General features: G+C 50.8%; 216 protein-coding genes, 4 pseudogenes and 1 riboswitch (2 of these 221 cut by a window edge). Of the genes and pseudogenes, 106 read left to right on the forward strand and 114 right to left on the reverse strand.

Translation table 11 applies throughout. From position 1 onward, the window contains the following. On the forward strand, positions 1-1022 hold the final stretch of the coding sequence (locus L3556_RS03810; protein ID WP_277865981.1) for a two-partner secretion domain-containing protein. The gene continues 1822 nt to the left of window position 1, outside the view; 1022 of the gene's 2844 nt are visible here — the last part of the coding sequence; the start codon falls outside the window, past its left edge; the stop codon is at positions 1020-1022. A gap of 44 nt (positions 1023-1066) precedes the next feature. Then, on the forward strand, positions 1067-1672 hold the full coding sequence (locus L3556_RS03815) for a DUF3782 domain-containing protein (protein WP_277865982.1): 606 nt from the start codon (positions 1067-1069) through the stop codon (positions 1670-1672). A 76-nt stretch (positions 1673-1748) separates the two neighbouring features. On the opposite strand, the gene dnaA is transcribed toward L3556_RS03815, so the two are convergent. Then, on the reverse strand, positions 1749-3146 hold the full coding sequence (gene dnaA, locus L3556_RS03820) for a chromosomal replication initiator protein DnaA (RefSeq protein ID WP_277865983.1): 1398 nt from the start codon (positions 3144-3146) through the stop codon (positions 1749-1751). Between the two features lie 144 nt (positions 3147-3290). Here dnaA and rpmH point away from each other — a divergent pair, with 144 nt between their 5' ends. Genes rpmH through L3556_RS03845 form a run of 5 tightly spaced genes read left to right on the forward strand, consistent with a single transcriptional unit; the run spans position 3291 to position 5912 of the window. Further along, positions 3291-3428 carry a 50S ribosomal protein L34 gene (gene rpmH, locus L3556_RS03825; RefSeq protein ID WP_277865984.1) on the forward strand — a complete coding sequence of 46 codons (138 nt, stop codon included), beginning with the start codon at positions 3291-3293 and terminating at the stop codon, positions 3426-3428. A 9-nt stretch (positions 3429-3437) separates the two neighbouring features. After that, entirely contained in the window at positions 3438-3791 is a 354-nt protein-coding gene (gene rnpA, locus L3556_RS03830; RefSeq protein WP_277865985.1) for a ribonuclease P protein component, read from the forward strand. Continuing rightward, positions 3778-4173, forward strand: a complete 396-nt coding sequence (locus L3556_RS03835; protein ID WP_277865986.1) for a PH domain-containing protein — start codon at positions 3778-3780, stop codon at positions 4171-4173. The genes rnpA and L3556_RS03835 overlap by 14 nt, the downstream gene beginning before the upstream one ends. Positions 4174-4217: 44 nt before the next feature. Then, positions 4218-5393, forward strand: a complete 1176-nt coding sequence (gene yidC / locus L3556_RS03840; RefSeq protein ID WP_277865987.1) for a membrane protein insertase YidC — start codon at positions 4218-4220, stop codon at positions 5391-5393. Between the two features lie 3 nt (positions 5394-5396). Next, positions 5397-5912 carry a Jag family protein gene (locus L3556_RS03845; protein ID WP_277865988.1) on the forward strand — a complete coding sequence of 172 codons (516 nt, stop codon included), beginning with the start codon at positions 5397-5399 and terminating at the stop codon, positions 5910-5912. A 26-nt stretch (positions 5913-5938) separates the two neighbouring features. Here the strand turns inward: L3556_RS03845 and L3556_RS03850 are convergent, their stop codons facing one another. After that, the gene (locus tag L3556_RS03850; protein ID WP_277865989.1) at positions 5939-6892 is read right to left on the reverse strand and encodes a glutaminase; all 954 of its coding nucleotides are present in this window, start codon (positions 6890-6892) and stop codon (positions 5939-5941) included. Positions 6893-6985: 93 nt separating this feature from the next. Next, positions 6986-7933, reverse strand: a complete 948-nt coding sequence (locus tag L3556_RS03855; RefSeq protein WP_277865990.1) for a ChaN family lipoprotein — start codon at positions 7931-7933, stop codon at positions 6986-6988. A gap of 65 nt (positions 7934-7998) precedes the next feature. Between L3556_RS03855 and L3556_RS03860 the strand changes: the two genes are divergently transcribed. Then, entirely contained in the window at positions 7999-9258 is a 1260-nt protein-coding gene (locus L3556_RS03860) for a DHH family phosphoesterase (protein WP_277865991.1), read from the forward strand. Between the two features lie 93 nt (positions 9259-9351). Here the strand turns inward: L3556_RS03860 and L3556_RS03865 are convergent, their stop codons facing one another. From L3556_RS03865 to L3556_RS03875, 3 genes are read right to left on the reverse strand one after another with little or no spacing between them, the layout of a single operon-like run. Beyond that, the gene (locus tag L3556_RS03865; RefSeq protein ID WP_277865992.1) at positions 9352-10734 is read right to left on the reverse strand and encodes a cobyrinic acid a,c-diamide synthase CobB; all 1383 of its coding nucleotides are present in this window, start codon (positions 10732-10734) and stop codon (positions 9352-9354) included. Positions 10735-10780: 46 nt separating this feature from the next. Then, on the reverse strand, positions 10781-12358 hold the full coding sequence (locus L3556_RS03870) for a PQQ-binding-like beta-propeller repeat protein (RefSeq protein WP_277865993.1): 1578 nt from the start codon (positions 12356-12358) through the stop codon (positions 10781-10783). Beyond that, positions 12355-14805 (reverse strand): polysaccharide deacetylase family protein, encoded by a 2451-nt coding sequence (locus L3556_RS03875; protein ID WP_277865994.1) that lies wholly within the window; start codon positions 14803-14805, stop codon positions 12355-12357. The genes L3556_RS03870 and L3556_RS03875 overlap by 4 nt, the downstream gene beginning before the upstream one ends. 373 nt (positions 14806-15178) lie before the next feature. Here L3556_RS03875 and L3556_RS03880 point away from each other — a divergent pair, with 373 nt between their 5' ends. Beyond that, positions 15179-15928, forward strand: a complete 750-nt coding sequence (locus tag L3556_RS03880) for an FkbM family methyltransferase (protein WP_277865995.1) — start codon at positions 15179-15181, stop codon at positions 15926-15928. Positions 15929-15931: 3 nt separating this feature from the next. On the opposite strand, the gene L3556_RS03885 is transcribed toward L3556_RS03880, so the two are convergent. Further along, positions 15932-16363 (reverse strand): tellurite resistance TerB family protein, encoded by a 432-nt coding sequence (locus L3556_RS03885; protein WP_277865996.1) that lies wholly within the window; start codon positions 16361-16363, stop codon positions 15932-15934. A gap of 111 nt (positions 16364-16474) precedes the next feature. On the opposite strand from L3556_RS03885, the gene L3556_RS03890 reads away from it, so the two are divergent. The 3 genes from L3556_RS03890 (at position 16475) to mraY (ending at position 19936) form a co-directional block, all read left to right on the forward strand. Further along, positions 16475-18415 (forward strand): S9 family peptidase, encoded by a 1941-nt coding sequence (locus L3556_RS03890; RefSeq protein ID WP_277865997.1) that lies wholly within the window; start codon positions 16475-16477, stop codon positions 18413-18415. Positions 18416-18480: 65 nt separating this feature from the next. Next, on the forward strand, positions 18481-18717 hold the full coding sequence (locus L3556_RS03895; protein ID WP_277865998.1) for a DUF3134 family protein: 237 nt from the start codon (positions 18481-18483) through the stop codon (positions 18715-18717). Between the two features lie 85 nt (positions 18718-18802). Continuing rightward, positions 18803-19936, forward strand: a complete 1134-nt coding sequence (mraY, locus tag L3556_RS03900; protein ID WP_277865999.1) for a phospho-N-acetylmuramoyl-pentapeptide-transferase — start codon at positions 18803-18805, stop codon at positions 19934-19936. A 12-nt stretch (positions 19937-19948) separates the two neighbouring features. On the opposite strand, the gene radA is transcribed toward mraY, so the two are convergent. Beyond that, a complete protein-coding gene (radA, locus tag L3556_RS03905; RefSeq protein WP_277866000.1) occupies positions 19949-21352 on the reverse strand; it encodes a DNA repair protein RadA in 1404 nt (467 codons plus the stop codon). A gap of 103 nt (positions 21353-21455) precedes the next feature. Continuing rightward, the gene (locus L3556_RS03910; protein WP_277866001.1) at positions 21456-21662 is read right to left on the reverse strand and encodes a DUF6887 family protein; all 207 of its coding nucleotides are present in this window, start codon (positions 21660-21662) and stop codon (positions 21456-21458) included. Between the two features lie 267 nt (positions 21663-21929). Between L3556_RS03910 and L3556_RS03915 the strand changes: the two genes are divergently transcribed. Next, positions 21930-25058, forward strand: a complete 3129-nt coding sequence (locus tag L3556_RS03915; RefSeq protein WP_277866002.1) for an alpha-mannosidase — start codon at positions 21930-21932, stop codon at positions 25056-25058. 36 nt (positions 25059-25094) lie between these two features. Here the strand turns inward: L3556_RS03915 and L3556_RS03920 are convergent, their stop codons facing one another. Next, positions 25095-25454: a phage holin family protein gene (locus L3556_RS03920; RefSeq protein ID WP_277866003.1), complete on the reverse strand. Its 360-nt coding sequence runs from the start codon at positions 25452-25454 to the stop codon at positions 25095-25097. Positions 25455-25518: 64 nt separating this feature from the next. Continuing rightward, the gene (locus tag L3556_RS03925) at positions 25519-26649 is read right to left on the reverse strand and encodes an ATP-dependent 6-phosphofructokinase (RefSeq protein WP_277866004.1); all 1131 of its coding nucleotides are present in this window, start codon (positions 26647-26649) and stop codon (positions 25519-25521) included. A gap of 238 nt (positions 26650-26887) precedes the next feature. On the opposite strand from L3556_RS03925, the gene L3556_RS03930 reads away from it, so the two are divergent. Continuing rightward, positions 26888-27949: an ABC transporter ATP-binding protein gene (locus tag L3556_RS03930; RefSeq protein WP_277866005.1), complete on the forward strand. Its 1062-nt coding sequence runs from the start codon at positions 26888-26890 to the stop codon at positions 27947-27949. A gap of 118 nt (positions 27950-28067) precedes the next feature. Here L3556_RS03930 and L3556_RS03935 read toward each other — a convergent pair whose 3' ends face one another. Next, positions 28068-29303, reverse strand: a complete 1236-nt coding sequence (locus L3556_RS03935; protein ID WP_277866006.1) for a DUF4912 domain-containing protein — start codon at positions 29301-29303, stop codon at positions 28068-28070. 255 nt (positions 29304-29558) lie between these two features. Here L3556_RS03935 and L3556_RS03940 point away from each other — a divergent pair, with 255 nt between their 5' ends. From L3556_RS03940 to L3556_RS03950, 3 genes are all read left to right on the forward strand, one after another. Then, positions 29559-32738: an ATP-binding protein gene (locus L3556_RS03940; protein WP_277866007.1), complete on the forward strand. Its 3180-nt coding sequence runs from the start codon at positions 29559-29561 to the stop codon at positions 32736-32738. A 68-nt stretch (positions 32739-32806) separates the two neighbouring features. Continuing rightward, positions 32807-34171 carry a cation:proton antiporter gene (locus L3556_RS03945; protein WP_277866008.1) on the forward strand — a complete coding sequence of 455 codons (1365 nt, stop codon included), beginning with the start codon at positions 32807-32809 and terminating at the stop codon, positions 34169-34171. A 167-nt stretch (positions 34172-34338) separates the two neighbouring features. After that, positions 34339-35508 (forward strand): hypothetical protein, encoded by a 1170-nt coding sequence (locus L3556_RS03950; RefSeq protein ID WP_277866009.1) that lies wholly within the window; start codon positions 34339-34341, stop codon positions 35506-35508. A gap of 81 nt (positions 35509-35589) precedes the next feature. Here L3556_RS03950 and L3556_RS03955 read toward each other — a convergent pair whose 3' ends face one another. Genes L3556_RS03955 through L3556_RS03965 form a run of 3 tightly spaced genes read right to left on the reverse strand, consistent with a single transcriptional unit; the run spans position 35590 to position 37259 of the window. Then, entirely contained in the window at positions 35590-36003 is a 414-nt protein-coding gene (locus tag L3556_RS03955) for a hypothetical protein (RefSeq protein ID WP_277866010.1), read from the reverse strand. A 6-nt stretch (positions 36004-36009) separates the two neighbouring features. Continuing rightward, positions 36010-36474 carry a hypothetical protein gene (locus L3556_RS03960; RefSeq protein ID WP_277866011.1) on the reverse strand — a complete coding sequence of 155 codons (465 nt, stop codon included), beginning with the start codon at positions 36472-36474 and terminating at the stop codon, positions 36010-36012. Beyond that, positions 36471-37259 carry a TIGR04255 family protein gene (locus L3556_RS03965; RefSeq protein WP_277866012.1) on the reverse strand — a complete coding sequence of 263 codons (789 nt, stop codon included), beginning with the start codon at positions 37257-37259 and terminating at the stop codon, positions 36471-36473. Before L3556_RS03965 ends, L3556_RS03960 begins: the two co-directional genes overlap by 4 nt. Before the next feature lie 125 nt (positions 37260-37384). Here L3556_RS03965 and L3556_RS03970 point away from each other — a divergent pair, with 125 nt between their 5' ends. From L3556_RS03970 to L3556_RS03985, 4 genes are all read left to right on the forward strand, one after another. Next, positions 37385-37735, forward strand: a complete 351-nt coding sequence (locus tag L3556_RS03970) for a cation:proton antiporter subunit C (protein ID WP_277866013.1) — start codon at positions 37385-37387, stop codon at positions 37733-37735. Next, positions 37732-39213 carry a cation:proton antiporter gene (locus L3556_RS03975; RefSeq protein ID WP_277866014.1) on the forward strand — a complete coding sequence of 494 codons (1482 nt, stop codon included), beginning with the start codon at positions 37732-37734 and terminating at the stop codon, positions 39211-39213. Before L3556_RS03970 ends, L3556_RS03975 begins: the two co-directional genes overlap by 4 nt. Before the next feature lie 107 nt (positions 39214-39320). Next, a complete protein-coding gene (locus L3556_RS03980; protein WP_277866015.1) occupies positions 39321-40193 on the forward strand; it encodes an IS982 family transposase in 873 nt (290 codons plus the stop codon). A gap of 149 nt (positions 40194-40342) precedes the next feature. Beyond that, complete coding sequence (locus tag L3556_RS03985) at positions 40343-41545, forward strand: homocysteine biosynthesis protein (RefSeq protein WP_277866016.1); 1203 nt, start codon at positions 40343-40345, stop codon at positions 41543-41545. Here the strand turns inward: L3556_RS03985 and ylqF are convergent, their stop codons facing one another. Next, a complete protein-coding gene (gene ylqF / locus L3556_RS03990) occupies positions 41546-42451 on the reverse strand; it encodes a ribosome biogenesis GTPase YlqF (RefSeq protein WP_277866017.1) in 906 nt (301 codons plus the stop codon). A 112-nt stretch (positions 42452-42563) separates the two neighbouring features. Continuing rightward, positions 42564-43646, reverse strand: coding sequence for a photosystem II q(b) protein (gene psbA / locus L3556_RS03995; RefSeq protein ID WP_277866018.1), 1083 nt, complete (start codon positions 43644-43646; stop codon positions 42564-42566). Between the two features lie 286 nt (positions 43647-43932). Between psbA and psb27 the strand changes: the two genes are divergently transcribed. Next, the gene (gene psb27, locus L3556_RS04000; protein ID WP_277866019.1) at positions 43933-44337 is read left to right on the forward strand and encodes a photosystem II protein Psb27; all 405 of its coding nucleotides are present in this window, start codon (positions 43933-43935) and stop codon (positions 44335-44337) included. 115 nt (positions 44338-44452) lie between these two features. On the opposite strand, the gene L3556_RS04005 is transcribed toward psb27, so the two are convergent. Continuing rightward, complete coding sequence (locus tag L3556_RS04005; RefSeq protein ID WP_277866020.1) at positions 44453-45787, reverse strand: alkaline phosphatase PhoX; 1335 nt, start codon at positions 45785-45787, stop codon at positions 44453-44455. A 386-nt stretch (positions 45788-46173) separates the two neighbouring features. Between L3556_RS04005 and L3556_RS04010 the strand changes: the two genes are divergently transcribed. The 5 genes from L3556_RS04010 to L3556_RS04030 all read left to right on the forward strand — a co-directional run bounded on the left by L3556_RS04010 (position 46174) and on the right by L3556_RS04030 (position 56224). Continuing rightward, positions 46174-50820 (forward strand): glutamate synthase-related protein, encoded by a 4647-nt coding sequence (locus L3556_RS04010; protein ID WP_277866021.1) that lies wholly within the window; start codon positions 46174-46176, stop codon positions 50818-50820. 70 nt (positions 50821-50890) lie between these two features. Next, positions 50891-51637: a phosphoribosylaminoimidazolesuccinocarboxamide synthase gene (purC, locus tag L3556_RS04015; RefSeq protein ID WP_277866022.1), complete on the forward strand. Its 747-nt coding sequence runs from the start codon at positions 50891-50893 to the stop codon at positions 51635-51637. After that, complete coding sequence (gene purL, locus L3556_RS04020) at positions 51637-53997, forward strand: phosphoribosylformylglycinamidine synthase subunit PurL (RefSeq protein WP_277866023.1); 2361 nt, start codon at positions 51637-51639, stop codon at positions 53995-53997. The genes purC and purL overlap by 1 nt, the downstream gene beginning before the upstream one ends. A 217-nt stretch (positions 53998-54214) precedes the next feature. Continuing rightward, positions 54215-55672: an amidophosphoribosyltransferase gene (gene purF, locus L3556_RS04025; protein WP_277866024.1), complete on the forward strand. Its 1458-nt coding sequence runs from the start codon at positions 54215-54217 to the stop codon at positions 55670-55672. Between the two features lie 93 nt (positions 55673-55765). Next, positions 55766-56224, forward strand: coding sequence for a DUF29 domain-containing protein (locus tag L3556_RS04030; protein ID WP_277866025.1), 459 nt, complete (start codon positions 55766-55768; stop codon positions 56222-56224). A gap of 836 nt (positions 56225-57060) precedes the next feature. On the opposite strand, the gene L3556_RS04035 is transcribed toward L3556_RS04030, so the two are convergent. After that, entirely contained in the window at positions 57061-58563 is a 1503-nt protein-coding gene (locus L3556_RS04035) for a DUF6119 family protein (protein WP_277866026.1), read from the reverse strand. Positions 58564-59136: 573 nt separating this feature from the next. Between L3556_RS04035 and L3556_RS04040 the strand changes: the two genes are divergently transcribed. Next, entirely contained in the window at positions 59137-60321 is a 1185-nt protein-coding gene (locus L3556_RS04040) for an NAD(P)H-quinone oxidoreductase subunit H (protein WP_277866027.1), read from the forward strand. A gap of 16 nt (positions 60322-60337) precedes the next feature. Here L3556_RS04040 and L3556_RS04045 read toward each other — a convergent pair whose 3' ends face one another. Next, on the reverse strand, positions 60338-61513 hold the full coding sequence (locus tag L3556_RS04045) for a M20 family metallopeptidase (RefSeq protein WP_277866028.1): 1176 nt from the start codon (positions 61511-61513) through the stop codon (positions 60338-60340). 366 nt (positions 61514-61879) lie between these two features. On the opposite strand from L3556_RS04045, the gene labA reads away from it, so the two are divergent. Beyond that, on the forward strand, positions 61880-62410 hold the full coding sequence (labA, locus tag L3556_RS04050) for a low amplitude/bright protein LabA (RefSeq protein ID WP_277866029.1): 531 nt from the start codon (positions 61880-61882) through the stop codon (positions 62408-62410). Positions 62411-62536: 126 nt separating this feature from the next. On the opposite strand, the gene L3556_RS04055 is transcribed toward labA, so the two are convergent. The 7 genes from L3556_RS04055 to L3556_RS04085 form a co-directional block, all read right to left on the reverse strand. Further along, positions 62537-64801, reverse strand: a complete 2265-nt coding sequence (locus L3556_RS04055) for an AMIN domain-containing protein (RefSeq protein WP_277866030.1) — start codon at positions 64799-64801, stop codon at positions 62537-62539. Between the two features lie 149 nt (positions 64802-64950). After that, entirely contained in the window at positions 64951-65685 is a 735-nt protein-coding gene (locus L3556_RS04060) for a pilus assembly protein PilO (protein WP_277866031.1), read from the reverse strand. After that, positions 65682-66371, reverse strand: coding sequence for a PilN domain-containing protein (locus L3556_RS04065; protein ID WP_277866032.1), 690 nt, complete (start codon positions 66369-66371; stop codon positions 65682-65684). Before L3556_RS04065 ends, L3556_RS04060 begins: the two co-directional genes overlap by 4 nt. 18 nt (positions 66372-66389) lie before the next feature. Next, positions 66390-67469 (reverse strand): type IV pilus assembly protein PilM, encoded by a 1080-nt coding sequence (gene pilM, locus L3556_RS04070; protein ID WP_277866033.1) that lies wholly within the window; start codon positions 67467-67469, stop codon positions 66390-66392. Between the two features lie 307 nt (positions 67470-67776). After that, entirely contained in the window at positions 67777-68286 is a 510-nt protein-coding gene (locus tag L3556_RS04075) for a hypothetical protein (RefSeq protein ID WP_277866034.1), read from the reverse strand. A gap of 100 nt (positions 68287-68386) precedes the next feature. Next, on the reverse strand, positions 68387-68650 hold the full coding sequence (locus L3556_RS04080) for a DUF3146 family protein (RefSeq protein WP_277866035.1): 264 nt from the start codon (positions 68648-68650) through the stop codon (positions 68387-68389). Positions 68651-68656: 6 nt separating this feature from the next. Next, on the reverse strand, positions 68657-70261 hold the full coding sequence (locus L3556_RS04085) for an Hsp70 family protein (protein ID WP_277866036.1): 1605 nt from the start codon (positions 70259-70261) through the stop codon (positions 68657-68659). Positions 70262-70465: 204 nt separating this feature from the next. Between L3556_RS04085 and trxB the strand changes: the two genes are divergently transcribed. After that, positions 70466-71851 (forward strand): thioredoxin-disulfide reductase, encoded by a 1386-nt coding sequence (trxB, locus tag L3556_RS04090; RefSeq protein ID WP_277866037.1) that lies wholly within the window; start codon positions 70466-70468, stop codon positions 71849-71851. A 143-nt stretch (positions 71852-71994) separates the two neighbouring features. Further along, entirely contained in the window at positions 71995-72558 is a 564-nt protein-coding gene (locus tag L3556_RS04095) for a Uma2 family endonuclease (protein ID WP_277866038.1), read from the forward strand. 41 nt (positions 72559-72599) lie between these two features. Here the strand turns inward: L3556_RS04095 and L3556_RS04100 are convergent, their stop codons facing one another. Then, positions 72600-74876, reverse strand: a complete 2277-nt coding sequence (locus L3556_RS04100) for a ribonuclease R family protein (RefSeq protein WP_277866039.1) — start codon at positions 74874-74876, stop codon at positions 72600-72602. A gap of 257 nt (positions 74877-75133) precedes the next feature. On the opposite strand from L3556_RS04100, the gene acpP reads away from it, so the two are divergent. From acpP to purD, 5 genes are all read left to right on the forward strand, one after another. After that, on the forward strand, positions 75134-75379 hold the full coding sequence (gene acpP, locus L3556_RS04105; RefSeq protein ID WP_277866040.1) for an acyl carrier protein: 246 nt from the start codon (positions 75134-75136) through the stop codon (positions 75377-75379). A gap of 5 nt (positions 75380-75384) precedes the next feature. Beyond that, positions 75385-76647, forward strand: a complete 1263-nt coding sequence (gene fabF, locus L3556_RS04110; RefSeq protein WP_277866041.1) for a beta-ketoacyl-ACP synthase II — start codon at positions 75385-75387, stop codon at positions 76645-76647. 14 nt (positions 76648-76661) lie between these two features. Further along, complete coding sequence (gene tkt / locus L3556_RS04115) at positions 76662-78659, forward strand: transketolase (protein ID WP_277866042.1); 1998 nt, start codon at positions 76662-76664, stop codon at positions 78657-78659. 111 nt (positions 78660-78770) lie between these two features. Next, positions 78771-79172: a DUF7682 family zinc-binding protein gene (locus L3556_RS04120; RefSeq protein ID WP_277866043.1), complete on the forward strand. Its 402-nt coding sequence runs from the start codon at positions 78771-78773 to the stop codon at positions 79170-79172. Between the two features lie 69 nt (positions 79173-79241). Further along, on the forward strand, positions 79242-80516 hold the full coding sequence (purD, locus tag L3556_RS04125; protein WP_277866044.1) for a phosphoribosylamine--glycine ligase: 1275 nt from the start codon (positions 79242-79244) through the stop codon (positions 80514-80516). A 22-nt stretch (positions 80517-80538) separates the two neighbouring features. Here the strand turns inward: purD and L3556_RS04130 are convergent, their stop codons facing one another. The 15 genes from L3556_RS04130 to fba all read right to left on the reverse strand — a co-directional run bounded on the left by L3556_RS04130 (position 80539) and on the right by fba (position 93238). Next, a complete protein-coding gene (locus L3556_RS04130) occupies positions 80539-81813 on the reverse strand; it encodes a type ISP restriction/modification enzyme (protein WP_277866045.1) in 1275 nt (424 codons plus the stop codon). Then, on the reverse strand, positions 81810-82199 hold the full coding sequence (locus L3556_RS04135) for a type II toxin-antitoxin system VapC family toxin (RefSeq protein ID WP_277866046.1): 390 nt from the start codon (positions 82197-82199) through the stop codon (positions 81810-81812). Before L3556_RS04135 ends, L3556_RS04130 begins: the two co-directional genes overlap by 4 nt. A gap of 1 nt (position 82200) precedes the next feature. Further along, positions 82201-82524, reverse strand: a complete 324-nt coding sequence (gene vapB, locus L3556_RS04140) for a type II toxin-antitoxin system VapB family antitoxin (RefSeq protein WP_277866047.1) — start codon at positions 82522-82524, stop codon at positions 82201-82203. Positions 82525-82527: 3 nt separating this feature from the next. Further along, positions 82528-84261: an N-6 DNA methylase gene (locus L3556_RS04145; RefSeq protein WP_277866048.1), complete on the reverse strand. Its 1734-nt coding sequence runs from the start codon at positions 84259-84261 to the stop codon at positions 82528-82530. 254 nt (positions 84262-84515) lie between these two features. Continuing rightward, on the reverse strand, positions 84516-86027 hold the full coding sequence (gene atpA / locus L3556_RS04150; RefSeq protein ID WP_277866049.1) for a F0F1 ATP synthase subunit alpha: 1512 nt from the start codon (positions 86025-86027) through the stop codon (positions 84516-84518). A 41-nt stretch (positions 86028-86068) separates the two neighbouring features. Then, a complete protein-coding gene (gene atpH / locus L3556_RS04155; RefSeq protein WP_277866050.1) occupies positions 86069-86626 on the reverse strand; it encodes an ATP synthase F1 subunit delta in 558 nt (185 codons plus the stop codon). Next, the gene (locus L3556_RS04160) at positions 86623-87165 is read right to left on the reverse strand and encodes a F0F1 ATP synthase subunit B (protein ID WP_277866051.1); all 543 of its coding nucleotides are present in this window, start codon (positions 87163-87165) and stop codon (positions 86623-86625) included. Before L3556_RS04160 ends, atpH begins: the two co-directional genes overlap by 4 nt. A gap of 12 nt (positions 87166-87177) precedes the next feature. Continuing rightward, entirely contained in the window at positions 87178-87642 is a 465-nt protein-coding gene (locus tag L3556_RS04165; RefSeq protein WP_277866052.1) for a F0F1 ATP synthase subunit B', read from the reverse strand. A 39-nt stretch (positions 87643-87681) separates the two neighbouring features. Next, positions 87682-87930, reverse strand: coding sequence for an ATP synthase F0 subunit C (gene atpE / locus L3556_RS04170; protein ID WP_277866053.1), 249 nt, complete (start codon positions 87928-87930; stop codon positions 87682-87684). 73 nt (positions 87931-88003) lie between these two features. Next, complete coding sequence (atpB, locus tag L3556_RS04175; protein WP_277866054.1) at positions 88004-88768, reverse strand: F0F1 ATP synthase subunit A; 765 nt, start codon at positions 88766-88768, stop codon at positions 88004-88006. Between the two features lie 47 nt (positions 88769-88815). Beyond that, positions 88816-89163 carry an ATP synthase subunit I gene (locus tag L3556_RS04180; protein ID WP_277866055.1) on the reverse strand — a complete coding sequence of 116 codons (348 nt, stop codon included), beginning with the start codon at positions 89161-89163 and terminating at the stop codon, positions 88816-88818. A gap of 183 nt (positions 89164-89346) precedes the next feature. Then, a complete protein-coding gene (gene surE / locus L3556_RS04185; RefSeq protein WP_277866056.1) occupies positions 89347-90141 on the reverse strand; it encodes a 5'/3'-nucleotidase SurE in 795 nt (264 codons plus the stop codon). A 5-nt stretch (positions 90142-90146) separates the two neighbouring features. Then, a complete protein-coding gene (locus L3556_RS04190) occupies positions 90147-91520 on the reverse strand; it encodes a GAF domain-containing sensor histidine kinase (protein ID WP_277866057.1) in 1374 nt (457 codons plus the stop codon). 1 nt (position 91521) lies between these two features. Continuing rightward, on the reverse strand, positions 91522-92007 hold the full coding sequence (locus L3556_RS04195) for a hypothetical protein (RefSeq protein WP_277866058.1): 486 nt from the start codon (positions 92005-92007) through the stop codon (positions 91522-91524). A gap of 151 nt (positions 92008-92158) precedes the next feature. Beyond that, the gene (gene fba, locus L3556_RS04200; RefSeq protein WP_277866059.1) at positions 92159-93238 is read right to left on the reverse strand and encodes a class II fructose-bisphosphate aldolase; all 1080 of its coding nucleotides are present in this window, start codon (positions 93236-93238) and stop codon (positions 92159-92161) included. 101 nt (positions 93239-93339) lie between these two features. On the opposite strand from fba, the gene L3556_RS04205 reads away from it, so the two are divergent. Further along, positions 93340-93888 carry a hypothetical protein gene (locus L3556_RS04205; protein WP_277866060.1) on the forward strand — a complete coding sequence of 183 codons (549 nt, stop codon included), beginning with the start codon at positions 93340-93342 and terminating at the stop codon, positions 93886-93888. A 5-nt stretch (positions 93889-93893) separates the two neighbouring features. Here the strand turns inward: L3556_RS04205 and L3556_RS04210 are convergent, their stop codons facing one another. Both L3556_RS04210 and L3556_RS04215 read right to left on the reverse strand, forming a co-directional pair. Beyond that, positions 93894-94238, reverse strand: a complete 345-nt coding sequence (locus tag L3556_RS04210) for a slr1957 family protein (RefSeq protein WP_277866061.1) — start codon at positions 94236-94238, stop codon at positions 93894-93896. 103 nt (positions 94239-94341) lie between these two features. Continuing rightward, a complete protein-coding gene (locus L3556_RS04215; protein WP_277866062.1) occupies positions 94342-95667 on the reverse strand; it encodes a dihydroorotase in 1326 nt (441 codons plus the stop codon). A gap of 253 nt (positions 95668-95920) precedes the next feature. Here L3556_RS04215 and L3556_RS04220 point away from each other — a divergent pair, with 253 nt between their 5' ends. From L3556_RS04220 to L3556_RS04235, 4 genes are all read left to right on the forward strand, one after another. Then, positions 95921-96721, forward strand: coding sequence for an RNA polymerase sigma factor SigF (locus L3556_RS04220; protein WP_277866063.1), 801 nt, complete (start codon positions 95921-95923; stop codon positions 96719-96721). An 18-nt stretch (positions 96722-96739) separates the two neighbouring features. Continuing rightward, positions 96740-97726, forward strand: a complete 987-nt coding sequence (gene fmt / locus L3556_RS04225) for a methionyl-tRNA formyltransferase (RefSeq protein ID WP_277867594.1) — start codon at positions 96740-96742, stop codon at positions 97724-97726. A 106-nt stretch (positions 97727-97832) separates the two neighbouring features. Further along, a complete protein-coding gene (locus tag L3556_RS04230; RefSeq protein WP_277866064.1) occupies positions 97833-98642 on the forward strand; it encodes a hypothetical protein in 810 nt (269 codons plus the stop codon). Between the two features lie 21 nt (positions 98643-98663). Then, the gene (locus L3556_RS04235; protein WP_277866065.1) at positions 98664-99146 is read left to right on the forward strand and encodes a hypothetical protein; all 483 of its coding nucleotides are present in this window, start codon (positions 98664-98666) and stop codon (positions 99144-99146) included. Here L3556_RS04235 and L3556_RS04240 read toward each other — a convergent pair. After that, on the reverse strand, positions 99116-100096 hold the full coding sequence (locus L3556_RS04240; RefSeq protein ID WP_277866066.1) for an alpha/beta fold hydrolase: 981 nt from the start codon (positions 100094-100096) through the stop codon (positions 99116-99118). The genes L3556_RS04235 and L3556_RS04240 overlap by 31 nt on opposite strands. After that, a complete protein-coding gene (locus tag L3556_RS04245; RefSeq protein ID WP_277866067.1) occupies positions 100096-100464 on the reverse strand; it encodes a YccF domain-containing protein in 369 nt (122 codons plus the stop codon). Before L3556_RS04245 ends, L3556_RS04240 begins: the two co-directional genes overlap by 1 nt. A gap of 137 nt (positions 100465-100601) precedes the next feature. Between L3556_RS04245 and L3556_RS04250 the strand changes: the two genes are divergently transcribed. Further along, positions 100602-102428 carry an ABC transporter ATP-binding protein gene (locus L3556_RS04250; protein ID WP_277866068.1) on the forward strand — a complete coding sequence of 609 codons (1827 nt, stop codon included), beginning with the start codon at positions 100602-100604 and terminating at the stop codon, positions 102426-102428. Between the two features lie 40 nt (positions 102429-102468). Continuing rightward, positions 102469-102717 (forward strand): Ycf34 family protein, encoded by a 249-nt coding sequence (locus tag L3556_RS04255; protein WP_277866069.1) that lies wholly within the window; start codon positions 102469-102471, stop codon positions 102715-102717. Positions 102718-102763: 46 nt separating this feature from the next. Here L3556_RS04255 and L3556_RS04260 read toward each other — a convergent pair whose 3' ends face one another. Together L3556_RS04260 and L3556_RS04265 are read right to left on the reverse strand one after the other, a co-directional pair. Further along, positions 102764-103525 carry a potassium channel family protein gene (locus L3556_RS04260; RefSeq protein WP_277866070.1) on the reverse strand — a complete coding sequence of 254 codons (762 nt, stop codon included), beginning with the start codon at positions 103523-103525 and terminating at the stop codon, positions 102764-102766. Then, positions 103525-104631, reverse strand: coding sequence for a potassium channel family protein (locus tag L3556_RS04265; RefSeq protein ID WP_277866071.1), 1107 nt, complete (start codon positions 104629-104631; stop codon positions 103525-103527). The genes L3556_RS04260 and L3556_RS04265 overlap by 1 nt, the downstream gene beginning before the upstream one ends. A gap of 255 nt (positions 104632-104886) precedes the next feature. On the opposite strand from L3556_RS04265, the gene L3556_RS04270 reads away from it, so the two are divergent. From L3556_RS04270 to L3556_RS04320, 11 genes are all read left to right on the forward strand, one after another. Next, positions 104887-105102 carry a DUF433 domain-containing protein gene (locus L3556_RS04270; RefSeq protein WP_277866072.1) on the forward strand — a complete coding sequence of 72 codons (216 nt, stop codon included), beginning with the start codon at positions 104887-104889 and terminating at the stop codon, positions 105100-105102. Between the two features lie 497 nt (positions 105103-105599). Next, complete coding sequence (locus tag L3556_RS04275; RefSeq protein ID WP_277866073.1) at positions 105600-107981, forward strand: NACHT domain-containing protein; 2382 nt, start codon at positions 105600-105602, stop codon at positions 107979-107981. A gap of 157 nt (positions 107982-108138) precedes the next feature. Further along, a complete protein-coding gene (locus tag L3556_RS04280) occupies positions 108139-108861 on the forward strand; it encodes a BON domain-containing protein (RefSeq protein ID WP_277866074.1) in 723 nt (240 codons plus the stop codon). Between the two features lie 39 nt (positions 108862-108900). Next, positions 108901-109038: a hypothetical protein gene (locus L3556_RS04285; protein ID WP_277866075.1), complete on the forward strand. Its 138-nt coding sequence runs from the start codon at positions 108901-108903 to the stop codon at positions 109036-109038. Positions 109039-109551: 513 nt separating this feature from the next. Further along, positions 109552-109734 (forward strand): CsbD family protein, encoded by a 183-nt coding sequence (locus tag L3556_RS04290; RefSeq protein ID WP_277866076.1) that lies wholly within the window; start codon positions 109552-109554, stop codon positions 109732-109734. Positions 109735-110023: 289 nt separating this feature from the next. After that, a complete protein-coding gene (locus tag L3556_RS04295) occupies positions 110024-110350 on the forward strand; it encodes a CsbD family protein (RefSeq protein WP_277866077.1) in 327 nt (108 codons plus the stop codon). A gap of 39 nt (positions 110351-110389) precedes the next feature. Further along, positions 110390-110545 carry a lmo0937 family membrane protein gene (locus L3556_RS04300; protein ID WP_277866078.1) on the forward strand — a complete coding sequence of 52 codons (156 nt, stop codon included), beginning with the start codon at positions 110390-110392 and terminating at the stop codon, positions 110543-110545. Between the two features lie 227 nt (positions 110546-110772). Beyond that, complete coding sequence (locus tag L3556_RS04305; RefSeq protein WP_277866079.1) at positions 110773-110928, forward strand: hypothetical protein; 156 nt, start codon at positions 110773-110775, stop codon at positions 110926-110928. Between the two features lie 80 nt (positions 110929-111008). Beyond that, a complete protein-coding gene (locus L3556_RS04310; RefSeq protein WP_277866080.1) occupies positions 111009-111365 on the forward strand; it encodes a tachylectin-related carbohydrate-binding protein in 357 nt (118 codons plus the stop codon). A 279-nt stretch (positions 111366-111644) separates the two neighbouring features. Next, complete coding sequence (gene rpsT, locus L3556_RS04315; protein WP_277866081.1) at positions 111645-111941, forward strand: 30S ribosomal protein S20; 297 nt, start codon at positions 111645-111647, stop codon at positions 111939-111941. A 14-nt stretch (positions 111942-111955) separates the two neighbouring features. Then, positions 111956-112765 (forward strand): TatD family hydrolase, encoded by an 810-nt coding sequence (locus tag L3556_RS04320; RefSeq protein ID WP_277867595.1) that lies wholly within the window; start codon positions 111956-111958, stop codon positions 112763-112765. A gap of 282 nt (positions 112766-113047) precedes the next feature. On the opposite strand, the pseudogene L3556_RS04325 reads toward L3556_RS04320, so the two are convergent. Further along, positions 113048-113161: pseudogene (locus tag L3556_RS04325) on the reverse strand (chlorophyll a/b-binding protein); the annotation flags it as partial. Between the two features lie 260 nt (positions 113162-113421). Between L3556_RS04325 and bchM the strand changes: the two are divergent. The 3 genes from bchM (at position 113422) to L3556_RS04340 (ending at position 115406) form a co-directional block, all read left to right on the forward strand. Beyond that, a complete protein-coding gene (bchM, locus tag L3556_RS04330; protein ID WP_277866083.1) occupies positions 113422-114117 on the forward strand; it encodes a magnesium protoporphyrin IX methyltransferase in 696 nt (231 codons plus the stop codon). Positions 114118-114150: 33 nt separating this feature from the next. Continuing rightward, positions 114151-114729: a Uma2 family endonuclease gene (locus L3556_RS04335; RefSeq protein ID WP_277866084.1), complete on the forward strand. Its 579-nt coding sequence runs from the start codon at positions 114151-114153 to the stop codon at positions 114727-114729. 101 nt (positions 114730-114830) lie between these two features. Then, entirely contained in the window at positions 114831-115406 is a 576-nt protein-coding gene (locus L3556_RS04340) for a Uma2 family endonuclease (protein ID WP_277866085.1), read from the forward strand. Positions 115407-115414: 8 nt separating this feature from the next. Here L3556_RS04340 and rpmB read toward each other — a convergent pair whose 3' ends face one another. Beyond that, positions 115415-115651, reverse strand: coding sequence for a 50S ribosomal protein L28 (gene rpmB / locus L3556_RS04345; protein ID WP_277866086.1), 237 nt, complete (start codon positions 115649-115651; stop codon positions 115415-115417). 418 nt (positions 115652-116069) lie between these two features. Here rpmB and plsX point away from each other — a divergent pair, with 418 nt between their 5' ends. The 4 genes from plsX to L3556_RS04365 all read left to right on the forward strand — a co-directional run bounded on the left by plsX (position 116070) and on the right by L3556_RS04365 (position 119076). Next, positions 116070-117095, forward strand: coding sequence for a phosphate acyltransferase PlsX (gene plsX / locus L3556_RS04350; RefSeq protein WP_277866087.1), 1026 nt, complete (start codon positions 116070-116072; stop codon positions 117093-117095). A 29-nt stretch (positions 117096-117124) separates the two neighbouring features. Beyond that, positions 117125-118093, forward strand: coding sequence for a beta-ketoacyl-ACP synthase III (locus tag L3556_RS04355; RefSeq protein ID WP_277867596.1), 969 nt, complete (start codon positions 117125-117127; stop codon positions 118091-118093). Positions 118094-118191: 98 nt separating this feature from the next. After that, a riboswitch (Glutamine riboswitch) is annotated at positions 118192-118248 on the forward strand. 42 nt (positions 118249-118290) lie between these two features. Further along, the gene (locus tag L3556_RS04360; RefSeq protein WP_277866088.1) at positions 118291-118413 is read left to right on the forward strand and encodes a DUF4278 domain-containing protein; all 123 of its coding nucleotides are present in this window, start codon (positions 118291-118293) and stop codon (positions 118411-118413) included. Between the two features lie 192 nt (positions 118414-118605). Then, a complete protein-coding gene (locus tag L3556_RS04365; RefSeq protein ID WP_277866089.1) occupies positions 118606-119076 on the forward strand; it encodes a DUF29 domain-containing protein in 471 nt (156 codons plus the stop codon). Here the strand turns inward: L3556_RS04365 and L3556_RS04370 are convergent. Next, positions 119050-119691, reverse strand: coding sequence for a beta-carboxysome protein CcmP (locus L3556_RS04370; RefSeq protein ID WP_277866090.1), 642 nt, complete (start codon positions 119689-119691; stop codon positions 119050-119052). The two genes, L3556_RS04365 and L3556_RS04370, sit on opposite strands and share 27 nt — an antisense overlap. Positions 119692-119820: 129 nt before the next feature. On the opposite strand from L3556_RS04370, the gene L3556_RS04375 reads away from it, so the two are divergent. The 6 genes from L3556_RS04375 (at position 119821) to L3556_RS04400 (ending at position 124403) form a co-directional block, all read left to right on the forward strand. Beyond that, on the forward strand, positions 119821-120363 hold the full coding sequence (locus L3556_RS04375; protein ID WP_277866091.1) for a hypothetical protein: 543 nt from the start codon (positions 119821-119823) through the stop codon (positions 120361-120363). Between the two features lie 13 nt (positions 120364-120376). Continuing rightward, on the forward strand, positions 120377-121540 hold the full coding sequence (locus tag L3556_RS04380; RefSeq protein ID WP_277866092.1) for an aminotransferase class V-fold PLP-dependent enzyme: 1164 nt from the start codon (positions 120377-120379) through the stop codon (positions 121538-121540). Between the two features lie 129 nt (positions 121541-121669). After that, entirely contained in the window at positions 121670-121915 is a 246-nt protein-coding gene (locus L3556_RS04385) for a ferredoxin-thioredoxin reductase variable chain (protein ID WP_422110749.1), read from the forward strand. A 293-nt stretch (positions 121916-122208) separates the two neighbouring features. Then, positions 122209-122478, forward strand: a complete 270-nt coding sequence (gene pipX / locus L3556_RS04390; RefSeq protein WP_277866093.1) for a transcriptional coactivator PipX — start codon at positions 122209-122211, stop codon at positions 122476-122478. Between the two features lie 47 nt (positions 122479-122525). Continuing rightward, complete coding sequence (locus L3556_RS04395; RefSeq protein WP_277866094.1) at positions 122526-123257, forward strand: RNA methyltransferase; 732 nt, start codon at positions 122526-122528, stop codon at positions 123255-123257. Positions 123258-123287: 30 nt separating this feature from the next. Further along, entirely contained in the window at positions 123288-124403 is a 1116-nt protein-coding gene (locus L3556_RS04400) for a serine hydrolase (RefSeq protein WP_277866095.1), read from the forward strand. Between the two features lie 54 nt (positions 124404-124457). On the opposite strand, the gene L3556_RS04405 is transcribed toward L3556_RS04400, so the two are convergent. Continuing rightward, a complete protein-coding gene (locus L3556_RS04405; protein WP_277866096.1) occupies positions 124458-125303 on the reverse strand; it encodes a GNAT family N-acetyltransferase in 846 nt (281 codons plus the stop codon). 177 nt (positions 125304-125480) lie between these two features. Here L3556_RS04405 and L3556_RS04410 point away from each other — a divergent pair, with 177 nt between their 5' ends. Continuing rightward, complete coding sequence (locus tag L3556_RS04410; protein ID WP_277866097.1) at positions 125481-126584, forward strand: GNAT family N-acetyltransferase; 1104 nt, start codon at positions 125481-125483, stop codon at positions 126582-126584. Continuing rightward, complete coding sequence (locus tag L3556_RS04415; protein WP_277866098.1) at positions 126581-127420, forward strand: DUF1838 domain-containing protein; 840 nt, start codon at positions 126581-126583, stop codon at positions 127418-127420. The genes L3556_RS04410 and L3556_RS04415 overlap by 4 nt, the downstream gene beginning before the upstream one ends. 7 nt (positions 127421-127427) lie before the next feature. On the opposite strand, the gene L3556_RS04420 is transcribed toward L3556_RS04415, so the two are convergent. The 7 genes from L3556_RS04420 to L3556_RS04450 all read right to left on the reverse strand — a co-directional run bounded on the left by L3556_RS04420 (position 127428) and on the right by L3556_RS04450 (position 131315). Then, the gene (locus tag L3556_RS04420) at positions 127428-128270 is read right to left on the reverse strand and encodes a metal ABC transporter solute-binding protein, Zn/Mn family (protein WP_277866099.1); all 843 of its coding nucleotides are present in this window, start codon (positions 128268-128270) and stop codon (positions 127428-127430) included. 212 nt (positions 128271-128482) lie between these two features. Further along, positions 128483-128725 carry an aminotransferase class V-fold PLP-dependent enzyme gene (locus L3556_RS04425; protein WP_277866100.1) on the reverse strand — a complete coding sequence of 81 codons (243 nt, stop codon included), beginning with the start codon at positions 128723-128725 and terminating at the stop codon, positions 128483-128485. Positions 128726-128753: 28 nt separating this feature from the next. Continuing rightward, complete coding sequence (locus L3556_RS04430; RefSeq protein WP_277866101.1) at positions 128754-129326, reverse strand: Uma2 family endonuclease; 573 nt, start codon at positions 129324-129326, stop codon at positions 128754-128756. Between the two features lie 64 nt (positions 129327-129390). Next, positions 129391-129552: a hypothetical protein gene (locus tag L3556_RS04435; protein ID WP_277866102.1), complete on the reverse strand. Its 162-nt coding sequence runs from the start codon at positions 129550-129552 to the stop codon at positions 129391-129393. A 137-nt stretch (positions 129553-129689) separates the two neighbouring features. Next, positions 129690-130031 (reverse strand): rhodanese-like domain-containing protein, encoded by a 342-nt coding sequence (locus tag L3556_RS04440; protein ID WP_277866103.1) that lies wholly within the window; start codon positions 130029-130031, stop codon positions 129690-129692. Further along, entirely contained in the window at positions 130024-130554 is a 531-nt protein-coding gene (locus tag L3556_RS04445; RefSeq protein WP_277866104.1) for an anti-sigma factor family protein, read from the reverse strand. The genes L3556_RS04440 and L3556_RS04445 overlap by 8 nt, the downstream gene beginning before the upstream one ends. A gap of 101 nt (positions 130555-130655) precedes the next feature. Beyond that, on the reverse strand, positions 130656-131315 hold the full coding sequence (locus L3556_RS04450; protein ID WP_277866105.1) for a sigma-70 family RNA polymerase sigma factor: 660 nt from the start codon (positions 131313-131315) through the stop codon (positions 130656-130658). 261 nt (positions 131316-131576) lie between these two features. Here L3556_RS04450 and hisS point away from each other — a divergent pair, with 261 nt between their 5' ends. From hisS to csaB, 3 genes are read left to right on the forward strand one after another with little or no spacing between them, the layout of a single operon-like run. Then, positions 131577-132884 carry a histidine--tRNA ligase gene (hisS, locus tag L3556_RS04455; protein WP_277866106.1) on the forward strand — a complete coding sequence of 436 codons (1308 nt, stop codon included), beginning with the start codon at positions 131577-131579 and terminating at the stop codon, positions 132882-132884. A 36-nt stretch (positions 132885-132920) separates the two neighbouring features. Beyond that, a complete protein-coding gene (locus L3556_RS04460; protein ID WP_277866107.1) occupies positions 132921-133721 on the forward strand; it encodes a sirohydrochlorin chelatase in 801 nt (266 codons plus the stop codon). Then, positions 133718-134833, forward strand: coding sequence for a polysaccharide pyruvyl transferase CsaB (gene csaB, locus L3556_RS04465; RefSeq protein ID WP_277866108.1), 1116 nt, complete (start codon positions 133718-133720; stop codon positions 134831-134833). The genes L3556_RS04460 and csaB overlap by 4 nt, the downstream gene beginning before the upstream one ends. A 71-nt stretch (positions 134834-134904) precedes the next feature. Here csaB and L3556_RS04470 read toward each other — a convergent pair whose 3' ends face one another. Beyond that, positions 134905-135030 carry a photosystem II protein Y gene (locus L3556_RS04470; protein WP_277866109.1) on the reverse strand — a complete coding sequence of 42 codons (126 nt, stop codon included), beginning with the start codon at positions 135028-135030 and terminating at the stop codon, positions 134905-134907. Between the two features lie 470 nt (positions 135031-135500). Here L3556_RS04470 and L3556_RS04475 point away from each other — a divergent pair, with 470 nt between their 5' ends. Next, positions 135501-135968: a hypothetical protein gene (locus L3556_RS04475; protein ID WP_277866110.1), complete on the forward strand. Its 468-nt coding sequence runs from the start codon at positions 135501-135503 to the stop codon at positions 135966-135968. An 8-nt stretch (positions 135969-135976) separates the two neighbouring features. Here L3556_RS04475 and dxr read toward each other — a convergent pair whose 3' ends face one another. Then, positions 135977-137170, reverse strand: coding sequence for a 1-deoxy-D-xylulose-5-phosphate reductoisomerase (dxr, locus tag L3556_RS04480; RefSeq protein WP_277866111.1), 1194 nt, complete (start codon positions 137168-137170; stop codon positions 135977-135979). 115 nt (positions 137171-137285) lie between these two features. Between dxr and L3556_RS04485 the strand changes: the two genes are divergently transcribed. Then, positions 137286-137732 (forward strand): DUF29 domain-containing protein, encoded by a 447-nt coding sequence (locus tag L3556_RS04485; RefSeq protein ID WP_277866112.1) that lies wholly within the window; start codon positions 137286-137288, stop codon positions 137730-137732. Positions 137733-137737: 5 nt separating this feature from the next. Here the strand turns inward: L3556_RS04485 and nrdR are convergent, their stop codons facing one another. Then, entirely contained in the window at positions 137738-138286 is a 549-nt protein-coding gene (nrdR, locus tag L3556_RS04490; protein WP_277866113.1) for a transcriptional regulator NrdR, read from the reverse strand. A gap of 71 nt (positions 138287-138357) precedes the next feature. On the opposite strand from nrdR, the gene L3556_RS04495 reads away from it, so the two are divergent. The 4 genes from L3556_RS04495 (at position 138358) to queG (ending at position 140466) form a co-directional block, all read left to right on the forward strand. Further along, a complete protein-coding gene (locus L3556_RS04495; protein WP_277866114.1) occupies positions 138358-138738 on the forward strand; it encodes a HesB/IscA family protein in 381 nt (126 codons plus the stop codon). A gap of 5 nt (positions 138739-138743) precedes the next feature. Continuing rightward, positions 138744-139160 carry a tetratricopeptide repeat protein gene (locus L3556_RS04500; protein WP_277866115.1) on the forward strand — a complete coding sequence of 139 codons (417 nt, stop codon included), beginning with the start codon at positions 138744-138746 and terminating at the stop codon, positions 139158-139160. An 88-nt stretch (positions 139161-139248) separates the two neighbouring features. Further along, positions 139249-139491, forward strand: a complete 243-nt coding sequence (locus L3556_RS04505; protein WP_277866116.1) for a hypothetical protein — start codon at positions 139249-139251, stop codon at positions 139489-139491. After that, complete coding sequence (gene queG, locus L3556_RS04510) at positions 139492-140466, forward strand: tRNA epoxyqueuosine(34) reductase QueG (RefSeq protein WP_277866117.1); 975 nt, start codon at positions 139492-139494, stop codon at positions 140464-140466. Positions 140467-140473: 7 nt separating this feature from the next. Here the strand turns inward: queG and L3556_RS04515 are convergent, their stop codons facing one another. From L3556_RS04515 to ispD, 4 genes are all read right to left on the reverse strand, one after another. Continuing rightward, on the reverse strand, positions 140474-141322 hold the full coding sequence (locus tag L3556_RS04515) for an FHA domain-containing protein (protein ID WP_277866118.1): 849 nt from the start codon (positions 141320-141322) through the stop codon (positions 140474-140476). A gap of 226 nt (positions 141323-141548) precedes the next feature. After that, the gene (gene mutS / locus L3556_RS04520; RefSeq protein ID WP_277866119.1) at positions 141549-144179 is read right to left on the reverse strand and encodes a DNA mismatch repair protein MutS; all 2631 of its coding nucleotides are present in this window, start codon (positions 144177-144179) and stop codon (positions 141549-141551) included. Continuing rightward, a complete protein-coding gene (gene clpB / locus L3556_RS04525) occupies positions 144176-146818 on the reverse strand; it encodes an ATP-dependent chaperone ClpB (protein ID WP_277866120.1) in 2643 nt (880 codons plus the stop codon). The genes mutS and clpB overlap by 4 nt, the downstream gene beginning before the upstream one ends. A 98-nt stretch (positions 146819-146916) precedes the next feature. Further along, positions 146917-147603: a 2-C-methyl-D-erythritol 4-phosphate cytidylyltransferase gene (ispD, locus tag L3556_RS04530; RefSeq protein WP_277866121.1), complete on the reverse strand. Its 687-nt coding sequence runs from the start codon at positions 147601-147603 to the stop codon at positions 146917-146919. Positions 147604-147808: 205 nt separating this feature from the next. On the opposite strand from ispD, the gene L3556_RS04535 reads away from it, so the two are divergent. Continuing rightward, on the forward strand, positions 147809-148129 hold the full coding sequence (locus L3556_RS04535; RefSeq protein WP_277866122.1) for a hypothetical protein: 321 nt from the start codon (positions 147809-147811) through the stop codon (positions 148127-148129). Here L3556_RS04535 and L3556_RS04540 read toward each other — a convergent pair. The 4 genes and pseudogenes from L3556_RS04540 to L3556_RS04550 form a co-directional block, all read right to left on the reverse strand. Further along, positions 148126-148680 (reverse strand): pentapeptide repeat-containing protein, encoded by a 555-nt coding sequence (locus tag L3556_RS04540; RefSeq protein WP_277866123.1) that lies wholly within the window; start codon positions 148678-148680, stop codon positions 148126-148128. The two genes, L3556_RS04535 and L3556_RS04540, sit on opposite strands and share 4 nt — an antisense overlap. Before the next feature lie 545 nt (positions 148681-149225). Continuing rightward, positions 149226-149612: pseudogene (locus L3556_RS16400) on the reverse strand (integrase core domain-containing protein); the annotation flags it as partial. Between the two features lie 172 nt (positions 149613-149784). Beyond that, a complete protein-coding gene (locus L3556_RS16405) occupies positions 149785-150111 on the reverse strand; it encodes a transposase (RefSeq protein WP_479682437.1) in 327 nt (108 codons plus the stop codon). A gap of 450 nt (positions 150112-150561) precedes the next feature. After that, a complete protein-coding gene (locus tag L3556_RS04550; protein WP_277866124.1) occupies positions 150562-150927 on the reverse strand; it encodes a hypothetical protein in 366 nt (121 codons plus the stop codon). A 294-nt stretch (positions 150928-151221) separates the two neighbouring features. On the opposite strand from L3556_RS04550, the pseudogene L3556_RS04555 reads away from it, so the two are divergent. Next, positions 151222-151359 (forward strand): annotated as a pseudogene (locus tag L3556_RS04555) (IS982 family transposase); the annotation flags it as partial. Positions 151360-151411: 52 nt separating this feature from the next. Here the strand turns inward: L3556_RS04555 and L3556_RS04560 are convergent. From L3556_RS04560 to tsaD, 7 genes are all read right to left on the reverse strand, one after another. Continuing rightward, positions 151412-152179 (reverse strand): Uma2 family endonuclease, encoded by a 768-nt coding sequence (locus tag L3556_RS04560; protein WP_277866125.1) that lies wholly within the window; start codon positions 152177-152179, stop codon positions 151412-151414. 76 nt (positions 152180-152255) lie between these two features. Next, positions 152256-152738, reverse strand: coding sequence for a 2-C-methyl-D-erythritol 2,4-cyclodiphosphate synthase (gene ispF / locus L3556_RS04565; RefSeq protein ID WP_277866126.1), 483 nt, complete (start codon positions 152736-152738; stop codon positions 152256-152258). A gap of 8 nt (positions 152739-152746) precedes the next feature. Then, positions 152747-153412, reverse strand: coding sequence for a leucyl/phenylalanyl-tRNA--protein transferase (gene aat / locus L3556_RS04570; protein WP_277866127.1), 666 nt, complete (start codon positions 153410-153412; stop codon positions 152747-152749). Between the two features lie 9 nt (positions 153413-153421). Further along, on the reverse strand, positions 153422-154573 hold the full coding sequence (locus L3556_RS04575; protein WP_277866128.1) for a UDP-sulfoquinovose synthase: 1152 nt from the start codon (positions 154571-154573) through the stop codon (positions 153422-153424). Between the two features lie 168 nt (positions 154574-154741). Then, positions 154742-155089: a HesB/IscA family protein gene (locus tag L3556_RS04580; RefSeq protein ID WP_277866129.1), complete on the reverse strand. Its 348-nt coding sequence runs from the start codon at positions 155087-155089 to the stop codon at positions 154742-154744. A 39-nt stretch (positions 155090-155128) separates the two neighbouring features. Beyond that, positions 155129-156859 (reverse strand): phosphodiester glycosidase family protein, encoded by a 1731-nt coding sequence (locus L3556_RS04585; protein ID WP_277866130.1) that lies wholly within the window; start codon positions 156857-156859, stop codon positions 155129-155131. Between the two features lie 48 nt (positions 156860-156907). Beyond that, positions 156908-157981 carry a tRNA (adenosine(37)-N6)-threonylcarbamoyltransferase complex transferase subunit TsaD gene (gene tsaD / locus L3556_RS04590; protein ID WP_277866131.1) on the reverse strand — a complete coding sequence of 358 codons (1074 nt, stop codon included), beginning with the start codon at positions 157979-157981 and terminating at the stop codon, positions 156908-156910. A gap of 114 nt (positions 157982-158095) precedes the next feature. On the opposite strand from tsaD, the gene cysH reads away from it, so the two are divergent. The 4 genes from cysH (at position 158096) to ribH (ending at position 162817) form a co-directional block, all read left to right on the forward strand. Continuing rightward, positions 158096-158815 (forward strand): phosphoadenosine phosphosulfate reductase, encoded by a 720-nt coding sequence (gene cysH / locus L3556_RS04595; protein ID WP_277866132.1) that lies wholly within the window; start codon positions 158096-158098, stop codon positions 158813-158815. A gap of 66 nt (positions 158816-158881) precedes the next feature. Next, a complete protein-coding gene (gene glyQ, locus L3556_RS04600) occupies positions 158882-159754 on the forward strand; it encodes a glycine--tRNA ligase subunit alpha (protein ID WP_277866133.1) in 873 nt (290 codons plus the stop codon). A gap of 12 nt (positions 159755-159766) precedes the next feature. Further along, on the forward strand, positions 159767-162289 hold the full coding sequence (locus tag L3556_RS04605) for a sigma 54-interacting transcriptional regulator (RefSeq protein WP_277866134.1): 2523 nt from the start codon (positions 159767-159769) through the stop codon (positions 162287-162289). A gap of 27 nt (positions 162290-162316) precedes the next feature. Beyond that, positions 162317-162817 (forward strand): 6,7-dimethyl-8-ribityllumazine synthase, encoded by a 501-nt coding sequence (ribH, locus tag L3556_RS04610; protein ID WP_277866135.1) that lies wholly within the window; start codon positions 162317-162319, stop codon positions 162815-162817. Positions 162818-162823: 6 nt separating this feature from the next. Here the strand turns inward: ribH and L3556_RS04615 are convergent, their stop codons facing one another. Then, positions 162824-163537: a superoxide dismutase gene (locus L3556_RS04615; protein ID WP_277866136.1), complete on the reverse strand. Its 714-nt coding sequence runs from the start codon at positions 163535-163537 to the stop codon at positions 162824-162826. A gap of 67 nt (positions 163538-163604) precedes the next feature. On the opposite strand from L3556_RS04615, the gene L3556_RS04620 reads away from it, so the two are divergent. After that, positions 163605-165044, forward strand: a complete 1440-nt coding sequence (locus tag L3556_RS04620; RefSeq protein ID WP_277866137.1) for a protein adenylyltransferase SelO — start codon at positions 163605-163607, stop codon at positions 165042-165044. 59 nt (positions 165045-165103) lie between these two features. Here the strand turns inward: L3556_RS04620 and L3556_RS04625 are convergent, their stop codons facing one another. The 4 genes from L3556_RS04625 to aspS all read right to left on the reverse strand — a co-directional run bounded on the left by L3556_RS04625 (position 165104) and on the right by aspS (position 169447). Further along, complete coding sequence (locus tag L3556_RS04625; RefSeq protein ID WP_277866138.1) at positions 165104-165547, reverse strand: globin family protein; 444 nt, start codon at positions 165545-165547, stop codon at positions 165104-165106. A gap of 131 nt (positions 165548-165678) precedes the next feature. Then, positions 165679-166341 carry a response regulator transcription factor gene (locus tag L3556_RS04630; protein WP_277866139.1) on the reverse strand — a complete coding sequence of 221 codons (663 nt, stop codon included), beginning with the start codon at positions 166339-166341 and terminating at the stop codon, positions 165679-165681. A gap of 7 nt (positions 166342-166348) precedes the next feature. Continuing rightward, positions 166349-167557 (reverse strand): M20 metallopeptidase family protein, encoded by a 1209-nt coding sequence (locus L3556_RS04635; protein ID WP_277866140.1) that lies wholly within the window; start codon positions 167555-167557, stop codon positions 166349-166351. A 63-nt stretch (positions 167558-167620) separates the two neighbouring features. Then, complete coding sequence (gene aspS / locus L3556_RS04640; protein ID WP_277866141.1) at positions 167621-169447, reverse strand: aspartate--tRNA ligase; 1827 nt, start codon at positions 169445-169447, stop codon at positions 167621-167623. 584 nt (positions 169448-170031) lie between these two features. Between aspS and L3556_RS04645 the strand changes: the two genes are divergently transcribed. The 7 genes from L3556_RS04645 (at position 170032) to L3556_RS04675 (ending at position 175934) form a co-directional block, all read left to right on the forward strand. Beyond that, on the forward strand, positions 170032-170772 hold the full coding sequence (locus tag L3556_RS04645) for a V4R domain-containing protein (protein ID WP_277866142.1): 741 nt from the start codon (positions 170032-170034) through the stop codon (positions 170770-170772). After that, positions 170756-171334 carry a hypothetical protein gene (locus L3556_RS04650; RefSeq protein ID WP_277866143.1) on the forward strand — a complete coding sequence of 193 codons (579 nt, stop codon included), beginning with the start codon at positions 170756-170758 and terminating at the stop codon, positions 171332-171334. The genes L3556_RS04645 and L3556_RS04650 overlap by 17 nt, the downstream gene beginning before the upstream one ends. Positions 171335-171393: 59 nt before the next feature. After that, the gene (locus L3556_RS04655; RefSeq protein ID WP_277866144.1) at positions 171394-171876 is read left to right on the forward strand and encodes a globin family protein; all 483 of its coding nucleotides are present in this window, start codon (positions 171394-171396) and stop codon (positions 171874-171876) included. Between the two features lie 63 nt (positions 171877-171939). Beyond that, on the forward strand, positions 171940-172617 hold the full coding sequence (locus tag L3556_RS04660; RefSeq protein ID WP_277866145.1) for a V4R domain-containing protein: 678 nt from the start codon (positions 171940-171942) through the stop codon (positions 172615-172617). A 32-nt stretch (positions 172618-172649) separates the two neighbouring features. Continuing rightward, positions 172650-173132 carry a 2Fe-2S iron-sulfur cluster-binding protein gene (locus L3556_RS04665; protein WP_277866146.1) on the forward strand — a complete coding sequence of 161 codons (483 nt, stop codon included), beginning with the start codon at positions 172650-172652 and terminating at the stop codon, positions 173130-173132. Positions 173133-173209: 77 nt separating this feature from the next. Further along, positions 173210-174043, forward strand: a complete 834-nt coding sequence (locus tag L3556_RS04670) for a tetratricopeptide repeat protein (RefSeq protein ID WP_277866147.1) — start codon at positions 173210-173212, stop codon at positions 174041-174043. Positions 174044-174140: 97 nt separating this feature from the next. Continuing rightward, positions 174141-175934 carry a serine/threonine-protein kinase gene (locus L3556_RS04675; RefSeq protein WP_277866148.1) on the forward strand — a complete coding sequence of 598 codons (1794 nt, stop codon included), beginning with the start codon at positions 174141-174143 and terminating at the stop codon, positions 175932-175934. A gap of 16 nt (positions 175935-175950) precedes the next feature. Here L3556_RS04675 and L3556_RS04680 read toward each other — a convergent pair whose 3' ends face one another. Then, positions 175951-176670, reverse strand: coding sequence for a putative colanic acid biosynthesis acetyltransferase (locus tag L3556_RS04680; RefSeq protein ID WP_277866149.1), 720 nt, complete (start codon positions 176668-176670; stop codon positions 175951-175953). Between the two features lie 138 nt (positions 176671-176808). On the opposite strand from L3556_RS04680, the gene L3556_RS04685 reads away from it, so the two are divergent. Further along, positions 176809-178020 (forward strand): glycosyltransferase family 4 protein, encoded by a 1212-nt coding sequence (locus tag L3556_RS04685; RefSeq protein WP_277866150.1) that lies wholly within the window; start codon positions 176809-176811, stop codon positions 178018-178020. A gap of 45 nt (positions 178021-178065) precedes the next feature. On the opposite strand, the gene L3556_RS04690 is transcribed toward L3556_RS04685, so the two are convergent. The 9 genes from L3556_RS04690 to L3556_RS04730 all read right to left on the reverse strand — a co-directional run bounded on the left by L3556_RS04690 (position 178066) and on the right by L3556_RS04730 (position 188419). Further along, on the reverse strand, positions 178066-179817 hold the full coding sequence (locus tag L3556_RS04690; RefSeq protein ID WP_277866151.1) for a ribonuclease J: 1752 nt from the start codon (positions 179815-179817) through the stop codon (positions 178066-178068). 150 nt (positions 179818-179967) lie between these two features. Continuing rightward, positions 179968-180852 (reverse strand): 4-hydroxy-tetrahydrodipicolinate synthase, encoded by an 885-nt coding sequence (gene dapA / locus L3556_RS04695; RefSeq protein ID WP_277866152.1) that lies wholly within the window; start codon positions 180850-180852, stop codon positions 179968-179970. A gap of 1 nt (position 180853) precedes the next feature. Then, on the reverse strand, positions 180854-181378 hold the full coding sequence (locus L3556_RS04700) for a hypothetical protein (protein ID WP_277866153.1): 525 nt from the start codon (positions 181376-181378) through the stop codon (positions 180854-180856). Between the two features lie 63 nt (positions 181379-181441). Then, a complete protein-coding gene (gene proC, locus L3556_RS04705; protein ID WP_277866154.1) occupies positions 181442-182239 on the reverse strand; it encodes a pyrroline-5-carboxylate reductase in 798 nt (265 codons plus the stop codon). Between the two features lie 21 nt (positions 182240-182260). Then, entirely contained in the window at positions 182261-182857 is a 597-nt protein-coding gene (locus L3556_RS16285) for a cell division protein SepF (RefSeq protein WP_422110750.1), read from the reverse strand. Between the two features lie 344 nt (positions 182858-183201). Then, on the reverse strand, positions 183202-183930 hold the full coding sequence (locus tag L3556_RS04715; protein ID WP_277866155.1) for a YggS family pyridoxal phosphate-dependent enzyme: 729 nt from the start codon (positions 183928-183930) through the stop codon (positions 183202-183204). A 39-nt stretch (positions 183931-183969) separates the two neighbouring features. Then, positions 183970-187023 carry a translation initiation factor IF-2 gene (infB, locus tag L3556_RS04720; protein WP_277866156.1) on the reverse strand — a complete coding sequence of 1018 codons (3054 nt, stop codon included), beginning with the start codon at positions 187021-187023 and terminating at the stop codon, positions 183970-183972. A 192-nt stretch (positions 187024-187215) separates the two neighbouring features. Then, positions 187216-187806, reverse strand: a complete 591-nt coding sequence (gene rimM, locus L3556_RS04725) for a ribosome maturation factor RimM (RefSeq protein ID WP_277867598.1) — start codon at positions 187804-187806, stop codon at positions 187216-187218. Then, complete coding sequence (locus tag L3556_RS04730; RefSeq protein WP_277866157.1) at positions 187799-188419, reverse strand: precorrin-8X methylmutase; 621 nt, start codon at positions 188417-188419, stop codon at positions 187799-187801. The genes rimM and L3556_RS04730 overlap by 8 nt, the downstream gene beginning before the upstream one ends. Before the next feature lie 124 nt (positions 188420-188543). Between L3556_RS04730 and L3556_RS04735 the strand changes: the two genes are divergently transcribed. After that, positions 188544-188879: a hypothetical protein gene (locus L3556_RS04735; RefSeq protein WP_277866158.1), complete on the forward strand. Its 336-nt coding sequence runs from the start codon at positions 188544-188546 to the stop codon at positions 188877-188879. 1 nt (position 188880) lies between these two features. Here L3556_RS04735 and L3556_RS04740 read toward each other — a convergent pair whose 3' ends face one another. Continuing rightward, positions 188881-191481 (reverse strand): DNA polymerase III subunit alpha, encoded by a 2601-nt coding sequence (locus L3556_RS04740; protein WP_277867599.1) that lies wholly within the window; start codon positions 191479-191481, stop codon positions 188881-188883. 106 nt (positions 191482-191587) lie between these two features. On the opposite strand from L3556_RS04740, the gene L3556_RS04745 reads away from it, so the two are divergent. Then, on the forward strand, positions 191588-192250 hold the full coding sequence (locus L3556_RS04745) for a Uma2 family endonuclease (protein ID WP_277866159.1): 663 nt from the start codon (positions 191588-191590) through the stop codon (positions 192248-192250). 68 nt (positions 192251-192318) lie between these two features. Here L3556_RS04745 and dusB read toward each other — a convergent pair whose 3' ends face one another. The 3 genes from dusB to L3556_RS04760 form a co-directional block, all read right to left on the reverse strand. After that, positions 192319-193341, reverse strand: a complete 1023-nt coding sequence (dusB, locus tag L3556_RS04750) for a tRNA dihydrouridine synthase DusB (protein WP_277866160.1) — start codon at positions 193339-193341, stop codon at positions 192319-192321. Positions 193342-193380: 39 nt separating this feature from the next. Then, on the reverse strand, positions 193381-195321 hold the full coding sequence (sir, locus tag L3556_RS04755; protein ID WP_277866161.1) for a sulfite reductase, ferredoxin dependent: 1941 nt from the start codon (positions 195319-195321) through the stop codon (positions 193381-193383). Positions 195322-195475: 154 nt separating this feature from the next. Continuing rightward, complete coding sequence (locus L3556_RS04760) at positions 195476-195700, reverse strand: hypothetical protein (protein ID WP_277866162.1); 225 nt, start codon at positions 195698-195700, stop codon at positions 195476-195478. Between the two features lie 209 nt (positions 195701-195909). On the opposite strand from L3556_RS04760, the gene accD reads away from it, so the two are divergent. Both accD and L3556_RS04770 read left to right on the forward strand, forming a co-directional pair. Next, positions 195910-196830 (forward strand): acetyl-CoA carboxylase, carboxyltransferase subunit beta, encoded by a 921-nt coding sequence (gene accD / locus L3556_RS04765; RefSeq protein WP_277866163.1) that lies wholly within the window; start codon positions 195910-195912, stop codon positions 196828-196830. 180 nt (positions 196831-197010) lie between these two features. Further along, on the forward strand, positions 197011-200811 hold the full coding sequence (locus tag L3556_RS04770; RefSeq protein ID WP_277866164.1) for a PAS domain S-box protein: 3801 nt from the start codon (positions 197011-197013) through the stop codon (positions 200809-200811). A 136-nt stretch (positions 200812-200947) separates the two neighbouring features. Here the strand turns inward: L3556_RS04770 and L3556_RS04775 are convergent, their stop codons facing one another. Then, entirely contained in the window at positions 200948-202126 is a 1179-nt protein-coding gene (locus tag L3556_RS04775) for an HhoA/HhoB/HtrA family serine endopeptidase (protein WP_277866165.1), read from the reverse strand. A 144-nt stretch (positions 202127-202270) separates the two neighbouring features. Next, entirely contained in the window at positions 202271-204916 is a 2646-nt protein-coding gene (locus L3556_RS04780; RefSeq protein WP_277866166.1) for a TIGR03960 family B12-binding radical SAM protein, read from the reverse strand. Positions 204917-205396: 480 nt separating this feature from the next. Here L3556_RS04780 and L3556_RS04785 point away from each other — a divergent pair, with 480 nt between their 5' ends. The 4 genes from L3556_RS04785 to L3556_RS04800 are packed head-to-tail and all read left to right on the forward strand — an operon-like array spanning position 205397 to position 208977. Beyond that, positions 205397-206965 carry a DUF7305 domain-containing protein gene (locus L3556_RS04785; RefSeq protein WP_277866167.1) on the forward strand — a complete coding sequence of 523 codons (1569 nt, stop codon included), beginning with the start codon at positions 205397-205399 and terminating at the stop codon, positions 206963-206965. A gap of 19 nt (positions 206966-206984) precedes the next feature. Further along, on the forward strand, positions 206985-207755 hold the full coding sequence (locus L3556_RS04790) for a PulJ/GspJ family protein (RefSeq protein WP_277866168.1): 771 nt from the start codon (positions 206985-206987) through the stop codon (positions 207753-207755). After that, the gene (locus L3556_RS04795) at positions 207733-208254 is read left to right on the forward strand and encodes a pilus assembly FimT family protein (RefSeq protein WP_277866169.1); all 522 of its coding nucleotides are present in this window, start codon (positions 207733-207735) and stop codon (positions 208252-208254) included. The genes L3556_RS04790 and L3556_RS04795 overlap by 23 nt, the downstream gene beginning before the upstream one ends. A gap of 33 nt (positions 208255-208287) precedes the next feature. Further along, positions 208288-208977, forward strand: coding sequence for a PulJ/GspJ family protein (locus L3556_RS04800; RefSeq protein WP_277866170.1), 690 nt, complete (start codon positions 208288-208290; stop codon positions 208975-208977). Positions 208978-208998: 21 nt separating this feature from the next. On the opposite strand, the gene L3556_RS04805 is transcribed toward L3556_RS04800, so the two are convergent. From L3556_RS04805 to L3556_RS04815, 3 genes are all read right to left on the reverse strand, one after another. Beyond that, on the reverse strand, positions 208999-209619 hold the full coding sequence (locus L3556_RS04805) for a DUF3782 domain-containing protein (protein ID WP_277866171.1): 621 nt from the start codon (positions 209617-209619) through the stop codon (positions 208999-209001). Positions 209620-209854: 235 nt separating this feature from the next. Continuing rightward, complete coding sequence (locus tag L3556_RS04810; protein ID WP_277866172.1) at positions 209855-211477, reverse strand: right-handed parallel beta-helix repeat-containing protein; 1623 nt, start codon at positions 211475-211477, stop codon at positions 209855-209857. Between the two features lie 46 nt (positions 211478-211523). Further along, positions 211524-212705, reverse strand: a complete 1182-nt coding sequence (locus L3556_RS04815) for an LCP family protein (RefSeq protein ID WP_277866173.1) — start codon at positions 212703-212705, stop codon at positions 211524-211526. On the opposite strand from L3556_RS04815, the gene L3556_RS04820 reads away from it, so the two are divergent. Then, complete coding sequence (locus L3556_RS04820) at positions 212704-212856, forward strand: hypothetical protein (RefSeq protein WP_277866174.1); 153 nt, start codon at positions 212704-212706, stop codon at positions 212854-212856. The two genes, L3556_RS04815 and L3556_RS04820, sit on opposite strands and share 2 nt — an antisense overlap. 650 nt (positions 212857-213506) lie before the next feature. Here L3556_RS04820 and queA read toward each other — a convergent pair. From queA to L3556_RS04860, 9 genes and pseudogenes are all read right to left on the reverse strand, one after another. After that, the gene (queA, locus tag L3556_RS04825; RefSeq protein ID WP_277866175.1) at positions 213507-214601 is read right to left on the reverse strand and encodes a tRNA preQ1(34) S-adenosylmethionine ribosyltransferase-isomerase QueA; all 1095 of its coding nucleotides are present in this window, start codon (positions 214599-214601) and stop codon (positions 213507-213509) included. Continuing rightward, positions 214598-216694: a PP2C family protein-serine/threonine phosphatase gene (locus tag L3556_RS04830; RefSeq protein WP_277866176.1), complete on the reverse strand. Its 2097-nt coding sequence runs from the start codon at positions 216692-216694 to the stop codon at positions 214598-214600. Before L3556_RS04830 ends, queA begins: the two co-directional genes overlap by 4 nt. A gap of 8 nt (positions 216695-216702) precedes the next feature. After that, on the reverse strand, positions 216703-217488 hold the full coding sequence (locus L3556_RS16220; RefSeq protein WP_338405727.1) for a uroporphyrinogen-III synthase: 786 nt from the start codon (positions 217486-217488) through the stop codon (positions 216703-216705). A gap of 66 nt (positions 217489-217554) precedes the next feature. Continuing rightward, positions 217555-218226: pseudogene (gene cobA, locus L3556_RS16225) on the reverse strand (uroporphyrinogen-III C-methyltransferase); the annotation flags it as partial. Positions 218227-218304: 78 nt separating this feature from the next. Then, positions 218305-218535 (reverse strand): hypothetical protein, encoded by a 231-nt coding sequence (locus L3556_RS04840; protein WP_277866178.1) that lies wholly within the window; start codon positions 218533-218535, stop codon positions 218305-218307. A 99-nt stretch (positions 218536-218634) separates the two neighbouring features. Beyond that, positions 218635-221127, reverse strand: coding sequence for an HAD-IC family P-type ATPase (locus L3556_RS04845; RefSeq protein ID WP_277866179.1), 2493 nt, complete (start codon positions 221125-221127; stop codon positions 218635-218637). Positions 221128-221169: 42 nt separating this feature from the next. Beyond that, positions 221170-221592, reverse strand: coding sequence for a universal stress protein (locus L3556_RS04850; protein ID WP_277866180.1), 423 nt, complete (start codon positions 221590-221592; stop codon positions 221170-221172). Positions 221593-221663: 71 nt separating this feature from the next. After that, positions 221664-222488 carry an alpha/beta fold hydrolase gene (locus tag L3556_RS04855; RefSeq protein WP_277866181.1) on the reverse strand — a complete coding sequence of 275 codons (825 nt, stop codon included), beginning with the start codon at positions 222486-222488 and terminating at the stop codon, positions 221664-221666. Positions 222489-222778: 290 nt separating this feature from the next. Beyond that, positions 222779-224140 (reverse strand): lysophospholipid acyltransferase family protein, encoded by a 1362-nt coding sequence (locus L3556_RS04860; protein WP_277866182.1) that lies wholly within the window; start codon positions 224138-224140, stop codon positions 222779-222781. Positions 224141-224273: 133 nt separating this feature from the next. On the opposite strand from L3556_RS04860, the gene L3556_RS04865 reads away from it, so the two are divergent. Beyond that, on the forward strand, positions 224274-224981 hold the full coding sequence (locus L3556_RS04865; RefSeq protein ID WP_277866183.1) for a RibD family protein: 708 nt from the start codon (positions 224274-224276) through the stop codon (positions 224979-224981). A 22-nt stretch (positions 224982-225003) separates the two neighbouring features. On the opposite strand, the gene L3556_RS04870 is transcribed toward L3556_RS04865, so the two are convergent. Beyond that, positions 225004-225501: an HNH endonuclease gene (locus L3556_RS04870; RefSeq protein ID WP_277866184.1), complete on the reverse strand. Its 498-nt coding sequence runs from the start codon at positions 225499-225501 to the stop codon at positions 225004-225006. A gap of 200 nt (positions 225502-225701) precedes the next feature. Here L3556_RS04870 and L3556_RS04875 point away from each other — a divergent pair, with 200 nt between their 5' ends. Further along, a complete protein-coding gene (locus tag L3556_RS04875; protein WP_277866185.1) occupies positions 225702-226247 on the forward strand; it encodes a hypothetical protein in 546 nt (181 codons plus the stop codon). On the opposite strand, the gene holA is transcribed toward L3556_RS04875, so the two are convergent. Continuing rightward, on the reverse strand, positions 226216-227193 hold the full coding sequence (gene holA, locus L3556_RS04880; protein ID WP_277866186.1) for a DNA polymerase III subunit delta: 978 nt from the start codon (positions 227191-227193) through the stop codon (positions 226216-226218). The two genes, L3556_RS04875 and holA, sit on opposite strands and share 32 nt — an antisense overlap. A gap of 154 nt (positions 227194-227347) precedes the next feature. On the opposite strand from holA, the gene gpmI reads away from it, so the two are divergent. Beyond that, entirely contained in the window at positions 227348-228946 is a 1599-nt protein-coding gene (gene gpmI, locus L3556_RS04885) for a 2,3-bisphosphoglycerate-independent phosphoglycerate mutase (RefSeq protein ID WP_277866187.1), read from the forward strand. Here the strand turns inward: gpmI and panB are convergent. Further along, entirely contained in the window at positions 228943-229737 is a 795-nt protein-coding gene (panB, locus tag L3556_RS04890) for a 3-methyl-2-oxobutanoate hydroxymethyltransferase (RefSeq protein ID WP_277866188.1), read from the reverse strand. The two genes, gpmI and panB, sit on opposite strands and share 4 nt — an antisense overlap. A gap of 155 nt (positions 229738-229892) precedes the next feature. Here panB and L3556_RS04895 point away from each other — a divergent pair, with 155 nt between their 5' ends. Next, positions 229893-230686, forward strand: partial view of a protein kinase domain-containing protein gene (locus tag L3556_RS04895; protein ID WP_277866189.1) — the 5' portion only. Its footprint extends 697 nt past the window's final position; 794 of the gene's 1491 nt are visible here — the first part of the coding sequence; the start codon lies at positions 229893-229895; the stop codon falls past the right edge of the window.

Genomic DNA, 230686 nt, shown 5'->3' on the forward strand with positions numbered 1-230686 from the left:
GGAAGGCTAGTGCCTTCAACAGCACTGGCGGCGGGATTGTGAATGCTGGTACGCTCACCGTGACCAACAGCACCATCAGTAGCAATACGGTTGATGGCTTCAACAGCACTGGCGGCGGGATTGCCAATATTAGTACGCTCACCGTGACCAACAGCACCATTAGTGGCAATACGGTTGATGGCTTCAACGCCTATGGCGGCGGGATTGCTAATACTGGTACGCTTACCGTGACCAACAGCACCATCAGTGGCAATACGCTTAATGGCTTCAACATGAATGGCGGCGGGATTGACAATACTGGTACGCTTACCGTGACCAACAGCATTATTAGTGGTAACACTGCACCCACCGGCCCTGAAATTAGTAACACTAACACTCTAAAATTTACCGACAATAACCTTATTGGGCAAAACAACACTCTGGGCATTAATGGCGCGATCTCCAGTGGCACAGAAAACGTTAATTACTTTGCTCCTTCAATTCCAACTAGTCAAATTATTGGCCCCCTCGCTGACAATGGCGGCCCCACCCAAACCCATGCCCTCTTACCGGACAGTCCAGCCTTAGCGGTCGGTGATCCTAGCCAAACAGGTTTGCCAGCCACAGATCAGCGGGGTTTACCTCGCCTCAGGGAAGGCTTGCTCGATTTAGGGGCATTTCAATTTCAATGTCAGGATTTGGGAGTTTGTCCCACTCCTCCTAGTGATCCCCCTACACCTACAACAACTCCAGCCACTAGTCCTGTAGTGCAACCCCCTGCACCGCCAGTCGTCACACCTGTCACATCAAGCGCGCCCCAACCCCCCGCGCCCCCAGTGACACCGCCACCACCAACCATCTTTGTCTTTGTGCCTGCACCCGTAGAGTTGAAATTTCCCCAAGAGCTACTAACCATTTTGCAAGGTCAGGAGCAACCCCAACTTCCCCTAGAGCAAAGCCTGTGTCAATTAGTAGAGGGAGGGGCAGTCCTAGAGATTGATGGTGTGCCCGTAGAGTCTGCCCTAGCGGCGGAGTGCAGTTAGGTATCCTAGAGATAGCCAAGCCATAAAAACCTAGGGTCAAAACCATGGCAACCACTGCCGATGATGTATGGCGTTTATTGGGTGAACTCGCCGAAGCCCAAAAAGAAACCGAACGACGATTTCAAGAAACCGAGCGGCTTCTCAAGGAGCAGTCCCAGGAAACCGAGCGACTTCTCAAGGAGCAATCCCGAAAGACCGATCGCCAAATCCAGCAAGTGAACAAACAAATTGGTGACTTAGGCAACCGCCTCGGCGAATTTGTCGAATGGCAAGTCCGTCCCGCTGCTGTCCGTCTCTTTCGAGAACGGGGAATTGATGTCCATGAACTCCACGCCGATATTTCTGTTAACCGACCGGAAGGAGCCATTGAAATTGACCTACTTGTGGTGAACGAGACCGATGTGATTTTGATTGAAGTCAAAAGTAAACTCAGTCAAACTGATGTGGATGAACATTTAGAGCGGTTAGCCAAATTCAAAGACCTGATGCCTCGTTACCGTCAAATGAATGCAATGGCCGCCGTTGCCGCCATGGTAATTCCCGCCGATGTTGCCCGCTATGCTTATCACCAGGGGTTATTTGTCCTAGCCCAGTCCGGTGATAGCATTGTTATTCTCAATAATGATAAATTTAAGCCAAAAACCTGGTAGGGTGACCTTGTCTCAATTATGGACTATTTAGATATAGACTATTTAGAAGAAAAGTCCCGTTAAGTATAATTTATTTCTAATTATCCGATGGGCGACTAGCTAAATTGATGCGATCGCTCAGTTGCCGTAGTAACGCACCCATTTCCGGATCTGTACGTTGGAGTTCTGCCACTTTGTCACAACTATACATGACGGTTGTATGGTCCTTACCACCAAATTCTTCACCAATTTTAGGTAAGCTCAGTCCCGTATATTGACGCATTAAGTACATTCCCAATTGACGGGCGACACTAATTTCTCGACGACGGGAGTTTCCCTTCAGATCACTAATGGGGATATTCATAGCTTGGGAGACCACATCGAGAATGATCTCCGGTGAGGTTTCAATTTTTCGAGTGGCTGGATTTAGGACGGGAGAAATGTTTTCTACGGTCATGGGCAAACCAGAGATAGAAATATAAGCTACGGCTCGAATTAAGGCTCCTTCCAATTCACGGATGTTAGAGGTATAGCTGGCGGCAATGTATTCAATCACTTGCCGTGGCAGGCGAATATTTTCGTATTCCGCTTTTTTTTGGAGAATGGCCATGCGGGTTTCTAAATCGGGGGGTTGAATATCTGCAATTAAGCCCATGGAAAAACGGGAACAGAGCCTCTCCTGTAAGCGGGGAATTTGACTGGGGGGGCGATCGCTGGCCAATACAACCTGCTTCCCGGCTTCGTGGAGGGTATTAAAGGTATGGAAAAACTCTTCCTGGGTATATTCCTTGCCCTCAATAAACTGAATGTCATCGACTAAAATCACATCTACCGCTCGGTAATGCTCCCGAAAGGCCTGCATACTGTCTTTGCGAATGGCCGCAATTAAATCGTTGGTAAACTGCTCCGTAGAGACATAGAAAATTTTGGCATTGGCATCGTTCTCTAGGCGGTAATGACCGATCGCCTGCATGAGATGGGTTTTCCCCAACCCGACCCCACCACAGAGAAACAAGGGATTAAATTCCCGCCCTGGGGATTCGGCCACGGCTAAACAGGCTGCATGGGCCATGCGATTGTTGGGGCCTACCACGTAGCGGGAAAAGACATACTTGGGGTTGAGGTCACTGATACTGCGTTGCCGTTGAGGAGGAGTTCCCTGGCTAAGGTTGGGACCATGGCTACCACTATTGCCATTTTCGGGGCTAATGAGTTCCAGATTCAGGCTGGCATCGGGTTCCATCCCCTGGGCGATCGCCAACTGAATGTCAATGGGATGGCCAAGGATATCGTGGGCAACATCAGCAATTGTCTTGACATAGTATTTCTGCAACCAATTCCGGGCAAAGGGATTGGGGGTACAGATTGTTAGCATCTGCCCGTTAAAGGATTCAACCGTAGCGGTCTTGATCCACGTTTCAAAGGTGGGTCGGCTCAAAAGTAATTGTAACCGCTCTAAAATATCCTTCCATAGATCCGCAGCACTGATATCCACTCAAAACCTCAGCCCATAGCCAAAAGAAAACGGCCACCCCCAACAAAATGACTTGCAGGTTTCCCTGGAGGTGATATGATTGTAGATCGCTCCCAGGAATATTGCCCCTGTGAGGGTTGTTAGTAAGATAAAGATTATACAGCCATGACTCAACGCACATTCGGCGGCACTGTTCGCAAACGTAAACGCACTTCCGGCTTTCGCGCAAGAATGCGGACAAAAACTGGTCAACAAGTCATTAAAGCACGGCGGCGTAAAGGGCGATCGCGGCTTGCTGTCTAATGTGACCTAGTGTTACCTGCCCAGCATCGACTCCGCCATCGTCGGGACTTTGCTAGAGTCTATCAGCAGGGGACGAGTTTCCATAGTCCGTGGCTTGTCCTTTGGGTTTGCCCGCAGACGGTTGGGACAGAAACCCGCATTGGCATTGTTGTTGGCTCTAAAGTCAGTAAAAAAGCCGTCCAACGCAACCGCATTAAGCGGCAGTTGAGGGTACTGTGTCGGCAGCTTTTACCCCTTCTAGTTTCTGGCTGGGATGTGGTTCTTGTGGCCCGGGCGGCGGCCGTGGGTCAACAGAGTGGGCAATTTCTGCCAGAATTAAAGCAGTTAGTGGCTAGAGCAGGACTTTTCCATGCCAGGAATTAAAGAAGACATTTACTATGAAGGCGGGCCCCACTGGGGTGATTTAATGATTAATATTCTTTTGGGCTTTACCGTCATTTGCCTACCCCTCACCGTGGGGGCAATTGTCCGTGCCCTGTGGCTGCGGTATCGGATCACCAATCGGCGCATTACCGTCATTGGCGGTTGGATGGGCCGCGATCGCTCCGATGTGGTCTATACGGAAGTCGCCAAGGTGGTCACAGTTCCCCGAGGTTGGGGTTCCTATGGCGATATGGTTGTCACCCTCAAGGATGGTAATCGCCTAGAAATGCGTGCTGTTCCCAACTTCCGTGACATCTATGCCTTCATTGCCGAAAAGCTGACTCCCCAAGCCCAAAGCGTCAGTGGTGCTATCGGCAGTTAAGATAGTTCTGTAATTGCTCTTTAACCGCAGGTGCGTGCGACCCCATGGATTTTGGTATTGGATTTCTTTCTAACAACGTCATGCTGCCAATCCTGGATTTTTTCTACGGGATTGTGCCTAGTTATGGCTTGGCGATCGTGGCATTAACCCTCGTCATTCGTTTTGCTGTGTATCCCCTCAGTGCTGGATCAATTCGCAATATGCGGCGGATGAAGGTGGTACAGCCCCTCATGCAGGAGCGGATGAAAGAAATTCAGGAACGGTACAAAGACAACCCGACGGAACAACAAAAGGCGATGTCGGAGGTCTACAAGGAGTTTGGGAATCCCTTGGCGGGCTGCTTTCCCCTACTGCTTCAGTTACCGATTCTGTTTGCCCTATTTGCCACCCTGCGGGGATCACCCTTTGCCAATGTCAATTACCAAGTAAACCTGCAAATTGTGCCATCGGAGCAAGTCACGGAAGTACAGCCCTTTTCCAGTAAGCCCCAAAATATCTATGTTGCCGAGGGCATCCACTATCCGGTACAAGCGGTGCTCCCCAGTGGAACCAAACTGGGGGTTGGCCAGGACGTGAATCTCGATTTTCAAACAAAGGAAGGAAAGCCCTTTACAGAACTGCTCAAGAGCTATCCAGAGACCCAGATTCAGCCCTCCTGGCAAATTACTCGCGGCCAAGAGCGGGTAACGCTGGATGAAACGGGTCATTTAGTGGCTATGCAGCCGGGTGATGTGACGATTCAGGGAACGATTCCCGGCATGGCGGCGGAGAAGGGCTTTTTGTTTATTTCCGCCCTAGGGCGAGTTGGTGCGGTGGACAATGAGTTAGTCACCACATTGCCGGGGGGGGGACGGCAAATTAATTGGGGGGGGATTCACTGGGACATTTTGGCGATGATTTTAACCTTTGGGGTTAGTCTCTACGTGAACCAGCTACTATCCGGCCAAGGGGCAGCGGCCAATTCCCAACAAAAGACGATGAATCAACTCACGCCAATTATTTTTTCGGGGATGTTTCTTTTCTTCCCCCTGCCGGCGGGAGTGCTACTCTATATGCTGATTGCCAACATTTTCCAAACGGTGCAGACGTTTATTTTGCAGCGGGAGCCACTGCCGGAAAATCTACAAAAGCTCCTAGATGAAAAGGAAAAAGCCGAGGCGGTGAAAAATCGCAGTTCCTTACCCTTTGAATCCAAAACCAAACGTAAACCTTCGAGTTGACCCATGACCGATGAACCCATAGAGCAGGGCCGTTCTTGGCTGGAGCATACCCTTGGTTTGGCTGGTTTTCGAGCATCTGTGGCCATCACCCCTTCTCCCCTAGAGGGAGTTGTGGATGGTTGTTGGTTAGAAATTGATCAGCACAGCTTGAGTCCTCAGCAAATTACCCATTTATTGGACGCGAAGGGCCAGGCCTTGGATGCCCTCCAATATTTGCTCAATGCCACGGTAAATTTGGGCCGACCTCGGGAAGAACAAACCGCCTTCACCCTAGAATTAGCGGGCTATCGTCGCGATCGCTATCAGCAGTTACAGGAGATTGCCGAGGATGTGGCCCACCAGGTGCAGGAAACGGGGGAAGAGGTAGAAATTCAAGGACTATCTGCGGCAGAACGGCGGGTCGTGCATACCCTGATTAAAACCCATGGCAATGTAAAAACCTTTAGTCGTGGTGAAGAACCCGATCGCCGCCTTGTGGTTCATCTCCAGGAAGAAGACGAGCCTCTAGAAGAAGGCTAACCCGTTAGCAGGTCAATTTGTTAATTCTAGGCTAGGGGACTTAATTGTAGTTCCTGGGATAGCCTGCGTAAAAAACACAGACCAAAAACGGAATTCCCGCTGGCATCTAGGGGGGGACTATAGCTGGCGATCGCCCCTTGTCCAGGCACAATGCCCACCATGGCACCACTGACCCCAGACTTGATGGGTAGACCAATATCAATGGCATAGTCCGCCGAGCGTTCGTAGAGACCGCAGCTAAACATGAGGGCATTGACAACTTGACGGTGGCGGGTTTGAATCTGGGGCTGCCCTCCGGCGAGTAAAAGCCCTAATCGGGCCAGATCTGTCACCGTTCCCCTCAAGCAACAAATACAGTTATAGATTTCCAAGGCCATTTCCCCATCCTGAATGTGGCCCGCCAGTTCCAGTAGCCGGGCCAAGGCTCGATTCTGCCAATTGGGGTGACAGTGAACTTGGTGTAAAATCTGTCGATCTAGACTTAGGTGACAACCGGCCTGGTCATTTAGCCATTGGGCCAGACGATCGCAGGCATGGCGGGGGGTTTTCCCCTCCAGGTTGGCGGCGAGCCGAATTGCGCCACTATTGATCATGGGATTGCGGGGGAAGCCTTGATCCAGTTCCAATTGCAAGACAGAGTTATAGGGTCGCTCCGAAGGAAATCGCCCCACATGGCTAAAGACATCTTCAACGGAAGACTGGTGCAGCATATAGAGCAATAAAAAGGGTTTAATCACACTCATCAATGGAAAGGTAGCGGCGATCGCCCCCCATGAATGAACAGAGCCGGCTAGGGTTTGGATATTGACCGCCACCGCACCGCGATCGGGAGGAGGTAATCGCTCCAGGGTTTCCCCCCCACTGGCCAAAGCTTGGCACTCCTGAATCCACGGATTAAGTTGAACGGTTGTCAAGGACGTCAATTGCACCAAAGATGCCCCCACATTGACTGGAACCACTGCCTTTTCACTATAGGGCACCTCGTTAATTCAAAATTCGGGGCGATCGCAAACGAGATTTCAATGGTTTCAGCCTCTATTTTTAGCAGATCGAGCAATTTTTCGAGGTGCCCTTTAGGAGTTGATCCAAAACCAATCGGCAATTCCTGGGGTTTGGCGATCGCCCTCGCTGGGATTGAGTAAAATAATTTGCTGTTGAAAAGAAGGGGCATCTTCTAAACGACGGGCCACCCGATCTGGAATACCATAGCCGTAGCGCACATGACCCTGGCCCGCCAATACAACGACTAAATGCTCCGGGTGGGCTTCAACATAATTGGCGATCGCGGCGGCCATGGTTTCATCCCAGAGAACTTGGGCCTGGAAAAATTTATCTAAATCCAGGCTATGGCTTTGGCCCTGGTGAGCCTCTCGGAAAATTTGTGCCAATTGTTGCCGGTATGCCTCATTGCTAAGATCAATCTCATCAAGGGGAGGAATATAGGTTTGCTCCTCACGGCTGAGGCTATTAAGGCCCTCGCGGGCGACTTTGCGGGTGACTTCCGTGGGCGTATTTAGGGCAATCAGGGGGACCCCGTTCTCCTTAGCAAAGCGAAAAATGGGGGCGTACAACTGCCAGGAAAATCCCCACCGCTGGGCATACTCCGTTTGCTCCTGTAGCTCGAGTTCCGTTAATTCGCCGGCAATATAGCCATCTAGGACTGCTTGAAAGGGGCGTTGAATCATCTCCAGGGCGATCGCTAGGGGCCGTTTTTGGTAGAGTTGATCAATGATGGTTAGTTGGGCTTGGTGATCCGCCACCCGATCGTGGGTTTCCCCGAGGTAAATCACCGTACTATGGCTAAGCTCCTGGAGGGTCTTTTCCATCATTACAGGGGGTGCAGTCCGGGCATCGAAGACTTGCTGGGACTGGACTACGGGGATATTAATTAAGCTAAAAATGACCAACCCCAGAATAAAGCCCCAGAATAAGCGATACATTAATTTAGGTGAATAGTTCTCCCCTAACCCCTTGGGGGATGTCAAATTAGCGAATATTTGCAATGATCGAAGAACGTCCATAACGTTTATCATGACGCTTGTCTCGCTCCTTTGTTATTTAAGGCTTGGGTTTCCACTGACGACTTATGCAATCTCCTCACACGCTTGATGCTCCCGAATCGACCACTATTAAAGCTGATACTGCCCCAACCATAGAAGGGAACGGTAATGGCATTAATGGTAACGGCAAAATTCAGGGGGAAGTACCATCCGCACCTAAGCTGAGTGATCCGCGGGCAGAAGCCTTGCGCCAACTCCTCGATCGCCACCGAGGAACCCGCCAACTGGTTATTTTGCAAGATTTTCCCGATCCCGATGCCCTGTCCTCTGCCTGGACCTACAAACTCATTGCCGATAGGTATGATATTCAGTGTGATATTGCCTACGCTGGGGCCCTCAGCCACCAAGAAAATATTACCCTAGTGCGTCTCACCGGCATTCCCCTAGTGCGCTGGCCCGCCCAAGGCAGCAAGATCAAGGAGCAACGGGACATGACCGTCTACAGTGGCTATGTTCTCGTGGATAACCAGGGCACCACCAGTCAACTTTTGGCTATGGCCCAGGAAGCGGGCCTACCGGCGATCGCCATTGTGGATCACCACAACCTCCAGGACTCCCTCCAGGCAGAATTCACCGATATTCGTCCCACCACCCGCGCCACCGCCACCATTTTTACCCAATACCTGCAAGCAGGGTTACTCACCCTAGATACCAGCAACAGTGATCATGTGAAATGTACGACGGCCTTGATGCATGGTCTCCGCTCCGATACCAATTGCCTGCGCCAAGCTAAGGAAGAGGATTTTATTGCCGCAGCCTATCTGAGTCGCTTCTACGATTGTCAATTGCTCAATACGGTTCTCCTCTCCTATCGCTCAAAACAAGTCATGGATGTGATTGAACGCTCCCTCAAAAATCGTTCGATCCATAATAATTTCTCCATTGCCGGAGTCGGCTACCTCCGCTACGATGATCGCGATGCCATTCCCCAGGCAGCAGATTTCCTAGTCACTGAAGAAAACGTGCATACGGCGGTGGTTTACGGCTTAGTCCATGACGAAGATGAGGAAGTGGAGTTAATTGTCGGCTCCCTGCGGACTAATAAAATCACCCTAGACCCCGATGAATTTATCAAAGAAGCCTTTGGTCAGGATAACCAGGGTCGCTTTTTTGGGGGCGGTCGCTCCCAGGCGGGGGGGTTTGAAATTCCCGTGGGCTTCCTATCTGGACTCAATGAGAATACCGAGTACGCCAAACTGAAATGGCACGTTTACGATACCCAGATTAAGCAAAAACTATTGCACCTCGTCAATCCCAAAAACAATGTGCTTCACGCCACGGAGTAATGATATAGCTATTGCTACTTGGTTTAGGATGGGGTGCAGGGGTGAAACCCCTGGCTGGGGGCGAAGCCCCCACACCCCCCTGCCAGCAATGTCCTAAGGAAGAAGGCGATAGCTGTAAATCTTCCCTAAAAATCTCGCCAATAAGTCAGGGTGAGTTCCCCAATGCAGGTGGATGTAGCTGGCATGGAGCGTTGGGCTAAACCAACCCTCGTGGGCCGATGGTAGGGGATTATGATTATCCTCATCAATGTGCCAAAGGGGACAGTCGGGTTCAGGGGTGAGCCGCGAATAGTGAAATTCATGGCCCCACAGCCTTGTTTCCAGGGGGACGAGGGGACTAGGCTGGATCGCGGTGACGTGACGATAGCCCAGGGTGAGGCGTTGTCCCATGTGGGCTTGGGTGGGTAGTACGCCAACCATGGGATAGCTTTTACCCGCTTCAGGAATAATTGCCTCACTCAGGTACATGAGACCACCACATTCCGCATAGGTGGGCATACCCTTTTGAATGGCTTGGGCAACCGCTCTCCGGGCCGATTCATTTTCGGATAAGTCCGGGGCAAAGACTTCCGGAAATCCACCGCCAAAGTAAAGTCCGCCGATGTTAGGGGGGAGATGGGTATCCCTTATGGGACTCCAGGGTACCAGGGTTGTCCCTAGGGCCGTCAGTAAATCAAGATTATCGGCATAGTAAAAGTTAAAGGCTTCATCCTGGGCAATGGCTAAGGAGACCCTAGGGGTTTTTTGAGGGAGATTGTTTTCTGGAAGAGGCTCTCCTGTTGGCAGGGAGGAGGATGACTTGGAATCTGCCAATAACGGCCGGAGAATTGACCAATCAAAGCAGGTTTGGCCCAGATGGGCTAGGCGATCGCCCAGGGCATTAAAATCTGACATCTCACCCAAGGGAATGAGGCCCAAGTGGCGGTGATGCAGTTGAATGGCATCCTCCCGTCTGAGCCAACCAACAATGGGAATGTCGAGGGGTTCAAGGGCCGTTTGCAGAATGGCTTGGTGGCGATCGCTGCCGACTCGATTGAGGATCAGGCCGGCAATGGTGAGCTTGGGATCAAATTGGACAAACCCCTGGGCGATCGCCGCCACCGAACCGGCCAATTTTTGGGCATCAATCACCAGCAGGATCGGCAGATTTAATATACGGGCAATATCCGCCGTACTACCCGCCTGAGTCCCCCCACGGCCATCAAACAGGCCCATCACCCCTTCAATCAGACTGTAGGTTGCCCCCTGACAATGGGATTGAAAACAGGCTTGCACATAGGCCGGGCTGGTCAAAATCGGGTCTAGATTACGGCAGGGCTGCCCACTAATGCGGCTGTGAAACATGGGGTCAATATAGTCCGGCCCCACCTTAAAAACCTGTACCGATTCTCCCCAAGCCCTGAGGGCCGCATTCAGGGCCAAGGCAATGGTGGTTTTGCCCACGCCACTCCGTTCCCCAGCAATGATCAGGGCCATCTAGCGATTCTCCCTGTTAAATGACCCTAGAAATGCCTTAAAAGAGTTAACCAAGGCAGTATAGGTAACCATCCCTTGCACCAATATAAGTCTTGCCGTCCCAGACAATGGGAGTCGCTTCAAAGGAGGTGCTGGGGCTAAAGCGATCAATGAGATGGATCTCGAGATGGTAGTAGTCGCCGTGATCATTCACTAGGGCATTTTCCATGGATGCGGTGGCAGGTTCATAGGTGAGTTGAAAGAGGTATATCCCCCCATAGCCGGCCACAATCAGGCGATCGCCCTCGGTAAAGATCGGCGTTGAAATCGACGGCACTAAGGGGTGGCGAACCGCAATCACTGGCGTTGGATAGGTGGTCTCATGGCGCGGGCCGGGAACCGTTTTGCCCGTAACTTGGTGTTGGGAACCAATGTACAGGTGGCCATCTAGGGGCAGGGTGGCAAACAGGCGCGGCCGCTGGCCATCGGGGTTATAGTCATCATTGATGGCGGCGGAGCCGATAATTCCCCCCAACCAGGTGGCAACGCGAGCATTTCCTGTGGGCAAAAACCAATCCACACTCTCCTGGGCGGGGCGGCTTGGGTCCAACTTGATGACACCGCCAAAGCCGGAATTATATTCCTTTTCAATGGTACAAAAGAGCTTACCGTCCTCGGAAATAACGACGCTGCCGTCTATATCCGTCCCCACAAAGAAGTCCCAGACAATTTTCTTTTCAGGGATGCTGATGCCATAGATATGGCCGGAGCCGGCAGCCACATAGAGATGATCTAACCATCGGGCTGGGGAGGATTCGGTGACAAGGTTGCCCCCTTGGCGGAGCGGATCCTGGGCATCGTAGAGTTGAACTTCCCCTAAAACTTTTGGTTGGGTCAGGCCCTGCTTCTCCTGGGTCAGACGGGCATCGGCACCCAGGAAATAGCCCATACCATTTTCAGCCCCGGTGAAGAGAACGTAATTTTCAGGTAGATAGATGGGACTACCATCGTGATCACGGCTATAACTTTTCGTCAGTGGAATATCCATCTGCCACAGGTCTTGGCCGGTGCGAAAGGAAACGGCCCGTAAGCTGGGAATGACGGGGCTGGTGAGACTGCGATTGAGGCCCATACGGCTGCCCTGGACAATTACCACCTGATTTTCTGGTTCAGCCTTGGCATTGATATAAATTGTGGCAGTCCCCTTGACCACATCTTCAAAGAGGTATCGCCATACTTCACTCAAGTCCGAGAGGCGCAACTTCCGTAGGCTGTGGTCGTAGGCACCAATGATTAAGTAAATGTCCCCTTGATCTTTCACTAGGGTGGGCTGGCCCGTCCAACCAACGCCACTCCAAGATCGCATCTCAGAACCCACCCGAGTTTGGCCCGTACCCAAGAGAAATTTCTGTTGCAGTTTCAAACCCTCAGGAATGCCTTGGCCGTAATATCGCCGCTGATCATTCCCTAAAAATGTTGGTATGAGTAGCTCCGTTTCCGGGGGAGGTTCGATGATGGGTTCCGGGGCGATCGCCCGCGTTTGCCCTTGATCTAGGACGGAGGCCTGGCATTGGCCGAGGAGCATGGATGTGGCCAAGCTAGCAGTACCCCACCCAAACCAGTGATGGAACTGCCGCCGTTTCATGTTGCCAAAAGCTGAGGGTGGCGAATAACATGGTGGGCGATCGCCCCGATGGCATGGCGGAGCTTTGCATCTCCGGTTTTACCCTGGTCAATAATGGTGAGGACATAGGTGTTAGCCTTGACCCGAAAAATCACACTGGTTCCCAAGACAAAGGCATTTTCGCCGGTTTTTTCCCCCAGCCATGTTGCCTGGGTATCTTGCAGGGCCGCGTAACCCAACTGTCGATCTTTTTGCTTGCCAAGGGCATTCTGTAGTATCTGGGCCCCAGGTACATTGCCGCCATAAATTTGACTGATTAAACGGGTTAGATCGCGACTGGTACTTAAATTGGATTTGACCCCTAGTTTAGCGGGGGCAATGCGATCGCCCATAAATTTTGAACCGACTTGGGTGCGGCTGAGTCCATAGTCCTTGAGAACCGCATTGATGTAATCCCAGCCCATAATATCCATCAATTGGTTAGGGGCGATATTACTACTGTGGCTAATCATCGCCTCCACTAAGGTTTGCAGGGGGTATTGATTCCGGGGACGGATGGTGGAGGCATCCTCGGTATAGTTACTAGAGGTAATAAAAACCGGTCGATCCAGCCCATACTGGCTGTGTTGGGCCCAATGGAGGGCGACGACGGCCACAGGCACTTTAATCAAGCTGGCGGTACTTTTATGCACCAAATCTCCCCGCAGGGCCCGGCAGGCTCCCCCCACCTGACACAGGGCGATCGAGGCCTGGTTCGAGAGACCGGCTTCCTGGGCAACGGTGGTTAAAAATTGTGACTGGGCCACCTCTAGGTTGCGGTTAACAATGTTTAAGTTGCGTTGATATTCCTGTAACTTTAGTTGGGCAGCGGAATAGATGAAGGCATTTTCGGGAATGTGTTGCAAATGGGCGATCGCCTGTTGCCACTGCCCTTGGGACCGCTCCCAATCCTCGCCCTTGCCGGTGGCGGCGGCCTGTCCACCCAACTCAAGGGCCCGCAACCAGTTTTCCTTGGAGCGGGTTTCATGATCCAGGCGTTGCTGCACCCAACTCAGGGATTCTTTGTGCAGGCGGTAGCGATCTGCAAGGTTCTGCCGCTGCTCCGGTACAAACAGGGCCTTAGTTTTCAGGTCGTGGAACTGTTCATCTACTTTTCCCTGTAATTGATCCCGCACCTGGGTTAGTTCGGGGATGCTCTGGAGACTCAACCATTCCGGTGTTTGCACTGCTCCGCTGGGGTCTTGGGCCGCAAATAACTCCGGCAGTGTCACTAGGGTATAGCCCTTGTCCCGTAAACCCTTAATAATTGCCGGTAGGGCCTGCACCGTCTGGGATCGATCTCCGCCGCCATCGTGGAGCAGTACAATTCCCCCTGGCTTAGTTTGATTTAGAACCTCTTGGGTGATCACCTGGGCCGATCGCCCCGGAACCCAATCCCGGGGATCCGCTGACCACATCACCACACTGTACTGCGTGCCTGCGGCCCGGGCCGACAGACCATTGGTGAGGTTTCCCCCCGGTGGACGAAAGAGCCGTGAACTGGCCCCCGTGACCTCTTGGATAAGGGCCTGACTGCGGTTGATTTCTGCGGCTGCGGCTTCGGTCGAATGGGGGTGGGTGGGGTGGGTCCAGGTGTGGTTGGCAATGGTATGGCCCCGCTGCACAATCTGCCGGGCCAGGTCTGGGTACTGGTTCACCTGCTGGCCAACCACAAAAAAGGTACCTTTGACCTTTTCCCGCTGTAAAATTTCCAGTACTTGGGGGGTGTGGGTGGGGTGGGGGCCGTCATCAAAGGTGAGGGCAACTAATTTTTGTTCCGGGGCCAGGGCCAGTTGATGGATAGTTTCGCCTTGTAAACTTTGGGGTGGAAAATATTCCCCTAGGGCCACGCCGGCAGGAATCCGTTCCTTCAGGGCATCGGCCTGATCTAAAATCAATGCCCGCACGTTGTCGTGGTCTGGAGCCGTAGCTCTCTGGAGCCAATAACCGGGGGAAGTCCACAGGAGACCCAAGGCACCGGAAACCATCACCGCCAAACTGGACATGAGTAAGAAAGGATCCCGCAGCGATCGCGGGTCTAGGGCCTCTTCTTCTAGGGGGGGGGCAACTTGACCGGCAGTTGTATCCGGGGCCGCAAGGGTGTCAGGCAGAGCGATCTCTGGAGTTAGATAGCTGGGGGGCGTGGGTTTGGGGCGTAAACGAACTCCCCAGGCCGGAGCCTGGCCCGCCTGGCGGCCGTAAACATGGATCTCAGGGGGCATCACCCACTGGAGGAGTAATTGCCGCAGCAGAACGAGACAGTGATTTTGATCCGGAACCTGCTCGGCTTCCAGCAGAATTTTCCAACCATCTTCCCGAAATGCCAGCCGCACCGTTGTGGATTGGGGAGCAAAAATATAGTTCAATTGATGGGCGATCGCTTGGGGGGAAGCCTGATCAGTAAAATTTGCTACAGCCTGAAGGGACACCGCTCTGACTCCTACAACAACCTAGATTACGAGGATATAAAAGAAAACATAAAACAATTTGAATTTAATCTAATATGCCTTGAATGAATCAATGGCCAAGATTTGGCCACATCTTCAACTGGCCCTAGTTCCCAAGGGGGGAAAATCCCCAGGACTGCTATCCCAAGCTCTAACGTTGCCAATCTAGACCTTGATGCAATTTATTCACTTTGAACGAAAATAAATAATTAATGCAAAAATTTAGGCAACAAGATTATAGTCTCTACCAGGAACATATTCGGTGAATTCCAAGCCATCCTTTGTAAGCTCTCAATTACCCTTTCTGAGATTTCTACATCGACACTTCAATACCAAGCCAAAGTTGCGCAATTTTGTGACTCGGCTACTGGAGTCGGATCGGGATTTGGATATTTACCTCTTTGGCAGCCGTATACACATTAATTCCATTCAGGAACACGGTTATTTACGGATGTCCCGTTTGTGTACGTCCTCCCAGTTTCTCCGGGATGAGGTGCAAATTGTCTTTTACCTGGCGGCCCTGTTGCCCCACGCCGATGCGTTTTTGGATTTGGGGGCAAATGTGGGTATCTTTTCGGCCCTACTGGTGCGCCTGCGATCGCTCTATCCCGATCTTAAGTTTTATGCCTTTGAACCCCACCCAGAAACCTACCAGCGATTAGTCAAGACCTTAGGGGATACCCCCGTTGAAACCCACTGTGTGGCCCTATCTAACCAGGCCGGTGAGTTAACCTTTATTGGCGGAGCCGTATCCAATATCTTTACCAGTGAAGCCTACCGATCCGCATTCCATGGTGCGACGGCTGAAACCATGACCCTTCCTGCCCGTCGTCTCGATTCCTTTGCCATTGACGGCGATCGCCTGCTCTTAAAAGTGGATGTGGAAGGTCAAGAACTGGAGGTACTAGAGGGGGCAGAGGCCTTTTTTAAGGAGGATCGGGTCTATGGGATCTATTTAGATGGCTACCGTAATCCGGGGGTGACGACCTTTTTACAGGGCTATGGATTTGAAATTGAAGCCATTCGCGATAGTGCCCAGGGAACGGGCCATGCCGGCGGCTTTAGTGGCTACTTGGCCATGAAACCTAAGAGCCATAAAACCTAAAAGCTAAGGGTGATGTACCGCCTTGATCAGGGTATTCAAGCCCTGACGCACAAAACGGCCCACGGTCTCGGCGATCGCCATCGGCTCTTCCGGCAAGGGGGGAATCAGGGCCGTCATCTTGTAGTAGTCATCCAATAATTGGTGTTCTTCCGGTGAAACCACATTGTCCACAATCAGCAGCGTACCAATATCTGCCAAGAGCTTACTGCGATCGCTTTCCGTGGCTTGGGTCAAGTAGTAGGCAATGCGCTGTTCCGTGTCTTGCAGGGAAACGGGAGATTCCAGCAGGCTTCTAAGGTGCGGATCCTGACTGAGGCCATACTGGTGCAATAGATGGTTCAGGTAATCAATTTCCTGGGGGTCTAAATGGCCATCGGCCCAGGCGGCACAAATAATAATGGCCAAGGTCTGATGTAAGGAAGGAGAGGGAGACATGGGGCCAAGGTTCCCGATAGACTATATTCCAGCATACCGAAGCTGGGGCGATGAAATGCCTCTAGGTAAGTGATCCGCTAAAATCCCCTTAACCCTTCATCCTGGTTTTGTATGGTTCTGACCTCTCCCTTTGGTACCTGGCGATCGCCCTTGACTCCCGATTTAATGACCTCCCAGTCCATTGGTTTAGGGGAGATTCGCACCCATGGCCAGGACATCTATTGGTTGGAAACTCGACCCCAGGAAAAGGGGCGATCGGTCTTAGTGCGGCAGGAAAAGGGGTGGCAGGGAAACAATGATCATCCCAACCCCCAACCCGTGACATTGCTAGACCCCTCCTACAGTGTGCGATCGCGGGTTCACGAATACGGCGGCGGAGCCTATTGGCTAGATGGTTCACAGATTTTCTTTGTGAACGAGGCCGATCAACAGATTTATGGTTTAGACCCTCAGGCGGGGGGTGTGCCCTATGCCCTAACGAATCACCCCAATGCCCGCTTTGCCGATGGCGTAGTTGATCGCCACCATAACCGTTTAATTTGCGTCCAGGAACAGCATTCCCCTGGGGAAAGAGAAGTCATCAATACCCTGGTGGCCATTCCCCTACAACGGGATGGAGAACGGCGGGCACCCCAGACCTTAGTTTCCGGTAGCGACTTTTATAGCTCACCTCGCCTCAGTCCCGATGGTCAATTCCTAGTTTGGCTGAGTTGGAATCATCCCCAACTCCCCTGGGATGGAACCGCGCTCTGGCAGGCCCAGATTCAGGGGGATGGCCTTTTAGGGGAACCCATCAAAATTGCTGGTGGTTTGGAGGAAGCGGTACAACAACCCCGCTGGCTGGCGGATGGTCGCTTACTCTATATCAGCGATCGCTCCGGCTGGTGGAATCTCTATAGCTATCAGGACGGTATCCATCAGCCCCTCTATCCCCAGGACGTAGATTGTGGTGTCCCGCCGTGGGTCTTTGGTCAGTCCACCTATGCCCCCCTCTCCCCCGATACTCTGGTACTCACCTACAGCGATCGCGGCATTTGGCATTTAGGCGTTTTACATTTGGCGGATCAGCGTTTTACTCCCATCGATTTACCCCACACCGATATTCAGGGACTTCAGGCCAGTTCCGAGCATTCCGTTGTTTTCCTTGCCAGTAGTCCCAGCCACCCCCTCGGCATCCTGGAATGGGATATCAGAACCCAAGCCTTACGGGTCTTAAAAACCTCCACCACCCTTGACCTTGATCCGGGGTATATTTCTACGCCGGAACCTATCGCCTTCCCCACTGGCTCCCATCAAACGGCCTACGGTTTTTTCTATCCACCCCAAAACAAGGACTACCAAGGGCCCGATTCGGAGCGTCCCCCCCTATTAGTCAAAAGCCATGGTGGCCCCACTGCGGCCAGTGGTAGTGGTTTTGATCTGCGGATTCAATACTGGACGAGTCGGGGGTTTGCGGTTTTGGATGTCAACTACCGTGGCTCTACGGGCTATGGCCGCGCCTATCGTCAGCAACTATTGGGCCAGTGGGGTATTGCCGATGTGGAAGATTCGGTGGCCGGGGTGAACTATTTGGTAGCCCAGGGGCGCGTGGATGGCGATCGGGTGGCCATTCGTGGCAGTAGTGCGGGGGGCTATACCACCTTGGCAGCTTTGACCTTTACCAATACCTTTCGGGCAGGAGCCAGCTATTACGGCATTGGCGACCTAGAGGCCTTGGCCAAGGATACCCACAAATTTGAGGCCCGCTATTTAGATCGCCTCATTGCCCCCTATCCCGCCGGCCGAGACATCTACTACCAGCGATCGCCCATTCACTTTTGTGAACAACTCTCCTGTCCGGTGATCTTTTTCCAAGGACTTCAGGATAAGGTGGTGCCCCCCAATCAAGCGGAGCAAATGGTGACAGCCCTAAAGGCCAAAGGGATTCCGGTGACCTATCTAACCTTTGCCGATGAACGCCATGGCTTTCGCCAGGGGGCTACGATTATTAAAACCCTGGAAGCGGAGCTTGAATTTTATCAAACCTTCCTCTTGAAAGACGCTAGGATATAGGATGGTTGATTCTTCCCGATGGCTCAACCGGTTCAATACACCCACCTACTGGCAGCTAACATCCTATGACCCTACATAATCCCTCGCTTTATGAAGAGCCTGTGGAGCAACGAAATCTGACAACCGCCTCTCGCCCCAATCGTTCAATTTTAGACTGGCTGAAGCAAAGTGGCCGGTTTATTCTCCGGGATGCAGTGGAACCGGAAGAAACATCGATGTCTGAAGACATTGGTGAAATAGATGATTTTGTCAGTGATCCGGTAGCCGATTACGAAGAAGACGACGAGTCTGACATCGATTAAGAGCGGCATCCATGGGGATAGGCACTAACAGAGATAAAAGGGACAAAACGAGTGCAACCTTGGCCAACTTGTTTCCGGTGGGAATATGACCCCAACAAAATCTGAATCCTTAGCCACACCATCCTTTTTGACAGGGCGACGGCTTTTTATCTGTTTGACGCTCATTCTCCTAGGGATGGCGATCGCCAGTGATGTCGTTTTCAAGCATTGGCAACAGCCCGCGATCTCCTTCACGTTGCCCTTGGTCGGGACTGCCACCCTAACCGCGCTCATGGGTCAGTGGGTCGTTCCCCTCTTGCGCCGCCTTAAGACCGGTCAAGTTATCCGCGAAGATGGCCCCCAATCCCACCTCAAGAAATCCGGTACGCCCACCATGGGGGGAATTTTCTTGATTCCCACCGGCTTATTGGTTGCCCTCGCTTGGACTGGGTTGGGACTGGAACAGTGGCCGCTGCGGGTGTTGGCGATCGCCCTATTAACTACGGTCTATGGGGGTATTGGCTGGTGGGATGATTGGCAAGTGCTCGTCCGTAAATCCAATAAGGGGATGTCGGCGCGACTACGGCTACTCCTAGAAGGGGGGGCAGCCCTGTGCTTTGCGGCCTGGCTCCTGAGGATGGATCCCACGGTCACAACGATTCAATTTTCCTGGGGATGGGCCCTGCCCCTCGGTTTACTTTTTATTCCCCTAGCAATTTTTGTCCCCATGGCAGAAGGCAATGCGGTGAATCTCACCGATGGTTTGGATGGGTTGGCGGCCGGAACCGTGGCCATCGCCCTTTTGAGTCTGGGTATTTTAGTGGCTGCCGATTTTCCCGATTTAATGATTCTCACCGCCGCCATGGCCGGGGCCTGCCTAGGTTTTCTCTGGCATAACCATCATCCTGCCCGGGTATTTATGGGAGATACGGGGTCGTTGGCCTTGGGGGCCGTGTTGGCGGGCATTGGCCTGGTGAGTCATCATCTCTGGGAATTACTGATTATTAGTGGTCTCTTTTTAGCCGAATCCCTATCCGTCATTGCCCAGGTGGGCTATTACAAAGCAACGAAGGGGCCCGATGGCATTGGCAAGCGACTATTCAAAATGGCTCCCCTGCACCATCATTTTGAACTGAGTGGCTGGTCAGAATTGCGGGTGGTGGCAACCTTTTACCTAGTGGTCTTGGTGCTAGGCTTTGGGGCCTGGCTGCAAGGAATCCTTCCCCAGTCTTATTTCTAATTTCTAAAGTTTCTAGGCGTGTTCTCCCTGATCCATGGGGGCGAGGGCGGCTACGATCGCATCGGCAACCCGACCCACGGGACAGATTTCTAACCCTGGAATGTCAAGGTCTTGGCTTTTGGGGACGATCGCCCGCTTAAATCCTAATTTCAGAGCTTCCCGTAAGCGGGTTTCCAGTTGGGAGACTGAACGAACCTGGCCGCCCAGGCCCACCTCCCCAATCATTACGGTTCCCGACTGAACAAGGCGATCGCGGAAACTGGCCACCACCGCCACCGCCACCCCCAGATCCGCCGCCGGTTCGGCCACCGTTAGCCCCCCGGATGAAGAAACATAGGCATCTAGCTTGGAGAGGGGAACCCCCAGACGTTTTTCTAAGACTGCTAAGATTTGCAAGAAGCGATTGTATTCTAGGCCCGTGGTTGAGCGGCGGGGGGAGGGATAGCTGGTGGGACTGACAAGGGCTTGAAGTTCCACCACCAAGGGCCGTGTTCCTTCGCAGGCGACAATCACCGCCGTACCGGGGGCCGGATCACTCTCCCCTAAAAACAGGGCCGATGGATTGGTGACTTGCTCTAGACCCCGATCCACCATTTCAAAGACACCAATTTCCTGGGTTGCCCCAAAGCGATTTTTAACCACCCGCAGGAGTCGATGACTGGCAAAGCGATCGCCCTCAAAGTAGAGTACTGTGTCCACTAAATGCTCCAATACCTTGGGGCCGGCGATCGCCCCTTCTTTGGTGACATGGCCAACAATAAAGAGACTGATTTCGTCCTGTTTGGCCAACCGCATTAGGGCCGACGTACATTCCCGTACCTGGGATACCGAGCCGGGGGCCGACGTTAAACTGGCGAGATAAATGGCTTGAATACTGTCAATAACGGCGATCGATGGTTGTAGACTTCTGAGTTCCTGCAAAATCACTTCTAGGTCAATTTCCGGTAATAAATATAACTGCGCGCTCTGGGGTAGCTTTAATCGTCGCGATCGTAACTTCACCTGCTGTCCAGACTCTTCCGCACAGACGTAGAGAATGCGTTCCTGTTGGGCCAAGGTTGCCGCCACCTGAAGTAAAAGAGTGGATTTGCCAATGCCGGGATCTCCCCCCACTAAGACAAGAGAACCAGGGACAATGCCTCCCCCCAAGACCCGATCTAACTCACTGAATCCCGAACTGAGGCGAAACTGCTGATTCTCGGCGATCGCCCCCAGGGTGACAGCTGCCGTGGCTTCCGGTTCCTTGTTTTTTTTATCTCGACTGCGCCCCAGTAAGCGGTCTTCCCCGGCCGTAGCCCCAGAAATGATCTGCTCATCCAAACTATTCCAGGCACCACAACTGGCACAGCGACCAAAATACTGTACTGACTCCGCCCCACATTCGCGGCAGATATAAAGGGTTCGAGGTTTAGGCATTGTTATATTCTCCTGACGCTCACCCTAGCGGTTGATCGACTATCAGGAGCCTTTGTAGTTATATTAATATCTCTCGTTAGTCCGCTCCAGTTGCCAGACCGCTTTAACCTAGAGCTTTTTGCAGTTTCTGACGGATAGCAGCCTCAATTTTTAAATCGAAGTCCGGATCACCCACTTTTGCAATTACTCCAGAAGAGCGTCTTCTGCGCCGCTGCAAATATGCTTGAAATGCAACTTCATCCTCACGATGCTCCAGGAAGTACTGCTTCAGTTCTGGATCAGACATAGCAGCATAATCAACTTGACTCATCAGAACACCTCCCCATCTGGAGTAATTTCAGCCCCAATCCCTTCGTCGTGTCCTGCCAAAATAAACCTTCTAACTGAGCATACGTAGGTATCTTAATGGCAGAAGTCTTTGTAATGTATTGCACTGTGTTGCTAATTTAGCACATCTGTAAATCTATCCATTGATCATTTCCCCAAAAACACCCCTTTCCCGAAATACAATGACCCTTTGCAGCCAAGGATAGGATCAATGGTAATGTTCTAATGTCACTCCATATCCTTGATTGTTTTGGCAAATTTAGCAGATCAACTGACGAAGCAATGCCAGCGGCTGCAATCCTGTGTGCTTCAAGATCGGCAAACGGGTTGGTATCGTTTACCGCCTCCACCTGCTTCTAATACACCACCATCCTTGGTCAATCTAGCTTCCCCCCTTGATCTGAATGAAAAGGGTCATATTTCTTGGCCCCAGGGTCAGGTTTCCCTTTGGCTCGGCCAGAAGATTACGGTTCCAGCGGATTTAGAGGGGTATACCCTAGAGGGTTTGACCCTAAGAATACAGCTAACCTGGTGGGCAGAGAACGCCCAAATTTATGTCAATGGCGAACGGGTTCAGGAAGGGGATCTATTTGATCACTCCTGCCGGATTTGCCTGGGTGCGGCGGTGACTCCGGGGGAATCCTGGGAGATTTGTTTACATTTGGTGAGTCCGGGCCATGATCCGGGGGCCCTGGTGCGATCGCAGGTGGTCTATGAATCCGCTACCGGCATTGATCCCGGTTTTGTCGCCCAGGAGCTAGAAATTGTCAAACTTTTTCTAGGGGAGTTGGATCCAGATCAGCAAGAACAACTCCAGGAGCAGTTAACAAGGTTAGCTGCCACGGAGAATCAACGGCAACAACTGGATTCGGCCTTAGAAATAGTCCATGAACACCTCAAACAATGGCGATCGCGCCTAGGGGCCTATCAGATTCATTTGACTGGCCATGCCCATTTGGATCTGGCCTGGCTCTGGCCGGTTGCGGAGACTTGGGAAGCAGCTAAACGTACCTTTGAGTCGGTATTAGCCCTACAAGACCAGTACCCGGAACTCATTTTTAGTCACTCTAGTCCCGCCCTCTATGCCCATCTGGAAGAAACCGACCCGGATTTGTTTCAACGGATTCAACGGGCAGTGCAGCAGGGCCGCTGGGAAGTTGCCGCAGGCCTATGGGTGGAGCCAGAACTGAACCTGATTAGTGGTGAATCCCTAGCCCGGCAGATCCTCTATGGTCAGCGGTATGTCCAGGAAAAATTCGGCGGACTTAGTAAAGTTGCCTGGCTACCGGATAGCTTTGGCTTTTGTCGGCAATTGCCCCATTTTTTGAGGCGGGGGGAGATTGAATATTTTGTTACCCAAAAGCTGCGCTGGAACGACACCACGGTCTTTCCCCATGGTTGGTTTCGTTGGCAGGATGGCACGGGCGACTCGGTTCTGAGTTTAATGTCTGCTCCCATTGGCGAGGGTCTGGATCCGGTTAAAATTGCCGCCTATGCCCAGGAGTGGTATGGGAAAACGGGATCCCATCGTAGTCTCTGGTTACCGGGTGTGGGGGATCATGGCGGTGGCCCCACGGCGGATATGCTGGAGATCTATCGACGGTGGCAGCGGTTAGAGGGGTTTATGCCCAGGATGGCGTTTACCACGGTGCAGACCTACCTAGAGGCCCTCAAGGCAGAAACAAGTTTAGAGTCATTGCCCCTGTGGCAGGATGAACTATACCTAGAATTCCATCGGGGCTGCTATACCTCCCATGGCGATCAAAAGCAGTTGCACCAGGATTGTGAGCAAGCCCTTGTCCAGGCAGAAATCTGGTCGTCCTTGGCGGGGATGGTGGTGGGTGCGGCCTATCCCCACCAGGAATTAGAGCGACTCTGGAAATTACTTCTGTTTAATCAGTTCCATGATATTTTGCCGGGTACGGCGATCGCCCCAGTGTACACCGATGCCAATGGGGACTGGTCAGAGATTCTCAGCCATGCCAATACCCTTTTAGAGACGGCCCAAACCCATATCCTAGAAAATATTACCTATCCCGAGCCGCCGGAACCGGATGCAATTCCCCTGGTGGTGTTTAATAGCCTGAGTTGGGCCCGTACCCGCCTAGTTCATGTTCCCCTAGAGTCCTTAGCTCCATACCTTTGGCAGATCAAGAACTCTGCTGGGGATAGTGTTCCCTGGGATCGGGGGTCGGCAGAGAATTTAGGGTTTGTCGCCCTAGAGGTACCACCCCTCGGCTATGGCCTCTATTGGTTATGCCCAATCCCGGAACCGGTGACACCCTTTCGTCCTCCCTTGGGCTATTTAATTGAAAATAATTATCTCCATGTGGAAATCAATGCCCAAACTGGGGAGATTACCAACCTCTACGATAAGATTCAGCAGCGATTTATTCTTAAGGGGCCGGGGAATCAGTTGCAGTTTTTCCAAGATCAGGGTCAATACTGGGATGCCTGGAATATTGATCCCAACTATGGAAACTATCCTCTGGAGAAGGCCACTCTACAGCAGATTGAATGGATCCGCTGGCATCCCCTAGAGCAACGGCTGCGGGTCACGTGGCAGTTTCGCCAATCCCAGATTCAGCAGGACTATTGCCTGGAAATCTATTCCCCTGTCCTCAAGATTGAGACGGTGATTGATTGGCAGGAATCCCACATTCTCTTGAAAGCTGCTTTTCCCCTGGAGATCGCCGCGCCAAAAATTACTTGCGAAAGTCCTGGGGGTACCACGGAACGTCCCACCCTTCCTAATGCCGATCCTAATCCTGAGTTATCGGCAGCGGATCAGGCCAAATGGGAAATTCCCTTTCTCCATTGGCTGGATCTGGCCACGGAAAAGGGGGATTACGGCCTGAGTTTATTAACCAGGGATAAGCATGGTGTGGATGCCCAACCGGAACAGGTTCGCCTTACCCTTTTGCGATCGCCCACCTGGCCCGACCCCGACTGCGATCGCCGTCGGCATACCTTTACCTATGCCCTCTATCCCCATGGACAAACCTGGCAGGAGGCCCAAACCCATCACCAGGCCCAGGAACTCAATTCGCCCCTTGTGCCCCGGATTGTTGAAGATAGAATAACGTCGGCTTCGGGTTCACTTCCCCCGGAAACCAGTCTTTTAGCCTGGGATTGTCCCCACTTGCACTTGATGACCCTGAAGCAGGCAGAGGATCAACGGGGATGGATTTTACGATGCCAGGAAACCATTGGAGAAGGATCTCAGTTAAATTTAACCTCCGGGGCGATCGCCGAAGCAGAAGGTTTAGTGAAAGAATCCTTAAATCTCCTGGAATATCCTGAGAGTAGCAGTAGCCATTCCCAAGATTCCCTTGAGATCAAGCCGGGGCAGATCCATACTTGGCGACTTGAAGGCTAATTAAAACCTAATCATCCAAAGCTAAAAAACAAGCAATTAGACGATTGCCAAATGATTCAACAGGGTATAGGTGAGAGAATTCATAATACTCAGGGCAATAGAGCCAAATAGGGCGCTCAAAAAGCCATTTCTCAAGGTAAATCCAGTCACAAAGGCCGCCGCAAGGGCAAAAATAGCCGCATTGACGACTAACGCAAATAGACCCAGGGTGAGAAACGTAATCGGGAATGCCAGAAATTGCAGGATTGCTCCTAGGGTGGCATTCAGTATGCCAAAAATAATTGCTGACCACAGAGACGTACTAAATTTATCAATTTCCACACCCAAAAAAGGAATCTTAGAAATTATAAATAAACTAACACTGGTGACAATCCAGGCAATGATTAAATTGATCATGGAAAAATTCTCCTCAATGGCGATCGCCTAGGGCGTACTCTCATTTCGATTGTACTGTACCGGCTCAAAGCTCACAGACTAGGGATTCCCCACAAAGACTCAAATCAATGTCTGGCAGAGGTGGATTATCCCCCACGTAGGTTCCTAGACCATGGGCGGTGCGAATCAGAAAACTCGTGGGTTCCAAGGGACGGGGACTCAAGGCCAAAACCTCTGGGATGGGGATGGCAATAGCCTTTCCGGCCTGCCAGGCTAACATCCGGTCAAATTTACTTTGGGCAATTAAATCTACAGCCATATTCCCCAGGGCGGCGGCCAAAATGCGATCCAGGGCCAAGGGCATTCCCCCCCGCTGCACATGGCCGAGGACGGATACCCGCACTTCTAGGGGGACTTGACTACAGTGGCTAATTTGTTCAGCAACGTACTGACCAATACTGGGATGGCTGGGAGAGGTGGCCACAAAACCAGGGGAATTCACTTCCTGGGCCCCTTCTGCCACGACTACTAAGGCAAACTTACGATTCCAACGTTCCCGCAACTCATCAATATGACGGCAGATACCCGTAATGGAGTAGGGAATCTCTGGCAGTAAAATGACATCTGCGCCACCGGCAATTCCAGCATGGAGAGCTAAATGCCCCGTGGTTCGCCCCATGACCTCTACAACCATGATGCGGTTGTGACTGGCCGCCGTGGAAATAATCCGATTGAGGGCATCCGTTACCGTATTCACCGCAGTATCAAAGCCAATGGAGCGATCGGTGAGAGCTACATCATTATCAATGGTTTTGGGAATTGCCAGGAAGTTCCATCCACCCCTTTTGGCAATTTGGTGCAGAATGGCTAGACTACCATCGCCGCAAATCGCAATTAAAGCATCTAGGCCTAGGTCATGGTAGCCCTCAATAATTTGATCCGCCACGGGCAATGGATCCCCGCTGTTTACGGAGCCAAGAATGGTTCCCCCCATCGTCAGAAGTAAATCGATGCCACGCAGATTCATGGCATGGACTCCTAGGGGAATGGATTGACGGTTGAGGAGTCCCTCTGTGGCGTGGGGAATTCCCAGCACTTCCCAGTCATAACTTAAGCTGGCATGATTCACGATCGCCCGGATAGCCGCATTTAAGCCAGGGCAGTCACCCCCACTGGTCATTACACCAACCCGTTTCCGCTTGCTGGATCCACTCATAGTCAATTAACTCGTTAGATTCATTCGTTGAACAGAATCATATTCCTGCTCACCGCTCCAGCGTAAATCATGAATCAAAATTCTCAGATTCCCTTAAGGAAATATTCTGGAACTACATATAAAACTACATATAACTTTAGGTTTGACTTTAGGTTCTGTGATGGTTCAATATGCAGCCCCATGAACCTCTTCATAATGGAAAGTAGTACTGGTATCAAGGAAAAAGTCAGCCAAGTTTATGACGATTCTAAAGTTACATCATCTCAATAAAACCTTTCGTTCCGGAGTGGTTCCCGTTAAGGATTTGAGTTTAACGGTGGAGGAAGATGAATTTTTAACCCTGGTGGGCCCCTCTGGCTGTGGTAAATCCACAACTCTGCGGATGATTGCGGGCCTTGAACAACCCACCCGCGGCCAAATATACCTAAATGATCAGGAGATTAGCGGCCATTCCCCTGGAGATCGCAACATGGCCATGGTTTTTCAAAGCTACGCCCTCTATCCCCACATGACGGTAAATGAAAATATTGCCTCTCCTCTGCGGCTGCGAAACCTCAGTAAAAGCGATATTCAACAACGGGTGCGGGAAACCTGCCAAAGGCTTGATCTTGAGGAACTGGGCGATCGCAAACCGGCCCAGCTTTCGGGAGGTCAACGTCAACGGGTAGCCCTAGCCCGTGCTTTAGTTCGGCGACCCCAGGTTTTTTTACTGGATGAACCCCTCAGTAATTTAGATGCCCTCCTCCGGGAAAAAGTGCGGGCCCAGTTAAAGGAAATTTTTGGCCAGCAACCGGCTCCGGTGGTCTATGTCACCCATGATCAAACGGAGGCTATGACGTTATCCACTAAGGTGGCTGTCCTCTATGAGGGCCATCTTCAGCAGTTGGCCACCCCCGATAAGATTTATGGGCAGCCCGCCAATCATTTTGTTGCCAGCTTTATTGGCAGCCCGCAGATGAATTTACTCTCCTTACCCTGCCAAGGATTCTCCGCCCGCCTCGGTAATGTTAAATTGCCTCTAAAAACCAATTTTCCGCCCCTATCCATGGTCACGTTAGGGATCCGACCGGAGCATATTCGCCTAGCCCAACCAGAAGATGCGATCGCCCTGAAGGGAGAAGTAATCTTAGTGGAAAACTTGGGTATGAATCGGTTACTCACGGTGGGAATTGATGAGTCATCCCTGGTCTTGCGGGCCCTGATTCCCCAGGATCAACCCTGGCAGTCATCCATTTGCCTGACGTTCTCCCCAGAAACCTTACATTGGTTTCATCCCCAAAGCGGCGATCGCCTCGGCTAACCCTGCCTGAAATTAATATTTTTTCTGAGAATTGATTAAAAAAATACCCCCCTTAGACATATATCCAGAGGAGGGCTGGTTTTTAAGTTAAGACATTAATCTGAAGTGTGTGAATGTCCTATACCGGCCATTCTAGAATCGCTTCCGCCTTCGTATTGGTACGACGCTCTGGAGTTTCCCGGGTAAACTTCATGTGAATAGCCCGGTTTTGCTCACCATCGGCCGCCACCGCAAAGATCGGGAAGTCCAGCAGGCCATCCTGGAACGACATCTGGAAGCGGAACGTCCCATCGGGATTCAGTTTAATGGGTTGGCCGCCAATGGTGACGGTGGCATCAGGCTCCGTAGCACCGTAGACAATCAATTCTGCATCCGCCACCAACCAGAATTGACGGGGACGAATGGGTGCGGCCGATGCCGAGAAGCCCACCCCAGACATAGTAAGGCCAGAGACCGTTGGTAGGGCCCACAGACCCACGCCGGAGGGGAAGACGTAGGAACTGATCGCCATTTCCGGTGTTACCGATCCAGGAACCTGCTGCATCGAACCATAGAGGGAACCGGCCACCCGCTGGGCCTCTGCCCCTTCTGCCATGGCAAAAATGCCTTCATAAATTGGATTGGGTTCACTACTGCCTGCGGTGACCGGAGAACCAAGATCAAAGACGGTTTTACCCCGCAGATCCATATCCCAGTCCACGGTAATGAATTGATCCCAAACCCAATCCGAGGGGTAGGTGGGGGGAATATGCACCGGACTGGAACGGGCTAACACAAGCCAACGACCATCGCCACAACGATAACCAATTTCCACCACGTAGTCGCGATCGCTCACGGGGATCGGCACATACCATTCCCGAGCTAACTCATCACAGGGATATTCCTGGACACTGTGGGGAATTTGATGGTCTAAATTAATATTGGTGGAATCATATATCCGCAATGCCAAACGTTGACCCCCCTGGCGGCGCAAGTCTTCCCGATGTTCATTGGGGATGTCCCAATAGGCATAGGCCCACTGAGGATCCCGAGGCATCAGCACAATCCGACTATCACCATAGCCACCGGGCAAATCCCCTAGGCCTTCATCCACGCTAGCGGGTACAACTTCCGGTTCCTGGGCAGGGCCAAGATCAAACTTTGATGCTTCCACTTTTTCTTGCAACTCCAAACGACTAGGGACAGGTTTAGCAGAGACAACAGCCGCGCCATTAGCCAAGGCTTGTTTTTCACGAATAGCAGTGAGGAGTTGATCTTTACGCATCCGACTATAACGGGATACCTGCAATTCACTGGCGACCCGTCTCAATTGTCGCAATGTCATATCTTCTAAGGGGGGTCGATCCTTCGGCATAGGTGCCTCCTAGTTAAAACCATGGATAGCCTAGTGCTATCTCATGCACTATATGTGACAGAAAAAGTCAAGACCGTCAAGGTAAAGAATCATTAATTAAGACGGAGTTCACCCAAATAAGCCGCCGGACGAGATCATTGGTCATAGAACCATGACATTTGATCGATTCTGGGGATCGCTTTTATTATCGAACAGAGCAAAATTTCAATGCCATCATACATCATAGAATTGGTCTAGCGTTGCAGGTCGATTAGGGTGTTTAGTCGTTTAGCATTCCGGCATAAGCTGCTCTTGCTCATCTTGACCCCGGTGATGATTCTCTACACGGGGCTGTTTTATATTGGTCGCGCTCGTTTAAGTGAGCAGGATAAGAAGGATGCCCAGCAGTGGATGCGGGAACTGGTTCAGCAGTACGCCCTTCAGTTAGACAGTAATCTCCAAGAAATTGAAGAAATTGCCCTGACCACAGCCAATGCCATTGAAGCCTTGCCCAACCCCAGCGAAGCCCAGCTCTATAACTTCCTCAGTTTGAACGTGATTCAGAACCCCCTGATTTATGGGGCGGGAATTGCCTACCAACCCAATGCCTATTCGCCCCAACAGCGACTATTTGCCCCCTATGTTTTTTTAGATGAAAACGATCGCCCGGTGCGGGTCAATATTGGCACCGTTAATGATTACAGCCAGCCAGGGCAAGGCTTTGAGTGGTATTCCCAGCCCATGGCTAGTAAGCTGCCCCGCTGGAGTTCCCCCTACTTTGATGACGGAGTGGGAAATGTCTTGATGGTGACGTACTCCGTGCCTTTTCGCCGCAATGGCCAGGTACAGGGGGTGGCAACCGTTGATTTACCTTTGGTGTCTCTGAAAAGTCGCATTGATATCCAAGGGCTACAGGATCGAGAATTTTTTATTCTTGATCGCCAGGGGAAGTTAATTTTTCATGACAATGATGCGCTAATTGAGCAGTCAATTTTTGATGTTGCCGAGCGCAAAGGTCGCCCAGATATTCGAGAGCTTGGGGAAATGATGCTTTCGGGTCAAACGGGGGATATTGCCATGGAAAAGTGGGAGGGGGAGGGTCAGCAGTGGGTCTTTTTTGCCCCCATTCGTAATACCGACTGGAGTTTAGCCATTCGCTTAGATGAAGATGATGTTTTGGCATTCATTTATGAACAAACCCAGGTGGGTATTATTATTTTAATTGTCTCCATCGGGATCATGATTGTCATTGTCTGGTTAGCCAGTAGCTATTTAACCCATCCCTTAACCCAGTTAGATACAGCGGCCAAGGAAATTGCCCAGGGAAATTTGGATGTTCAGGTTGAGTTTAATACCCGCGATGAAATTGGCAATCTCAGTCGCACGTTTTCTAATATGGCGCGGCAACTCAAGTCCTCTATTACGAACCTAAAGGATTTTAACCAACGCCTTGAAGACCTTGTGAACGAACGCACTGAGGCCCTAGAGGCAGCTAATGCAATTTTGCAACACAAAGAACGGCTTCTGCAAAATCAAAATACTGCCTTGATTACCCTAAGTCGCTCCGTCAATATTCAGAAAGGTCATCTAGGGGCAGCCCTCAAGGAAATCGTTGAAATTACGGCCCATACCCTAGAGGTGGATCGGGTGGGAATTTGGCAGCTACGGGGTGAAAATCTAGTTTGTATCGAACTGTTTGATCGACGGGGAGAAGCCTATCGCAAGCTCACCGCAACCCCGATGGATGACTGTCAGGATTTTATGGAGTATTTTCGCGCTGGCGAGTCTTTAATCCTAAATTGTATTGCCACCGACGATCGCAGCCAAGTCTTACGCAACTACTGTGAAGCCAATGATGTCCAAGCCCTAGTGAGTATGCCCATTGCGTTAAGTACCGAGTTAGTGGGTATTTTGTCCGTGGAAGTGGTGAAACAGCCCCATAAATGGTCCTTAGAAGAAACAACCTTTGCCAGTAATATCACTGACATTGTTGCCCTGGCCATTGCCTCCCGCGATCGCCGCCAAGCGGAAGTGGAAATGCTCAAGTCCAAGGAATCTGCCGAAGCGGCCAATAAGGCAAAGAGTGTGTTTTTGGCCAATATGAGCCATGAGCTGCGAACCCCCCTCAATGCCATCCTCGGATTTAGCCAACTCATGCTGGGCGATCGCTCCCTGGGGGACAAACAGCACCAAACCGTGGAAACCATTAACCGCAGTGGTGAGCATTTACTGGGTCTGATTAACGATGTCCTCGATATGGCCAAAATTGAAGCCGGGCGCATTGTCCTCCAAACCAGTGCCTTTAATTTAAGCCGCGCCCTCAAAACCATTGAAGAGATGCTAAAGGTGCGGGCCCAAGCCAAGAATTTACAATTGGTGTTTGATTTAGCCGACAATTTACCGGAAGCCATTATCACCGACGAGACCAAACTGCGCCAAGTGTTAGTCAATCTGTTGGGAAATGCGATTAAATTCACCAAGGAGGGAGGGGTGGCCCTCAAGGTCAATTATCAGAACACACCCGAACCCCAATTGCTCTTTGAAATTAGTGATACCGGCATTGGTATGGGCCCCGATGAATTAAAGCTTCTGTTTCAGCCCTTTGTCCAAACCGATAGCAGTAAGAAGGTCAGTGAAGGGACGGGACTGGGGTTAGCCATTAGTCGCCAATTTGTGCAACTGATGGGGGGGGATATTCAGGTAACAAGCAAAAAGGGAGAAGGTACCACGTTTAGTTTTGCCATTCAGGTCGAATTAGCTGATGTGAGCGCCGTAGCTACCGAAGAAACCAAAGCAAAAGTCATCGGTCTTGCCCCTGGACAACCGGAGTATCGCATTTTAATTGTGGATGATGTTCCCGAAAATCGTGAGCTTCTGCATCGCCTCCTCGAACCCATTGGCTTCAAATTAAAGGAAGCCTGCAATGGCAAAGAGGCCGTGGAGCAATGGCAAATCTGGGATCCCCATATCATTCTCATGGATATTAAGATGCCCGTCATGGATGGCCGCGCCGCCACCCGCCACATCAAAACCCACCTGGGCGATCGCTCCACCAAAATTTTTGCCGTTACCGCCAGTACCTTTGAGCAGGAAAAAGAAGAACTCCTGAAAAATGGCTGTGATGATTTTATTCCCAAACCCTTCCGCAATCGCATGGTTCTCGATCGCCTGGCTAAACACCTCAATCTCACCTATACCTACGCCAGTACAACCCCAACCAAGGAATCAAATTCAACTCCGGCGATCGCCCCCATTGAACTGGATCGCGATACCCTGATGATTATGCCCCGGGAATGGATTGGGGAACTGCACCAAGCTGCCAAAAAACTCAACAGCAAGCGGGTCAAGGAACTGCTCCAGGAGATTCCCGAATCTGAAGCGGCCCTGAGCCTCAGCCTCAATCAACTGGTCAAGTCCTTCCGCTTCGACCGCCTAGTGGAGCTAACAATGCCGTGAAATTGATGTTAGTTTAACCTTGGGTAAGCCAGGATCATAAATCAATAAATTACTTGAGAATAAATTTTATGTCTTTTCCGTTTATCTCGCCTTTGGTCGCAACGGATCTAGATACGAGTCCCATCGTTCTAGCGGGGGTTCTCCTCAGCTTAGTGGTTATTTTCCTTGCCAGCAAACTGGGGGGTGAAGCGGCCAAGCGTCTAGATTTTCCCCCCGTATTGGGAGAACTCATGGCGGGGTTAGTGATTGGGATTTCTGCCCTGCACCTTGTCGTATTTCCCGTGAGCGGGGCCCAAGCGGCCGATTCATTGATTATGACCGCCCTGCAATGGATCAATCACCTGGAGCCGGACACCCTCACCAAGATTTACGAATCCCAGAGTGAAGTGGTCAAGGTTTTGGCGGAGTTGGGGGTGATTATCCTTCTCTTTGAAATTGGTCTAGAATCCGATGTGCGGCAACTGAAGGAAGTGGGCCCCCAGGCGATCGCCGTTGCCATGACGGGACTTTTGGCTCCCTTGATTCTGGGCACAGCGGGACTGATGTGGTTTTTCCATCTGCCTGCGATTCCGGCGGTATTTGCGGGAGCGGCCCTTACCGCCACCAGTATTGGTATTACCTCCAAGGTTTTATCGGAACTAGGGCAACTCCAATCGCGGGAAGGGCAAATCATTGTGGGTGCCGCCGTCATAGATGATGTCTTGGGCATTATTGTCTTGGCGGTAGTGGCCAGTCTAGCCAAAACCGGCGAAGTGGATGTGCGCCATGTGTGCTTTTTAATTGTCGGGGCAACGACGTTTCTAGCTGGCTCGATTATTCTCGGCAGTGTCTTTAATAAGACCTTTGTCAAACTGGCGGAGGGTCTGAAAACCCGTGGGAATATCGTTATTCCCGCCCTAGGCTTTGCCTTTTTTATGGCCTTTTTAGGCAGTGCCCTGCAACTAGAAGCCATTTTGGGAGCCTTCGCGGCGGGTCTGGTACTGGATGAAAGTAATGCCCGTCTGCAACTGGAAGAACTCCTCAAACCCATTGCCGACTTACTGGTACCCATTTTCTTTGTGACGGTGGGGGCAGAGGCGGATCTAACCATTCTCAATCCGACCGTTCCCGAAAATCGGGCCGGGTTACTCATTGCCGGTTTTCTGATTGTGATTGCCATTTTTACCAAGCTGATCAGTGGTTGGACTGTCTTTGGTATTCCGGGGATTAACCGTCTGGCCATTGGTTGGGGCATGGTTCCCCGGGGTGAAGTGGGCCTAGTATTTGCGGGTATTGGGGCGGCAACGGGTGCATTAGATAAACCCCTAGAGGTGGGGATTATCCTCATGGTCATTTTCACCACCTTTTTAGCTCCACCATTTTTACGCTCTGCCTTTAGTGCCCAACCTCCCACCAGTGGAGAAACAACCCCAGCGATCGCTGGTGAACCCTAAGTTAGGCAGCTTGGCCTCACGTTCGCAATGGAGTCTAAATGCAATTAAGTGAAAACGACTTCAGAGATTATCTCTTTAATAACCATAAGGATTCGATTTCAGACTTAATCCATGGAAAACGTGAGCCTGTTGAGTAGAATGGTGACGGATTCCCTCCAATAAGTCTTTTGCTGCAGCAAATTGTCGAGAGAAAGATCAATGAAATAATTGATGGACTTGAGTCGTTGGTTCTCTCCGCTAAAGAGCTAAGACTCAAAAAATCTGGCGATACAACAACACGTATAGATTTATTTGGGAATTCTGAATATATTGGACTTGCGATAATCGAGCTTAAAAAGTCGGGGCAAACTGAGAGACAAGCATTTACAGAGCTTCTGGCGTATGCTAATCACTTTTGTTCCATTTTTTCTGGTCTGACCGAACACGCAATTAATACTATTTTAATTGCTCCAATGAAAACAAGGACAGTTAGAGATGCCTTTGTCCAGGAGGTACTAGGAAATAACAAATCCTCTGTAGCTCTTATCCCATCCGATGAAGAAGGGCAAATCAAGTTAACAGTATACTACCCAGATGAGTCATATTATCAATGGTTTGAAAACAATCTTTTAGATGACAGGTCTATGTATACTGTGGCTATAGCCTTTCAGGAGTTAGACGGCTGCATAGACACCGACAAGAACAATAATCAGAGGATACCTGATTACTCTAAAGAAGCTCTAAATACTATATCAAACTCCATTTCTCATCGGCTGGGATTTGAGGGTTTTCACTCTATCGTTTATGCCACTCAGTCGTGGGGTGAGATTAGTCAAGATTTCCTTTATCCAAATGTTATATACGCTGTTTTTGTAAACCCATTTGCTTCATTTAGAAACTCTTGCTATGAGGGGCAGATTTGCGGTGAGACAAGAGAGGGTAGAGTGTATGAAATTCAGTCAGTTTATGATCAGATCGATGAATCAGAAAGACAGTTCTGGCTTGAATCTTTGGAGTCTAACTTTCATGGGCTTGCCATCAGGATAGTCAAAGAAGAATTTGATAAATGCTTCCTAAACACTAAGAAATCGAAAGTGAAATATGAAATTTCTCTTCCAGACTGGTATGACGTCAAAACAAGCATGATTAACTCTGTTTTTACGCACAATCTTGAGATATACCAGACGGGGCTTCTGAGAAAAATATATTCAAATTATATTGCCTATATTTACGGTGTAAGTATGGATGAAATATTCTATTCGGATGATTTACCTATATATTCCTATTATACGTTAAGGTCATCCCTTCCTGTTTGGGAAATACTTCGGGGACTTGGTGTTGGGCATGAGCATACCTAGCAAAATACTGCAATCGGATAAATTTTTCGCTGTGCTCCAAGTTTACCTGGGAGCGCGGTGGTTGATAGATTATTCTCCCGATCAAGCAAGTGTCGATGAGGGAGGGATCAGTTTAGTGGCAGCCGCAGCCAGTTTGAGGGCGATTGCTTTCTGGTCTTCCTTTGCCATCGGCCACCCTTCAATATCGGCGTGGTTAGGGTTATCAGGAAAGGGTTGGGCTGTCACTCTCAGGGATTCTACCAGGCAATTCTTGGTCAGAATATCCGATCGGCCGTGGAGGGTTCTCTGTTGTTGAGTCGCTACATTAACCCCTGCCTGCCAAATTTCCGCTTCCGTTGCATCCCGATGGCGCGTAACGGATAGTTCTTGGTAGGGATGGGGGATGAACAGATTAGGCTTTACAGTGCGATCGCTCCGAAACAGACTACTCTGCATCACGTAGCGGGCGAGTAACTCATTTTCCTCAACCGGGGAAATATTCTCTGGATCAAGCATGAAACCTTAATTCTTGGCTAAGGCAACTTCTTGAATTAAGCTGAGAAGCCGTTTAGGAATTTCCCCTAGAAATGGCTCTGAGCCACGCGGATCGCTGTTTCCTAGAAGAGCCGCGTAATAGAGAATGCCTTCGGGACTGACGCTGACGGAGATCGTCCAATGGGGATCGCGGTACCAGTCTAGGGTTAGGTGGCCATCTGGTTCTGCCCCCACAGAAGGTAAGGGAAACCCCAGAGGCAGTACCTGAATCACCGCATAAGCATAATTCAGAGTTGCTTCTTTTACAGGGAACGCATCATAGCCATCCCAGTTAGGGGTTCTACACTCTGCCCAAGTCCTTGCAAGCTCTTCAATTGCAGGTTGCTTGCTAAAGGCGGCGGTTTGGGAGAAGTACTGCTGATTGACTCGTCTGACTTGGTCAATATAAACAGCCGTAGAGCTAACGCCTCTGGGTAGAATGGCTGTGGTCATGATGTGGCTCCAAATCGTTTGAGGGCATAGCTAGTAATGCAGCTAAAGAAGACCTTATTCTTAAGCCAGCGCATTTCTTGGAGTCCTTGGGCCAAGGTATCCTGATCTAATTTAAGCAACTCCTGAGTGAAAACGTCGATATCAACAATTAAGGCTCGTCCATCAGTGGGATCTGCACCAGCAGGCTGGATAGTTCTAACCCAGTTGATGGAGTAGGAGTAGCCAGGAATAGGGTAGGTGTCTTGATGAAAGAAGGACTCGGCTGTGAGTTCTACCCCTGATGGGGGAGCGGGGATGGTAGTGAGGTAATGGGATGGCTGTTCACCATCATCCAGGGGAATGCGGTTGATGTAACGCACGCCTAGGCGTTGAATCACGGTTGGCTCAGCTAATTCCAGGAAAATATGCCAAAATCGCAGGGCTTCGGTTTGAAATCTGTCCCAGTCTTCGTAGGGTTCTAATCGGCTAAAAGCAACTCCGTTAAGGGTGAACTGTGCCACATGGCGATTCTGCTCATCTTGGAGGCGAAAACCACTCCACTGTCTCTGCTGGAAGAACTCGGAAAAACCATCAGGTGTAGCCATTGCACCCAACTGGATATCTTGCTGAGGTTGAAGGATGGGATAGTCAGGTAAACGCTGGGTCAGTTCTGCTTGAAGAGCTTCAGGTTCCAGCTTTTTGCCCGCATGGGCCTGCCAATGAATTACCGCCTCAATACTGGGGGCAGCTTTCAGGGCAGGAAATTCCTCATTGAGGTTGAGGCTGAACTTGGGCAGCGGACTCATGGTGGCTGATTAAGGGTTCTGAGTGTGGATTATATCGGTTGGTAACTAGCTACTACAATGTGAGACATGGAAAAAGCCTATCGTTACCACTTCTATCCCGCACCAGAACAGGACAATCTCTTTTTATGTTAAATGGACTGATACTAGATGGGTTAGTACTGGCAACGATTCTATTGGGTTTTTTAGGGATCATTCTTAAAAAAAACCTGATGATGAAAATTATTGCCATGGATGTGATGAGTACCGGCGTGATTGCCTACTATGTGTTAATTGCAGCCCGGGGTGGTCAATTCACACCCATTTTTAAGCCCGATCGGGATGTAGCCTACGCCGATCCCGTTCCCCAAGCAGTAATTTTGACGGCGATCGTCATTGGTTTTTCCATGCAAACCCTGATGCTGGTGGCGGCAATGAAACTGGCACGGGATAACCCCACCCTGGAAACCCAGGAAATTGATAAGCAAACCACGCCATGATTCCTGCCCTGAGCCTTGAAAACGTTACGATCGCCTGGGTCATATTGCCCTTTTTTGTCGGTTTGACCATCTATCTTTTTCCCAAAATTGATCGTCCCGCCGCCCTTTTGGTGGCGACCCTATCGGGATTCTATGGACTAGGGCGATTGGTTTCGCCAACCCCCCTCACCCTGGAACTCCTGGATAACTTTGGTGTCAGTCTCCGGGTGGATACCCTGAGTGGCTACTTTATTTTGACCAATGCCATCGTCACGGCATCGGTGATTCTCTACAGTTGGCCCCAGGGGAAAACGGTCTTTTTCTATACTCAGGTGATGATGCTCCATGGCAGTGCTAACGCGGCCTTTATCTGCAATGACCTCCTCAGTCTCTATGTGAACTTAGAGGTCTTGAGTTTAGTGGTGTTTCTATTGGTTGCCTATCCCCGCAGCGATCGCTCCATTTGGGTGGCTTTACGTTACCTGTTTATCAGTAATACGGCAATGCTTTTTTACCTGATGGGTACAATTTTGGTTTACCAGGCCAATAATTCCTTTAGGTTTGAGGGTTTAGGAGCTGCGTCCCCAGAGGCGATCGCCCTGATTTTGCTGGCTCTTTTTACCAAGGGGGGAATTTTCCTGTCAGGGTTATGGTTGCCCCTGACAAATTCCGAATCCGAGGCGGCGGTGTCGGCTCTGATGGCAGGGGTGGTGGAAAATGTCGGTATTTTTTCCCTATTAAGGGCGGCCCAAAACCTGGAACAAATTAGCGTAGTGGTCGGCATTTTTGGTGTAGCTACGGCTTTTTTGGGACTGAGTTTCGCCATTTTTGAGCAAAATATTAAGCGGCTCTTGGCCCTGAGTACCATTTCCCAACTGGGTTGGATTTTAGTGGCTCCGGCGGTGGGTGGCATCTATGCCCTGGCCCATGGATTGGCTAAATCATCCCTATTTTTAACCGTTGGTAATGTTCCCCAACCCACCCTCCCCCATCTAAAACAACAGCCCATGGCCCGTTCCATCTACCTCCCCCTGGCGATCGCGGCCCTATCTATTGCCGGATGCCCTCTTTTGGCTGGATTTGGGGCAAAAATGTTGACCCTAGATCGGGTGCTTCTTTGGCAAGAAATCGCCTTAAACATTGCGGCAGTGGGCACGGCGATCGTCTATTCCAAGCTTATTTTCCTGCCCAGCAATAATCAAACACCCCCTGGGGAGGGTTCCCTATTATCCGGCTATGGACCGGCGATCGGGTTACTGTTATTGAGTTTATTGGCCGCCAATGGCTTATCCCTAGCCGCCTATACCCCTGAGAATCTCTTAAAAGCCTTCGTCATTCTTGGCTTCGGGGGCATCCTTTATGGTGTAGGCATTCGTCGCCTTAGGGTTCGTCTTCCCCGCCTCCTAGAGCAGTTTGATCATTTAATTGGGGCGATGAGTTTAATTTTAATGCTTCTGTTTTGGATGACCTTTGTTTTGGATGATGTGGGTCTAGGATAGTGTCCTGCCAGTCCCTAAGCTAGTTTACTACCTAACGTGAGTTCTGGATAAGAAAGGTTGAGAGCCGTAGGCTGAAATAAGCAAACAATTCAGCAACTCCCACCCCTATGTCTAGCTTAGAAGACCTTTTCTGCTCAGTCGATGACTTCTGCCAACGTTTTGAACCCCAATGGCAACAGCAACTTTTGCACAGTGGGCTACAAACCCGGAAGCGGAGCCGACAACTGTGCCTGAGCGAAATCATGACGATTGTAATTGCTTTTCACCAGCAGGGCTACCGCACGTTCAAGGACTACTACACCAAGCACGTTTGTCGCTACTGGCACAAGGCGTTCCCGGATTTGGTGAGCTATCCCCGCTTTATCAGTTGGTTGCCTTCGCTGTTATTGCCATTGTCTGCCTACCTGCGGTCTTGCTTTGGGCAATGCAGTGGGATTAGCTTCATGGACTCAACCAGCCTGAAGGTTTGCCACAATCGCCGCATCAAGCAGCACAAAGTGTTTGATTTGTTCGCCGAGCGGGGCAAGACTTCGGTGGACTGGTTCTTCGGTTTCAAACTCCATTTAGTTGTGAATGACAAAGGGGAATTGCTCAACTTTACCCTGACTCCTGGCAACACCGATGATCGGACTCCTGTCCCCAAGCTGCTGCAACGGCTCTTCGGCAAGGTATTCGCCGACAAAGGCTACGTCTCGCAAACGTTGGCAAAACAACTCTTGCAGCAGACCGGGGTGCAGTTAATCACCAAGTTTCGGCGCAATATGAAGAATCGCTTCCTCAAGCTCAATGACCGTTTGCTGTTGCGAAAGCGAGCCATTATCGAGACCATCATCGACCAGTTAAAGAACATTTCCCAGATCGAGCACTCCCGGCATCGCTCCCCGGTTAACTTCCTGGTCAACCTGGTTGGGGGATTAATTGCCTACTGCCACCAGCCGAAAAAGCCCTCGATTGCACTTGACTCAAACTTGCTCCCCTAGGCTTATCCGTAACTGACGTTAAACAAGCATGTGTAATGATATCGTCTGTCATCAGGCTTACTTCCTCTCCAAATACAAGACCATCAAGAAACGCTAAGGTAAGCTTGAAAGCATCATCTCGTCCCCAAAAATGGAGATAGCTCAAACCTATGGTGGCAACCCGAACGATTGCGGAAATTAATGAAAAAATTCTTGCGGGTCGAGCCACCGTCTGGACAATAGATGAGCTTAAGGCAAGGATTTCGGCAGGAAACTATGGCCAAGTTTTTAAGCAAGTGGATGTAATTACCACCGGTATCTTTGAACCCATGGAGGCCTCCGGGGCAATGCTCAACTTAGGGCCCACGGATCCCCCCATTAAGTTGCGACAATGTTGGTTAGAGGGTGTCCCTGCCTATACCGGCTTTGGGGCAGTGGATCTATTTTTGGGGGCTGCCCAGGCGATGGAACTGGGGGCAGAACTTGCGGAGGGGGATCAACAGCGGGAGCGGGGGGGTGGCCATGTCATCGCTGATTTGATTGCGGGTAAGGTGATTCCGGTGCGGGCGGTGGGGCAAGTGACCGACTGCTATCCCCGGGCTACCCTGGAAACCACGATCACCAAGGATACGGTGAATCAATTTTATCTCTATAATCCTCGGAACCTCTATCAGAATTTTATTGTTGGTGTCAATGGCGGCGATCGCCTCCTCCATACCTACCTCGGCCCTCTACAACCCCAACTGGGAAATGCAGTCTATGCCCATGCGGGTGCGGTATCTCCCCTGCTCAATGATCCCCATTTACGCCTCATTGGTGTGGGAACACGCATTTTTCTGGGGGGGGGGATTGGCTATATCTCCTGGGAAGGAACGCAACATTTTCCCCTGCAAAAACGCCTCGCCAACGAAACGCCCATTGGCCCGGCCGCAACCGTTGCCCTCATTGGTGATGCGAAACACATGGATGCCCATTGGGTTCGGGGCTGCTACTTCAAACACTATGGCCCTTCGCTCATGTTGGGGGTTGGCATCCCATTGCCCGTTCTGGATGAACAGGTCATTGCCCACTGTGCCATTCAAGATAATGATGTGGTTGCTCCGGTCATTGATTTTTCCATTCCCCGACGAGTTCGGCCCACCTTTGGCTTGGTCAGCTATGCACAACTCAAATCTGGAAAAATCAAAATTGAAGGCAAAACGGTGCGTACCGCCCCCCTCAGCAGTATCTACTTTGGTCGTCAAATTGCCACCCTGCTCAAGGACTGGATTCTCAAGGGAGATTTTACCCTCACGGAACCCGTTGCCCCCTTACCCAGCGATCGCCCGTTTTTGCCCCAACAAACTTGGGCGACTACGACGACATTGGAGTAACTATTGCGGAGTAATTATTTCTGGTATTTCAGGGGATAGGGAACTGGCCCTAGGTAAACTCGCTTCAATGGGGGGCATTTCCAGGGCGATCGCCCCCAAGATACCCTTACGAAAATCCTGAAGAATTTGCCGACTGGCCTGCTCTAATCGTCCATGGAATCGTTCTTCTGACAAGCGATAGACATAGGCTTCCCCATTGTCATCCCCCAATGGCACCCGGTAGCGATCGCCCAAAGCCGAGGCGTGATTGAGTTGAATCAGACAATTGACCAAAGCCGCCGCAATCAAATAATCATCGTAGGCCGCCTGGCCAATATCATCACACATGGCCAATTTTGCCGCCGCCGTTTGATCAGTGAGATTGGCCGGTAGGACTCCAGGGGTATCCAGCAGTTCCAAGGATGGGGAGACCCGCACCCACCGTAATTGCCGCGTCACTCCAGGCCGAGCTTCACTATTAACGACCCGGCGTTTGAGCAGTCGATTAATCAGGGCCGATTTCCCCACATTGGGAAAACCCAAAACTACCGCCCGCACGGGCCGAGGTGCCATGCCGCGATCGCGCCGTCGTTGATTAACGGCAATACCTGCCTGTTGGGCTGCCTTTGCCACGGCCATCACCCCTTCCCCCTTTTGGGCATTGGTAAAAAATGGCTGCTCTCCCCGCTCCTTAAACCATCGCTGCCAGGCCTGCTGCACCCCATCGGAGATGGTATCTACCCGATTTAAGATCAGCACATGCTGTTTTTGTCCGACCCACTGCTTCATTTTAGGATGGTGGCTGGCCAAAGGAATTCGGGCATCTCGCATCTCTAGCACCACATCCACATGGCGCAATTGCTGCTGAAGGGCCCGCTCTGCCTTGGCAATATGGCCGGGATACCACTGAATTAAGGGAGTTGCCATAGAAATTTTAGACACCAGACGAAAGGAGGGCCATGGAACCATCATAGGAAAAAGACCCGCCCCCATGATGAAGGCAGGTCAGATTCGAGAATAGAAGTTGGGCGTTTAAGCTCTAGGCATTGATGCTAGGAGCAACAATCGCCACTGGTTGAGACTCAGCAGAAGCCAAATCTAAGGGGAAGTTGTGAGCATTGCGCTCGTGCATCACTTCCATACCCAGGTTAGCCCGGTTGATAATGTCAGCCCAAGTATTGATTACGTTACCCTTGGCATCGACAACGGAGTGGTTGAAGTTGAAACCATTCAGGTTGAAGGCCATGGTGCTGATACCCAGGGCGGTGAACCAAATCCCAACCACGGGCCAAGCAGCTAAGAAGAAGTGCAGGGCACGGCTGTTATTGAAGCTGGCATATTGGAAAATCAAGCGACCGAAGTAACCGTGGGCAGCAACAATGTTGTAGGTTTCTTCTTCTTGACCAAATTTGTAACCGTAATTTTGAGACTCGGTTTCGGTGGTTTCCCGAATCAAGCTGGAGGTCACCAAAGAACCATGCATGGCAGAGAACAAGGCACCACCAAACACACCGGCCACACCCAATTGGTGGAAGGGATGCATGAGAATGTTGTGCTCGGCTTGGAACACCAACATGAAGTTGAAGGTACCGGAAATCCCTAGGGGCATACCGTCAGAGAAGGAACCTTGACCAATGGGGTAGATCAAGAAGACGGCGGTAGCAGCAGCCACGGGAGCGGAGTAAGCCACACAGATCCAAGGACGCATGCCCAAGCGGTAGCTGAGTTCCCATTCCCGACCCATGTAGCAGAAAACACCAATCAAGAAGTGGAAGATGACCAACTGGTAAGGGCCACCATTGTAAAGCCACTCATCCAAGGAGGCAGCTTCCCAAATGGGGTAGAAGTGCAGGCCAATGGCATTACTAGAGGGCACCACCGCACCGGTGATGATGTTGTTGCCATAGATTAAGGAACCGGCAACTGGCTCACGAATCCCATCAATGTCGACAGGGGGGGCAGCAATAAAGGCAATCACGAAGCAAGCGGTGGCAGCCAGTAGGGTCGGGATCATCAAAACACCGAACCAGCCAATGTAAAGGCGGTTGTTGGTGCTGGTGACCCAGCTACAAAACTGTTCCCACAGATTCAGGCTTTCGCGACGTTGTAAAACGGTCGTCATAGTATAAGTCCTGTTGAAACAAATAGAACAACATTAAAAAAATGAACATTCAAGTTTCCTCGATCCCGGAAAACCTAGGGACTAGGTAGACCTGAGAATGAGGTGATTTGAATGTAAACTTATGTTAACTTGATTTCAGGGATATGTAAAGGGATGTGTCGAACTTTTATAAAATGTTAAGGATCATCCCAAAGAATCGATCGATCCCTGAGAGAATGGGAATGGCCCAGTCAGGATAGTTGAGTCGCTGTCGTCGGGCAATGTATCTAAATTTTCTAGGGTAATTATGAAACGTTTTATCAGAATGGTATCGGGACTCCTGCTCTGTCTCACCTTGCTGTTGACCAGCTGCAGCAATCTTCCCACCGGCTTAAGTGGCGATTTTCGCCAGGACACGTTAACCCTAATTGGCAGTTTACGGGAGGCGATCGCCCTACCGGAGGATGATGCCAACAAGAAGGTTGCCCAGGCCGATGCCCGGAAAAAGCTGAATGATTTCTTTGCCCTCTATCGTCGGGATGAATCCCTGCGGAGCCTAGCGTCCTTTACCACCATGCAAACCGCCCTCAATTCCTTGGCGGGCCATTACAGTTCCTATCCCAATCGCCCCCTACCCACCAAGTTAAAGAATCGCCTAGAACAGGAATTCAAGCAGGTGGAGTTGGCTCTGGATAGGGAATCACGGTCTTAGGGGCTTTCATCCTAGGGGACTCGCAGGGGAACCATGGGGCGATCGCCTTTGTAAGGTAAAGTCTACTTCTAAGAATTACAAGGGCTTAAAATCCGGTATCGGGGGAGACCGCAGGTTAGGTGCGGGTTGTCCAGGGGCCCCAAATCGCAAAGGTCATGCCCGGATGGTAAATATTCACAAACATCGTTTGTCCATCCGCTGAAAAACAAACCCCCGCAAATTCCTGGCTGTTGAGGGCATTTAAGGCAAAAGTGTACATCCGACCCTGGGGGGTTACGCCCACCAAGCGATTGATCTCATCTTCGCCATCCTCACAGCAGATTAAATCCCCAAAGGGAGCCATGACAATATTGTCTGGGTAGTTTAATACCCCTTTGTCGGGGGATTCCACAAATAGCTCTAGGGTACCCCCCTGATCCGCCGTTGCACCGGGCCGGTATCGCCAAATTTGCCCTAGACGCTTGGTGCCGCCACTGGTGGCCGTAAAGTAAAATTCACCTTTGCTATAGCAGATACCTTCGCCTCGGGTAAAGAGGGCGGCTCCCTTGTTAAACCCTTGGAATCGCACCGTATCGTCGGCGGGATCTGGCTCAGGAATATCCACCCATTCCACGTCAAAGGAACGACCCACGGGAAAATTCAGGCGGGTATTGATTTTAGGGGCCGATTTAATTTTCAGGGCTTGGAGCGTTCCCCCCGCCGGCAAATCCCCCGGTTTGTTGGGAATAAACCGATAAAATAAGCCATCCCCACGATCTTCAGTTTGATAAATAATATTGGTTTGTGGATCTACGGCGATCGCCTCGTGTTGAAAACGCCCCATGGCCTTGAGGGGAATGGGAGTCACTAATCCCCGCGCCGCGATCGGCACCTCAAAGTTATAACCATGGCGTTTTTGTACCGGGCCATGGCGACCGGGATTTTCCGGAGTGGAGACATTTTCTTCACAGCTAATCCAGGTCTTCCAGGGCGTGGAGCCACCGGCGCAGTTTCGATAGGTTCCGGCCAAAGTAGAACAATCTTGGATTAATTGGCGATCCTTACTGACCACTAGAGTGGTGGTGCCGCCGGGACAGAGGGGATCATACTTTTGGTCGGGACGGGCCTGAACCGGTCGAAATCCACTGGGTAGGCCTGGATAGACTTCATGGTTACGGACTAAAATTGTGGTGCCATTGGCCCCTGGAAAACTGGCCATGCCATCATGTAAGGAGGGGACACGATAGCCATCACTCATGGGATCCCCCAACTTAGAAAAGACCCGATACTGAAAGCCGGGGGGTAAATCTAAAATGCCTTGGGGATCCTTAACTAGGGATCCGAATCCCTTTGTTTGAACAGATTGTCCTTGGGCCGCCCGCTGATAAAGGAGTTGCAAGCCTTGGGGAAGCAAGAGTGCCCCTGTCCCCATTGCAGCCATAGTCAGAAAATGACGACGTGATACAGCCATAGGCTAGTCCTTATCAACAACTGAATCAGGAACGCTTCAACATTGGCAGACACGCTGTCCCCTGCAAATGTCCCAGAATCCTAACAACCTAACAAAGCGTAACAAGTTTTGGTTCCTTTGGCCAGGGATTTTGCCCTTGGGATTCCCCAATCCCTAGCCGACCCCTATAATAGATGGGCAGACCTAGAATTCCTGTCTAAACTGACCCTCTCAGACGGTTTAGTTCGGTATATGTTTCTAGTTGCCCACCCATGCCTAAATCGCTAGGGTGACAATTTAGAGTCTAGCCTTTTAGGGTCTATACTATGCCTGCGAATTGCCAATAACGCCTAGACATATTTCTCGAAATATTACTAAAATTCACAATCGTTTCGTCTGTCATTGCTATGCACAATCAAAATTCCCCCTCCGGCCATCAGTCTCTCCCCGCCGACAGCGGTTTTTCTGGGTATCCATGGTTGGTGGAGGAACGAGATGCCTGTGGGGTTGGTTTTGTTGCCCATCGCGAGGGAAAGGCCAGTCATAGCATTGTGGAGCAGGCCCTCCAGGGATTAACCTGTCTGGAGCATCGGGGTGGTTGTAGTGCCGACAGAGATTCGGGAGATGGCGCAGGTTTGATGACCGCTGTTCCCTGGCAATTACTACCAGAATATGGCATTCCCCGGCAAAATATTGGGGTAGCCATGGTCTTTTTACCCCAGGGCGGGGCGACGGCGATCGCCAAAAAAATAATTGAGGAGTCCCTGGGTAGCTCGGATCTAAAGTTCTTGGGGTGGCGGCAGGTTCCGGTCAACCCCGATGTCCTCGGCCCCCAAGCTCGGCAAAACCAACCCCAGATTGAGCAGTTATTTGTTGCCTCTAGTACCCTGAATGGGGATGCCCTAGAGCGGCAACTCTACCTGGCTCGGAAGCGGATGGAGCAGGCGATTAATGCCACCAAGGCAGCATGGTGTAAAGATTTTTATGTTTGTTCGTTTTCTAACCGGACAATTGTTTATAAGGGGATGGTTCGCTCCGTCGTCCTGAAGGATTTTTATCTAGATCTACAAAATCCAGACTATATCAGTGTGTTTGCGGTGTATCACCGTCGCTTTAGCACCAACACCATGCCCAAATGGCCCCTCGCCCAACCCATGCGCTTTTTGGGCCACAATGGTGAAATCAATACCCTTTTGGGGAATATTAACTGGATGCGGGCCCGCCAAGCCCAGTTGGCCCATCCCGTCTGGTCAGATACTTTTGGGGAATTGCTGCCCATTGTCAATGCAAAAAATAGTGATTCCGCCAATTTGGACAATGCCCTAGAACTTTTGGTGCAGTCCGGTCGCCAACCCCTGCAAGGGATGATGATGCTGGTACCAGAGGCCTATCAAAATCAACCGGATTTGGTAGAGCATCCAGAAATCGTCGATTTTTATGAGTTTTATAGCGGACTCCAGGAAGCCTGGGATGGCCCGGCCCTGATTGTCTTTAGTGATGGCCATGTGGTGGGGGCAACCCTTGATCGCAACGGTCTACGCCCCGCCCGCTATACCATTACCCAGGATGGTCTGGTGATTGTGGGTTCCGAAGCCGGAGTCATTCCCGTCGAAGAGGCCAATGTCCTAGAGAAAGGCCGCCTCGGCCCGGGGCAAATGATCGCGGTGGATCTACAAAACCATGAGCTACTCACCAACTGGCAAATTAAACAACGGGTGGCTGCCCACGCCCCCTATGGTGAATGGCTAAAAACCTACCGCCAAGACATCGAACCCCAAGCCTACCAGGAAGATTTGGCGATCGCCCCCCCCGACTATCTCCAGCAGCAGATGGCCTTTGGCTACGGGGCCGAGGACGTGGAAATGGTGATCGAAGCCATGGCCAAGGATGGTAAGGAACCCACTTTTTGTATGGGGGATGACATTCCCCTAGCGGTGCTATCGGAGCGGCCCCACCTGCTCTATAACTACTTTAAGCAGCGGTTTGCCCAGGTCACGAATCCGCCCATTGACCCCCTGCGGGAAAAACTGGTGATGTCCTTAGTGACCCGACTGGGGGCCCGGGGGAATCTTTTAGACGAGCAAGGGAGTTTTGCCCGATTGCTCCAACTCAATTCCCCATTGATCAATGAAGCAGAATTAACCCAAATTATGGAGTCGGACTTTGGGCCGGTGCGGCTCTCCACCCAGTACCCCTTAGCGGCTGGGCCCACCGGTCTCGAAAAAGCCGTCGGGAATCTCTGTCAGCAGGCCATTGCGGCCGTTCGCCAGGGAGCAGAAATTCTAGTCCTGAGCGATCGCCATGACGGGGCAGGGACATTGCACTACCTGGATGCCGAAACCACCTTTATTCCCCCTCTTTTAGCCGTGGGCGCGGTTCACCATAGCTTGATTAGCCAAGGGATTCGCCGTCAAGTCTCCCTAGTGGTAGAAACGGCCCAGTGCTGGAGTACCCACCATTTTGCCTGCTTGATTGGCTATGGGGCCGGCGCGATTTGTCCCTACCTAACCTGGGAAACCATTCGCCAGTGGTGGCACAGCGATCGCACCCAGAATCTTTTTTCCAAGGGTAAGTTAGCCCCAATGGATCTGCAACGGGTTCAGGCCAACTACCGTAAATCCATTGAAGATGGCCTGTTGAAGATTCTCTCAAAGATGGGAATTTCCCTGGTTGCCAGTTATCGCGGGGCGCAAATTTTTGAGGCCATCGGGATTGGTTCCGATCTGTTGCAGTTAGGTTTCATTGGTACCACGTCACGGGTGGGGGGCCTAAGCATTACGGATCTGGCCCAGGAAACGGTAACGTTCCACAGCAAGGCCTTCCCGGAAATGACCAGTAAAAAGCTGAAAAACTATGGTTTTGTCCAGTTCCGGCCCGGGGGTGAATACCACATGAATAACCCGGAGATGGCCAAGGCTCTCCACAAAGCTGTTGCAGATAAAAACTATGATCACTACGAGGTCTACCGCCAGCAGCTTACCACCCGGATTCCCACGGCCCTGCGGGATTTGCTGGAGTTCCAGAGCGATCGCCCGTCCATTGATTTAGACCAGGTGGAGCCGGCCAGCGAGATTGCAAAACGCTTCTGCACCGGTGGCATGTCTCTGGGTGCCTTGTCCCGGGAAGCCCATGAAGTTCTGGCGATCGCCATGAATCGGTTGGGAGCCAAATCCAACTCTGGGGAAGGGGGCGAGGATCCGGTGCGGTTTGAAATCCTTGAGGATGTGGACAAGGATGGCCATTCTCCCCAACTGCCCCACCTCAATGGCCTCCGCAATGGAGACACCGCCAATTCTGCGATCAAACAGGTGGCCTCGGGCCGATTTGGGGTGACACCGGAATATTTAAGCCATGGCAAGCAAATTGAGATCAAAATGGCCCAGGGGGCCAAGCCAGGGGAAGGGGGCCAATTACCGGGGCCAAAGGTCAGCCCCTATATTGCCATGCTGCGCCGTTCTAAGCCCGGTGTGCCCTTGATTTCACCCCCACCCCACCATGACATTTACTCCATTGAGGATCTAGCCCAACTTATTTTTGATCTGCATCAGATCAATCCCCAGGCCAAGGTTTCCGTAAAATTGGTGGCGGAAATTGGCATTGGTACGATCGCCGCTGGGGTGGCCAAGGCAAATGCCGATGTGATCCAGATTTCTGGCCATGACGGTGGCACGGGAGCGTCGCCCCTCAGTTCCATTAAGCATGCCGGTAGTCCCTGGGAATTGGGATTAACCGAAGTCCATCGGGTGCTGCTGGAAAACCAACTGCGGGATCGGGTGACCCTGCGGGTTGATGGTGGTCTTAAGTGCGGCTGGGATGTGATCATGGGGGCCCTGATGGGGGCCGAAGAATTTGGCTTTGGCTCGGCGGCCATGATTGCCGAAGGCTGTATTATGGCGCGGATTTGCCATACCAATAACTGCCCCGTGGGGGTAGCTACCCAAAAAGAAGAGCTACGGAAGCGGTTCCCTGGCATTCCTGACCATGTGGTGAATTTCTTCCTCTTTATTGCCGAAGAGGTGCGTTCCATTCTGGCGAAGCTGGGCTATAGCAGTCTCAATGAGATCATTGGCCGTTCGGATATTCTTACTCCACGCGCCGATGTTCACCTCCAGAAAACCCAATCCCTAAATTTGGATTGCCTGACCCAACTGCCCGATACCCGCAGCGATCGCCAGTGGCTTGTCCATGAAGCGGTGCATAGCAATGGTGACGTTCTCGACGATCGCATCTTGGCGGAAGCTGATGTTCAAACGGCAATCTGTGAACAACAAACCGTGGAAGCCACCTATGGGATTGTGAATACCGATCGCACCGTGGGGGCCCGAATTGCTGGGGCGATCGCCCGCAAGTACGGTAATACAGGCTTTGAAGGACAGTTGACCCTTAACTTTGAGGGCAGTGCCGGTCAGAGCTTTGGTGCCTTTAACTTACCAGGGATGATCCTCAAGCTGGTGGGCGAGGCCAACGACTACGTGGGCAAGGGAATGCACGGCGGTGAACTGATTATTACCCCCAAACCTGACGCTCCCTATGCTGCTGCCGATAACGTGATTATTGGTAACACCTGTCTTTATGGAGCGACCGGCGGCGTTCTCTATGCCAATGGCCGGGCTGGAGAGCGGTTTGCCGTCCGCAATTCCAAGGGTACTGCGGTGGTCGAAGGAACTGGCGATCACTGTTGTGAATACATGACCGGCGGTGTGGTGGTGGTTCTGGGAACAACGGGCCGCAATGTCGGGGCCGGCATGACCGGGGGGTTAGCCTACATCTTAGATGAAACCCACACCTTCCCCGCTAAGGTCAACCCAGAGATCGTTAAACTCCAGCGGGTCGTTTCGCCAGCGGGCCAAACCCAGCTACGGAACTTGATCCAAGCCCACAGCGATCGCACCGGTAGCCCCCGTGCCCAGGAGATTCTCAGCCAGTGGGACACCTATCTACCCCAATTTTGGCAGGTGGTTCCCCCCTCCGAAGCCGATAGCCCGGAAGCCAATCCAGAGATGCTCTCCCAGGCTGAGACAGCAACGGATAAGGTGTTAACCCCGGTACAGTAAACCCGTGCAAATGGGTGAATTCAATTTGTAGATTCAATTAGTAGATTGTTTTAGGGGCTGGAGGGTCACGATGTCTGTTTCTTCGCCTCTCTACGAGGGCAAGGCCAAAAAAATCTACGCCAGTGAGGATGCCGACATTCTTATTGCCCACTTTAAGGATGATGCCACGGCCTTTAATGCCCAAAAACGCGGCTCCATCAAGGCCAAGGGGGAAATGAACTGCACGATCGCCAGCCATTTATTTCGCTACCTTGGCCAACAGGGCATTCCCAGCCATTTTATTGATCAACCGGCCCCCAACCAAATGCGGATCCAGGCGGTGGAGATTATCCCCCTAGAAGTCGTTGTCCGTAATCGCGCCGCCGGGAGTCTTTGCCGTCAGACAGGTTTGCCCCTAGGCATGGAGCTATCACCACCCCTGGTGGAGTTTTATCTCAAAAATGATGAACTGGGGGATCCCCTGCTTACAGGCGATCGCCTCAACCTCCTCAATTTAGCCAGTCCCGATGAAATTCAAACCCTGAGAACCCTGGCCCTAGAGATTAACCAGCACCTCATTGAGTTTTTTAATCACTGCGCCATTACCCTGGTGGATTTTAAGTTAGAATTTGGCCGCGATCGCCAGGGCACAATTTTGCTCGCTGATGAGATCAGCCCCGATACCTGCCGCCTTTGGAATCAACAGGAAACGGATCCCGATCGACGGATTATGGATAAAGATCGCTTTCGCCAAGATCTAGGGGATGTAGAAACGGCCTATGCCCAAGTCATGGAGCGAGTCTTGAAAAACCAGGAATTTAGCAAAGGAACTGCTTAATGGTTGCCCCGTCCCCTGCGTCCGCCGCCGAGATTGCCGCCGAGGGCCTCAAGCCCGAAGAATATACAGAAATTGTCCGGCGGTTGGGTCGCCATCCCAATCGGGCCGAATTGGGCATGTTTGGGGTGATGTGGTCAGAGCATTGCTGTTATAAAAACTCCCGACCCCTCCTGAAGCAGTTTCCCACCCAAGGCAAACGGGTACTGGTGGGCCCGGGGGAAAATGCTGGGGTTGTGGACTTAGGGGATGGGCTGCGGTTAGCCTTCAAGATTGAGTCCCATAATCACCCCTCGGCGATCGAGCCATTTCAGGGGGCCGCCACCGGTGTCGGTGGTATTTTGCGGGATATTTTCACCATGGGGGCCCGGCCCATCGCCCTCCTCAATGCCCTGCGGTTTGGTAGTTTAAGGGATGCCAAAACCCGCCAACTCTTCCAGGGCGTAGTCGCAGGCATTAGCCACTATGGCAACTGTGTCGGTGTACCCACCATTGGCGGGGATGTTTACTTTGAGCCAGCCTATGGTGGCAATCCCCTCGTGAATGTGATGGCCCTAGGTTTAATGGAAACCGCTGAAATTGTCAAATCCGGTGCCGCTGGGGTGGGGAATCCCGTATTGTATGTGGGATCAACCACCGGTCGGGATGGCATGGGGGGAGCCAGTTTTGCCAGTGCCGAACTCAGCGATGCCTCCATGGACGATCGCCCGGCGGTGCAAGTGGGGGATCCCTTCCTCGAAAAATCCCTCATTGAAGCGTGCCTAGAGGCCTTTCAAACCGGGGCAGTCATTGCCGCCCAGGACATGGGGGCAGCGGGCCTCACCTGCTCCACTGCCGAGATGGCAGCAAAGGGGGGGGTGGGGATTGAACTGAATTTAGATCGGGTTCCAGTACGGGAAACGGGGATGGTACCCTACGAATATTTGCTATCTGAATCCCAGGAACGGATGCTATTTGTAGTGGAACAGGGACGAGAGGATGAACTCATTGAGATTTTCCAGCGGTGGGGGCTTCAGGGGGTCGTTGCCGGCCAAGTCATTGCCGACCCCATTGTGAGAATTTTCTTCCAAGGGGCGATCGCCGCTGAAATTCCAGCCACGGCCTTAGCCGATGACACACCGCTCTATGAACGGCAAAAAATGACCACCCTGCCTGACTATATCCAAGACGCCTGGGCCTGGTCAGAGGCCGACCTGCCTCCCACATCGGTAACAGGTCTGACGGGAGAAAACCCCCAGGATTGGAATCAGGTCTTGATGGCATTGCTTGCCTGTCCCACCATTGCCTCTAAGTCCTGGGTCTATCGCCAATACGATCACCAGGTTCAAAATAATACCCTGATTTTCCCTGGCGGGGCAGATGCTGGGGTGATTCGCTTGCGGCCCCTACCTGGCCAAGCCTGTGACCATGGGTCTAGTCAAAAGGGCGTTCATCAAAAAGGAGTCGCCGCCACCGTTGATTGCAATGGCCGCCACGTTTACCTCCATCCCTACGAAGGGGCTAAAGGGGCAGTGGCAGAAGCGGCCCGGAATTTAACCTGTGTGGGGGCCCTGCCCTTGGCGGTGACAGACAATCTCAACTTTGGCAGCCCGGAAACACCAGTGGGCTATTGGCAGTTAGCCGAGGCTTGCCGGGGCCTAGCAGAAGCCTGCCAGAGCTTGGGTACTCCAGTCACGGGGGGTAACGTCTCCCTCTACAATGAAACCCTGGATTCCCAAGGCACACCCCAGGCTATTTACCCAACTCCCGTAGTGGGAATGGTGGGCCTCATTGAAGATTTGCAGCGGGTGGTGGGTCAAGGTTGGCAACATCAAGGGGATGCCATTTATCTCCTGGGCCTTCCCCCCTCCCTAGAGGTAGATTCACGGGTGAGTCTGGGGGGGTCTGAATATTTAGCGACGATTCATGGCCAGGTTGCTGGTCAGCCCCCCCAGGTTGATTTGGACTTAGAGCAGCGGGTTCAGGAGGTCTGCCGCCATGGTATTAGCCAAGGCTGGATTTGTTCTGCCCACGATAGTTCCGAGGGAGGCCTTGCCGTTGCCCTAGCTGAGGCCTGTATCAGTGGCGATCGCGGCGCGGCGATTACCTTACCCCTAGAAAGCACGATGGTTGGACGCTGGGATCGACTTCTATTTGGTGAGGGGGGGGCGCGAATTATTGTCTCCGTCGCCCTAGAGCATCAACCCACCTGGCAAGCTTATTTAAGGGAATCCCTGAAGGATTATGGGGTGTATTTAGGCCAGGTACAAAACCAGGGTGGAGAGCTTCTCCTTACAACCAATGATAATTTGGCCTTAATCAAGGTTAGGATAGAAGATATTAAAGCCCTTTGGCAAAATGCCCTAGTTAATTATTTTCACTAGAGGTTTAGTGTCATCATTTTGATCACATTTTGATTAAATTAGTCACGGTTTTAGCTGAAGACATAGAGTGGGGGCGACGAGAAATCGTCGATATAAATGATAAGTATGGAATTTATGAGTCTTTCCGAATTTGTATCAATGATGCTATGAGCATTATTTCATGAGTATTAATGTCTAAATTGTCTAAGCTGTAATAGTGTCTTTGCGGTAAAAATTCATGGCTCCATTCTCAATTGCTCGATCGGATAAGCCAGAAGAGGCCTGTGGGGTTTTTGGGGTCTTTGCGCCAACCGCAGAGGTCGCTCGTTTAACCTATTTTGGTCTCTATGCCCTGCAACATCGGGGTCAAGAATCTGCTGGTATTGCCACCTTTGAAGGGCAACAGGTTCATCTCCATAAGGACATGGGCCTCGTTTCCCAAGTTTTTGATCAAGATATTCTTGATAGTTTGGTGGGTGAGAGTGCCATTGGTCATACCCGCTACTCAACAACCGGGGGCAGTCGCATCGTCAATGCCCAACCCGTCGTTGTGGATACCCGTTTGGGGCCCCTAGCTTTAGCCCACAATGGGAATTTAGTGAATACCCCCCAATTACGTCGCCAAGTATTGGAATGCCTAACCCCTGAAGCCCATTTAATCAGCACAACGGATTCGGAACTCATTGCCTGGTCAATTGCCCAGTCCCTAGAAAACCATTCGACCTGGCAAGAAGCAGCCATGGCAGCGGCCCAACAGTGGCAAGGGGCCTTCAGTTTAGTGATTGGTACCCCCGATGGGTTAATAGGCCTACGGGATAGCCATGGCATTCGTCCCCTAGTGATTGGTGTTCTCCATGACCCAGACAGCGATCGCTGCAACTATGTATTAGCCTCGGAAACCTGTGCCCTAGATATTATTGGGGCTGCTTATCTGCGGGATGTGGAACCCGGCGAATTGGTTTGGATCAGTGAAAACCACCTAGAAAGCCACCACTGGAGTGTCCCCGATCGCAAGCTGTGCATTTTTGAGATGATTTATTTTGCCCGCCCCGATAGCCTCATGCATGGGGAAAGCCTCTACAGTTATCGTCAACGATTGGGCCAGCAACTTGGGCAAGAGTCCCCAGCGGATGTGGATCTAGTAATTGCGGTTCCCGACTCTGGGGTGCCTGCGGCCATCGGTTATTCCCAGTCCACCGGAATTCCCTATGCCGAAGGCCTCATTAAAAATCGCTACGTGGGTCGTACCTTCATTCAACCCACCCAATCCATGCGGGAATCGGGAATTCGGATGAAACTCAATCCCCTGCGGGATGTCCTAGAAGGTCAGCGCATTGTCATTGTCGATGATTCCATTGTGCGGGGAACCACCAGCCGGAAAATTGTCAGGGCCTTACGGGATGCCGGGGCCCGGGAAGTCCATATGCGGATATCCTCTCCACCAGTGACCCATCCCTGTTTCTACGGCATTGATACGGATAGTCAGGATCAGCTGATTGCTGCCACCAAGACAGTGCGTGACATTGCTGAGCAAATTGGGGTTGAGTCCCTGAGTTATTTAACCTGGCAGGGGATGATTCGTGCTACCCAAGACAGTGGCGATCGCTTCTGTTCTGCCTGCTTTACGGGTGAATATCCGATTCAAATCCCCGATCCGGTGAAGCGGGAAAAGTTACTCCTGGAAAAAATTAGTTGACCCCAACTTAGATTTGTTTTCAGTTCTTGAACCTGCGATCGCCCCAATGGTATCGATATGATTTAATCAAACACTCTTTACCGTCAAATAATTATGGCGATTATTACTGATTTAGCTCAACTGTATGAAACCGATACCATGGAGTGGTTAGAAGCCACAATTAACCTCCTCAAAAATCGTCAATTTGAAATCCTAGACCTCGAAAATCTAATTGAGGAATTAGAAGATTTGGGGAACGAAAAACATCATAGGGTTGAAAGTTTATTAGAGCAAATTATCCGCCATTTATTATTGATAGAATTCTGGGATATGGAACGGGATCATAATATCAATCATTGGCGATCGGAAGTTATTGGTTTCAGAACCCAGCTTAGAAGAAGACTAACGGCAAATTTACGCAATCATCTGAAACAACATATTGATTCCATTTATCAGGATGCTTTTAAGTATGTGAAAGCTAAAACTGGCTTTAATATAGAGTTTCCAGAGAATTGCCCCTACACCCTTGACCAACTATTCGATACGGATTGGTTTCCTGAAATCTTCCCTTAGTTCAATCCGCATAAAAAACTACGTAATGCACCTCTAGCTGGCTACATGTCACCTTATATACCTGTCAAAAGCTTACTCTAGCTACGGTAAGTTAGGACTTTTATTTTCCTCTTTATAATGTGACGTGCGCCCACATGACCATGTTGTGATCAAAGGTGCCGGAAGACCAAGTAAAGCATTAACGCAACGATCATGATTGATATTACTCTGGTTAATCAAAGCAATCAAGGGAGATGCATCGCAAAAAATCACTACCCTAATCCCGATGGTCTATAATTTTCAACCAAAAGGTCAGTGAATGCTTGTTTTGTATGTGCGGAAAGATTTGAAGGCTGGAACTGAACTCGACCTGCCCTACCTTTTAGGGCTTGATCTAAGGTCGTCCCGTTCTGAGGTTTTGAACTCTCATTAGGTAGTACTGTTAACCTTACACGCTGTCCGAACAGTTCAAGCGCGTGACGAAGAATTTCATCCCAGGTTCCTTCAAAAGAAGGCTACTCCATCAGACAACCTCCAAGCCATATTTTGAATAATGACAGGATTTCTACTGCCAGACACTAGCCTCAGACACACTCAAACAACAATGCCAACGGTAAGCTTGTAAGTACTATCGCCACAAGAGACTAGAGGGCTAACAGTGTCCACACCTGCAGCAAATAGACTCTATATCATCACCATACACCTTTCGGCAATCGGTGTGCATGGGCGTAGCCTGTTAAGTAGGTAGACCTAAGTATTCAGCATGCAGATCGGGACACAGGAAGGCTTTCAGCAATTTAGGACTACATTTAATTAGGTTCACTGACTTAGTATCCCCAAGGAACAAGAGTATCAGACTACTCTCTGATGTAGTTAACCTTAATTAAGGGGGTAAATCCGGCATCTATCAGAGTCCTTCTCCACTCTACAAGTTTCATATGGAGAATAATAGAATTAATATCTGAAAGTTTTTCAATTACCGTCTGTCGTTTTAGAATCATCCATAAGCATATTCCGTTTATTTCTACCGGTTCTTTATTTATCATGATACAATCAGCATTATTTTGAAGTATCTTAACGGTATTTATGGCTTGATCAATAACGTATGCCAATTTTTGTGGAGTACCCTTTTTCACAAAATATAAAACGCCATCCTTGTACAAATCCATCTTTTCGACTCTGTAACGTCCATCTAAGCTTTGCAAGTCTCTGTCGTAGTTTAGATATCCATCATTTTCACGCTCTTGGTTAAACCGAGCCTCATCAATCCCAGAGTTCACATCAAAAGCAGAATTGTAATCAAGTTTGATTTCATCAACTTTTTCCTCCAAAAATTCCACATACGATTGATTGAACTTATGCCAAACTCCGTCAATAAGGCAATAACGCTCGTCTTCTTTAATAAAATCTAGATAAAATTTGAGGGGCTTTGTATGATCACGTCCATATTCATTGTGGACTTTCACTTTTAAGTTATTTATTTCCTCTTGAATATTTATTCTGTGATTCCTCAAGAAGGCAACTAAAGATTCCAAATTCAGTTCATCCAGACGAACGGCTTCGTCACTTTTCCCCTTCAAATAAAGACTGTACTCATAGCTATCTGCAAAAATAAAATCCACTCCAGACATCGTAAATTCTTCTACGTTTATGCCTGAATCATTTTGAGTTCTTAAAATTGCCCTAGCCAAAGTTTTGTCCAGACGTTGAATTATACGACCATCTTTTACAATATCAACTTTTGGCAGTTTCACTCTAATTGGTTGACTGAGAACATCTTCTATTTCATTTATGACAGTTGGAATTTCTAAAGGTTGTTTTGCTATATTAAGATGCACGGACTTTCCGAAGCTAACCATTTTTCCCCATCTAGCTGAATCGATGGTTTTACCCTTTATATAGTGCATTGACTCTCCACTGTCGAACATTACTTGACTACCTTGCTGATATGTGGTAATCATTTTGCTTTTTGCGCTTTTATAATATTTTGAGTTTTTGATTTTGAGGTCATTTTCATCAATTATTCTTTCTGCCAAATTCAATCCAAACTCTGAATCACAAAATTGACTTAAGTAGAAATGTGCTTTACCTAGACTAATAGCATAACAAATTTCACTTCCTGAAATAAGAAGGACTCCAAAATGCATTAGATTCTTGGGCGTTTCTACATCTCCTAAAAACTCCTGATATGTTTCAACCCACCAAATTTCGATTTCATCAGGTTCACTAGAAAAGAAGAATTTCATTTGAAAACCTTCTACTTCTTGCTCACCTATCTGTTCTAGACCTGACAATCTCAGTTTTGCGATCAAATCCTCTTCTTGATCTTTGGGAATTCTATAAAGATTATATTTAGGCATAGTTTGAAGTAAATAACATATTGCAAGAGTACTAAAAAATGAACCTTAACAGCTGCACTTCAACCTCTAGTCACCTCAATTTCACTCTAAAAGTCAAGTAATCCTTAAGTAGCCGCCACTTGTGGAAAGCAATGCGGGCTAACTATAGCCGTCACACGTAGATTATGAACACGATTGAGAATAGAAGTATTGTCCTACAAGGATTTCAAAGATACATTCGTTCATAAATAATTTCGGACGGCTATATATTATTTATAGACCGCATCTGCATGCTAAAGCCCCTCAGCAGAACGTTGTCAAGCAATGGTGGTCTAACTCTGATATTATCGCTCTTCGATAATTTTAGAGAACATCAACGATTTACCATCGTTTCAGGCAACGAGGCATCAAGCTTTTAAGGAAGTTTAACAAAAGAGCGTTAGTATGCGCTTGCCCTGGTTGTTCGTTCTGTCTAGGGGATATCCTATTGAAGTTCGCCGGTAATACCTCTAGAATAAGCTAGACTCCTCCTAACGGATGGGGTTTTAAGCCCAAATTCCCGATCAACGCAAACCTCCACCCCAACAGCGATCTATGCCAACTCTTGAGACTCGCACCGAACCCATGATTATCAACATGGGGCCCCACCATCCGTCCATGCACGGTGTGTTGCGGTTAATGGTGACCTTAGACGGTGAAGATGTCCTTGACTGTGAGCCAGTGATTGGCTATCTGCACCGAGGGATGGAAAAAATTGCCGAGAACCGCACCAATATTATGTTTATTCCCTACGTGAGTCGTTGGGATTATGCTGCGGGAATGTTTAATGAGGCCGTGACAGTCAATGCTCCCGAAAAACTGGCGAATATCGCTGTACCAAAGCGGGCCAGTTACATCCGGGTGATCATGCTGGAGTTGAACCGCATTGCCAACCACCTGCTGTGGCTGGGGCCCTTCTTGGCCGACGTGGGGGCCCAAACCCCCTTCTTCTATATCTTCCGAGAACGGGAACTGATCTACGATTTATTTGAAGCCGTCACCGGAATGCGATTCATCAATAATAACTACTTCCGCATGGGTGGGGTGGCCGTTGATTTAACCTATGGCTGGGTGAGTAAGTGCCAGGATTTTTGCGACTACTTTCTGCCTAAGGTGGATGAATACGAGCGGCTAATTACGAATAATCCTATTTTTATCCGCCGTCTGGAAGGGGTCGGCACGATTACCCGGGAAGAAGCGATCAACTGGGGACTGTCTGGGCCAATGCTGCGCGGCTCTGGCGTGAACTGGGATCTGCGCAAGGTAGATCACTACGAATGTTACGACGACTTTGATTGGGACGTACAAACTGAAACGGCTGGAGATTGCATTGCCCGCTATCTGGTGCGAATTCGGGAGATGCGTGAATCAGTGAAGATCATTTACCAAGCTCTCAAAGGGTTACCCGGCGGCCCCTACGAAAACCTAGAGGCCCAACGGATGCTAGAAGGGGCAAAATCCAAGTGGAATGACTTTGAATATCAATTTCTTGGCAAAAAAATTGCCCCGACCTTCAAGATTCCCAAGGGGGAACACTACGTCCGGGTAGAATCCGGCAAGGGAGAACTGGGCATTTATCTGATTGGAGATGATAATGTCTTTCCTTGGCGGTGGAAGATCCGCGCCCCAGATTTTAATAATCTGCAAATCTTACCCAAGCTACTAAAGGGGATGAAGGTGGCAGATATTGTCGCTATTCTTGGCAGTATCGATGTGATTATGGGATCCGTCGATCGCTAGAATTCTCCTAGAACTCCTAAAGTTTCCAGTACTTCAGGGCTGCCTGGGCCAGGGTCATGACTCCCACGGTAATAGCCTGCTCATCAACCTCAAATTGGGGATGGTGCAGGGGATAGTTGGGGCGATCGCTGAAGCCCACCCCTAGACGAAACATAGCCCCCGGTGCATGTTCAAGGTACAGAGAGAAATCTTCTGCCCCCAAGGACGGTTCCGGCAGAATCTGTACTGCTTCCGGCCCCAACATATCCGTTGCCGCATCTGCCAACAATTGGGATAAAAAGGGACTGTTTTGCACTGACGGTACCCCTGGTCGATAGGTCAATTTGTAGGTAGCCCCATAGGATGCACAGACATTAGCAACAATTTGTTCAATCCAATCGGGTAATTGCTCTCGTGTTTCTGGATGGAGCGATCGCACCGTTCCCTGGAGTTGCACCTGATCGGCAATCACATTCGCTGCCCGACCACCACTAATTTTGCCAATGGTCAGTACCACTGGCCGTAAGGGGTTTTGGGTACGACTAATCGCCTGCTGCAAGGTTGTAATCACCTGGGCCGCAATCCAAATCGCATCGATGGCTTCGTGGGGTCGGGCCCCATGCCCCGATTCGCCAATAATAATTAACTCAATATCATCCGCCGCCGCCGTCAGGGCCCCATAACGCACTGCAATCTGCCCTGCCGGAATACTAGGGAAGACATGTAGGGATAGAATCGCACTCACATCCGCCATGATCCCATCCTGAATCATCCACCGAGCACCCTGGGCAATTTCTTCTGCAGGCTGGAAAATAAAACGCAATTTCCCCGATACATGCTCCTGTAACTCAGCCAAAATCATCGCCGTTCCTAGGCCAACGGTTGTATGGACATCATGGCCGCAGGCATGCATGATCCCCGGATGCTTGGAAGCAAACTCTGCTCCGGTACGTTCCTGGATCGGCAGAGCATCCATGTCAGTGCGAATCGCCAGGCATCTCTGATCTCCGCCCTTCCCAGGTAAATCAGCGACAACACCCAACCGTCCCACCTCTTCCCGCACGCGGAGACCCGCCGACGACAAAACCCCTGCCACGTAGGAGGCCGTTTGCTGTTCTTGGCCACTGAGTTCAGGATGTCGATGAAAATGACGGCGAATTTCAATTAAACGAGGGGTGAGAGTTGTTGCCAATTCGCGAATATTTACATCCATGGGCCAGCGCAGGAGTCCCTATCTCAGTAAATTTAGTATAGAATATTGAAGAGTTATTAAGTTCTTTTTAATAAAGTAACACTTTCTTTGGAGTGTGTACTCTGAACATTTTTCTGTAGATATATCTACTATCCATGAAATATAGAGGTTAATGGCAGTTTTTTCAGTTCGCACTAGATCAGCATTGGTCATTTCCTTTTTGTTGCTTTGTTTAGATCATTAAGGTCTTTGGCCTATTTTATGATGTTGATTTTATACTTGCGATAAATTATCCTATCATCCCGGAGTTTAAGAAGTAGATTTACTTTGTCTTCCCTGGGATATTTATTCTCGCTACTAACTCCTAAATTCCTAGGTTCCTATCTCATGCAGTCGAATTACGAACGCCTATCCATTTTTGTGGATGGGAATAATATGTTCTATGCACAACAAAAGAATGGGTGGTTTTTTGATCCCCGACGAGTTTTGGAGTACTTTACCCAAGATACTAACATTACGCTAGTCAATGCCTTTTGGTATACCGGCCTTAAGGATCCCCAAGATCAGCGATCCTTTCGAGATGCCCTGATTAATTTGGGATATACCGTCCGCACCAAAATGCTGAAGGAATACTATGACGATACGGTGGGAAAGTATTCCCAAAAGGCTAACCTAGATATTGAAATTGTTGTGGATATGTTTAATACCGTAGGGCAGTACGATCGCGTGATCCTATTTAGTGGTGATGGCGATTTTGAACGAGCCATTGAACTGTTGCGATCGAAAAATACCCATATTACAGTCGTTTCCACGGAAGGAATGATTGCTAGAGAACTTCGCAATGCCACAGATCGCTACATTGACCTAAATGAGTTACGTCCCCACATCGAGAAAAGTGATGGTTCAAACCCAGGTTAGATTGTTTTCCCTATGAGCCATCTAATCTGGTCAAGCTGACTTGCATCAAATCAAAATAGAAAAACTCCACCCAGACCTCAGCCTAGATGGAGCATCATAATTTTTAATCTCAACCCAAACGTTTCCCTAGGGAGTGGTGACGCGGCGTTGAATCCCTGAAGGAACACCTGACCCAGGACTGTACTGATAGCCAAAGCTATTATCCTGAGAGTCATCTACCAGCTTAGGAGTCACCATCACCACCAATTCGTTCCGCTGTCGCTGGTTACTTTCCCGCCGGAAGAGTTTACCCAGCAAAGGAATATCCCCCAGAACCGGAATCTTCGTCACTAGGGATCGATCCTGATCCTGGATAATCCCTGCCAGTAGTAGGGTCTGACCATCCCGAATCCGAATCCGTCCCGACTCCATCCGTCGCTGGGAGAGTAACGTACCCGAAGACGGGTTAGCCACACCGGGGAAGACCACCGAATAGGTTCCACTGGGGGCACTCACTTCTGGAGACAGTTGCAGAGTAATAAAACCATTGTCATCGATTTGCTCAATGGTGACATTAAAGATCACCCCCGCTGGCCGGATAATGGGGGTAATGTTTGTCGCCGCTACCGCTGCCCCACTACCGGTTCCCGTCGTACTTGACGTGGATTGAATCCCTGAGAAAATCTCTTGGGTCAGGTTCACCTGGGCAGCACTACCTTCTTGGATCACCAGGGTAGGATTCGTCAAGATGGTGGCATTACCAGAGGTGATTGCTAACTGCACCTGGGAAAAGAACGTACTCAGGGTTTCTCCCACACCCAACCCCGGAACCGCTAACCCCGGAACACCAATAAAAGGACGAACCGCACTATTCACTGCCCCTGTAGCAGTGTCGAATGTACTCTGAATTTCTGGAGGGAAAATTTGGGGCCCCTCAAAGGTTCGTCCCCCGGGCGTTCCCGCTGGCAGATTTCCCGACTGTAGGGTCAAGCCAGAGGCATCAAAAATTGCCCCAAACAGGCTTGAACCGGCATTGGTAATAATATCCACATTGGATTCTTTACCGGCCAAGAGGTTCACATCAATAAACTTGACATTAACCATAGCCTGCCGTTTCCGCACATCAAACTGGGTGAGAAGGTTGGTGGCAATTTCCACTTTGCGAGGCGTACCGACCAAGGTAACGGTATTGGTGCGGGGATCTCCCATGGCCTCTAACCCCCGCAGGAGGGTTCCTCGGCACACATCGGAAATACTAGCACCGGCGACGTTAAAACTCGTAGTTTCATCACAGGCCGCACCCGTAGGAGCTTGGAACACATCCCGTAGGTTTGCCCCATACATTTCTAGGAGTTGAATGGCCCCCAGTTGAATATCCACCTCGCCCATTTCCATCTTCCGACCTAGGGCTGTTTCCGCAGTTGCCCCCGATGTTCCGCCGGTGCCACCTGACCCAACCCCAGAAATGGAGCCGCCAGTTTGGGCAGTGGTAATCAATGCCCGGGTTGTACCCTGTAAACCAAAAACGCGCATTTGGTTCAAGCGAATCGTTCGCACAATTCGGTTTTGGGCATTTGGGGGCAGATATTGACCGACAAACACTGTCCGACCCTGGCGATTAGCCTGTAGGTTCGCGACCCGTAGGACATAGTTAAAAACATCCTGAACTGACTCATTTTCAATGTCCAGGGAAATGTTCATGCCACCGGGGCCATCCGCACCACTCGATTCAGGAAAGACCACATTCATATTGGCGGCCCGAGCCAATAGGGAGAGGACTTCCCGTACCGGCGCTTCCCGTAATAAAAGGCGGGGAATCCGCTCATTGGAGCCGAGATCCACAATATCAGGAGCAGCATTAATGGGGCCAATTAACATATCACCCACAGGAGGGGCAACGGCCCGGGAGGTAAAGGGTGGAGCGGAATTTGGCCCCGGCCGCGTGGGTGCAGGTTGACCCGCCACCGGCTCACGGGGAGTACCGGCAGGTTGTTGAGCATTCAAAAAATTCAGTTGCAGACCTGACCCGTCTTCCCGGCGAATCACTTCGCCAATGGGGGCAGAGGCAACGCCATTGACCGTTACCCGAATCGTAGTGGCATCCAGTTGTGCCACCTCCACAGAGGTAATACCGGGGGCAGGATTATCTTGGCGAAAGGATCCTCCTTCCGGTAGCCGTAATTGGCTATTAGTAATATCTGCCAAGGAAGAGTTACCCCGATTCACGGTAAATACCGCTGGGCGAATATTGCCTTGAACATTAAACAGTAATTGAATTCCGTCCTGACCAGGTACTAGACGAATACCCGTCACTTCCGTACTGGCGGCCAACCCAGAGGGCTGAGTTGCAACCACCAAAATTGTAGCTGCGCAGCCAACACCTAAACGCTGTAAAAATTGAGACTGACTCACTGTTCCCTACTCCTCACAAAAGCCACCTAAATTAACCAATCGAGCTTCGACAAAAATCACATGGACAATTCGACGATTCTATGGATAAACGTTTACTGATCCCTTATTGATCTCTTTAGTAATCTACTGTTCTGGGGACGTTTTTAATTCTATTGTTGTTGTTCCTCCTCTGGTGCGCCCTGGGCATCTGACTCACCCTGGGCAGCTTCTTCCGCAGGGGCGGCAGCAGCAATTTCTTCCGTTGTTAGGGGAACGTAGGCAACAAGTTTGAACGTGGAGCGCACTTGCCCGGCTTGTTCAGGTATTTGCTCTAGAATTAGATCGCGAATGACGAGAACATTTTGCTGCTGGTCAATTTGCTCCATGACTTGCAGTGTTTGGGCATAGGCTCCTTCCATGGCAATACTGGTGACCTGTCGTCTTAGTTTGCCATTTAATTCAGGGCCAAGGGAGCCATCCTGGACAATTCCTGAAGCTGCATAATCGGGCTCAAAGCTATTGAGTTGAGCCGACGATCGCATAATAATTCCATTTAGATCTAAAAGCAGCGTATCTAGGGCTTCTTGACTGGCAAACAGACCCCGTACCTGTTGATTTTCAGCCCTGGCCCGGCCAATACTGGCAATGACCTCATTTAACTGGCGGAGAATTTCTTCTCGGCGGGCTAAGTCATCTTCTTTTTGGGATAGTTCCAGTTGAATTTGGGCTGCTTCTTCCAGTTTGGGGGCAATCAAGATGGTGGCCAGGTAGGCCGCCGCCCCTAGGCCGACAATGGCGATCAAAATGCCACTGACGATGGGAGTCAGGGTAATCCCAAAAAATGTCGGATAGGTGGGGCCTTGTTCCTCTTGCAGGGGTGCCCCAAAATCACCAGTTAGGGTCATGGTGTGACGACTCCTTGTTCTTTCAGAAAGTTAATGCGAGAAACAAGACCCTCAGCACCGTTGGCCTCTAGCTCTTCAATCAGTTCGGAGGCAGGAATTGTGCTCATGGCCGTATTCAGAGAGAAATTAATCCCTGAGGGTGCATCTCCATCGGAACCAACGCGACTGGCCGTCGCTAATTTTGTTGCCGGGCCATCAATAAACGCAGACTGATTTTGCAGAAGTAAAACAAAGTCGTTGACATCGTTAAAGGATGACGCTCTGCCATCAATCACCAGTTCATTGCCGGTGGGAGATTGACTAATTTTAATGATTTGCATACCGCTGGGGGTTTTGGCTCCTAGATCCGTCAGAACTGCCGACCAAGGCTTAATTTGATTGAAGGCCGTAGCAAAGGCTTGGGTTTCAGCGGTAATTTGCTGTTGCTCTTTCTTCAGCTCGTCCATTTTCTGCAAATCTGGGGCGATGGACGCTAACTGATCTTCTACCTCCTGTTCTTTTAGGGTGAGTTGTTGTACCCAAAAGGAGACGGCGGCGGAGCCTAAAAACACGAGTCCAATAAAGAAAAGTGCTGCAACCCCACCCAGGATAATCGGTATATTACTGGCACCGCCGGTCACAGTTGGAGTGGCAGCCCCTCCTAGTTCTGGACGTTCCTTAAGTAGGTTAATATCAATGGAATACATACCAATTGCTCCTGTGTACTAGGCACCACGCAGACCTAAGCCAATGACTGTGCCCATGCCTGGGCGTTTTTCGAGGGGAATGTCTTCAGCGGTTTCTAAGCCTAAAAGACTAATCGGATCTACGAGGGTGGTAATGCAGCCCAACCGCTGATTAAAAAATTCATCCACCTGGCCAATGCCGGCCCCAACCCCTGCGAGTAAAATTTGGGTGACTTCCAGGTTCTCGCCCTGATTAAGGTAAAAGTCAATGGAACGACGGAGTTCATCGGCTAGATCCCCAAGGACACGCAAAATAGCGGCTCCACTGGGATTAATGGCCCCGGTGACATCCATTGGCTCTAGGGGGACGGTCAGGCTTTCCAGAAGGTCAACCCCCATGGAGGGAGGCAGGTTCATGGCTCGGCTGATCGCCTCTTGCATTCGATCTTTGCCAATGGGAACTTTGCGGTTGAACTGGGGAATCCCATCTTTGACAATGCTAATTTCTGTCCCTTCGTTGCCAATATCGACGATCGCCGCCGCTTCTCCCACCAGTTGTTGCAATTGATCCCGCATGGTACGCATGAGGGCAAAGCTACTGATTTCTAGGGCGGATAGCTGTAGCCCCGCCTGGGCAAAGGTATTGATGTAGGCATCGGTGACATCCCGAGGGGTTCCCACGAGTAAAATTTCCACCCGTTCAATGCCATCATCATCTAGGGAGGTTCCTAGTTTTTGGTAATCGACATCCGCTTCTTCCCGAGGGAAGGGGAGATACAGGGGAGCTTCCTGCATTAAGACAACTTCCCGCAACTCGTAATCGGGGAGTTCTGCGGGCAATCGAATCAGACGAATGACGGCTTCTCCCATCGGGATTGCACTAATGGCATCCTTTTGTTTAATCCGTTTGTCTTCAATACCTTGGCGAATGGCATCGGCCACTGCCACCGTATCAATGATCCGGCTCTCAACGATCGCCCCCTCCGCGAGGGGGACACTGACAAAGGTGGTCAGTTTTGTACCCTGGCCCTGTCGCTGCACTTGGACAATATTGACCCGCTCTGGAGTGAGTTCAATTCCCAAGCCCTGCTTTGCTTTTGAAAATAATTTCCCAAACACAACGTCACCCGCTATGCTACTGAACGGTCATATTGATGCAGACCTGAGGAGTAAGCCGACATTAAATATAAATGGCCCGATTCACTGATCTGCTAGGGGAAAATCCCCACAATCGCAGTCAATGCTTGCAAAGAACCCTTAGAACTGGTAGCAATGATCCCAACCCTTAAAATTAAGCCAATAGATGGAGGCATCTATTTAGTTGCTATCCTAGCCAATCCCTGAAGATTCTGACCACTAAACTACTATGGGCATGCTCCTGAGGTTATGCACAAATTGTTGGATTAATTTGGGAGATGGATTTGAGTTAACGTCCTAACCAAGAAATAGGTGTGGAACTGGTCACTTGTACTTCCTGGGACAGTTCCGGGAATGTCACAAAAACAACACCGCCACTACAGGACATATCACTGGGCGATCGCCATTCACCGGCCACTAGTAAATAAACCGCACTCACGGCTTCCCGTCGCCAACTACGCCACATATCACTGGCGGGACAATCGTAAAGCTGGCACTCTTCCGGAATGGGATACTGGTGGAAATCAACCAGGGGGCCTTTGAGTTGATCAAGTAGGGGAAAAAAGGAAGATTGAATTAAACTTTGGCGTAGGTCTTCCCATTGATCACAGTGACGCTTAACGGAAATTTTAAGGGGGACTTCATTGAGTTTTGTGGTAGCAACAATACCTATTTTATTATCCACAAGTTGGAGTTGACCAAAGGCGGATTCTAGGCGAAAGTTGGCATTGGATAGAAGGGTACTTTTCCCATCTATAGCTGCCGCCACAAATGCCATAAATAGTTCTTGATCGTCCATAATCCCTAACATGATGGAGTACTCCACACCCTATCATATCCAGCGGGGGAGGTCTGGGCAAGGAGATATGGACAATGATATGCGGGCTAAAATTACGGGGTTAAAACTTAGCGCGAATGGTAAAAAAATAGTCGCCGCCAGGCTCTAATTGATAGTCCTGTTGTTCTAGGAAGCGGCCGAGGGGTTCTTTAATTAAGGCCCGCCCCAGGGAGGGAGAAATGATCAGTTCTTTGTGTTGAAATCGCCACTTAAATTCCCAGGTGTAATCACTGGCAATGACCTCACCTCGGATCTGACCCTGGTTCCAGCAGGAGTCGATGACCCGTACATGGGCAATGGTCTGGGGAAGGGGTTTAGGACTCACGGGCGGTTAACGAAGCTGAATGACCGGTTGTTGATCCACCAAACGCTCTAGGGTGAATAAATCTTCTACGGTGATCCGCAACTGGCGATCGCGATCTACCTGAAATAAAACACGTAGGCGATCGCTACCAGGATAACCAGGCGGGTCAAGGGGAGCAAGGGTACGGCCCTGATCCGTATCATTTAGGGCCTGTACATGGGTGTCCGCTGGGGTGCTGCGGGTAATGAGGCGATCGCCATCAAAGAATATTTCTGTACCGGAGGAGTTTTGCCCCAATTCACCGATGACTAATTCAATGGTGGGTTGACTGTCCGTTGAGGCCCCTAATACCAGTTCAATTGGCTCCGCCATGGGATAGGCTTGGCCCGCCGGAATAATTTGATGCCAGTTGTGGCGATTCCGACGGCGATCCCAGTAACGAACACCGTAGCTATGGTACAAAAAGTCTTGCAGTTCCATTCCCTGATCCAGTTGTAGGGCCCCCATGGCAATGGCCGTAAAGGGGCGACGGTAAGCCAATTTTTCTTCAGGGAAGTAGGTTTTCAACCAGGTTTGAACAGCGGGAATCTGACTGCTTCCCCCCACGAGTAAGACTGCCTCAATATCGGCGGGGGTAATGCCTTGGCGTCGGGCTTGTTGTAGCACTTGGGTGAGACAATCATCTAGGCGATTAAAAAACTGATGCTCCCTTAAGATTTCCTCCAGTTGCGATCGCCCTAGGGTGAGATCCAGACTGGTAAAGGTGGTTTCATCGAAGTAAATTTCCTGGGATTGGGTTTGCTGGGAAAGGGTTATCTTGAGACGTTCCGCCAACCGTAAACTGAGGGGGAATTCATTGGCGGGCAAGGAGTCCTGCTGTTGAAAATAATCCACAATCCAATGATCAATATCCGTTCCCCCCAAGGTCAGGCCCGCCTTGGCAATCACCCGGGCGGTTTTGATGGGTTGCTGTTGGCTGTCAGTCCACTGGCGATCGCCCCATTTCAGGATAAATCCCAGGGGTTTGGCCCCACCGCTCTGGGCCTGTAACTGGACGAGGGACAGATCCAGGGTACCACCGCCAAAGTCTAATACCAGCAGTAATTCGCCATCTCCAAGTCCGTATCCTAGGGCCGCCGCCGTTGGTTCATCTAAAAGACGAATTTGATCCACACTTAGGCCCTGGGCCACCTGACCCAACCAGGCCCGATAGGCCTCAAAACTATCGACGGGAACCGTCAAAATAAGCGATCGCCCCCCATCCCCATGGCTGGACTGAAGCTGCTGAATCACCCCCCCTAGGAACCACGCACCCACCTGCTCAAAGGTGAGGGTTTGTTGATCCAGTTCCGGCAAGTACCCCTGCACATTGGCCCCAATGCCCCGCTTAAACCGTTGAAATAAGCGGCGATCGCCCCGATGATCTAAACCACGATCCCGCACCTGTTGTCCCATCCAAAGGGTGGGTTTTACCGCATCTTCCACGTACAGTAGACTGGGAATCAGGGCAGCCACCTCTCCCACCCCCGTCGATAACCCCGGCAATGAAACCACTTCTGCCTCTTGACTGGCCGGGTTCCAGCGGGCAATGAGGGTATTACTCGTACCAAAATCAATAGCATAACTATACATGGCAGCTTCAAACGTTGAATAAACCTTGGTAAACCTTGGGCAACATTCAGTTTAATTAATTAAGATTAATGACCCTGGGGGCTTCCCCAAGATAACAAGTTATTAGTCCTGTTTCGGCAGAATTCTCGGCCAATGGGTGCGCCAAATCTCACCTATCCAGTATGATAAAGAGAAAGTGTAGTCGTTACGAGTTTGCACACATCCATGGCTGAATCCACCATTGAAAACGTTGTGATTATTGGTTCTGGGCCCGCGGGCTATACGGCCGCCATCTATGCCGCCCGGGCCAATCTCAAGCCCTTTATGTTTGAGGGGTACCAAGTGGGGGGCTTGCCGGGGGGACAACTGATGACCACCACGGAAGTGGAAAATTTCCCTGGCTTTCCGGAGGGGATTCAGGGCCCGGAATTAATGGAGCGGATGAAGGCCCAGGCACTGCGCTGGGGTGCGGAATTGGTAACAGAGGATGTGATTCAGGTGGATTTTCGCCAACGCCCCTTTTTGATTAGTTCCGCCGAGCGGCAGGTGCGGGCCCACAGTGTGATTATTGCCACAGGGGCAACGGCTAAACGGTTGGGCTTACCCGGTGAAGAGCAGTATTGGACAAAGGGAGTTTCCGCCTGTGCCATTTGTGATGGGGCAACCCCTATTTTTCAGGGTGTAGAATTGGCCGTCATTGGTGGTGGGGACAGTGCGGCGGAAGAGGCGGTGTATTTGACCAAGTATGGTTCCCATATCCATTTGTTGGTGCGGGGCGATAGGATGCGCGCCAGTAAGGCCATGCAGGATCGGGTGTTAGCAAATCCGAAAATTACGGTGCATTGGCATACCGAGGCGATCGCCATTGAGGGGGATGGTCAACTCATGCAGGGATTAAGGGTTCGGAATAATCTCACCCAAAAGGAAGAGACCCTGCCGGTACGCGGTCTGTTCTATGCCATTGGCCATACCCCCAACACCCAACTGTTTCAAGGACAAATTGACCTAGACCCGGTGGGCTATATTTTGACTCCCAAGGGAACGGAAACCAATGTAGCTGGGGTGTACGCAGCCGGGGATGTCCAAGATCACGAGTATCGTCAGGCCGTAACCGCCGCCGGCACCGGATGTATGGCGGCCCTAGAAGCCGAACGGTGGCTCTCGGCCCAGGGACTCCTGCACGAATTTCACCAACCAACTACTGAAGCTGCCCCCAAAGAAACCGCCCCAGCGGCAAAAACCCCTAATCTCAGCGAATCCGATCCCAACGCCTTTGATCCAACGGCCCTAAAGCATCGCGGCAGTTATGCCCTGCGCAAGCTTTTCCACGATAGCGATCGCCTGCTCATGGTGAAATACGTTTCCCCCACCTGTGGGCCCTGCCATACCCTCAAACCTATTTTGAATCGGGTCGTGGAGGAATTTCCTGAACAGATGTACCTGATTGAAATTGACATTACCGAAGACACGGCGATCGCCGAGCAAGCTGGGGTCACCAGTACGCCAACCATTCAACTCTTCAAACAGAAGGAACTCGTGGAAACCATAGTGGGCATGAAGCCGAAAAGCCAGTATCGGGAAACAATTCAGAAATATGTAACTAAACGTTAGTATTGAAGGTATCCCGCAAGTCCTCGGTGGGGGCGTAACGGCAAAATTGCTGATGAGGCAGTGCTTTAGGCTAGACATAACAGTGAGAAAATCAGGGCAATCTACTATACTGAAAGCACAAGCTGAGTCCCTTGACTAAAGTCATGACTGCCTCTCCAACCCAAATTCTTACGATTGAAGATTTTCTAAAGTTTCCATATTTAGAGGGATCTCCAGCATGGGAATACGTAGATGGGGCTGCTATTCAAAAGCCAATGCCCAAACTTCGACACTCTATTTTACAAAAGCGACTGTTGACCGAAATTGATAGTCACAGTGAATCGTACACAACACTACCTGAACTGCGCTGTACTTTTGCTGGGCGATCTGTTGTTCCTGATATTGCAGTCATTTCATGGAACCGAATTCAAGTGAACGGGTTGGGAGAACCAGAAGATAATTTTATTGAAGCTCCTGACTGGTCAATCGAAATTCTTTCACCCGATCAGAAGGCGAATCGCGTAATTGATAACCTTTTACATTGCATAAAACATGGCTGTCGGTTGGGGTGGATGCTTGACCCAGATGATTATTCTGTCCTGACTTTTGCTCCACATGAAGAACCCAAAGTCTATAGAGGGGATTGCCAGCTTCAAGTTTTGGAGGGAGTCTATTTAGAGTTAACAGCCCAGCAAGTTTTTGCATGGCTAAAAATAGACAAGCGTTGATGCTTATAGACAGAGAACATAGTGGTTGCGGCGGCATAATGTTAATCTTGATCGGAATCCTCCTCCTGCTCATTCTCTGAATCTGGCTCAGCAGCCACCTGTAGCTCTTCCTCGCTGGCTTGGCTGCCACCCCCGACGACGGCCAGATCCACCTGCTGACGGTAGGAGTCTACATTCTTGATCATCACATCCACCCGATCGCCCAGGCGATAGCGAAGGTGGTTCCGTCGCCCCGTCAAGGTTTGGGCCTGGGAACGATATTCGTACCAGTCATCCTTCAGGGAACTGACGTGAACCAGGCCCTCCACAGAAAAGTCAATCAATTCCACAAAAAAGCCGTAGGACTGTACCCCGGTAATGATGCCGGGTCGGGTTTCCCCCGCACAGGCCTGCACCCGCCGTACCCGTAGTAGCCCCTGTAAATCTTTCCAGGCTTGGTAAACCGTGCGCTCCTGCTCTTGCAGATCGGGCAAAATATCGGCTATCGCCCCTTCTAAGTCCCGCTGATCATCGGGGGGAAGTACATTCCAATTCACCTGATCTAAACAGGAGTGGTGGCGTAAATTCACCGATTCCTTGGCTCGAGCCGTGCGGCGATCGCGGCCCTTATCTAACAGGGCATGGATCACCCGCTGATTCAGAACATCACTATAGCGTTGGAGAGGGGCGCAACAATGAGCATAGGGGCCGGTCAAGGCCAAACTAAAATGGGCTGCCGCCGTCGCCGTATCGGCGGGCACCTTGAGGGTGTCACACAAAAGCTCAAGGAGAACATCCGCTAAATCTGAGGTCTGGAGTTGGTGAATAAACCGCTGGTAATCCTGACTGGTAACTTGACTGGTATCACTGAGGTTTAGAGGTAAATCTAGATTTTGGGCCAGCTTAATAAAATCCTGGATCGCATAAAGTTCCGGGGGTTCTTGGTGGCGATAAATGGCCGGCAATCCCAAATTGGCCAAGTGATTTCCCAGTAATTCATTAGCCAGAATCATCAAGCTACTGGGGTCTAAACCGGACTGGGACTGGAGAGCGGTAAAAATTCCCTCATCCCCATAACCCATGGGCAAGGTCAAATTCAAGGGGGCGGCCAGGGTTCCCCGTTGCTGGCGTTGCTCACTGAGTCCCGTGGAAATTTGCCCCAAGGTCTGCAACAAATCCCCTAGGGAGAATTTTCCTTTTTTAGCAAGAATTTTGGATACATCTTCAGGATTGAGGGTTTGATCCACCCGCACCACACTCGGCTGAATTTCGTAGGCTTGAACGTCCCCCTGGCCAGTGATCGTCACCAACAGAGACAGGCAGGGGCGATCGCCCCCAGGGACAAGGCGCAGGGCCGTCAGTTCCGGTGGAAAGAGGGGAATGGTTAGATCCTGGGTAGCCACCGCCAAGGCCCGCCGCCGCACCTCCCGATCCAGGGCAGAGTTAAAGGGAACTTGGGCCGCCACATCACTGATATGAATTCCCAATTGCCAGGTTTGACTGCCTAGGGGTTCCAAGGAAAAGGCCGCTTGCATCTCCTGCCACGGCCAATCTAGGGCAATGGTTTGCAAATTCCGCAGATCCTGGCGCCCCTCCCAAGAGGACTGTAGGGAGGCCGCTTCCAGTTCTTGATTGAGGGCGATCGCCACCCCTTGGGCCATCCCGGAAAATTGACGCGGCAGGTCATGCTTGCAACAGATCAAATCAATGGCCGGAGCCGACTGGGCATCCTCCCCTAAGACCTGATTGATTTCCCCTAGGGGTGGGTAAGCTCCCAGGGGGTAACGGACAATAATCACATGAACCAATTGATCCACCACCGCCGTCAGATCCGCCACGGTGCCATTGGGCAAAATTTCCACTTCAAACAAGAGGCGATCGTCTAGGGGAACCGCCCGAAACCCACTCTCGGTTTGTTTGATCCGGGCAATCACCGAGGGATTACTCCGCTCCAAAATCAGCTTGACTTCCCCCTCCGGCGATCGCTTCCGCCGCCCTTCTCGAGTCACCTTTACGAGGACGAGATCGCCATTCCAGGCTGTGCTGAGTTGATTTTCCCGGACAAATACATCTTCGCTACCCTCCTGTTCCTGGATCGCAAAGCAAAAGCCCTTACTGGAACAGCGCAATCGCCCTTCCACAACTCCCTCTTCGTGGAGTCGCCGATACTTACCCCGCTCCTTGAGCAAAACCCCCACCCGCTCAAGGGCATCTAGGGCAATTTGCAACTGATGTAACCCTTCCCCCTCTTCACAATCCAGCTTCTTTTCAAGAACCTTTGGAGCAATCAACTTATCGTCGCTGAAGTTAGCTAACAAACTACTAATGGAAAACTGCATGGGAGACTCATCAACTGTAGAGGACGGATCAATGGACTGAAGCGAAGGGCCCGATGCCAGAATAGCCAAAGGATTTACACGAGTTCCCCTAGCCTTGGAACCTAGCCCCTTCATGGGAATCAACCACCACCGCAGTTCATTCCGTCTCCATGATAGGATCTTTCGCGTTGATTCTGGTCACAAAAAGCCCTAGATTTGAGGAATGGCTGTATAAGCTACGGTTTAATTTCCATCCCCCGTAACGGTACTGTAAGGTTATGACTGAAGCTGAAATTTTTGAAAAGGTAAAAGCAATTGTCGTCGATCAACTTGGTGTGGACGACGATCAAGTAACGTCAGAAGCCAATTTCTCGACGGATCTGAATGCCGATTCCCTCGACTCCGTGGAATTGATCATGGCCTTAGAGGAAGCCTTTGGGGTTGAGATCCCTGACGAAAACGCAGAAAAACTGCTGACGGTTCAAGATGCCGTGGACTATATCAGCGGTAAGGTCGCCGCGTAGGGATCATGACTAAGGCAGAGGTAAAACGGGTCGTCGTCACTGGTATGGCCGCGATCACCCCCCTAGGGAATACCCTGGCCGATTATTGGCAGGGTTTAATGGAAGGACGGAATGGTATTGGCCCCATTACCTTGTTTGATCCGGCACGCCATGCCTGTCGGATTGCGGGTGAGGTGCGGGGTTTCGACCCAACGGCCTTCATCGATCGCAAGGATGCCAAGCGAATGGATCGTTTTGCCCAGTTTGGTGTGGCAGCGAGTAAGCAAGCTCTCACGGATGCCCAACTCACCATTGATGGGACGAATGCCACGGATATTGGGGTAATAATTGGCACGGGGGTCGGGGGTCTCAAGGTGATGGAAGATCAACAGGAGGTCTACCTAACCAAGGGCCCCGATCGCTGTAGCCCCTTTATGATTCCGATGCTGATTGGCAATATGGCGGCGGGTCTGACGGCCATTCATACTGGCGCAAAGGGCCCCAATTCCTGCTCGGTGACGGCCTGTGCCGCAGGCTCCAATGCCATTGGCGATGCTTTTCGCTTAATCCAGCATGGCTATGCCAAGGCGATGATCTGTGGCGGCACGGAGGCGGCCATTACCCCTCTGTCCGTCGCTGGTTTTGCCTCCGCCCGGGCCCTGTCCACCCGTAATGATGATCCGGCCCATGCCAGTCGACCCTTTGATCAGGATCGGGATGGCTTTGTTTTGGGAGAAGGTGCCGGTATTCTCATTTTGGAGGAGCTAGAATTTGCTCGCCAACGGGGGGCCCACATCTATGCGGAAGTGGTGGGCTACGGACTCACCTGCGATGCTTACCACATGACCGCGCCATCCCCCGGGGGGGAAGGGGCCTCTCGGGCCATTGAGTTTTGCCTCAAGGATGCGGGAATCACGCCGGATCAGGTGAGTTATATTAATGCCCACGGCACCAGTACTCCCGCCAATGACAGTACGGAAACGGCAGCAATCAAGCGGGCCCTTGGGGATAACGCCTACAACGTTCCCATTAGTTCGACGAAATCGATGACGGGGCATTTACTCGGTGGCTCTGGTGGTATTGAGGCGATCGCCACGGTGATGGCCGTTTTCCATGACCGGATTCCACCCACGATCAACCTAGAGCAGCCGGAACCTGCCTGTGATTTAGACTATGTTCCCAAGGTGAGTCGCGCCTGTAATGTGCAGGTTGCCCTATCCAACTCCTTTGGTTTTGGTGGCCATAACGTCACCTTAGCGTTCCGCAAGTACGATGCAAACCATCAGTAAAGAGAGACTAATTCATGCCTGTTGCCACCCAATCCCTCGAAGAACTCTGTATTAACTCAATTCGCTTTTTGGCAATCGATGCCGTGCAAAAGGCCAACTCTGGCCACCCTGGTTTACCGATGGGTGCGGCTCCCATGAGCTATGTGCTCTGGAACCAGTTCATGCGGTTTAATCCCAAAAATCCCCAATGGTTTAACCGCGATCGGTTTGTGCTTTCGGCTGGACATGGTTGTATGCTCCAATACGCCATGCTCTATCTGACCGGCTATGACAGCGTGACCATTGAAGATATTAAGCAATTTCGCCAATGGGGTTCCCACACCCCCGGCCACCCGGAAAACTTTGAAACTGCCGGTATAGAAGTCACCACCGGCCCCCTCGGTCAAGGGATCTGTAATGGGGTAGGTCTTGCCGTTGCCGAAGCCCATCTCGCCGCTAAGTTTAATAAGCCCGATGCCACCCTCGTAGACCATTACACCTACGTCATTTTGGGGGATGGCTGCAACATGGAAGGAATTTCCGGGGAAGCCTGCTCCTTGGCGGGACACTGGGGCCTCGGCAAGCTGATTGCCCTCTACGATGATAATCATATTTCCATTGATGGCTCCACCGACATTGCCTTTACGGAAGATGTGGGCAAGCGGTTTGAGGCCTACGGTTGGCACGTTCAACATGTTCCCGACGGCAATACAAACCTAGAGGCGATCGCTGCGGCCATTGAGGCGGCTAAGGCCGTCACCGATAAGCCCTCCCTGATTAAAGTGACGACGACGATCGGCTATGGCTCCCCCAAAAAAGCGGGAACCGCCGGAGTCCATGGTGCTGCCCTCGGCCCCGATGAAGTCACCGCCACCCGTGAAAATCTCGGCTGGGAGTACGAACCCTTTGATATTCCTGGGGATGCCCTCGCCCATTTCCGCAAAGCCGTGGAGCGGGGAGCCAGCTACGAAGCAGAGTGGAATTCCGCCCTGGCCCAGTACAAAACCAAATATCCCGCCGAAGCTGCCGAATTTGAACGCCTCCTAAAAGGGGACTTGCCCGCCAACTGGGATGCCCAACTCCCCAGCTACACGCCGGAAGATAAGGCCCTTGCCACCCGCAAACATTCTGAAAATTGCCTGAATGCGATCGCCCCCAATTTGCCAGAACTCATCGGTGGCTCTGCGGACTTAACCCATTCCAACCTGACGGAACTGAAATGCTCCGGTGACTTCCAAAAAGGAGCCTACGAAAATCGGAATCTCCGCTTTGGGGTACGGGAACACGGCATGGCCGCCATCTGCAATGGCATTGTTCTCCATAATTCCGGCTTAATTCCCTACTGTGCGACCTTTTTGGTATTTGCGGATTACCTGCGGGGGGCCCTGCGGCTTTCGGCCCTATCCCAAGCAGGGGTAATCTATGTGATGACCCACGACTCCATCGCCCTCGGCGAAGATGGCCCCACCCACCAACCCGTCGAAACCCTGGCATCCCTGCGGGTGATTCCCAATTTGTTAGTGATTCGCCCCGCCGACGGAAATGAAACCTCCGGGGCCTACCAAGTGGCCATTACTCGCCGGAAACAACCCACCCTCTTAGCTCTGACCCGCCAAGGGCTACCCAATTTAGCCGGAAGCTCTGCGGCGAATGTGGCCAAGGGAGCCTACACCGTAGTGGACTGCGACGGAACCCCAGACTTGATTTTGATTGGTACCGGCTCAGAGGTATCCCTTTGTGTCACAGCTGCCGAAGAACTCGCTGCCTCTGGCACCAAAGTCCGGGTTGTGTCCATGCCCTGTTGGGAATTATTTGCGGAACAGTCCAGTGAATACCAAGAGTCCGTGCTACCCAGTGCCGTGACCCGGCGGTTAGCCGTTGAAGCTGGCTCTAGTTTCGGCTGGTGTCGCTACGCCAGTGCCTCCATTTCCATTGATCACTTTGGAGCTTCTGCCCCAGGGGGAACGGTCATGACCAAGTTTGGTTTCACCGTGGAAAATGTGGTTGCTAAGGCCAAGGCTATCCTCGCCTAGGGCATTTCCTGATTTCCTTATAATTAGGGTAGATGGGATTCCTCGGTCTACCCTTTTTAATTTCTAGATTTTTGAGCTTCTAGATTTTTGTTGTTACATTGTGCGTTGTCTATGCCCCGTCGTCGCAAACAATTCCCCTGTGGCCATCAAGGCTATGGACAAGTTTGTCACCGCTGCGCTCAGGCTGAGGGTCAGAAGGAAAAGCTAAAGCAGGAGCAGGAAATTGCCCGACAACTACGACGGAATTGGGAAGCTAGTTTTGAGCGGGATCCCATTGATCTAAGAAGCTTGCCTAAGCCGATGGTGAGCAAGGCGCGGGACATTATTCAAGCCCTGGGAGAAGGGGTGGATTACCGTCAATTCAAGGGAAAACGTCTCAACCACGATCGCCATGTGATTAGCATTCCCCTAAATTATGACTATCGATTACTGTGTCAAGACGTAGACAATCGGATTGAGCCAAAGGCTGTCCTCAGTCACGAAGATTATAATGTCAAAAAACCCAAGGCCTGAACCAATCTGGATGGTAGAATTTAAGGCTGATTGACGTAAGCCCTTAATTCTTGAGAAGTTAAATATCCGGTGAAACTGATTGTTGTTGGTAGTGGTGGCCGCGAACATGCCCTGGCCTGGAAACTCCTAGAATCAAACCAAATAGAGCGGCTTTTTTGTTTACCCGGCAATGGCGGTACAGCCTGCTTAGATCGGTGCGAAAATGTGGCGATCGCCGCAACGGATTTAGATAGTATCTGCCAGTTTGCCCAAAAGGAACGGGTGGATTTGGTCGTCATTGGCCCAGAGGTTCCCTTGGCGGCGGGTCTGGGCGATCGGCTACAGGCCCTAGGTATTGCTGCATTTGGGCCCACCCAAGCCGGTGCAAAAATTGAAGCCAGCAAGGCCTGGGCAAAAACCCTGATGGTGGAGGCCGGCATCCCCACGGCCCGGGCCCAAACCTTTGATCAAGCTGCCCCGGCCATTACCTATGTCCAGGCCCATGGCGCACCCATTGTCATTAAAGCCGATGGTTTGGCGGCGGGCAAAGGCGTAACGGTGGCTCAAACCCTCGACGGGGCGATCGCGGCCATTCACACCAGTTTTGCCGGTACCTTTGGGGAGGCCGGTTCCCAGGTGGTAATTGAAGAGGTCTTAGTTGGCGAAGAAGTCTCCGTGCTAGCTCTCACCGACGGACAAACCATTCGCCCCCTGTTGCCGGCCCAGGATCACAAACCCATTGGCGAGGGGGATAGGGGCCCCAATACCGGTGGCATGGGCGTTTATGCTCCCCTACCCCGCATCACTGCTCCGATTATGGCCAAGATTCAAGCAACCATCCTGGAACCCACCTTGGCCGCCCTGCAAAAACGGGGAATTGACTATCGCGGGGTTCTCTACGCTGGCTTGATGATTGACCCAGAGGATAACGTTCAGGTCGTGGAGTTTAATTGCCGCTTCGGGGATCCGGAAACCCAGGTGATTTTGCCCCTCTTGGATACACCCCTACTCGATCTCCTCCTCGCCTGTGTGAATCGCACCCTAGATCAAATCGGGGCGATCGCCTGGAAGCCAGGTGTCGGTATTTCCGTTGTCATGGCGGCGGCCGGATACCCCAATGCCTATCCCAAGGGAGACGAAATAACAGGTATTCCTGGGGCCCTAGACCAGGGAGTCCTCGTCTTCCATGCCGGGACCCTCTGGAAACAGGGACAATGGCTTACCAATGGCGGCCGGGTCTTAAATGTCACCGCCGTGGCAGAAAACTTTACCCTTGCCAAAGAAAAGGCCTATGGGGGTATCGCCCAAATACAGTTTCCTGGGGCCTATTATCGCCGGGATATTGGCTATCGATTATTTTCCTAGATTTCCGTGTGTCATGGTATATTCAACCTCCCTGATGCTCTACGGTATCGGGCATTTGTTGAATGATCTCAATCGTGCGGACGCTGACGGTGCAGACTCGATCGAGCAGGTCGATAACCTGTTCTTTATAGTCAGCAAATTTGTAGGTATTGAAAAGTTTGGCGATCGTGGGGTCTTTGGGTTTCTTTTCTTTGTATTGGTCGAGAATCCATTCTAGGGCGGAGCGGTTGCCGAGTTTGTAGTCCCAGGCAATGGGGGGTACGCCGCTGAGTTGGGTGTTCTCGTCTAGGGTAATGGTGCCGTGGGTTTTGTCGGCTTTGAGTTTTGCTTTGGGGTTGGCTTTGCTGGCGATGTCGTGGCGGGTTAAGCCGTAGGGTTCGATCGCTTCGTAGTTCAGGTGCAAGTCCATCAAAGCTCTGCCCCAGGTTGCCCATTGATGAAAGTTGGAATAGAAGGGCAGGCGGGGAAATTCGCGTTTGAGGTTGAGTTCGTATTTTGTGCGGTAGGCGGGATGGTGGAGAACGGCGTAGGTGTAGTGGAAGATGGCTTCTTTGGTGATGGTGGGGTCGCTGTAGTGGGTTTGGAATTGGGTTAAACCCCAGTCGGTGATGTTGTCGATGCGGTTTCCGTTTTCGTCATAGCGATAGAGGGGAAGGCATTGGGAACCTCCTATGGTAGTCAAATCAGCTATGTAAGAACTAGCAAGACACCAAAACGGTATCGCATCACCAGTTTTTAACCAAATTAAAGTATTTTTAGAGTTTGAAGTTCTAAAAATATTTGACATTTGATAGGTTCTACCATTTAGATGAGAGTCAAAATATATCTTCTTCTTCACAAATGGTCGATACATTCCATTTCTAATACATTCTCTGTCAAATTCTTTTTGTATTCTCCTTGCCAAACAAGATTCTAGATTTTCATCCCATTTAATTTTTGATTTTCCACTATTACCCTTCTTCAGCGAAGCCTGATAATCATTAAGTAAAAATTTAATCTTTTCAATTAAATCATCTTCATTCCAGTCATAAGCCCATTCATCTCGCTGCGTTTTAACCCCTGCTGAAAAAAGCTGAAAAACTGCCTCTTGAGATTTACCCGCTTTCACCACCTTATCAATCAACGGCAAAAAACTATCAAAATCGTTATCGGTTAAATTAATCCAATTCGTCTTTTTGTCCGGCGTAATGTGGTCAAATGGAATCTGCTCAAACCGGGTGCGTTCAAACCAGTCGAGCTTTTCTTCCTTCGTCTGCTCATCCTGCAACGTAAAGTAAAAAATCTTTGCCTTGCTCATGTCCACACTCGCTGAACTGGATAGAAATCAAACTTTTTATCACGGCTCACAATATCTAGTGAGTAATCCATTGCTTGGGCAACTAAAATGCGATCGAATGGATCTCGATGATCTTTGGAAATCGGCAAGTCTAAATAATTTTCTAGATTCTCAATCTCAATTGGGATAATTTCCGCTCTCATGACTGAGATCCGATCCAGCAGGCTCTTAAAAGAATAATCAAGCTGGAGCTTACCAACATTGATTTTGATAACTATCTCCCAAAGACTTGCCATACTAAAAAACAAGTCTGATTTCGCATCTACGATCGCTTTAGCTCTTTGGCTCAAGCTGGGGTTCTTGGATGCGTACCAAAGAACGACATGGGTATCGAGCAGAAACGCCATGTTACATGTAATCCTTTAAGTCTTCTAGGGGTTCGTCAAAATCATCAGACATCGTGATTTTTCCAGCTAAACTGCCGTAGCCGTACTTCTTTTCAAGAGCTGCTTTCTGTTCAGCATCAAGTAGTTCCATCGGCGTATCGAAGTCTTCTGGCAGAGGTAACTTAAATGTGCCTTTCAAAATGCCAGATCGCCGTTTCTTTAACGGTTCTCCTGCCTGAGCATGGGAGTATTTTTCATTGAGGTACTTGGCATAATGCAGAACCTCTTGCTGAAGAGATTCTGGCATCTGAGTGAGGGTTTCTAAAAGCTCTGCATCGACAGTCATTGATTACGCCTCCTGTGACCTAACTAAAAACATGACAGCAATTCCAGTTTGAATCCCAAACACGTTATTTTTCGTGCCAGAGATTTTAGGATTGTTCCTCACATCGGATTGAGTATCGACAATATAAACATAATCAAACTCGCGATCGATACACTTACGAAAGCCATCAAAAGTTTTGGAATCAATAAACGATCGATTGGTAATAAAGGCAATAATACCGTTTTGACCGAGGCGATCGCTTGCCCACCGAAAGAAGCGGGTATACATATCGTAAACAACAATCTGGTTCTGAGCCGTCCCTTCCTTGATGTAGGTTGCCTTAATGGCTTTATCAATCCCTGCATAGAGACGATTGGCATTACGCTGGTTAAAATTTTCCTGGTGAGCGTTGTAGGGCGGGTTGCCGATGATGACAGAAATGGTTTTCTCATTTTGCTGCTGAATTCGAGCCGTGTTTTGCACACTCATCGCAAAAAGATCAAATTGATGCCCTGCGGTCGTGCAATGATCCAGCGTATCGACTAAACAAATATTTTTGAATTCTTCATACTTCCCCATCTTTTGCTGATAGGTAAACTCAATATTCAAATTAGCAATGTAATAGGGCAAAATCGCTACTTCATTACAGTGAATTTCATGCTTATATTTATGCTCCAGCTTATCCGCTGGCAAATATTCAATTAGCTCCGTCACATAGGTTCCTGTCCCCGTACAAGGGTCTAAAATTTCTACCCCCGGATCGCTCAGTAACTTGCCAAAGTGCTTATGGGTCAAATAATCCGCACTCTCAATCATAAAGCGGACAATTTCATTCGGCGTATAGACAATCCCCAACCGATCCGCCGCCTTGGGGTTATAGGCTTTGTAGAAATTCTCGTAGACCGCCTTGAGAAACTTCTGCTTTTCGTGGTGATTGGCGATGTTTTCCGAATGGCGACGAATTACCGCATAGTAGTGTTCGATGCTTTTGAGCGTGTTTTTGCGAGTCGCTCCCGTGAAAAAGGTGTTGATAATCTCCGACAGTTCCCGCGCAATATTGTTTTCCCGGTGAAACTGCGACTCATGGAAAATATTGGTGAAAATATCCTCCGTGAGAATGTGCTGAATCAACATCTCATGGATATCGAAGATCTCAATTTCTGGGTTAATCGACTGGCGACACACCGCGAGGAAAGTATTGCGGCGTTCCCTAAATTGGGGATTGCTCGCTTCTTGCTGGGTAATAATATCCCGTAGCGCCACCAGAATATGGGGAATGTCTTCCTTAAATTTGACGATCGCCGCCCGAAAGTCACGCACTTCAGGACGTTCATAGTCCACAAACGTACTGATTAGCCCATCTAACGCCTCCGCATCCCCCATGGAAACCCGCAACTGCTCTCGACTGTGCTGAATCAGGACGGCAATTTGAGAATTTTCAAACAGAATGTTTTCGTCTGGATATCCAGCGGCAAACTTATCTTCAATTTTTCGATCCAGATCATGCTCTAGTCCCTTACACTCCCACCAGCCATGCTCTAGGCGAATGGCATCCTTCACCGTGCCATCCGGGAAAACCGTCGTATTGAACTTGGTCTTAAAGTCCAGTTCTGGGATCAGCAGATAGTTGCGGGGTTTGCAGTAGTCATTCAGCAACCGCTCAAAGGCATTGCGAATACTGGTTTCCTTCCTGGAACCGCCATAGCGAATGATTTTTTCGACCTCCGCCTGGTACTGTGTCACCAGCAATCTGGACATACTACAACTCCCGGAGCCATGAAGTCTAGGTAAAGTGAGGACTAGAGCTTTAATATTACCCCTTAATCTCAATTCTGACCCATCGACAAGGTTCCGGCTCTAAAACTGGGCAAGATGGTTTGAGTATCTGCCCCCCCCCACCTGTGATGCCGCAGATAGAAAATCCCCGATCTTGACTGAAGATGTTTCTCCAAGGCAGTCAGAAAATCGGGGAAATGTCAGGAGTAAAGAGAGGGAATATACCAGGTAATACCCTAGGAGGCAAATCCCTTCTTGAATTCTGCCAAGGCAGCCTTGAGGGCAGTTTCGGCGGTGTCGTCCAACTTCTTGCCAGTGCGTACCGCTTCACCATATTCTGGCTTACTATTGCGAAGATAATCCCGGAACTCCGTCACAAACTTGGTAACAGACTCAGCCGGAATGTCATCTAGATAGCCGTTGGTTCCAGCATAGATAATGGCAACCTGCTCTTCCACTGGAATTGGTGCATACTGGGGCTGTTTTAACAGTTCCCGCAGTCGTTGACCCCGAGCCAACTGGTTTTGGGTGGCTTTATCTAAGTCAGAGGCAAATTGAGAAAAAGCCTGTAATTCATCAAACTGAGCCAAGTCAAGTTTCAGTTTTCCTGCCACCTGTTTCATCGCCTTAATTTGGGCCGCAGACCCCACTCGGGACACCGAGATACCGGCGTTAATGGCGGGACGTAAACCGGAGTTAAACAAGTCCGAGGAAAGGAAAATCTGACCATCGGTAATAGAAATAACGTTAGTGGGAATATAGGCAGACACGTCACCGGCTTGGGTTTCCACAATGGGCAAGGCGGTCATACTGCCCTCACCCAGTTCAACACTCAGTTTTGCGGCCCGCTCCAACAAACGGGAGTGGAGGTAGAAGACATCACCGGGGTAGGCTTCCCGACCGGGGGGACGGCGCAATAGCAGGGACATTTGCCGGTAGGCTTGGGCTTGCTTGGACAGATCATCGTAGACGACCAGGGTGTGCTTGCCCTTATACATAAAGTATTCAGCCAAGGTGGCACCGGTATAGGGAGCTAAATATTGCAATGCCGCCGGATCACTGGCATTAGCTGCCACAATAATCGTGTAGTCGAGGGCCCCCTTTTCCCGAAACACATTCACCACCTGGGCAACGGTAGAGGCCTTCTGCCCGATCGCCACGTAGACACAAATAACATCCTGACCTTTTTGATTCAAGATGGTATCCACGGCCACGGCGGTTTTTCCGGTCTGGCGATCGCCAATAATTAACTCCCGCTGACCCCGACCCACCGGAATCATGGCATCAATGGCCGTAATCCCCGTTTGCATCGGCTCACAGACGGATTTCCGCTGCACAATGCCTGGAGCAGGGGATTCTAACAAACGCGATTCACTAGTATTTAGGTCTCCCTTACCATCGAGGGGCCGCACTAGAGCATCTACCACCCGGCCAAGCACCCCATCCCCCACGGGAACCGAGGCAATTTTACCGGTGGAGCGCACGGTGCTACCTTCTTCAATTTCACGCCCTTCCCCCATCAGCACCACGCCGACATTATCTTCCTCTAGGTTGAGGGCAATGCCAACCGTCCCATCCTCAAACTCCAGCAGTTCTGATGCCATTGCTTTGTCGAGGCCGTAGACGCGGGCAATCCCATCCCCTACTTGCAGAACCGTGCCGACATTATCAACCTTGATCGTCTGCTCGTACTGTTCAATTTGCTGACGAATAATACCGCTAATTTCATCGGGTCTGATACTTACCATAGAAGTTGCTCTCAAGGGATTTACAGAAATAAAACAGGGGGCTAAGCCGCATTTAACAAACTAAAGCTCAACCGACGCAGTTGACCGCGCAAACTGGCATCTAGAACCTGGGAACCCACTTTAACAATGACACCACCAATGAGGGAAGAATCTAGCTTGGTAGCCAGTTCCACCTCATTTGCACCGGTCATGGATTTCACCTTCTCGATTACCCCTTGACGTTGCGCTTCCGTCAGTTCCACGGTGGTAATAACTTCGGCCAATACAATATTGCGCAGTTTACGCAGGAGGGCGCGATACTGCTGGCAAATGGCCCCTAGGAATGCAATGCGCCGCCGATCCACCAATAACAGCAGAAAGTTGAGGAAATAGCCATGCACCTCATTGACGGCAATTTGCCGAAGTACGGCTTTTTTGGCCTCTGCCTTAATTAGCGGATTGGCTAAAAATTGGCCCAGATCCTCGGAATTTTCTAGTAGGTCGAGAATCATACCCACGTCTTGATTAAACCGTTCTTCCAATTGCTGGGACTGGGCTAAGGACAATAGGGCCTCAGCATAGGGTTCAATAATTTCACCGCTGACGGTGGTTTGCATCATTTGCCTCCTAGTAGGGCAATACTGCGATCGACAAGCTGTCGCTGCATTTCAGCATTAGCCGATAACTGGGCATTTAAGTCCGCTTCGGCCTTAGCCAGAGCCAAACTGGCAATGCGATCCCGAATCTCGGCGATCGCCCGTTCTTGGCTGGCGGTTGTGTCTTGACTAGCTGTTTGCTTGAGTCGCTCAATCTCACGCTTGGCTTGGGCTAAAAGTTCATCCTTAGCGAGCTTCGCCCGAACTTCTGCCTCTTGGCGAATTCGCTGCGCTTCCTGTTGAGCTTGGGCTAGTTTTTGTTGTTCATCGGCTAAACGAACGGCGGCTTCCTGATTCCGCTCCTCCGCTTCCTTAATTTCAGTGGCAATGGCTGCTTGGCGATCGCCCAGGGTTTTACCCAAAAAGCCCCGACCAAAATAGACAAGGACACCAATGACAATGGCAAGGTTGATCACATTGGTTTCAAAAATATCAAAATTGAGACCAAAATGACCCATCTCCTCCGTTGCCAAAAATAGATTTACGAGATTAACTGCGTCCATGACCCAAACTCCTTACGCCAACAGCTTTGTTAAAAGTTGCTGGCTGAACGTACCGACCTGAACCTCAAGATCTCTCAGCACTGATTGCTTCTGCTGGTCAATCTCGGCCTGTACATTTAATAATTCTGCCTGAACGATTTTCTGGGCTGCGGCAATTTCTCCTGTGGCAATCTTTTGAGCATCGGCCCGAGCCTCTTCAAGGAGCACTTGAGCTTGGCGACGGGTCACAGCTAATTCCTGCTCGTACTGGGCGGCAAGATTTTTGGCCTGCTCTAGCCGATCCTTTGCTTCCCGTAAATTGCCGCGCACATAATCATCGCGATTATCGAGGGCATTACTGAGGGGTTTATAGAAAATTGCATTCAAAATGACTGTCAAAATCAAAAACTGAACAGCCATTAAGGGTAGGGTGGCATCGAAATCAAACATCCGCCTCTCCTGATGGGCATGACTTAAGAGGATTGACTGTTCAGACATTGAAGACCTTTAACAGCCAATCCCGATGAAAATGGGTGCTTAAGATGCAAAGGGGTTAGCGAACAGAAGCACCAAGGCAATCACCAAGCCGTAAATGGTTAGGGATTCCATGAATGCCAGGGTTAAGAGTAAGGTTCCACGAATTTTACCTTCAGCTTCTGGCTGGCGGGCAATCCCTTCCACCGCTTGACCAGAGGCATTACCCTGACCAATGCCAGGGCCAATTGCAGCAAGACCAATGGCCAGGGCAGCGGCAATCACAGAAGCAGCAGCAACTAACGGATCCATAATTTCTTTTCCTCAGACAGTAGTGGAGTTTAACAAAATTTCCAGAGATTACAATACCAGGCCGCGGGGCCTTTTAGGAGTGGGCTTCTTCATGTTCTCCCCCATGCCCTTCCATCGCTTCACCGATGTAGGTGGCTGCTAGGGTTGCAAATACTAAGGCTTGAATGGCACTAGTAAATAACCCCAGAAACATTACAGGTAGAGGGATAAACAAAGGTACCAAAAGCACTAAAACACCAACAACTAACTCGTCTGCGAGAATATTCCCAAATAGACGGAAGCTGAGGGAGAGGGGCTTGGTGAAGTCTTCCAGGATAGCAATGGGCAGGAGGATAGGGGTTGGCTCAATGTATTTAGTTAAGTACCCCAGTCCTCGCTTGCGGAAGCCGGCATAGAAGTAAGCCAAAGAAACCAGTAGGGCAAGGGCTACGGTGGTATTGATGTCGTTGGTGGGGGCCGCCAATTCGCCTTCGGGTAACTCAATTAGTTTCCAGGGGACGAGGGCACCGGACCAATTACAAACAAAAATGAATAGAAAAAGGGTGCCAATAAACGGAACCCAAGCTCGGTATTCTTTTTCGCCCATTTGACCCTTGGCCAAATCCCGGATAAATTCAAGGGCGTACTCCATGAGATTCTGTATTCCAGTGGGAATGCGCTGAATATTTCGGGTGGCGGCCAGGGCGGCCACAATCAAAATGGCCATAACAATCCAGGTGGTCATAAACACTTGGCCATGCACCTTAAGATTGCCAATATGCCAGTAAAAATGATGCCCAACTTCTAGTTTAGCTAGGGGCAATAAAATCCATTCAGGGGAATGTATCAAAGGCATCATGCCTCCGACCTCAAAGTTTGTAGGCTGTACACATTTGCAGACCAGAACTAGCGGGACAAAACAACCGTGCGCAAGGTATAGACCAAGATGGCTGCTTTGTAGGTGAGAAAACCCAAGAATACGGGTAAAATGTGCAATTGCTGCCAACGACTTGCCAGAATAATCACGGCAATAAAGACAACAAGGTGAGTTTTACCCAGTTTTTCCTGCTCCCGGCCTAGTCGCTCAACATTACGGGCCAATAACCGTAAATAGAGCATACTGGCACTGGCTCCTAATAGATAATTGCAGGCAGTATCGAGGGAGTAACCCCACCAAACTGCCACAAAAATTATCCCCATGAGAGCTAGGCTAGTGGTTAATAGCTCCCGACGAAGTTGATAAAATTCAGCCATTGAACCAGAATCTGAGGATTCAGATGAGTCCAGAGATGGCAATGGTTTTGAATGGGTATCAGGGTCAGGAACAGCCACAGTGGTAGCAGATCATCCTGGGATGCTTTGAACTGGCCACCTTGAATCCTACCATGGTTGGGCAACATTACTTAACGAGATTTACTTAACCAGATTTCTACATCCCTAACTAATGGAAAAGGTTTGGGGATCAAGGCAGTGGCTGAGGGAGGTGAGTCCCGGTGCGTAGGTGAGGTTATAGGCAAGGGGGGTAACACTGATCAGATTTTGGGCGATCGCCTCCACGTCCGTGGGCACGAGTCCACTCTCCTGGGGTAATTCTTCCACCACTTCCCCCGCCAGCCAGTAGTAGGTTTTGCCACGGGGATCAATACGCTTTTGGAAGAGATCATGGTAGCGGCGCAGACCTTGGCGGGTAATGGCCACCCCAGCAATATCTTCAGCAGCCAAGGCGGGAACATTGACGTTCAGGAGCATCATTTCCGAAAGCGGTTTCTGCCCCAAGTGCGCGAGTAAACGGGCGACAAAGTCAGCGGCAGGTTGAAACTCGTGGACGGTAAAACTCGTTAGGCTAATGGCCATACTAGGAATGCCTTCGATAATCCCTTCCATTGCGGCGGAAACGGTGCCGGAGTAAAGAATATCAGTGCCGAGGTTGGAGCCTTGATTAATCCCGGATACGACAAAATCCGGGGGTTGCTCCAGCAGGGCCCCTAGGGCTAATTTGACGCAATCGGAGGGGGTTCCCGAACAGGCCCAGGCTTGAACATTGCTATGAAAGCGATGACTCACCACTTCGGCGCGAATGGGATCAAAGACGGTGAGGCTATGGCCCGTGGCCGATCGCTCCCGATCGGGGCAGACGACGACTACCTCATGGCCGGCGATCGCCAGGGTATCGGCTAAGCAACGAATACCGGGGGAAAAGACCCCATCATCATTGGAAATTAAAAGACGCATGAATACTACGAATCCTGATTGCTTCCATCAGGTTGATTATGGCAGGAAAGGGGAGAGTCAACTGTGTTACTAAGAAAGGGTGTGTTAATGAGTGCGGGGAGCCGCAGACGAAAGGCGGTTCCGGTGGTGCCGTGGGCAGGGTAAGGACTTTCAACCTGAATGTGAATCCCTAGGGGTTGGAGCAGGTCTTGGGCGATCGCCAGGCCCAGGCCCGTGCCCGGAATCTCGCCGTTGGCTTGAATACCTCGGTAGCCCCGCTCAAATAAATGGGCCTGATCGGCGGCAGGGATGCCCGGCCCCGTATCCCAAATCCGCAGGTCATAGTGGGCCGTTTCCTGGGCCTCGCAATCAGGCAGGGAGGGTGAGTCCACCACGACTAACTCAATACCAACGCTGCCGCCGCTGGGGGTGTATTTGAAGGCATTATCTAGCAAATTATTCAGGACTTCCCGGAGAACATCGCCATTTAAATGGAGATCGGGCAAGGGGGTGAGATCGGTTAAGACCAGATGGATATTCTGGGCCTCAGCGCGGGCTTGGGCGGATTGAATCAGGGGTGCCAATATCTCTGCCAAGGACGTACAGGTCTGGGGAGCCGGTGCCAATCGCAGGGGGTAGTGGGAATGGGGTGGGAGGGGGGGCTGCTCCAAAACCTGGGAAAACTGACTGAGGAGTTCTTCCATCCGTTCACTTTCTTGCCATATCCCTTCCGCTAGGGCGTGATTGGGATGGCTCAAACGCTTTCGCAGGAGTTTGGCAAAGGTACGTACCGCTGTCAGGGGGTTACGCAGTTGATGGAGCAGGTTATCCAGAACGGTGTGTTGGCTATCTCGGTGGAGTTCATAGGCTTCGGGGCGACTCAACCACTGTTGCCGTTGATCCAAAATACAGGCGATCGCCAGGGTATGGGCCACCTGCTCCAGTTGATCCTGCTCCCAGGGAATCCAGGGTTGACCCTCTCGCCCCGCCAGAAGTAACCCTAAGACCCAGTTTTGATAGATCAAGGGTAGGGCTAACTGATCCGGCCCTAGGGGGGGAATGACAGCAGCCCCAGGGGAATAGTTATCCTTGGGAATTAAGGAGAGGGGGGGATCACTAGCACTAAAGGTTTGGGATGGGACTAAGTTGTTGGGAGGGGGTAATAATTCAGACTGGGGCGGCTTAAAATCGGAGATGGGCGGTGGTAGCAGCGGGGGCGATCGCCAAGCCCTATCGGATTCAGGGTAGGTGGCAACGGGCATCCAGGTTTGGGCGGTGGGATCATCCTCAGCCCCCTCCGTCAGATAGACCGCCAAGGACGAAGCCCCTAAACCCTTGACGACTAGGGCCAACTGGGAGCGACAAAGGGCAACAAACTCCTCACTGGCCGGTAATAGCATTCTAGGTTAACAATCCAATATGATCAGTCCCCTCCTCAGATAAAAGAGATTGAAATTCACTGGAGCCGGCAACATATTCTGCCAAAAGTTCTTTTTCTACGGGCAGTAGGGAGGGATCACTATCCGTTGCCTGCTCCGCAAAGGTGTCTTCCATTAAGGCAATTTGCTCCTCAGCTTCCGCTAGGGCCGCTAGGAGAGCCTCATCTGCATGATGCCCAGCGTGACTCTCCATTTGTTGACAGCGATCGCGCAGAGCCATCACTTCTGCCTCTAGGGTCAGTTTTTCGTTGGTGAGTTGTTCCGATAGTCGCTTGTAGTACTTAAATGCCATTAAAAACGGGACGAGCTTCTCCCGTAGAGTCATTTGCTCAACATCTAAATTGTTGTAGCGATCGGCCAATTGGACATAGGCCTGGGATAGTTTAAGGTAACGTTGGCTGAGATTATCCATGGTGATGCCATAACAGCAGTAGTCATTACGAGTCAAAGAAATTACGCTTAGTCCTAGACTAGCGTTTTTATCCAAGATATTGTACCCAAAACAATGCCAAAAAGGAGAAGAATAACCCTATTCATGGTTAGCCCAGAGCAGGTATTCTTCTCCCCTTATTAGCTTTTAACGGATACGTTCGCCTAAACTAGACGGCTACAGCTTTTTTGGCAACCTGGGCTAATTCACCCTTGGCATACTTGGCAGCATACTCTTCTAGGCTCACTTGCTTGATCTTGCTGGCATTTCCAGCGGTACCAAACTGAGTGTAGCGATCGGCACAGACCTTTTCCATGTACTTAATGGAGGGCTTGAGGAAGTGACGGGGATCAAATTCCTTGGGATTGGCTGCCAAGGCTTCCCGAACCGCTGCCGTAATCGCTAGGCGGTTATCGGTATCAATATTGACCTTGCGGACACCACTCTTAATTCCTTTTTGGATTTCTTCCACGGGCACGCCGTAGGTTTCGGGAATGGCCCCCCCATACTGGTTGATCAGGGCAATTAAATCCTCGGGTACGGAGGACGAACCATGCATCACCAAGTGGGTATTGGGTAAGCGGCGGTGAATTTCTTCAATGCGGCTAATGGCCAAGATTTCCCCCGTGGGCTTGCGGGTAAATTTGTAGGCACCATGGCTGGTTCCGATCGCCACGGCCAGGGCATCCACCTGGGTACGCTCCACAAAGTCCACTGCTTCATCGGGGTCGGTCAAGAGCATGGAGTGATCCAATTCCCCTTCAAAACCATGGCCATCCTCTGCTTCCCCTTTGCCGGTTTCCAAGGAGCCTAAGCATCCAAGTTCCCCTTCCACGGAGGCACCAATGGCATGGGCCACTTTCACAACTTCACTGGTGACCGCAACATTGTATTCATAGCTGGCGGGGGTTTTGGCATCGGCTTCCAAGGAACCATCCATCATCACGCTGGTGAAGCCATTTTTGATCGCCGAATAGCAGGTGGCTGGCTCGTTACCATGATCCTGGTGCATGACAATGGGGATATGGGGGTAGGTTTCCACCGCTGCCAAGATTAAGTGACGTAAAAAGTTTTCCCCTGCATATTTACGCGCACCCCGCGAGGCCTGGAGAATCACTGGGCTATCGGTGGCATGGGCCGCCTGCATAATCGCCTGGATCTGCTCCATGTTGTTGACGTTAAATGCAGGAATGCCGTATCCGTTTTCTGCGGCGTGGTCAAGTAGCAACCGCATTGGGACGAGTGCCATAAAAGTCCTCCTAATTGAGAGCGTGTTAGCCGTAAACCAACATTAAATCTTATGGATGATCTTAGGCTACTTTGTCCTTTTATGTTAGAGTCTTGGGCAAGATGAATTTCTCTATCCCTTTACTGGTCACAATTTTAGCGTTGGTCAGCTTTCCCTTACTGGGGTGCAATACAACCAACGCATCGGACGATAGGGCCCAATCCCAGGACGGGGCCAATGGGAACCCGCAGGTTCTCACCACGGCTCCAGAGGCTTTGGAGAATCGGGAAGATTACGATGAAATCAACTTAGAAGAACTTCCCGCCGATGGGCCACTGGTTGGTGTTGATCCCGAAGCCCTAGCGGTGGCGGTATTTATGCCCCCCGTCCCACCGGAAGAAGCCCGTGAAGTTCGTCCGGTCGATACCGTAATGGTGGTGAATCCCTCTAGGACGGATCAAGCCATTGATCAAACCGTTGTCGTCGTCCTGAGCCGCGTCGGCCTGCTGGATGATTCTGTCCGCGGTATTCGCTACCGAGTTGAGCTTCAGCCCACATCTAGCACCAATGACTCTGAAACCCCTGAGTGGCAAATGGTTTGGGCCGGTCGTCAGTACCTCTGCCAACCGATGCGGGGGTCACAGGATTGGTCATCCGACCTCTGTTCTTGATATTTCTACTGTTCCTGTAGGGCCATGGCAAGGGTACAGAGACTAAATCCCATGATTAAGGGCAAGGGAGACTGGAAAACGTAGCTAAAAAGGGTGCTCGCCAAACCGATGCCAATGGCAATTCCGTGGAGTTGGGATTGTCGGGGCGTTAGGCGCAGAGCGGGATCAATGGATTCAAGGGCTTGATGGGGCAACGGTAAGGGCATGACACCCCCTGGAGGAAAGGCCCAGTATTGATATTGCTCAACAAATAGATCCGTCCAGCCATGATTGTCACACCAATCTAGGGCGACATCGTAGGAATATTTAAGGAGGGGCATGGGGTTTTTAACGGATTGCTGAGCGTCCATAGGAGTAAAATTAATTGATAACCAGTATTTATTTTTGACCATACCAGACGCTCCCCAGAGATTTGCCCAGGGATTACAACTCTTAACAGGAGAGGCCTTGTTTCTAGAGAAATGTTAAGGACTTACCCCGCACCTGGGTCTTTAATTCGCCGCGATCGTAGGCAATGTGCCCCCCCACCACGGTATAGACGGGCCAACCCGTGAGTCGCCAGCCTTCAAAGGGACTCCAACCGCATTTACTGACTAATTCCTGGCGCAAAACCGGCCGATAGGTTTGCAAATCTACAATCACTAAATCCGCATCATAGCCGGGAGAGATCGCCCCCTTATCGGGAATTTTATAGGCCTCAGCCACGGCCGTAGACATCCAGCGGACGACTTGGGCCAAGGAACAGCGACCAGCTTGGGATTGGGTGAGCATAAGGGGTAAGGATGTTTCTACCCCTGGCATTCCTGATGGGCTTTGGGGATAGGGTTGGGCCTTTTCTTCTAGGGTATGGGGGGCATGATCCGTGGCAATAAAGTCCAGCACACCGTCTAAAAGGCCTTGCCAGAGGAGGTGATTATCTTCGGCGGTGCGGAGGGGAGGATTCATCTGGGCCAGGGAACCAATGTCCCGATAGGCTTCCTGATTGAGGAGTAAATGCTGGGGTGTCACTTCCGCTGTCACCCAAGCGGGTTTATCCTGGCGCAACAACTCCACTTCTAGACCCGTCGATAGGTGGAGAATATGGAGACGACGTTGATATTTTTTAGACAGTTTCAGGGCTAACTGGCTGGCATTGAGGGCAGCTTGGGCATCTTGAATCACGGAGTGGGCGGCCACATCTTGGCGATCGCTAAACTGTTTTCGTCGCTCTAAAATTCGCCCTTGATCCTCGGCATGAACCGCAATCAGGCGATCGCCCCGACTAAAAATTTGATCTAGGATGGGTTCTTCATCCACAAGCAACGGGCCGTGCATGGATCCCATAAAAATTTTGATGCCACAGGTGGGGTTCACCTGATTTAAGACATCCAGATTGTCCTTGGTGGCCCCAATAAAAAAACCATAGTTGACTAAGCATTTCGCAGCGGCCCGTTTTAATTTATCATCTAGAGCCCCTTGATCCGTAGTGAGGGGGCGGGTATTGGGCATTTCCAGGAAGGATGTCACCCCTCCCTTGGCGCAGGCGCAACTGGCGGTATGGAGATCCTCCTTATGCTCTAGGCCCGGTTCACGAAAATGTACCTGGGGATCAATGACTCCGGGCAAAACCGTTAACCCCTGGGCTGAAATTAGAGTTGTTCCCGGTTCTGGCTCCAGGGTTTCCGCCAGTTGGATTATTTTACCTTGGTTGATTTGTATATCCATGGTTCGGCAGGAGCCGTCGGGTAGACAGACCCGACCACCCTGAATTAAAAGGTCTGGAGCATCGGTTGGGAGCATGGGAGAAGATTATATTAGGTGAGATTAGTCCTGTGGTCTGATTCTGACATTTCCGGGAAACCCTGGCAAAGGTTAAGATAATGTAAAGGTTTGGCGATAACAGGTTAACTAAACTTAGGGTTCATTGTGGTATCGATCACAATGTTATTCATCACGACCTGAGATACTAGAGGGTACGTTAAGCTATAACGAATTCATAAAACTTAAAACTATGTAAAATCTGCAAAATCAAAGGAAGAGTGTTCCTCAACCTATGTCTGTTCAAACCTCCAGTTACGAAATCAAGGAATCTACCCTGGTATTGCTGCAAGCCTATCAGAACGATCCCCAGCTTTCTTTGCGTAATCGCTTGGTTCAATTAAATCTAGGCCTTGTCCGCAAGGAAGCCCACCGCTGGCTCAACTATAGTCAAGAATCCTTTGATGATCTGATGCAGGTCGGTAGCTTGGGTTTGATTCGGGCGATCGAGCGGTTTGAGCCGAGTAAGGGAGCCGCCTTTAGCTCTTTTGCCATGCCCTATATCCGTGGCGAAATTCAGCATTATCTACGGGATAAAAGTCCCCACATTCGCGTCCCCCGCCGTTGGCAATCCCTACAACGCCAAGGCTATCGGATGAAACAGGAGCTACGCCAAACCCTAAATCGTGCCCCCAGTGATACTGAAATTGCGGCGGCCCTAGAGGTTCCCCTCGAAGACTGGCAGGAAGCACAGCAGGTCAATCAGCATTGCTCCCCCCTCAGTTTAGATGCCCCATCCATGGATCTGGAAGAAGAAAGCGCCAGCTTGGGGGATCTCGTTCCCGATCATCGCTATCAAAGTTTCCAATTAGCCCAAGAAGATCAAATCCGGTTGCAGCAATGCCTGCAAAAGCTAGAGGGGCGCACCTGTGAAATTTTAGAGTTTGTGTTTCTCCAGGATCTGACCCAGAAGGAAACGGCGGAACTCTTGGGACTAAGTGCGGTGACGGTCTCACGACAAGTAAAAAAAGGTTTAGCTGCTCTGCGGCGGATGATGCAGCAGGATATTTTCCCGGATCATAAAAACAAGGACTAACGGGGATCTGATTTGAGCCTGAGGGTTGTTTTCTTTGGTACCCCCAATTTTGCTGTTCCGACCCTAGAGCAGTTAATAGATCATAGGGATATATCTGTGGTGGGGGTGGTCACTCAACCCGATAAACGGCGGGGTCGGGGCCAGCAGTTTTCACCGTCTCCCGTGAAAAAAATTGCCCAAGCCCACGATATTCCCCTGTGGCAGCCGACAAAAATCAAACGCAGCCCAGAAGTCATTCAGGAGCTACGTTCCCTGGACGCTGATTTTTTTGTGGTGGTAGCCTACGGTCAAATTCTCTCCCAAGAGATCCTAGATATTCCCCGCTATGGCTGTGTGAATAACCATGGGTCTCTGTTGCCAGCCTATCGGGGGGCGGCTCCAATTCAGTGGGCCCTCTACGATGGTGAAAGGGAAACCGGAATGACAACGATGCTGATGGATGCGGGGATGGATACGGGGGCCATTTTATTGCAAGAGCGTTTAGGTATCTCCCTGACGGATAATGCCCAAACCCTGGGGGAGAAATTAGCGGCGGTGGGGGCAGAGTTGATGATTCCCACGTTACTTCAACTCCAGAGTGGCGAGATCACACCCCAAGCCCAAAATGAGCAAGATGCCACCTATGCCCGCTTAATTCAAAAAGAGGATTATGTCTTGGATTGGTCTAGGAATGCTTTGGCACTCCATCATCAAATTCGCGGATTTTATCCCCATTGTTATGGGACCTGGAACGGAGTGTCCCTCAAGGCGATCGCCAGCTTACCCCTAGTTCCTGAGTGTGGGGATCAGTTACCTCCAGAGCTTGGGGCATGGCTGGGGGCAGCAAAGATAACCGCTGGTGTTGCCGGTGAAGTGGTGGGTCTAGTGAAGGGGAGGGGGCCAGTGATTCAAACGGGTCAGGGGGGCCTACTTCTAGAGCAGGTGCAGCTGAGTGGAAAACGGGTGCAATCGGGCTGGGATTTTGTGAATGGGGTACGACTGGCCCTGGGCGATCTCCTGGGTTAAGGCAGCGAGAGATATCCGTGAACCTGAGAATGACCTATTGTGATATGATTTATCGCGAAGTATGGAGCATGGTTTAGAAACTCCATACATCATAAATTTAGGTTTTATGAATATTAAATTTTTATCTCCCCTGCTGGCGATCGCCCTCGCGGTGTCAAGTTTTGGGAATCTTCCTGCCCTCGCCTCTCGGACAAGGGGACGCTCCCTCAGTGGTGAACGGAGTCTGGGAAATCGAGTCCCTAATACTACTCGTAGTCGCCCAGTCAACATTGATCGTAGTAATATTAATCGATCTAACATTAATCGCAGCAATGTTAATCAATCCAATATTAATCGAAGTAACATTAATCGATCTAACATTAATCAAAATATTAACCGCAACAATATCCGCAATACTAATCTGAGTAATGACATTAACGTCAATCGCAACAATGTCAATTTGCGTAATCGTGTCACTGATGTCAATCCTCGCACGATTCAGCGACCTAATAATGTGAATATTGATCGCTCGGTGAATGTCAATCGCTGGAATCGGAATAATATCATCGTTAATCCCCGTGGCGTGAATCGCGGTAATTGGTGGTGGAATGGTAGCCGTGCCTGGTATCCTGCCCCTAACTACTGGGGGGGCGGTTTTTGGGGTAATTTAGCCATTGGTGTCACCTCCGCTGCCGTGGCCGGGGCGATCGCCGGTAGTTTCAGTAATGCCAATTCCAACAATTCCCCTGTTATCGTCGTTAATAGTCCAGGGGGGCAGCTATTTTCCAGTTATGGTTTAGTGCAAACTGATTGTGATGGCCCCGTTGTGGTGATTTATGGCCCTTCCAATAGTATGATTTGTGCCGAGCCAACGGCTTCGGTTCCCGCCGGTCTCTATGTCATTGATACGGAAACCCTATCTCTTATTCCTATTTAAGAACCCCTAAGGTTAAATGCAATGCGTAAAATTTTTGGTTTTCTTCTAGGTAGTCTTGTTGTGGCTGGTTCTACCCTAGCTCCATTGATTGCCCAATCCGCCGGACTGGTGACGGTTGTTTTTGATGATGGTGAAACCGTTGAGTATAACCAGGTGAGGATTATTAGCGATGCCAAGACCCTAATGATCACCGATACGTCGGAAAGTTCCCTGGGTGAAAACTTTAGAATTGAAAAACAGAACTGTCGCCAAAGTGAAAATCTCCAATTCTGCGATCAAGCCATTGTCCATCTCTATCGCCATCAGGTGAGTGAAGTGATCCAGTTAACGGATTTTGCGGTTTATACCAATACCACCAATCGCTCAATTCAAATTCCGGGAACCTTTGTCACCCTCGGCCCCAATACCCTGATGCTAGAAATGAATACCCTAAATGGCACCTATATTAGTGCCTTTGGTCAAATTGATAGTACTCAATTTAGTTCTGAATCACCCAGGCCATGATCGGCCATCCAGGCTAAAATTTCCCGGTTAACCATCTCAGGCTGTTCATCCTGGGGACAATGGCCGGCGTTTTCTAACTCCAATAGTTTGATCCTAGAGTTATGGCGGCAAAACTCTGGGCCAAATCGCGGCGGAATCAATCGATCCTGTTGTCCCCAAATTAAAAGGATAGGAATAGTTAAATCCCCAAGGGTTTGCTTGACAGCGGGGCCAAAGCTCACCTGGGTCATGGAGCTAATAATTTGGACAAAGGCGCGATCGGCGTGGGTATCCCTGGCAGGGGTTAACAAAATGTCCAATAGTTGGTCATCCACCTTTGTTGGATCTGCGTAGGCTAATCCAGCCCAAGGGCGGACAATTCCGGGACGGCGAATCAGATAAAACAGCGGCCGCAGGAGCCAGCCGGAGGTAAAGAATCGTTCAATGGATTGCATGATTGGGGCGATCGCCCTGGGAATGAGTTCTTCCCGCACCGCCGGATCTGGCAAGCTCAATAAAACAAGGCCCGCCACCATGTCTGGATATTGTTTGGCAACGGTCAGGGCAATGAGGGAGCCAATGGAGTTGCCCACGAGTACCACGGGCCGGTTAATCAACTGCCGCCAAAATTGATAGATCTGCTCTGCCCAAAAGTAGGCATTGTAATCGGCGATCGGTTTTTCTGACCCACCAAAGCCAACGAGATCAAGGGCGTAGACCGGCTGATGCTCTGCCAAAACAGAAATGTTATACCGCCAATGGGCGATCGCCGCCCCGAAGCCATGCAACAGGATCAGGGGTGTCCCTGGGGAGGGATTCGGCTGATCAGGCGTTCCAGAGGAGCTTGTCCCAGGCTTCATAAACGTATAACGGGTCTGCCATCCCCGCCAGGCCCAATCCCGCTGTTGACCAATATTGAGAGGACGTACAGCATTTAGGGGGCGTTGTTGATCAGGGAGTGCCTCCGCCATTACTTAAACTCTCGCCCAAAGGGAAGTAGGGCCAAAATCATCAACTTGAAATGCTGTTTTGCAAAGGGAAGACCCACAATCGTAATGGCCAGAATTAAGCCCCAAAATAAATGATTGAGGGCAATTCCCCAACCAATCACCGCAATCCAAATAATATTAAAAATTGTCGTTAAAACACTATTGGCTTCGGGCTTCTCAATGACGTCTTTACCAAAGGGAAAAAAGGTGCTAAATCCTAGCTCAATAGCCTTAAGGCCAAAGGGAATACCAATAATCGTTAGACAAAGACCAATGCCACCAATAATGTAGCCAACCCCACTGATCAGCCCCCCGAAAACCAACCAAATAATATTTCCTAATAAACTCATGGATGCGTACTCCTGTATTTAGATCAAGTATTTAGATCAGGTTTATTTAGTCCGGATTTGTTTAGAGCAGGCATTTAGGCCTTTAGAGCGAATGGTCGTTATCATAGAATTTACTATAGATCCTTAGAGCTTTGAGAATGGTTTCTGATTCTGCTAGTCTAGTATCCCGTCAAGATCAAAGTGACTGGCAATTGTTTCGACGAGTAGTTCCCTATGCCCGTCCCTACACCTTAGCACTGGTTTTTAGTGGACTGCTCCTCATTCCCTTGGCGGCATCCGCAGCCCTCCAACCCATTATTATTGGTCAGGCCATTTCATTCCTGCGGGGTGAAGAGAGTACCTATGCCTTTCTGAAAGCCCTTAGCCTCACCCAGGGAATTGACCTCCTCAGTTTGCTGTTATTACTCACGGTCTTAACCCGCTTTAGTCTCCAAGCGATTCAAGGGTACTGGGTACAAAAAATTGGTCAGTGGATTACGACGGATATTCGCCAAGACCTGTTTACCCATGTGAGCCAACTCTCTGCCCGCTTCTTTGATCGTACGCCCGTGGGCAAGCTAATTACCCGTCTCACCAGTGATGTGGATGCCCTAGGGGACGTCTTTGCCACCGGGGCCGTGGGGGTGATTAGTGATCTCTTTTCAATTCTGGTGGTGATTCTGACGATGTTTGTGCTGGACTGGCGACTGGCCAGCCTCCTAGTCACCTTTATCATTCCGGTGACGGGGTTAATTATTTATTTTCAGCATCGTTTTCGCCTGGCCAACTATAAGGCACGGGAAGAACTGTCCGTTCTCAATGCAAATCTCCAGGAAAATATTATTGGTATTGGTGTTGTCCAACTGTTTCGCCGGGAGGCCGTTAATAGCAATCTCTTTCGCCAGCGGAATCGTAAGTACATCAAGGAGGTGGATCGCACGATCTTTTATGATTCTGCGGTTTCGGCCACGTTGGAATGGATTGCCTTTGTGGCGATCGCCGGGGTGTTGTACCTAGGGGGTAGCTTAGTGGAGCAGGGACAGATTGATTTTGGTATCCTGGCCACCTTTATCCTTTTTTCTCAGCGGGTATTTGACCCATTACGGCAATTAGCGGAAAAATTTACTACTGTCCAAGCTGGGTTTACGGCGGTTGAACGGATTACCGATATTCTGAATCAACCCATTGAAATCCAGGATCCCGACTATCCCCAATGTGAGTTGAGTGGTCAGAAAGATACCGATGCCTATCTAGGGAAAGTGGAATTTAACCATGTCTGGTTAGCCTACAAGGATGATGAATATATTCTTGAGGATCTGAACTTCACGATTCATCCAGGGGAAAAGGTGGCGATCGTTGGCCCCACTGGTGCTGGAAAAAGTTCTCTGATTCGTTTGCTCTGTCGTCTTTATGAAGCCACCCGGGGTCAAGTATTGGTGGATGGGATTGATGTACGGGATTTGCCCCAGGCAAGTCTCCGTCGCCATGTGGGGGTAATTCTCCAAGATAATTTTCTGTTCTCAGGGGATGTGAAAACCAATATTGCCCTAGGAGATGACTATAGTTTTGCCGAGATCCGGGCGATCGCCGAACAGATGAATATTTCTGCCTTTATTGAGCAACTGCCCCAAGGCTACGACACCCTATTGCGTCAACGGGGAACCAATCTTTCCGCCGGTCAGAAACAACTCCTGGCCTTCGCCCGGGTCGCCATTCGTAATCCCCGCATTCTGGTGCTAGACGAAGCCACCGCCAACTTAGACGTGGGCACGGAAGCCATGATTCAAGCTGCCCTAGACAAACTTCTGATCAACCGTACCGCCATTATTATTGCCCATCGCCTCGCTACCATTCGCAATGTGGATCGCATTCTCGTCCTGAAACGGGGGCGGCTGATTGAACAGGGTTCCCACAATGAATTAATGGACGCCAATGGTGTCTATGCCAATCTTTACCATCTCCAATCCCTGACGGCTTCCCAATAAATGAGATAAAGTAAACTCATGCAACTGGGGAGGTTTAGCCGTGTGCATCTGTGTTAATTGTGCCTACGTCGATCGCTGCCATACGTACCATGCCGTGGAAGAGCAGCATCAACAACCCCACCTCACCGCTGACCCCACCTTTGAACCCCTTGAACCGACGATTAATGTGAATATCCGCACCATTGACGAAGAAATTCAATTGGAGTGGGATGTGGTTGGTTGTGCCAGTTTTAGTCTAGAGTCCGGCCGCTGGGCCCAATTGCGTCCTGGAGAACTGGTTCCCACCTGAATCTTTCCCCAGTCTGAGCTTTTTCCCAGTTTCTAAACTTAAGCACTCATAATTTGCGGCCGCGGTAACGCATTTGATAGCGATAACCATTTTGCTGAAAAAATAGTTTAATGTCCGGCGATCGCCCCAGGGTAATGACCGTATCTTGGCTTTCTAGGGTAAAGGCCATCCCCAACTGGTTCACTAACTCCCCACTATAGCGACGGATGGCAATGACAATAAAGGCCCCCTTACCCTTGGCCTCTAGATCGGCGATCGCCAGGCCCATCAAGGGGGAATCCGGGGGAAGGGTAAACTGCTCAATTTGTACATCCAACTGGGTCAATAACTCAATTAAATGACTCCGTTCTGCCTTCGCTTCTAGAAAATCTAAAATGGTGGGCCGGGTAATCAACTGCACCATCCGCTGGGCACTGATACTGGCGGGCAAAATCACATGATCCGCCCCCGCCAAACGTAATTTGGGTTCAGTGGCGGGTAAATCACCCCGGGCTAAGATGCGGAGATGGGGATTCAGCCCCCGGGCCGTTAGGGTGACAAAGACATTACTGGCATCATCGGGGAGAACCGCCGCCAAGGTAGTGGCCCGCTCAATTCCCACCGCCAAAAGTTCCGTTTCATCCATGAGGTCATCGCCGCCATGGATCAGATAGCCCTTGTGTTCCCCTTGGCGCAGATGCTCCGGGTCATTGTCAATCACCACAAAGGTGAGACCGGCGGCGGTTAATTCACTGGCGAGACTACGCCCAAGATAACCAAAACCACAAATAATAATGTGTTGATTTAGGGCCGCCATCGCATCCGTCATCAGCCCTTTGCTCCCCGATATTGCAACTGTCCCCGGGCACTATATTCCCGCACAAATTTAGGACTATCCTGGCAATGGCCGAGGACAATCAGGGTATCCCCCACTTCCACAATGGGATTACTGCTGGGGGGCAAGAGGATTCCGTTATGTTTCCGTAGACCGACAATCACAAAGGCTCCCTGGCCCCGTACCTCTAGACCCGCTAATCGCCAACCAATGTAGGGATAATTGGGGGTAATGGGTAATTCTTCTAACTGAACATCAATGTGGCCAAGAAGTTGGTTGAGGGCTTGGCGATCGCCGGTTTGTTCCAGAAAATCAATGCCACTGGGTTGCAGAATCAGATTTGCCATTTGGGTCGCACCAATGCGGGTGGGTAATACCACATGATCGGCTCCGGCAAGGCGTAACTTTTCTTCTGTGGCGGGTAGATTGGCCCGCGCTAAAATGAGCAGATTGGCTTTGACATGGCGGGCGGTGAGGGTGATAAAGACATTCATGGTGTCATTGGGCAGAACCGTAGCCAGGGCGATCGCCCGATCAATGCCCACCATCCGTAAACAGTCTTCTTCCGTGGCACTGCCTAAATAGGCCAGGTAGCCCAATTCCTCCGCCAGAATCACCCGTTGACTATCATTATCCAGAATAACAAAGGGGGTTTGGGTTGCCATGAGTTGCTTCGCCATGACTTGACCAATCCGGCCAAACCCACAGACAATAACATGCTGATTGAGCTTACTAATATCGCGGGCGGCCCGCTGCACATCTAACAGTCGCTTGATTTCCCCCTCAGTGAAGATCTGCAAAACCGCACCCACAATATAAATGGCAGAGGATGTTCCCGCCACAATCACAAACATATTGAAGATACGTTGCTCCGGGGAAAGGAGGGGGTGAACTTCGCCGTAACCCACACCAAAAACGGTGATCACATACATGTAGGCGGCATCGATCGCACTCCAGCCAAAGCCCATGTAACCAAACACCGCGATCGCCATGGTGGCAATAAATAGGCCAATCCCCACCATTAACCGCTGAAGGGATTTTTTCATCGGCTGGGACTTTTCTAACCCTTGGCGCAGTCGTTCGCGTTTTTCAACGTCCATGGGAATCGTTGCCCCAGCAGAAGGAGAGTGATTTTGACTCTAGCGGGGTCATCCTTGGGGATAATGTATCAAAACATACGAATGGAATTAAAAATCCCCGTAACATTATTCATTGGTAAAATAGAGACAGATAAAATACCTTCAAGATTTCTCCCCTGCCCCCTACTATTTTCATGCCCTATGAGAATCTTGATGGATGTACCCATTAATCAGTACTACCATTTTGTTAGAGAGTAAGACGTTGACAGGCACTTTATGAAGTTAGAGCGAATTACATTAAATCCAAATGTGATGGGTGGGAAGCCTTGTATTCGAGGATTGAGAGTCACTGTGGGTACCATTGTTGGCTTAGTAGCGTCTGGACAGTCTCTTGAAAACATCTTGATGGCCTATCCATATTTAGAGCGAGATGACATCCTAGCCGTATTAGCCTATGCCGCTTGGCGCGCTGAGGAATACGAAGTTAGCTAAAACGATTTGGGGATGACTTAAAATCTGGAGCTTTGGTCACGGTGGACATTGAACGAGTAAGAGTCCGCATTCTTGCGATCTAACCCTTGGCGCAATCCTTCGCGTTTTTCAACGTCCATGGGAATCGTGGCCCCAACAGAAGGAGAGTGATCCTGACTCTAGCGGGGTCATCCGTGGGGATAATGTATCAAAACATACGAATGAAATTGGAACACACCTTAGGTTTTTATTGGGTATGGCATGAGTTTTTTCTCGCCTAATTTAAGTTAAATAACATCAAATATTTATCCATTCAAAAATTTAGCATGAAATCTTTTTTAAGAAAAGCATAAAATTGTTATATTTAGCATGAAATCTTTTTTAAGAAAAGCATAAAATTGTTATATTTTGTAAATTAAGTTACAATGAAAATATACAAAAAACATTAAATATTGGCAAAAATGTTTCAGTATCGTTCTAGGTCTTAATTATGATCTTAATTATGAGTTGTATAGGTTATGGGCAAGCGATCGCTTCGAGCTTCGGCATCGGGTATTCAACGGGCTAAACGGGCCTTTTTTGTAAAGGGTTGGACCCAGGACAATTTAGCTGGGGAAGTGGCTCTAAAAACCCGTCAACCTATTTGGCGATTTTTCACTGGAAAACCCGTTGATCGTTATACCTTTATAGAAATTTGCTCTGTCCTAGAGTTAGAATGGCGAGACATTGCAGATAATCCCCCGGCAGATTTTCCTGAAACTGGAACCAGTGTTCAGAAGCACTTATTAGAGATGGATGCCCTAGTGGAAAAGGTGCGCTTTCACTATCGGGAAACGCTTGAGAGCCAGTGCGGTATCTTGCAACTTCTGGATGTTAATCGTCCGGTCAAAATCGATGACATTTATGTGGATGTCAACATTTTAGAAGAAATCGTCAGTCTCCAAAACCTTGAGATTTCTGATTTTAATAATATTGATCTTGCCCACTTCGATCGCATTGGTTTAGGAGCCGTTGACCTTAAGCAAATTCCTGGACTTCAGGCGGTGGAAACCTATAAAAAACTTAGGGTGTTAGGTAAGCCCGGTGTCGGCAAAACCACCTTCCTAAAATATCTGGCGATTCAGTGTAATCGAGGTGAGTTTGCTAGGGATCTGGTTCCATTTTTTATATCTCTAAGAGATTTTTGTGAAGAATCAAAACAACAAGAATCAAAACAACAAGAATCAAAACAACAAGAATCAAAACAACAAGAATCAAAACAACAAGAATCAAAACAACACAGTAGCTTCAATCTGTTTCACTACATCCATCAGGCATTCATCACCGCCGGTATTCCTGAGTTATCGTCCCTAGATACATTATTGCAAAAAGGGCGAGTTCTCTTGTTGCTGGATGGTCTGGATGAAGTTCCTAGTAAAGACATCGCGGCTGTTGTAAACCAAATCCGCAAATTTGCCAATCGCAATCCTCGCAATCATTTTATTGCTTCTTGTCGGACAGCGGCCCAACAGTTGCAACTCCAAGGCTTTACGGATGTAGAAATTGCCCCCTTTACCCAGGCCCAAATTACGATCTTTGCCCAAAAGTGGTTTGTTGCCGTTGCCCAAAAAACATCCCTATTATCGGGTCAGGAACAGGCAGAGCAATTTATCGAAAAGTTAGAGCTACCGGACAATTGGCAGTTTCGTCAACTGGTGGTCACTCCCCTATTTTTGCATCTGGCCTGTTGGGTTTTTCAGGGTCGGAATACCTTTCCGATCAAGCGGACAGATTTTTATAAACAAGGGTTAGATCTCCTCTTGGGAAAATGGGATGCCACAAAAGGGATGGAACGGGATACCCTATACCGCGACTTTTTAGTTCCCCAGAAATTAAGGCTCCTCAGTCATTTAGCCGCTATTACCTTTACCCAAGGTCAATTCTTTTTTGAACAAAGTACGCTGGAAAACTATATTAGCGATTATTTATCCACCACCTCTTACACCGATCTCCAATCCGAAGAACTAGAACTGGCCAGTAAGGCCATTCTCAAGGCGATCGAGGCCCAACACGGATTTTTAATTGAACGGGCCCGGGGGATTTTTTCCTTTTCCTATCTGGTCTTTCAGGAATATTTTACTGCCCGTAAAATTGTGGCCAATCATAATCTTCAATCCTTGGATCAGGCCCTAGGGGATTTGGTTAGTCACATTACGGATCCCCACTGGCGAGAAATCTTTCTACTCACCGCATCAATGCTGCGGAGTGCGGATTCCCTGATTCAACTCATGAAGCAACGAATTGATGCCCTGGTCTCCGAAGATTCCTATCTACAGGAATTTTTAATGTGGGTCAGCAGAAAATCCCAAACGATCCCCAGATATCCCAAACTAGCCACTACTCGGGCCTTTTATCTAGCTCTGACCCAAGCTCCCCAAATCACCAAGCACTTTACCCTTGCCAGTACCTTAGATCAGGGAATTCTCCTGGATGCGGCCCTAGATCATTTAGTCCTGATGCAGGGAGATCGCCTCGATGTAGATGCTGTAGATGCCTGCAATAGCTCTTTGAAGTCCATTTTAGTCATGATTATCGAGCCTGGATTCGCCAAAGCTCTGGAACAGTTAAGGGAACAATTACCGGTTGATCAAAGCAGCGATCGCATCAATGAGTGGTGTGATGAATATTATGGCGTTTGGGTAGAACAACTACAGGGGGCGATCGCCAACTATCGCAATATTAGCCATCCCTGGGAATTTACGACTGATCAGCAACGTATCCTACGAAGCTATTACGACGCAAATCAACTCCTAGTGGATTGCTTAAATAGTCCCTGTGAAATCACCAAAAGCATTCGTCAAGATATTGAAGCCACCTTGCTTTTGCCCAAGAAAGAATTAGAAGATCGAGAATGGGAATAGAGCATGGACAACAAAATCAAAGCAAAGGACATAATCAGTTGCAAAAACTAGACAAATAAAACAAATCAAACAATCAATCCAACCTAAAATATACCTGATTTCAAACAACCCCTTGCTATACTCAAGGAGAAACATTTCAAATAGAGTAAACACTATAATGAATGCCAATGATCCTAAAAATCCGAATCGTACTATCCATCGACAGTATAAGGATTCATCAGGAATTGTTCATACAGAATATAAAGATGCCCATGGGAACATTAGAACTGAATATCGGGATGCTCAAGGAGTATTGCACAATGATGACAATGCATTTCTCGATAGTAGCCCTGCGGAACAGCGACGCATTAATGCCGACAGTAACATCACCAAGACTGTCCTAGTTGGGATCCTTTTTGTCTTTTTTGGCAGCCTCATTGCCGGAACCGTCTACTACATGACCCAACGCAATAATCCCCAGTCTGTCACGGTCATGAATGTGCCGGATTATGCAAAGGATGAACCCCAGCCATCTCCCCAAGCCCCCCAATCTACGGAGACCAATATCAATATCACCTCTGAACCTAGTTCTTCCCAACCAGCCCAAGCTCCTCAGTCCAGTGAAACCAATGTAACGGTTTTACCTTCGTCCCAGTCCTCTCCCGAAGCTGCCACCCCCTCTCCAGGGCGATCGGACAGTGACATCAAGGGTGAAATCACCTCTAAGTTTCAAGCTAGCTTGCCGAATAATCGTCTCAATGTTGCCGTTCAAAATGGCAATGTCACGGTATCAGGGACAGTAGAAAAACCCGAGCAAATGCAACAGATTCAATCTTTGGCCAGCTCTGTTTCAGGAGTCAAAAATGTCAACGTGAGTGCAGCCACAGTCTCATCATTTTAGCCCCTTGCCCCATAACAACAAATGAGCGGCAGAACAGTTATGTCCAAAGATAAAAAAGACAATAAAGAGCCGAAGAAAACTAAATCTCCCTCGGATGCTACAAAAAAGGCAAAGAAAGATCCCAAGCGTCATGATGGCCCCGTACAGCGCCTATTTGATCATTCCCGTGAAAAATAGTTCTCTGGTCTAGGGTGCAAAATAACAGTCATTCTGTTTCCTTCAATCGATCCTCATAATTTATACACGCGGTAGTCTATTCCTTGGAATGATTACCGTTTCTTCATGGTTGATCTGACCCTAGAGTTAGGGTCTTTATTTTTCAGAATTTTCAGGTCACTGGTGATGACAAGACCAAGGGAGACTGAAGAGGTATCCATTCACCCAATGTTTTATTTAGAACAGCTTATTCAGGATCAAGGGATTACAAATATAACGATTTGCATCAAAATCAACCAACTTATACATTTCTTAGCAAATCACTCTGGAAATAAAACATCGATGTATCAAAGTAATACATAGGGTACGTTATTTACCCCTTGGTGATAGTCATGGTAGTCAAACAAAAACAAAGACACGTAAAAAGCTTTTTAACGACCTTTGTGCTGCTAAGTTGTTTTACTTTCATTTATCTATCCCAAAAATCTGGTAAGCGTCTCTCTTAAATTCAATCTAATTAAATGGGAATTCATTATGGGTTTGCAAGATCGCGCTAAGGCAACTGCCAAAAATGTCGAAGGTAAAGTCCAAGAGGGTGTCGGTAATATGACAGGAGACTCAGAGGCTAAAGTAGAGGGCAAGAAAAAGCAGGTCGAAGCTAATATTGGCCATGCAATCGAAGATGTCAAAGATGCCGTCAAAGACATTATTGATTAATTGAGTGATGGGATTTAGGCAAACGTCATTCAGAGAAATAATTCAAGCATAATGCTTGCATTTTTCTTCTTGTGAACGATTAATTTCTTTTTCCTGAACACTCAATGGGGCGGCGTATATAAAAACAATGGCATCACGATTTTAACTTTCTTACCGAGTTAAAGGGCCATTGCTTCATACATCTACGCCGCCAAATCAAAAATTTTCATTCTATTGGTCTATCCAAATCTACCGTTTATTGCCCTACCATTGATTGTTTTGTGTTATTCATTTATTGAAGGTCAAGAACATGAATTCATTTCGTCAGGTGAGTGGCTTTTTCATGATGATGGGCCTAGCTATTATGCTGGCAATCACGATCACGTTTAATTTCGGGAATACCGATAGCTGGGCCGCAGAATTACCCTTGCAATCTACAGGTTCTTCCATCCAGATTGCAACCCAGAATCAAGCCAGGGCTAACCAAAAAGAACTAGAAGGCAAAGTGCAAGAAGGGTTTGGTAAAGCCACAAATAATCGCCAGGAGCAGTTGATTGGCAAAAGCAAGCAGGTTGAAAGTCAGGTTCGCAACGCGATCGAAGATGTCAAAAACAATATTCAAGATGCCATGAATTAACGTTCCATCCTTTTATTTCAAGTGTAAATGGAGAATACCATGTCAAATCTAGTTTGGACGATTGTTGTAGTCCTTTTCATTCTTTGGTTGTTAGGTTTTTCGATTAATATTGGCGGCGGCTTGATCCATCTCCTTTTGGTTTTAGTATTGATTGGTATTGTTTATAACTTATTTACGGGGCGACGAATAGGATAGGATCATCTTTTTATCTTTATCTCCATCTCCACTGTTATCAAGAAATGGATCCCTGTGAAAAATTTTTATTCCCTCCTTCCCTGTTGATGATTATCTAACTCATGCAATGCCATGTCATTTTTTTTCTCATAATGGTTATGAAAATGTCATACTCTACCACAGATTCAAAATCCAAAATGAATTTACCTCGGCAACATTATGACTGCCATGATTGTGGGCAATATTCTATGGAAGATGATCAAACCCAGTACATTCCGCTTGTGATTCGTCAGCTAGTAGATCGATTTTTAGAAGAACAACTAGCTTTTACTCATATTACTCGTGTTACTGGTGTTCCCGAACCTTGGCTAAAGCAATACATCCATACCTATCCAAGTGATTAAATTATGGATTGTTTTCAATTTATAAATTTAAAATAGGAATATTCTGATTTCTTGAGTACTTTAATGACAGCAATGAGTTAATGTGGTATCGCCATACGGGCTGGCAAGATGGTTCGGATCGTTGGGTGAATACCACAGGGATGAAAGTTGGCTCTGACTGGGATTTTGAAAACGTCTTTGTTGGTGGCAATGGTGTCATCTACGGACTGAAGTCAAATGGTGATTTATATTGGTTCCGCCATGATGGCTGGCAAAATGGTTCCAACCAGTGGGCCAATGGTGGAAATGGTATAAAAATCGCCTCTGGCTGGGACGTTAAAACTGCCTTTTCAGACAGCAAGGGCCTGATCTATGGAGTTAAGCCCAATGGTGATTTACATTTATATCGTCATATATCATATAGGCTGGCAAGATGGAACCAATCGCTGGGGCAATAATAATGGCGTAAAAATTGGCTCCGGCTGGAACTTCCGCTCTGCCTTTACCGGCAGTGATGGTACGATTTTCGGCATTCTTCCCTAGGTTGAATTCCCGTCGATCTTAGGGGCAGCCCACTGGGGTAGACCTTCACTCCCAATCTCTCTCCCAAAACGGGGAAGGGATTTTTTTATCCGGGTACCCCTCCTATTTCGGGAGTAGTCCAAAGAATCTGCTACAATGGTTGTTTGTCGAGATACATCCTGACCTAAAGAACATTAAGAGAACAAAGGTGTCCTGTGGCCAACATTAAATCTGCCATCAAGCGCATTGACATCACCGAGCGGAATCGCTTGCGGAATAAGGCGTATAAATCCGCGGTCAAAACCCTGACCAAGAATTACATTCAAGCGGTGAACGATTATAGTAGTAATCCCGAACCCGAAGCCCTCGTTGAGGTGCAGTCTCGCCTATCTACGGTGGTCAGTAAAATTGATAAAGCAGTGAAGCGGGGCGTTCTTCACCGGAATACCGGTGCGCGGCGGAAGGCCCGTCTAGATCGGATTTTGAACCAGGCGATCGCCCCCAAGGGTTAAAGCTAACCATGACATTGCTCCTCGCGGATACCCATGTTCATTTGAACTTTCCTGACTTTGGGGCAGATATCGAAGAGGTCGCCCAGCGATGGCGGGCAGCTGGCGTTGTGCGGTTGGTTCACTCCTGTGTCGAACCCAAGGAATTTCCGGCCATTCAAACCCTGGCTCAACAGTTTGATGAACTGTACTATGCCCTGGGTCTCCACCCCCTAGATGCAGAGCAGTGGCAACCCGACATCCAGCGGGAGATTCGTCACCAGGCAACCACGGCCCAGGAAACCGATGCAAAATTTGTGGCGATCGGGGAAACGGGTCTGGATTTCTATAAAGCAGATAACCGCGAGCAACAAACGGCGGCCTTCTGGGGACAGTTACAAATTGCCCATGACCTGGATCGCCCCGTCATTATTCACTGCCGAGATGCTGCCCCGGAGATGGCCCAAATTCTACACCGATTTTGGCAAGAGTATGGCCCCGTTCGTGGTGTCATGCATTGTTGGGGAGGGACACCGGCCGAGACAGAATGGTTCTTAGACCTCGGTTTTTATATTAGCTTTAGTGGCACGGTGACATTTAAGAAAGCCCTCACCATCCAAGCATCAGCCCAGATGGTTCCCAGCGATCGCCTACTATTGGAAACCGACTGTCCTTTTTTAGCTCCGGTGCCCAAGCGGGGAGCCAAGCGCAATGAACCCAGCTATGTGGCCCATGTCGCCCAGCAGGTCTCCCAATTACGCCAGGTTGATCTAGAAGAACTAGGCCGTCAGACCACCCTCAATGCCTGCCAGTTGTTTAACTTGCCTGTACCCAGTGGCCTAGTCTGAAGTTTCTTTCTAACTACCAACACGCCTCATCCAGTCCCGGAACCCCTAGACATCTCTAGACATCTGGGGTGGGAAGAGCCAGCAGCAGCTGAGTTCACCAATGGTATTGTTTAGGAACTGTTCAATGCAGACCATCAAGCTCAGGAAATTAACGAGCTGTGGCCAGGGACTCGTTATCAGCCATAAATTCTAACCAGCCAAATCGTTCAATAAAGAAAAGAGGTCTGAAACCAGACCCCTTAAAACACTTTGACCGCTGAAATTTGGGAGAATATCTAGAACCTAGAGCAGGCCCCAGAAATGTAGCACCCCTTGCTGGGTTAGTAATTCTGTCAATAGAGCGGCAACAAAACCAATCATGGCTAGGCGGCCGTTCCAGATTTCGGCTTGGGGAGTAAACCCAAATACCCAAGCGTTGCGATCTTCTGTCTTGATAGTTTTTGTGTCTTCCATGGTTTTGACTCCTGATTTAACCCTGTGACTACACTGTAACAATTCTTCACCGATTTCGCAACATCTCTTAACAAAATTTCGCTACGGTCTCCCCTTTTCTCGGCTCAATCAGGTTTCTGTCCCTGTTCTGGGCGATCGCCCGGCCATAGAAACATCGCCATGGCACAATGAATAGGGCAATTTTGACCCCAATTGGGATGAGTATGACGACCCTTGAGCAGCCCCAGGACGATAAAACAATTGTCCAGAACTATTTCAACAATATTGGCTTTGATCGCTGGCAACGGATCTATGGCACTGGAGACGTCAGCAAAGTACAGGCCGATATTCGCCTGGGCCACCAACAGACCATTGACACCGTTTTGGCCTGGCTACGGCAAGAGGGCAACCTGAAGGGGCGGCTGATCTGTGATGCTGGTTGTGGTGTGGGTAGTTTGAGTATTCCCCTAGCCCAAATGGGTGCGAGGGTCTATGCCAGTGACCTATCCGCAAAAATGGTGGATGAGACCCGTCGCCGCTCCCAGGACATCCTCGGACCAAAGGATGAACTCATTCTTTCGGTTGCGGATCTAGAAACCCTCGTTGGCCGATACCACACGGTTATTTGCTTAGATGTCCTCATTCACTATCCTGATTCCCAAATGGCCGCCATGCTCAACCACCTCAGCAACCTAGCCGATCGTCAGCTAATTCTAAGTTTTGCCCCTAAAACCGTGAAATATACCTTACTAAAAAAAGTAGGTGAATTTTTCCCTGGCTCTAGTAAAGCCACCCGTGCCTATCTCCACCCGGAAACGGCGATCGCCGAAATTTTGCATCAATTGGGTTGGCGCATTGAGCGGACAGCAATGACCAAGACTCGTTTTTATTTTTCCCAGTTAATTGAGGCCCGCCGCTAAAGTAAAGATAATACAGGCTTTGGCATCATCGATATGGCAGCTTTAACCCTTCATCTTCCGCCAACATGGTCCCTCACCCCCGATCAGTTTGAAACCCTTGTGCAGGAAAATCGTGATCTACGCCTAGAAATGAGTGCAAGGGGAGAATTAGTCATTATGCCACCCACGGGCGGGGAAACGGGCAACCGCAATTTTGAACTGTATCTTGATCTGGGATATTGGAATCGTCAAACAGGACTAGGCAAAGCCTTTGACTCCTCAACTGGTTTTGTGCTTCCCAATGGGGCGCGGCGATCGCCGGATATGAGTTGGATTCCCCTTGATCGATGGCAGGCCCTTTCTAGCCAACAACGGCGCAAGTTTTTACCCCTATGCCCCGATTTTGCGGTAGAACTCCTGTCCGACTCCGATGATCGGCAGGACACCCAGGCAAAAATGCAGGAATACCTGGCCAATGGACTCCGCCTCGGTTGGTTGATTATCCCCGACACTAAGGAGGTGGAAATTTATCGCCCCCACCAAGATGTAGAGTATCTCACCGAGGCGATCGCCCTATCGGGAGAAGTTATTTTACCAGGGTTTGTCGTGAATTTGAAACCCATTTTTGGGTAAGGAAACGAGTTCTCCAAGAATGGTACGACACTATCCTACGCTGAACGGCATTAGTGAACTACATTAAAGTAAAAATTGATATAGGCTTTGGCAGCGTCGGTATGGCAGTTTTGACCCTTCATCTTCCCCCAACATGGTCTCTCACCCCCGATCAGTTTGAAACCCTTGTGCAGGAAAATCGTGATCTACGCTTAGAAATGAGTGCGAGGGGAGAACTAATCATTATGCCACCCACAGGCGGGGAAACGGGTAACCGTAATTTTGAATTAGCTGGACAACTTTGGTTATGGAACCGTCAAGCAGGACTAGGTAAGGCCTTTGACTCCTCAACTGGTTTTGTGCTTCCCAATGGGGCACGGCGATCGCCGGATATGAGTTGGATTCCCCTAGAGCGATGGCAAGCCCTTTCTAGCCAACAACGGCGCAAGTTTTTACCCCTATGTCCCGATTTTGCCGTGGAACTCCTGTCCGACTCCGATGATCGGCGCGACACCCAGGTAAAAATGCAGGAATACCTGGCTAATGGCCTCCGTCTCGGTTGGTTGATTATCCCCGACACTAAGGAGGTGGAAATTTATCGCCCCCACCAAGATGTAGAGTATCTCACCGAGGCGATCGCCCTATCGGGAGAAGACGTTCTACCGGGCTTTGTCGTGAATCTTCAAAATATTTGGTAAATAGAACCCTAAAGCTTGCGTAGATCCAAACCCGCTTCCTTGGCAAAGGCACTTAATCCTTTCCGTTCCAGGGTTTTAATCGCTTTTGTTGAAAGACGTAAACGCACCCAACGCTTACCTTCCGGCCACCAAATCCGCTTCCACTGTAGATTCACTTCCTGGAGCTTTTTGGTACGCCGATGGGAGTGGGAAATGGCATAGGCATTATTTGCTTTTTTTCCGGTTAACTGACAAACACGACTCATGACATTAACATCCTAAATACTTGCTCACAGAATTCACGGACAGGCGTAACGAAACAGGACTTACTCTAGCACCTGATCTATACCGGAGACTTACCCAGAATTTTTAGAGTAACATAAACTCAGCGATCGCGACAAACTTTTTCCCAGCAAAATTTTAGGCAGTGATCTGAGTAGTTCTGGGCAGTATGATTATGAAGGCTATCGCCTTTTACCAAAATAGAACCCAAAATGGACGCTTTTCCAAGTCTCCAGGTAATATAAGGGCATTAGCAGGTAATGCCAGCTGCAAAATTCCCCAAGGGTCAACAGAATGATTTCTTGATTTTTTATTCTTTAGTTAATTCATTCTCACTTGTGCGGGGAACAGGGTAGCCTATCTGCTAAAATTCTGGAGGATTTTGTCATAAGAGTTCAGGACATGACTCGCGCACGCATTGCTATTGATGCCATGGGCGGCGACTACGCCCCCGATGAAATTGTCGCCGGAGCCTTAAGGGCGCGGGAAGAACTGGATGTCGAAGTCCTTCTCGTTGGTGACCCAGAAAAAATCAATCGCTATCTCCAGGAACACGCCCCCAGCACCACCCCCGAAATTATCCCCGCCACCGACGTTGTGGAGATGAATGAAGTTCCCCTCGTTGCCCTCAAGCGTAAGCCCAATGCGTCGATCAACGTGGCCATGGAGTTGGTAAAAGCGGGGCAAGCCGATGCGGTGGTTTCCGCCGGACATTCTGGGGCCGCCATGGCCGCAGCCCTACTTCGCCTAGGTCGTTTACCAGGGATTGATCGGCCGGCGATCGGAGCAGTTTTGCCCACCTTGATGGCCGGAAAGTCCGTTTTGGTCTTAGATGTGGGGGCAAACGTAGACTGTCGCCCCAAATACCTAGAGCAATTTGCGATCATGGGGTCTATCTACAGTAAGTATGTTTTAGACGTGCCCGATCCCAAGGTGGGCCTCCTCAATATTGGTGAAGAAGACTGTAAAGGGAATGATATTGCCGTTGGCGCGAATCAACTCCTGCGGAAAAATAAGCAAATTTCATTCCTGGGCAATGCCGAAGGGCGGGATGTGATGTCAGGCCAGTTTGATGTGATTGTCTGCGATGGTTTTGTGGGCAATATTCTGCTCAAATTTGCCGAATCCCTCGGTAGTGTCCTCGTCCAAATCCTCCGGGAAGAATTGCCACGGGGCTGGCGGGGGCGCATAGGGACGGCCTTCCTCCGACCCAACCTCCGCAAGATTAAGCAGCGAATGGATCACGCCGAGCATGGCGGTGGTTTACTCCTCGGCGTAGATGGGATTTGCATCATTAGCCATGGTAGTTCCCAAGCACCCTCTATTTTTAATGCCATTCGCCTGGCCCAAGAGGCGGTTGATCATCAGGTTTCTCAACGTATTCAAGCCTGCTATCAACAAGCCGTTGCCCTTGAGGATCAAAATTAGTGACGTGGCAGTCGGGCCAGGGTCTTAAAATGATTGGGGTGGGGGGCGCAACACCCTTACCTGTCCTAGATAACCATGCCCTCAGTGCCCTAGTCGATACCTCCGATGACTGGATTCGCTCCCGAACGGGCATTACCCAGCGTCACCTAGCCAGTTCCGATGTGTCCCTCGTGGATTTAGCCAGTGAAGCGGCTCAGGCGGCTTTGGTTCATGCAGGCGTTGCAACCGAGTCCGTGGATTTAATCCTTCTGGCCACTTCTACTCCCGATGATTTATTCGGAACAGCCAGTTTAGTCCAAGCTCGCCTAGGGGCCCACAATGCGGTGGCTTTTGATTTGACCGCCGCCTGTTCCGGTTTTATTTTTGGCTTAGTAACGGCCGCCCAGTATCTTCGGGCCGGAACCTACCGAACCGTCGTTTTGATTGGGGCTGATATTCTCTCCCGCTGGGTAGACTGGAGCGATCGCCGCACCTGTATTTTATTTGGTGACGGAGCAGGAGCCGTGGTGTTACAGGCCGATGCCACCGATCAGTTACTTGGCTTTGAACTCCGCAGTGATGGCCGGCTCAATCATTATCTAACCCTTGGATACGAGCCAGACCCCCAAACCCTAGTGGAGTCAGTGACCATTGGTCAAGGCAAATTTAAGCCTATTTTCATGAATGGTCGGGAAGTTTACCGTTTTGCCGTCACCCAAGTCCCCGAAGTCATTGAGAAAGCCCTATTCCGGGCTGGACTTACCACCGATGATATTGACTGGCTCCTCCTCCACCAGGCCAATCAACGCATACTGGATGCAGTTGCCGATCGCCTGGGTATTCCCAGGGAAAAAGTGATTAGTAATGTGAGCGACTACGGCAATACGTCCGCCGCCTCAATTCCCCTCGCCCTTTCAGAGGTCGTAGCCAATGGACAGATCAAACCGGGGGATGTGGTTGCCGCGGCCGGCTTTGGGGCCGGTTTGACCTGGGGAGCGGCAATTTTCCGTTGGCACTGATCCACGGAGCAAAATAACCGTACCTGTCAGCAGAATCACCTCATCGGGTGATGTTGAATATAGCTGCTATCCCCCATACTAAGGACATAGACAAATGAATCGTTCATCTTCTCTCAACGGAAGACGGAAGTAGGGAAACCCCGAAGGAACGCGCCCTCAGTTGCATATCAAATCTACCTAATTGAGAGGCGAAGAACATGAAACTTACCTACCGCGGCCAAGACTACGAAGCAAATCAAGTCCATGTCGATACAGTGGAAACCGATACCACCGCTAAATATCGCGGTCAATCCTACAAGGTTCGGGATTTAGTTCACTAGAACCCTTCCTTATAAGTCATCTTTTGGGTGTCATCTCCTAACTTTCTTGGTTTCAAGCTCAGATTTCAAACATCAGTATCGGACGTAAATTCAAGAGTAGGGTCAGCAATGTTTGATCCTACTTTTTTATTTATTTTCCGGTGCGATACTATAGGAAATAACAAATTTGAATTGTAACCCAGACCAGCCTCTATGTCCCTCTTACCAACTGACACCACCCATAATCTCTATGAATGTGATTTAGTGCTGTGGTATCAAGAAACAGTCACAAGGCTACAACAACGTGATTTTAGTCATTTAGATGTTGAACATTTAATTGAGGAAATTGAAAGTTTGGCGAATCGGGAACGGCGAGAGTTAAGAAGTCGTCTGTTTGTCCTGCTCTGTCATTACCTGAAGCGTCTTTACATTCCTTCTGTCCCGGATTATCGAGGTTGGGAGATTACCATTCGGGAACAACAGCGACAACTCCGACCAATGCTAAAAGACTCGCCCAGCTTAAAAAATTATGCCTCTGAAAATTTTAATGAAATTTGGGATGATGCCCTTGCAGAAGTAAAAGCAAACTACCCTGGGGTGGAGTTGCCTCTGGACTGGACATTTAGCCAAACCATTGAAGATTTAATTTCCCTAAAGCTATTCTCGTCGTCCTTGTTCCAGTAGGTTTCGTCCTGGTAATCGTTCCATGGCCGCGAGTACGGCCCGTTGAGCGGCAAGAATATCTTGTTCGGCGCCCCCTAAAAAAAGTCGGCCAAAGCTACCCACCGATGAAATTTGTAGAATATTGATCAGTGCAGCCTTCTCGGCTTCGTTAGCAGCTAGGGACGCATAGGCAGCAGGTTCCACTTCAAAGACATAGAGGGTTTGTCCCGACAGGATCATATTCCCCCGCCGCGATCGGTTAATCAACTGGGTGTGGTTGGGATCAATGTTGCGAATGATTTGGCTGGAAATCACCCGCGGCCGTAGCGAATCCTGGGAACGGGCATTGAGAGCCTGTAGCACCGCTGTTCCGGCAGCTTGGACTTCTCCCTGATTCCCAGAATGCACTTCTAGTAAGCCATAGAGTCGCTCAATAAATAGGACTCCTGGCCGCACAACCGCTGCTTTCAGGGCAATATCTAAGAGACGATTTACATCAATACCAGGGGAAATTTCAATCCAGAGGGAACAATCCCCAGGTAAGGGCAAAAACCCTTGGGCTACGGTTCCCAAATAGGCAGCGTGTTGAGGTTGAAGTGAATCAATATAGACATAGCTACGGAGATCGATGCCCAAAGTAGAGTCCTAAGCGAAGGCCAATGAGAAATAAACAAGCAGATTGATTGCGTCCTTAGTATATCCTGGAGAGTGTTATGGGCAAAGCGAGAGGAGCCTATGCTGGAACTATTAGAACTAGCTCGATTCATGACAACATCTCCTGTGGGAGAGCCACCGCCATCGCCCCCGCTCCATCAATGGCTGAGTCAGGCACTTTTTTCAGGACAAACCTCTGCCTACAGTGATGCCGCCCAAGGATTTAAGGTAGATATTCCCATTGAATTTAACCAGACAATGCAGGGGATTAATACCCACTGGCATGGCCCGATGACCGATGGAATTGCCACCACGATTACGGTGAATGCTGCCCCCTTACCTGGGGTTCCGGCGGATGTGGTTTACAACGCCAATCTTAATGCCAAGAAAAATGACCCGGCCTATACAGAAATTGTGCCCATGCGGGTGAAGTTTGGGAATTCAACGGCACCAGCCCTGCGATTTAAGGAAGTTAATACGGATCGGGCGACGGGAACCCAAAAAGCGGACGAAGAAATTCACCGCTGGCATTTGCTAGTTTTTGGTAACGAAAAACTGTACACTTGGGGGTTTACGGGTTCCTTTAAGGCCTTTGAAGATAATATTTTGCCGCCAGTATTTGAGCAAGCCATTAACTCCGTCAATCTAATGTAGCCTCGTTATATTCATGGCTTTTGCAACATCTGATATTTTGGCCTGCCGGCAGGTCTACCCCGCCCTCAGGGGAAAAACCTACCTAAATTATGGTGGCCAGGGGCCCCTATGTGAGATGGCATGGCAAGTGCTTCAGGAGGGCTACGACCATATCCAAACCCAGGGTCCCTTTGCCTCGCGGGTTTTTCCTTGGATTTCGTGCCAACTCCAGACCCTACGCCAGTCCCTGGCACTTCTTTTAGGGACGACGCCGGCAACGATCGCCCTGACGGATTCAGTGACAATGGGCTGCAATATTGCCATGTGGGGTCTGAATTGGCAACCAGGGGATCATTTACTCATTAGTAACTGTGAGCATCCTGGAGTTTTGGCGATCGCGGCCCAATTGGAACATCGCCTCGGCATTACCGTCGATATTGTGCCCCTGTGGCCCTACGTGGAGAATGTGGCATCCCACCTAGAGGGCTATCTTCATCCCCGCACTCGTTTACTTGTAATTAGCCATTTGCTCTGGAACAGTGGCCAGATTTTGCCCCTGAAAGAGATTGTGGATCGGTGTCATCACAATGGAACCCAGGTTTTGGCGGATGGGGCCCAAAGTGTGGGGATGATTCCCCTAGATTTACCAGGGTTAGGGGTTGACTACTATGCCTTTACGGGCCATAAGTGGTGCTGCGGCCCTGGGGGATTGGGGGGGATGTATATTCATCCTGATCAGATAGATCAACTTGAACCTACCTTTGTTGGCTGGCGAGGTATTCATCAAAATCGTCAGGGATTGCCCGCCGGTTGGAAAGAGGATGCCAGTCGCTATGAAGTGGCCACCATTGCCTTTCCCCTCATTCCGGCCCTAACGGCGGCCCTAGAGGTGCATCAGGGATGGGGGGGCGTGGGCGATCGCCACCAGCGCATTTGTGAATTGAGTGACTATCTCTGGCAAAATCTGCAACAGTTGCCGGGGATCACCTGTTTGAGTCCGGTACCACCCCCTTCCGGATTGATTTCCTTTCAGTTGGCCGATGGTCGCCATGGGGAACTGGTGGAATTCTTAGAGGCTGAAAATGTGCTGGTACGGGAGATTTTGAATCCCCCAGCGGTGCGAGCCTGTGTCCATTATTTTAGTTTGCGTCAGGAGTGTGATTTATTTTTGGAACGGGTGGCAAGCTTTTTAGCTTAGAAAACTTAGAACCGATCTGAGTTGACCCTTGGGCTATAATTTCTGCTACGGGCAGGGCCAGACTTATGAGAGGATAGGGGGTAGCCCCCATGGGGGATCTATCGATGATACGAGCAGGGATGGATAGGTGTGGCTGATAAAACTGTATTGACCGTGGGTACAAGGGTACGAGTCAAATCCTCAATTATGGTCTATCATCATCCTCAGCATCGCAATCAACCCCTTGATATTAAGGGTATGGAGGGGGAAATCATTGCCGTTCTAGAAACATGGCAAGGGCGGGTTATTAGTCCTAATTTTCCCTATCAAGTTCGCTTTGCCCCGAAATTTTTGGCCCATTTACAACCAGATGAACTGGACGTTATCGAAAATTAGCCCCTAAATTCATCTTCTTGCTGCGAATTGGGAACAATTCTGTATAATTTGAACAGTTTTTCAATTACTTGCCTAGATGCTCTCATAAAAATCGTGGGGTATTACGGCTTAGGTTTTGCGATCGCTCGAATGTTCATCAATGGGGAAATAGTGAAGGATGGTGGACACCATCTCAAGTCCCTTAGATTATGAGTACCTCAGCGTTGAATTGCTCTCCTCACAGGTTAATTGTTCAATGATTCTGCTAACTAATCTGCCAGCGACGGCTGCGCTTTGTCCTGATGAAACCCCCCATGGCTACGGAAACCTATCTTAATCACCCTACATTTGGCCTATTGTTTAGTGTTTGCGCCATTGAAGAGCATCGTGATTTATTTACGACCCTCTATGCCCAGCGTTTATTTTTCCTGGTGACTACGGGGGTCAATGGAGTTGAATTTGAACCTGTGAGTCGTACCGATGCCCGGATGTTAATTGAAACGCGGATGCGATTTTTGCGGCGAATGGGCAAAATGGTGGACTACCAGAATCTGCAAGCCATGTACAAGCAGACGTTTTTTTAGTGGAGCTTTTAGGTTTTTTGCCCCTTGATGGTTGCCTAGGGTGATCCATGGCTGATTCCCGTTTGTCCGCTGTGCGGATCGTTTTGGTGGAACCCCTGGGCCCAATCAATGTGGGCGGTGTGGCCCGGGTGATGAAAAATATGGGGTTATCACACTTGGTTTTAGTTGATCCCCGTTGTGATCCCCAGGGGGAGGAGGCGCGACGGTGGGCTGTCCATGGCCAGGATATTTTAGGGCAGGGCCAGGTGGTGGCCACCTTACCCCAGGCCCTTGAAGGGTGTGAGCGGATTTTGGCCACGGTGGGGCGTGGAGTGGCCGATGTCGCATTACCCCAATATTCCCCCCGCCAGGGGTTGCCCCAATTAATCACGGGAAGGGCAACGGCGTTAATTTTTGGGCGGGAAGATCGGGGGCTAACCAATCAAGAGTTAGGCTATGCCCACGGTCTGGTGGCTATTCCGGCCCATGAGGATTACCCATCTTTGAATCTAGCCCAAGCTGTGGGCGTATGTTGCTATGAATTGCGGCAATGTCTGGGCCAATCCACCTCGACGGTAGAAGCGTCTACGGGCGTGACTTTTGAGGCCTTGGAGGGCTTTTATGACCATTTGGAAAATCTACTTTTGGCGGTGGGTTTTTTATATCCCCATACAGCCCCAAGTCGGATGGCAAAGGTGCGATCGCTCCTGGCCCGGGCCGAAATGAGTCCGGCGGAGTTAGCCCTATTACGGGGAATGGTGCATCAAATTGAATGGGCATTAAGGTCACAATCTAGTTAAAACAGCGTTAAATATGATTACAGTGATGGCATGGGTGTCCGGTATCGTTCTATGGTGCAGCAAAGTCTCCTTCCCCAAGCATACAAATCGCGTCCAAAGGCGTTACAACCAAAAAAGCGCATTGTTTTGCCCCCCTTACCTAAGGAAGAGACCACAGTTTCAGCGGTGTCAGGGCCCCGTCCCAATCTGATTCTGGTAGCCTTGAGGGTGATCATTGCCACGGTTGCCTTGGCGGCGATCGCCGGTACAGTGATTTCAGCCCTCCATCCCGAAGAGAGCCAGAACGAAGGGGAGCCAGAATCCATCCAGCCGGTCAGTTCCTTGGAGGCCCCCTTAGAGCCAGAACTGCCACCGGAACAACCCCTAGCCGATGTCCAAAATCAAGTTCAGCAACTGATCACCGCCCGCCCTACCCTAGAAGCGGGCCTGTATTTTTTTAACTTAGATAGTGGTGCTGCCGTAGACGTGAAGGGAGATCAGATCTTTCCTGCGGCCTCAACGATTAAAATTCCGGTTCTTGTGGCCTTTTTCCAGGCGATCGATAGTGGCCAAATTGACCTGAATGAAGCCTTAGTGATGCGTCCAGATTTGATTGCCCCAGAAGCGGGAACCATGCAGTATCAAAAACCGGGCACAAAATTCCCAGCCCTAGAAGTTGCAGATTTGATGATTACGATTAGTGATAACACCGCCACCAATATGCTGATCGATCGCTTGGGGGGTGCGGATGTTCTCAATCAAAAATTTATAGAGTGGGGTTTAACGGATACAGCCATTCATAACCTACTGCCGGATATGAAGGGAACCAATACCACTAGCCCAAAAGACCTGGCCACCCTCATGCTCAAGATTTCCCAGGGAGATTTAGTAACTCCCCGTAGCCGCGATCGCCTGTTGGATATTATGCGCCGCACCGTAACCAACACCCTTCTACCCCAAGGCATTGGCGAGGGAGCAACGATTGCCCATAAAACAGGGGATATTGGCATCGTGGTCGGGGATGCGGGAATGGTGGATATGGCCAATGGTCAACGCTATGTTGCGGCGATGATGGTGAAGCGGCCCTACAACGATCCCCAGGGAAGTGAACTGATTCGACAGGTATCCCGGCTCACCTATCAGGCCTTTGAAAAAGGCTCTCAGTAAAGTCTCCGTAGAAGCCGATAGTTTTATCTCAACTATTTTTGTCTAGTTTAAGTTTTATCCTAGTTCAAAGGTGGTGATCCCATAGATGTGAGATAGGGGTAAATCGGGAATTGCTCCTTTATACATACGGGCCGTTGCAAAGATAGGTGTCATAGAATAGTTCTTCCCTAATTCAATGCCCATGGGGTTAAGGGTGGGAATATCTAAAAAGATGGTTGAGCCGGCGGGAATTCGGGACATTAGGGCCAAGAAGATGGCCTCGGCAATATCGGGGCGATCGCAAAAGAGGGGGCCAATACGGTAGCCAGAATGGGAAGGGCGAATCACTCCATAGCCTAGCAGTTGATGATTGTCCTGGTAGCCGAGGGCATGATGTCCCCTTTGGGTGAGCCAGCATTGTAAAAAAACGTGGCGATCGCCAGGGAAAAATCGTTGATCATATATCAAGATGTCTTTTAAGGGATATTGGGCTAAATCGATAATATTTTCATGAATAGATGGCACAGGGCGGCTCACCCCCTGATACCGCATATTGTTATGGGCTAGGACAAAGCCAGATTTTTGATAGTTTGACTGCTGAGCCACCACACCATCTAGGCCAATAGAGCGATCTCCCAGATATTCAAGGGCCGCATTCCAAATTTTCAGACCATAGCCCTGGCCGCGATAGCCGGGTTTGACGATATAAAAACCAATAAAACCAAAGGCATCCCCATAGGTTACGGCGGAAATGGTGGCAATGGGTTCATTGTTGAACAAACCGATGAAAAATCCCTGGGGATCCATGGCATAAAAACAATCCCCATCCTGTCGCCCCGGTTCCCAGCCTTCCTCCCTAGCCCAATCCACCACCAGGTCTAGCTGTTGGCGGCTCATTGTTTCGATGCGATAGGAACCCATGATGCCCATCCTCCATAATTTTTAGTTGATGATTTTCAATGATCGGCAACCCCTTACCCATCCCCTCTACCCTAAATTTTCGCCCATCTTCTGTCCGACCCCAGCATTCCCCCTTAATATGGGAATATGTCGTTCCACCTGCCTATGTTCTCCGATCTTCCCCAAACTCCTGATCCTATGATTCGCTCAATTGCCTACCGAGATATTGAAGCAGTGGAGCGTTTATTTGCTGACCATAGCTGTCATGTGGCCACTGGAACGGGCGATCGCCCATTGGGGAACCTCCATCAGTGGTATGCCCCTCTGCAACTTCTCAATATTTTGCCCGGCCCCTCGCCATTGCGGGTGTACGTGGCGGAAAAGGCCGATCGCCTCTTGGGGGCTATTCAAGTTGCGCCCTTCAATGATAGTCGTAGTACCTGGCAAGTCGAACAGTTAGGGGTCATGGGGGAAGAGGGAGAGGTGGGAACCCAACTCCTGCGCCACTGTTTTAGTCATATTCTAGAAGCCCGCACCTGGGTCTTAGAAGTCAATATTCAAAACCGCTTTGCCCTGAGCCTCTATCGTCAAAATGGCTTCCAACCCCTAGCCCAGTTGACCTACTGGGCCCTATCGGCGGCCCAACTTGCTACCCTGGCGGAGCATGAACCGAAGTTACCTAATTTACTTTCGGTGACAAATGCCGATGCGGCTCTGTTGTGTCAGTTAGATACGGCAGCGATGCCAGCCCTAGTTCGCCAAGTCTTCGATCGCCACAATCGCGATTTCAAAACTGGCTTTTTTGATTGGTTCCGCCAAGGACTTCAGCAATGGGGCAGTCAAACCCATCTGTTACGGGCCTACGTTTTTGAGCCTCAACGGAAGGCAGCCATTGGTTACTATGCCCTGCGCTACTGTCAAGATGGCTCCCACCCCCACTGGGCAGAATTAACGGTACATCCGGCCTATACCTGGCTGTATCCTGAGCTATTGGCCCAATTAGCGGGATTGGTGCGATCGCTACCAGCTAATGGACTCCATTTAGCCTCCACGGATTATCAACCGGAACGGGAAGCCTACCTGGAAGAAATCGGCGCGGAGCGCATGGGCCATAGCTTGATGATGTCTCGGTCAGTTTGGCATAAAGTCCGAGAAGTGCGATCGCCCCTGCCGGAAGGCCTCACCCTTTCAGAAGTCCTACAGGGCTTTCAACCCAGCCATCGCCCCCAACCCGGCCGCATCGGCCACCCCCCACCCCATCGCTTTGACTCCCATCATCAGCAATCCCAGAAACCGGAATGACTTCAGAGGCAGCATTACCTCTAGGAGAATCCCGGCAGGAAATGTTACCGGCCCGAGATTGGGTACGGGTACGGGCAGATCTAAGCAGCAAAACCACCTACATTGTCTGGCAGGGAGCCATTTATAGCTTTGAACCGGGTCAACCCCGCCAGCACCTTTTTAATATTGTTGGCATGAGTGCGGCACGCTGCCTAGCCCAAGCAGAAGACACCTGGGATTTTATGTCGCGGGAGCTTACCTTTTATCTGGATCCAGCCACCAACGCCATTTTGCACCAATGGCTGAATCCCTGGTTAGGAGAATCAGTGCCCGTTGTCCATGTGGCCAATGATCCCGTCCAAGGATGCTTCCGCCGTCCCCTACCGGCCCAAGTGAGTTCAACTACCACCACCTTCCGTTTTGACCTGTTTCCGTCCTATGCGAATCCCTTGGCAGATGATCCTCGCTTTGCCGACTATAGCCCTCAACCCCTCTACCAAGCCGTTGAACTCTTTAAGCTGGCGATCGCCACCGCAGATTTAGAGGATCCAACCCCCTCGGCGATCGCCCAAGTCTCCCTAGCCTGGAGCCGCATTGGCCCTTGGCTCCCCTGGATGAAAATGGGGGCGCGGCCCGGTCAACTCATCTATAGTGCTACGGGTCAAAAAGTCTTAAAGATTAACGATTTACCCCAACTTCTCCAAGAGCAAATTCGCGATCGCCTGCCCCAGTATCAAGAAGCACCCAGCCAATTAAATGACGGCGAAGACATGACCTCTTGGCTTTATTTTCGTCAGCATTTTGAAGCCTATCTCCGGGGGGATATTTTTCCCATTGGCGAGACTCAATCCTCCTAGGAAAATTTCAAAAGGGAGTGCAGTTTCCCCCTAAGCCCTCGGCAATGACACAGGTATTTTGAATTAACATGCCTTGATAGCTACCGGCCGGGGTTCTTGCTGGGCCAATGCCATCGGCAATTAAGACCTGATCGGAAACCTTTACCCCCGCTTCCTTGGCAACATTTTGGAGAACCCGATCATTGGTCGTTAACTCTGTAAAGACCGTGGGTACACCCGTATCTCGAATAGCCTGAATCAGGGTGCGAACTTGGGCCGCCGTTGGTTCCTGTTCCGTGGAAAACCCTAAGAGAGTTCCTTCAATGGTTAAGCCATAGGCCTGGGCATAGTAGCCAAAGGCATCATGGGTGGTAACTAATCGCCGCTGTTCATCGGGGATGGTGGCAATTTGGGCCGGCATCCAGGTGTGTATCTGGTTTAACTCTTGGATCAATGCCTCTGCATTAGCCTGGTACTGGGGCGCATTCTCTGGATCCTGTTGGGACAGGGTTGCTTGGATTAACCCCACCATTTCAATGCCATGGGCGGCATTATGCCAAATATGGGGATCGGGATTGCCGACCTCATCAACCAAAAAATCAGTGACTGCCTGCTCGTGAATCGGAATTTTAGGTGCGGCGGATTGGGTTGCAGCCACCATCTGAATAATGGAGGGTTCAAAGTCCATGCCACCATAAAAGATAACATCAGCCCGTTCTAGGGCACGGCGATCAGCAGGAGTTGCATCATAAGTATGGGGGTCGCGATCGTAGTTGATTAAACAGGTGAGATGGATCGCCGTTGCGGCAATTTGTTCCACCATGCTACACAAAACGCTGTAAGAGGCCACCACATTAAGCTTGCCGTCCATGGAATCCATTCTCGGAGATGGGGCATTGCAGCCAATCAGGAGAGAGCATAACCCCAGTAGACCCAGCCCCTTAAGCTTGGATAGAACCATTGACCTTACCTAAAAATATGCCCATGGGCAGAACAATGAAAAGATAATGAATTAAAAATGAAAGAAATATGAAATATTTATATATGATCGTACCATGACCCGGCGATCGCCCCTAGGGGGACTCATCCTTGGATGGCGAGGTTGAGGCTTTCGGTGGCACCGGAGGTGAAAATTACATTGCGGGGAGAGGCACCCACTAGGTCAGCAACCTGGCAAGCCGCTTGTTTGACGGCAACTTCAGCGCGATCGCCTACCTCATGATCAATACTGCTGGCGTTGCCAAAGTCATCGGTCATGGTACGAAGAATTTTCTGAGCAACTCTAGGATCAACTGGGGTGGTAGCGTGGTAGTCAAGACAGATCATGAGTTAGTATCGGAGGCAAAACTTGTAGCTAAGTCAGCAGATTCGTATTCTCGTATAGAGTTGCAACCATGCCCGAAAACCCTATGCTCTTAAGCTCAAGGATGTCTCTATCGCGAACAATTTGAGGCATCCAAAGATTATTCGACTTGCGCTCAAACCGTTCTACTAACAGTTGCTTTTGGTGAACAAGAACGTATTCTTGTAGTTCTGGAATTGTTTTATAGTCCGCAAACTTATCCCCCCGGTCAAAGGCTTCTGTGGACTCTGATAATACCTCCACAATCAGCTTAGGATGAAGAATGAAATCTTCCTCAGAGTTGCGATCATGTTCATCGCAGGTAACGGCAATATCTGAATAGTAGAAAATACCCAGATCAGGCAACCGTACTTTCATATCAGTGGCATAGGGCAAACAGCCCGTACCCCGAAGATGGTTTACTAATAGAGCCGAGAAATTGCCCACAATAATAACGTGAGCCTTGCTGGCCCCAGCCATCGCCACTAGTTGTCCCTGGTAATATTCATGCTTAATTGGACTAATCCGCTCAATTTCCAGGTATTCTTCAGGGGTGAAATTAGTATGGCGTTGAACTAGGGGCATGGCTGTGCGCTCCTATTCAGGAAATACTTAAGGGTATGAGAGCTTGGCGGCGGTGACCCAACCGTCATATTAAGTCTAGGGCGGTTTGGGCCATTTGCTGAAGTGTGGCGCGATCGCCCTCGGTAAGCTGCCGCCATAGCACTGAATTAAACCTCAGTCGGCTAAGTTTTTTACTTCGCCGTAAAAATTTACGTCGCTTAAGTTTTTCAAAGGGCATGGCCAGCATGATGCGCTCGATGTCGTTGAGTTCGGCAATATAAGGGCACCTCGATTAATTCAAAATTTTGGGAGATCGCAAACGAGATTTCAATGGTTTCAGCCTCTATTTTTTGCAGATCAAGCAATTTTTCGAAGTGCCCTTGATTAATATCGGGGCATCGTTTCATCCACATGGCAGGCATAGGCTTCAATGCCACCGACAATATTTTTGACATCGGTAAAGCCTTGATGAAGGAGCCATTGGCCAAACTGGGCCGATCGCACCCCATGGTGGCAGAGGACAAGGGTTTCTTTGTGGGGATCCAGTAAGGTAGCTAGTTGTCCCGACCAATCGGAAAATTGACTGAGGGGTAGGGCTAAAAAACCAGGAATATGGGCGATCGCTAACTCTTCGGGTTCACGAACATCAATGAGTTGCAGTTTGTCATCCCCATTTCCTAAGCGTTCAGCCAGTTCAATGACTGAGATGGCTCCTAAGCTACTCATTCTCGGTTGAGTGTTCTACTGAAGTGACAGAGTCGTCCACTAGAATCACATCAGGAATTTCAATGGGGGGACGATCCAGACTCAGCATTAAACCTAGCCCCTGGAGATTTTCCGGCAAGGTTGGCTCTATGGCGTTGGGATTCGGCTCCAAGCTGGCGGACGTGGTGACAGCCAATTGGGGCATGGGTGCATTTCCCGGCAAGACATTGGTAATGACGCCCACCGCAGCGGCAGCAATGGCCGCACCTAGCCCCCCCCAAACTAAAAGTAAACGAGGACGGCGTTGCTGGGCTTTGCAAATAACTTGACTGGCCAGGCGATCCGCTGAAAGACTAGGGGCGATCGCAGGCATATCCTGGAACCCAGACTGAAGAGTGAGTAAGCGTCGGTAGAGGCGTTGGCTTTCCGAGTCCGTGGCTAGCCAGGTTTCCACCTGTTGCCGTTCGACCGGAGTTACTTCCCCATCTAGGTAGGCGCTCAAGAGTTCAAATCGATCCCGTTTTAGAACATCTAAATCATCCATAATTGTTGTTTCTCCTCAGGTTTTCAGGGTAGATCATTTTTGGGCATCTGTCGAAGGTTGGGATGAAAACCTTGACTGGATAGGGGTTAGGGCCGCTCCACCTAGAAGCCATCGAGATGGGGCTGAAGTTCACTTTGAAGTCGTTGCCGGGCCCGGGCGATGCGCGACTTCACGGTGCCCAGGGAGACCCCGGTAATTTGGGCAATGTCTTCGTAGGTTAGTCCCTCAATTTCCCGGAGGACGATCGTGGTACGAAAGGTTTCCGGCAAGGCGGCGATCGCCTGACGCAGTTGCTCATAGAATTCACCGGTGGTTAGGGCATCGTCGGGGCCAGGGTCTGGGGCAGCAATTTCCCAGTTGAGTTCCCCGTCCATGGTCTGTAGGGGGGCATCCAGGGAAAGGGGAGTCTGATGCCGTTTCCGTTTGCGTAGTTCATCGTAAAACAGGTTGGTGGCAATGCGACTCAACCAGCCGCGAAACTTACTCGGATCCTGAAGCTTTTTAATATTGCGATAAACCCGAATCCACACTTCTTGGACTAAATCTGCCCGATCATCCCAGTCTGGAGCCAAATGGTACATGACCCGTTCAATGTGGGATTGATGCCGACGGAGTAGCTCGGTAAAGGCAGCGCGATCGGGGGTTGCTCCGCTCTGACAGCGTAAAACCAACTCATGGGGAGTAAGTTTAGTTAGCGGCACAGTCACCCTGAAATAGGTCTCCTCAACACTGGGCCAAGAAATAGGGATCGTGGATGTCATGGGCAAAAGTGACCTTAGAACATTCCCTAGTCTTGACGCGAACATGGTACAAATGTTCCGCTGCAACTCGGCTGCTTTGAAACAGGGCTGCTTTGCAACGTAACTTATCTTATGCCTTTATGCTTCGATCTCCCTAACGACCACCGCCCAGCACAATCTTGCCCAGTATGATCTTGGAGGTATTCTTGTGGACGTTAGGTTTTTTCGAGACACTGGTAAAGAGCATATCGTCAACCGCACCTAAGGACACAAGAGAATTTTATGACTGGTCTTCAGGCTCCTCGGGGCACTCGTGATATTCTACCGGAAGAGCAAATGTATTGGCAGACCCTAGAAACCCAGGCCTGTCAGATATTGGAACGGGCGGCCTATCGGCAGATCTGTACCCCCATTTTTGAGCAGACCGCCCTCTTTGAACGGGGGATTGGTGAAGCCACGGATATTGTCGGTAAGGAAATGTATACCTTTAGCGATCGCGGTCAGCGGTCGTTAACGCTGCGTCCAGAAGGTACGGCGGGGGTTGTGCGCGCCTACATTGAGCATGGCTTACATCAGCAGGGGGGGGTTCAGCGACTCTGGTATACGGGCCCGATGTTTCGTTATGAGCGGCCCCAGTCCGGTCGCTATCGTCAGTTTCACCAGTTGGGGGTGGAGGTTTTGGGTAGTGGGGATGCCCGGGCCGATGTGGAGGTGATTGCCCTGGCCTTTGATATTCTCAAAGGTCTGGGGTTAGCTGACCTAACCTTAATGCTCAATTCCGTGGGCGATCGCAGCGATCGCAGTGACTACCGCCAAGCCCTCATTGACTATTTAACGCCCTACCGCCAAGACCTGGATAAGGATTCCCAGGAACGCCTCGATCGCAACCCCCTGCGAATTTTAGATAGCAAAGATGCCCGCACCCAAGAGATTGCCCAGGCTGCCCCCAAGCTCTTAGACTTTCTCAGCCCTGACTCCCAGGAACATTTTCAACGGGTAAAAACCTATCTGGATCAATTGGGCATTGCCTACACCATTAATCCCTGCCTTGTCCGGGGTTTAGACTATTACACCCATACCGCCTTTGAGTTTCAGAGTCGCAGTTTAGGGGCAGAGGCAACGGTGTGTGGTGGCGGTCGCTATGATCATCTTGTCACTGAATTAGGGGGGCCGGAAACCCCAGCCATTGGTTGGGCCATGGGCCTAGAGCGATTAATTCTTTTGCTGCAACAACAGTCGTCTTCCCCAACCACTAACCTAGATTTTTATCTGGTCTCCCGCGGTGAAACAGCGGAACAACAGGGATTAATCTTGGCCCAACATTTACGCCATCGTGGTTTTCGGGTAGAAATGGATCTCAGCGGCAGTGCCTTTGGTAAGCAACTTAAGCGGGCCGATCGCAGTGGTGCCCCCGGCTGCCTGATTATTGGCGAGAGTGAAGCGGCGGCGGCAACGGTACAACTTAAATGGCTGGCCCAGGGCCAACAGACGGTGGTGTCCCAAGGGGAGCTGCTGACATTGGATCTCCGCTCCCACCTTGACCAGGCGCGGGAATTCGCCACCGAACAATCAACCTCTGATGCGCCCTAATCCTATGCTCTTGCCATCCCATGACTGTGTAATTCTATGACTGTGGCTATTTTTTTGGTTGCCCACGGCAGCTATGACCCCCGCCCTGCCATTGCCCTCAGGAAATTCTACCAAGGACTGGGCGATCGCCTGGCCCCATGGGCCGATTTAGCGGATCCTAGCCATCTGGGTGTAGGCATTTTAGACTGCGCCCCCATTCCCCTAGGGGAGCAACTTTGCCAATTTATCCAGGGGCTAGAAACCCAGGTTGAGCGGGTAGGGGTGGTGCCCCTATTTTTATTACCGGGGATCCATGTGATGGAGGATATTCCCAGGGCGATCGCCCGGGCCCAGAAGAGTTGTTCCATTCCCCTAGAACTCCTGCCTTTTTTGGGGTCTTGGCCCCCCTTTCGCCACCTGATTCAGGCCCATTTAAGCCCATCCGCAAACTGGATACTCATTGCCCATGGAAGTCGCCGCCCCCAAGCCCAGGAATGGCTGCAAACCCTGGCCCAAACCTGTGGTGCCAAGCTGGCGGTGTGGTCCCAGGAGCACTCCCTAGAAGGGGCAATTCAAGGGATTCTAGCTGAAGAGAAGGGGCATCCACCCTGTTCCATTTCGATCTTTCCCTATTTTCTCTTTGCCGGTAAGACCGTTGAAGCCATTGGCCAGCGGGTTCAGGAACTGCAAGGGCAGTATCCCCAGGTACGGCTCCATATCCATCCCAGTGTAGAGGTTACAGCAGAATTACTCGATTGTGTTGCCCACCATATTACCCATGGGATTGAGGCATTGGATTTCCCTACGACAGCCGGGGAACAAGGGTTGAGTTTCTCTGGCGTGGATAGAACGCCATGAGCCTATCTCCCCCAGAGTCATCTTCTCCAATCAGGGTGCTGTTGTGCGGCTACTACGGCTATGGGAATGGCGGCGATGAGGCTTTGTTGGCCACCCTTTTGCAAATGCTCCCGGCATCGGTTACGCCGATTGTGCTGACCAGTGATCCCACGACTACCGCAGCCCTCCATGGGGTGGACACCTGCGATCGCCGCGATTGGCGAAAACTTCTCAAACTTTTAGGGCAGTGTGATGGTTTTATTTGGGGTGGGGGCAGTCTCATTCAAGATGTCACCAGTTGGCGTAGTCCCCTCTATTACCTAGGCTTAATGGCCTTGGCCCAGGGTTCTGGAGCAATAACATTGGCCTGGGGGCAAGGTATTGGCCCGCTGAGATCGCCCCTCAATCAAATGCTAACGAAACACTTATTAAAAAACTGTCGTGCAGTGACGGTCAGAGATGACACCTCTGGCGCACTTTTAACCCGTTGGCGCATTCCCTACACCCAGGGAGCCGATCCCGTATGGGCCCTCGATGGAGTTCCTGTTTCCCTAGACAATCTGCCCTCGCCCCGGATCGCCCTATCCCTGCGGAGTCATCGAACCCTTACCCCAGAACGTCTAGGGGTGTTGTGCCAGGCCCTCGATCAGTTTCAGCAAATAACCCAGGCGTTTATCCTACTGTTGCCTTTTCAAAAGTCCCAGGATTTGGCCATTGCCGAGGAAATTCATGCCTTCCTGGGCGATCGCGCCACAACCAAGGATGCCCTCCCCAGTCAAAGGAGTCAAATTTTAATCCTCGAAAATCCCAGGGACCTGAAGGGGGTATTTGCAACCATTGACTTTGCGATCGCCATGCGCCTCCATGCCCTAATTATGGCGGCGGCGGAAGGTTGTCCCTGCTTTGCCCTCAGCTACGATCCCAAGGTCACAAGCTTAATGACGGAACTGAATTTACCCGGTCTAGAAATGACTGAGTTACCCATGGAGCCAACCCACCTGGCCCACCACTGGACAAGGGCCTATTCCCAAGGGGCGATCGCCCCCAATCAACGCCAAACCCTAAGAACATCTGCTCTGAATCATCAACGAATACTGGAAACGATTACCACGAAAAAGAGAGCAATATCCTAATTAGGGACATTCGGACAAGCTCTCAAAATATTTAGTAATGGAGTAATGTTTAATCGTAGATTTAAGGTTTCTTATTTTTTGGTGAGAGGGTCAAATACCCCATCAAACTGTTTCAAAGCAAGGGGAAGGATATTCCGAACCGCCCAGCCTGCGGCTAATAACACCGGCAGGAGCACAAGTAAAACCCGCCAATCCATAGGTCATGTTCTCCTAAAAGCGTGTCAAAAATTAAAAAAGTCTTAATAAATATCTTACAACAATTTACAATGATTGATCCAAATAGTGATCCAAATTGATCCAAAAGCAGGATGTTGATCACCCTATTCCTACCAATTTTTATAAATTTTTATAGCTGTCGCCTGTTTCCTTAGGATATTGCAGATCAGGGGGTGTGTTGGCTCTCGCCCCCAGTCAGGGGTTCCACCCCTGCACCCCGTCCTAAACTAAGCAACGATAGCTATACGAGTGGACCGGTTAGGACAGTTGGTATCGTTGAAAAACCTGCACAGGGCCCCCACGGCGTTTTACTGCCGCAGCCTAGAATAAAACTAGCGATTGCCCCCTAGTAGGGATCAGGAGTGATCTATCTTGAGTCTCTCAGATGGGATTCAGATAACCCTACCCTGCAAGACCGATCAATTTTGGACACCTTCAGGAGAACGAACCTATGCGTGTGAGGCTTGGCCCATTGGCCTGTGCAGTAACCCTTGGCTGGCTTATGTTGATGCCCGCAGCATCCGCCCAACGCCGCCGAAACCTTGATAATGACCCCCTAGATATTCCCACTATCCCGGAAGCCTTTACCCGCATTGATGGTGAACGGGGCTTTTATCGTGACCAGTCCATTTTAGGAGATTCCATCTTTCTCTTTGGTTTACCCTCCTTTAAGGATAACGACTTAGCGAAAGTGGGTCGTCAGGTTAACATCCTTTATCAGGATATGATGCAGCAGCAGGGCGGCTCCGAGGTTTTGCGTACCCGTGATCTGGATACTCCTTTCTGTACGTCCCTCTATGGCAATACTCCGCCTTGTAATTTTGTGGTAGACAACCCCATTCCACCGCCGGCTCCCACCTATTACTTCCCGGAACCGGTACCGTTCACACCAGCCCCCCCTGTACCAGCCCTCTACTAAGCCATCCCCTAGGGAGCGATCGCCACGACTGTTGCCGAACCCGCTTGGCTGGAATGTATCACGGCTTGGCGGGCCCAGCGATCGGCGGACAGAATATCCTCGAGGGTTGGCTCCGATGGATTATCTAAACGGTAGCGATCGCAGGTGGTTTCAATGAGGCGAGGAATATCGAGGAAGTCAATTTTCTCTTCTAAAAATAGGGCCACGGCCTGTTCATTGGCTGCATTTAGAACCGCTGGCATGGCTCCCCCGGCCCGGCCCGCTGCATATGCCAAACCCATACAGGGATATTTTTGGTGATCAGGGGCGCGGAAGGTCAAATCCCCGGACTTGACTAAATCTAGGCGGGGCCAATCTGTGGTGATCCGTTCTGGCCAGGAGAGGGCATAGAGCAGGGGTAATCGCATATCCGGCCATCCCAACTGGGCCAGAACCGAGGTGTCCTGTAGCTCAATGAGTGAATGGATAATACTTTGGGGATGGATGACAATATCAATGTGGTCATAGCCCACACCAAATAGATAGTGGGCCTCAATCACTTCCAGGCCCTTATTCATCAGGGTGGCAGAATCAACGGTAATTTTGGGCCCCATGGACCAGTTCGGGTGCTTGAGGGCATCGGCGACCGTCACCTGGGCAAGTTTTTCTACGGGCCAGTCTCGAAATGCGCCACCGGAGGCCGTCAGGATGATTTTTTTCAGTCCCCCCACGGGAACCCCCTGCAAGCATTGAAAAATAGCAGAATGTTCCGAATCTGCGGGTAATAGTTTCACGCCATGTTTTTCGATCAGGGGTAAAACCACTGGGCCGCCAGCAATGAGGGTTTCTTTATTGGCGAGGGCAATATCTTTGCCAGCTTTAATGGCCGTTAGGGTGGGCAGCAAACCGGCACAGCCGACAATTCCGGTGACAACGGCTTCCGCATCTCCGTAGGCAGCAACCTCATTTAAGCCACTGGGGCCAGCAACCAGAATCGGGGCTGGGTCGAGATCGGCGATCGCTGTTTTCAGGTCTGGTAATTGGTCAGGGTCGCTAATACTGGCAATTGCTGGACGGAACTGACGAATTTGGGGAATCAATCGCTCTAAATTGCGGCCCGCCGCTAGACCAACAATGCGAAAGCGATCGGGGTGATGCTCAACAATATCAAGGGTCTGGGTGCCAATGGAGCCTGTTGAGCCAAGGAGAGTCAGTGCCTTCACAATTTTTTAAGCTTTCCCTGTGAGAATTACCACCTCCATATCTACAACAGCCGGGGACAGAAGGCAAACATTTCCCCATGCTAGTCTGGAAGCAGATCTAACTCAATCGTTGACTATGACAGTCTTGCCCCTCTCCCCATCCCTCTACGATCGCGACTATGCCCTATGGATTGAGGATACCCTGACCCATCTACGGAATCGGGATGGAACGTCCTTGGATTGGCAGAACTTAGTCGAGGAAATGGATGCCTTGGGCAAGTCTCAAAAGCGGGAAATTGAAAGTCGGCTCCGGGTTTTGTTAACCCATCTATTAAAGCGGTGTTATGTCCCTAGCCCTGAAGATTATCGTGGCTGGCAAAACACGATTGCAGAGCAACGCAGCGAACTAGAACTCCTGCTGAAACAATCCCCCAGCTTGAAGGCCTATTTTCTCAATGTCCTCCCCCCCGCCTATGCCTATGCCGACCAGAGGGTTCGGGCTGATTATCCCCATATTCCCTTCCCCCAGGTTTGTCCCTTTGAATTAGATATGGAGATCATTGGCGATCGCCGGTTTTGGTAAGCATTCTATTGAGGGGCCGTAGCCCTAGCCAAATAGTGATCTTCGGGATTGTCTTGATCCTGTTTGAGCGGTTGTTTGACCTCTTGTTTGATATTTTGCTTAATATCTTGTTTGAGAAAATCCAATTCTTCAACAAAATCACTAATGCCCTGAAACTGGCGATAGACCGATGCAAAACGAACGTAGGCCACTTCACTTAGTTGTCGCAGACGGGTTAAGGCCGCTTCACCAATTTCCGCACTGGCCACCTCCCGCAGCGATCGCAATTGCAGATCCGCTTCAATTTCATCCACCAAGGTTTCGATGGCATGACTAGAAATGCCGGTTTTTTCACAGGCGGTGACAATGCCCCGCAACAGTTTGGATCGATCAAAGGATTCGCGATCGCCATTCCGCTTGATCACTGAAATGGGTACAAACTCAATTCGCTCGTAGGTGGTAAACCGGCGATCGCAGTGCAAACATTCCCGTCGTCGCCGCACACTTTGACCCGCTTCAGCGGATCGGGACTCAAGCACCCGACTATCGGTATGGTGACAAAAGGGACACTGCATCAATATTTCCCTCAGATCGAGGACTACCTATAGCCTAGGATAAAATGGAGGAATAAAGGATGGACAAACCTATGACTCAAGTAACACAGGCACAACCAACACAGTCAGGCCCACAGTCCGAAAAGGGCATTTTAATGACGGAAGCCGCCCTGCGCCATGTTTTAGAACTGCGGGAAAAACAGGGGAGCGATCTCTGTCTGCGGGTCGGTGTCCGTGGGGGCGGTTGCTCAGGCATGTCCTACACCATGGACTTTGAAGACCCCAAGAATATTCGCCCCGAGGATCAGGTCTTTGACTACGATGGCTTTCAGGTGGTGTCTGATCCCAAGAGTATGCTCTATATCTACGGCCTGGTTTTAGACTATAGTAATGCCCTCATTGGTGGCGGTTTTCAATTTACTAATCCCAATGCGGCCCAAACCTGTGGCTGTGGCACGTCTTTTTCTACATAAAACCTATGACCGAGATCGAAGATCAATTTCAAGCGGCGATCGAGCAGTACAAGGGCGGTGCTCCCGTCCCAGAACTGATTCCGACGTTCAAGGATATTTGTCAGCGGGCCCAAAAGAGTAGCTCCGCCTGGACGTGCTTGGCCTGGCTATATCTCTTGGATGAAAAACCCCACCAGGCCTATAAAGCGGCCCAACGGGCGGTAAAGCTAAATCCAGAGGATCCCCAAGCCCGGATTAATTTAGCCATGGCGATGCTGGAAACGGGGAAAAAAGGGGTGCGTCCCCACATTGAATTGGCCCAAACCATTGTCAATGCCGTCCCGGAGTTACGCCAGGAAGTGACGGACAATTTTGCCGATGGCCTCAGTCGCAAACCAGAGTGGGATAGTTTACAGCGGTTGCAGATGCTTGTCTTGGGCTAAATGAAACCCATTACTTGGAGCAGTCATTTTAAATTGCTTCACGAGCAATCTTCACTGAAAATCATGTAACTTAGGTGGAATCGGAACAATGGCAAGAGGGCTTCTGGATAGACTGAACTGGCTATTAGTCATTGACAGCTTTTTTGTTCTCGCTAGTTTTGTCTGGTTTGTGCTTGCCCTACTGGGGCGATCGCTGGATATTCCCCTGGGGTTTGATCTATGGTTGCGACTTTGGGATCCGGTCTTTACTCCCGCCTTGGGACTACTCATGGCTGGGGCTATCCTCAGTGGTCTATTTAGCTATGTGCAAAAACGCTGGTTTCTCAATTAATTGAAGCATCCTGCCTTAAATGCCTCTGCTGTGAAAGCCCAGGCCCGATCCCTCGGATTTCATCGGGTGGGTATTGTTGCCCTTGGGGAGAGTGCATCGGCTGATCTTCAATCTGAGCATAGATCTGGGCCGGTGGCCCTGCAAGAATGGTTAGACCAAGGCTACCAGGCCGATATGGATTGGATGGCCGACCCGCGCCGTCAGGATATTCATCGTGTTTTACCGGGGGTTCAGTCGGTGATTGCCGTGGCCTTAAACTACTACAGTCCCCACTCCCGTGCTGATGGGCCAAACCATGGCAAAATTTCCCGCTATGCCTGGGGACGAGACTACCATCGCGTCTTAACCACGCGACTCAAGGCCCTGGCCCAATGGCTCCATGACCAGGACTCTGACATTAAAACTCGTTACTACGTGGACACTGGCCCCGTCCAGGATAAGGTTTGGGCGGAGCGGGCCGGTCTGGGTTGGATTGGTAAACATAGTAATTTAATTACCCGAGATTATGGCTCCTGGGTCTTTTTAGGGGAACTATTAACCACCTTGCCCTTAGCGGGCGATCGCCCCCATGGGGAACATTGCGGAACCTGCCGCCGCTGTTTAGATGCCTGTCCAACCCAGGCCATTACGCGCCCCTTTGTTGTCGATGCCAATCGCTGTATTGCCTACCACACCATTGAAAATCGCGCCGAAACCCTGCCTGCCAGTATTAGCGATCGCCTTGAGGGGTGGGTGGCCGGCTGTGATATTTGTCAGGATGTTTGCCCCTGGAATCAACGGTTTGCCCAACCCACGGATATTTCTGATTTTGAACCCTATGCCACTAATCTGGCCCCATCTCTTCAGGAGCTTGCCCACCTCCGAGATGAAGACTGGCACAAGCGCTTTCCAGCTTCCGCCCTGCGCCGCATTAAGCCAGCCATGTGGCGACGAAATGCCCAGGCAAACCTAAATCAGGTTCCCACTCCAGAGTAAAACCGCCCTAGAGACAAATTCCTGAAAGGTCTGAATCTACCGCTTCCTGTAGTTTTAGGAGCGTACTGGTGAGGGCCTCCGCATTGATTTGATGCCAATCCACACCCCTGAAAATCGTTTGTAACCGCTCCGTAATCCGGGTGAGATCCCCAAATAAATTTTCCCGAGGTAAACCCGGCAATAGGGCCGTTGCCCCTTGATTGATGGCCCACTTACATTCGGAATCATGGACGGATTGGCGCATACCGCTCAACAGAATAACCTGTAAATCAGGGTAGGTTTCATGGTAGCGACGGCAAAAGTCATAGGGATTTGTTTTTGGCATCCCCAGATCTAGGAGTAATAGATTAGGGGCATTATGGAGGGACTCAATGTGAGCCATCACTTTTTCTAACTCAAAGTGAGAGGTTCCCCAGATGGTGGATAGGCCCTGGGAGTTGAGGAGTTCTCGCCACATTTCACCCTGGGTACGGGAGGAATGGGTCATGAGGATAAATTTGGCTTCATTATGGGTGGTTGCCGGGGGCGGGGTTCCCGAGCTAAGCCAGACAAATTCCAGTTCGGTTTCACCCACCATCATGCGATCGCCATGCTTGAGCAGGTAGGGATCAAACACCCGCTGATTATTGACAAAGGAACCGTTCATGCTTTTGTTGTCAAGAAAGTGATACCCCTTTTGCGGATCAACCCGAATGATGGAATGGTGACGGGATGCCCAGCGATCCGGGAGGACAATATCACAATCCTTGCTTCGACCAATGCTCCATTCTGGTCGTTGCGTCAGGACAATGGAACGTTGCATATAGGGAGAATGCAGTAAAACCCGAGGAACAGGTGCGGCTATGATAAGTTCCACTGGACGAACAAAACCCTTAGCACCCTGGGTTGAGCCCGTCGGTTTTTGCATTTCAGGTACGTAGGTATCAGATTTTTTAGGAGGTGATTCCATAGATCGGTATGAATTATGTCTTTATTTTAAGGATGGAGAAGCGATCGCAAGGTCTTGTCGTGTTTTTAACAAGTTATTTTTCCAGTGTACACAGCTATTGCTAAACGAGGTATCCCAAATGACGCAGTTTTGCTTAAAAGTTTAGTTCTCCTTGGGCTATTTTACTGGAATCAGCCGGGCTGTCTACGGTAGCGTTTATTGTAGATTTGGGCGTACTTTTGCGTAAGCCAACGGCAATCTTACTATGTTTCTCAATTTGGGCCATCACCTGCCGGGCCCGTTGGATCACCTCTGCCGGTAAACCCGCTAGACGACCGGCTTCAATACCATAGGAGCGATCGGCTCCCCCGGGCTGGACTTGGTGTAGAAAAATAATCTCATCCGGTAGTTCTTTGACCACGACTTGGTAATTGGCCACGTTGGTTAAAATCATCGCCAGTTCATTGAGTTCATGGTAGTGGGTAGCAAAAATGGTGCGGGCCCTGAGGGTGACCGCTAGGTATTCGGCCACGGCCCAGGCGATCGCCAGGCCATCAAAGGTGGCGGTGCCCCGGCCAATTTCGTCCAGTAAAACCAGGGAGCGATCGCTGGCATGGTTCAAAATGTTGGCGGTTTCATTCATTTCCACCATAAATGTGGATTGGCCGGTCGCTAAATCATCTACGGCTCCCACACGGGTAAAAATGCGATCGCACAGGGCCATCTGGGCCCCTTGGGCCGGTACAAAACTCCCCATCTGGGCCAGGAGTTGGATCAGACCCACTTGGCGCAGATAACAACTTTTACCACTGGCATTGGGGCCGGTCAAAATCATTAAATCCGCCAGACCCCCTAGATGGGTATCATTGGGGACAAAAAAGCCCACGGGCAAGGATTGCTCCACCACGGGATGGCGACCCTGGTGAACGTGAATCTGGCGATCCTCGGATAAGGCCGGACAGACATAACCCTGATAGATAGCCACCTCCGCCAACCCCAAGAGTACATCCACTGCGGCTACGGCCGCCGCCACCTCCCGAATCACACTGGCCTGCTCGGCCACCTGTTGGCGTAACTCTAGGAAAATTTCGTACTCTAGTTGATACAACGCCGTTTGGGCAGAGAATAGCCGGGCTTCCCGTTCCTTCAGTTCGGTGGTAATGTAGCGTTCTTCATTGGTGAGGGTTTGCTTCCGCAGATAATCCTCCGGCAGGTTTTGGGCCTTGGCCCGAGACACACTGATATAGTAGCCAGCGACTTTGGTAAAGCCCACCTTGAGGGTCGAAATCCCGGTGCGTTGCCGTTCCTGGGTCTCCAAATTTAGAAACCACTGTTGATCCTGCTCCAACTGTTGTCGCTGTTGATCCAGTTCCGGGGAGGCCCCCGGGCGAATCATCCCCCCTTCCATCAGTGCCATGGGTGGGGATTCAACGAGGGCGGCGTAGAGCCGCTCACCTAAGTGATCCAGGGCGGGGGGCACGGTAGCCAGGGTTTGGAAAAAGGGGGATGTGGTTCCCACCACAGCGGTACTTAAATCCAACAGGGTGCGAAAGGAATCCCGTAGTGCGGCCAGATCTCGGGCATTGGCCGATCCGGAGCCGGCCCGGCCCGCTAATCGCTCTAGATCATAAACATTCTGGAGATGGCGATTTAAGACCTGTCGCAGTTGGGGTTGATCCATCAGTTCTTGGATGGCCCCCTGCCTGGCTTGAATTTCTCCTAGATCTAACAGGGGTTGAAGTAGCCACCGACGCAGAAGTCGCCCCCCCATTGCTGTGACGGTGCGATCGATAGCCCACAGGAGGGAACCATGGTAGCTCCCTTCCCGGGATGTTTGGGTTAATTCAAGATTGCGGCGGGTTGAGGAATCTAAGAAAAGGTAATGGCTGAGGTGATAGGTACTCAGGGGTTGTAGGGGAATGGTTTGTTCCCGGTGGGTTTCTTCCAGATAGGTGAGGAGGCCACCAGCAGCGCGGGTAGCTAAATGGAGTGTTTCACAGCCTAGCCCCTCCAAGGAGCGGAGCTTAAAGGTTTGGAGAAGACGTTGGCGGGCCTCACTCTGGCTAAAATCCGCCGGCGATCTCAGCGTGTAGCAAAATTGGCTCGGTAATCCCTGGGGCAGAATATCTCCCCCCTCCCCAGGACGCAAGAGTCGATTGGGATCGGGAGCGTCACTGGGAAATAAAATCTCTGAGGGTTGGAGGCGGGTTAACTCCGGGGCCAGCTGATCGCGATCGCTCCCTTGGCTGGCCCGAAATTCCCCGGTGGAGACATCCGCATAGGCTAATCCCCAATGGGTTCCGGCAATCACAACCGCCGCGAGAAAATTATTCCGGCGGGGCTGCAACATTTCCGCATCTAAGACGGTTCCAGGGGTAAAAACTCGCGTTACTTCCCGCTTCACTAATCCCTGGGCCTGGGCCGGATCCTCCACCTGATCGCAGATGGCAATGGCATAGCCCTTTTCGACGAGGGAGCGACAGTACCGCTCTAGGGCATGGTGAGGCACACCGGCCATGGCCACTCGTCCCACATCCTTGCCCCCTTCCTTCCCCGTGAGAACCAGTTCTAATTCGCGGGCGATCGTGCAGGCATCCTGAAAAAAGGTTTCGTAAAAGTCACCTACTCGATAGAGCAATAGGGTATGGGGATGCTGATCCTTGATGTCGGCATAATGCTGCAACATCGGTGTCAATTGCTGGCGATCGATCTCATCGTGGCGGATCTGTAGACCGGGATTACGCCCCAAGCGGAGGGGCAGTTCATGGGTATCATTTGTTTTCATTGATGCTCAAATACGAGTCGGCCATCCTGACAATTGACCTGAATCGTATCTCCGGGAATAAACACTTCTTCCAGAATTTTGACCGCCAGGGGATTTTCAACTTCCCGTTGGATGGCTCGTTTTAGGGGCCGGGCACCATAGACCGGATCATACCCTGCACTCACAATATGCTCTAGGGCTTCTGGACTCATGGCCAGGGCAATTTTCTGATCCGCCAGTAATCCTTCCACCCGTCTCAATTGAATCAAGACAATGCGAGCGAGTTCCTCTTTGTTGAGGGAGTGGAATAAAATTAAATCATCAATGCGATTTAGAAATTCTGGGCGAAAATGTTTCTGTAGGGTCGTCATCACCCGTTTACGCATATCATCATAGCGGCTGTCATCTCCACCCAGATCTAAAATAAACTCACTGCCAATATTACTGGTCATGACAATGACGGTGTTGCGAAAATCAATGGCCCGTCCTTGGGAATCCGTTATCCGGCCATCGTCTAGGACTTGCAACAGGACATTAAATACCTCAGGATGGGCCTTCTCTACCTCGTCAAATAACACCACGGAGTAGGGCCGCCGCCGCACCGCCTCCGTTAACTGGCCGCCACTATCAAACCCCACATAGCCCGGCGGAGCCCCAATCATCCGGGAAATGGCGTGTTTTTCCATGTACTCGGACATATCAATTCGCACCAGGGCCGCGTCATCATCAAAGAGACATTCGGCCAAGGCCCGCGCCAGTTCGGTTTTTCCTACCCCTGTGGGGCCCATAAACAAAAAAGAGCCAATGGGACGACTGGGATCCTTCATGCCTGCCCGGGCCCGGCGAATGGCGGCGGCGACACTAGTCACTGCATCTTTTTGGCCAATCACCCGCTGGTGCAGATACTCTTCCAGTTGTAAAAGTTTTTGCCGCTCTGACTCTAGGAGTCGTTGGAGGGGGATACCGGTCCATTTGGCGATAATTTCAGCAATATCCGCTTCCGTGACCTGATCCCTTAAAAAGGTGGTTCCTTCGGTTTGAATTTCTAGGAGGGTTGCCTCCGTTGCCTCTAGCTCTCGCTGAAGGGTTTCCAGGCGGCCATACTTGAGTTGGGCGGCTTTATTGAGGTTATAGTCCCGTTCGGCTTGCTCAATTTGCAGTTTGACCTGATCTTCTTCTTCCTTTAAGGCATTAATTCGCTCTAGGGTATCTTTTTCCCTTTGCCATTGGCTCTCCATGTGATCTTTGCGGGGCTGAAGCTCGTTAATTTCTGCTTCAATGCGCTCCAAACGTTCCCAACTGGTGGCATAGGCGTTTTCCCGTCCGGGAATGGGGGATTTACTTAATCGTAGACTTTCTTCCTGTTTCAGGGAGAGTTTTTCCATTTCCAATTGAATGAGTCGCCGCTCGATTCCTTCTAGTTCAGAGGGTTTGGAGGTGATTTCCATTTTTAACTTGGCTGCGGCTTCATCCACCAAATCAATGGCTTTATCGGGCAAAAAGCGATCGGCTAGGTAGCGATCGGAGAGAACGGCTGCCGCCACTAGGGCCGAGTCGGTAATTTTGACATTGTGGTGAATTTCGTAGCGATCCTTGAGACCGCGCAAAATGGAAATGGTATCGTCCACGGTGGGTTGGCCAATATAGACCTGCTGAAAACGACGCTCTAGGGCCGCATCTTTTTCAATGTGTTTGCGGTACTCGTCCAGGGTAGTAGCCCCAATACAGCGGAGTTCCCCCCGGGCCAGCATGGGTTTGAGCAAGTTGCCCGCGTCCATACTGGAGTTTTGATTGGCTCCGGCCCCGACAACGGTGTGTAATTCGTCAATAAATAAAACAATCTGGCCGTCGGAATGGGTGACTTCGTGCAATACGGCCTTGAGGCGATCCTCAAAGTCACCGCGGAATTTGGCTCCGGCCACTAAGCTACCCATATCTAGGGAAATGAGTTGGCGATTTTTTAGGGATTCGGGGACATCCCCATTGATAATGCGTTGGGCTAACCCCTCGGCGATCGCCGTTTTACCTACCCCCGGTTCGCCAATGAGCACCGGATTATTTTTGGTGCGCCGTGAGAGGACTTGAATCACCCGACGAATTTCTTCATCCCGGCCAATCACCGGATCCAGTTTGCCTTTTTCCGCCTGTTCCGTTAGATCGCGGCCATATTTGCTCAGGGCATCGTAGCGATTTTCGGGATTTTGATCCGAAACTTTTTGGGCCCCGCGAATGGCAACAATGGCCTCCTCTAGGTGGGGCCGATCTAAACCGATCGCTCGGGAGAGTTTTTGACCAATGCGGCGATCGCCCGTAAACGCCAATAGAATATGCTCAACGGAAATATAGCCATCTTCGCGCCCTTGGCGTGCTTTTTCGGCATCATCCATGAGCAGATCCAGACTGCGGCCAAGATACAGCTCTGTCCCCCCCGGAACTCGAGGCTGCTGTTTGGCAAAATCCACTAATCGCTTTAGGAAGGCAGCTTCATCAATCTCTGCCCGTTCTAAAATTTGTGATGCTAGCCCCTCCTGTTGCAAGAGGGCAACCATTAAATGTTCAACTTCTAAATACTGGCTGCGAAACTCGCGGGCCACATCCTGAGACTTAACAATGGCTTCCCAGGCCTTATCAGTAAATTTGGCTGGGTCAGTGGGTTGCATGGCAAAAAACTACGGCTAAACGATGAAGAGTCCTAACAAAGGCATCAAGCTGATTATAGCGATGGACAGACAAGGGACGGAGAAATCAGACCAGGATTTTAGGCTGGGTAACGCTGACGCAGAATCAATTCGGCAATTTCTAAATCCGCTGGGGTGGTAATTTTTAGGTTGGTGTCTTCCCCGGGAACAATGTGCACCGGTAGCTCAAATCGCTCAAAGAGGGCCGCATCATCCGTCACCTGCCAATGGTGTTCCTGGGCAATCCCATGACATTCCTTCAGTTTGTGTACCGGAAATCCTTGGGGTGTTTGGGCGGCCCAAAGGGTCGCGCGATCGGGGGTTCCCGCCACCAGTCCCCCTTGATTCACGATTTTTATCGTATCTTTGACGGGGACAGCGGCAATGAGACCGGCATCGTTGTTGAGGGCTTGGGCACAGCGATCAAGAAGCTCAGGAGTTGCCAAACAACGGGCACCATCGTGAATTAAGACGCGATCGGCATCGGCGGGCAATGCCTTGAGACCATTGTGAACGGATTCTTGACGGGTAGCACCACCGGCAATAAATTCCACGGGTTTTGTCAATTGGAGTTGGGGGATTACCTCCTGCCAAGTGGGAAAATCAATCTGCTGACCAATAATTCCAATCCAAGAAATCTCTTGGGCTGCTTGAGCCGCCAAAATAGTCCAAGCGAGGAGGGGACGACCAAGGGCCTGCAACCGCAATTTATTACAATCGCTGCCCATTCTCTTGCCCATACCCGCCGCCGGAATGAGTAAATGCATGATTACGAGGGTTTGGTGAATATATTTTTACACAAATTATACGTTACTCCGTTACTCCGGTCATGGGGTAATTCTAGGGCGGATTGCCAATGCGCCAACACCAGCAAAAATAAATGTGTAAATTTTTTCAAGAAAGATTGGTATATGTGTACCTTAAGACGCTAAAATCTGTAAGTGAGCTTGGTTCAGTTGTTACTTACTTCCTATGGCGGATATTGAGGATCATATTGCTGGCAACTGGAGTGAAGACGCGATCTTGCCCCAGCCCCTTGGCCAACGCAACCGACTTGAGCGACTTCATCACTTGATTCAAACGTTTCGCATTGCCGATGAATTAGCCGCAGCAGGCTACTTGATTTCCAGCAGTGAGTTAGCGGAATTAATGACGATCAATGCCAGTGCTGTGACAAGTCGCGGAGAAACTTGGGTCTGGCGTAATTGGGTGGTTTCCAGGGTGCGTCGTGAGGGTAATCAAATTCTCTGGCAACTTGAACGCATTGAAGAAACCACTTCTAAATCTCTCTAGCGAGGCGGCCGTGGGAAAATGGCTGGGCCACCATTGGGTAGGGTTGCCCCGGTAAAATTTTCCACCTTGGCGAGGCGATCTCGCCCGCCTAATATCCCATCTAGGAGATTAACACTGGTTAAAATAGCCTGATCAAGGCGCGTCATAACTAGACTGGCATTGCTTAGATTAGCTCCGGTTAAGTTGGCACGGGTTAAATCCGCACTATTTAAGATTGCCCCAGTTAAATTGGCTCCCATGAGGTTTGCACCCCGCAGGTTCGCCCCATTCAGGTTGGCCCCACTCATATCCGCGCCCCTTAAATTTCTGCCCCGGAGATTGGCATAGCTTAGATCACAGTTGGGACAGTTACCGGTTTGGCGGAGTTGGTAAAGATCCTCAAGTTTGGCCGCTACAGCCGGAGCGATCGCCCCCGTTGCCAAAATGCCTAAAAGTGTTGTGCTAGAGATCAGCCACTGTCGAAAACGGGAGGACAGGGGAGACTGCCACTGTGCCATAGGAGTACTCATGGAATAGATGGGATTGCTTAATGCCCTGACTTCTTCAACCATACCATTGTCTCACTCGGTAGGTGAGCTTGATCAAACAGATTGGCCACGCAAATTTCTGGAGTGGGCACAACAATACTTTACCAAACTGCCGGCTAAAGACTCAAATTATCGGCAGCAGATACCATTGAACTGATTACCAGCAGCTTTCAACCGTCCGCTGTATTTGAATTGTTAGGCTCCGCGCGTTGATGCTTGAAAATCTACAATCTTGGAGCACAAACTGCTTACTGATTCTTGATCAAAAAGTTGGTCTTTGAGTTTTAAGTAGTCTCCTTTGCCGATATTGCACGCTGCCCAAAACCGAGCAACAGTAGACGGTTCCATGTTAGATGACAGAATTTGAAATCCTCCTTGTAAAACCTGTTGCTCATTTTTAACTTGGATCATCGCTACTCATCTCCAAAATAAAATGGGTTGGATTCATAACTTTCATCGTTAGCTTTGAACAACGATTGATCAAACGCTTATCACAGGTAATGAAATAATCACTGTTAACTGCTTCAGCACACGCAACTGACCATGTCTGGAAAAAGTGGACAGTGAAATTAAGCGGAAATGGGTGAAATTAGGGAGCGGTAATACTGATCCTCAAATTGAGCAGGGGATAGAAAACCGAGAGTGGAATGAAGGCGTTTACGGTTGTAGAAGACTTCAATCCATTCAACAATGGTCGTCCTGGCAATCGCCCGGTTTGGAAACACCGTGGGGTGAATCAGCTCGGTTTTTATCGTGCCGAAAAAGCGTTCAGCGACCGCATTATCCCAGCAGTTGCCCCGACGGCTCATACTACAGGCTATATTAGCTTGCCTTAGTGCCTGTTGATAGTCGTGACTGGCATATTGTGCCCCCCGGTCTGAGTGAAATAATAAACCAGCGCTTGACGGTTTCCGGTGTCCCAAGGCGGCAGACAACGCGGTCAAAACCAGTTCGGTGCGCAAATGCTCGGCAATACTTGCTGAATCTGTTGAATCATTTGGCTCAATGTCTCATTCTCCTTACCTCGGGGTGATAATGGTCGGTTGCACCAGGCATAATAGCCACTTCTCGATTGCTTTAAGACCTGGCACATCAGGCTGATGGGAAAATGTGCCTTCTGGGCATCGATTAGCTCATAGGGTCTGAACTTTCCCGTGCAAAGAAGGCTGCGGCTTTTTTTAGGAAATCACGCTCCATCTCGACCCGCTTCAAGTCTTTGCGTAATGCCGTCAGTTCCGCCCGTTCCTGCGTCGTCAATGCTCCTTGGTTGCCACCACCCTGGTCAATGGTTGCTTGTTTGACCCATTGGCGTAGGGCACTTTCTGTCAATCCCATTTCCTGGGCCACTTGGCTGATCGGCTTCCCTGACTGTTGCACAATTGCCACAGCCTGAGCTTTTTGTTCGGCAGTAAATGTTCGTCTTGGTTTTTGGCTCATTTGGACATTCTCCTTCATTGGCGACTCTTGGAGTTTGTCCACTTTTTTCAGTCAGGGTCACAGGGTCACAATATTGTTCAAAGACGGTACACGCTATAGCGTCCACCTGGAGCAGTTCGAGGCATGAAATATATGGAGTGCCTCAAGGGCACCGCGATATCGCGGCTCCAAGGGTCAAACTTCAAGAGATTGGCAACCACTACGGCTTTAGGGCTTGAGTTGAATACTGACTCAAGCAAGCTAAAGATGCTTTAGGCTGGGCAGACTTTCCCATCCCATCTGGGCACGCTGGGGCAATTGACACCGACGATGAATGAGTTTTGTGCTCCTTGTGTATCAGTTGAACCTGCAACTAATCTTTTTGTCCGCATAAAGTGACCAAGGAGCCATGCTAAAGACATGGCCGCAAAAAAGGAGTAACCCTAGAGCTACTCCTCGAATAAACCCATGTTCTAGTTCACAAATCCCTTAACGGTTAATGGTACGGGTCGTTGTCCGCTCAGTGGTTTGAGAGTTGCCATTAGGGCCAGTGCGGGTAGTCGTTTGCTGGCCATTGCCCCAAGTTCGTTCAATGGTTTGGGTATTGCCATTGGGGCCGGTGCGGGTGGTGGTTTGGTAGCCTGGCCCACCAGTACGAGTAGTTGTTTGAGAGTTGCCATTAGGGCCAGTGCGGGTAGTCGTTTGCTGGCCATTGCCCCAAGTTCGCTCAGTGGTTTGGGTATTGCCATTGGGGCCGGTGCGGGTAGTCCTTTGTTGGGCATAGCTGAGTTCCGTAACCCCTAGCACCGCCGTACTCACAATTAGGGGTAGAACTACTAGAAAACGATGACGCATTTTAGTCTCCTAAAAAATTGGTTAACGTGAGTTCGGGATAAGAGAGGGGTCGAACAGATAGGCTGAACGTGCTGAATTCTCATCCCTTTGCTTGGCCTAGGCTCAGATTAGACTAACTTGAGCATAATTGAGTTCCGCACCCTCTAGCACCGCCGTACTCATAACTAAGGGTAGCACTAGAAAGCAATGACGCATTTTAATCTCCTAAAAAATTTTGTTAACGTGAGTTCGGGATTAAGAGATGGGTCGAACAGATAGGCTGAAAGTACTGAATTTTCCCCCCTCTTCTTGGCCATTTCTCAAATTGAGCACTCTCATCACCGTTCCCCGATCAACTGCTTAGTGAACATCGTCTGTGGGCTAATTGCCTATACGCACCAACCGCAGAAGCCCTCCATTGCGATTGATCACAATTTGCTCACAGTTTCTTAACCGAACCCACGTTAGTCTAGGATCGTATTTTGATGGCAATAATCTCTGTGACTTAAATTTGCTCTGGATCAATGCCCTGGGAGCGTAGATAGGCCGCAAGGCGATCTGCTCGTTGTGTTTCTTGTTCTGCCCGTAAGGCTTCTTGTTCGGCTCGTTGAGTCTCTTGCTGTGCCCGCAAGGCTTCTTGTTCAGCCCGCTGTGTTTCTTGTTGCGCCCGGAAGGCTTCCTGTTCAGCCCGCTGCTGGGCTTCTTTTATCTGTTGAGCTAATTCAATCGTTGTCAGAAATCGCCGCCCATCGGGATAGTACACTTCTAGATCGTCTTCCCCTAGGACAAATTCAATCCCTAGGCGAGGACTACGCCAGTGATCTATCATCTCAACGGTATCTAGCCCTTGGGGAGTTCTCACCAGTATGCTCAATTCCTGGAGATCGGGATCGTAGATGTAATATTCCTCTACGCCGTGGCGATCGTAGAACTGTAGCTTTTTCACCATTTCCGTCAGTCGATTCCCAGGGGAGAGAATTTCAAACACTACCTGGGGGGTAATGCCCGCTTCTAGCCATTGTTGATAGGAGCCGCGATCGCCCTTGGGACGACCAAAAATCACCATCACGTCTGGGGCAACTCGTATATCGGGACGACCTTCTACTGGATACCAGAGTAAGTCTCCAGCTACAAAAACGTTCGGATCATTGGCAAAAAGACATTCTAGGTTTTCTTTGAGTAAAACGATCCAGCGAAACTGGCGGGTATTGTCAGCCATGGGTTGACCATCACTGTCGGGATAGTGGATCGTGGGTTCAACGGAAAGAGCCATCCGCCTTCCTCCCTAACTATGTCTTGATTGTAATAGCCTGTAATCAACTCTAGGAATTAAATTTGCTTTGGATCAATTAATCCTTGACCAATAATGTCACTGCATAGGCGGCAATACCCTCTTCCCGGCCTACGGGGCCGAGCTTTTCATTGGTGGTGGCCTTAATACTCACTTGATCCGCGGCAATTTTTAGGGTTCCTGCTAGACGATCGCCCATGGTACCTAAGTAGGGTTTGAGTTTGGGCCGCTCTGCCACAATCACTGAATCAATATTGCCCACCTGCCAACCGCGATCGCGAATTAAGGCTGCGACCTGTTCCAGCAAGACTAAACTATCCGCACCGGCCCACTGGGGATCCGTAGGCGGAAAATAATGACCAATATCCCCTAAATTCAAGGCCCCAAGTAGGGCATCCATAATCGCATGGGTCAAAACATCCGCATCACTATGGCCCAATAGACCCAGATCGTGATCCAGGCGAACCCCCCCTAGAATTAAGGGGCGATCGCGCACCAGTTGATGAATATCGTAACCATTGCCAATCCGAATTTGCGTCATGGTTATTGTTAGCTCGATGGTGGTTGGAAAAAGGGGGAAAAAGGCGCATCATCTGTAAACCGGCTGGGGGAGCGCAGGCCTTGGCGTAACTGGTTGTGGTAGTTGGGTTTGGAAATAAAATCTGCACCGAAACGAACGAGATGGGAATTAACCATCTGGACATCAAAACTCGTAAATTGCCGCGATCGCAAATGCTCGACTAACTTAACTAGGGCCACCTTCGAGCCGTTAGGAATGTGATAGAACATGGATTCACCAATAAAGACACCGCCAATGGCAATCCCTAACAGTCCCCCCGCCAATTGCTCCCCCTGCCAAGTCTCAAAACTATGGGCCCAACCCGCTTGATGCAGTTGCCAATAAACCTCCATGAGTGGCAAGGAAATCCAGGTACTCTCCCGATTGGCGTAGGCACAGCCCTCCATAACTCCAATAAAATCCCGATTAATGGCCACTTGAAACTGGTTTTGATTGAGGACTCGCCGCAGCGATCGCGGATAACAAAATCGCTCATCCAGGGGCATCATTGTGGGCAATGCACTACTATACCAGGACAATTGGCTTTCATCGTCCCCATCGGCCATCAGAAAAAAGCCCTGGGCATAATGGTGAAGGATCCCTTTAATTCCTATGTTGGGATTAAACCCGGCATAAAAGTTAAAGGGGCAAAACATGACATTATCCTAGGCCCGCCACTTCACCTTAGGTAAGATATGCTCTTGATCAACTCGATCCTTATACTTAATAGCAAAGTTTAAGAGGGAATCAATGAGGGAATCCGAGAGATAGTGGGGTTGTAGCCCCAGATCAAGGAGCTTGGTATTCTTGGCATTGAAATAATGCTCTTCCAGTTCCACCCGTGGGTTTTCCAGGTTATTAATCTCTACTTTTAGACCGAGATCCTTACCCGCCTCCTGCACCTTCAGGGCTAATTCTGCCACACTGAATTGCTCGGTAAATTGGTTGAGGACTCGGAATTCCCCTTGCTTGGCAGGCTCGGCGATCGCCAGTTCAATACAGCGCACCGTATCCCGAATATCTAAGAATCCACGGGTTTGACCGCCCGTGCCATAGACCGTCAAGGGATGGCCGATCGCCGCCTGAATACAGAAACGATTCAGGGCCGTACCAAATACACCGTCATAGTCCAAGCGATTAATTAAAAGCTCATCCATGCCGGTTTCTTCCGTTAGCACGCCATAGACTACCCCCTGGTTCAAGTCCGTGGCCCGTAGGCCCCAAATCCGACAGGCAAAATGGATATTATGGCTATCGTGTACCTTGCTCAGGTGATAGTAACTACCGGGCTGTTTGGGATAGGGTAGAGTATCCTTGCGGCCATTGTGCTCAATGGTGATGTAGCCTTCTTCAATGTCAATATTGGGGGTACCATACTCACCCATCGTGCCCAATTTCACCAGATGGCAGTCGGGAAAATGCTCGTGGATGGCATAGAGGAGATTCAAGTTGCCAATCACATTATTTTGTTGGGTCAAAACGGCGTGTTCCCGATCAATCATCGAGAAGGGGGCCGAGCGTTGCTCACCAAAATGAACAACGGACTGGGGTTGAAAGTCCAGCATCGACCGTTCTAAAAACTCGTAGTTGCAAATATCGCCCACGTATAGGCCAATGTCTTTGCCGGTCAAGTCACGCCACCGCCGCAGACGATACTGGATCGGCGCGATCGGGGTGAGAGTTTCGACACAGAGCTGGGCATCCCAATGCCGGCGAACCAAGCTATCGAGAATTGCTACCTCATGGCCATGATTTGCTAGATATAGGGCCGTAGCCCATCCACAATAGCCGTCGCCGCCAATTACTAGGACTTTCATGCTAACAGTGCTGAAATCAATAAAAAGTAAAAAACGCCGTTTACGAGAACCGGCCTAGCTACCACGTTACCAGTAAGGGTGTCACTCATTAAAACTTAGTCGGTAGAAAATGTGCATTTTTTATTTTTTATACTTAATGCTCACATGTCTACAGGAATCTACCCTAATTCACACCTTAGGGGTCGATTTGACCTTAAAGGCCAGACCACAGCCACAGGTTTGCTGGGCATGGGGATTATGAAAGCGAAAGGCCCCACCCATTAAGTCTTCGATATAGTCGAGCTTGAGACCCCGTAGCAGGGATAATTGGGCCGTTGGTAGGGCGATCGCCCAGCCTTGGCTCTCCACCATGGTTTCTGTGCCAGTCAAATGACTAACAAACCCCAGGGCATAACTGTAATCACCACAGGTACTTGGCTCTAGGTTGATGTGGAGAATGGCAGATTTTTGACCCGTGGCATCTTGGGCCTGAAGACGTTGCAATTCTTGGGCTGCCGCTGGGGTAAGGTCAATCATGGTGGACTCAGAAATGTTTATTTACCGGGGAAATGTTGTTTATCGGGGTTGCCAAAAAATACCAATACCGTTGCTGACGCGGGTGGTGGTTACCGAATGGCGATCCAGGAGTTGTCCCCCCATATACATAGCCGTGGAACTTCCCCCATCTAAATTCAGGGCATTCACCAGGCCCATTTGCCGCAGAATTTGAGTCCATTCCGCCAGGGTGGGGCCCGGGCCACCGACGCGATTGTGGGTTGTCACCAATAAAATCGTACCATTCCCTAATTGGCCGATGGCACTACGGGGAGCGGCCTGGGTTGCTAGTCCACCCCCAAACTGTTCAGCGGCAGCATTTAGAACCACCTGACCCCGATCAATCAATAGGGGCCCCGCCCCAGCAATATAGGGAAAGGCGTTAAATTCCGGTGGATTTGCAGTTGTTTGAATTTGCACCGTGGCTCCATTGGCAAAGGCACCTAGGACTGAGTTGTAGCTGCGGGCCACTAAAAGCAGACCATCCTGGGGAATGGCTAGGGTTTGGGGGCGTTGACTACTCACCGCTTGCTGACCCATGACCCGATTATTGCGTACCGTAATCACGGTTTCATTTCCCGTTTGCGGGCTGTAGCTGGGGCCCCAGGCAGGAGTATAGAGGGCTAAACCCGCTTGGAGGTAGCCGCTATTGAACGTGACAATGGGATAGGAACCGGTGGGTGTGGATACGGTTTGTTGCAAGAAAAGTCGCCCGACCCGGGTTTGACCCTGATCATTCCAGGCGATCGCCCCCCGGTTGAGGATCGGCCCAGAAATCCAATTGCCCTGATCCCGAATGGCACCCAAGGGCATCTGGCGATCGCGGTTAAAAAAGCCAGCATTGATCACCGCCGCACTCTGCCAGCGTTGGGCCATATCCGCCAAGGAACTAATCCCCACCAAGGTGGTTGGGCTAAACCAAATGGGTCGGAGGGACAACCCCGGTTGCTGCGGATTGACCGCTAAAACACTCACCGGAAATTGACGGGGGCCAAGGGTCACGGTTTGCTCTTGCCAACGCAGGCCGGGGGCCCACGTAATACTCCGATTTGCTGGGGCATCATTGCGAAAATCCACCACGAGGCGAGGCGGATCTGCGAGCATGGTGACATCGGGGCGGGTTGTCCCCGGAATATCTCGCTCGATCACGGTACGATTCGTGGCTGTAGAAATTTTGGTGTTAGGAAGGGCCGTTAAGCTACCGCTGGCTTCAATGGTGAGGCCAAATTGACGGGGGGTGGTACTGGTGCGACTAAAGGTTAAACGGCTAATGTGCCACGGCGTAGCCCGATCCAGATCAAAGACCCAGCGATCGCCCCAGGGTTGTCGGCCCTGTCGCCACCCTAAAATTCGTGCTGGTGGCGGCGTAATGCGCAGGGTTTGTCCCTGGTGGTTCACCTGCCATTGCTGACTTTGAATTAAATCACTCACATCCAAATAGCGGTACATGCCATTGGAACTAAATCGAGTCGCTAAGGTTAGGGGTTGATCCTTGAACCAAAGCACAGGCTGTTGATTAGGGTCATTGGTGTCTTGGAGCAATACCCCAAAACGAGTTGCCAGTCCGCCATCACTAATGCCGGTGACGGTTTGCCCTTGGTTATTCGTCCATTGGCTCCAGGCAATCCCATAATCGCGGCCATTCAGGTTAATTTGATTTCCCTGGCGAGTCTGGGCCACCCCGGCCATTCCCTGGAAAAGAACCAAACCCACCGTCAGAATGCTAGACACCCATGGTCGAAAAAAGATCATGACAACCCTAATTACTTAACTAAACCATTAACTCATCATTAACTAAAACTAATGATCAATTTTAGGCCCGTAGAGTTCCATCACCCGATGAAGGGATAGGCGGGATTGGGCCGATAGAGTTAAGGGGGATAGATGACCCGCTTGGAGATGATCGGTGGCCGCACAACCAATCATGGCAGCATTATCGGTACATAACCTCAGGGGCGGGAAAATTAGGCGAATTCCCAGGGGTTCGGCGGCCCGTTGTAGGCTCTGGCGTAAACCACTGTTGGCAGCGACTCCGCCACCAATGGCCAGGGTGGAAAAATGATGATCCACCGCCGCAGCGATCGCCCGTTTGGTTAGGGCTTTGGCGACAACGGCCTGAAAACTAGCGGCAATATCGGCCACAGGAAGCTCTCCCTCTAGTTTGAGTTTGGCAACTAAGCGAGTGACGGCGGTTTTGAGACCACTGAAACTAGAATCGTAGGGATGGATTTTTCCCCCTGGCAATGTAATCGAACCCTCCGGTAGGGGAAAAGCCTGGGGATTACCGGTTTGGGCCAGGCGATCGATTAAGGGCCCCCCCGGATAGCCCAACCCCAATAGTCGCGCTACCTTATCAAAGGCTTCCCCCGCCGCATCATCCCGGGTTTGTCCCAAAATCTCGTAGTTACCGCAGCCGAGAACAGCAATGAGACTGGTGTGACCACCGGAGACTAGCAGACAGAGAAAGGGTGGCTGTAATCCCGGCTCTGCTAAGTAGGAGGCGTAAATATGACCTTCCAGGTGGTGGATCCCCAACAGGGGCTTGCCATGGATCAGGGCCAGGGTTTTTGCAGCCATCACCCCCACCAGCAGCGATCCAACCAATCCAGGAGCACAGGTGACGGCAATGCCATCAATGGCTGACCAATCTAGGTTTGCTTCCCCTAGGGCCGCAGTGATGACAGGGTTGATCGTTTCTAGGTGCTGCCGCGCCGCCACCTCTGGAACCACACCACCGTAGGGACGGTGGGCCGCAATTTGGGAGGCGACAATGTTACTTAAAATTTGGCGATCGCACACTACAGCAGCAGCGGTTTCATCGCAACTGGTTTCAATAGCTAGAACGGTTTTTGGAGGCGTTGCAGATTCACCCATAATGGATAGTCTAGCAATCGAGGGTCAAACCCCACATAAACCCAATTCCGCCCGGAAGTTATTTTTGCTCCACGGTCTTTGATAAGATCAAAGGTGTTGTAAACACTGATCCCCATGTCTTCAGCGGTTGAATCCCCCACATTTGATCTAGCAGCCCTCAACCACGAATTTGAAGGTGCCGAGCCACGGGCTGTTTTAGCCTGGGCCGTCGAGCATATTCCCCAGGGGCTTGTGCAAACCAGTGCCTTTAATGTGGATGATTTGCTGATTACGGATCTACTCTATCGAGATTTGCAGCCGGCGATCCCGGTTCCCGTTATTTTTCTGGATACCCTCTACCATTTTCCAGAAACCCTGGTTCTGGTGGAGCAGGCCAAGGAACACTACAACATGAATCTCCAAGTTTATAAAATGCCCGATATTGATAGCCGCGAAGCCTTTGTAGCTCACTATGGCGAAGCCCTTTGGGATACCAATGTGGAGCAATTTCACCATGTCACCAAAATTGAACCCCTGATGCGGGGCCTGGCAGAACTGAATACGGTGGCCTGGATTACGGGGCGGCGACGGGATCAGGCGGTGACTCGCGCAGAAATGCCCTACTTTGAACTGGATAAACTGGGGCGGCTGAAAATCAATCCCCTCGCGGCCTGGACCCGGAAGCAAACCTGGGCCTATGTGGCTGAACACAGCATGATCTATAATCCCCTCCACGATCGCGGCTATGCCAGTATTGGGGATGAACCCTTGACAACGCCTGTGGGCGAAGGGGAAGACGAGCGGGCCGGCCGCTGGCGGGGGAGTGGTAAAACCGAGTGCGGCATTCACATCTAGCATTTGAGAGTTTTTTGTTTCCCGCCTAACCCGTTCACTGCTCATTGAATCCCCCATGGAACACCCATGTATTTTCAAGATGTCATTGCCACGCTGCAACAGTTCTGGAGTCAGCAGGGCTGCTTAATTGTCCAGCCCTACGATATTGAAAAGGGGGCCGGTACCAAAAGTCCCCATACCTTTTTGCGGGCCTTGGGGCCCGAACCCTGGGCCGTAGCCTACGTTGAACCCTGTCGCCGTCCTGGGGATGGCCGCTATGGCGAAAATCCCAATCGCTATCAGTACTACTACCAGTACCAGGTCTTAATTAAACCATCTCCAGATAATATTCAAGATGTGTATCTAGCGTCCCTGGTGGCCCTAGGCATTCGTCCAGAGGAGCATGATATTCGCTTTGTGGAAGATAACTGGGAAGATGCGGCGGTGGGGGCCTGGGGGGTGGGCTGGGAAGTCTGGCTCGATGGTATGGAAGTGACCCAGTTTACCTATTTTCAGCAGTGTGGCGGTTTAGATTGTCGGCCGGTGTCCATTGAAATGACCTACGGGTTAGAGCGATTGACCATGTATTTGCAAGGGGTAGATGCGATCGCCAAAATTGTCTGGAATGAGCGGTTGACCTACGGCGATGTGCATTTACAGGGGGAAATCGAACAGTCTACCTACAATTTTGAGGCTTCGGATCCAGAGCGGCTCTTTAGTTTATTTAGTCTCTATCAACAGGAGGCAGAACAACTCCTAGAACGGGGTCTTGTCCTGCCGAGTTTGGATTACGTCTTAAAATGCTCCCACAGCTTTAATTTACTGGATGCCCGGGGGGTAATCTCCGTGGCGGAGCGAACGCGCTATATTGGCCGCATTCGGGGTTTGGCGCGGCAAGTGGCCCAACTGTACGTGCAACAGCGTCAGACCTTAGGATTTCCGTTACAACCGACCTCTTAGCCCCTCTTGCCTATGCTATCGGACAATCCCCAGGAACGAGTGATTTGGCTGCGGGAGCGGACGGCCTTGGGCAATTTACCGGAACCGGCCCTGCGGGCGATCTCCGCCGAACTCACCCCTAAACCCTTGGTGGAAAATGACCCTCTCCTAGAGATGGGGGAACTCCCCACGGCCATTTATCTCCTGGAATCGGGGTATCTAAATGCCATGGATGGAACTGGGCTGCACAGCTATTGTTTCTTACCGGGCAGTGCCATTGGCTTAGGGGAAGTGCTGCTGAACCAAGGGTCAGCCCTAGTGGTCAAGGCCAGCAGTTCCGGTCAAGTTTGGGCCGTGCCCGCATCCCTGATTAAAACCCTGGCCCAATCCTATCCCGAACTCTCCCAAACCCTGGTGCAGCAGTTAGCCCAATCGGTGTCCCAGTTAACGTCCCAATTAACCATTGAGCAGGAACGCCAGGAGAACCTGCGCCCCTATCTCGTTCCCCGGGCCAAACGGGGCATTATTGGTAAAAGTCGCTATGCGGTGCGGCTGCGTCAACAGATCAAGGATGCCGCCAAAACCGATGGCACAATCGTGATTTTTGGGGAACCGGGGTTAGAAAAAGATAATATGGCCGCTCTGATCCATTTTGGCTCTAGCCGTCGTCGTCAGCCGATGATTGCCATTGATTGCAGCAAAATGCAGGAAAGCGGCGCGGAACTCTTTGGCCGACAGGGGGGGAAACCGGGCCTCTTGGAATGGGTGGGGCAGGGCACGGTGCTATTGAATAATGCCCAGGATCTGCCGGAAAATCTGTGGCCGCAAGTTCAAACCCTGGTTAGTGAAAAAACATTTCTGGCCGTGGGGGTCAGTGAACCCAACCCACCCCGGAAAACCTGTCAGGCACGAATTTTAATTACCGCAGAGAAAGTGCTTCCCCAACTAGAGGGGCCCCTGGCGATGACGATCAAAGTGCCTCCTTTGCGGGTGCGAAAAACGGATTTGCAAAGTCATGGGGAATACTACATTAGTTTGATCTGCCGGGCCCGTTCCTGTCCCCGCTTAACTTTAACGCCAGAGGCGGTGCGACGGCTGCAAAGCTATGATTTTCCGGGAAATTTACGGGAGCTAGAGGCCCTAGTGGAGCGAGCGATCGCCCAGCGGGGAGAAGCAACGGAACTCACCGAAGAAGTTTTTTGGGCAGCGGAAACAAAAAAACGCCGCTTTCGGGTCAATCTCCTGAATATGTACCCCCAGTTTCGCTATTTTCTCAAAAGTCCCTGGTGGCCGACCCGGATTAACTATGGCCTGGTGTTGTGGTTGTTTGCGGTGGTGGTGGCAATACTCTTCATTGGCCCCCAACAACGGCCCGATAATGTCGCCCTTAATCTCTTTTGGTGTTGGTGGTGGCCCCTCATCCTCTTAGGATTTCCCTTTGTGGGGCGGCTCTGGTGTGCGGTGTGTCCCTTTATGATCTACGGCGAAGTCGTCCAGAAACTCTCCCTGTGGCTAGTGCCGCGATCGCTGAAGGGGTGGCCACGCCAACAGGCGGAAACCTGGGGGGGCTGGTTCCTATTTGGCTTGTTTGCCCTCATTTACCTGTGGGAAGAACTGTGGGATCTGCCCAATACCGCCTATCTGTCCAGTTGGCTGCTGCTATTAATTACGGGTGGGGCCGTGATCTGCTCCCTGATTTTTGAACGTCGCTTTTGGTGCCGCTATCTCTGCCCCATTGGTGGCATGAATGGGCTATTTGCCAAATTGGCGATGACGGAACTGCGGGCGGAGCAGGGAACCTGTTCGGCGGAATGTACCACCTATCAATGCTATAAGGGTGGCCCCGCCAAGGGGGAAGGGTTAGAAACCAATGGCTGTCCTCTCTATTCCCATCCGGCCCAACTGGCGGACAACCGGGACTGTGTGTTGTGTATGACCTGCCTCAAGGCCTGTCCCCATCGCTCCGTGGAAATTAATTTGCGGCCCCCCGGCATTGAACTTTGGACGACCCACATTCCCCGCAGCTATGAAGTGGCGTTGCTCCTGTTGCTTTTAGGGGGGGTTTTCCTGCATCGCTTGCCGGAACTGAATGCTCGCCTCGATATCAATTTGCACCTGGATGCCTTTTGGCCCCATGCCGGGGTTTCCCTGGCGGTGTTGGTGATTGCGGGGATGATTCCCCTGATCTCTGGGGCGATCGCCCGTGAACTGTCCCCTAGTCTCAAATCCCGTTCCTTTTTAGAGTTAATGTACGGCTTTTTACCCCTCGTCTGGGCCGGTAATTTAGCCCATTACATTCCTATGGGGTTGGGGGAAGCGGGGCGACTTTTACCCGTGACCTGGGCAACCTTGGGGTTCCATGGCGAAGGTTTACCCATTTTAGTGGCCCATCCGGCGGTGATTGCCTTTTTACAGGGGGTAACACTGATTCTGGGATTAGGACTCAGTATGGTTTTGACCCATAAAATTGGCCGTCAATCTCTCCTTAAACTTTGGCCCTACCACACCGGGGCGATCGCCCTGATGGTGGGCTGTTGGTGGCTCATGTTAGCCTAGAGAAAGAAAAATTAAACCCAGGGATTCATGACCATTTTTGAAGGCACATTTCAGCTTGGCGGCCATCCCCACTTTGCCATTGTTATTTCCCGCTTTAACGATCTCATTAGCACCAAACTCCTAGAGGGCTGCCAAGATTGCCTCCGCCGCCATGGGATTGATCCTACCCCTGATGGCCCACAGGTGGACTATGCCTGGGTTCCTGGGAGTTTTGAAGTGCCCTTGGTGGCCGGTCAGTTGGCCGCTAGTGGTCGCTATGCGGCGGTTATTTGTCTGGGGGCGGTGATTCGGGGCCAGACGCCCCATTTTGACTACGTGGCCGCCGAAGTCACCAAGGGCATTGCCTCCGCCTCAATGCAAACGGGAGTCCCCATTGTCTACGGCATTTTGACGGCGGATACGATGCAGCAGGCCCTAGAGCGGGCCGGTATTAAAAGTAATAAGGGCTGGGACTACGCCCTCAATGCCATCGAAATGGCCAGCCTGATGGAGAAACTGCACCAAGCTAAACCGTTGCCGAAATCGTAATTCTGCCTAGGCGATCGCCCGTCGGTATCGCTCCTCGACGATGGGCCAATTCACCACATTCCACCAGGCCTGTAGGTAGTCATCCCGGCGATTACGGTAGGTGAGGTAGTAGGCGTGTTCCCATAAATCGTTGCCCAGCAGGGGAATGGCACCATCCATTAAGGGGGAATCCTGGTTTGGGGTAGTGAGAATTGCTAACTGCTTTGCCGGAGTCACCACAAGCCAAACCCAACCACTGCCAAATTGCCCTAATCCGGCCCCGTTAAACTGCCCTTGAAAGTCCTGAAAACTAGAAAAAGTCTCGGCGATCGCCCCCCCTAATTCCTGGGAGGGTTCACCGCCACCCTGGGGACTCATACTCTGCCAAAAGAGACTATGATTGGCGTGGCCGCCACCATTATTCCGCACGGTTTGGCGAATTGAACTGGGTAAATAGGAAATTTTTGCCATCAAGTCTTCAATGGCTAGGTTCTGCCACTGGCGGTATTCTGATAGGGCGCGATTTAGTTTTTTGACGTAGCCAGCATGGTGTTTATCATGGTGAAACCGCATTGTCTCGCCATCAATATAGGGTTCTAGGGCATCGTAGTCGTAGGGCAGGGGCGGTAATTCGTAGGAGCCGCTGGCCGGTTCAGCAGCAACGGGACGGCTACCCAACCCCCAACTGAGGGTCGTAATGCCCAAAAGAGCTAAGGTGCGGCGACGAGTCAGCAAAACCATAGTGACAACCTGGGGACGGAACGCTTAGGATCTTAACGTTGAACCCAATCCTCTCACCACCATCCCCATGACCCACCCCAATCCCTTTCTTGCCCTAGACTACGAACCCGCCGTTCAATCTCTGGGGGAAGCCTATGCCGATGAGGTGGTGGCCGCCGAATTTCCCCAGCACCTTCTCCGCTTTCGCAATGATGACCTCCTGCCCCAGATTGGCCTCAACCCCTCGGATGTGGCAGATGGGGATTTTATTCAGGCCTTTGGTAAATTTGAACAGCGGATGCCCCTATTGGCCCTGCGCTACCACGGTTATCAGTTTGGCGAATACAATCCTCGCCTGGGGGATGGCCGCGGCTTTCTCTATGGTCAGGTGTGGGGAACCGATGGGGAACTGTACGACTTTGGCACGAAGGGATCGGGGACAACCCCCTACTCCCGGGGTGGGGATGGGCGATTGACCTTAAAGGGGGGCGTGCGGGAAGTATTGGCCGCAGAAATGTTACATCGCATGGGGGTGCGAACCTCGCGGTGCTTAAGTTTGATTGAAACGGGGGAAGAGTTATGGCGCGGGGATGAACCGTCACCCACTCGATCCTCGGTGATGATTCGCTTTAGCCGCTCCCATATTCGCTTTGGTACCTTTGAGCGATTAAATGCCATTGGTCGCCCCGATTTGATCGGGCCCTTACTGGATCATGTGATTCATTATTACTATGGTGATTTGGTGGCGATTGCTGATAAAAAAGAACGCTATTTACAGTTTTACGATCGCCTTGTTCAACGCACCGTAGACTTAGTCGCCCAATGGACCGCCGCTGGCTTTTGCCATGCCGTTTTGAATACCGATAATATGTCGATTACTGGGGAAAGTTTTGATTACGGCCCCTATGCCTTTATTCCCACCTATGATGCTGGTTTTACCGCTGCCTATTTTGATTACTACGGCCGCTATAGTTACGGCAACCAACCGGGGATTTGTGAGTGGAATTTAGAAATGTTGCAGCGACCCCTAGCGGAAGTCATGCCCCTAGAGGGGATGCAGGCCATTTTGAAAAATTTTGGCGATCGCTTTCACCGATCCTACGCCCAACGGATGCTAGAGAAATTGGGTTTTCCCCATCTCGCCCCAGAACAGGGCATTAATCTCGTGCGCCTAACGGTGGATTTTCTATTACAAACCCAGGTGAGTTATCCTGGCTTTTTTGGGGAACTCCGCCGCCAGTTTTCGCCCCTCTGGTTAACGGACGTGGGCCATATTTTTAGGGATACCGCCTTCTTCACGCCAGAGCAACAAACCGCCCTTCTGCCCTGGAAACAGGCCTATTATCAATGCCTACAATCCCTAAGCAATAATTCCGATAACGGCGATCGCACCGTTACCCATACCCTGAAAACCTATAACCCCTTTGTTGTGATCCTCCGCCCAGAAATTGAGGCGGTCTGGGAGGAGATTACCCATAATGATAACTGGCACCCTTTCCAGAACTTGCTCGATAAAATTAAAGCCTAGAATTCGGGGGCATCCCATTAAATAAATCTTTTCATTTTTTCTTGATCTATGGGGCTGATCTATGGGTCTATGTCTGACAGTTGTACGCTCTCTATGGAGTAATCTGCCCCCTCTAGCATTACGGTGGTAATGACCGCGTAGGCATCAACCCAGGCTTGCTTTACCTCTGGAGTCCACGCTTCACCGGCTAGGTTGGCCAGGGTTTTGAGCAGAGAACTACCCACCATGGGGTAATGCTTGGGTAGCACACCATAGCTGACATGGCGAGTGCCCAATCCGCGCAGCGCATTAGTTAATTGCTCACTATCGCGGAGATTGGCTACCACAAATTTTAGAGATTTCAAGAGGTGATCCCCCTGTTGATCCATAGCGGTGTTGGCAAACAAGGGCCGAACTTCGGGGTAGTCGGCAAAAAGATGGCCATAGAAGGCAGCTGGAAAATCCTGATTGGAATCTTGAACAAGCTGAAAACTCGTCTGTAGCACTTCAATATTTAGAGTCAATGTTAAACCTGGAATTTAATAAGGGTGTTCTGTTAAATCACTGGCTTAGTTCACTGTCAATACATCCAATGTATTGCGTCAATATATCATATCCAATATATTTCGTGGGATATACCCGCTTGAATTAGATTTCAATTAGATTCGGAACTGGGGGATAGGAGGTGTTGCTCGATCGCCAGGCGGACTAACTCGGCTCGATTATGGGCCTGGGCTTTTTGGAGTAAATTGCTCACATATTTTTCAATGGTACGGGCACTCAGATGGAGGCGATCGCCAATTTGGGCATTGGAGAGGCCCTCTGCCAAAAGATTGAGAACCTGCCGTTCCCGTTCTGTTAATTCCAGGGCTGGATAATCCGTAGACACCGTACTAGGATGCTCCTGGGGACGTTGATGCCATTGGGACTGTTGGGACTGAATGAGTTGGGAACGCTCCAATAAATTACGGACGACCGCCGCCAACTCTTCCAAATGAAAGGGCTTGGATAAATAACTATCGGCCCCCATTTGATAGGCCTGAATCCGTTCTTCCACTTGGGTGCGGGCCGTTAAATAAATCACGGGTAACAGGCGCAGGGCCGGTTGCTGTCGCACTTGACGGACGAGCTCAAAGCCATTCATCTGGGGCATGGCAATATCCGTCACCAGTAAATGGGGCTGATAGCGACGAATCATCTCTAGGGCCTCCGAACCATCCGCAGCCGTCAGGCAAAAATAGCCCATGGATTCTAGGTAGCCACTGACAGATAAACGAATGCCCGGCTCATCATCCGCAATGAGTAATGTCAAGGCCATGGCTGGCTTACGCCTCTCCTAAACCACAAAATCGCTCTACACAACGGATAAATAATTCAACGCCAATCCCTAGGGCCGTTTCGTCGAAGTCAAAGCGGGGATGATGGTGGGGAAAGTCCATGCCCAGATTACTATTGGCGGATCCCAGAAAAAAATAACATCCCGGTACAGCCTGTAAGAAAAAGGACATATCCTCCGCCGCCATGGTTTGGCAGTGGGGAGTGACTCCGGCGGGTAGTTCCATCACTGTTTCCGCAACGGATTGCACTAAATTGGCCATTTTGACATCATTCACCGTTGCAGGATACAGGCGCGTATAGTTGAATTTGTACCGTGCCCCATGGCTTTGGCAGACCCCGGCAATGACCTGTTCAATCCGGGTGGGTAGCCATTCCCCCAAGTCTGGATTGAAGTATCGTACCGTTCCACAGAGATTGGCCGTATCCGCAATCACGTTTTTGGCCGTACCCGCATGAACCGAACCAATGGAAATAACGGCGGTTTCTAGGGGGTCAACATTACGGGAAACAATGGTGTGCAGGGCCGTGATCACCTGGGCAGTGACTAAGACCGTATCAATGGTGTGCTGGGGTAGGGCACCATGGCCCCCTTTGCCAATAATTTGACATTCAAAGAACTCGGCGGCAGCCATCATCGGGCCACTGCGAACCCCCACCGTTCCCAAGGGCAAAAAGTTCCATAGGTGTAGGCCAATGATGCCATCTACCTTGGGGGCATCCAGAACCCCCGCCTCAATCATCGGTTTGGCTCCTCCAGGCCCTTCCTCGGCGGGTTGGAAAATAATTTTAATGGTTCCGGCAAAATTGCGATGTTCCGATAAATATTTGGCAGTGCCTAGGGCGATCGCCGTATGACCATCATGGCCACAGGCGTGCATCACCCCCTCGTGTTGGGAGCGGTAGGGGACTTGATTTTCCTCGGTGACGGGTAGGGCATCCATATCGGCGCGAATCCCTAGAACCGGCCCTGGGCGATCGCCGGGAATAATGGCCACAATTCCGGTTTGCGCCACGCCAGAACGATGGGAAATGCCCCACTGGGTCAACTTTTGACTCACAAATTCCGCAGTGAGATGTTCCCGAAAACCTAATTCGGGGCGTTGGTGGAGATGCCGCCGCCATTGCACCAGATCTGCTTGTAGGGCTTGAACGGCAGGTCGGAGCCGACAGGTTAGCTCAGGTAAATTAAAGGGCATTGATTTTTGCGGGGTGATTCCTCTCTAGGCTAACCTGTTCCCTGGGTAGATTCAAGATCGACCCTAGGAATTGTTGATAGCCTTGGCTTTCGCTGTATCCTTGGATTTCATGGATTTACCGGCGGGGGCAATATGGAGTTCCTTTAATTGCTGGGCATCCACGGAGGCAGGGGCACCAGTCAATAGACAGCGGGCCTGCTGGGTTTTCGGGAAGGCAATGGTATCCCGAATCGACTCTTCTCCGGCCAGGAGCATAACCAGGCGATCTAGGCCGTAGGCAATGCCCCCATGGGGCGGGGTGCCGTACTCAAAGGCCTCCAGTAAAAAACCAAATTTATCTTGGGCCTGATCGGATTCAAGGCCAATGGTTTCAAAGACCTGCCGCTGAATATCCGGCTGATGGATCCGCAGGCTGCCTCCCCCCACTTCATAGCCGTTATACACTAGGTCGTAGGCTTGGGCCCGCGCCGTTTTTAGATCCCCTAGGTCATTGGGATGGGGGGCCGTAAAGGGGTGGTGCAGAGCTTCTAGGCGTTTTTCATTGCTATTCCACTCAAACATAGGAAAATCCACAATCCAGACTAGATTGAGTTTGTCCGAATCAATTAAATTAAATTCTTTACCAATCACCTGGCGGAGGCGATCCAGGGTTTTATTGACCGTTGCTGTTTCCCCGGCCCCAAAGAGGAGGAGATGGCCGGGTTTCGCGCCAGTTCGCTCCAGAAGAGTTGCTTTTTGCTCTGGGCTAAGGTTATCTTTAATGGCTCCAATGGTATCGATTTCGCCCTTTTCCCGGACTCGGATGTAGGCTAACCCCTTTGCTCCAGCGGTGGTTGCTTCCTGGAAGAGGTCTCCGCCGGGCTTAATCCGCACATTGGAAATGCGATCATTGCCGTCCGGGATGGGCAAAATTTTCACCGTGCCACCACTGGCGATCGCTCCGGTAAAGACCTTAAAACCGCAATCCTTCAGCAGATCCGATACATCCACTAATTCCAAACCAAAGCGGGTATCCGGTTTATCCGTACCATAGCGATCCAGAGCCTGGGCGTAGGTGAGGCGGGGGAAGGGTCGGGGCAACGTAATCCCCTTCACATCTTGAAAGACTTGGGCCATGAGGGCCTCATTTAAGCCGAGGATCTCCTCCTGATCCATAAAGCTCATTTCCATATCCAGTTGGGTAAATTCCGGTTGGCGATCGGCCCGCAGGTCTTCATCGCGAAAACAACGGGCAATTTGATAGTAGCGATCGCACCCCGCCACCATGAGCAGTTGCTTAAACAGTTGGGGGGATTGGGGCAAGGCAAACCATTCCCCTGGATTGACCCGACTCGGCACTAAATAATCCCTGGCTCCCTCTGGGGTTGAGCGGGTCAGGATTGGGGTTTCCACCTCCATGAAGTCAGCCTGATCCTCCAGAAATCGCCGCAGCGATCGCACCACCTGATGGCGGAGGCGGAGGTTATGGGCCATCCGCTCCCGGCGCAGATCTAAGTAGCGAAACCGCAGCCGTAGTTCTTCCCGCACTGTCTCTGGTTCTGCCGTGGAAATGGGAAAGGGCAACTGCTGATGCACCCCATTCAACACCTCGATCTGCTCGGCATAAATCTCAATTTCCCCCGTGGCCAACTTGGGATTGAGGGAGTCCTGGGGGCGTTGACTCACCTTGCCGGTAATTTTCACCACATACTCACTTCTGAGCCGCTCCGCCTGGTCATAGGACGCGGGAGTACGCTGCGGATCACTGACAATTTGAACAATGCCTCGGCGATCGCGCAGATCAATGAAAATGACCCCACCGTGATCCCGTCGGCGATCGACCCAACCACAGAGGCTAACGGTCTGACCCAGATCGGCTAAACTGACTTCGCCGCAGTAATGCGTCCGCATAGGAGATATAACGTCAATAAATAAATAACACTAAAGCCTTACCATTGTAGCGGCACAGTTCCCAGGATTTGACATCAAGCATGAAAGTTGGCGATCGCCCCAATGAGTCATCACCCTAGCAAACGTCCTGGAAAAGTTCATTAATATAGATGAAAACTTCGATTAAGAAACACTACGAAAATGCTACAAAATTTAATATTTTCAATTCTCTAGAAATCACCCTAATCCGTGCAAATACCGAGGTTAACCATCGATTTAGTCACTAGGATTAAGGAATAGTAACGCAATTACTACATTCAGTAACGTTTTAGTGCTTTTGACCGGGGTGATCGGCAATGATAAAGGAATAGATGGAATTCTAAGGTTCAAGGAATGGGCTTGTCTGCTGTTTAAGCCAATCTAGTTAAGTCAATCTAGAGTTGGGACAGTCTTTGCCAGTTTGTAACTAATTGTCACAGATACCATGTCAGAAAACAGAGATTACGAGCTGCCCTGAAAATTTCCAATTTGTTTCTGATTTAACAAAAGCTCTATGGCTTATTTTCTAAATTTACCCCTGAGTTCAGTATGAGTGGAGTACCCTAATGACCGTCGCAACATCTCGTCCCGCTGTTAAAACCCCCGGTGGCGATCGCCACGCCCTTGAGCATATCCTGCGCCAAAAGTATCCCCAACGGCATCACCACTACTCCCTATGGGATTTCTTCAACTTTGACAGTGACAAAGGAACCTACACCGACTGGAACAAGGCCCGGAGCGTGTTTGTCACCGAAGACTTTATTATTGGCTTAATTGAAGGTCTAGAAGAAGAAGTGGGCCCCGCCTCCGGTGTGGTCATGTACAAAATTGGCGAAGAATGGGGTCGTCGGGATGCGGAGTTTTTCCAAAAATGGTTTCCCCAGGAATACGGCTATGAGCAGGGCATTCGCCAAATGCGCTTACCCTACGTTCTCGAAGCCTGGTGGTGGCCCTGTACCTCCCAGGGATGGGGGAACTGGGAAGTAGACCTGAGTGAGCAAAAACATGGGTTTATGTTCATCAACATTTTTGACTCAGTGGTAGCCCGTACCCTAGGGGATGTGGGGCGGCCCGTCTGTCACCTCTACGCTGGTTTGTTTGCGGGCTTTTTCACTGGCCTCGTCCAAAAGAATCTGAGTTGCATTGAAATTCAGTGCTATGCCATGGGAGAAACCTACTGTAAGTTCCTCCTGGGTAAACAGGATCGGATTGATGCCGCATCCTTCTGGCAAAACGAAGGGGCCACCGCCCGGGATATTGAAAAACGGCTCCGCAGTGGGGATTTCATCAATGAAAAACGGAAGTAATTGGCAACTCCAACCCGTTGGCCAGTTCTTTGAAGAGTTAAATTGGCTGGGACTGATCCAGTCGGTGACTCCCCATCAACCGGCGGCTATGACCGTCAACTGGCGATCGCTGGCGGTGGATGAATTTTTGCAACAGGTGAACTGGGATGGAATTGCCCGTCCGGCCCTATCGGCCCACACCGCCGTTCCCATTCCCGATTCCTGGGCCCTGTATTCCGTTACCGACTTTTTTGAGGGGGTGAACTGGCAAGGTCTACAGGTGATTCTGCCCCCAACGGCTGCGGTCCCCGAACCCGAATCTGCTGCGGCCCCACCGATTCCCCTGACCTGGAAATCCTGGCCCGTGGAGTCCTTCTTTGATCGACTTAACTGGAACGGTGACATTACAGGGATTGTGCCCTTGGGGGAAACCACATCCCTATGGCGATTGTCAGTGACGGATTTTTCCCGAGGCATTGTTTGGGAAGGCCGCCGGGCGATCGCCCACGTAGAAGCCCCCCCGGAACAGCCCACCCCAGCGGATGACACCCTGACCCTGACGGATCTATCGGGATTGTTTTAATTGTTTTGCAACGTTTTGCCACTATATATCCTTGACCTTCCTATCTTGAGGAGACCTCCATGCACCCTGATTTAAGTAATCTTTTCTACAAAGCCGAAGATCATTACCTGAGCAATGTGGACATAAAAGTCTTTCGCCACCATGCGGAATCCCTGCAACAGCGACTCGCCACCTACGAACTCCTCCGCGATCGCGAGTTAGAAATTTTCCAGCCCGTGGCCGATCGCTTCCAAAAAAACCATCCCATTGAAAATCCAGTGGTTCTAGAGCAAGTAATCAAACAGGGGATTACCCTGCTCCGCTATGCCGCCATGGCCATGCTGCTCAACAATCCAGAATTTTTACAACATCGGGTTTTAGAATGGCTCACCGAAAAAGTCAATGCCCACCAGACCCAAGCCCTGATCACAGATTTACACGAATTGCTCCAGGCACGTCTGAAGGAACTACTCACGGATAAAGAACTGGACTTGATTCTGCCCCTCCTCGATCAGAGTCAGGCCACCTTGGTCGGTGTGCAACCCTTGGTGTCCGTCCAGTAGTTTCCCTCAACCCTATTGCCCTCGATCTTATTTACAAACGTGCCTATCCCTTAGGAGTAATGTATGATTTCCGTTGCTGATCTCATTAAAGAGCCGGTCTTACCCGGTAACTACTTTGCCTTTGATGCCTATGTCCAGGGGGACTTTGAAACGGGTCTGCTGGAAAACCGCCAAGGCTCCCGTTTAGTTGCTCTCCCCGACGTACTACTGGAATCCATTTATGCGGGTTTGGATCAAGAAGTGGGGCAAGCCACCGGCATTGTCCTATTTAACTGTGGTCGCTGGTGGGGAAAAAACTTTTATCGTCGTTTTGTCCAGGAAGTGAGCGACTATTACCAACGGCCCCTGGCGGAAATGGAAATGGTTGAATTTTTGCAATGCTTCAAGGAATGCTGGAAGACCCACGGTTGGGGTACAGTGGATCTAGACATTAACTATTATCAGCAGGGCTTTTTGGTCGTCAACACCTGGCAGTCTGCCTTTGCCGCCGCCGCTCCCCAAGGTACGGGTCAACCCCAGTGCTATGCTGAAGCCGGGATTCTAGAGTCCTTCTTTGGCCAACTCACGGGTCGGGATTTACACTGTGTTCAAACGGCCTGTGAGTCCCTAGGGGCCAAGTCCAACACCTTTGTCCTTGGCTTGCGCGATCGCGTGGAAGCGGCAAAAGCTTGGCAACAGGAAGGTCAGGATCACGACACCATTATGGAACGGCTCTGTAATGCCCAACCCCCTGCCAAGTAAACCATAGGATTCAAACAAGGAGTGATGTCATCGTGGCTAAAGTCGTCAAATTGGAACCCATTTCCCGGGAAGCAACCATTAATACCAATGACAACCTACTTTCAGCCCTCCTTGACACTGAACTCCATGTCTTAAAAGAGTGTGGTGGCCGGGGATTATGTGCCACCTGCCACGTCTATATCACCGAAGGGATGGAGAGCCTATCCCCCATCAGCAAACGGGAACAGCGCACCCTAGAGGTAATTACCACCTGTAATGCCAACTCCCGTCTTGCCTGCCAGGCGCGGGTCATGGGGACTGGAGTGGTGGTTGAACTACCGTCGGGGATGTATGTCAATGCCGTGGATGACATTGAGTCCCTGATTGGCCGGCGGGCAGAGCAAAATATTCTCCATCCCCTAGACGGTCGTATTTTAGTGGAAGAGGGGAAACTGATCACCCGCAGTATGATTACCCAGCTTCAGGATACCCAGGCTCAGGCAGGGGAATACTTGGCCAATACCACTGAGGCCTAGGCAGACTCTAACCTCACAACCTGCACCAACCTGCACCAAAATATTGAGATTTAAGAATTTTTAGGGAGATTGTTATTATGCATGAACTAGAACTACTGGATGACAGCAATGCTGACGTTCCCAATCATAGCGAGAGTAAACCCGCAAAATCCACTTCCAGCGGCGGCCTAGAACCCCTAGAATTGGCAGCCACGGTCATTGCCCTGGGAACCTCTGTGGCGGCGGCGGTGACGCAGCAGGTTTTGCTCAGTGCGATCGCCACCATTCCCCTTTCGGCAGCGGTGGGTTTGAATCTTCTTAGTCGGCGACGGTTGGCGGCTCTATTAAGCCAAAACCATGATCAGGCGATCGCGGCATTAATGGAGAGTCAAGCTGTACAGCAGTCCAAACTCGCGGGATTAATGCTCAACCTCACGGAAACCCAGGATCAAGTGCTGGACATCCAGGGACAGGTCTCAGAATTAAACCGGGGGACTCGGGATCTCCACGACTACACCCGGATTTTAGATACGGAGCAGAAGCAAATTGAAGAAGTCTTAGGCTGTCTGCGGGAAATTGAGAAAAGTACCCAGGTGATCCAGTCGGATCCCAGCCATGCCAAGGCCTACTACAATCGCGGCCTCACCCATCAACGCCTAGGGGATGCGGAAGCCTCCGTTGTGGACTACACCGAAGCCATTCGGGTGAATGATTCCTACGCCAAGGCCTTCCATAATCGGGGCGTGGCCCGCTCAACCATCGGCGATCGCAAGGGAGCCGTAGAAGATTTACGGGTAGCCGCTAAGCTGTTCTTTGACCAAGGGGATATTGGTAGCTATCAACGGGCCCGGGATTTAGCCAAGCGCATCCACGAATTGGGCGGTGGCGATGCCAATCAAAAAGAAGTTCCTCTGGAACTGCTCTTTTCCTAGGGGGTGTGTTAAGCTCAGATTCCCTCGATTAAATTAATCTTTAATCCTTTCTGTTCCTCTCCTTTGCGCGAGTTGAGTTCAAGTGAGCTAGCTTTATTTGCCGGTCTATCGTTACACCTCTCGTTATCGCCTGATCGATCTGGCGGGGCAGGGCCAGTACGGCCATGTCTACGTTGCCGTGAATCGACAGACCAGTCAGATTGTTGCCTTTAAGGTTCTCAATCCCCAGTTGTTACCCACTCGCGGCTTTTTACGGGAGTTAAATTTTCTGCTCACCCTCCACCATCCCCATGTGGTGAGCTGTGATTCCATTGACTACCTCAGCGATCGCCGCACCGGAAAATCTAAAGAACGTCACCGCTGTTTGGTGATGGATTACTGTGTGGGTGGAAATCTGCGGGCCCTACTGGAGCAGGAGGGGGTATTGCCCCTACGCCTCGCGCTCCAATTCACCCTGGATATTTTGTCTGCCCTAGACTACGCCCACCAGCGTGGCATTATCCACTGTGATCTCAAGCCAGAAAATATTTTATTGCAGCCTACAGCCCAGGGGTGGCAAGCCCAGGTGTCTGATTTTGGCGTTGCTCGTCTCATTGAAGATAAGGACAGTTCTGGACACACCGGCTCTCCCGCCTACATGGCCCCGGAACGATTTTATGGCCAGGCGATTCCCGTCTCGGATCTCTATGCCGTAGGGATTTTACTCTATGAAATGGTGATTGGCAGCCGTCCCTTTTCCGGTACACCGGCAGAGTTGATGTCGGCCCATATTAGTAAGCCCTTTAAGATGCCCAGTGCCCTGCCCATCCTGCTCAAATCGCTCTTGAACAAGGCCCTTGATAAGTTACCCCAACGTCGCTTCCAGAGTGCGGCAGCCATGGCAAAGCCAGTGGAACTCCTTTTGGATATTATCCAGGCGGATCCGCAATACGTTGATCAAAACCATCTTCTCCTGTATGAACCCCAATGGCATTGGCCCGAAAGCTGGTTTCCCGTAGGAGACATCACCTTATCGGCAGCGGTGACACTGTTAACCCAGAACAGGGAATGGGTGTATGGGGCCCTGGGCGATCGCCTATGGGCCTGGCGGAGTAATCGGGATGATTCTATTTCCAGCCGCGAATGGCAATTACCGGGGGAGATCATTCACCTCTGTGCTGGGACCATGGGCTGTTGGCTCACGATTAATACCAGTCCTGTTCAACTCTGTTGGCTAGACGAGGGCTTAATTCCCCTCCCCAATGTCCTGCGTCCCCCCCAGAACACCCATGTGGCCATTGATCTTAGTGGTTACTGGTGTATTCAGGCCCACCAGGAAAACGATACCGTGGCTCTCAATCTCCAGTCCCTTGGGGGAAACTATGCCACCCACCTCAACCTTGACCTTGCCCCTGGGGAAATTCTGACAACGGCGATTGCTCTGAATCAACGCTATGGGTTGGTCGTCACCCGCCATCCACCCCCCCTTGCCACCGGATTATATTTATTTAACCGCAAGGGGCAAAAGATTCTTGATACCCGTTTGCCCTTTGGCCTGTGCGGCTTGACCCCTGCTATTGCCAACCCCTGGACACTCTTTGCCTGGGAAGATCGGGCAACGCCCATTTTATTAATTCTCTATTTGCGGCCCTGGCGTATTCAGCGGATCGCCCTTAACTTTAGACCGGAGCATATTTGTCCAACCCCTTGGGGCTGCATTGTTGCCAACGACCATCGCATCACCTTACTTACGACCAATGGGGAAATTATCGGTGGGCTAAATGCCATTGATCCCATCCTGGGAATTGCCTTCAGCGGCGATCGCCAGTTGTGGCTAATGACCCAGGGAAACCCAGATATTCATCTCCAATGGCTAGATATTACTGACCTGAATCTAGATTTTATTTTCTAGTAAGTATTTTAGTCAATTATTGACCGTTACCATTTTGTTCATTTTTGCGACGTGGCTGGTTATGTTGTTTGCCTTCCCCCGCTTCACTGGCCTGAATCACCCGCTTCTTGACTGGCGTTGCTGGATTTCCCACATAAATCGTCATTGCCTCTAGGGAGCGCAGAGCCACACTACCTAAACTTAAAATAGCCCCCTGGCCAACCGTTACCCCCGGGCCGACGATCGCCCGGGCTGCTACCCAACTTTCCGATTCCAGGACAATGGGCCCCAATCGCAACGAAAAATGGGGATCCGACCAATCATGATTGCCGGTGCAAAGGTAGGCATTCTGGGAAATACAGACGTGATCACCAATGGTTACAGCGGCAATATTATCAATCCAAACCTGTTCCCCTAACCAGCAATGATCTCCCACCGTCAACCGCCAGGGAAATTTCACCTGTAGGCCGGGCTTAATCCGTACCCCTTGCCCTAGTTTTGCCCCAAACCAGCGAAGAATCTGTACCTTCAGCCCTGAAAAAGGAAGGAGAGAACTTTTAATCACGGGAGAGCCGATGTAATACCAGAGCAATTGTTGCCACAGGGGTGCCCCAGGCCCATAGTCGCCTAGGCTGTATTGGTCTAAATGAACACCCGATTCTAGGCTGGGGGAAACTGGGGAATGGAGCATATCAACCGGCCGACATTCCTGAGAATCCATCGATTGCAAAAAATTAAAAGGGGGTTCCAGTGTCATCGAAAAACTATTCCTAGGACTTGTAAAATCATATAGCAGTTTCTTTTTCAGGGAATCATACTCTGAAATAGATGTATAGCAAACAGGTGCCAGTTGATTAACCCTCCCCCACAACCTGAGCTAGGTATAAACTTTAGTGTGGCACTCTTGGGTGCTCGCTTGGACTATGCCGTACCTCGTATTCTCTATCACCAGGGGCAATTAGCGCGACTATTCACGGATTTTTGTGGCAATAAGGGACTCTTGAAGGCAGCCCATGGGATCCCCTATCTGAAACACCATCCTGCCCTCGCCCGGTTACGGAGTCGCATAGTCCCAGATATTCCCGGCGATCGCATCGAGCATTTTCCCAAATTTGGCCTAGAGTACGCCCAACGGCTGCGTCGCGTCACAACTATCTCCGAGAAGATGCAGACCTACCTCTGGAGTAGTCAAACTTTTTGTGAACTCATTCTCAAGCGAGGAATCTCCAGCCCAGGCTTATACGTCTATAATTCGGCGGGACTGGAACTGTTAGAGTGGTCGCGCGGGCAAGCGGGTCATATCACGGTTCTCGAACAAACAATTGCCCCCAAATACCTGCACATGGAACTCTTTGATGAAGAGTGGCAACGACACCCTGATTGGGAGCCACGGGAATTAAATTGTGCCGCTAGTGTGGCCTATGCAGAGCGGGAAGCCGCTGAATGGCAGTTAGCCGATCGCATTCTCTGTGGCTCTGAATTTGTGCGCCAGGGGATGATAGACTCCGGTGTGCCGGGCGATCGCATTAAGGTGGTTCCCTACGGCATTGATCCACGTTTCCGCTTACCGCCGCGAGAGGCCCATGATGGCCCCCTGCGGGTTCTCACCATTGGCACCGTGGGACTTCGTAAAGGGAGTCCCTACGTATTGGCTGCCGCCAAGGCCCTAAAAGGTCTAGCCACCTTTCGTCTGATTGGGCCAATCCAGGCCTCTAGCTCCGCCCAACAAGCCCTAGACCATGCCCTCGAGTTAGTGGGGCCTGTCCCCCGCCAGAATATTTTGGAGCACTATGCCTGGGCTGATGTCTTTTTACTGCCTTCCATTTGTGAAGGCTCGGCGGCGGTCACCTATGAAGCCCTGGCCTGTAGCTTACCCGTCATTACCACCCCTAACACCGGTTCCATCGTTGAAGATGGCATGAGTGGATATATTCTGCCGATTCGGGATGTGGATGGATTAGTGGAGCGAATTGAGTTTTTGGCCCGCCATCCAGAGGAGCGGCAAAGGTTAGCCCTGAATGCCCAACGACAGTCAGAACTGGGGACATGGCAGAGCTATCAACAGCGATTACTAGCGGCCCTAACGGGAATTTCCGGGGCAAGTTGATCTTAATTAAATCAAATTACCCCCCAAGGTTATGGGTTATAGAGCCTAGGACACTAGGGATGCCGTACTCCGTCGTCGCCGCAGAGAATTGCTGGCCACTGGGGGCGCGGCAACCTCAACGGGTTGGAGCATCAGCAATAGGGTCGTATTCCCTTGGAGTTCCCGCCGCAGGAGTCGGGCCAATTCTCGCTCTAGATGGACTTTGAAGCCATCCCAGTCCACATTGCCATTACGGGCATAATCACCCCAGCGATCGCTGAGGGCAGAGGCAATGGTTGAATGAATCCAGGCTTGCCAAGCTTTGGGTTCCGTGGGGGTAACCACTCCCCGTAAATGGACATCCGGCGAAGATTGCAAGGTACCGTCACTGCCGATCGCCACCGCAATGATCATCATGCCGTCTTCCGCCAACTGTTGACGCTCTTGGAGAACATGGGCCTTGACCAGTCCCCCCCGATCCATCAGTTCAATCCCCGCAGGAACCTTATCGGTCACCCGGATGGACTCTTGGGTTAACTCCACCACATCCCCATTGTTAATAATCACCATATTTTCAGCGGGGATCCCCATACTCTGGGCCGTTTGGGAATGGCGCACCAGCATCCGGTGTTCCCCATGGACGGGCAGGAAGAATTTGGGGCGAGTCAGGGCCAGCATCAGTTTTTGATCTTCTTGGCAGCCGTGGCCCGATACGTGGATCCCCTTATCCCGGCCGTAGATGACCGTTGCTCCCTGCATCATCAGGCGATCGATGGTATTCACGACGGCAATGGTATTTCCGGGAATGGGATGGGCAGAAAGAATGACTGTATCCGTGGGCCGAATTTTAATTTTGTTATGCTCTCCCTTGGAAATACGGGTCAGGGCCGCTAGGGGTTCCCCCTGGGAGCCAGTGGTTAAGTACATCACCTGGTTATCGGGATACTTATGCACCACATGGAGCGGCTCAAACAATTTATCGGGACATTTGATATATCCCAGTTCCCGGGCATGGGCAATGACATTGAGCATGGAGCGGCCCACCACCGACACCACCCGGTTATGTTTTTGGGCCAGTTCTAGGGCCATATTCAGGCGATGCACCGAGGAGGCAAAGGTGGTAAAAATAATCCGGCCTTCGGCCTGGCTAAAGGCCCGATCCAGATTGGGGAACACCGATCGCTCTGACGGCGTAGACCCAGGCACTTCTGAATTGGTGGAGTCGCTAATTAAACACAGCACACCTTTCTCGCCATGCTCAGCGAGTTTTTGAAAATCAAAGTATTCCCCATCCACGGGGGTATGATCCACCTTAAAGTCGCCGGTGTGGATCACCACTCCCAAGGGTGTATGGATGGCGACGGAGCAACTATCGGCAATGGAGTGGGTATTGCGAATATATTCAACTAGGAAATTTTTACCCAGCCGTACCATATCGCGGGGGCGGACACTGCGTAATTCGGTGCGATCGCTCACCCCCGCTTCATCCAATTTGCCCCGCAAAAGAGCCATCGCTAGGCGAGGCCCATAAATAACCGGAATATCAAACTGTTTGAGGTGAAAGGCAATGCCACCAATGTGATCCTCATGGCCGTGGGTGACAATCATCCCCTTAATTTTGTCGCGGTTTTGCCGCAGGTAGGTCATATCCGGTAGGACAATATTCACCCCATGCATTCCATCCGTCGGGAAGGCGAGGCCGGCATCTAGGAGAATAATTTCATCACCGTACTCAAAGACACAGGTGTTTTTACCAATTTCGTGGAGTCCGCCCAAGGGAATAATTTTCAGGGCTGAAGTGGATGTATTTTGACTCATAGGTCTCCTTTTGTTTCAAGAAAAATAAAAAAATCAAAAAAATTAACAGCTACCGTCCCAAGGTCAATCTGATCCAAGTTGACTCTGATCTAATTTGACTGGGGGATGGAGAGGATGGGGCGCGGCAGGACAAATGGGTCTCAAATGGGCCTAGAGAAGACCTAGGGGCTTCATGGCGGCGGCAAGCTGATGGCAAATCTCTGGAGTTGCCGCTGTTAGGGGAAGTCGGGGAGTACCAACGGGCCAACCTTGTAGGTTTAGGGCCGCTTTCACAGGAATGGGATTGGTGGTCACAAACAGAACCTTAAACAGATCAAAGAGCTTGAGGTGGAGGTGGGTCGCTTTGGCGACATCTCCCTGACAAAATGCCCGAATCATTTGCTGTAGCTCATCTCCGACTAAATGACTGGCCACACTGACTACACCATAGCCACCAACCGCTAACAAAGACAAGGTGAGGGAATCATCACCAGAATAAATCCGAAAGGTTTCGGGTAGCCCTTGGCGTAAGGCACTGACCTGATCTAGTTGACCACTGGCTTCTTTAATGGCAACGATATTTCCATACTCGGCTAGGCGGAACACGATTTCGGTTGACAGGTTTTGGCCGGTACGACCCGGTATGTTGTAGAGCATTAGGGGGAAGGATGGCACGGCGGCGGCGATCGCCCGAAAATGCTGGTATAGGCCCTCTTGGGGGGGCTTATTATAGTACGGAACCACCAAAAGTGAGCCATCAAGGCCCATCTCGGCAGCTTTTACCGTGGCGTGAATGGCTTCTTGGGTTGAGTTAGAGCCAGTTCCTGCTATTACCTTAGCACGACCGGCAACGGCCTGATGCACCACTTGAAACAGTTGAAACTCTTCATCCCATGTCAGAGTTGGAGATTCCCCAGTTGTACCGCAGATCACCAAAGCATCTGAGCCATGATCCACCAGATGGAGGGCCAGTTTTGCGGCCAGGTCATAGTCCACAGCCCCCTCCCCATTAAAGGGGGTAATCATGGCGGTAATGACTCTACCAAAATCAGTCACGTTAGCTTTTCCCCCTCGGCTCTCCCGCAGATGATTCTTGCAGCTTTTGCCGCAGATTTTTAATGGTATTGGCGCGACTAAAGAGGGTCAGCTTCCCTGGCTCTGATTCTAAAATAATGGGGCCACTAAACAGATTGCCCAAAAATGACCGCCGGTAGATGTCAATATTATCTTCCGTTTCCGCTACATGATATCCCATGGTCGTTAGGGTCTCTTGCAAGCCTGATAGAACCTTGGCCTGGGTTTTGGGGTTAGGGCGATCGCCCAGCTTCAGGGAAAAGGAGACGGTGTGGTTAAAGTAGGCGGCAATAATCCCCGTGAGAACCCCCACCAATAGACCCCAGCGATAGGGAATGGGGGTTAATAAACTTAGGTGAAGAATTTTACTCACCGCAAAGGTGGCGATCGCCGTGGCACAGGTAAAGTAATAAATAAAAACCACCTTCACATCCAGCCCTTCAATTCTGGAAGCGGTTGGCTCTGGGTGCTCTTGGGTTTCTTTGGGGGAAGGGTTTGACTTGGCCATCAACACCGACTCTAGGGATAATAATTGAATCTAGAAATAATAATTGATACGTATCATGTCATTTTAGCCTAGCTCACGGGCCCGATCCTTGGCTGCCATTACTGCCGCCATTATTGTACCCCGTACCCCTCCAGACTCTAACACCCTCAACCCTGCAATGGTGGTTCCGGCGGGACTGGCTACCTGATCCTTCAGTTGCCCCGGATGTAAATTCTTTTCCTGTAACAGAGCAATGGTTCCGGTGACGGTTCCATAGGCTAATTGGCGAGCTAAATTCCGAGGTAAACCTGCGGCTACCCCCCCATCGGCGAGGGCCTCTAGGAACAGGGCAACAAAGGCTGGCCCCGAACCCGACAAAGCCGTCACTCCATCCATCTGGGCTTCATCCACTTCAACGACATCGCCCACCGCCTGGAAAAATTCCTGCACATCCTGGAGATCGCCCGCAGAGGCCCCTAGGCCGGTTGCAATGGCAATCATCCCCGCACCCACCTGGGCAGGGGTATTGGGCATGATCCGAAAAACCGCACGGCGGGGAAATAGAGACTGCAAGGACTCTAGGGTAATACCCGTCATAATCGACAGGAGACGACCCGGCGAATCCTGGGCCGTTGTTCCTTGCAACTCTGCCCAAATATCCGGGTAAACCTGGGGCTTTACAGCTAATAAAACCGTTTCAGCGATCGCCACCGCCGCATTATTTGGGGCAATCCTGATGCCATAGGTTTGGTGGAGGTATTGGCCACGAGCTTCAGAGCGTACCGTCACCGAAACATTTTCAGGATGGAATCGTCCCTGGGTCAATAAGCGACTGAGAATAGCCTCAGCCATGACCCCACAGCCAATAATTCCTAGGCGCACGTCATTAATCTGATGGGGATATTACTGGGCCAGGCGTTGAGCCGGGTCCATTCCCCAAGTCGGAGCAGGAGAGGGGACAGCGGCGATGGGAGGATGGGGAATTTCATGGGCTCCACCCACTTGGGTACTCACTTGCACACAGTTGGGAGTAAAAAGAAAGATACTCTCGCCAATGCGCTCTTGATGACCATCAATGGTGAAGGTTGCTCCCGCCACAAAATCCACCGATCGCTGGGCCTGCTCCGCATCCATGAGGGTTAGATTCAGAACAACGGACTTCCGCTCCTTCAGCGACTGAATCACATTGGGCATTTCATCAAAGCTACGGGGTTGCATGACGATGACTTCGGCAACGGCTCCCCACCAGCGACCGGCATTGGGCATACCAATGACATTCCCACTCGGGGCAGATTCAGGGGCAAAGGACGTAGACCCAGAGGGCCCCGTATAGGCGGAGGAACTTGTTTCCCCGTGGGTATAGGCTCCGGTCTGGGGGCCCGTATTCCCATCCTGCTCTATGGTTGAAGTATTGAAGGAAGAGTAACTAGAGGTGTCCCCCTCTTGGTGGGAATAGTATTCATAGTCACTCTCACTTTGCTCTGGGGTGAACCCCATCATGTCACGCAACTTACCCAACATAATTGCTCACTGTTGCTCCGATGAAGGTTTATATCTCAATGCACTAAAAATAACCTGCGTCACCCAATAAACTAGCAACATAGTGTGAGTCTTTGGAGATGAAAACTTCATCTTTGACCAACTCGCTATTCTTTCCTGATAGATTATCTGGTCAATAGAGCCAACCAATGGCTGGATCTACTTCCCAAGAGAAATCCCCGTAGAAAAACGCAGGCAATTCAAGTGTGTATTATACATGAGCCATCTAGGGATGCATAATATTGGTCAATAATTCCTGATTTGTATAACTTGATCCGACCGAACGTACCTAAAAACTTAGGCGATCAGAGGGAATCTACCCCCAGAGGACGAGAACCAAAAATTAAGGTTCCCACGCGAATCATCGTTGCTCCTGCCTCGATTGCAAGGGAATAGTCCCCTGACATACCCATGGATAACTCCCGAAAGCTCAAGCGTTGCCAAGGTTGTTTTTCTAGCCCTAGGGCTAAATCATGAAGATTTGTAAATGTTGTTTGTTGATCCTGCACTGTTAGGCCCTGGGGTAGGATTGTCATCAAACCACGAATGGACAAATTCCCTAGTTGATCCAGGTGGGGTAAGTCTGCTTCTAGATCGGGCCACTGCCAGCCAAATTTATTTCCATCGGGACGTAGCTTAACCTGAAGTAAAACCTGGGGTCGAGGAAAGTCCGAGCTGGGGGAGCGATCGCCCACCAACCCATTTAACCGCTGGGCTAGTTTAAGGCTGTCCAGGGAATGGATCCAGTCAAAGATCTCTAGGGCTAAACGGGCCTTATTGGTTTGCAAATGGCCAATCAAATGCCAGGTAATATCGGGCAAGTCCGCCAACTGGGATTGCTTGTGGGCAGCCTCCTGAACCCGACTTTCACCAAAATCACGAATACCCGCCCCATAGGCCCGGCGCATAGCCTCTGGAGGCATAAACTTACTCACCGCAATGATCCGCACGGACGGAGGTAAGCTTTGGCGGAGGGCCTGGATGCGATCCTCTAGATTGAGATGATGGGAGGGATCAACCGTTGATATACCCACGACTATCCTAGTCCTACCCTAATTCCTATTGCCAACGGTTTACTTTTGAGAGCTGCTGCTGGGATTGAGGGTGCGGCGTTTAGCGACGGTTTGGAAGGCAGAAATAAGATCGCCTTCCTGCCACCCTTGGAAATCATCCATGCGAATGCCACATTCGTAGCCTGCGGCCACTTCCTTCACATCGTCTTTAATCCGTTTCAGGGAACTTAAGACCCCGGTATAGACGACCTGATTTTTCCGCAGGATGCGTACCTTACAGTTCCGCACCAGTTTACCGGATTGGACATAGCAGCCAGCCACACTTCCTTTGCTGAGGGGGAAGACGGCCCGAACTTCCGCTTGGCCAATATCTTCCTCCACCAGCTCTGGCTCGAGCAGGCCTTCCATGGCCCCTTCCAAATCGTCTAAAAGCTTGTAGATGATATTGTATTCCCGCACATCCACGTTGTTTTGATCCGCCGCTTGGCGAGACCCCGTGGCTAGGGTGGTATTAAAGCCAATAATCACCGCACTACTGGCAGCGGCTAGATCCACATCGGTTTCGGTGATTTCACCGGGAGCCGCCAGCAAAATTCGCAGTTGGACTTGATCCTGGGGCAGTTGGTTTAGGGAGGCCAAAATGGCTTCCAGAGAACCCTGCACATCGGCCTTGATCACCAGATTCAGTTCCTTGAGTTCCCCTTCTCGGGCCTGATCGGATAGGGAAGTGAGGGACACCCGACGGGAGGTGAGGGCTTGGGTAAGGCGGGATTCCCGTTGCTCCATCGCCCGTTGATCGGCGGTTGCCCGGCCAACTTTTTCATCGATGAAGACTTCAAAGTCGTCTCCGGCTGCGGGTACATCGGATAGACCGAGAACTTCTACGGCAAAGGAGGGGGCTGCTTGTTTAACCTGTTCACCGCGATCGTCAATCATGGCCCGAACGCGACCAAAGGAGGAACCGGCAACGAGAACATCACCGATCTGTAGGGTACCGTTTTGAACGAGCAGAGTGGCGACGGGGCCCCGGGCTTTATCTAAATGGGCTTCAATGACCGTTCCCTTGGCGGCGCGATCGGGGTTAGCGTAGAGGTCTTCTACCTCAGACACCAGCAGGATCATCTCTAGCAAGGTATCTAGGTTTTGCTGCTCTAGGGCACTCACGGGAACCATAATCGTGTCACCGCCCCACTCTTCGGGGACGAGGGCAAATTCCGTAAGCTCCTGCTTGACCCGATCCGGCTGGGCAGATTCTTTATCGATTTTGTTGATGGCCACAATAATGGGAACTTCAGCGGCCTTGGCGTGGCTAATGGCTTCAATGGTTTGGGGTTGAACGCCATCATCGGCAGCAACGACCAAAATCGCAATGTCTGTCACCCTGGCACCTCTGGCCCGCATGGCGGTAAAGGCTTCGTGTCCGGGGGTATCTAGGAAAACAACCTGGTGGTTTTCGCCATTGTGCTCGACATCAACGTGGTAGGCACCAATATGCTGGGTAATTCCTCCGGCTTCCCCTTGGGCTACCTTGGCGTTACGAATCGCATCTAAAAGACTGGTTTTACCGTGATCGACGTGGCCCATAATCGTAACCACGGGGGGACGACGCTGGAGATGCTCTAGGTCACTGGATGCCAGCATTTCCGTCACTTTTCGCGCAGCGGATTCTTGGGTAGTGGTTTCCACGAGAATACCCAGTTCATCGGCAACCAGTTGGGCGGTTTCCAGATCAAGGGTTTGGTTGATGGTGGCGGCAATGCCCTTAAAGAAGAGAACTTTAATGACTTCCGATTCGGCAACCACCAGTTTGGCTGCCAGCTCTTGTACGGAGAGGCTCCCATCGAGGGTGATCATCTCTGGGGATGTGGGGGCGACTTCTTCGGTGCGGCGATCGCGGCCGCGGGATGACCTTTTCTCTGAGCTTTTTTCTGGCTTGGAGACTGCCGTGACGGGTCGGGGTGCCCGCTGGGTTTTGGCTTTGGGTGGCCGTTGCAGGGATTGACTAACATCAATGGCGACATCCCCCACTCCTGCCAGCTTGGAGCTTAGTTCGAGATCATCGTCATCCTCGACCGCCGTTTCCCGTCGCTTGTTGCGGGGATTGACTTTGCTGACCTTAACTTCTTCTTCCTCTTGGGCACTTTTGCCGCGATTACGCCGCCCCCGGGTGGACAGTACACGATTGACGGATTCGTCTTGGAGGACTTCAATGGCATCCCCATCGGCACCTGGTTTTGTGCGAGCAGCAGGGCGATCTGCTTCCGGTGGTTTAGTCGGCGGCGGCTGTAATTCTGGTAGACGAGGTTTGGGTAGGGGCTTGACTGCCCCCGATTCTGGTTTACTCGGACGACTGGGAGGACGGACAATTTCGATGCGATCCTGGCTATGGACGGGGCCACGATTTGCTTCGGCGGCTACTTTTTTCGGCGGTGGCACCGATGAGGTGGGTTTTTGGGGTCGGGTGGGGGGGCCAGCTAAGGTGGGCTTTTTCTGGGGAGGTTCCGGGGGACGGGTTTCTTCAATGGGTGCAGAATCTACCTTATTGGTTTTGTTCGTATTGGTTTTATCTGTTGTCTGGGAGCGATCCGCCGCTTTGGTTCTCTCTGGCCCAGGGGTAGGTAGGGCTGGGGGGGCAATTAGGGTTGGTGGCGTGGCTTCTATTTCCTTTTTTGATTCTTTTTCTGACGTTGCCGCCGTTTCAGGACTAGCTTCTGGGGACTGAGGTGCAGGGCTGGCGGTGGCTTGGCGACTGGGGGGTTGTTGTAGGGATGGTGCAGATTCGGGGGAGTCTGGTAATTCTGATGACTCGGATTTCTGCCGCTTGCCGGAACCGGCCCGAGATTGGGTATGGATAGCTACAATTTGCTGACCCTTTTTCCCTGACTTGACCGGAGGGGCAGGTTTATTGCGTTGGGGGGGCTGGGGGGATTTCGGATCTTTCACAGGCTGATAGGTCTGGGCAGATTGACGAATACGCTCGGCATCATCATCAGATATGGTACTGCTGTGACTTTTGTAGGCGACCCCTAGTTGTTCACAGATGGCTAATAAATCCCTGTTATCTAAACTTAGTTCTTTTGAGAGATCATAAATTCTAACTTTACCGCTACTCATGCTCATTCCTATCAGCTTTGGCTCCAAATCCCCGTGGGGATAATCAATTTATGGGGTAATTTAACTAACACCAGTTGGGTTGTTGGGGTTAGATTTAGGTGGACTGTACGGGTGATTTTGCCCCGGATTCAGGTGGCTCCTTAGAAGCTATTATCAACGATTTTGGGGTTACGTTGACCTGAGAGTTTTAGATTAATCCTTGGGCAATAGACCTAAGGGTGGGGTGACTTCAATCCATCCTTGTTGCAGATCAATTGAGGGAACAATGGCGGGTACTAAGGGAATCAGTACCGTTTGCCCAGGATTTTGTTTGAGTTCCACCTCCAATAGATCATTGCCCGCAGGAACTAAGCCAACCACTGTCCCAATAAGGGAGCGATCCTGAGCTAAGTAAACCTCTAATCCAATCAAGTCTAACAGATGAAATTCCCCTTCTGCTAGGGGGGGGCGATCGCTGGCAAGGACAAGTAACTCGTGGCCCCGTAGATGTTCGGCAGCGGTGCGATCGCCAATTTGGGCCAAATGAATCACGTAGAGTCCCTGGCCCGGCAGATAGCGGCCGTGGGTCAGATCCACAGATTGGGGTTCCTGTTGGCTAAAAGTCTGCTGGGGCGATCGCAGCCAGCGGGGGCCAGGCTCTAAAAAACGTTGGGGAAAATCAGACTCGGGTAGAACCCGCAGATCTCCCTGTAACCCTTGGGGAGCAACAATTTTGCCAACCACTAACCAATCTTCTGCCTGGGGGCGATCGCTGGTTTTAGCAGAGATTTTCACCCTAGCCATGCCCCGCTTCTTGACCATAGGCAGACCAAGCCAGTTCAATGAGTCCATTGATGATCGCTGCCGCCACGGCAACTCCGCCCTTTGTGCCCTTAATAAAAATATGGGGCACCCAGGATTGCTGAAGCCGATCCAGTCCTTGGGGAAGAAAACTGGGGGAGGTATCCACAATGAGGGCGGGTTTAATATCTTCAGACTCCACCAAACTTAACAATGGCAAAATACTGGATTGGGAACCGCCAATAATGAAAATAGCGGTGGGATGGCGACGGGCCAGGGTTTCCACCCCAAAGGCGGCCCGTGATTTTTCCTTTTGGGGACGGGTAAAGGTTTCTAGACCGCAGTAGATGGGGTTAGCAAAGGTAACTTGGGTTTGGGGCAAAATTCCCACCTGTACCATGGGGACATCCACAACAATGGGGGTATGGGCAGCCAGGGCAGCAACGGCAGATTCTAGGGCTTGTTCTGAGTAGACGAGGAGATTGAGGTAGTCAAAATCTCCTGTCGTATAAATGACCCGCCGAAGAATTTCCCGTTCAGCAGAGGTTAACGGATGATCGGTCAATTGCTGATCAACTAGGTGCAAATTAGCAACATCACTGCTATGCCATTCCATTGGGCAAAACCGATTGAGTAGGTAGGCACAATTTTATCAGAATGAGCTGGAATCCCCCAGTGGTTATAATCGTCCTTGGGAAGGGGCGAAAATCATAGCGTTCAAACATTAGCATTCAAAAATCATGGCGTTCTCTGCCAAATCTCTGATTATCTTGGCGATCCTGGGGATAGGACATCTGCCGGTGGCGGCCAGTCCAGGGGCCTATCGGGTCTGTCGGATTTTTAATGGACAGCAGACGACCTGTGGCGGTTGGTTTACGGGGGAAGCCGTACTCTGGCACCAAAATGCCTATCGGGTCTGTCGGATTTTTAATGGTCAAAAAACCACCTGTGGCGGTTGGTTTACAGGGGAAACCATACTCTGGCATCAAAATGCCTATCGGATCTGTCGGATTTTTAATGGTCAAAAAACCACCTGTGGCGGTTGGTTTAGCGGTGAGGGGGTAGAATGGCAATAATTTAGCGATTGACTTCGGCAAATATTGGCCGTTGAATCCCATCCGGTATTCGGTAAAGTTCCCCTCCTTGCTGGTAGATCTCATCAATGGGTTGCATTTTCCCATGGGTTGTCATGAAGCGGTGATCGGCGGTGGCCTGAATGATGCTGCCATCTTCTAGGGTATACTCAAAAACCTCCTGCCAAGCTCGACGGTGCCACTGGGCAATGGGTTGGGTGTAAATATGGCCCTGGCGATCGCAACTATAGACCTGGCAATGGATTTGCTCATCGACAATTTTACCGAGGGGGAGGGGGCCATACTCCAGGGTCAACACCAGGGTATCCCCACTCAGACAGTATTCGGCAAACATCACCATTTGGTTAAATAATTCCTGGGCAACTTTGGCGGGAACCCCATTTTTAGCGGAACCATCAATGAAGATTTGCTCATGCTTTTTCATTTCATCCACTTTCTTTTTCCCCATGGCCCGCCGTAGCAGATCCGCCTGCCCTAGGGAGTACCCAGCTAAATCCTGGGCCATACGCATGATTTGCTCTTGATAACAAAGGACTCCGTAAGTTTCCTGTAAAATTGGTCGAAGTAATTCGTGCTGATAATCAATCCGCTCTCGCCCATGCTTACGATTAATGAATTTGGGGATGAGACCCGCATCCAAGGGGCCGGGGCGGTAGAGAGCCAGAACCGAAGAAATGTCCTCTAGATTGGAGGGTTTGAGTTCGCGGACAATTTGCCGCATCCCGGAGGACTCTAGCTGAAATATCCCCTCTAATTTGCCCTCTGCCAAGATATTGTAGGTCTTAGGGTCATCCATGGGTAAGCCATCTACGTCCAGATCAAGACCCTGGGATTTTTTGACTAAATCTCGGGTGCGCTGAATCATGGTGAGATTTTTTAAGCCCAAGAAGTCCATTTTCAGTAGCCCCAGAGATTCAAGGTCTTCCATGAAATATTGGGTAATCACGGAACCATCGTTGTTTCGCTGTAGGGGGACAATTTCATCAAGGGGTTCGGAGGCAATTACAACTCCTGCGGCGTGGACACCATAGGTTTTGTTCGTGCCCTCAATTCGCATAGCCATATCAATCCAGTGGCGAACTTGGGGATCGGTATCGTATTTTTCCTTAAATTCTGGGGCCGGGGTGTCCTCGGAAATCATTACTTTAAGTTTGGTGGGTTTGCCCCGGATAATGGGGATCAATTTGGCCATGCGATCGGCATCGCCGTAGGGAATATTCAAGACTCGGGCCACATCCTTGAGTACGGCCTTTGAGGTCATGCGGTTAAAGGTAATAATTTGGGCGACCCGATCGCTGCCATATTTTTGGGTGACGTATTCAATGACTTCATCCCGCCGTTCAATGCAAAAATCCGTATCAATATCCGGCATGGATTTCCGTTCGGGATTCAAAAACCGTTCAAAAAGTAACCCATGGTGTACCGGATCAATATTGGTAATCCCTAGGGCGTAGGCAACCAAGGAACCGGCTGCTGATCCGCGCCCGGGCCCCACGGGAATATCATGATCGCGGGCATATTTGATGTAATCCCAGACAACTAAAAAGTATGTGGAAAATCCCATTTCCTGGAGCATGGTAAGTTCATACTCAAGCCGCTGGGCATAGGTGGGATTAATTTCGCTGCGATCGCCCAGACGAAGTCGATCCATGAGGCCATTCCAGGCCACCTGATCGAGGTAGGTATCAGGGGTATGCTCTGGTGGAACAGGGTAATCTGGGCTTTGGGGATCTCGGAAAATATTATAGGCTTCAACTTTTTCGGCGACTTCTAGGGTGTTGGAGATCGCCTGATCAATGATCTCCTGGGGCAAATGATCCCGAAATAACTGGGCCATTTCTGCGGAGGATTTGAGGTATTCTGTGCCGCTATAGCGAAGGCGTTTATCTTCAGTAATTAGCTTACCAGTTTGAATACATAACAGGGCATCATGGGCTTCAACATCATAACAGGAAATAAAATGGGAATCATTGGTGGCAATGAGCTTAATATTGAGTTCTTGACTAATGCGAACTAATTCCACATTGACCACTCGATCTTCCTGGGAACCGTGATCCTGAATCTCTAGATAAAAATCATCGCCGAATCGTTCCTGATACCATTGGGCGACCCGCCGTGCCACCTCTGGTTTCCCGTGCAAAATAGCTTGGGGAATCTCTCCACCTAAACAGGCACTCGTCACAATTAACCCCTGACGATATTGCTCTAGATAGTCTTTACTAATACAGGGACGAGAAAATATTCCTTTGCCCTGCATTCCCTGAAGATGGGAGAGGGAGGTTAACTTAGCTAGATTTTTATAACCCTGCTTATTTTTGGCTAATACCACCTGATGAAAGCGGGGACGGCGTTCCTGTTTGGTAATATCCCCATTGATCACATACATTTCATTGCCGACAATGGGCTTGAGGGGCTTACCACGGCAGAGCTTCATTAATTCTACGGCTCCGTACATGACCCCATGATCCGTTAGGGCGATCGCGGGCATTCCTAGCTCCATAGCCTGTTTAACCAATTCCGGTAATTGACTTGCCCCATCTAGGAGGCTGTAGTCGCTATGGATATGAAGACCAACAAAAGACATAGGGCGATCGCCATGGTGGGTAAGCATTAAGACTAATCTACCTTGACACACCCCCCCTTAAACTGTGCGGTAAACTAAAAAACATCGCACCTAGGGAGGAAGGCGGATGGCTCTTTCCGTTGAACCCACGATCCACTATCCCGACAGTGATGGTCAACCCATGGCTGATAATACCCGTCAATTCCGTTGGATCGTTTTACTCAAAGAAAACCTAGAATGTCTTTTTGCCAATGATCCGAACGTTTTTGTCGCTGGAGACTTACTCTGGTATCCAGTGGAAGGTCGTCCCGATATACGAGTTGCCCCAGATGTGATGGTCATTTTTGGTCGTCCCAAGGGCGATCGCGGCTCCTATCAACAATGGCTAGAAGCGGGCATTACCCCCCAGGTCGTGTTTGAAATTCTCTCCCCTGGGAATCGACTGACGGAAATGGTGAAAAAGCTACAGTTCTACGATCGCCACGGCGTAGAGGAATATTACATCTACGATCCCGATCGCCAGGAATTGAGTATCCTGGTGAGAAATTCCCAGGGATTGGATGCCGTTGAAATGATAGATCACTGGCGTAGTCCTCGCCTAGGGATTGAATTTGTCCTAGGAGAAGACGAGCTAGAGGTGTACTATCCCGATGGACGGCGATTTCTGACCACGGTTGAATTGGCTCAACGAATGGAGGAAGCCCAGCAGCGGGCACAACAAGAAGCACAACGGGCCGATCGCCTAGCGGCCTATCTACGCTCCCAAGGCATTGATCCAGAGCAAATTTAAGATCATGGTTTGAGTATCCACGATGCTTCAACAAATATAGGGGGTTTACTCATTTCCTAAGTGATATCCTAGGTGAGATTGAGATGCGCAGAATCTCTAATGGCCTGATCGAGAAGGGATAGGCCCGCATCCAGGGTTTCAATGCGACAGAGCTGGCTCCGTAACCCCGCAGCGGATTGAAATCCCTTGGCATACCAGGTTAAATGTTTGCGGGCCTGGCGAATACCACGATCGCCCTTGTATTCCCAAAGGGCAATGAGATGATCTCTGGCACAGGTGAGGCGATCGCTGATCGTGGGTTTGGGGCGCATCACCCCGGTTTTGAGAAAGTGATCAATTTCTCCCACTAGAAAGGGATAGCCCATGGTTCCCCGGGAACACATCACCCCATCCGCGCCAGTTTGTTCTAGGCATTGCACCGCTGCTTCCACGGAAAAAATATCCCCATTGGCAATTACGGGAATGGTGAGAATATCTTTGACTTTGGCGATCCAATCCCAGCGGGCTGTGCCATTAAATCCCTGGGCACGGGTACGACCGTGAATCGTAATCATTGCTGCACCGGCGGCCTCCATGGCCTGGGCAAACTCGAGAATATTAATGTCCTGATCATTCCAGCCGAGGCGAGTTTTCACCGTCACCGGAACCTCAACTGCTTCAGCCACACGGGATACGATCGCTGCGGCCACATCGGGTTGGCGCAGTAATGAAGAACCACCCCCGTTTTTAGTAATTTTATTGACCGGGCAGCCCATATTAATGTCAATGGTATCCGCTCCCTCGGAAACCGCCTTTTGGGCCGCTTCCGCTAAAAAATCTGGCCGACAGTCAAATAACTGAATACTAATGGGATGTTCATTCTCATCCACTTCCATCAGCCGGGGCATTTCCTTGACGTAGTGCAGGCCCGTAGCACTCACCATTTCGGTGTACATCATTGATTCCGGGGCATAGCGACGCACCAAGCGACGAAACACCAGATCCGTTACACCAGCTAGGGGGGACTGAAGGACGCGGCTATTCACCCTGACGTTGCCAATGTTCAAAGGGGTAGCAAGACGGGCCTGCAAATCAGGGGAAAGTTGAATCATCTTTATTTTTGGGTATCAAATAGATCATGGATTAACCCATTAAGGATGGTCTAGGTAGGCAGCGATCGCCGCCCGAGTCACCGCTGCTAAGGATTCTCCCCGCGCTTCAGCCAGGGTCTTAAGCTGTTGGTACTGATCATCGCGAATATCAATTCGATACCGCTTGGCCCGTCCTTTAGTGCCTTTAGCCTTAGTGCCCTTAGACTGGTATTGACTGGTAAAGGTTCGTAAAGCATCAAAGCCCACCCGATGGCAAAAATCTCCAAAACTTTCCGGGCGATCGCCCTTTGCGCCAACCTCTCGTTTGTCTTTATAGAAAACCAATAGGGGTTCCAGGACTGCCTCTAGCTGATCAATGGGCAACTGCTCCATGTAGACTTCGGCCAAGCGGGTCTGATCGGGACTGCCCCCCAACCAGGTTTGATAGGTATTGGGTTTAATGCCGACAAATCCCAATTCCGCCAAGTAGGGACGAGCGCAACCGTTGGGGCAGCCGGTCATCCGCACTACAAAATGCTCATGCTTGAGGCCCACTCGATCAATGAGGGCGCGGAGCCGGCCCAAAATACTGGGAATGATCCGCTCTGACTCCGTAATCGCCAACCCACAGGTGGGCAAAGCCGGGCAGGCCATGGCATAGCGTTCCAGGGGATCAATGGCCTCTGGGGCAATCACACCATACTGATCCAACAAGACCTGGATCACTGCCTGCTGATCCGGGGAAATATCGCAGAGGAGAACATTTTGGTTGGGAGTCACCCGCAGGGGCAGGTTAAAATCACTGACCAGTTTATAGAGCAGGCTTTTCAGGCGCAGTTCCTTGGTGTCCTGCACCCGACCATTGGCAATGGCGAGGCCATAGAAAAATTTTCCATCCCCCTGGGGATGCCAACCGAGAAAATCCTGGTATTTGAAGAGCGGTAAGGGACGGAAGGGGGCAATGGCCTTGCCGAAATACGCTTCTACCTTCGCCTTGAACTTAGCAACACCCCAATCATGGATCAGGTACTTGAGACGGGCATGACGACGCACCTGGCGATCGCCGTAGTCCCGCTGGGTGGCAACAATGGCCTTCACCAGATCGTAGACATCGGCAGCGGCCACGTAACCAATGGCATCGGCCATGCGGGCAAAGGTTTCTTCCTTGTTGTGGGTACGCCCGAGGCCACCACCGGCAAAAATATTAAATCCCTGGAGTTTGCCCCGATCATTGGTGATCACCACCAGGGTGAGATCCTGAGAAAACAAATCAACGGAATTATCCCCCGGTACGGTGACACAGCACTTAAATTTCCGGGGCATATAGCGATCGCCATAGATCGGCTCTTCATTCTGGTGGATCAGCGTACCCGTGCCATTTTTGAGGCGGGCCGCCTTCACCTCGGGATGCTCCTCGGCGGAGATCACCTTCTCACCATCTAACCAAATCTCGTAGTAGGCTCCGGTCTGGGGGGTGAGCAAGTCCGCCAGGCGATGGGCATAGTCGTAGGCAATATCGTATTCTGGGCGATTGTGAAAGGGGGCCGGGGGGGCCATGACATTCCGGTTCAGATCGCCGCAGGCCCCTAGGGTGGAACCCATACTGCGGACAATGGCCGCGATCGCTGCCTTGAGATTTTTTTTGAGAATGCCGTGGAGTTGGAACCCTTGGCGAGTGGTAGCCCGCAACGTGCCATTGCCATACTCGTTGGCAATATTATCGAGGGTCAAATACAACTCTGGAGGAATATACCCCGCCGGCGATCGGGTGCGGAGCATAAATTGAAAGTCCTTCTCCTGGCCCTTGATGCGATTATCGCGGTTGTCCTGCTGGTAAGAACCGTGAAACTTGAGAATTTGGATTCCGTCTTCACTAAAGCGATTGGTAGGCTGCAACAATTCCGTGGCAACCGGTTCCCGCAGATGGTGACTGCGCTGCTTCAGAGCTTCAAGTTTCGAGAGTTTCAGGTCCTTGGGGGCAGAGGGGGGGGAAGCAACCATAGTTTAATTGTGTTCGTGGCAGGAAGGATCAATCACTCCTTGGGATCTATGCCCATGGATCATCCAAAATGGAATCATCCAAAATGGCCAGTAAATCGGTCGGAAAAGCGATCAAACCCCATTGTAGACAACTTTCAACCCATTTAGTAGGGATTTAGTAGGGTGGCCCACCCTTAGATGTATATTCCTGTTGCCAACACCGTTCTAAATAAGCATTACGGTATAGCCGCCAAAACCGCTGGGGGTTCAGGGCAAACCCAGGTTCAAGAAGACGCTGGGTGAGGTACTGCCAAAGGGGAAACTTCGGCTTGCGAGACCGAGGAGTCATAATCATGTCAGTGAGGGAGGACAGTTCAGTAATGGAAGCTACCTTCATCATAGGACAGCCATTTTGCCTGGGCCAGGCTGATCCATTTTTCTTAACCTTTCTCTTGCAAAAATTTTGTCTATTGGGTTAAGATGTTGCAATTTCGCAACAAAGTGGGAAGATAAGTAATTATTCTTAAGGTTTTAGGATTCTGAGGAACATTGCACGCGAAATACATAAAACTCTATCCCCGCTAACATTGGATAAAGGACGAACATTATATGTCTTTATTTGACTGGTTTGCTAATCGTCGTAAAGAAACTGCTATTGCTCCAGCCCAGCAGGAGCGGGAAATTGCCGATGGACTCTGGACCAAGTGTGAATCCTGCGGCGTGATGACCTACACCAAAGATCTTTACAGCCATCAATTGGTTTGTCCTGAGTGTGGCCACCACCACCGAGTCGGTAGTCATGAACGGATTCAGCAACTCATTGACCCCCACACCTGGTCTCCCCTAGATGAGCATCTGGTGAGTTGTGACCCCCTGCAATTTAAGGATCGTAAGCCCTACAGCGATCGCCTACGGGAATACCAGGATAAAACAGGCTTAAAGGATGCCGTCCAAACCGGTCTAGGGAAATTGGCCAACCAACCCGTCGCCCTAGGGGTGATGGATTTCACCTTTATGGGGGGGAGTATGGGATCCGTGGTGGGGGAAAAAATCACCCGCCTGATTGAACGGGCCACCTGGGAAAATTTGCCCCTCGTGCTGGTGTGTGCCTCTGGGGGGGCGCGGATGCAGGAGGGAATGCTAAGCCTGGTGCAAATGGCCAAAACCTCGGCGGCCCTAGAGCGGCATCGGGAATCCGGTTTACTCTATATCCCCGTCTTGACCCATCCCACCACCGGCGGTGTCACGGCTAGCTTTGCCATGCTCGGAGATATTATTATTGCTGAACCCAAGGCAACGATTGCCTTCGCCGGACGGCGTGTGATTGAGCAGACCCTGCGGGAAAAATTACCTGATGATTTCCAGACGGCGGAATTTGTGCTTCATTGTGGTTTTGTGGATATGATTATCCCGCGCACTGAGCTAAAAGAATCCCTCGCCCGTTTGATCCGCCTGCACCACCCTAGCGATCGCCCCCGGCCTGGCCGGCCGACTTTGCCATCCCGCCCCCTGGCAACCGTTGCTGATTAGGGAAGGGGTTAGCCTAACCGATTTTTTATCAAACGATTTCTTGAATAGAAATGTAACAATTCTGAGGGCGGTATTGGGTTAATTCTTCCAAGGCTGCCTCAATTGCGCTAGCATAGAATCCTAAAATTATCAAAGTCGGCTACGGACAAATTTAACAAGATTTAATGTTTCGAGTTGTGCATGATTCCCGGTCAATTTGAACATTACACCGAACTTTTAGCAAATTATACCGATGATTTAATTTGTATCCATGAGGCCGATGGCACCTACCTCTACCTCACCCCTTCCAGTGAATCCCTTTTGGGGTACCGCCCTGAAGAACTGGTTGGCAAAAGTCCCTACGCCCTATTTCATCCCGATGATTCGGAAAAAGTACGAACCGGTGCTCATCAGCTTTCCTTGCAGGGCGTAACCGATTTAACCATTACCTACCGCATCCGCAAAAAAAACGGTTCCTACATCTGGTTTGAAACCCTGACCCATCCCATTGCCGATGAACGCCATGAGGTCATGTTTCTGATTACCACCTCTCGGGATATTACCCAGCGCAAGCAGGTGGAGGGCCAACTCCAGGCCAGTCAGGAATTACTGGAAGCCTTCTTTAGTCAGTCCCTAGATGGCTGTTTCTTTATGATGCTGGATCGTCCCATCAATTGGGATAACCATATTGATAAAGATGCGATCCTAAACTATGTCTTTGAGCATCAGCGGATTACCCGGGTGAATCAAGCCCTAGCCAAGCAGCATCGCTTACCCCGGGAAGAACTCCTGGGCCTAACTCCCCTGGATTGTTTTGCTGACGATTTAGGAAAGGCGCGACAATTTTGGCGGGCCCTCTTTGATCTGGGCACACTTTATACGGAGCTAGAGTTAAAGCGGCGGGATGGGAGTTCCTTTTGGATTGAAGGGAACTATGTCTGTCTCTACGATGATCAGGGATGTATCCGGGGTCATTTTGCGGTACAGCGGGACATTACCGATCGCCGCCGGATGCAGGGACAACTCGAGCAAAAAAACCAGGAATTAGAGCTATTTTTCAACTCATCCCTCGACCTGTTTACGATCGCTGACACCGAGGGCTATTTTCATCGCCTCAACCAAGAGTGGGAAAATGTTCTCGGCTATGGTTTGGCAGAGCTAACGGGTGTCAGATTTCTTGATTTTGTTCATCCTGAGGATATTGATCAAACAGAAGCGGCCATAGCAACGCTCAAGGAGAATAGCCCCATTCTGAACTTTAGCAATCGCTATCGCTGTAAGGATGGGAGTTATCGCTGGTTGGAATGGCGATCGTTTCCCTTTCAAGGTTTAATTTACGCCTCTGCCCGAGATATTACAGATCAACGGAACTTTGCGCTCCGGCTAGAGACGGCCTATCGGCAAACCAGCGAAATCCTAGAGAGTATGTCTGACAGCTTTTTTGCGGTTGATGCTGATTTTCACATTACCTATGCTAATCAACATTTTTGCGATACCTTCGCCCTAGAGAAAACGGACGTACTCGATCAAAATCTCTGGGATATATTCCCTGGCGCGGTGGGAACCATTTTTGAAGAACAGATCCAACGGGCCCTAAGGGAACAGACGAGCGTTAAATTTGAGGCTCTTTACTCGCCCTTGGAGCGGTGGTTTAGCGTTCAAATCTATACGACACCCACCGGCCTGGCGATCTTTTTTCAAGATGTCAGCGATCGCATCAATGCCAATTTAGCCCTAGAGCGGCGCAATCAACAGGCCGAACTCCTCCTCAACCTAACCCTAGCCATTCGTCAGTCCCTCGACCTGGATGAAGTCCTGCAAACCACCCTGGATGAAATTCGCCATTTACTGGGTATCGATCGCACGATTATTTATAAATTCAATCCCGATTGGTCAGGTATTATCGCCAAGGAATCCGTAAGCCAGCATAAATTTTTACTCCTAGGGCAAGTTTTTAATGATCCCTGCTTTGGGGCGAACTACATTGAACCCTATTGCCAGGGCTGGGTTGTCGCCATTGATGATATTTATACCGCTGAGATGACCGCCTGCTACCGAGAATTTTTGGAGTCTATTCAGGTACGGGCTAACTTAGTGGTCCCGGTCATTCAGGGCGATCGCCTATGGGGGTTACTCCTGTGTCAGCATTGCACTGGGCCCCGCCCCTGGTCACAGGATGAAATCGAACTCCTGCGCCAATTGGGGGAACAACTGGGCATTGCCATTCAGCGGGCCGAGTTAGTTACTGCCCTCAACCAGGAAAAAGAACGCTATCGTCGCGTACTTGAAGCCCAAACCGAACTCCTGTATCGTTGTCGTCCCGATGGTGTGTTGACCTTTGCCAATCCGGCATTCTTCCGTTATGTGGGTTGCCAAAATGACACCTGTGAAATCGGTCATGCCTTTGAGCATCCCTTTGATCAAGTGGATCGAGATCGCTTTGCCCATCACCTCCAAGCCCTAACGATAGAGCATCCCATTCGTACCATTGAATGCAGTGTCACCTTAGCCAATGGCAGCCACCAATGGTATGAATGGACTAATCGAGCCATTTTTGATCCCCAAGGCAACTGCGTGGAGTATCAATGCCTGGGTCGAGATATTACAAAGCAAAAAATCATTGAAGAGCGGCTGATCCATGATGCCCTCCACGATGGTTTGACGGGCCTGCCCAATCGAGTGTTGCTCACCGATCGCCTGATTCAGTGTTGGCAGCGGTATCAACGGCATCAGCGGCAAGAATTCCAACCGTCCTCAAACAAAATTGATTTACCCCCCTATGGCGATCGGTTTGCCATTATTTTCATTGACATCGATCGCTTTAAGCGGGTGAATGATAGCTTAGGGCATCAGGCCGGTGATCAGGTTCTTGCCACCCTGGCCCAACGGATGGAAACGGCCCTGAGAGCGGGGGATACCCTGGCCCACCTCAGTGGTGATGAATTTGTCATGCTTTGCGAAGAAATCAATGATCCCCAGGAGATAGATCGCCTCGTCGAGAACCTAGAACAGGCAATCCGGCAGCCCATTCATATCAATAGTCATACCCTGACCCTGAGTGCAAGTCTGGGGGTTGCCTTTAGTGGGAAACAGTACACTCAAGCAGAGCACCTGCTACGGGATGCGGATATTGCCATGTATCAAGCCAAGAAAAATGGCCGGGGCAAAGCCATTGTGTTTACCCCCGATATGCACCATTACGCCCAAGCGGTCTTGAGTTTAGAAAGTGACCTGCAACGGGCGATCGCCCAAACCACAGATTTAGTAACACCAGCGGATGAACTCCAAATTTATTTTCAACCCATTGTTCGCCTAGCAACGGGTCGCATCCAAGGCTTTGAGGCCCTCAGTCGCTGGTTTCATCCTGAGCAGGGGGAAATTTCTCCCGGTGACTTTATTGAACTGGCGGAACAAACGGGGCTGATCATTCCCCTGGGTAAAGCCATTCTTCGCCGTGCGTTGCATTTATTTGCCCAATGGTCAAAATCCCAGGCGAACGGGCAAACCTATTCCATCAGTATTAATATTTCCCCCCAGCAGTTGACTGAACCTAGCTTTGTCAATGAAGTGGCGGCGGCCCTATCTGACACAGATATGCCCTCCAGTTGTCTCCACCTAGAAATTACCGAAACCACGATGATCCATAACTTGGATGTCACCTTGCGAGTCGCCCAACAATTGCAGAACTTGGGAGTTGGCCTCAATATTGATGATTTTGGCATTGGCTACTCCTCCCTGAGTCGGATCCATAGCTTACCCATTAATGCCCTCAAGATCGATCGCTCCTTTGTTTTGGGTTTAGGGGAGCATCAACCCAGTGCCGATATTGTGGCCGCAATTATTGCCCTTGGCCATAGCTTAAAACTGGAGATTATTGCTGAAGGCGTAGAAACCCTGGGCCAATGCCAGCATTTACAGGAGCTAGGCTGCACCTATGGCCAGGGATATTTCTTTTATCGCCCCGTACCCCTTGAGCAAATCCATACCCAGGAAAGAGTCTAGTCATCTGGCTCTTATTGCGAAAATTTTTGGGTATGTTTTTCCTGCCAATGGATGTATAGCTGGTGTGTTGGCTCTCGCCCCCAGCTAGGGGTTCCACCCCTGCACCCCGTCCTAACCTAGGTGACGATAGCTATACTTAACGGCTGGCTTGGGCCGGTAGGGGGCCAGGTTGGACACCGACACTCAGGGTTTGACCACTCCGGCGAATTTCCAGTTGCATGGTGTCACCCACATTGGTGTTCTCAACCATTTGTTGGACTTGCTCAGCTTTGGCGATCTCCCGGCCGTCGATCTTTTTGATCACATCCCCCGGTTGCAACCCCGAACGGGCAGCGGGAGAGTTGGGCACAATTTGGAAAATGAGGACACCGGAGTCTTCCTGTATCCGCAGGGTATTGTTGGGATTACTATTTAAGCGTTGCCGCACCTCTGGGGTTAGGTTCGCCATGCGAATACCCAAGAAGGGGTGATCTACACGGCCGTGGGCAATCAGTTCATTGGCGATACGCTGGGCGGTTTTAATGGGAATAGCAAAGCCTAGACCCTGGGCCCCACCAATAATTGCCGTATTCATACCAATGACTTCTCCCCGCTGATTGAGCAAGGGGCCGCCGGAATTTCCGGGGTTAATGGCGGCATCGGTTTGGATAAAGCCCACCCGCTTGTCGGGAACCCCCACATCACCACTGGAACGCCCCGTGGCACTAATAATGCCCGCCGTCACCGTGTTATCTAAGCCCAAGGGATTGCCAATGGCGATCGCCCATTCTCCAGGGCGGAGGCGATCGGAATCTCCCATACGCACAATCGGTAAATTAGCCGCATCAATCTTAACGACGGCCACATCTGTCACCGTATCTTGACCCATCACCCGACCTTCGTAGTTGCGACCATCCTTGAGGGTCACGGTAACGCGATTGGCTCCATCAATGACATGGGCATTGGTCAAAATGACCCCATCGGCACTGATAATAAAACCGGATCCCTGGCCCCGTTCTTCCCGAGTACGGGGGGGGGTGGGTAGGGCCTGACCAAAAAATTCTTGAAAGAAGGGATCATTAAAAACGGCGGGGACACGGGTTTGCACCGTCCGGGATGAATCAATCCGCACCACCGCCGGGCCCACTTGCTCCACGGCTTGGGCAATAAAATTAATGTCCCCACTGGGGATGGGGGCGGGTAGCTGGGCAACGGTAGAGGCGGAAAAAAGATTGCCCGTAGGAACAAATTGACCAGCAAACAGGGTTGCGGCCGCTCCTAAGGTCATCAGAGACAGGTAAGTGACTGATTTACGCACGTTTTGAGGGGCTGCCATAATCGATCGCTGTGTAGTGAATAATATTTAGGACAACGTAAGCTAATGAATGTAAGCCAATGTTAGATCGCTAACTAAGCTAACTAAAAGGATAGACTAATTATTCAGGCAAGAAGTTCCTGATTCCCTCAGGCTAGCATATCCCTAATTAATGGGATTGACAATTTGAACGGTTTCAGAATCAACGGCTTCAGGGGTTGGGGTTGCTAAATCTAGGCCCGTGCGGCAAACAGCGCCTAAACTCAGATCCAGTCCGGTGATAGCTTCTAGCATGAGCACCACGTGTTCGGGGCGGAGAAAGGTGCCATCATTGCGACATTGGCCGCGATAGCTCACTTTTAATTGGGGATCCGTTGCCATGAGATTTAAGTCCAACAGGCGATCGCGCAGGTTGATTCGTTTGGTTTTACCGGACTTGGTTATGGTCTCATGGTCAAACTGGCGGAGATTGAGAACCTCTTGTATCCAGCGTTGCCAATTATCCCCATCGCCGGAATGGGACGTGTTGAGGGTTAGCTCGTAGGTGGCTGTTTCTAGGGCTTGGGTAGCGGCGGGATCTTTCAGGGGAATTTCGGCAATGCGATAGAGGGGAATCTCTGGGGGGAGTTGGGCCCGCAGGCGATCGCCAAAATCTTCGAGGTCAAGGGCTTGGTGCAGTTCAAAATCCACAATTTCGCCCCGACTGGTCATCCCTAGGGGAAGGGCACTGGCCGGAGAAATCCGCGGACCGGGATGAAAGCCGCCGGTAAAGGCAATGGGTAAACTGGCGCGGCGCAAGGCCCGATCAAATAGACGCACCAGATCTAAGTGGCTAATCAGGGCCAGGGAATCCAATTTGCCAAACCACACCCGTAATCGTTGTACCCGCTCTTGGGGGGGCCGATGTTCGCCGACAAATGCGGGAATGGGTTGGGGTGGGACAACAACATTATGACCAAAATTCTGACCGCATACGCCACAGTGGGAACAACCGTCAAAGGAGCAATCGGGAACGGTGGCGGCCTCTAGGGCCCGGGCTAGGTCTTCTTTTAACCAGGTTTTACTAATGCCGGTGTCTAGGTGATCCCAGGGGAGGAGCGCATCCAAGCTGGTGGGGTCTTCTGGGGATGGACTGGCAAAAACATTCCATTCCCCTGCTTCCACCTGCCGATATTTCCAGGTGAGGCCCGCCTCGGAGATCGCCTCTGTCCAGGCTCCGTAGGCCCGATCCAGGCTTTCCCACCAAGAATCTTCCCGCGCCCCCAGTTCCCAGGCCCGTTGAATCACCTTGCCTAAACGGCGATCGCCCCGACCGACAAAATCCTCCATGGCGGAGATGCGCACATCGGTGAAGTTAGTCTTCAAGCCTTTGATGGTTCTAAATTCTGCCTTGAGGAGAGCCTGTTTCCGTTCCAGTTCACTGGTGGAGACCGAATGCCACTGGAAGGGGGTATGGGGCTTGGGCGTAAAGTTAGAAATGGTCACATTAAAGTTCATGGGCTTACGACCCTTGACCCAGCATTCCCGCTTCAGCCAGCGAATCGTTTCCGCAATTCCCAGGACATCCCCATCGGTTTCACCGGGTAAGCCAATCATAAAATAGAGCTTGATTTTGTTCCAACCCTGGTCGTAGGCGGTTTTTACCCCCCGCAACAGTTCGTCATTGGTTAGCCCCTTGTTGATAATATCCCGCAATCGCTGTGTGCCTGCTTCCGGGGCAAAGGTGAGACCTGCTTGCCGGGTTCCCCCCAGAATATGGGCAATATTTTCATCGAAGCGATCCACCCGCTGACTGGGTAAGGACAGGGAAATATTTTCATCTTTGAGGCGGTTTTTAATTTCCATGCCCACCGCCGGCAAGGCCAAGTAGTCGGAGCAACTCAAGGACAGTAGGGAAAACTCGTTATAGCCCGTAGCCCGCATTCCGGTTTCAATGGCATCGATCACTTGGTCTGGATCCACATCTCGGGCCGGTCGGGTGAGCATTCCTGGCTGACAAAAACGACAGCCCCGCGTACAGCCTCGGCGAATTTCCACCGTCAGGCGATCGTGCACCGTTTGGATGTAGGGTACTAAACCAATGGCATAGCTGGGCATGGGGGGGGACACCCGGCGTAATATCCGTGGCGGAACATCGGATACTAAAGGATGCACCGAACCATCGGCGGCCATCTCGTAAAACTGGGGCACATACACCCCCGGTACTTGGGCTAAATCCAGGAGTAAGTCCCGCCGACTTAACCCCGCCGCTTTCCCCTGCTCTAGGACGAGGCCAATTTCTGGCAGGAGTTCTTCCCCATCCCCTAGGGCAATGAAGTCAAAGAAATCCGCATAGGGTTCAGGGTTGGATGTGGCGGTTTGGCCTCCCGCAAAAATGAGGGGAATGTCATTTATAGAAGTATTTTGCCGTTCTTGCCAAGTGAGGGGAATTTGAGCCAGATCCAGCATGGCCAGGATATTTGTGGCTCCCAATTCGTAGCTGAGACTAAAGCCAAGGATGTCAAACTCCCTGAGGCTACGTTTTGACTCTACGGCAAAGAGGGGGGTGTGGGTCTGTTGTAGTTTTTCAGCCAGATCCCTTGCGGGTAAGTAGGCGCGATCGCACAGTTGGCGAGGCTGGGCATTCAAAATGTTGTAAAGAATGATATGCCCTAGATTTGAGGCTCCCACTTCGTAGACCTCTGGGTAGGTCAACACCCAGCGCACGTCCGCCGAATCCCAAGGCTTGTGCACAGCCCCTAATTCATTGCCCAGGTATCGGGCCGGTTTATTAATATCTGGAGTCAGTAATGATTCAATGGCAACGGTCAAGGTCTCAGATCCCCCTTAGCGACATTAGCCTTGCCCCGCCACAGATGTATAGTTCCAGTACCGCCTCAGTCGAACTTGCAACCGTGAGAGCCACAGCCAAAATAACTTGACGCAGTTTAACCCCTTGCTTAACACAGTCTAATACGGGCGACACTCGTTGATCCTTATCAAAACTTTGCGAAAGAGTAAATCAAAACCTTTGAGTACATCGTTAAGAAACTTGACATCAAAGCACAGAAACGCACAAAAGCGGTGATCCTATGACCTTTATCACAACGGATGGGATTGGCCTAGGGCTATAGTAAGTATAGTATAAAAATTTTCTCTAGATGAAATGCTTATATTGTGTGCTTTTGCGCTAAATACTAAATTATTGTGTGTTTTTGCACTGAATCGAGTTTTATAACTTTGAATAATCTAGAAAAAATCATACTCGTGTTCCTGATCACCGTTGGACGATAAGGCTTAAGGGTTGGCTCCATGAAACTTCCTCCTATTCTTCGCTTCCGTAAACGTTCCTCCTTAGGTTCTAAGCAGCGCACCTTTGGCCGGCGATCGCCCCGGAATCGAAATCGGGGTTTCACGTTGCCCATGGTGGTGGGTATGGGCTTGATCATGATTGTGATTGCCCTGACCATTATTTCGCGATCGCAGATTGATAAAGTCACCTCCAGCGTTCAGAAGCAAACCAACCAAGCTTTTGCCATTGCCGAAGGGGGAATTGCCCGCAGCCTCGGCCTACTCAATGGCAACTATCAAATGTTTTTGCGGCTCACCTATAATCCCATTAACCCCACAACTAACCAGCCCTATCTCATTACCCGCGCTCAAGCAGAAAGTGCAGGCAATGTTAATTTAGTCGGGCAGCCCAATGTCGATTCCCTCTCCTTTGCTGCTCAAGATCAATGGACATCTCCACCAGACCCACCCCCTTGCTACAGTGGAGCCGTTTTGACGGATATTATTCTGAATGGGGATATTGGTGGCATCAATACCGGAACCTACGAGCTTTTAGCCTATCTCTACGATGAGGTGGACAGTGCTGGATACCTACTGCTACGGGGAGATGTGCCCGGGAGTCCGGCCAATGCTTTTGTGATGCAAAAAATTAATGTGGTCGATAAAAATATTCCCTCCAACTTCCCGGGACTGATGGCTGAAAATATTAACCTAGGTAACAACGATGTCTTAGGCTCGGTTTCTGGGAATGTTATTTGTACCAATCCCGCCAACTGCGTTGTGCCACCAGCATCCTGTGTGAATGGTCAGCCTACAAATGCCGGACTACGATCTGCGGTGGGTGCTTTGAGTAATAGTGTCATTGAAGGTTCTATTGCCGTAGGTGCTATTGACCGGCCCTCTGTACCCCTTCCGCCCCCCATTGTTGGTTCCATCGTCGATGGCAATGAAATCATGCCTGGGGAAGGGGCCTATAACCTGGGTAGTCTAGGAAATAGCTCCGTTAAAAACTATCCCCGTACCGGTGATGAATACTATACAGATCCAGAGACGGGCGAGGAATACTATGCCTATGTGATTAACAACATCACCCTTTCTGGAACAAATCGGCTTCAATTTAATACATCGAATCGGCCAGTATATCTGTTTGTAACCGGGAATGTGAGTGTTGCTGGACAAGCAGGGATTCGCAACACCTGTAGTCCCGATAGTGTCACTTGCGGGTCCCCTTCGGGGATGGCTGGACTGCCCTCTGGCACTGGCACCCCCGACCGTCTGCGCCTATATGGCAATCCATCTGACAACGATAATACCAATGATCAACAAATTACCCTGAGTGGTGGTGGAACCGCCGGTAGTATGTTTATCTTTGCCCCCGATGCCCGTGTGGGAATTAATGGCGGTAGTAGTAATCCTGATATTTTTGGGGCGGTCTGGGCGAAGGAATGGAATGGCTCCAACTCCAATGTTGCCGAAATCCAAGTCCCGGACAATCTCCCGGATCTATTAGCCAATACGGGCATTGGTGCCTCTATTACGGTTGCGCGGACAACGGAAGCCACAAATTGGAGTCGCTTGGCGCAATACTAAGGGGTTAGCAGGGAAGGTCATGGGAAGTAATAAAATGATGATGCACCATTGGCAAGAACGGTTCACGGGGCGATCGCAGCGGGGGTTTACCCTGGCGGAAGTCTTGGCATCAATTTTAATCACGGGGGCGTTTACGGTGGCGGCGTTTCAGGCCCTAATCGTGGCCGCTGCCTTCCAGGCTGATGCCAAGAAATTCTCAGAGGCAAGTAACTGGATCCAGGAGGATCTGGAAAATATTAAAATTGTTGCCTATGATCTGTGTCAAACCCGTTACGTTCAGAGGCAACTGGATCAACCTGTTTTAGCGGGTAACAACACGATTACCTTGGGCTTTATTCCCAATGGTTCACCCGATTATGCAGAGTCCCAACCCCCTGCGGGTTGCCCCTTTACCAGTGCCACCGATGGTCTACGGGTCGGTGATGATTTGCTCATTGGCTCCGATGCCCAGACCAACAAAATTGCCTCTATTTCTGGGAATACCGTGACCCTAACCCAGAATATTAACAGTAACCGTAGTGTGGGGGCGCGGGTCTTTGCCCGATGTCGAGCCGGAACTCAAAATGGCGGTTTTGGAGCCTATCTCCAAGATCTGCTACCCAACCTCAACAGTAGTGGATCAAAGTTGATTGTGAATCAAACCTATACGATGACTCGCACAGCGACGATTCGGAATGTGGCTCCCTTTGAAATTCTAGAAGTGAACTATCGGGTTCAGAACGCCAACAACAACGTGATTGCCCAATTATCGACAGAGGTGGTACCCAATGCATTTTTCCGCTGCCCGTAATTCTAATCACGGACTCACCTTGGTTGAAACCCTGGTTGTTGTGATTATGGTGGGAGTTTTAGCGGCCATTTCCGCTCCCAGCTTTCTGTCTTGGTTAGAGTCCCGTCGGGTAGCAGAGGCCATGGCCCAACTGGAGGGAGCGATCCGGGAAGGGCAACGGGAGGCGATGCGGAGTAACACCAATTGTGTCATCAATGTTCCCAGTGGAGCCAACCCGACCATTACCGCCACCCCAGCGACCTGTTTACCGACGGGGCCCCGTAATTTGAATAATGTAACTGTTCGTCGCAATAGTGGTACGAATGGACTCCATCAAATTCGCTTTGGTTTTCAGGGCCGCACAGCCAACACGGGCACTGCTGTTGTTGCTTTAACCGCCAATCCAACCCTACAGCGTTGTCTAGTCATTGCTCCAGGACTAGGAATTATGCGTACCGGCATTTATAGTGCCTCCGATACCGCTGGCATGACCGCTGGAAACTGCACGGGGGCGAATTAAATGAGTATTCAATTCATTGAGGAGCGTTGAGCAATGGGTTTATTTCCTCGACAACTAAAAAACCTCACTCGTTATTGGCAAAATGTAACAACTCCTAAACCTCAGGCAAAGCTGATGGCTCAACGGGGGTTTACGCTCACCGAGTTGATTTTGGCCGCCAGCATGACCGGCGTTATTGTTACCCTTGCAGGATTCGGCATGGTGGCAATGATGCAAAAAGATCGCCAAGTTGAGGAGCAAGCTACCATTCGCATGAACTTGAGCCGGGCCCTAGATTTCATTTCTGATGATATTCGCTCTGGCCTGAGTGTCTCGACAACGGCCCCTGCCGGTTGGACGGTTCCGGCCAACTATCAGTTGATTTTATACATCGAGAAACCCAATCCCAACCTAAATGATCCGGGTGTGACCGGGGTTGCCTACTATACCCGCTCCAATACGGGGATATGGCGCGGGCCACGGGTTATTTATCGGGCTACGGCCTCCGGTGGTACTAACTTGAGTCCGTTAATTGATGGTATTTCCGCCCAAGCCCCTGACTGTGCGATCGATCTGACGGGGGCGACGGACAGTGGTACTGGAAAAGGTGGTTTTCGGGCCTTGGTACAGAATAACCGCAATGTCAAGCTGTGTGTCCTAGGTCTTTTGGCTGATACGAGTGCAGTGACCTATCGTGCTGAAACTCTGGCAGCGGTGCGATCGGGGGCCGTTGTTGCCCCTTAGAGGCGATCTCCGGGCGATGAGTTAGTAAGCTCTAGGAATAAAATCACTGGGTGTATCTAAGGAAAAAACTTCTTCTTGGATACGGGCAACATAAATACCTGCGTTTAAAACCCGTTCCCGTAAATCTGGAGCCATATCCACCGCCGCTAAAATGCCATAGACATTCTTATCTCGATGCTCAGGAAAAAACTGATGAAAGCGACTCAATATCGTTTGTAGCTGGGTCAAGGATTCATCTCTAGCATGGCTTTTGACTTCTACGACATAGACCGCATTAATATCACTATTGGCATAGGCTAAAACATCCAATTCTAAATGATGCCCTTCCTTGGAAACTCTCACACTGGGACTAATCACCTCCATGCCAAATTGATTTCGTAAAATCTTCTCCATGGATGGTAGGGCCAGACCCTCGGTAAAACTACCAAATTTAGCCCCAAGTCCACCAATTTGTTTGCCTAGTTCACGTAGTTGTTGGCTTGTTTCTCGTTGCTGTTCCTTTCTTTGGAGATCGGTTTCTCGCTGAGCTTGGGCTAGTTCTTGCAATTTTTGATCCGTTTCCTGCATCTGGCGATCGGTTTCTCGCTGGGATGCGGCTAGTTCGCGTAATATTTGCCAGATTTCTTCAGATGCTGCTGTCATTTGATTATGTCCCAACGTGAAAGACCTATTTCTATCCTAATCCTCAGGCTGATTGTGACGTGACATTCTATGGAAACAACATCGGGGGCGATCTCTCCCGAACATGAATTTAATAGGCTCTAGGCGTAAAATCACTGAGTGCATCTAAGGAAAACACTTCTTCTTAGATACGGGCAACATAAATGCTTATTTTTAAAACTCATTGACACATAGCTAAAATTGGCAATCTAACTGGTTAATTAGCAAGGCTATCCAGGGAAACCTGATTCTGCCAGTCTGATAGGGTTAGAGATTGATCTTCAATCCGAATCGGGCGATCGCCGGGGCTGAACCAATAGTTATTGCGTTCTTTTAGGGTATCCAGAAAGGGCTGGGCATTGAGGGTAATGAGCAGAAATGAATTGGCTTGGGTTGAAAGGATCCAATTATTTTCCAGATGCCAGTCTTGAGACACAAGGGTTTGGGTTTCTCCGGTTTCAGGGACGGTAATCTGGCGATCGCTCAGATCCCGAACCCCCACCTGGGCAAAGTCGTTATCGATGATTACATTATTTTTCAGGGTGACATTTTGGGCGGCCCAACCAAAGACTCCTGGGGTTTGCAGATAGTTGGGAGCCACTTGATGGTTGTTGGCAATGATGCAGTTTTGCACAGTAATCGGGCCCGCACTCGCTTCTAAAAATAGCCCACCCACCTTGTTATCATTGAGTTGACTATTTTCAACGAGAACCTCCTGATTATCCGTATCTAGCCACAGTCCCGTTGCTTGGTTGGCGATCGCTCGATAGTGATCAAAATGCGCACGGCGTAGATAAAAAAACTTTTCCCCCGCATCCCAGTCATAGAACTCCCCCCAAGCTCCCCGCCAATTATTTTCCCTCGTCTCCACATCCTGCACGGTCAAGTCTTGGATTCGCCAGCCCCCCAACCCCCGCAGACCATTATGGCGAAACTGACTGTGATGAATTTGCACCTGCTGGGAGTGGTTCACCGCCAAGCCCCCCCAATTATTTTCGGCAAACGTACAGTTTTGAATCCTGATATTTTTGGCATTCCTGATGACCAAAGCAGCGGTAAAGGTTCCCCCATAATGCTCAAACCGCAGTCCCTCTAGGGTGACATTCTGCATTTGATCAATCACCATGCCCCGATCTTGGGTCGTCACTTCCAGGTGTGCCGTGGCGGGATCCATCCCTAGGGGTAAACGCAGGTAGAGGCGATCGCCCTCCTCGTCAACATAAAATCCCATCACCGTGGTTCCTTGACTTAAAGCCTCTAAGCTCAAATATTGCTGCACCAGCTTGGAGTCCTGCCAGACCATTTCCCCCCGTTGGACAATCTCAGCCAATTCAATGTCAAATTCTGTCCAGGGATTCCCGGAGAAACCCCAATCGTAGGGCCAAGGATGGACAAAGAGAGCAGAGGTGGGGGTTGTGCCGGCCATATCCTGTCGCCAATCCTGCCATGGTTCGGCACCTGAGAGGATCACCGTCCCCGGAGTGATTGCCCTAATGGTGAGGGGGGCCATGGCCACGTTTGTCTGCCCCTGCAAATTCAACTCCTCCCGATAAATGCCCGGCCCTAAACGAATTTCATGGGGAAGATCGGGGTGTTCTTGGGCATAATTGAGGGCATCTTGGAGACGTACAAAGGGGGCTTCCCGACTCCCCACGGTGGAACTAGGGGGAGGGGTATCCTGGGGATCGACATAAAGAATCACGGGTGTTGACATCGGCAGAACGGGTTGGGGTAGCCCTTGCCTAGGAATAGACAAAAGAATAACAAGGGCGGCGATCGCGAGACTAATGAATCGTGCCGCTCCAATAACTCTTTGTAACTCTTCTGGTCTCCAAACCACGATCCTAGTTCAATCCGCACATTCTCTGGGGAGTACTTTCGGGGGATTAATGAATATACACCTCCCAATCCGTACCCACCCGAATGGTTAAGTCCGATCCCACATTGCCGGTGGAATCCGCTAAAACCCTACCTTTGCCTAGGGTAGAGTGGAGAACCTGGGCCGCACTCAAATCCCCCTGCTGGGCAACAATTTTGGTACTGGTTTCAATCCGATGCCAATCTTGATCCACGTAGGCATTGTCGTAGCCATGGTGATGGAGAAAATCCACCATATCCTCAGCAGCATAGGGATCGGAGGAGGCATTTTGCACCGCAATCCGTAAATTATGACTACCCCCTAACCAGCTTTGATTACTGATTTCCGTAAGGACACCGCGATCAAAGAAATGGTTATCCACCACCCGATCCACTGCCACCTCATCCAACAGCCAGTAACTAGCCTCGTAGTCATCACCACTAAACTCTCCTGGCAAAAGGATCATTCGCAGTTGATCCGAATCTAGGCGGACACTAAATTGCCCGATCGCCATAATTTCCCCAAAGGTCAAATCCGTATCCACATACTCTTGGAGAACTTTATAGAGCTGGGGCAAGCGGGTTAGCATCACTGGCTGGGCTAATTTCTTTTGCAGCGCCTTGATTAACACCTGTTGGCGTTGGGCCCGGCCAATATCTCCCATTTCGTCATAGCGGAAACGGACAAACCCCTCGGCTTGCTCCCCCGTCAAGGTCTGCAATCCTGGTTGCAGATCAATAAAGAGGCCCTGGGTATAGTCGGTGTAGTACATCCGCTTGGGTACATTCACCTCTACCCCATCCACCAGATCCACTAGGGCCCGGAAAGCCCCGGTATTAATGCGAATATAGCGATCCACCGGCACATAGTTGAGGGTACGGCTGACGGTTTTGACTGCTAACTGGGGCCCACCATAGACATTGGCGGCATTCACCTTGTCTATACCGTAGCCAGGAATCTCCACCCGACTATCCCGGGGAATACTCAAGACCGTGAGCGTGCCATTTTCCGGATTGAACCGGGTCAGAAGCATGGTATCGGTGCGGCCATTAAAGACCTCCGGGGAACCGGGAGGAGCATCGAGGACTTCATCCACGCCCATGACCAAAAGATTGACGGGGCGACCCATGCCATACTGAAAGCCACGACTGACAAAATCAATAAGTGATGGATTATTCCCCTCGCCATCATTGCGAAAGGGAGACATCATGGAAAGCGTCATTCCGGCAAACACGGAAACAAGGGAGACAGAGGTGAAGGCCACGCCCCAGCGTAACCAAGACCAGGGCGATCGCCGGTGGGGTATGGCGCGAGGAACAGCTTTAGGCACAGTTGCCACGGGAACCTTTCGCGGCCGCTGACTTTGGGGCCGCTGTTTTGCTACGTATCCTGATTGTTTTAAGCCTCGTGCCACCTACTTTCCTCCCCACAAAATATGGGCCACCTACCAATCGTTAAGCAATGCTCTCTGGCTGTTGCCCTAGGCGTGATCAGGTGTGATTCAACTTCCTAGAGGTAACGATCTAGACGTTAATTTCTAGACGTTAAATGACCAAGTTTTGAGCCATTGTTACTTAACTTAAACTTAAGTGTAGGCGATCGCGCCCCGAATCAGTATTTTTACTCAGTCTCTTGATGATTGTCTCTTAATGGTTATCCCTTTAATGTTAGTCAGCCCCGACCTCACAAAGAACCTGCAACTCTACCTTAGGTTCGTCTACGGCAGTACGATTAGTCAAGATTGGGCCAGAAGATTGTTAAAAAAATAATCGAAAAAATGCCCTAAAAAACCATCCGCCCCTAAGTAAATTACCTAGGAGCGGTCTGGCGGTCATCAATGTTTGGATCAGACTGCCGAGAGAACTCAGCCCGGACTGGAGAACAATCTCGGCCTACAGCCGATTCACTCCAAAACGACGACCCAAGCGTTTACTACTATCTGACATGGGCATCACCTCCATTCCCCTGATCGGTTCATTGCAAAACAACTAAACGTAAGATAGCACACCTTTTAGGAAAAACAACAGGCTTCGGGCAAAATGAGCATGGCATCTCCAAAGGAATAAAAACGATACTCCTGGGCGATCGCCCACTGGTAAAGTTCTAACAACCGTTCACGGCCAATAAAGGCACTCACCAGCAGGAGTAAGCTGGAGCGGGGTAAATGAAAATTGGTGATCAAGCCATCCACAATCTTGGGCCGATAGCCCGGATAAATGAATAGGTCACTGAGGCCGGAAAAGGCTTGCAGCGTTCCGGTTTGGGCGGCGGTTTCCAGGGCCCGGACAACAGTAGTACCCACGGCAATAACCCGACCTCCCTGGGCGTGGCAGCGCTGGATTTGGGCCACAGTGGTTTCCGGGATTTGCAGCCACTCATGGTGCAGTTGGTGGCCGCGAATATCCCGACTCTCAACGGGACGAAAGGTACCCACCCCAACATGGAGGGTAATGAAGCTATGGTGAATTCCCTTTGCAGTGAGGCCTTGCAAAAGTTCGGGGGTGAAATGGAGACCAGCGGTGGGAGCAGCCACGGCCCCAGGATGTTTGCTATAGATGGTTTGGTACTGTTCGTGATCCTCTAGGGGTTGGCAGATATAGGGGGGAAGGGGAATCCGGCCGAGGTGCTCCAGATAGGGCCATAGGCGTTCTCCGGAAGGGAGATCAAACTCAATGAAGCGGCCGCGGGTGGTGGGGTCTGTTGCTTGAATGGTGGCGGTCAACTCACCGATCTGAATTTTGCTCCCAGGGCGAAGACGGCGGCCGGGTTTAACGAGAGCCAACCACTGGCGATCGCTCCTCTCCTCTAAAAGCAACACTTCAATGGCAAGGTTAGAACCCCCTAGTTTGATGCCCAGAAGTCGGGCTGGAATCACCCGTGTATCGTTTAGAACCAGTAGATCCCCAGGTTGCAACAATTGGCCGAGTTCAAAAAAATAATGATCTGCCCAGGAATCTGCTTGAACCGTCAATAAGCGGCAGCGATCGCGGGGGGTTAGGGGAGTTTGGGCAATCCGCTCCGGGGGTAAATCATAGTCGTAGCTGTCCAAACAGAGATCCGGGTCTAGGGTAGGCAAGACCTCTGAAATCGGCAAACGGTCAGTCATGGGGTCTCGGAATTGGTTTCGCCATTGTTGCGGGGGATGTTGGTGTTGGGAATGTTGGTAGGAATGTTATCAGGGGCTATGGTTGGGCTGGGGATAGCTTCCTCAGGAGTCGGGGTCATCCCTGGAGTGGGCAGCATTTCCGGGGGTAAATCGGGGCTAGGGTCAAGGAGGGGAAAGGGGGTGGGAGGGGTGGGCCCAGGGTCTAGGGGCGTTCGCGGATTTTGCAGCCAGCGGTTAGACAGAATCATCATTGTGGCAAAGGCGGCTAATCCCCCTACCACTAGGGTCACTAAAATAAATACGACCCAATGTTGGCGACGGGATGACGGTGTTGGCGATACAGACAGATCGGGTAATACCGTTTCCTCGGGGAGGGGAATATCTAAATCATCTACATCATCTATGTCCGAATTTAAGACATGGGTTCCCGAATCCCGATTGGGGCGGAGAAGCTCAGCGTAGTTGGGTTCTACCCGATCGGCTTCCCCTGGCTGTACGCGGCAATGGATCAGGGACAGGGTAACGTTATCGTGGCCATTCAGTTTATTTGCTAATTCAATCAGGCGATCGCCCGTGGTAGCCACATCAATCTGCTGATCCAAAATGGGCAACAGATAGGCCGGCCAATAATGCTCCACCCGGTCGTAGTCACTTAAACCATCGGAGCAAAGGAGCAACAGGCAGTCTTCATCCAAGAAAAAGGGATGGACATTAGGGTGCAGGTGTTGGGATGCCCCCATCCCTAGGGCTTGAATTAAGGATCCCGAGTAGGGATGAACCAGGGATTGATGATAACCATCCATGCCCAGGCGCACCTCTCGACTGGCCACATCATCGTCTAGGGTGACTTGGTAACAGCCATAACGGGTGATCCAGTAGGCGCGGGAATCGCCAATGTGGGCCAGAAAAAGCTGGTGCTGCCGCAGTAGGGCGGCCACGAGGGTCGTTCCCATCCGCTGCCGATCCTGGCGTTGTTCCTGATCATTGCGCTCACTAATGGCATCATTGGCTTGGCGAACCAGGCGAGTCAACTCCTTGATCACTGCTGGACTCTCGCGGATGTCCTTCAGTTGAGGTAGGGCGGCGGTTAGGGTGGCGATCGCCAGACTTGAGGCCACATCACCGCCAGCATGGCCACCAACCCCATCACAGACGACGGTGAGGAGTTCCGTTTCCTTAGTCAGGTTTGTGCCCGACTCCGGGTAGCAATTATCTTCGTTGCGTTTACGACTGGGACCCTGATCACTGCGGTTGGCTAGATCAAATTCATAGGTATAGCCATGGTTGGTGATGGCCGTGGTTAACCAATCTTCCACACTTTGGACAATGGCAGTGAGATCGCGATCTTTACGATCAATGAGTGCCTGACACAATTCCTGAAAACGCTGATCCAGGGATGCCTCAATATCTGAAAATCCGAGGCGATCGCGGCAAAACGTTCCTAGTTCTTCCAAGGTGACCGCCTTGCCCGTTTCCAATTGCAACAGCCGCAAAATGGGCCCTTCAACTCGCAAATTTTCGGGGATTAACAGACTTGCCGCTACGTCTTCTTCCTGAAAGGGGCCCCAGAGGCTGATCAGTTGCCACAACCACAGGAGTCGCCGTACCACCCCAGCTTTTTGCCAAGCCCGTAAAAAGGGAACCGCCGATCGCAACCCCGATTGGATAAAGGGCAACTCCGCGACCGTAAGTTGGGATTCCATATCGATCAACGTTATTGGCCCCTGCTCCAACAACAAAATTTCGGAGAGGTCAGGGGCATCCTCAGAACCTGTCACCACCGTCAGGGCACCAAAGGCTTGGGGAATATGGAGACGATGGGAAAATAACTTAAGGTAGGGACGGTAAAGAAGATTCGTAGACTCTAATTCTGGGGCAGGCTGACCTGGCTGAATATCCAACAGGAGGTGCTTTCCCCGCACCAGATAGCGATCGCCCAGCAGGTGATTCACGTCAAACGCTTCTAAGGTATCTCCCACGGCCCAGAGATAGCGTTTCGGGAGTGGAGCTTCGCAATTTTGACAAACAACATTTGCTTCTAAATTGGGGCTTCCACATTCGGGACAGTAAATTGTGGCTAAGGCGTTATCCATGAATTTTATTATCCCTGACAAAGGGCAGCGAACAATCCCTCTAAGCTATGTTCTTGGGCTTCTATGTCAACTCTTCCCAACAATGTCTGGCAGGTCTGGGACGTTTGCGGGCCAATACTGGCGATCTTAACTTGATTCAGAAGTTCTTGAGTGCGATCGCCCCCCCCCAATAGCTGACAAAAGTGGCGCACCGTCTTAGAACTGGTAAAGGTAACCAGATGAATTTGCTGCTGTTCAAGGGCCCGTAGGATAGCCGAATCCACCTGGGTCGGGCAGCGGGACTCGTAGGCCGCCACCTCCATCACCTGGGCGCCTGCGGCCCGAAAGGCTTCCCCTAACACCGGTCGTCCTCCCGTCTCAACCCGGGGAAAAAGAATGGAAAGACCGGCAACGGGGACGGGAAAATGAGCAATCAGGGCATCGGCAATGAACGCGGGCGGCACAAAATCTGGACGGAGTCCATGGTGGCTTAGGGTTTGGGCAGTCTTTTCCCCCACCACGGCAATCTTGAGCGTTCCTAGGGCACGACTATCTAAGCCCAGCTCCTGCAACCGCTGAAAGAAAAAATGCACCCCATTGTGGGAGGTTAAAATTAACCAGTCAAACGTATCTAAATGTTGCAATGCCTGATCCATAGCCTGCCAATCCTGAGGTGGGCCAATTTCCAGGGTGGGCATTTCCAGTACGGTGGCCCCTGCCCGCTGCAACTGTTGCGTAAAGGCACTGGCCTGGCTGGCGGCACGGGTGACTAAAATGGTTTGGCCACGGAGGGGATGGGAAATGGAAACGGCCATGGAATCTGGGCTGGGGGATGGGGGTACGTTTTCTAGCCTAACGGCAAAGGGTGGCTCTGCGGCCGCACCAATGACCATCACCGCTGGAGCCAGATCCCAGCCCGCCAGTTGGTCTTGAATCGTGGCCAAGGTACCAAACCAGGCCTGTTGCTGGGGGTGGCCAGCCCAACGAATCAGGGCGATCGCCTCGTGATCGGGCCGGCCAAGGGTTCGCAATCGTCTTAAAATTGCCCCAAGATTTTGGGTTGCCATCAGCAGGATCAGGGTGTCTAATCGGGCCAAGGTGGGCCAGTCCAGGGTCTCTAGATCGTGGGCCGTACAAATGGCCAGAACCCGACTCTGATGCTTATCTGTCAAACATAATCCCGCCAAGAGGGGGGCCGCTAGGGCCGCAGAAACCCCAGGAATCACCTCATAGGCACATCCGGCCTGGTTGAGGGCCACCAGTTCATCCCGCAATCGACCAAAGATCCCCGCATCCCCACCTTTGAGACGCACCACCCGTTGACCCCGCCGACAGCGATCGACTAAATACTGGTTAATTTGGGCTTGGGCAATACTCGGCCCCTGCGATCGCTTACCCACGGATAGACATTCACAGGTGGCTGGGCAAACCGTTAGCAGTTCTGGGGCAACAAGGGCATCGTAGAAAACAACATCGGCCTGTTGCAGTAGGGCATGGCCCCGCAGCGTTAAATAGTCGAGGGAACCGGGCCCAGCCCCAACAAAATAAACCATACCCCCTGGCTGGGCCAATGTGGGAGAGCCTAAGCTATTCAAATCCACTGCAAAAAAAGGACACCCTGTTTCCTGGAGCTAGTTACTGGGGAGGGGAGACTTTGCCGGGATTTTAGCCTCATCCCACTCATTCACCACCTCATTTTCGGTTTGGGTGGCCGCATTGGTCACTAGAACTGTAATTTCACGGGGGGAAAATCCTTCTTCGATGAGTTCGATATAGATCGGGTGGAGATTACTTTGCAGATCCTTATAGATCGATCGGGCGCGATCGGTATAACGAAAGTTTTGATCAAATAGACTAGCCATTAGGTTAAATTCCCATGCAAGGCAGCGAATGTAAATATTATACTTAGGGTTTTTAATTCGGTGAAAGTCATTCTTGCTAGTGCGTCATTCTTTCTAGTTCTATCGCAGGTCAACCCCCAGAAATCGATCTAAAACCCGGTATCGCCAAAAGGAACGTAATCCTAGGGCCCAGGCCAGAACCACCAGACCAATGAAACCAAAATCAATGAACCTCAAGAGGTCTAGGTCGAAAAAGCGACGCAGGGGCGGCCAAAACATCACCCAAATAAACGCCGCCGCCATCGTTAAAACAAGGGTTACATAGCGTTTATTGCCACTGAGGGGAGAACCTCCCACCCACATCCGCGCGGGGGGCTTGAGAAATAAAATTAAAATTAAGGAACAGAACATTAGGGCCGTGACTAGGGCGGTACGGGCAATGGTCAAACTATGGCGCAGGTCATTCACCGTAATAATCCGGGTGGCTTCTTCTAAGCTGAGGCTGCCCTGCAAAATTTCAAATAGGGGGGTCATTTGCCAGGCAATATAGCCCAAATACACCAAAATTCCCACCAGAGTCACACTAATGGTGGCTGGCAGGACAAAGTGCAGCAGGGAGCGAATGAGGGATTTATGGCTGCGGGGGCCGGGTATGGCCCAATAGGCTACCCCTAGGGTGGGAATGCCCACGCCCAGTAGGGTCAGTAAGGAATTATGGACAATCAGCAGCGGAAAGGCCCGGCCTGCCATCACCGTAATTAAGGAAAGAAGGGCAAAGCTGAAGACCCGCACCATAAACAGTTTGGTGACATCTTGGATACCGTTATAGATACGTTGCCCCTCCCGGAATGCGGCGGGTAAAGCAGAAAAGGCGTCTTCAAGGAGTACAATATCCGCCACGTTGCGGGTGATGGCACTGCCACTTTCCATGGCAATCCCTACGTTGGCCTGCTTGAGGGAGAGAACGTCATTGACCCCATCCCCAATCATGGCCACATGGCGGCCCCGCTGTCGCAGACTTTTCACTAGCTTGGCTTTTTGATCCGGGGTAATCCGGCCAAAAATGGTGGCATCCACGGCCGTTTGCTCAAAGGTGGGATCATCCATCTGGGCAAGGTCGGCCCCGGATACGGCGATCGCCCCAGCAGGCATTCCCACTTGTTTGGCCAGGGCCTTCACAGTACCAGCATGATCCCCAGAGATAATCTTGACATCAATCCCCGCCTGTTGAAATCGCCCTAGAACTGTTTCACAGTCTGGCCGCAGGCGATCGCCAATCCAAAGGACGGCTAAGGGAATCCTATTCGCAGGCAATTCAGGATTTTCACTGCCCTCGGGCCATTGGGGATCGGTGGCCGCCTGGGCAAAGAGTAAGACCCGTAACCCTTGGGCCATTCCTGATTCCAGGTAGAGATCCACCTCTTCACTGCGCTGATCCACGGGCAGCAAAACATCCGGTGCCCCCAGCAGATAGGAATGGGACTCCGATGCAAAGCCTTGGGCACTCCACTTGTAGGCCGAGGAAAAGGGAATTTCCAACCGTAGGGGTCGGGCCGGCCCAGGGCAAGCGGCCCCAAGGGCCAAACTGGTTTGATTAGGGCTGGTGGAACTGGCGGCAAAGTCAGCTAGATAGGCTCGAATAGTCTCCTTCTCTACCCCACCTAGGGGATGAATCTCCTGTAATTGCAATTCATTGGTGGTCAATGTACCGGTTTTATCCAGACAGAGCACATCCACACTACTGAGGGACTCCATGGCATTGGCCTGCTGCACCAACACCTGCTGCTGGGAGATCCGCAAGGCTCCTAGGGCGTAGGCAAGGGTAATGGTCAGGTAAAGGCCCACCGGAACTAAGCCCGCCACCACCGCCGCTGTTTGCACACTCATGGCAAAGGAGGTTAGTCCCACCAGTAGGGAGAGCAGCACTAAAATCCAGAGAAAAATAGCTAGGGCGAGAATGACCCGAATAATCAGGTTAATTTCCCGTTGCAGGGGGGTGAGTTTACGATGGTGAACCTTGGCCTCGGCGGTGAGTTGATTGGCGGTACTGGCAGCCCCTACTTTTTCAGCCCGATAGGCGGCACTGCCACTGACACAAAAGCTCCCGGAATAGACCCCATCCCCCGCCTGCTTAACAATGCGATCGGATTCTCCGGTGAGCAGGGATTCATCCACCTGCATTTGGCCGGAACCAACGACCACACCATCCACCACGATTTGATCCCCTGGTTGAGCCAAGAGAATATCCCCCTGAACCACGGCGGCGGGATCAATGATCTGCTCCTGGCGATCGCGAATGACGGTGACGCGGGGCCGGGTTAAAAGGGCAATTTGATCCAGTTGTTGCTTGGCCCGCATTTCTTGGATCACACTGATAATCGTATTCAGGAACACCACGAGGACAATGGCAATCACATCCCCAGGACGACCCAAAATCACCAGAACTAAGCTGATAAAGAAAAAGACCCCATTGATAAATGTGAGAAAATTTTCCCGCAAAATATCTTTGTAGGAGCGATTGGACTCCTTCCCTTGGGCATTGGTTAATCCGGCCTCTTGGCAGGCAATGACCTCCGCCGTTGTTAAACCAATCAACTCTGATACATCTGACATAGGGAATTTACCGAGGTGATGGATCTAGGTCTATCTATAATGTCAAACAGGCTTAACAACGAAAACGGAACAGGGGGCATCCGCCACCACGGCCCCACTCACGGAACCTTGAACAACCCGTCGCATTCCCGTAAGTCCGCGGGTTCCGAGGATAATTAAATCGGCGGCGTAAATATTTGCTAAACGTATAATTTCCTCTGCCGGGTCTCCGGTGACAATTTCAATTTTGGCGGCGGCGGGGAGTTGGCTTTGAAACCGATGCAGATGTTCTTCAATGGCTCGGTAGGTTCCCTGGGGATGGGCGGAGGGGCGATCGGCGGGACTATCAAATCCAGACTCCGATGGGGAAATGACATGGGAAAGAATCACCTGGGTATCCGCATCAATGGGTAGCTGATACAGGGCTTCCATGACCCGCTCCGAAAAGTCTGTCATATCCAAGGCAATCAGAATCGTATTAAACATCCCCAGAAATCCCGCAACGGTGCTGACTTTTCAGTGTGCCATTAATTGAACTTGCTAGCATCGTGGTTACTTCATACACGTAGGAAGTCAAGTAAATCTTGGTTGAGTTGGTCTTTATGGGTATCTGTCAGACCATGGGGCGCACCAGGATAAATTTTCAGAGTTGCATTTTTCACCAGTTTGGCGGCGGCAAGGGCCGAGGTATCTATTGGGACAATTTGATCATCATCCCCATGAATAATAAGGGTTGGAATATCAAAGGCTTTCAAGTCTTCGGTGAAATCTGTTTCCGAAAAGGCTTTAATGCAATCTAAAGCATTTTTATGGCCCGACTGCATTCCCTGTAACCAGAACCAGTCGATCATTCCCTGGGATACCGCTGCTCCAGGACGATTAAACCCAAAGAAGGGGCCACTGGCTAAATCGCGATAGAGTTGGGAGCGATCGCTCAAAGATGCTGCCCGCAAACTATCAAAAACGGAGATCGGTAATCCTTGGGGATTTGCAGCTGTTTGCACCATTAATGGTGGAACCGCAGAAATAAGCGCAGCTTTCGCAACACAACCTGTTCCATGACGGCCAATATAGCGGCTAATTTCACCGCCCCCCGTTGAAAAACCCACGAGGACAATATTCTGTAAACCTAGGGTTGTAATCAAAGTTGCTAAGTCATCGGCATAGGTATTCATCTCGTTACCCTGCCAAGGTTGACTCGAACGCCCATGTCCGCGGCGATCGTGGGCAATACAGCGATAGCCGTGGGAGGCTAAAAACAACATTTGGGCTTCCCAGCTATCACTACTGAGGGGCCAGCCATGGCTAAAAACGACCGGCTGACCTGTACCCCAATCTTTGTAATAAATATCCGTACCATCCGCCAGACTTAGTTTGCCCATGATCGCAACTCGCTTGAATGAACTGCTTAGAATTTTCCGCTATCTAGTTAGCCTTTACCAATTCATCTATGGTAGGGCAAGCCATCCTTGCCGGTGCTATTCCCATAACTCACTATCTTCGGGATGATGTACTGAACCCATGGGCACAAATGCTGCGGCTGTCGCCTGTTTCCTTAGGATATTTCGGATAAGGGGGGTGTGGGGGCTTCGCCCCCAGCCAGGGGTTCCACCCCTGCACCCCGTCCCAACCAAACCATTGGTTGCTATAGATCAAGATATTAAATATTAATTTAAATAATTAAACCTTCTAAACGCTGACTCAGGGTCTTCGTCACCTCCTCAACGGCCTGGCGGGCACATTTACGATTACTGCGGTAGGTGGGCCAATAGTCATGGACGGGGATGGGTTCGCCAATGGTCATTTTCACCCGGCGGGGCCCCAGCAAGGTGTTGCAGTCCGGCACTGTCCCCTCAATCCAGGAAAAGGTACGCCAGAGAATTAACAGTACCTCGCCAAAGCGATCCATGGAGGGTTTTTCCCGGACATAGCTACCCGTCACCGAGGTAAACCGCTCCGCCAAACGCATGTGGCGCAGTCGCACATTGGCTTCTTCTGCTAACCAATTGGCGAGGCCCTTTTCAATGACCGAAAAGTCATCGGTATCGGAGCGATACATTCGATCCCAGGCCGCCTGCTCTAGGCGACGACAGCGATCGACAAACGTGGTGGCGGCTTTCAGGCCAAAATACCCCTCGGCAACATCTAAAATCACATTCAAGAGGCGTTGCAGTCGGGCCGCCAGTTGTTCATTGGCATCCGCCAATTCTGGCAGGGGTGGAAAGGTTTGCCGGTAGGAGGTGGCATAGAAGTCTTCGAGGCGATCGAGTAGGTGCAGGGCCAGGTTAAACAATCGTCGATAAAGGCTTTCTTGATCCGTGCCAATGGGGGCGGTGGTACAGCCTGCTTTTTTTTCCAGTTCGGTCATGACCGTTGCCAGGATGTCCCAGGAGGGTTCCGCCAAAAAGTATTGAATACCAATGGGGACAATATACACGGGTTGAGATCGCCCGGCTTTTTCTAAGTCTTCTAAGCACCAAAATCCTAACTGGGCCACCCCTGGCTCTAGGGGGGACACCCGTTCACTGTGGTCATTGGTGGATCCTTCCGGGGCCGCTGCCAAGGGAAATTCTCCCTCTAGCAACAACTGTCGCGCCGATCGCAGGGCTTGGGTGTCCAACTTACCGCGCATAATTGAACTTCCCCCCAAGCGTGCAAAGAGCCATCCGACACCATTACCGGCCCAGAGAGGAATGCCGCGATCGTAAATAAAATAACTATTCACCGGCGATCGCAGGGCCACGCCCATTTTTTTAGCCTGGCGGGGCAGTAGATGCCAGAGGAGATAGCCCATACACAGGGGATCATCCGTACTGGGGTGGCGAAAGGCGAGGATTAAACGCCCCTGGCCTGCCTGAAATTGTTGATAGAGATGGACGAGCTGCCCTAGATTGTCCGCTTCAATGGCGCGAATCTTCATTTTCCAACGCAGCCATGGTGGTAAAAGCTGGGCAAAGAACCACCAAACCCAGAAATTAAACTTTTGGGGCAAATACTGCAGGGGCGGCTGCACCTGACGAAAGGCACTAGACATGGGAGTGACTCCTTAGGGAAGATGAAAGTAGAAACTTTAGAACTTTGAACTCCGAACTTTGCTCTGACTCTGCATCACCCATGATGGTTATCAGGCAGTCTAGCACCCCTACCTAGAGGATTTGCCCGCCCCCATGCCACCTTTACGACCGCATATTACCGTGATCCTAGCCACCAGTCTGGATGGCAAACTGGCCAGTCATGCCGAACCAGATCAACGGATTGGCTCCCCGCGGGATTGGCACCATTTAGAACACCTTGTGGCCCAAACCGATGGGATTTTATTTGGGGCGAATACCCTTAGGTTAGGGGGCACGGCCATGCGGGTCGTGGATCGGGCCCTAATTCAGGCCCGTCGCCAGCGCAAATTGCCAGACCAACCCCAGCAGATTGTCTGTTCCGCCAGTGGCAATATTGATCCAGAGCTGCCTTTTTTTAGTCAGCCAGTGCGCCGCACTCTGTTGACAACCCCCCAGGGACAGGCCTCCTGGAAAAATAAACCCGGATTTGAGCAGATATGGGCAATGACAACCCCAGAGGGGGGCATTGATTGGCCGGGAGTGTTACAAAAAATGGCCGACCAAGGGATTCATTCCTTGGGAGTCTTAGGGGGCGGCATTTTAGTCACCAGTCTCTTTGAGCAGGGTCTTGTGGATAAATTTTGGCTCACCCTCTGTCCCCTAATCCTGGGAGGAACAACCTCTGCGGCGGCAATCGCTGGCTCCGGCTTTACCTTGGCCACGGCTCCCCGCTTCACCCTGCTGGAATCTCGACCCCAGGGCAATGAGGTCTTCCTACACTACCGTGTTGAGCCACCCCAGGGTGAATCACACCCAGGCTAAGGCTACCCATCAATCACAAAAATCACAAACCAATTACATATTTCCGCCATTCCGCATGGGTTCCGGTGCGGACGTGCTTGGTGACTTCAAAATAGAGGCTACTAATGGGGCGGCGGGGGGTTTGATGGAGGGGCATCTGAGCTTCCTTGGGGGTGCGATTGCCCTTTTTCACATTGCAGCGCACACAGGCCGTTACCATATTTTCCCAGGTATCACCGCCCCCCCGAGATTTGGGAATCACGTGATCCAGGGTTAAATCGTCACCGCTGTAACTACAGTATTGACAGGAATGACCATCTCGATGCAAGATATTACGTCGGGTCAGGGGAATTTCTTTATAGGGCATGGTGACGTAGTAGCGGAGCCGAATTACCGTTGGCAAGGGAAAGTCTTCGTAGATATACTTGCCGTTATGCTCAATTTGTTCCGCTTTACCCTTAATTAAAAGGACAACGGCTCGTTGCCAACTCGTAATGTTGAGTGGTTCATAGGAGGCATTAAGAACCAAAACCTTGGCCATACCAGTTGACGAGCAGAATCTTCCAGATATTACCATAACTCATGCCAAAAACTTGGCGATCGCCCAGATTGAGTGAAATTCCATTCCTGCAACCAACAAAATGGAGTGAAGAAGGGCTTGACATGGTTTGGTAGAATCCAATCAGGCAAGTTACGCCTATATTGGGCGGCCCATGAACGAGAACCGAAGGTTAATCCACTGTGGCGGAACCCATTTTTTGGCTAGCACTCTCACTTCTGCTCGTTGCTATCTGTTTAGCGGCGGTGTTGATTGCAGCCTTGCCCGCTTTTATGGAATTGGCCCGGGCAGCCCGCAGTGCGGAAAAACTCTTTGATACCCTAGGTCGGGAATTGCCCCCCACCCTAGAAGCAATCCGGCTCACAGGCTTAGAAATTAGTGATCTAACCGACGACATTAATGATGGGGTGCAAAGTGCCACCCAGGTGGTGCGCCAAGTGGATAAGGGTATCAGCTCTGCCAAAAAACAAGTTGAAGAGGCAAAGGTGACAACCCGCAGTGTCATGGCCGGTGTCAAAGCAGCCTGGAAGACCTGGAATCGGCCCACGCAGCATCCAGCCCAGTTGAATCATCGCAGCAATCGTTCCCTGGCCTTTACCCCAGAACCAGATCCATTGTCCCCTGCTCTCAACCAAGATAGGGAGCCAGCCCTAGGTGAACAGTCTGCGGATTCGCCCATACCTGGGGCACAGGAATCTAACTCGAACAGTCTAAACAAAGGCGAATAATGCCGGTGGTTAGGGTTTGCTCTGCATCTCGCCCCTGCTTCAGTTGGCTTTCAATGTTCAGGAGGGTGGGCAGACAAGCTTTAAGGGCCGCCAAAGGGGTATTTTTAATTTCTTTTTGAATAAAATAGATGCGCTTCGGATTTCCGACATCGGCAAGGCGGGCAATGACAGTGTTATCCCGTTCGCGATCGCTGGTGAGGAGTTTAACCCAAAGCCAGGTGCGAAACTGTCGGGTCAGGGTGGCCATTAAACGTAGGGGAGGTTCATTTTGGCGGAGTAAATCACTGAGTAACTCTAGGGCTGTACCCCTATCTCCTGCCAGGATGGTACTGGCCAAGCGCAAACTATTTTGGGTCGTGACGGTGACGAGGGCCGCCACCTGTTCCGGTTGAATGGTGGTACTTCCGGCATAGAGACGCAGTTTTTCCAGTTCGTTGTGGAGTTGCCGTGTATCGTTTCCCACGGCTTCCGCCAGTAGTTCAACGGCAGCGGCGGAGAGATTTACCCCCAGGGTTTTAGCCGCCTGCACCACGGCCGTTTCTAGTTCCTCGGTTTTCCAGGGGGGAATGGGGCTAAATTCCTGAAATTGGCCGTGCTTTTGCAGAAGTTTCACCACCTTGCTGCGACCATCGGGTTTTTGGGAACTGGTGAGAAGTAAATGGCATTCCGGCGGAATATGGGGCAGGGTCAGACTCAATTCTTCCAGTAAATCAGCACTACAACGTTGACCCAGATGGGTATTGGCTAACCAAACGAGGCGATCGCCACCGCCAAAGGGTAGGGTAAGAACTTGACTGAGGGCTTGCTGGGTTGACTCCGTTTGATCACCAGGCAATTTTTCATAATTAAAACTAACCCACGCCTGATCCAACAGACGATCTCGGAGGGCTTGTACCGCCTGCTGAAGGCGAAAACTATCTTCACCCCAATAAAAATAAATGCCCATAATTCACCGAGAAGCTCTTTTTCGATAGGGAATCAAAAATTTCAATTTTTCTTGTCTTTTGAGTAACATTTGGCCACACTGGGGGAGAATGGTATAATTTGCGACGTTAGACCCGTAACAATTGATCCATATCGTAAGTCTAAGGTACGTCCCCATGGCATCGACACCTGTTGCTCCCGTGGTTTTGGTTATTCTAGATGGCTGGGGCTATCGCGAAGAGTCCGCTGGGAATGCGATCGCTGCGGCCAATACCCCCGTGATGGATAGCCTTTGGACCGCATACCCCCACACCTTAGTCCAGACATCGGGTAAAGCCGTTGGTCTACCCAAGGGGCAAATGGGGAATTCCGAAGTGGGCCACCTGAATATTGGGGCGGGGCGGATTGTCCCCCAGGAGTTGGTGCGTATTTCCGATGCGGCAGAAGATGGAACCATCAATGATAATCCAGCCCTCGTTGACCTCTGCCAAACTCTCAAATCTCGCCAGAGCAAACTTCATTTAATCGGCCTCTGTTCTGAGGGGGGCGTTCACTCCCATGTGGATCATCTTTATGCCCTCGTGAAAATGGCCAAAAATCAAGGTATAGACCAAGTCTGTATACATGCCATTACCGACGGACGGGACACCGCTCCCCAGAGTGGCAAAGATGTGCTCACGGAATTAGATCAGCGATTAAGGGCGATCGGCGCCGGCCAAATTGTGACGGTCAGTGGTCGCTATTACGCGATGGATAGGGATCGCCGTTGGGATCGATGTCAACTGGCCTACGATGTGATCACCTCCGATGAAAATATTCAGGCCCAGTCTGCCCCGGAAGTGATGGGCAAATCCTATGCCCAGGGTGTGAATGATGAGTTTGTCATGCCCATTCGCATTGCCCCAGGAGCGATCGCCCCAGGGGATGGGGTCATTTTCTTTAATTTTCGCCCCGATCGCGCCCGTCAGCTAACCCAAGCCCTCATTGATCCTGATTTCAATGAATTTGAGCGATCGCTGATTTCTCCCCTTGGTTTTGTCACCTTTACCCAGTACGATGCCAGCTTCAAATGTGCCGTGGCCTTTCCGCCCCAAAACCTGGATAATATCCTCGGTCAAGTTCTGGCCCACCATGATCTCAAGCAACTGCGGGCCGCCGAAACGGAAAAATATGCCCACGTCACCTACTTTTTTAACGGTGGTCTAGAAGAAGCCCTACCTGGGGAAGATCGCATCCTCATCCCCAGTCCGATGGTGGCCACCTACGATCGCGCTCCGGCCATGTCCGCAGAAGCCGTCACTAATGTCGTGATCGAAGGCATTGAAAAAGAAATCTACTCCCTGATTGTGGTCAATTACGCCAACCCAGATATGGTTGGTCATACGGGCCAAATTGAGGCGACAGTCGTTGCCCTAGAAACCGTTGATCGCTGTTTGGGTCATTTAGTGGAAAGCGTCAGCCAACGGGGGGGAACCGTCCTAATTACGGCGGATCATGGCAATGCGGAGTACATGCGGGACGACGAGGGCAATCCTTGGACAGCCCACACCACCAATCCGGTTCCATTCATCTTAGTGGAGGGGGAAAAACGGAAAATACCGGGCCATGGAGCAGAGGTAAATCTACGAGATGATGGTTGCTTGGCAGATATTGCACCCACCATTTTAGACATTCTTAATCTCCCCCAACCCCCAGAAATGACGGGGCGATCGCTCATTAGTGTGGCCCCCTACGAAATGCGGATGAATCGAACTCCAGTGCGGGTAAAGCTCTAAGTGAGCGGCGAAAACTTCCGTTGCTGGACATCTTGACAATAGGCCTGAACGGCGGTGGCGATCGCCCCTCCCAACTCCGCATAGATAGGGGCAAAGGGGGGAGGTTGTGTCGTTAGGCCCAGCAAGTCAGCGGTGACTAGCACCTGGCCATCACAATCATGGCCGGCGCCAATGCCAATGGTGGGAATCTGAAGTTTTTGGCTAATGGTTTGGGCTAGGGAGGCGGGAATATGTTCCAAAATGATCCCAAAGGCCCCGGCCCGTTCCAGGGCGATCGCCCCCGCAAGGATTTTTTCAGCGGTTTCCGGTGTTTTTCCCTGCTGACGCAAACTACCAAAGGAATGAATCATTTGGGGAGTTAAGCCAACATGGCCTAAAACAGGGATACCCGACTGCACCAAAAGCTCTGTAGCCGCAAGGACACCGGGGGTTGCCCCCTCCATTTTCACCGCTTGCACTCCTGCTTCCTTCAAAAGCCGCCCCGCAGAACCTAGGGCCTGTTGGGGACTCGCATGATAGGACAAAAAAGGTAAATCACAAACCAAAAGGGCCGATTCCACCCCCCGTCGTACCGCTTGGGCATGGTGAACCATTTGATCGAGGGTTACAGGCAAGGTCGTGTCATAGCCGAGGGCAACCATTCCTAGGGAATCTCCCACCAAAATGACATCAATACCGGCCCGATCCAGGAGTTTTGCCAGCAGATAATCCCAAGCCGTTAGCATAGTGATCAAACGACCTTGCCCTTTCCACTGATGGAGTTGGGGAATAGTAACGGAACGATGGGGCATAAAAACAAGGATTGGGGGATTGGACAGTGAAGGGGAGTTTATCCCTGTTGGCATTTTTTCATATTGTTGGTTGTTCGTCCTTGCATGATGAAAATGGACAAGCCACTGTAAGCTATAAGCAAGAAAATTTATCTGGTAAAACTCCTGCCGCTCCTATGCAAGTCTATTGCACTCGCCCGGGCTGTCCCCAACCCCATAATACGTTTCCCGAACTGGATAATCAGAGGGTGCGGCGGAAAAATCCGCAGAAATTTTGTATTACTTGTGGCATGCCCATTGTCTTGAGAAATCGCTATGTGGCGGAACGCCTTTTGGGTCAGGGGGGATTTGGGGCAGCCTACCTTGCCCGAGATCTAGATACACCAGCCCTACGTCAGTGTGTCATTAAGCAATTTTTACCCAATACAACGGAGCCGGCCCAACTAGCCAAGGCCCAAGAATTATTTGAACGGGAGGGAGCCGTCCTCGAAGAACTCGGCCAACACGCCCAAATCCCCGATCTGCTTGCTTTTTTTGAGTTGGATGTGGACAATCCCCAGACGGGGAAGCAGGAAACCTTTTTTTATCTTGTTCAAGAGTTTATTGATGGCGATACCCTGGAGCAGGAACTACTGTCCCAAGGCTCCTTTGGGGAAAATCAAGTTTTGCAAGTTTTCAGGGAGCTTTTACCCGTCCTTCAGTATGTCCACGATCGCGGCTCCATTCACCGAGATATTAAACTGTCGAACATCATGCGGCAGCATCCGGAAAAAACGAAGTTTCCTGGACAGGGACAACTCTATCTTCTGGATTTTGGCGCAGTCAAACAGGTTTCTGGCCCCGGTGGAACTAAATCGGGCGCGATGACGGGCATCTATACCCCCCACTATGCACCACCGGAACAGTCCCGGGGGGAGCAGGTATTCCCCAGTTCGGATCTCTATGCCTTGGCGGTCACCTGCATTGTCTT

This window comes from Candidatus Synechococcus calcipolaris G9, from assembly GCF_029582805.1.
Taxonomy (GTDB): domain Bacteria; phylum Cyanobacteriota; class Cyanobacteriia; order Thermosynechococcales; family Thermosynechococcaceae; genus Synechococcus_F; species Synechococcus_F calcipolaris.

Excerpts from the sequence above, each read along its gene's own strand:
- L3556_RS03815 (WP_277865982.1), top strand. The coding sequence starts at position 1,067 with ATGGCAACCACTGCCGATGATGTATGGCGTTTATTGGGTGAACTCGCC.
- rpmH (WP_277865984.1), top strand. The coding sequence starts at position 3,291 with ATGACTCAACGCACATTCGGCGGCACTGTTCGCAAACGTAAACGCACT.
- L3556_RS03835 (WP_277865986.1), top strand. The coding sequence starts at position 3,778 with ATGCCAGGAATTAAAGAAGACATTTACTATGAAGGCGGGCCCCACTGG.
- yidC (WP_277865987.1), top strand. The coding sequence starts at position 4,218 with ATGGATTTTGGTATTGGATTTCTTTCTAACAACGTCATGCTGCCAATC.
- L3556_RS03845 (WP_277865988.1), top strand. The coding sequence starts at position 5,397 with ATGACCGATGAACCCATAGAGCAGGGCCGTTCTTGGCTGGAGCATACC.
- L3556_RS03855 (WP_277865990.1), bottom strand. The coding sequence starts at position 7,933 with ATGGACGTTCTTCGATCATTGCAAATATTCGCTAATTTGACATCCCCC.
- L3556_RS03860 (WP_277865991.1), top strand. The coding sequence starts at position 7,999 with ATGCAATCTCCTCACACGCTTGATGCTCCCGAATCGACCACTATTAAA.
- L3556_RS03865 (WP_277865992.1), bottom strand. The coding sequence starts at position 10,734 with ATGGCCCTGATCATTGCTGGGGAACGGAGTGGCGTGGGCAAAACCACC.
- L3556_RS03870 (WP_277865993.1), bottom strand. The coding sequence starts at position 12,358 with ATGAAACGGCGGCAGTTCCATCACTGGTTTGGGTGGGGTACTGCTAGC.
- L3556_RS03885 (WP_277865996.1), bottom strand. The coding sequence starts at position 16,363 with ATGTCTCCCTCTCCTTCCTTACATCAGACCTTGGCCATTATTATTTGT.
- L3556_RS03890 (WP_277865997.1), top strand. The coding sequence starts at position 16,475 with ATGGTTCTGACCTCTCCCTTTGGTACCTGGCGATCGCCCTTGACTCCC.
- L3556_RS03895 (WP_277865998.1), top strand. The coding sequence starts at position 18,481 with ATGACCCTACATAATCCCTCGCTTTATGAAGAGCCTGTGGAGCAACGA.
- mraY (WP_277865999.1), top strand. The coding sequence starts at position 18,803 with ATGACCCCAACAAAATCTGAATCCTTAGCCACACCATCCTTTTTGACA.
- radA (WP_277866000.1), bottom strand. The coding sequence starts at position 21,352 with ATGCCTAAACCTCGAACCCTTTATATCTGCCGCGAATGTGGGGCGGAG.
- L3556_RS03910 (WP_277866001.1), bottom strand. The coding sequence starts at position 21,662 with ATGAGTCAAGTTGATTATGCTGCTATGTCTGATCCAGAACTGAAGCAG.
- L3556_RS03920 (WP_277866003.1), bottom strand. The coding sequence starts at position 25,454 with ATGATCAATTTAATCATTGCCTGGATTGTCACCAGTGTTAGTTTATTT.
- L3556_RS03925 (WP_277866004.1), bottom strand. The coding sequence starts at position 26,649 with ATGAGTGGATCCAGCAAGCGGAAACGGGTTGGTGTAATGACCAGTGGG.
- L3556_RS03930 (WP_277866005.1), top strand. The coding sequence starts at position 26,888 with ATGACGATTCTAAAGTTACATCATCTCAATAAAACCTTTCGTTCCGGA.
- L3556_RS03935 (WP_277866006.1), bottom strand. The coding sequence starts at position 29,303 with ATGCCGAAGGATCGACCCCCCTTAGAAGATATGACATTGCGACAATTG.
- L3556_RS03945 (WP_277866008.1), top strand. The coding sequence starts at position 32,807 with ATGTCTTTTCCGTTTATCTCGCCTTTGGTCGCAACGGATCTAGATACG.
- L3556_RS03955 (WP_277866010.1), bottom strand. The coding sequence starts at position 36,003 with ATGCTTGATCCAGAGAATATTTCCCCGGTTGAGGAAAATGAGTTACTC.
- L3556_RS03960 (WP_277866011.1), bottom strand. The coding sequence starts at position 36,474 with ATGACCACAGCCATTCTACCCAGAGGCGTTAGCTCTACGGCTGTTTAT.
- L3556_RS03965 (WP_277866012.1), bottom strand. The coding sequence starts at position 37,259 with ATGAGTCCGCTGCCCAAGTTCAGCCTCAACCTCAATGAGGAATTTCCT.
- L3556_RS03970 (WP_277866013.1), top strand. The coding sequence starts at position 37,385 with ATGTTAAATGGACTGATACTAGATGGGTTAGTACTGGCAACGATTCTA.
- L3556_RS03975 (WP_277866014.1), top strand. The coding sequence starts at position 37,732 with ATGATTCCTGCCCTGAGCCTTGAAAACGTTACGATCGCCTGGGTCATA.
- L3556_RS03980 (WP_277866015.1), top strand. The coding sequence starts at position 39,321 with ATGTCTAGCTTAGAAGACCTTTTCTGCTCAGTCGATGACTTCTGCCAA.
- L3556_RS03985 (WP_277866016.1), top strand. The coding sequence starts at position 40,343 with ATGGTGGCAACCCGAACGATTGCGGAAATTAATGAAAAAATTCTTGCG.
- ylqF (WP_277866017.1), bottom strand. The coding sequence starts at position 42,451 with ATGGCAACTCCCTTAATTCAGTGGTATCCCGGCCATATTGCCAAGGCA.
- psbA (WP_277866018.1), bottom strand. The coding sequence starts at position 43,646 with ATGACGACCGTTTTACAACGTCGCGAAAGCCTGAATCTGTGGGAACAG.
- psb27 (WP_277866019.1), top strand. The coding sequence starts at position 43,933 with ATGAAACGTTTTATCAGAATGGTATCGGGACTCCTGCTCTGTCTCACC.
- L3556_RS04005 (WP_277866020.1), bottom strand. The coding sequence starts at position 45,787 with ATGGCTGTATCACGTCGTCATTTTCTGACTATGGCTGCAATGGGGACA.
- L3556_RS04010 (WP_277866021.1), top strand. The coding sequence starts at position 46,174 with ATGCACAATCAAAATTCCCCCTCCGGCCATCAGTCTCTCCCCGCCGAC.
- purC (WP_277866022.1), top strand. The coding sequence starts at position 50,891 with ATGTCTGTTTCTTCGCCTCTCTACGAGGGCAAGGCCAAAAAAATCTAC.
- purL (WP_277866023.1), top strand. The coding sequence starts at position 51,637 with ATGGTTGCCCCGTCCCCTGCGTCCGCCGCCGAGATTGCCGCCGAGGGC.
- purF (WP_277866024.1), top strand. The coding sequence starts at position 54,215 with ATGGCTCCATTCTCAATTGCTCGATCGGATAAGCCAGAAGAGGCCTGT.
- L3556_RS04030 (WP_277866025.1), top strand. The coding sequence starts at position 55,766 with ATGGCGATTATTACTGATTTAGCTCAACTGTATGAAACCGATACCATG.
- L3556_RS04035 (WP_277866026.1), bottom strand. The coding sequence starts at position 58,563 with ATGCCTAAATATAATCTTTATAGAATTCCCAAAGATCAAGAAGAGGAT.
- L3556_RS04040 (WP_277866027.1), top strand. The coding sequence starts at position 59,137 with ATGCCAACTCTTGAGACTCGCACCGAACCCATGATTATCAACATGGGG.
- L3556_RS04045 (WP_277866028.1), bottom strand. The coding sequence starts at position 61,513 with ATGGATGTAAATATTCGCGAATTGGCAACAACTCTCACCCCTCGTTTA.
- labA (WP_277866029.1), top strand. The coding sequence starts at position 61,880 with ATGCAGTCGAATTACGAACGCCTATCCATTTTTGTGGATGGGAATAAT.
- L3556_RS04060 (WP_277866031.1), bottom strand. The coding sequence starts at position 65,685 with ATGACCCTAACTGGTGATTTTGGGGCACCCCTGCAAGAGGAACAAGGC.
- L3556_RS04065 (WP_277866032.1), bottom strand. The coding sequence starts at position 66,371 with ATGTATTCCATTGATATTAACCTACTTAAGGAACGTCCAGAACTAGGA.
- L3556_RS04075 (WP_277866034.1), bottom strand. The coding sequence starts at position 68,286 with ATGGACGATCAAGAACTATTTATGGCATTTGTGGCGGCAGCTATAGAT.
- L3556_RS04085 (WP_277866036.1), bottom strand. The coding sequence starts at position 70,261 with ATGTATAGTTATGCTATTGATTTTGGTACGAGTAATACCCTCATTGCC.
- trxB (WP_277866037.1), top strand. The coding sequence starts at position 70,466 with ATGGCTGAATCCACCATTGAAAACGTTGTGATTATTGGTTCTGGGCCC.
- L3556_RS04095 (WP_277866038.1), top strand. The coding sequence starts at position 71,995 with ATGACTGCCTCTCCAACCCAAATTCTTACGATTGAAGATTTTCTAAAG.
- L3556_RS04100 (WP_277866039.1), bottom strand. The coding sequence starts at position 74,876 with ATGCAGTTTTCCATTAGTAGTTTGTTAGCTAACTTCAGCGACGATAAG.
- acpP (WP_277866040.1), top strand. The coding sequence starts at position 75,134 with ATGACTGAAGCTGAAATTTTTGAAAAGGTAAAAGCAATTGTCGTCGAT.
- fabF (WP_277866041.1), top strand. The coding sequence starts at position 75,385 with ATGACTAAGGCAGAGGTAAAACGGGTCGTCGTCACTGGTATGGCCGCG.
- tkt (WP_277866042.1), top strand. The coding sequence starts at position 76,662 with ATGCCTGTTGCCACCCAATCCCTCGAAGAACTCTGTATTAACTCAATT.
- L3556_RS04120 (WP_277866043.1), top strand. The coding sequence starts at position 78,771 with ATGCCCCGTCGTCGCAAACAATTCCCCTGTGGCCATCAAGGCTATGGA.
- L3556_RS04130 (WP_277866045.1), bottom strand. The coding sequence starts at position 81,813 with ATGAGCAAGGCAAAGATTTTTTACTTTACGTTGCAGGATGAGCAGACG.
- L3556_RS04135 (WP_277866046.1), bottom strand. The coding sequence starts at position 82,199 with ATGGCGTTTCTGCTCGATACCCATGTCGTTCTTTGGTACGCATCCAAG.
- vapB (WP_277866047.1), bottom strand. The coding sequence starts at position 82,524 with ATGACTGTCGATGCAGAGCTTTTAGAAACCCTCACTCAGATGCCAGAA.
- L3556_RS04145 (WP_277866048.1), bottom strand. The coding sequence starts at position 84,261 with ATGTCCAGATTGCTGGTGACACAGTACCAGGCGGAGGTCGAAAAAATC.
- atpA (WP_277866049.1), bottom strand. The coding sequence starts at position 86,027 with ATGGTAAGTATCAGACCCGATGAAATTAGCGGTATTATTCGTCAGCAA.
- atpH (WP_277866050.1), bottom strand. The coding sequence starts at position 86,626 with ATGATGCAAACCACCGTCAGCGGTGAAATTATTGAACCCTATGCTGAG.
- L3556_RS04160 (WP_277866051.1), bottom strand. The coding sequence starts at position 87,165 with ATGGACGCAGTTAATCTCGTAAATCTATTTTTGGCAACGGAGGAGATG.
- L3556_RS04165 (WP_277866052.1), bottom strand. The coding sequence starts at position 87,642 with ATGTCTGAACAGTCAATCCTCTTAAGTCATGCCCATCAGGAGAGGCGG.
- atpE (WP_277866053.1), bottom strand. The coding sequence starts at position 87,930 with ATGGATCCGTTAGTTGCTGCTGCTTCTGTGATTGCCGCTGCCCTGGCC.
- atpB (WP_277866054.1), bottom strand. The coding sequence starts at position 88,768 with ATGATGCCTTTGATACATTCCCCTGAATGGATTTTATTGCCCCTAGCT.
- L3556_RS04180 (WP_277866055.1), bottom strand. The coding sequence starts at position 89,163 with ATGGCTGAATTTTATCAACTTCGTCGGGAGCTATTAACCACTAGCCTA.
- surE (WP_277866056.1), bottom strand. The coding sequence starts at position 90,141 with ATGCGTCTTTTAATTTCCAATGATGATGGGGTCTTTTCCCCCGGTATT.
- L3556_RS04190 (WP_277866057.1), bottom strand. The coding sequence starts at position 91,520 with ATGCTATTACCGGCCAGTGAGGAGTTTGTTGCCCTTTGTCGCTCCCAG.
- fba (WP_277866059.1), bottom strand. The coding sequence starts at position 93,238 with ATGGCACTCGTCCCAATGCGGTTGCTACTTGACCACGCCGCAGAAAAC.
- L3556_RS04205 (WP_277866060.1), top strand. The coding sequence starts at position 93,340 with ATGAATTTCTCTATCCCTTTACTGGTCACAATTTTAGCGTTGGTCAGC.
- L3556_RS04210 (WP_277866061.1), bottom strand. The coding sequence starts at position 94,238 with ATGGACGCTCAGCAATCCGTTAAAAACCCCATGCCCCTCCTTAAATAT.
- L3556_RS04215 (WP_277866062.1), bottom strand. The coding sequence starts at position 95,667 with ATGCTCCCAACCGATGCTCCAGACCTTTTAATTCAGGGTGGTCGGGTC.
- L3556_RS04220 (WP_277866063.1), top strand. The coding sequence starts at position 95,921 with ATGTCTGTTCAAACCTCCAGTTACGAAATCAAGGAATCTACCCTGGTA.
- L3556_RS04230 (WP_277866064.1), top strand. The coding sequence starts at position 97,833 with ATGAATATTAAATTTTTATCTCCCCTGCTGGCGATCGCCCTCGCGGTG.
- L3556_RS04235 (WP_277866065.1), top strand. The coding sequence starts at position 98,664 with ATGCGTAAAATTTTTGGTTTTCTTCTAGGTAGTCTTGTTGTGGCTGGT.
- L3556_RS04240 (WP_277866066.1), bottom strand. The coding sequence starts at position 100,096 with ATGGCGGAGGCACTCCCTGATCAACAACGCCCCCTAAATGCTGTACGT.
- L3556_RS04245 (WP_277866067.1), bottom strand. The coding sequence starts at position 100,464 with ATGAGTTTATTAGGAAATATTATTTGGTTGGTTTTCGGGGGGCTGATC.
- L3556_RS04250 (WP_277866068.1), top strand. The coding sequence starts at position 100,602 with ATGGTTTCTGATTCTGCTAGTCTAGTATCCCGTCAAGATCAAAGTGAC.
- L3556_RS04260 (WP_277866070.1), bottom strand. The coding sequence starts at position 103,525 with ATGACGGATGCGATGGCGGCCCTAAATCAACACATTATTATTTGTGGT.
- L3556_RS04265 (WP_277866071.1), bottom strand. The coding sequence starts at position 104,631 with ATGGACGTTGAAAAACGCGAACGACTGCGCCAAGGGTTAGAAAAGTCC.
- L3556_RS04270 (WP_277866072.1), top strand. The coding sequence starts at position 104,887 with ATGAAGTTAGAGCGAATTACATTAAATCCAAATGTGATGGGTGGGAAG.
- L3556_RS04275 (WP_277866073.1), top strand. The coding sequence starts at position 105,600 with ATGGGCAAGCGATCGCTTCGAGCTTCGGCATCGGGTATTCAACGGGCT.
- L3556_RS04280 (WP_277866074.1), top strand. The coding sequence starts at position 108,139 with ATGAATGCCAATGATCCTAAAAATCCGAATCGTACTATCCATCGACAG.
- L3556_RS04285 (WP_277866075.1), top strand. The coding sequence starts at position 108,901 with ATGTCCAAAGATAAAAAAGACAATAAAGAGCCGAAGAAAACTAAATCT.
- L3556_RS04290 (WP_277866076.1), top strand. The coding sequence starts at position 109,552 with ATGGGTTTGCAAGATCGCGCTAAGGCAACTGCCAAAAATGTCGAAGGT.
- L3556_RS04295 (WP_277866077.1), top strand. The coding sequence starts at position 110,024 with ATGAATTCATTTCGTCAGGTGAGTGGCTTTTTCATGATGATGGGCCTA.
- L3556_RS04300 (WP_277866078.1), top strand. The coding sequence starts at position 110,390 with ATGTCAAATCTAGTTTGGACGATTGTTGTAGTCCTTTTCATTCTTTGG.
- L3556_RS04305 (WP_277866079.1), top strand. The coding sequence starts at position 110,773 with ATGGAAGATGATCAAACCCAGTACATTCCGCTTGTGATTCGTCAGCTA.
- L3556_RS04310 (WP_277866080.1), top strand. The coding sequence starts at position 111,009 with ATGTGGTATCGCCATACGGGCTGGCAAGATGGTTCGGATCGTTGGGTG.
- bchM (WP_277866083.1), top strand. The coding sequence starts at position 113,422 with ATGACGACCCTTGAGCAGCCCCAGGACGATAAAACAATTGTCCAGAAC.
- L3556_RS04335 (WP_277866084.1), top strand. The coding sequence starts at position 114,151 with ATGGCAGCTTTAACCCTTCATCTTCCGCCAACATGGTCCCTCACCCCC.
- L3556_RS04340 (WP_277866085.1), top strand. The coding sequence starts at position 114,831 with ATGGCAGTTTTGACCCTTCATCTTCCCCCAACATGGTCTCTCACCCCC.
- rpmB (WP_277866086.1), bottom strand. The coding sequence starts at position 115,651 with ATGAGTCGTGTTTGTCAGTTAACCGGAAAAAAAGCAAATAATGCCTAT.
- plsX (WP_277866087.1), top strand. The coding sequence starts at position 116,070 with ATGACTCGCGCACGCATTGCTATTGATGCCATGGGCGGCGACTACGCC.
- L3556_RS04355 (WP_277867596.1), top strand. The coding sequence starts at position 117,125 with ATGATTGGGGTGGGGGGCGCAACACCCTTACCTGTCCTAGATAACCAT.
- L3556_RS04360 (WP_277866088.1), top strand. The coding sequence starts at position 118,291 with ATGAAACTTACCTACCGCGGCCAAGACTACGAAGCAAATCAAGTCCAT.
- L3556_RS04365 (WP_277866089.1), top strand. The coding sequence starts at position 118,606 with ATGTCCCTCTTACCAACTGACACCACCCATAATCTCTATGAATGTGAT.
- L3556_RS04375 (WP_277866091.1), top strand. The coding sequence starts at position 119,821 with ATGACAACATCTCCTGTGGGAGAGCCACCGCCATCGCCCCCGCTCCAT.
- L3556_RS04380 (WP_277866092.1), top strand. The coding sequence starts at position 120,377 with ATGGCTTTTGCAACATCTGATATTTTGGCCTGCCGGCAGGTCTACCCC.
- pipX (WP_277866093.1), top strand. The coding sequence starts at position 122,209 with ATGGCTACGGAAACCTATCTTAATCACCCTACATTTGGCCTATTGTTT.
- L3556_RS04395 (WP_277866094.1), top strand. The coding sequence starts at position 122,526 with ATGGCTGATTCCCGTTTGTCCGCTGTGCGGATCGTTTTGGTGGAACCC.
- L3556_RS04400 (WP_277866095.1), top strand. The coding sequence starts at position 123,288 with ATGGGTGTCCGGTATCGTTCTATGGTGCAGCAAAGTCTCCTTCCCCAA.
- L3556_RS04405 (WP_277866096.1), bottom strand. The coding sequence starts at position 125,303 with ATGGGTTCCTATCGCATCGAAACAATGAGCCGCCAACAGCTAGACCTG.
- L3556_RS04410 (WP_277866097.1), top strand. The coding sequence starts at position 125,481 with ATGATTCGCTCAATTGCCTACCGAGATATTGAAGCAGTGGAGCGTTTA.
- L3556_RS04415 (WP_277866098.1), top strand. The coding sequence starts at position 126,581 with ATGACTTCAGAGGCAGCATTACCTCTAGGAGAATCCCGGCAGGAAATG.
- L3556_RS04420 (WP_277866099.1), bottom strand. The coding sequence starts at position 128,270 with ATGGACGGCAAGCTTAATGTGGTGGCCTCTTACAGCGTTTTGTGTAGC.
- L3556_RS04425 (WP_277866100.1), bottom strand. The coding sequence starts at position 128,725 with ATGATCTGTCTTGACTACCACGCTACCACCCCAGTTGATCCTAGAGTT.
- L3556_RS04430 (WP_277866101.1), bottom strand. The coding sequence starts at position 129,326 with ATGCCCCTAGTTCAACGCCATACTAATTTCACCCCTGAAGAATACCTG.
- L3556_RS04435 (WP_277866102.1), bottom strand. The coding sequence starts at position 129,552 with ATGCTGGCCATGCCCTTTGAAAAACTTAAGCGACGTAAATTTTTACGG.
- L3556_RS04440 (WP_277866103.1), bottom strand. The coding sequence starts at position 130,031 with ATGAGTAGCTTAGGAGCCATCTCAGTCATTGAACTGGCTGAACGCTTA.
- L3556_RS04445 (WP_277866104.1), bottom strand. The coding sequence starts at position 130,554 with ATGGATGATTTAGATGTTCTAAAACGGGATCGATTTGAACTCTTGAGC.
- L3556_RS04450 (WP_277866105.1), bottom strand. The coding sequence starts at position 131,315 with ATGACATCCACGATCCCTATTTCTTGGCCCAGTGTTGAGGAGACCTAT.
- hisS (WP_277866106.1), top strand. The coding sequence starts at position 131,577 with ATGACTGGTCTTCAGGCTCCTCGGGGCACTCGTGATATTCTACCGGAA.
- L3556_RS04460 (WP_277866107.1), top strand. The coding sequence starts at position 132,921 with ATGACTGTGGCTATTTTTTTGGTTGCCCACGGCAGCTATGACCCCCGC.
- csaB (WP_277866108.1), top strand. The coding sequence starts at position 133,718 with ATGAGCCTATCTCCCCCAGAGTCATCTTCTCCAATCAGGGTGCTGTTG.
- L3556_RS04470 (WP_277866109.1), bottom strand. The coding sequence starts at position 135,030 with ATGGATTGGCGGGTTTTACTTGTGCTCCTGCCGGTGTTATTAGCCGCA.
- L3556_RS04475 (WP_277866110.1), top strand. The coding sequence starts at position 135,501 with ATGCGTGTGAGGCTTGGCCCATTGGCCTGTGCAGTAACCCTTGGCTGG.
- L3556_RS04485 (WP_277866112.1), top strand. The coding sequence starts at position 137,286 with ATGACAGTCTTGCCCCTCTCCCCATCCCTCTACGATCGCGACTATGCC.
- nrdR (WP_277866113.1), bottom strand. The coding sequence starts at position 138,286 with ATGCAGTGTCCCTTTTGTCACCATACCGATAGTCGGGTGCTTGAGTCC.
- L3556_RS04495 (WP_277866114.1), top strand. The coding sequence starts at position 138,358 with ATGACTCAAGTAACACAGGCACAACCAACACAGTCAGGCCCACAGTCC.
- L3556_RS04500 (WP_277866115.1), top strand. The coding sequence starts at position 138,744 with ATGACCGAGATCGAAGATCAATTTCAAGCGGCGATCGAGCAGTACAAG.
- L3556_RS04505 (WP_277866116.1), top strand. The coding sequence starts at position 139,249 with ATGGCAAGAGGGCTTCTGGATAGACTGAACTGGCTATTAGTCATTGAC.
- mutS (WP_277866119.1), bottom strand. The coding sequence starts at position 144,179 with ATGAAAACAAATGATACCCATGAACTGCCCCTCCGCTTGGGGCGTAAT.
- clpB (WP_277866120.1), bottom strand. The coding sequence starts at position 146,818 with ATGCAACCCACTGACCCAGCCAAATTTACTGATAAGGCCTGGGAAGCC.
- ispD (WP_277866121.1), bottom strand. The coding sequence starts at position 147,603 with ATGCATTTACTCATTCCGGCGGCGGGTATGGGCAAGAGAATGGGCAGC.
- L3556_RS04535 (WP_277866122.1), top strand. The coding sequence starts at position 147,809 with ATGGCGGATATTGAGGATCATATTGCTGGCAACTGGAGTGAAGACGCG.
- L3556_RS04540 (WP_277866123.1), bottom strand. The coding sequence starts at position 148,680 with ATGGTTGAAGAAGTCAGGGCATTAAGCAATCCCATCTATTCCATGAGT.
- L3556_RS16405 (WP_479682437.1), bottom strand. The coding sequence starts at position 150,111 with ATGAAGGAGAATGTCCAAATGAGCCAAAAACCAAGACGAACATTTACT.
- L3556_RS04550 (WP_277866124.1), bottom strand. The coding sequence starts at position 150,927 with ATGCGTCATCGTTTTCTAGTAGTTCTACCCCTAATTGTGAGTACGGCG.
- L3556_RS04560 (WP_277866125.1), bottom strand. The coding sequence starts at position 152,179 with ATGGCTCTTTCCGTTGAACCCACGATCCACTATCCCGACAGTGATGGT.
- ispF (WP_277866126.1), bottom strand. The coding sequence starts at position 152,738 with ATGACGCAAATTCGGATTGGCAATGGTTACGATATTCATCAACTGGTG.
- aat (WP_277866127.1), bottom strand. The coding sequence starts at position 153,412 with ATGTTTTGCCCCTTTAACTTTTATGCCGGGTTTAATCCCAACATAGGA.
- L3556_RS04575 (WP_277866128.1), bottom strand. The coding sequence starts at position 154,573 with ATGAAAGTCCTAGTAATTGGCGGCGACGGCTATTGTGGATGGGCTACG.
- L3556_RS04580 (WP_277866129.1), bottom strand. The coding sequence starts at position 155,089 with ATGATTGACCTTACCCCAGCGGCAGCCCAAGAATTGCAACGTCTTCAG.
- L3556_RS04585 (WP_277866130.1), bottom strand. The coding sequence starts at position 156,859 with ATGATCTTTTTTCGACCATGGGTGTCTAGCATTCTGACGGTGGGTTTG.
- tsaD (WP_277866131.1), bottom strand. The coding sequence starts at position 157,981 with ATGGGTGAATCTGCAACGCCTCCAAAAACCGTTCTAGCTATTGAAACC.
- cysH (WP_277866132.1), top strand. The coding sequence starts at position 158,096 with ATGTCTTCAGCGGTTGAATCCCCCACATTTGATCTAGCAGCCCTCAAC.
- glyQ (WP_277866133.1), top strand. The coding sequence starts at position 158,882 with ATGTATTTTCAAGATGTCATTGCCACGCTGCAACAGTTCTGGAGTCAG.
- L3556_RS04605 (WP_277866134.1), top strand. The coding sequence starts at position 159,767 with ATGCTATCGGACAATCCCCAGGAACGAGTGATTTGGCTGCGGGAGCGG.
- ribH (WP_277866135.1), top strand. The coding sequence starts at position 162,317 with ATGACCATTTTTGAAGGCACATTTCAGCTTGGCGGCCATCCCCACTTT.
- L3556_RS04615 (WP_277866136.1), bottom strand. The coding sequence starts at position 163,537 with ATGGTTTTGCTGACTCGTCGCCGCACCTTAGCTCTTTTGGGCATTACG.
- L3556_RS04620 (WP_277866137.1), top strand. The coding sequence starts at position 163,605 with ATGACCCACCCCAATCCCTTTCTTGCCCTAGACTACGAACCCGCCGTT.
- L3556_RS04630 (WP_277866139.1), bottom strand. The coding sequence starts at position 166,341 with ATGGCCTTGACATTACTCATTGCGGATGATGAGCCGGGCATTCGTTTA.
- L3556_RS04635 (WP_277866140.1), bottom strand. The coding sequence starts at position 167,557 with ATGCCCTTTAATTTACCTGAGCTAACCTGTCGGCTCCGACCTGCCGTT.
- aspS (WP_277866141.1), bottom strand. The coding sequence starts at position 169,447 with ATGCGGACGCATTACTGCGGCGAAGTCAGTTTAGCCGATCTGGGTCAG.
- L3556_RS04645 (WP_277866142.1), top strand. The coding sequence starts at position 170,032 with ATGACCGTCGCAACATCTCGTCCCGCTGTTAAAACCCCCGGTGGCGAT.
- L3556_RS04650 (WP_277866143.1), top strand. The coding sequence starts at position 170,756 with ATGAAAAACGGAAGTAATTGGCAACTCCAACCCGTTGGCCAGTTCTTT.
- L3556_RS04655 (WP_277866144.1), top strand. The coding sequence starts at position 171,394 with ATGCACCCTGATTTAAGTAATCTTTTCTACAAAGCCGAAGATCATTAC.
- L3556_RS04660 (WP_277866145.1), top strand. The coding sequence starts at position 171,940 with ATGATTTCCGTTGCTGATCTCATTAAAGAGCCGGTCTTACCCGGTAAC.
- L3556_RS04670 (WP_277866147.1), top strand. The coding sequence starts at position 173,210 with ATGCATGAACTAGAACTACTGGATGACAGCAATGCTGACGTTCCCAAT.
- L3556_RS04680 (WP_277866149.1), bottom strand. The coding sequence starts at position 176,670 with ATGACACTGGAACCCCCTTTTAATTTTTTGCAATCGATGGATTCTCAG.
- L3556_RS04690 (WP_277866151.1), bottom strand. The coding sequence starts at position 179,817 with ATGAGTCAAAATACATCCACTTCAGCCCTGAAAATTATTCCCTTGGGC.
- L3556_RS04700 (WP_277866153.1), bottom strand. The coding sequence starts at position 181,378 with ATGGCCAAGTCAAACCCTTCCCCCAAAGAAACCCAAGAGCACCCAGAG.
- L3556_RS16285 (WP_422110750.1), bottom strand. The coding sequence starts at position 182,857 with ATGATGGGGTTCACCCCAGAGCAAAGTGAGAGTGACTATGAATACTAT.
- infB (WP_277866156.1), bottom strand. The coding sequence starts at position 187,023 with ATGAGTAGCGGTAAAGTTAGAATTTATGATCTCTCAAAAGAACTAAGT.
- rimM (WP_277867598.1), bottom strand. The coding sequence starts at position 187,806 with ATGGCTAGGGTGAAAATCTCTGCTAAAACCAGCGATCGCCCCCAGGCA.
- L3556_RS04730 (WP_277866157.1), bottom strand. The coding sequence starts at position 188,419 with ATGGAATGGCATAGCAGTGATGTTGCTAATTTGCACCTAGTTGATCAG.
- L3556_RS04735 (WP_277866158.1), top strand. The coding sequence starts at position 188,544 with ATGGCGTTCTCTGCCAAATCTCTGATTATCTTGGCGATCCTGGGGATA.
- L3556_RS04740 (WP_277867599.1), bottom strand. The coding sequence starts at position 191,481 with ATGTCTTTTGTTGGTCTTCATATCCATAGCGACTACAGCCTCCTAGAT.
- L3556_RS04745 (WP_277866159.1), top strand. The coding sequence starts at position 191,588 with ATGGCTCTTTCCGTTGAACCCACGATCCACTATCCCGACAGTGATGGT.
- dusB (WP_277866160.1), bottom strand. The coding sequence starts at position 193,341 with ATGATTCAACTTTCCCCTGATTTGCAGGCCCGTCTTGCTACCCCTTTG.
- sir (WP_277866161.1), bottom strand. The coding sequence starts at position 195,321 with ATGGTTGCTTCCCCCCCCTCTGCCCCCAAGGACCTGAAACTCTCGAAA.
- L3556_RS04760 (WP_277866162.1), bottom strand. The coding sequence starts at position 195,700 with ATGATGAAGGTAGCTTCCATTACTGAACTGTCCTCCCTCACTGACATG.
- accD (WP_277866163.1), top strand. The coding sequence starts at position 195,910 with ATGTCTTTATTTGACTGGTTTGCTAATCGTCGTAAAGAAACTGCTATT.
- L3556_RS04770 (WP_277866164.1), top strand. The coding sequence starts at position 197,011 with ATGATTCCCGGTCAATTTGAACATTACACCGAACTTTTAGCAAATTAT.
- L3556_RS04775 (WP_277866165.1), bottom strand. The coding sequence starts at position 202,126 with ATGGCAGCCCCTCAAAACGTGCGTAAATCAGTCACTTACCTGTCTCTG.
- L3556_RS04785 (WP_277866167.1), top strand. The coding sequence starts at position 205,397 with ATGAAACTTCCTCCTATTCTTCGCTTCCGTAAACGTTCCTCCTTAGGT.
- L3556_RS04790 (WP_277866168.1), top strand. The coding sequence starts at position 206,985 with ATGGGAAGTAATAAAATGATGATGCACCATTGGCAAGAACGGTTCACG.
- L3556_RS04795 (WP_277866169.1), top strand. The coding sequence starts at position 207,733 with ATGCATTTTTCCGCTGCCCGTAATTCTAATCACGGACTCACCTTGGTT.
- L3556_RS04800 (WP_277866170.1), top strand. The coding sequence starts at position 208,288 with ATGGGTTTATTTCCTCGACAACTAAAAAACCTCACTCGTTATTGGCAA.
- L3556_RS04805 (WP_277866171.1), bottom strand. The coding sequence starts at position 209,619 with ATGACAGCAGCATCTGAAGAAATCTGGCAAATATTACGCGAACTAGCC.
- L3556_RS04820 (WP_277866174.1), top strand. The coding sequence starts at position 212,704 with ATGGAAAGCGTCATTCCGGCAAACACGGAAACAAGGGAGACAGAGGTG.
- L3556_RS04815 (WP_277866173.1), bottom strand. The coding sequence starts at position 212,705 with ATGATGTCTCCCTTTCGCAATGATGGCGAGGGGAATAATCCATCACTT.
- queA (WP_277866175.1), bottom strand. The coding sequence starts at position 214,601 with ATGACTGACCGTTTGCCGATTTCAGAGGTCTTGCCTACCCTAGACCCG.
- L3556_RS04830 (WP_277866176.1), bottom strand. The coding sequence starts at position 216,694 with ATGGATAACGCCTTAGCCACAATTTACTGTCCCGAATGTGGAAGCCCC.
- L3556_RS16220 (WP_338405727.1), bottom strand. The coding sequence starts at position 217,488 with ATGGCCGTTTCCATTTCCCATCCCCTCCGTGGCCAAACCATTTTAGTC.
- L3556_RS04840 (WP_277866178.1), bottom strand. The coding sequence starts at position 218,535 with ATGGCTAGTCTATTTGATCAAAACTTTCGTTATACCGATCGCGCCCGA.
- L3556_RS04845 (WP_277866179.1), bottom strand. The coding sequence starts at position 221,127 with ATGTCAGATGTATCAGAGTTGATTGGTTTAACAACGGCGGAGGTCATT.
- L3556_RS04850 (WP_277866180.1), bottom strand. The coding sequence starts at position 221,592 with ATGTTTAATACGATTCTGATTGCCTTGGATATGACAGACTTTTCGGAG.
- L3556_RS04855 (WP_277866181.1), bottom strand. The coding sequence starts at position 222,488 with ATGGGCAAACTAAGTCTGGCGGATGGTACGGATATTTATTACAAAGAT.
- L3556_RS04860 (WP_277866182.1), bottom strand. The coding sequence starts at position 224,140 with ATGTCTAGTGCCTTTCGTCAGGTGCAGCCGCCCCTGCAGTATTTGCCC.
- L3556_RS04865 (WP_277866183.1), top strand. The coding sequence starts at position 224,274 with ATGCCACCTTTACGACCGCATATTACCGTGATCCTAGCCACCAGTCTG.
- L3556_RS04870 (WP_277866184.1), bottom strand. The coding sequence starts at position 225,501 with ATGGCCAAGGTTTTGGTTCTTAATGCCTCCTATGAACCACTCAACATT.
- holA (WP_277866186.1), bottom strand. The coding sequence starts at position 227,193 with ATGGGCATTTATTTTTATTGGGGTGAAGATAGTTTTCGCCTTCAGCAG.
- gpmI (WP_277866187.1), top strand. The coding sequence starts at position 227,348 with ATGGCATCGACACCTGTTGCTCCCGTGGTTTTGGTTATTCTAGATGGC.
- panB (WP_277866188.1), bottom strand. The coding sequence starts at position 229,737 with ATGCCCCATCGTTCCGTTACTATTCCCCAACTCCATCAGTGGAAAGGG.